Annotated in this window: 172 protein-coding genes, 1 tRNA gene and 3 pseudogenes (1 of these 176 only partly in view); 106 read left to right on the top strand and 70 right to left on the bottom strand. The window is 32.9% G+C overall.

Annotated features, from left to right (window positions below):
• The 11 genes from panB to AB3G34_RS04925 form a co-directional block, all read left to right on the top strand.
• Positions 1 to 337, top strand: partial view of a 3-methyl-2-oxobutanoate hydroxymethyltransferase gene (gene panB, locus AB3G34_RS04975; RefSeq protein ID WP_367752660.1) — the 3' end only. Its footprint begins 482 nt before the window's first position; only the last 337 of its 819 coding nucleotides appear in the window; the start codon falls outside the window, past its left edge; the stop codon is at positions 335 to 337.
• 60 nt (positions 338 to 397) lie between these two features.
• Positions 398 to 1,156, top strand: a complete 759-nt coding sequence (locus tag AB3G34_RS04970; RefSeq protein ID WP_369753627.1) for a glycosyltransferase — start codon at positions 398 to 400, stop codon at positions 1,154 to 1,156.
• Positions 1,157 to 1,172: 16 nt separating this feature from the next.
• Positions 1,173 to 2,591, top strand: a complete 1,419-nt coding sequence (locus tag AB3G34_RS04965) for an ArnT family glycosyltransferase (RefSeq protein WP_369753625.1) — start codon at positions 1,173 to 1,175, stop codon at positions 2,589 to 2,591.
• Between the two features lie 17 nt (positions 2,592 to 2,608).
• The gene (locus tag AB3G34_RS04960; RefSeq protein ID WP_369753624.1) at positions 2,609 to 3,298 is read left to right on the top strand and encodes an RluA family pseudouridine synthase; all 690 of its coding nucleotides are present in this window, start codon (positions 2,609 to 2,611) and stop codon (positions 3,296 to 3,298) included.
• Positions 3,299 to 3,370: 72 nt separating this feature from the next.
• The gene (locus tag AB3G34_RS04955; protein ID WP_369753623.1) at positions 3,371 to 4,699 is read left to right on the top strand and encodes an aldehyde dehydrogenase; all 1,329 of its coding nucleotides are present in this window, start codon (positions 3,371 to 3,373) and stop codon (positions 4,697 to 4,699) included.
• Positions 4,690 to 5,427 (top strand): nitroreductase family protein, encoded by a 738-nt coding sequence (locus AB3G34_RS04950; RefSeq protein WP_367769355.1) that lies wholly within the window; start codon positions 4,690 to 4,692, stop codon positions 5,425 to 5,427. Before AB3G34_RS04955 ends, AB3G34_RS04950 begins: the two co-directional genes overlap by 10 nt.
• 37 nt (positions 5,428 to 5,464) lie before the next feature.
• A complete protein-coding gene (locus tag AB3G34_RS04945; RefSeq protein ID WP_369753622.1) occupies positions 5,465 to 6,247 on the top strand; it encodes a hypothetical protein in 783 nt (260 codons plus the stop codon).
• Between the two features lie 113 nt (positions 6,248 to 6,360).
• Entirely contained in the window at positions 6,361 to 10,419 is a 4,059-nt protein-coding gene (locus AB3G34_RS04940) for a PAS domain S-box protein (RefSeq protein ID WP_369753621.1), read from the top strand.
• A 55-nt stretch (positions 10,420 to 10,474) separates the two neighbouring features.
• Entirely contained in the window at positions 10,475 to 11,335 is an 861-nt protein-coding gene (locus AB3G34_RS04935) for a neutral zinc metallopeptidase (RefSeq protein ID WP_367769347.1), read from the top strand.
• Between the two features lie 203 nt (positions 11,336 to 11,538).
• Positions 11,539 to 11,904 (top strand): hypothetical protein, encoded by a 366-nt coding sequence (locus AB3G34_RS04930; protein WP_367769344.1) that lies wholly within the window; start codon positions 11,539 to 11,541, stop codon positions 11,902 to 11,904.
• A gap of 214 nt (positions 11,905 to 12,118) precedes the next feature.
• Positions 12,119 to 13,408: a DEAD/DEAH box helicase gene (locus AB3G34_RS04925; protein ID WP_369753620.1), complete on the top strand. Its 1,290-nt coding sequence runs from the start codon at positions 12,119 to 12,121 to the stop codon at positions 13,406 to 13,408.
• A 484-nt stretch (positions 13,409 to 13,892) separates the two neighbouring features.
• Here the strand turns inward: AB3G34_RS04925 and AB3G34_RS04920 are convergent, their stop codons facing one another.
• Both AB3G34_RS04920 and AB3G34_RS04915 read right to left on the bottom strand, forming a co-directional pair.
• The gene (locus AB3G34_RS04920; protein ID WP_367769339.1) at positions 13,893 to 14,591 is read right to left on the bottom strand and encodes a pseudouridine synthase; all 699 of its coding nucleotides are present in this window, start codon (positions 14,589 to 14,591) and stop codon (positions 13,893 to 13,895) included.
• Positions 14,592 to 14,815: 224 nt separating this feature from the next.
• Positions 14,816 to 16,351 (bottom strand): YifB family Mg chelatase-like AAA ATPase, encoded by a 1,536-nt coding sequence (locus AB3G34_RS04915; RefSeq protein ID WP_367769336.1) that lies wholly within the window; start codon positions 16,349 to 16,351, stop codon positions 14,816 to 14,818.
• 438 nt (positions 16,352 to 16,789) lie between these two features.
• Here AB3G34_RS04915 and AB3G34_RS04910 point away from each other — a divergent pair, with 438 nt between their 5' ends.
• The 6 genes from AB3G34_RS04910 to AB3G34_RS04885 all read left to right on the top strand — a co-directional run bounded on the left by AB3G34_RS04910 (position 16,790) and on the right by AB3G34_RS04885 (position 23,660).
• The gene (locus tag AB3G34_RS04910) at positions 16,790 to 18,259 is read left to right on the top strand and encodes a sodium:solute symporter (RefSeq protein WP_369753618.1); all 1,470 of its coding nucleotides are present in this window, start codon (positions 16,790 to 16,792) and stop codon (positions 18,257 to 18,259) included.
• Positions 18,240 to 18,674 (top strand): GNAT family N-acetyltransferase, encoded by a 435-nt coding sequence (locus AB3G34_RS04905; RefSeq protein WP_367769331.1) that lies wholly within the window; start codon positions 18,240 to 18,242, stop codon positions 18,672 to 18,674. The genes AB3G34_RS04910 and AB3G34_RS04905 overlap by 20 nt, the downstream gene beginning before the upstream one ends.
• Before the next feature lie 6 nt (positions 18,675 to 18,680).
• Positions 18,681 to 19,832 carry an amidohydrolase gene (locus AB3G34_RS04900; RefSeq protein WP_369753617.1) on the top strand — a complete coding sequence of 384 codons (1,152 nt, stop codon included), beginning with the start codon at positions 18,681 to 18,683 and terminating at the stop codon, positions 19,830 to 19,832.
• Positions 19,822 to 20,973 carry an alanine racemase gene (gene alr, locus AB3G34_RS04895; protein WP_367769325.1) on the top strand — a complete coding sequence of 384 codons (1,152 nt, stop codon included), beginning with the start codon at positions 19,822 to 19,824 and terminating at the stop codon, positions 20,971 to 20,973. Before AB3G34_RS04900 ends, alr begins: the two co-directional genes overlap by 11 nt.
• Entirely contained in the window at positions 20,973 to 22,046 is a 1,074-nt protein-coding gene (locus AB3G34_RS04890) for an alanine/ornithine racemase family PLP-dependent enzyme (RefSeq protein WP_367769322.1), read from the top strand. Before alr ends, AB3G34_RS04890 begins: the two co-directional genes overlap by 1 nt.
• 309 nt (positions 22,047 to 22,355) lie before the next feature.
• Entirely contained in the window at positions 22,356 to 23,660 is a 1,305-nt protein-coding gene (locus AB3G34_RS04885; protein WP_367769319.1) for an ammonium transporter, read from the top strand.
• Positions 23,661 to 23,959: 299 nt separating this feature from the next.
• Here the strand turns inward: AB3G34_RS04885 and AB3G34_RS04880 are convergent, their stop codons facing one another.
• Positions 23,960 to 24,844 (bottom strand): hypothetical protein, encoded by an 885-nt coding sequence (locus AB3G34_RS04880; protein WP_367752623.1) that lies wholly within the window; start codon positions 24,842 to 24,844, stop codon positions 23,960 to 23,962.
• 93 nt (positions 24,845 to 24,937) lie between these two features.
• Between AB3G34_RS04880 and AB3G34_RS04875 the strand changes: the two genes are divergently transcribed.
• The 3 genes from AB3G34_RS04875 to AB3G34_RS04865 all read left to right on the top strand — a co-directional run bounded on the left by AB3G34_RS04875 (position 24,938) and on the right by AB3G34_RS04865 (position 28,000).
• Positions 24,938 to 25,966: a formimidoylglutamase gene (locus AB3G34_RS04875; RefSeq protein ID WP_369753616.1), complete on the top strand. Its 1,029-nt coding sequence runs from the start codon at positions 24,938 to 24,940 to the stop codon at positions 25,964 to 25,966.
• A 121-nt stretch (positions 25,967 to 26,087) separates the two neighbouring features.
• Positions 26,088 to 27,347, top strand: a complete 1,260-nt coding sequence (locus AB3G34_RS04870) for a DEAD/DEAH box helicase (protein ID WP_369753615.1) — start codon at positions 26,088 to 26,090, stop codon at positions 27,345 to 27,347.
• A gap of 176 nt (positions 27,348 to 27,523) precedes the next feature.
• The gene (locus AB3G34_RS04865) at positions 27,524 to 28,000 is read left to right on the top strand and encodes an Hsp20/alpha crystallin family protein (RefSeq protein WP_369753614.1); all 477 of its coding nucleotides are present in this window, start codon (positions 27,524 to 27,526) and stop codon (positions 27,998 to 28,000) included.
• A gap of 70 nt (positions 28,001 to 28,070) precedes the next feature.
• Here AB3G34_RS04865 and AB3G34_RS04860 read toward each other — a convergent pair whose 3' ends face one another.
• From AB3G34_RS04860 to aroC, 3 genes are all read right to left on the bottom strand, one after another.
• On the bottom strand, positions 28,071 to 30,284 hold the full coding sequence (locus AB3G34_RS04860) for a response regulator (protein WP_367769307.1): 2,214 nt from the start codon (positions 30,282 to 30,284) through the stop codon (positions 28,071 to 28,073).
• Positions 30,285 to 30,488: 204 nt separating this feature from the next.
• The gene (locus tag AB3G34_RS04855) at positions 30,489 to 31,775 is read right to left on the bottom strand and encodes a dicarboxylate/amino acid:cation symporter (protein ID WP_367752613.1); all 1,287 of its coding nucleotides are present in this window, start codon (positions 31,773 to 31,775) and stop codon (positions 30,489 to 30,491) included.
• A gap of 104 nt (positions 31,776 to 31,879) precedes the next feature.
• Positions 31,880 to 32,938, bottom strand: a complete 1,059-nt coding sequence (aroC, locus tag AB3G34_RS04850; protein ID WP_369753613.1) for a chorismate synthase — start codon at positions 32,936 to 32,938, stop codon at positions 31,880 to 31,882.
• Between the two features lie 183 nt (positions 32,939 to 33,121).
• Here aroC and AB3G34_RS04845 point away from each other — a divergent pair, with 183 nt between their 5' ends.
• Together AB3G34_RS04845 and AB3G34_RS04840 are read left to right on the top strand one after the other, a co-directional pair.
• Positions 33,122 to 33,946 (top strand): UDP-2,3-diacylglucosamine diphosphatase, encoded by an 825-nt coding sequence (locus AB3G34_RS04845; RefSeq protein WP_367769301.1) that lies wholly within the window; start codon positions 33,122 to 33,124, stop codon positions 33,944 to 33,946.
• Between the two features lie 187 nt (positions 33,947 to 34,133).
• Positions 34,134 to 34,637 carry a hypothetical protein gene (locus tag AB3G34_RS04840; RefSeq protein WP_367752607.1) on the top strand — a complete coding sequence of 168 codons (504 nt, stop codon included), beginning with the start codon at positions 34,134 to 34,136 and terminating at the stop codon, positions 34,635 to 34,637.
• 49 nt (positions 34,638 to 34,686) lie between these two features.
• On the opposite strand, the gene AB3G34_RS04835 is transcribed toward AB3G34_RS04840, so the two are convergent.
• From AB3G34_RS04835 to AB3G34_RS04800, 8 genes are all read right to left on the bottom strand, one after another.
• A complete protein-coding gene (locus tag AB3G34_RS04835; protein ID WP_367752605.1) occupies positions 34,687 to 35,115 on the bottom strand; it encodes a protease complex subunit PrcB family protein in 429 nt (142 codons plus the stop codon).
• Between the two features lie 23 nt (positions 35,116 to 35,138).
• A complete protein-coding gene (gene bshA / locus AB3G34_RS04830) occupies positions 35,139 to 36,308 on the bottom strand; it encodes an N-acetyl-alpha-D-glucosaminyl L-malate synthase BshA (protein WP_369753612.1) in 1,170 nt (389 codons plus the stop codon).
• A 111-nt stretch (positions 36,309 to 36,419) separates the two neighbouring features.
• A complete protein-coding gene (locus tag AB3G34_RS04825) occupies positions 36,420 to 39,413 on the bottom strand; it encodes a glycoside hydrolase family 3 N-terminal domain-containing protein (protein ID WP_367769294.1) in 2,994 nt (997 codons plus the stop codon).
• 15 nt (positions 39,414 to 39,428) lie between these two features.
• Positions 39,429 to 39,911 (bottom strand): ABC transporter ATPase, encoded by a 483-nt coding sequence (locus AB3G34_RS04820; RefSeq protein WP_367769291.1) that lies wholly within the window; start codon positions 39,909 to 39,911, stop codon positions 39,429 to 39,431.
• A gap of 173 nt (positions 39,912 to 40,084) precedes the next feature.
• The gene (locus tag AB3G34_RS04815) at positions 40,085 to 40,876 is read right to left on the bottom strand and encodes a (Fe-S)-binding protein (protein WP_367752597.1); all 792 of its coding nucleotides are present in this window, start codon (positions 40,874 to 40,876) and stop codon (positions 40,085 to 40,087) included.
• An 87-nt stretch (positions 40,877 to 40,963) separates the two neighbouring features.
• Positions 40,964 to 42,301, bottom strand: a complete 1,338-nt coding sequence (locus tag AB3G34_RS04810; protein ID WP_367769288.1) for a 4Fe-4S dicluster domain-containing protein — start codon at positions 42,299 to 42,301, stop codon at positions 40,964 to 40,966.
• A gap of 11 nt (positions 42,302 to 42,312) precedes the next feature.
• Positions 42,313 to 43,272, bottom strand: a complete 960-nt coding sequence (locus AB3G34_RS04805) for an MlaD family protein (protein WP_369753611.1) — start codon at positions 43,270 to 43,272, stop codon at positions 42,313 to 42,315.
• Positions 43,273 to 43,320: 48 nt separating this feature from the next.
• Positions 43,321 to 44,466, bottom strand: coding sequence for an N-acetylmuramoyl-L-alanine amidase (locus AB3G34_RS04800; protein ID WP_369753610.1), 1,146 nt, complete (start codon positions 44,464 to 44,466; stop codon positions 43,321 to 43,323).
• Between the two features lie 100 nt (positions 44,467 to 44,566).
• On the opposite strand from AB3G34_RS04800, the gene AB3G34_RS04795 reads away from it, so the two are divergent.
• Together AB3G34_RS04795 and AB3G34_RS04790 are read left to right on the top strand one after the other, a co-directional pair.
• Complete coding sequence (locus AB3G34_RS04795; RefSeq protein WP_369753609.1) at positions 44,567 to 47,317, top strand: putative LPS assembly protein LptD; 2,751 nt, start codon at positions 44,567 to 44,569, stop codon at positions 47,315 to 47,317.
• Positions 47,318 to 47,433: 116 nt separating this feature from the next.
• Entirely contained in the window at positions 47,434 to 47,814 is a 381-nt protein-coding gene (locus AB3G34_RS04790) for a RidA family protein (RefSeq protein WP_367769278.1), read from the top strand.
• A gap of 144 nt (positions 47,815 to 47,958) precedes the next feature.
• On the opposite strand, the gene AB3G34_RS04785 is transcribed toward AB3G34_RS04790, so the two are convergent.
• From AB3G34_RS04785 to AB3G34_RS04765, 5 genes are all read right to left on the bottom strand, one after another.
• Positions 47,959 to 48,333: a methylglyoxal synthase gene (locus AB3G34_RS04785; RefSeq protein ID WP_367769275.1), complete on the bottom strand. Its 375-nt coding sequence runs from the start codon at positions 48,331 to 48,333 to the stop codon at positions 47,959 to 47,961.
• Between the two features lie 12 nt (positions 48,334 to 48,345).
• Positions 48,346 to 49,197, bottom strand: a complete 852-nt coding sequence (locus AB3G34_RS04780; RefSeq protein ID WP_367769272.1) for an N-acetylglucosamine kinase — start codon at positions 49,195 to 49,197, stop codon at positions 48,346 to 48,348.
• Between the two features lie 134 nt (positions 49,198 to 49,331).
• Complete coding sequence (gene gap, locus AB3G34_RS04775) at positions 49,332 to 50,336, bottom strand: type I glyceraldehyde-3-phosphate dehydrogenase (RefSeq protein ID WP_367769269.1); 1,005 nt, start codon at positions 50,334 to 50,336, stop codon at positions 49,332 to 49,334.
• 74 nt (positions 50,337 to 50,410) lie between these two features.
• The gene (pfkA, locus tag AB3G34_RS04770) at positions 50,411 to 51,397 is read right to left on the bottom strand and encodes a 6-phosphofructokinase (protein ID WP_367752579.1); all 987 of its coding nucleotides are present in this window, start codon (positions 51,395 to 51,397) and stop codon (positions 50,411 to 50,413) included.
• A gap of 402 nt (positions 51,398 to 51,799) precedes the next feature.
• Positions 51,800 to 56,251, bottom strand: a complete 4,452-nt coding sequence (locus AB3G34_RS04765; protein WP_369753608.1) for a translocation/assembly module TamB domain-containing protein — start codon at positions 56,249 to 56,251, stop codon at positions 51,800 to 51,802.
• Positions 56,252 to 56,436: 185 nt separating this feature from the next.
• Between AB3G34_RS04765 and tsaD the strand changes: the two genes are divergently transcribed.
• The 5 genes from tsaD (at position 56,437) to AB3G34_RS04740 (ending at position 61,609) form a co-directional block, all read left to right on the top strand.
• Positions 56,437 to 57,459: a tRNA (adenosine(37)-N6)-threonylcarbamoyltransferase complex transferase subunit TsaD gene (tsaD, locus tag AB3G34_RS04760; protein ID WP_369753607.1), complete on the top strand. Its 1,023-nt coding sequence runs from the start codon at positions 56,437 to 56,439 to the stop codon at positions 57,457 to 57,459.
• A 3-nt stretch (positions 57,460 to 57,462) separates the two neighbouring features.
• Positions 57,463 to 58,170, top strand: coding sequence for a 16S rRNA (uracil(1498)-N(3))-methyltransferase (locus AB3G34_RS04755; RefSeq protein WP_369753606.1), 708 nt, complete (start codon positions 57,463 to 57,465; stop codon positions 58,168 to 58,170).
• A gap of 15 nt (positions 58,171 to 58,185) precedes the next feature.
• Positions 58,186 to 58,824, top strand: a complete 639-nt coding sequence (locus AB3G34_RS04750) for a DUF4159 domain-containing protein (protein ID WP_369753605.1) — start codon at positions 58,186 to 58,188, stop codon at positions 58,822 to 58,824.
• A gap of 533 nt (positions 58,825 to 59,357) precedes the next feature.
• A complete protein-coding gene (locus AB3G34_RS04745) occupies positions 59,358 to 60,308 on the top strand; it encodes a zinc metalloprotease (protein WP_369753604.1) in 951 nt (316 codons plus the stop codon).
• A 350-nt stretch (positions 60,309 to 60,658) separates the two neighbouring features.
• Positions 60,659 to 61,609 (top strand): zinc metalloprotease, encoded by a 951-nt coding sequence (locus AB3G34_RS04740; protein ID WP_367752567.1) that lies wholly within the window; start codon positions 60,659 to 60,661, stop codon positions 61,607 to 61,609.
• A 298-nt stretch (positions 61,610 to 61,907) separates the two neighbouring features.
• Here AB3G34_RS04740 and AB3G34_RS04735 read toward each other — a convergent pair whose 3' ends face one another.
• The 3 genes from AB3G34_RS04735 to AB3G34_RS04725 are packed head-to-tail and all read right to left on the bottom strand — an operon-like array spanning position 61,908 to position 66,591.
• Positions 61,908 to 63,947, bottom strand: coding sequence for a protein-disulfide reductase DsbD family protein (locus AB3G34_RS04735; protein WP_369753603.1), 2,040 nt, complete (start codon positions 63,945 to 63,947; stop codon positions 61,908 to 61,910).
• On the bottom strand, positions 63,947 to 65,257 hold the full coding sequence (gene tilS, locus AB3G34_RS04730) for a tRNA lysidine(34) synthetase TilS (protein ID WP_369753602.1): 1,311 nt from the start codon (positions 65,255 to 65,257) through the stop codon (positions 63,947 to 63,949). Before tilS ends, AB3G34_RS04735 begins: the two co-directional genes overlap by 1 nt.
• Before the next feature lie 47 nt (positions 65,258 to 65,304).
• A complete protein-coding gene (locus AB3G34_RS04725; protein ID WP_367752561.1) occupies positions 65,305 to 66,591 on the bottom strand; it encodes an anthranilate synthase component I family protein in 1,287 nt (428 codons plus the stop codon).
• Positions 66,592 to 66,723: 132 nt separating this feature from the next.
• Between AB3G34_RS04725 and AB3G34_RS04720 the strand changes: the two genes are divergently transcribed.
• Complete coding sequence (locus tag AB3G34_RS04720; RefSeq protein WP_369753601.1) at positions 66,724 to 67,128, top strand: VOC family protein; 405 nt, start codon at positions 66,724 to 66,726, stop codon at positions 67,126 to 67,128.
• Positions 67,129 to 67,165: 37 nt separating this feature from the next.
• The gene (locus tag AB3G34_RS04715) at positions 67,166 to 67,543 is read left to right on the top strand and encodes a DoxX family membrane protein (protein WP_367752557.1); all 378 of its coding nucleotides are present in this window, start codon (positions 67,166 to 67,168) and stop codon (positions 67,541 to 67,543) included.
• Between the two features lie 62 nt (positions 67,544 to 67,605).
• Here AB3G34_RS04715 and lpdA read toward each other — a convergent pair whose 3' ends face one another.
• Both lpdA and AB3G34_RS04705 read right to left on the bottom strand, forming a co-directional pair.
• Positions 67,606 to 69,009 carry a dihydrolipoyl dehydrogenase gene (lpdA, locus tag AB3G34_RS04710; RefSeq protein WP_369753600.1) on the bottom strand — a complete coding sequence of 468 codons (1,404 nt, stop codon included), beginning with the start codon at positions 69,007 to 69,009 and terminating at the stop codon, positions 67,606 to 67,608.
• Positions 69,010 to 69,161: 152 nt separating this feature from the next.
• The gene (locus tag AB3G34_RS04705) at positions 69,162 to 69,620 is read right to left on the bottom strand and encodes an Lrp/AsnC family transcriptional regulator (protein WP_367752553.1); all 459 of its coding nucleotides are present in this window, start codon (positions 69,618 to 69,620) and stop codon (positions 69,162 to 69,164) included.
• Between the two features lie 159 nt (positions 69,621 to 69,779).
• On the opposite strand from AB3G34_RS04705, the gene AB3G34_RS04700 reads away from it, so the two are divergent.
• On the top strand, positions 69,780 to 70,412 hold the full coding sequence (locus AB3G34_RS04700; protein ID WP_369753599.1) for a MarC family protein: 633 nt from the start codon (positions 69,780 to 69,782) through the stop codon (positions 70,410 to 70,412).
• A gap of 21 nt (positions 70,413 to 70,433) precedes the next feature.
• Positions 70,434 to 71,633, top strand: a complete 1,200-nt coding sequence (locus AB3G34_RS04695) for an aminotransferase class I/II-fold pyridoxal phosphate-dependent enzyme (RefSeq protein WP_369753597.1) — start codon at positions 70,434 to 70,436, stop codon at positions 71,631 to 71,633.
• A 76-nt stretch (positions 71,634 to 71,709) separates the two neighbouring features.
• On the opposite strand, the gene AB3G34_RS04690 is transcribed toward AB3G34_RS04695, so the two are convergent.
• From AB3G34_RS04690 to AB3G34_RS04675, 4 genes are all read right to left on the bottom strand, one after another.
• Entirely contained in the window at positions 71,710 to 72,237 is a 528-nt protein-coding gene (locus AB3G34_RS04690; RefSeq protein ID WP_369753596.1) for a PaaI family thioesterase, read from the bottom strand.
• Positions 72,238 to 72,275: 38 nt separating this feature from the next.
• Positions 72,276 to 72,773, bottom strand: a complete 498-nt coding sequence (locus AB3G34_RS04685; RefSeq protein WP_369753595.1) for an N-acetyltransferase family protein — start codon at positions 72,771 to 72,773, stop codon at positions 72,276 to 72,278.
• Positions 72,774 to 72,864: 91 nt separating this feature from the next.
• Positions 72,865 to 74,823, bottom strand: coding sequence for an amino acid permease (locus AB3G34_RS04680; protein ID WP_369753594.1), 1,959 nt, complete (start codon positions 74,821 to 74,823; stop codon positions 72,865 to 72,867).
• Positions 74,824 to 75,095: 272 nt separating this feature from the next.
• The gene (locus tag AB3G34_RS04675) at positions 75,096 to 78,011 is read right to left on the bottom strand and encodes an FAD-binding and (Fe-S)-binding domain-containing protein (protein ID WP_369753593.1); all 2,916 of its coding nucleotides are present in this window, start codon (positions 78,009 to 78,011) and stop codon (positions 75,096 to 75,098) included.
• A 376-nt stretch (positions 78,012 to 78,387) separates the two neighbouring features.
• On the opposite strand from AB3G34_RS04675, the gene AB3G34_RS04670 reads away from it, so the two are divergent.
• The 15 genes from AB3G34_RS04670 (at position 78,388) to AB3G34_RS04600 (ending at position 94,841) form a co-directional block, all read left to right on the top strand.
• Entirely contained in the window at positions 78,388 to 79,962 is a 1,575-nt protein-coding gene (locus tag AB3G34_RS04670; RefSeq protein WP_369753592.1) for a glycoside hydrolase family 10 protein, read from the top strand.
• Positions 79,949 to 81,214: an MFS transporter gene (locus AB3G34_RS04665; protein WP_367769223.1), complete on the top strand. Its 1,266-nt coding sequence runs from the start codon at positions 79,949 to 79,951 to the stop codon at positions 81,212 to 81,214. The genes AB3G34_RS04670 and AB3G34_RS04665 overlap by 14 nt, the downstream gene beginning before the upstream one ends.
• A 145-nt stretch (positions 81,215 to 81,359) precedes the next feature.
• Positions 81,360 to 82,958, top strand: a complete 1,599-nt coding sequence (locus AB3G34_RS04660; protein WP_369753591.1) for a glycoside hydrolase family 3 protein — start codon at positions 81,360 to 81,362, stop codon at positions 82,956 to 82,958.
• Positions 82,959 to 83,169: 211 nt separating this feature from the next.
• Positions 83,170 to 84,627, top strand: coding sequence for a Na+/H+ antiporter NhaC (nhaC, locus tag AB3G34_RS04655; protein ID WP_369753590.1), 1,458 nt, complete (start codon positions 83,170 to 83,172; stop codon positions 84,625 to 84,627).
• A gap of 192 nt (positions 84,628 to 84,819) precedes the next feature.
• Complete coding sequence (locus AB3G34_RS04650) at positions 84,820 to 85,458, top strand: peroxiredoxin (protein ID WP_367752531.1); 639 nt, start codon at positions 84,820 to 84,822, stop codon at positions 85,456 to 85,458.
• 158 nt (positions 85,459 to 85,616) lie between these two features.
• Positions 85,617 to 85,925 (top strand): thioredoxin family protein, encoded by a 309-nt coding sequence (locus tag AB3G34_RS04645; RefSeq protein WP_367769214.1) that lies wholly within the window; start codon positions 85,617 to 85,619, stop codon positions 85,923 to 85,925.
• 127 nt (positions 85,926 to 86,052) lie between these two features.
• Positions 86,053 to 86,310 (top strand): hypothetical protein, encoded by a 258-nt coding sequence (locus AB3G34_RS04640; RefSeq protein ID WP_367752527.1) that lies wholly within the window; start codon positions 86,053 to 86,055, stop codon positions 86,308 to 86,310.
• 186 nt (positions 86,311 to 86,496) lie between these two features.
• Positions 86,497 to 86,994, top strand: a complete 498-nt coding sequence (gene tpx, locus AB3G34_RS04635; RefSeq protein ID WP_369753589.1) for a thiol peroxidase — start codon at positions 86,497 to 86,499, stop codon at positions 86,992 to 86,994.
• Between the two features lie 10 nt (positions 86,995 to 87,004).
• Complete coding sequence (locus AB3G34_RS04630) at positions 87,005 to 87,379, top strand: diacylglycerol kinase family protein (RefSeq protein ID WP_367769209.1); 375 nt, start codon at positions 87,005 to 87,007, stop codon at positions 87,377 to 87,379.
• Positions 87,380 to 87,396: 17 nt separating this feature from the next.
• Positions 87,397 to 89,832 carry a DNA translocase FtsK gene (locus AB3G34_RS04625; RefSeq protein ID WP_369753588.1) on the top strand — a complete coding sequence of 812 codons (2,436 nt, stop codon included), beginning with the start codon at positions 87,397 to 87,399 and terminating at the stop codon, positions 89,830 to 89,832.
• A 4-nt stretch (positions 89,833 to 89,836) separates the two neighbouring features.
• Positions 89,837 to 90,478, top strand: coding sequence for an outer membrane lipoprotein carrier protein LolA (locus AB3G34_RS04620; RefSeq protein ID WP_367752519.1), 642 nt, complete (start codon positions 89,837 to 89,839; stop codon positions 90,476 to 90,478).
• An 8-nt stretch (positions 90,479 to 90,486) separates the two neighbouring features.
• Positions 90,487 to 91,926 (top strand): LptF/LptG family permease, encoded by a 1,440-nt coding sequence (locus tag AB3G34_RS04615; protein WP_367769203.1) that lies wholly within the window; start codon positions 90,487 to 90,489, stop codon positions 91,924 to 91,926.
• Between the two features lie 9 nt (positions 91,927 to 91,935).
• A complete protein-coding gene (gene ribB, locus AB3G34_RS04610; protein WP_367769201.1) occupies positions 91,936 to 93,069 on the top strand; it encodes a 3,4-dihydroxy-2-butanone-4-phosphate synthase in 1,134 nt (377 codons plus the stop codon).
• A gap of 166 nt (positions 93,070 to 93,235) precedes the next feature.
• Positions 93,236 to 93,323: transfer RNA gene (locus AB3G34_RS04605), tRNA-Ser, on the top strand.
• Positions 93,324 to 93,581: 258 nt separating this feature from the next.
• Complete coding sequence (locus tag AB3G34_RS04600) at positions 93,582 to 94,841, top strand: site-specific integrase (protein WP_369753587.1); 1,260 nt, start codon at positions 93,582 to 93,584, stop codon at positions 94,839 to 94,841.
• Between the two features lie 136 nt (positions 94,842 to 94,977).
• On the opposite strand, the gene AB3G34_RS04595 is transcribed toward AB3G34_RS04600, so the two are convergent.
• From AB3G34_RS04595 to AB3G34_RS04585, 3 genes are all read right to left on the bottom strand, one after another.
• Positions 94,978 to 97,035, bottom strand: coding sequence for a hypothetical protein (locus AB3G34_RS04595; RefSeq protein WP_369753586.1), 2,058 nt, complete (start codon positions 97,033 to 97,035; stop codon positions 94,978 to 94,980).
• 98 nt (positions 97,036 to 97,133) lie between these two features.
• The gene (locus AB3G34_RS04590; protein WP_369753585.1) at positions 97,134 to 98,876 is read right to left on the bottom strand and encodes a UvrD-helicase domain-containing protein; all 1,743 of its coding nucleotides are present in this window, start codon (positions 98,874 to 98,876) and stop codon (positions 97,134 to 97,136) included.
• Entirely contained in the window at positions 98,869 to 101,001 is a 2,133-nt protein-coding gene (locus AB3G34_RS04585) for an ATP-dependent endonuclease (RefSeq protein ID WP_369753584.1), read from the bottom strand. The genes AB3G34_RS04590 and AB3G34_RS04585 overlap by 8 nt, the downstream gene beginning before the upstream one ends.
• A 247-nt stretch (positions 101,002 to 101,248) precedes the next feature.
• Here AB3G34_RS04585 and AB3G34_RS04580 point away from each other — a divergent pair, with 247 nt between their 5' ends.
• On the top strand, positions 101,249 to 101,977 hold the full coding sequence (locus AB3G34_RS04580) for a S1/P1 nuclease (protein ID WP_369753583.1): 729 nt from the start codon (positions 101,249 to 101,251) through the stop codon (positions 101,975 to 101,977).
• A gap of 108 nt (positions 101,978 to 102,085) precedes the next feature.
• Here AB3G34_RS04580 and AB3G34_RS04575 read toward each other — a convergent pair whose 3' ends face one another.
• The 5 genes from AB3G34_RS04575 to AB3G34_RS04555 form a co-directional block, all read right to left on the bottom strand.
• A complete protein-coding gene (locus tag AB3G34_RS04575) occupies positions 102,086 to 103,408 on the bottom strand; it encodes a hypothetical protein (RefSeq protein ID WP_369753582.1) in 1,323 nt (440 codons plus the stop codon).
• A 371-nt stretch (positions 103,409 to 103,779) separates the two neighbouring features.
• Positions 103,780 to 105,273, bottom strand: coding sequence for a hypothetical protein (locus tag AB3G34_RS04570; protein WP_369753581.1), 1,494 nt, complete (start codon positions 105,271 to 105,273; stop codon positions 103,780 to 103,782).
• Complete coding sequence (locus tag AB3G34_RS04565) at positions 105,273 to 107,957, bottom strand: hypothetical protein (protein WP_369753580.1); 2,685 nt, start codon at positions 107,955 to 107,957, stop codon at positions 105,273 to 105,275. The genes AB3G34_RS04570 and AB3G34_RS04565 overlap by 1 nt, the downstream gene beginning before the upstream one ends.
• Positions 107,958 to 108,362: 405 nt before the next feature.
• On the bottom strand, positions 108,363 to 110,240 hold the full coding sequence (locus tag AB3G34_RS04560; RefSeq protein WP_369753579.1) for an ATP-binding protein: 1,878 nt from the start codon (positions 110,238 to 110,240) through the stop codon (positions 108,363 to 108,365).
• A gap of 492 nt (positions 110,241 to 110,732) precedes the next feature.
• Positions 110,733 to 110,948, bottom strand: coding sequence for a transcriptional regulator (locus tag AB3G34_RS04555; RefSeq protein WP_175514015.1), 216 nt, complete (start codon positions 110,946 to 110,948; stop codon positions 110,733 to 110,735).
• Positions 110,949 to 111,648: 700 nt separating this feature from the next.
• Between AB3G34_RS04555 and AB3G34_RS04550 the strand changes: the two genes are divergently transcribed.
• Genes AB3G34_RS04550 through AB3G34_RS04540 form a run of 3 tightly spaced genes read left to right on the top strand, consistent with a single transcriptional unit; the run spans position 111,649 to position 118,722 of the window.
• The gene (locus AB3G34_RS04550) at positions 111,649 to 114,684 is read left to right on the top strand and encodes a SusC/RagA family TonB-linked outer membrane protein (RefSeq protein WP_369753578.1); all 3,036 of its coding nucleotides are present in this window, start codon (positions 111,649 to 111,651) and stop codon (positions 114,682 to 114,684) included.
• Between the two features lie 20 nt (positions 114,685 to 114,704).
• Positions 114,705 to 116,096 (top strand): RagB/SusD family nutrient uptake outer membrane protein, encoded by a 1,392-nt coding sequence (locus AB3G34_RS04545; protein WP_367769157.1) that lies wholly within the window; start codon positions 114,705 to 114,707, stop codon positions 116,094 to 116,096.
• Position 116,097: 1 nt separating this feature from the next.
• Positions 116,098 to 118,722 (top strand): prolyl oligopeptidase family serine peptidase, encoded by a 2,625-nt coding sequence (locus tag AB3G34_RS04540; RefSeq protein ID WP_367769154.1) that lies wholly within the window; start codon positions 116,098 to 116,100, stop codon positions 118,720 to 118,722.
• 305 nt (positions 118,723 to 119,027) lie between these two features.
• Here the strand turns inward: AB3G34_RS04540 and AB3G34_RS04535 are convergent, their stop codons facing one another.
• From AB3G34_RS04535 to AB3G34_RS04520, 4 genes are all read right to left on the bottom strand, one after another.
• The gene (locus tag AB3G34_RS04535; RefSeq protein ID WP_074722541.1) at positions 119,028 to 119,294 is read right to left on the bottom strand and encodes a DUF6520 family protein; all 267 of its coding nucleotides are present in this window, start codon (positions 119,292 to 119,294) and stop codon (positions 119,028 to 119,030) included.
• A gap of 78 nt (positions 119,295 to 119,372) precedes the next feature.
• Positions 119,373 to 120,953, bottom strand: coding sequence for a MauE/DoxX family redox-associated membrane protein (locus AB3G34_RS04530; protein ID WP_369753577.1), 1,581 nt, complete (start codon positions 120,951 to 120,953; stop codon positions 119,373 to 119,375).
• A 128-nt stretch (positions 120,954 to 121,081) separates the two neighbouring features.
• On the bottom strand, positions 121,082 to 121,993 hold the full coding sequence (locus AB3G34_RS04525) for a helix-turn-helix domain-containing protein (protein ID WP_367769149.1): 912 nt from the start codon (positions 121,991 to 121,993) through the stop codon (positions 121,082 to 121,084).
• A 37-nt stretch (positions 121,994 to 122,030) separates the two neighbouring features.
• Positions 122,031 to 122,408 carry a hypothetical protein gene (locus AB3G34_RS04520; protein WP_367769146.1) on the bottom strand — a complete coding sequence of 126 codons (378 nt, stop codon included), beginning with the start codon at positions 122,406 to 122,408 and terminating at the stop codon, positions 122,031 to 122,033.
• A gap of 257 nt (positions 122,409 to 122,665) precedes the next feature.
• Here AB3G34_RS04520 and AB3G34_RS04515 point away from each other — a divergent pair, with 257 nt between their 5' ends.
• From AB3G34_RS04515 to AB3G34_RS04440, 16 genes and pseudogenes are all read left to right on the top strand, one after another.
• On the top strand, positions 122,666 to 125,113 hold the full coding sequence (locus AB3G34_RS04515) for an aminotransferase class I/II-fold pyridoxal phosphate-dependent enzyme (protein ID WP_367769144.1): 2,448 nt from the start codon (positions 122,666 to 122,668) through the stop codon (positions 125,111 to 125,113).
• Positions 125,114 to 125,234: 121 nt separating this feature from the next.
• Positions 125,235 to 126,068 (top strand): RteC domain-containing protein, encoded by an 834-nt coding sequence (locus AB3G34_RS04510; protein WP_367769142.1) that lies wholly within the window; start codon positions 125,235 to 125,237, stop codon positions 126,066 to 126,068.
• A gap of 391 nt (positions 126,069 to 126,459) precedes the next feature.
• On the top strand, positions 126,460 to 126,750 hold the full coding sequence (locus tag AB3G34_RS04505; protein ID WP_367769139.1) for a helix-turn-helix domain-containing protein: 291 nt from the start codon (positions 126,460 to 126,462) through the stop codon (positions 126,748 to 126,750).
• A gap of 69 nt (positions 126,751 to 126,819) precedes the next feature.
• Positions 126,820 to 127,740 carry a transcriptional regulator gene (locus AB3G34_RS04500; protein ID WP_367769136.1) on the top strand — a complete coding sequence of 307 codons (921 nt, stop codon included), beginning with the start codon at positions 126,820 to 126,822 and terminating at the stop codon, positions 127,738 to 127,740.
• A 160-nt stretch (positions 127,741 to 127,900) separates the two neighbouring features.
• Positions 127,901 to 128,386, top strand: a complete 486-nt coding sequence (locus AB3G34_RS04495; RefSeq protein ID WP_367769134.1) for an ATPase — start codon at positions 127,901 to 127,903, stop codon at positions 128,384 to 128,386.
• 101 nt (positions 128,387 to 128,487) lie between these two features.
• The gene (locus AB3G34_RS04490) at positions 128,488 to 129,129 is read left to right on the top strand and encodes a hypothetical protein (protein WP_367769131.1); all 642 of its coding nucleotides are present in this window, start codon (positions 128,488 to 128,490) and stop codon (positions 129,127 to 129,129) included.
• A 178-nt stretch (positions 129,130 to 129,307) separates the two neighbouring features.
• Complete coding sequence (locus tag AB3G34_RS04485; RefSeq protein WP_369753575.1) at positions 129,308 to 129,625, top strand: DUF6660 family protein; 318 nt, start codon at positions 129,308 to 129,310, stop codon at positions 129,623 to 129,625.
• Positions 129,626 to 129,772: 147 nt separating this feature from the next.
• Positions 129,773 to 134,095, top strand: coding sequence for a CusA/CzcA family heavy metal efflux RND transporter (locus tag AB3G34_RS04480; protein WP_367769126.1), 4,323 nt, complete (start codon positions 129,773 to 129,775; stop codon positions 134,093 to 134,095).
• 11 nt (positions 134,096 to 134,106) lie between these two features.
• Positions 134,107 to 135,354, top strand: coding sequence for an efflux RND transporter periplasmic adaptor subunit (locus tag AB3G34_RS04475; protein ID WP_369753574.1), 1,248 nt, complete (start codon positions 134,107 to 134,109; stop codon positions 135,352 to 135,354).
• Between the two features lie 26 nt (positions 135,355 to 135,380).
• Positions 135,381 to 135,710 (top strand): annotated as a pseudogene (locus AB3G34_RS04470) (MerC domain-containing protein); the annotation flags it as partial.
• 69 nt (positions 135,711 to 135,779) lie between these two features.
• Positions 135,780 to 135,980 (top strand): annotated as a pseudogene (locus AB3G34_RS04465) (GDCCVxC domain-containing (seleno)protein); the annotation flags it as partial.
• Between the two features lie 16 nt (positions 135,981 to 135,996).
• Positions 135,997 to 138,015: a heavy metal translocating P-type ATPase gene (locus AB3G34_RS04460; protein ID WP_369753573.1), complete on the top strand. Its 2,019-nt coding sequence runs from the start codon at positions 135,997 to 135,999 to the stop codon at positions 138,013 to 138,015.
• Positions 138,016 to 138,176: 161 nt separating this feature from the next.
• On the top strand, positions 138,177 to 141,338 hold the full coding sequence (locus tag AB3G34_RS04455) for a TaqI-like C-terminal specificity domain-containing protein (protein ID WP_367769118.1): 3,162 nt from the start codon (positions 138,177 to 138,179) through the stop codon (positions 141,336 to 141,338).
• A 12-nt stretch (positions 141,339 to 141,350) separates the two neighbouring features.
• On the top strand, positions 141,351 to 145,793 hold the full coding sequence (locus AB3G34_RS04450) for an NACHT domain-containing NTPase (RefSeq protein WP_367769115.1): 4,443 nt from the start codon (positions 141,351 to 141,353) through the stop codon (positions 145,791 to 145,793).
• Positions 145,794 to 145,801: 8 nt separating this feature from the next.
• Positions 145,802 to 147,181, top strand: coding sequence for an ATP-binding protein (locus AB3G34_RS04445; protein WP_367769113.1), 1,380 nt, complete (start codon positions 145,802 to 145,804; stop codon positions 147,179 to 147,181).
• Positions 147,182 to 148,237: 1,056 nt separating this feature from the next.
• Positions 148,238 to 148,657 carry a hypothetical protein gene (locus tag AB3G34_RS04440; RefSeq protein WP_367769110.1) on the top strand — a complete coding sequence of 140 codons (420 nt, stop codon included), beginning with the start codon at positions 148,238 to 148,240 and terminating at the stop codon, positions 148,655 to 148,657.
• A 71-nt stretch (positions 148,658 to 148,728) separates the two neighbouring features.
• Here the strand turns inward: AB3G34_RS04440 and AB3G34_RS04435 are convergent, their stop codons facing one another.
• The 4 genes from AB3G34_RS04435 to AB3G34_RS04420 are packed head-to-tail and all read right to left on the bottom strand — an operon-like array spanning position 148,729 to position 150,368.
• Positions 148,729 to 148,905 carry a hypothetical protein gene (locus AB3G34_RS04435; protein WP_170066898.1) on the bottom strand — a complete coding sequence of 59 codons (177 nt, stop codon included), beginning with the start codon at positions 148,903 to 148,905 and terminating at the stop codon, positions 148,729 to 148,731.
• A complete protein-coding gene (locus AB3G34_RS04430) occupies positions 148,892 to 149,170 on the bottom strand; it encodes a hypothetical protein (protein WP_367769107.1) in 279 nt (92 codons plus the stop codon). The genes AB3G34_RS04435 and AB3G34_RS04430 overlap by 14 nt, the downstream gene beginning before the upstream one ends.
• 15 nt (positions 149,171 to 149,185) lie before the next feature.
• Positions 149,186 to 149,611 carry a DUF5675 family protein gene (locus AB3G34_RS04425; RefSeq protein WP_367769104.1) on the bottom strand — a complete coding sequence of 142 codons (426 nt, stop codon included), beginning with the start codon at positions 149,609 to 149,611 and terminating at the stop codon, positions 149,186 to 149,188.
• A 1-nt stretch (position 149,612) separates the two neighbouring features.
• Positions 149,613 to 150,368, bottom strand: a complete 756-nt coding sequence (locus AB3G34_RS04420) for a hypothetical protein (RefSeq protein WP_367769101.1) — start codon at positions 150,366 to 150,368, stop codon at positions 149,613 to 149,615.
• Between the two features lie 1,028 nt (positions 150,369 to 151,396).
• On the opposite strand from AB3G34_RS04420, the gene AB3G34_RS04415 reads away from it, so the two are divergent.
• From AB3G34_RS04415 to nagB, 5 genes are all read left to right on the top strand, one after another.
• A complete protein-coding gene (locus AB3G34_RS04415; protein WP_367769022.1) occupies positions 151,397 to 152,638 on the top strand; it encodes a site-specific integrase in 1,242 nt (413 codons plus the stop codon).
• A 335-nt stretch (positions 152,639 to 152,973) separates the two neighbouring features.
• Positions 152,974 to 153,579, top strand: a complete 606-nt coding sequence (locus tag AB3G34_RS04410; RefSeq protein ID WP_367769019.1) for a TetR/AcrR family transcriptional regulator — start codon at positions 152,974 to 152,976, stop codon at positions 153,577 to 153,579.
• 244 nt (positions 153,580 to 153,823) lie between these two features.
• Positions 153,824 to 154,969: an alpha/beta fold hydrolase gene (locus tag AB3G34_RS04405; protein WP_367769016.1), complete on the top strand. Its 1,146-nt coding sequence runs from the start codon at positions 153,824 to 153,826 to the stop codon at positions 154,967 to 154,969.
• Between the two features lie 13 nt (positions 154,970 to 154,982).
• Complete coding sequence (locus AB3G34_RS04400; protein WP_369754077.1) at positions 154,983 to 155,570, top strand: amidohydrolase family protein; 588 nt, start codon at positions 154,983 to 154,985, stop codon at positions 155,568 to 155,570.
• Positions 155,571 to 155,633: 63 nt separating this feature from the next.
• Entirely contained in the window at positions 155,634 to 157,571 is a 1,938-nt protein-coding gene (nagB, locus tag AB3G34_RS04395) for a glucosamine-6-phosphate deaminase (protein ID WP_369753572.1), read from the top strand.
• Between the two features lie 206 nt (positions 157,572 to 157,777).
• Here nagB and AB3G34_RS04390 read toward each other — a convergent pair whose 3' ends face one another.
• Positions 157,778 to 158,260 carry a hypothetical protein gene (locus AB3G34_RS04390; RefSeq protein ID WP_369753571.1) on the bottom strand — a complete coding sequence of 161 codons (483 nt, stop codon included), beginning with the start codon at positions 158,258 to 158,260 and terminating at the stop codon, positions 157,778 to 157,780.
• Between the two features lie 129 nt (positions 158,261 to 158,389).
• A complete protein-coding gene (locus AB3G34_RS04385) occupies positions 158,390 to 159,286 on the bottom strand; it encodes a helix-turn-helix domain-containing protein (RefSeq protein ID WP_369753570.1) in 897 nt (298 codons plus the stop codon).
• A 194-nt stretch (positions 159,287 to 159,480) separates the two neighbouring features.
• Here AB3G34_RS04385 and AB3G34_RS04380 point away from each other — a divergent pair, with 194 nt between their 5' ends.
• The 5 genes and pseudogenes from AB3G34_RS04380 to AB3G34_RS04360 all read left to right on the top strand — a co-directional run bounded on the left by AB3G34_RS04380 (position 159,481) and on the right by AB3G34_RS04360 (position 164,019).
• Positions 159,481 to 160,320: an SDR family oxidoreductase gene (locus AB3G34_RS04380; protein ID WP_369753569.1), complete on the top strand. Its 840-nt coding sequence runs from the start codon at positions 159,481 to 159,483 to the stop codon at positions 160,318 to 160,320.
• Between the two features lie 65 nt (positions 160,321 to 160,385).
• Entirely contained in the window at positions 160,386 to 161,570 is a 1,185-nt protein-coding gene (locus tag AB3G34_RS04375) for a carboxymuconolactone decarboxylase family protein (protein WP_369753567.1), read from the top strand.
• A 9-nt stretch (positions 161,571 to 161,579) separates the two neighbouring features.
• Positions 161,580 to 162,638: pseudogene (locus AB3G34_RS04370) on the top strand (NAD(P)-dependent alcohol dehydrogenase).
• A 205-nt stretch (positions 162,639 to 162,843) separates the two neighbouring features.
• On the top strand, positions 162,844 to 163,404 hold the full coding sequence (locus AB3G34_RS04365; protein WP_367752390.1) for a DUF6642 family protein: 561 nt from the start codon (positions 162,844 to 162,846) through the stop codon (positions 163,402 to 163,404).
• Between the two features lie 54 nt (positions 163,405 to 163,458).
• Positions 163,459 to 164,019, top strand: coding sequence for a 2'-5' RNA ligase family protein (locus tag AB3G34_RS04360; protein ID WP_369753566.1), 561 nt, complete (start codon positions 163,459 to 163,461; stop codon positions 164,017 to 164,019).
• On the opposite strand, the gene AB3G34_RS04355 is transcribed toward AB3G34_RS04360, so the two are convergent.
• The 14 genes from AB3G34_RS04355 to gnd form a co-directional block, all read right to left on the bottom strand.
• A complete protein-coding gene (locus AB3G34_RS04355) occupies positions 164,011 to 165,183 on the bottom strand; it encodes an acyl-CoA dehydrogenase family protein (protein WP_369753565.1) in 1,173 nt (390 codons plus the stop codon). The two genes, AB3G34_RS04360 and AB3G34_RS04355, sit on opposite strands and share 9 nt — an antisense overlap.
• 198 nt (positions 165,184 to 165,381) lie before the next feature.
• On the bottom strand, positions 165,382 to 168,435 hold the full coding sequence (locus tag AB3G34_RS04350; RefSeq protein WP_369753564.1) for an efflux RND transporter permease subunit: 3,054 nt from the start codon (positions 168,433 to 168,435) through the stop codon (positions 165,382 to 165,384).
• 84 nt (positions 168,436 to 168,519) lie between these two features.
• On the bottom strand, positions 168,520 to 169,434 hold the full coding sequence (locus AB3G34_RS04345; RefSeq protein ID WP_369753563.1) for an efflux RND transporter periplasmic adaptor subunit: 915 nt from the start codon (positions 169,432 to 169,434) through the stop codon (positions 168,520 to 168,522).
• A gap of 4 nt (positions 169,435 to 169,438) precedes the next feature.
• Entirely contained in the window at positions 169,439 to 170,677 is a 1,239-nt protein-coding gene (locus tag AB3G34_RS04340; RefSeq protein ID WP_369753562.1) for a TolC family protein, read from the bottom strand.
• Between the two features lie 32 nt (positions 170,678 to 170,709).
• Positions 170,710 to 171,729, bottom strand: coding sequence for a YncE family protein (locus AB3G34_RS04335; protein ID WP_369753561.1), 1,020 nt, complete (start codon positions 171,727 to 171,729; stop codon positions 170,710 to 170,712).
• 38 nt (positions 171,730 to 171,767) lie between these two features.
• Positions 171,768 to 172,481, bottom strand: coding sequence for a phosphatase PAP2 family protein (locus AB3G34_RS04330; RefSeq protein WP_367774134.1), 714 nt, complete (start codon positions 172,479 to 172,481; stop codon positions 171,768 to 171,770).
• A 129-nt stretch (positions 172,482 to 172,610) separates the two neighbouring features.
• Entirely contained in the window at positions 172,611 to 173,030 is a 420-nt protein-coding gene (locus tag AB3G34_RS04325; protein ID WP_367768977.1) for a PepSY-like domain-containing protein, read from the bottom strand.
• A gap of 105 nt (positions 173,031 to 173,135) precedes the next feature.
• Positions 173,136 to 174,248 carry a serine hydrolase domain-containing protein gene (locus AB3G34_RS04320; protein ID WP_369753560.1) on the bottom strand — a complete coding sequence of 371 codons (1,113 nt, stop codon included), beginning with the start codon at positions 174,246 to 174,248 and terminating at the stop codon, positions 173,136 to 173,138.
• A gap of 48 nt (positions 174,249 to 174,296) precedes the next feature.
• Positions 174,297 to 175,571 carry a sensor histidine kinase gene (locus AB3G34_RS04315; protein ID WP_369753559.1) on the bottom strand — a complete coding sequence of 425 codons (1,275 nt, stop codon included), beginning with the start codon at positions 175,569 to 175,571 and terminating at the stop codon, positions 174,297 to 174,299.
• Positions 175,568 to 176,248, bottom strand: a complete 681-nt coding sequence (locus AB3G34_RS04310) for a response regulator transcription factor (protein ID WP_369753558.1) — start codon at positions 176,246 to 176,248, stop codon at positions 175,568 to 175,570. The genes AB3G34_RS04315 and AB3G34_RS04310 overlap by 4 nt, the downstream gene beginning before the upstream one ends.
• A 338-nt stretch (positions 176,249 to 176,586) precedes the next feature.
• Complete coding sequence (locus tag AB3G34_RS04305; RefSeq protein ID WP_369753557.1) at positions 176,587 to 177,525, bottom strand: nuclear transport factor 2 family protein; 939 nt, start codon at positions 177,523 to 177,525, stop codon at positions 176,587 to 176,589.
• 124 nt (positions 177,526 to 177,649) lie between these two features.
• Entirely contained in the window at positions 177,650 to 179,077 is a 1,428-nt protein-coding gene (locus tag AB3G34_RS04300) for a gluconokinase (protein WP_369753556.1), read from the bottom strand.
• Positions 179,078 to 179,090: 13 nt separating this feature from the next.
• Positions 179,091 to 180,410, bottom strand: a complete 1,320-nt coding sequence (locus tag AB3G34_RS04295; RefSeq protein WP_367768967.1) for a gluconate:H+ symporter — start codon at positions 180,408 to 180,410, stop codon at positions 179,091 to 179,093.
• Positions 180,411 to 180,463: 53 nt separating this feature from the next.
• Positions 180,464 to 181,363, bottom strand: coding sequence for a phosphogluconate dehydrogenase (NAD(+)-dependent, decarboxylating) (gene gnd, locus AB3G34_RS04290; protein ID WP_369753555.1), 900 nt, complete (start codon positions 181,361 to 181,363; stop codon positions 180,464 to 180,466).
• 849 nt (positions 181,364 to 182,212) lie between these two features.
• Between gnd and AB3G34_RS04285 the strand changes: the two genes are divergently transcribed.
• From AB3G34_RS04285 to AB3G34_RS04255, 7 genes are all read left to right on the top strand, one after another.
• Positions 182,213 to 182,551, top strand: a complete 339-nt coding sequence (locus AB3G34_RS04285; protein ID WP_367768961.1) for a P-II family nitrogen regulator — start codon at positions 182,213 to 182,215, stop codon at positions 182,549 to 182,551.
• A gap of 35 nt (positions 182,552 to 182,586) precedes the next feature.
• Positions 182,587 to 183,792: an ammonium transporter gene (locus tag AB3G34_RS04280; RefSeq protein ID WP_367752360.1), complete on the top strand. Its 1,206-nt coding sequence runs from the start codon at positions 182,587 to 182,589 to the stop codon at positions 183,790 to 183,792.
• A 368-nt stretch (positions 183,793 to 184,160) separates the two neighbouring features.
• The gene (locus tag AB3G34_RS04275) at positions 184,161 to 185,246 is read left to right on the top strand and encodes a DUF3667 domain-containing protein (protein WP_369753553.1); all 1,086 of its coding nucleotides are present in this window, start codon (positions 184,161 to 184,163) and stop codon (positions 185,244 to 185,246) included.
• 261 nt (positions 185,247 to 185,507) lie between these two features.
• Positions 185,508 to 188,924: a DUF2126 domain-containing protein gene (locus AB3G34_RS04270; RefSeq protein ID WP_369753552.1), complete on the top strand. Its 3,417-nt coding sequence runs from the start codon at positions 185,508 to 185,510 to the stop codon at positions 188,922 to 188,924.
• Positions 188,925 to 189,001: 77 nt separating this feature from the next.
• Positions 189,002 to 191,593, top strand: coding sequence for a circularly permuted type 2 ATP-grasp protein (locus tag AB3G34_RS04265; protein WP_369753551.1), 2,592 nt, complete (start codon positions 189,002 to 189,004; stop codon positions 191,591 to 191,593).
• Positions 191,583 to 192,452: a transglutaminase N-terminal domain-containing protein gene (locus tag AB3G34_RS04260; RefSeq protein WP_367768952.1), complete on the top strand. Its 870-nt coding sequence runs from the start codon at positions 191,583 to 191,585 to the stop codon at positions 192,450 to 192,452. Before AB3G34_RS04265 ends, AB3G34_RS04260 begins: the two co-directional genes overlap by 11 nt.
• A gap of 12 nt (positions 192,453 to 192,464) precedes the next feature.
• Positions 192,465 to 193,385, top strand: coding sequence for a protein-glutamine glutaminase family protein (locus AB3G34_RS04255; RefSeq protein ID WP_369754076.1), 921 nt, complete (start codon positions 192,465 to 192,467; stop codon positions 193,383 to 193,385).
• Between the two features lie 48 nt (positions 193,386 to 193,433).
• Here AB3G34_RS04255 and AB3G34_RS04250 read toward each other — a convergent pair whose 3' ends face one another.
• Positions 193,434 to 193,790, bottom strand: a complete 357-nt coding sequence (locus AB3G34_RS04250) for a hypothetical protein (RefSeq protein WP_367768946.1) — start codon at positions 193,788 to 193,790, stop codon at positions 193,434 to 193,436.
• A gap of 169 nt (positions 193,791 to 193,959) precedes the next feature.
• Here AB3G34_RS04250 and AB3G34_RS04245 point away from each other — a divergent pair, with 169 nt between their 5' ends.
• Positions 193,960 to 194,220, top strand: coding sequence for a heavy metal-associated domain-containing protein (locus tag AB3G34_RS04245; protein ID WP_367768943.1), 261 nt, complete (start codon positions 193,960 to 193,962; stop codon positions 194,218 to 194,220).
• Positions 194,221 to 194,237: 17 nt separating this feature from the next.
• On the opposite strand, the gene AB3G34_RS04240 is transcribed toward AB3G34_RS04245, so the two are convergent.
• The 4 genes from AB3G34_RS04240 to AB3G34_RS04225 all read right to left on the bottom strand — a co-directional run bounded on the left by AB3G34_RS04240 (position 194,238) and on the right by AB3G34_RS04225 (position 200,475).
• Positions 194,238 to 195,404 (bottom strand): sugar MFS transporter, encoded by a 1,167-nt coding sequence (locus tag AB3G34_RS04240; RefSeq protein WP_369753550.1) that lies wholly within the window; start codon positions 195,402 to 195,404, stop codon positions 194,238 to 194,240.
• Between the two features lie 66 nt (positions 195,405 to 195,470).
• Positions 195,471 to 198,098, bottom strand: a complete 2,628-nt coding sequence (locus AB3G34_RS04235; protein ID WP_369753549.1) for a glucosidase — start codon at positions 198,096 to 198,098, stop codon at positions 195,471 to 195,473.
• Positions 198,099 to 198,114: 16 nt separating this feature from the next.
• Positions 198,115 to 198,933 carry an SDR family oxidoreductase gene (locus AB3G34_RS04230; protein ID WP_367768937.1) on the bottom strand — a complete coding sequence of 273 codons (819 nt, stop codon included), beginning with the start codon at positions 198,931 to 198,933 and terminating at the stop codon, positions 198,115 to 198,117.
• A 6-nt stretch (positions 198,934 to 198,939) separates the two neighbouring features.
• Entirely contained in the window at positions 198,940 to 200,475 is a 1,536-nt protein-coding gene (locus AB3G34_RS04225) for an FAD-dependent oxidoreductase (RefSeq protein WP_367768934.1), read from the bottom strand.
• Between the two features lie 179 nt (positions 200,476 to 200,654).
• On the opposite strand from AB3G34_RS04225, the gene AB3G34_RS04220 reads away from it, so the two are divergent.
• The 19 genes from AB3G34_RS04220 (at position 200,655) to AB3G34_RS04130 (ending at position 224,538) form a co-directional block, all read left to right on the top strand.
• Positions 200,655 to 200,987 (top strand): ArsR/SmtB family transcription factor, encoded by a 333-nt coding sequence (locus AB3G34_RS04220; RefSeq protein WP_369753548.1) that lies wholly within the window; start codon positions 200,655 to 200,657, stop codon positions 200,985 to 200,987.
• Between the two features lie 100 nt (positions 200,988 to 201,087).
• The gene (locus AB3G34_RS04215) at positions 201,088 to 201,558 is read left to right on the top strand and encodes a DUF6428 family protein (RefSeq protein ID WP_367768929.1); all 471 of its coding nucleotides are present in this window, start codon (positions 201,088 to 201,090) and stop codon (positions 201,556 to 201,558) included.
• A 19-nt stretch (positions 201,559 to 201,577) separates the two neighbouring features.
• Complete coding sequence (locus AB3G34_RS04210; protein WP_367768925.1) at positions 201,578 to 202,210, top strand: low molecular weight phosphatase family protein; 633 nt, start codon at positions 201,578 to 201,580, stop codon at positions 202,208 to 202,210.
• 2 nt (positions 202,211 to 202,212) lie between these two features.
• Entirely contained in the window at positions 202,213 to 203,283 is a 1,071-nt protein-coding gene (gene arsB, locus AB3G34_RS04205) for an ACR3 family arsenite efflux transporter (protein ID WP_369753547.1), read from the top strand.
• A 325-nt stretch (positions 203,284 to 203,608) separates the two neighbouring features.
• Positions 203,609 to 206,116 carry a nitrite reductase large subunit NirB gene (gene nirB / locus AB3G34_RS04200; protein WP_369753546.1) on the top strand — a complete coding sequence of 836 codons (2,508 nt, stop codon included), beginning with the start codon at positions 203,609 to 203,611 and terminating at the stop codon, positions 206,114 to 206,116.
• A gap of 73 nt (positions 206,117 to 206,189) precedes the next feature.
• On the top strand, positions 206,190 to 206,567 hold the full coding sequence (nirD, locus tag AB3G34_RS04195) for a nitrite reductase small subunit NirD (protein ID WP_369753545.1): 378 nt from the start codon (positions 206,190 to 206,192) through the stop codon (positions 206,565 to 206,567).
• A 30-nt stretch (positions 206,568 to 206,597) separates the two neighbouring features.
• Positions 206,598 to 207,185, top strand: a complete 588-nt coding sequence (locus AB3G34_RS04190; RefSeq protein ID WP_367752329.1) for a DUF4202 domain-containing protein — start codon at positions 206,598 to 206,600, stop codon at positions 207,183 to 207,185.
• A 12-nt stretch (positions 207,186 to 207,197) separates the two neighbouring features.
• On the top strand, positions 207,198 to 209,006 hold the full coding sequence (locus AB3G34_RS04185; RefSeq protein ID WP_367768914.1) for an ATP-binding protein: 1,809 nt from the start codon (positions 207,198 to 207,200) through the stop codon (positions 209,004 to 209,006).
• Between the two features lie 95 nt (positions 209,007 to 209,101).
• Positions 209,102 to 209,761 carry a response regulator gene (locus AB3G34_RS04180; protein ID WP_367752325.1) on the top strand — a complete coding sequence of 220 codons (660 nt, stop codon included), beginning with the start codon at positions 209,102 to 209,104 and terminating at the stop codon, positions 209,759 to 209,761.
• Between the two features lie 284 nt (positions 209,762 to 210,045).
• Entirely contained in the window at positions 210,046 to 211,527 is a 1,482-nt protein-coding gene (locus AB3G34_RS04175) for a nitrate/nitrite transporter (RefSeq protein WP_367768911.1), read from the top strand.
• A 121-nt stretch (positions 211,528 to 211,648) separates the two neighbouring features.
• Positions 211,649 to 212,347: a Crp/Fnr family transcriptional regulator gene (locus tag AB3G34_RS04170; RefSeq protein ID WP_367752321.1), complete on the top strand. Its 699-nt coding sequence runs from the start codon at positions 211,649 to 211,651 to the stop codon at positions 212,345 to 212,347.
• Positions 212,348 to 212,666: 319 nt separating this feature from the next.
• Positions 212,667 to 213,926: an alginate export family protein gene (locus AB3G34_RS04165; RefSeq protein WP_367768908.1), complete on the top strand. Its 1,260-nt coding sequence runs from the start codon at positions 212,667 to 212,669 to the stop codon at positions 213,924 to 213,926.
• 27 nt (positions 213,927 to 213,953) lie between these two features.
• Positions 213,954 to 215,327 carry a CmpA/NrtA family ABC transporter substrate-binding protein gene (locus AB3G34_RS04160; RefSeq protein WP_367752318.1) on the top strand — a complete coding sequence of 458 codons (1,374 nt, stop codon included), beginning with the start codon at positions 213,954 to 213,956 and terminating at the stop codon, positions 215,325 to 215,327.
• A 171-nt stretch (positions 215,328 to 215,498) separates the two neighbouring features.
• Positions 215,499 to 216,587, top strand: coding sequence for an ABC transporter permease (locus tag AB3G34_RS04155; RefSeq protein ID WP_367768905.1), 1,089 nt, complete (start codon positions 215,499 to 215,501; stop codon positions 216,585 to 216,587).
• 129 nt (positions 216,588 to 216,716) lie between these two features.
• Entirely contained in the window at positions 216,717 to 217,556 is an 840-nt protein-coding gene (locus AB3G34_RS04150; protein ID WP_367752314.1) for an ABC transporter ATP-binding protein, read from the top strand.
• Between the two features lie 38 nt (positions 217,557 to 217,594).
• Positions 217,595 to 218,416: an ABC transporter ATP-binding protein gene (locus AB3G34_RS04145; RefSeq protein ID WP_369753543.1), complete on the top strand. Its 822-nt coding sequence runs from the start codon at positions 217,595 to 217,597 to the stop codon at positions 218,414 to 218,416.
• Positions 218,417 to 218,778: 362 nt separating this feature from the next.
• The gene (locus AB3G34_RS04140) at positions 218,779 to 222,291 is read left to right on the top strand and encodes a molybdopterin-dependent oxidoreductase (protein WP_369753542.1); all 3,513 of its coding nucleotides are present in this window, start codon (positions 218,779 to 218,781) and stop codon (positions 222,289 to 222,291) included.
• A gap of 59 nt (positions 222,292 to 222,350) precedes the next feature.
• The gene (locus AB3G34_RS04135; protein WP_369753541.1) at positions 222,351 to 223,793 is read left to right on the top strand and encodes a rubredoxin; all 1,443 of its coding nucleotides are present in this window, start codon (positions 222,351 to 222,353) and stop codon (positions 223,791 to 223,793) included.
• 196 nt (positions 223,794 to 223,989) lie between these two features.
• Positions 223,990 to 224,538, top strand: a complete 549-nt coding sequence (locus AB3G34_RS04130; RefSeq protein WP_367768890.1) for an acyl-CoA thioesterase — start codon at positions 223,990 to 223,992, stop codon at positions 224,536 to 224,538.
• Positions 224,539 to 224,780: 242 nt separating this feature from the next.
• Here AB3G34_RS04130 and AB3G34_RS04125 read toward each other — a convergent pair whose 3' ends face one another.
• Together AB3G34_RS04125 and AB3G34_RS04120 are read right to left on the bottom strand one after the other, a co-directional pair.
• On the bottom strand, positions 224,781 to 226,085 hold the full coding sequence (locus tag AB3G34_RS04125; protein WP_369753540.1) for a M28 family peptidase: 1,305 nt from the start codon (positions 226,083 to 226,085) through the stop codon (positions 224,781 to 224,783).
• Between the two features lie 451 nt (positions 226,086 to 226,536).
• Positions 226,537 to 227,013, bottom strand: a complete 477-nt coding sequence (locus AB3G34_RS04120) for a GNAT family N-acetyltransferase (RefSeq protein ID WP_369753539.1) — start codon at positions 227,011 to 227,013, stop codon at positions 226,537 to 226,539.
• Positions 227,014 to 227,096: 83 nt separating this feature from the next.
• Between AB3G34_RS04120 and AB3G34_RS04115 the strand changes: the two genes are divergently transcribed.
• Positions 227,097 to 227,525, top strand: a complete 429-nt coding sequence (locus tag AB3G34_RS04115) for a MarR family winged helix-turn-helix transcriptional regulator (protein ID WP_367768882.1) — start codon at positions 227,097 to 227,099, stop codon at positions 227,523 to 227,525.
• A 234-nt stretch (positions 227,526 to 227,759) separates the two neighbouring features.
• Here AB3G34_RS04115 and AB3G34_RS04110 read toward each other — a convergent pair whose 3' ends face one another.
• The 3 genes from AB3G34_RS04110 to AB3G34_RS04100 form a co-directional block, all read right to left on the bottom strand.
• Positions 227,760 to 228,818, bottom strand: a complete 1,059-nt coding sequence (locus tag AB3G34_RS04110; protein WP_369753538.1) for a two-component regulator propeller domain-containing protein — start codon at positions 228,816 to 228,818, stop codon at positions 227,760 to 227,762.
• A 368-nt stretch (positions 228,819 to 229,186) separates the two neighbouring features.
• Positions 229,187 to 229,948: a DUF4382 domain-containing protein gene (locus tag AB3G34_RS04105; RefSeq protein WP_369753537.1), complete on the bottom strand. Its 762-nt coding sequence runs from the start codon at positions 229,946 to 229,948 to the stop codon at positions 229,187 to 229,189.
• Positions 229,949 to 230,101: 153 nt separating this feature from the next.
• A complete protein-coding gene (locus tag AB3G34_RS04100) occupies positions 230,102 to 230,362 on the bottom strand; it encodes a hypothetical protein (protein ID WP_367768873.1) in 261 nt (86 codons plus the stop codon).
• Positions 230,363 to 230,686: the final 324 nt, after the last annotated feature.

The raw sequence follows: 230,686 nt of genomic DNA, 5'->3' as shown, positions 1-230,686 counted from the left end.
AAGAGCTAAAGAAGAGGACGAAGCTGATAAATTAGTGGAAGATGCTAAATTATTAGAAAGGCTTGGGTGTTTCGCTTTAGTTTTAGAAAAAATACCTGCTCATCTAGCTGAAAAAGTGGCCAAAAGTATTTCGATTCCTGTCATTGGAATTGGTGCTGGAGGTGGTGTTGACGGTCAAGTACTAGTCATTCATGACATGTTAGGAATGAATAATGAATTTAGTCCTCGCTTTTTACGTCGTTATATGGATTTATACGACGGAATGACTAAAGCCATTAGTCAATATGTTGCTGATGTAAAATCTAGCGACTTCCCAAATGAAAAAGAACAGTATTAATCTTTTATTAAAGGTGTTTTAACATTCATGGTTGTATATTTACCCTAAATAAATATTACTATGCTTGAACCACCTAATACATTTATTGTAATTCCTTGTTATAATGAGGAAAAAGGAATTACAATTAAAGAATATTCAAGGTTTCTAGATAATTATCATCACGCAAAGATTTGTTTTGTAAATGATGGATCAACTGATAGTACCCTTGCTTTACTAAATATTTTAAAGAAACAATATACGAATCAAGTGTATATTGTTTCTTTATTAAAAAATGCGGGTAAAGCAGCAGCAGTTAGAGAAGGAATCATCTATTGTAATCAAAATTTTGACCACCAGTTTATTGGGTATTTAGATGCTGATCTTGCTACAACACTAGAGGAATTCATGGAAATCCAAAAATACATAAAGGATGAAATTGTATTTTGTTTTGGTTCCCGAATTAGAAAAATAGGTTCCACAATTGAGCGTCAAAATAGTCGCTTTTTGATTGGTCGTGTTATTGCGACTTTTATTTCACATGTATTGGGCATTAAAGTTTACGATACACAATGTGGTTGCAAAGTTTTTACAAGAGAAATTTCGATTCGATTGTTTAAAAAAGAATTTATTTCAAAATGGCTGTTTGATGTTGAGCTCTTCTTTAGAATGATTATCCTTTTTGGAAAAGAAAGAGCCATTCAAAAAATGTATGAAGTTCCGCTTAAATCTTGGATTGAAAAAGGAAATTCTAAAGTTAAACCAAGCTACTTTTTTAAACTTTGGATCGATTTATTCCAAATTAGAAAAAAATACAAAAACAACTCTACCAAATTAATCTAACCTAAACTCTAAAAAAATGATTGCAGAGAAATTTAAAAGTAACTCTTATGTTCTATCTATCTCCGTAATTCTTATCGCTTTATTTAGATTATTGTTGACTGCAGCAATTCCTTTACTAGATAAAACGGAAGCCAGATATGCTGAAATTGCAAGAATTATGCAAGAAACCAATCAATGGGTTGTCCCTCAAATTGATTACGGTATTCCTTTTTGGGCAAAACCCCCATTATCAACTTGGTTGTCTGCTTTTAGTTATGTTATTTTTGGCGTAAATGAGTTTGCTTCAAGATTTCCATCTTTTTTACTTAGCATATTATTAGTGATTATAGCAGGTAAAATGGTTAAAAAAAGCGGAGCTTCGTTCTATTTACCCGGTTTTATTTTATTAACGATGCCTGAGTTTTTAATACATACAGGCGTAGTTTCAACTGATACTGCTTTAGAATTTTGTGTAGCTATCATGATGATTTCTTTTTGGAAAACCATGAAAAGTGATAAAAAAACCTATTGGAATTATCTGTTTTTTGTTGCTTTCGGATTGGGACTATTGGCCAAAGGACCACTTATTATGGTGCTTACTTTTCCCCCATTATTTATATGGTGTTGCTTGGATACAAGAAGATTTCGCGAATTGTTTTCTAAGTTTTCAGTTATAATTGGGATTCTAATTACAGCCCTAATTGGACTACCTTGGTATTATTTTGCTGAACAACAATCACCTGGTTTTCTAGATTACTTTATAATTGGAGAACACTTCAAGCGTTTTATTGAACCCGGCTGGCAAGGAGATTTATATGGTAGTGGTCACTCACAACCAAAAGGAATGATTTGGCTTTTTATGCTTGGTTTTGGACTTCCATGGGTGCAAATTGTTTTTTATAAATTATGGAAAAATAGAAAATCAATATGGAAAAACGACTGGATTTCCTTCTTGGTTTTATGGTTATTCTGGACCCCTATTTTCTTTACTTTATCTAAGAATATACTCCATACGTATATGCTTCCTGTAACACTTCCTATCATGTTTTTGATGGTGTATTGGTGGGATGACTTTGAAAGTAAAAAGAAACTCATCCGAGTTGCTTTAATTTTTCCAATAATTGCAGTTATAGCGTATACCGTTCTTGCAACTGGAATTTTTGATGACAAAATGAATACTGATAAGTACATCTTGGAACATCTTATGGAGAAAAACGAGAACAAAGATATACCACTATATTATTGGAAAGAGAAAAATTATTCTGGTCAATTTTATACCAATGGAAAAGCACAATTAATAAAAAATGCTACCCAATTTGATTCTGTTTTTAAATTACATAAAAAAATATTTTTAGTAACTCTTAAGAAAACTGAAAATGAAATTCCAGAAAAATATAGGAAACAAATGGTTTTAACCGAAAGCAATTATAAAACAGCTATTTTTGTAACAAAATAAGAGACTAAAATTTAGTAATGAAAGAGCTATCCAATAAAAATAACCTTCAAGTACTTCATGAAGACAACCATATCATAGTGGTAAACAAACGTGTAGGAGATCTCGTGCAAGGTGATAAAACGGGAGACAAGCCACTTAGTGAGGTGGTAAAAGAATACATTAAAAACAAATACAATAAACCTGGTGAAGTATTTCTGGGTGTTGTACATCGTCTTGACAGGCCCACAACCGGAATAGTTGTATTTGCAAGAACAAGCAAAGCACTGACACGATTGAATGAATTATTTAAAAATAGAGAAACTCAAAAAACATATTGGGCGATTGTAAAAAATAAACCTCTAAAAAAAGAAGATAAATTAATTCATTTTATCAAAAGAAATGAAAAAAACAATACTTCGAAAGCACATATAAAAGAGGTTCCTGATAGTAAAATAGCCAGTTTAGATTACACTGTTTTCAAAGAATTAACCAATTATTTTGCTTTAGAAATTAATTTACATACTGGAAGACATCATCAAATTCGAGCACAATTGGCATCCATTGGTTCACCAATAAAAGGAGATTTGAAATATGGATTTGATCGTTCTAATCCAGATGGTGGTATTCATTTACATGCTCGAAAATTAGTTTTTATTCACCCAGTCTCTAAAGAAGAAATCAAGATAATAGCACCAGTTCCAAATGAAGTTATTTGGAATGCGCTATAATTTTAATTTGATAAAAATTAGAATTAAAAATTTAAATTATCTTGCATAGCCATTAAAATATTTAATTTTAAGATGAATTATAAAACAAATATAAAATACCGAAAAGAAGTTTTAAAAAAACTGCTCAATATTATTATAATTCATGAAAATGAAATAATTCAAGCTTTATATGATGATTTTAAAAAACCTGCTTTTGAAGCGGTTCTGACAGAAACAAATTATGTAATTACAGAATTAAAAGACACCATAAAGAATATAAAAAAATGGGGAAAACCCAAAATGGTGCTTCCATCAATCGTGAATTTCCCCTCCTTAGACTATGTCTATAAAGAGCCTTATGGCAAAGTGTTGATAATAGCTCCTTGGAACTATCCCTTTCAATTGGCTCTCTGTCCTTTAGTCTCGGCAATCGCTGCTGGAAATCAAGTAGTACTTAAACCCTCTGAGTTAACGCCTCACACATCGGCAGTGATAACCAAAATTATAACTAAAACTTTTGCAGTGAATCATGTAGAAGTCATAGAAGGTGGTATTGAAGTTTCTCAACGTTTATTAGCAAAACGCTGGGATTATATATTTTTTACGGGTAGTGTTCCAGTTGGAAAAATAGTAGCCAAAGCAGCCGCCGCAAACCTAACTCCTGTAACACTTGAACTTGGTGGGAAAAATCCTTGTATCATTCATGAAACTGCCAATTTAAAACTGGCTGCAAAAAGAATCGTTTGGGGAAAATTTATAAATGCTGGACAAACTTGTATTGCACCCGATTATTTATTAGTCCATAATGATATAAAAACGGAGTTTGTCGAATTTTTAAAAAAAGAAATTACTTTAGCATATAGTGCAAAACCAGAAACCTCTCCCGATTTTGCTCGAATTATTAATTCAAAAAATTGGGCTCGATTAGTACAGATGATTGAACCAGAGAAAGTGATTTTCGGAGGGCAAACGAATGAACCTACACAGTACATCGCTCCTACCTTAATCGAGGAAACAGAGCTCGATACTCCTATTATGAAAGAGGAGATTTTTGGTCCGTTATTACCTATTCTTTCTTATAAAAGTGATGCCGACTTGCATACCATCATTTCTAGATATGAAAAGCCATTATCGCTATATGTATTTACCAAAAACAACGTATTTGCTGAAAAAATAATACAGGATTATTCCTTTGGTGGCGGATGTATAAACGATACGGTCATCCATTTTTCTAATAAAAGACTGCCTTTTGGAGGCGTAGGTCATAGCGGTATTGGAGCGTATCATGGGAAACTAAGTTTTGATACTTTTTCTCATAAAAAAGCAATTGTCAAAAAAGCCTATTGGTTAGATTTACCAATGCGTTACGCCCCTTATAAAGATAAATTAACTACAATCAAGAAATTGCTAAAATGGGTCTAATAACGGAAAAAACGGTTAGTGAAGCAATACAATATAGGCGCTCCGTTCGGGTTTTTAAAAATGAAAACATTGAAGACGACAAAGTAAAAGAATGCATTCGTTTAGCCTCTCTTGCTCCTACAAGTAGTAACATGCAACTTTGGGAATTCTATCATATTACCTCTCCTAAAATTCTAGAACAACTTACGGAAGCTTGTTTAGGTCAAAATGCAGCAAAAACGGCAAAACAAATGGTCGTAATTGTTTCTCGAAAAGATTTGTGGAAAAAGAGAGTACAATCTAATGTAGATTACTTAAAATCTCAATACGGAGAGAAACCAGAAGCTGATTATACTAAAAGAGAAAAATTCGCCCTAAACTATTATCAAAAAATAGTGCCCACACTTTATTTTGATTTTATTGGAATAGCAGGTGCATTCAAATTTTTGATCTTCCAACTCATAGGCTTATTCAAACCTACCTATAGACAAACGCGAAAAAGTGATATGCGAATTGTAGCTCAAAAAAGTGCTGCATTAGCGGCACAAAACTTCATGATTAGTATGGCTGCCATCAATTATGATACTTGTCCTATGGAAGGCTTTGATTCCTTGCGCGTAAAAAAAATAATAAACCTTTCACCATCATCTGAAATTAATATGATTATTGGTTGTGGAATTCGCGAAGAAACCGGTGTATATGGAGATCGATTCAGAATACCGTTTGAAGAGGTTTATTTTAAACTATAAATCCAAATTTTAAAAATTACCAAAAACAAAAATCAGCATGTTTTCAAAAAAAAATAGAATTGAAGAAATAAAAAAAAACGGGTATACATTAAGTTTTGAAAGCGTATTTAATTTGGCTTTCAAAAACTATAAGAAAATCGTCATATATGCAGGGCTTCTATTTTTTGTGTTTGCGGTTTTAATGGCAGTATTTGTTTCTGCAATACTAATTTATAAATTTGGTGCTAATCAACTTACTGAAATTTTAAAACCTGAAAATTTAAACCCAGATCATCTAACTGGAAATTCAAGAATAGCGTTCATAGTAGGTAGTATCATCTTTTCTACAATATTGAGCCCATTTATGGCAGGTTTTATTAAAATGGCTTATTGTGCAGAAAGAGATAAAGAATTCCATGTTTCAACTATTTTTGAATACTACAATAGTTCTTATTTTAAAGAACTCGTTATTGCAACTTTGTTAATTTCGATTGTCAATACTGGATTACCCGTGTTGTTAGATCAACCTGAACTTGAGATAGTCATGAATTTAGTTTCATATGCCATACTATTTTTGACATTTATTACAATTCCACTTATTATTTTTAGCAATTTAAAAGCCATAGATGCAATAAAAACAAGTGTCATTATTTTTTTCAAAAAACCTTTTCTCCTTTTAGGATTAATTTTAGTTGGCTATATAGTATCAGTAATTGGCTTTTTAGTATTTTACATTGGAATCTTTTTTACTCTTCCTTTCTTATATTCTATGTACTATGCCATATATAGTGAAATCATAGGTTTTGAAACAGAAGAAAAAACAGAATCCAATCCATTTTAAATTCAATATAATAATAAAAACAACTTTTAGATTTTTTAAAATGATATCCTTTATATTGCAAAATATTCATTAAATTGTTGAATATTTAACACGTAAAGAATTAAAAAAATAAAATGATCTTGTTCCTAAACTTTTTATTTTCAACTATCGTAAATATAATTAGCTCAATTGAGATTAATCTATTTGCAATGGAAATAATCCCCCCCTATCATTATATAAACAACACGCCAAATTTAAAATGGGTTTTACTACCTATTTTAATTATTTGTTATTGCATGTTGTTTTTTAATTTTTTTAAAATTAAATCTAGATTAACTAATACATTCATAAAAGTAAATAATGAAGAATATATAAGAAATAAGGAATATCAAACCTATTTGTTATTTTTTGGGATCATAAGCCCTATAACCGAAATCAACCTTTATTTCTTTTCAGAAAGACCAAAAAGCTTGTTATATCAAAACTTAATGATTGGTGTTTTCCTATTATTAATCTACTTTATCAGCACTAAAAAGGCAATAGTTTTTCAATATATAAAACACATTTTTATTACAATTTATATTGCCTATTTTATTTTAATTTGTAGAAGTATTATTCTATTCCCCTTAGAATTAGTTCCTATAATCACTTTTATTATTAGTTTTTTCTTTTCATTTACAATACTCAAGCCTATCAAGATTTTTTGGTATTTTATGTCTTTTGCCTTTTTTTATATTGCAGCTACAAGTGCTTTTAATCTTATCCCAGATAAAACTGCTATAATATTATTAAATTTTTCCATTTTAGTGTTTATAATAAATTATATAAGTTTTATAACATCATTAAATATCAAAGATAAGTTTCGGTTTTCAAATGAGATTGTAAACAACGGAAACTCGCTTATTATGGCTACTAATAAGAAAGGGGAAGTGCAATTTTGTAGTGAAACGATAAAGTCAATTTTAGGTTATACTTCAGAGGAAGTTATGGGCTTAGGATTTTGGAAAGTAACGGAAGACCCCGAGTTTATTGGGGAAGAATTTCATAATAACGAAATCATTGAAAGAACGTTTACAAGGAAATTAAAATGTAAAAATGGAAACTATAAATACATTCAATGGAATGACAAACGATTTTCGGATGATTTAATTATTGGAATAGGTCAAGATGTAACTAATGAAATTAAAACTCAAAAAAGATATGAAAATCTTGTAGAGTCTGCTTATGATATTATTTATGAATTAAACAGGAAAGGAGATTACCTTTTTATAAATAAAAGTACAGAAAAGATTACTGGTTTTAGTTTGAAAGAACTGTTTAACTCAAAATTTAATTCTTTAATCAGAGAAGATTATATCCAAAAAGTATTAGATTTCTATTCGGCTGCGACACCCGAAATGACTAATTTTCCCATATTAGAATTTCCTATTGTCAGGAAAAATGGAGAAGAAATCTGGGTTTCACAAAAAGTATCAATTATTAGAGACCAATACAATAATATTAAAGGATATTCTGTAATTGCAAGAGATGTAACATATTATAAAAACATTGAAAAAGAAAAAACAGAAAGACAATTAAAAATTCAAAAATACAGCAACGCTTTAAAAGCATTTACTGAAAAAAGTTACTCCAGCAATGAAAGTTTAGAATCAAAATTAAAAACGATTTTAAAAATAACAGCAGAAAAAATTGGGGTTAACAGAGCTAGTTACTGGAATTATTATCCAGATAAAATAGATTGCCTTGTATTATATGAATTAAATAAAAATGAATTTACATCAGGAAAAGAAATAACAAAAAAACAATATCCAAACTATTTTACAATAATTGAAAATGAATTACAAGTAGTTATTTCCGATGTTTCTAAAAACAATACTACATATGAATTGGAAAATGATTATACCAATACTAATAATATTTACTCCATACTCGATACTCCCGTTTTTATCGATGGTGATTTAAAAGGAATCATTAGTTTTGAAGCGAGTGAAGAAATAAAACATTGGGATAATGAAGATATTAACTTTGCAAGATCAGTTTCGGATATTATAGCTATAGCCTATGAATCAAAAATGAGATTCGAAATTGAAAAAAAACTAACATATAAAAGTGAACTTTTAGCAGCAATGACGTTGTGTACTGAGAAGTTTTTAAACAGTAAAAACATAAATGATATTTTTGCTGATGTCCTTATTATAATGGGGAAAGCGACAAAATCACATCGCGCCTATTATTATGAAAAAAATAATGACACTAATTTAATTAGCCAAAAATACAGATGGATAAAGGGCAACAATACATTAACACAAAACAATCCAAAACTTCAAAATATTCCCTATGACTATTTTGAAGAATTAATAGATCCATTATTAAATAACAAAATTTATGAAGCTGTTGTTTCACAAATTAAAAATGAATCTTTAAAAAATAAATTATTAAATGTTGATGTAATTTCATTAATACTATTCCCCATTTTTATAAAGAATAGATTTCATGGTTTTTTAGGTTTTGATGATACAAACGAAGAAAGAAGTTGGTCCGAAGATGAAGTAAATATCCTTCAAACTTTGGCTAGAAATATAGCATCATCAATTGACCGAATCGAAACCGAAACGGCAATTTATGAAAGCGAAGAAAAATTTAGACTTTTAGCTAACAATATACCTGGAACAGTGTACTTATCAGAGAATGATAATAAGTTTACCAAAATTTATCTTAATGATGAAATAGAAAAACTTACTGGCTTTAAAAAATCTGATTTCTTAGATAAGAAAATTTTTTATACTGATTTGATACATCCTGAAGATGTAAAAAAAGTGTTAGATGAATCTTCGTATAAATTATCTAAATCTGAACCGTTTCATTTTACCTATCGAATTATTAAAAAAAATAATGAAATTGTTTGGGTAGAAGAATTTGGTGATGCCGTTATAAAAAATGGAAAAATAACTTATATCGAAGGCATCATGCTTGATATTACAAAAAGAAAAGAGGCTGAGGAAGCGATAAAAGGTCGTGAATACGCAGAAGCAGCAAACAGAGCCAAATCGGAATTTTTAGCTAATATGAGTCATGAAATTAGAACCCCTTTAAATGGTATCATTGGTTTTACGGATCTATTAATGAAAACCGAGCTAGGCGAAGTGCAAAAAAAACATATGATCACGGTAAACCAATCTGCACATTCCTTATTGGGTATCGTAAATGATATTCTTGACTTTTCAAAAATTGAAGCTGGAAAATTAGACTTGCACATAGAAAAACATGATATTAAGGAAATTATGAGTCAAATTATTGATTTAATTCTATATGAATCAAATCAAAAAAAATTAAATCTAGAACTTAACATAGCACCAGATATTCCTAATTATTTCTGGATTGATATTGTTCGATTAAAACAAATTTTGATTAACCTTTTGGCTAATGCTGTAAAATTCACTGAAAAAGGAACTATAAAACTAGATATTTCGATAATTAAAAAAATTAGTGACTCAAAAACCAAAATACGCTTTTCAGTTGTCGATTCTGGAATTGGAATTTTGGAAAAAAATAAGAAAAAAATATTCAAAGCTTTTTCTCAAGAGGATGGTTCTACAACCAAAAAATTTGGAGGAACAGGTTTAGGTCTTACTATTTCAAATAAACTACTTGGACTAATGAAAAGTCGTTTAAATCTTGAAAGCGAGATCGGGCTTGGTAGTGTTTTTTATTTTGATCTGGATTTAAAAACTAGTAATGATTATATTGAAGACCTATTTTCAAAAACAGTTGAAGAGGATTTTACAAATATGGAGCATATTTTTAAAACAAATGATAAATTAAGAAACCTTAAAGTCATGCTTGTTGAAGATAATAAAATCAATATGCTACTACTTAAAACAATTATTAAAAATGTTCTTTTTGAACCAGAATTTTTTGAAATTGTTAATGGGGCCGAAGCTTTAATACAATTTGAAAATATAAATCCAGATATTATATTCATGGATATCCAAATGCCTATAATGAATGGCTATGAGGCTACAAAAGCAATTAGAAAGTCAGAATTAGGCAAAACAATTCCTATTATTGCAATTACAGCTGGCACAGAAATTGAAATAAAAGAAAAGTGTCTTTCAGCAGGAATGAATGATTATATATCGAAACCAATAATTAAACGAATTATAGAAGAAACAATTGTTAAGTGGATCTTGTAACAGTAATTAAATTTGTATTTGAAATAACTAATAATAATAATAATAATAATAATATATGAAATGGCAAGGTAGACGAAAAAGTGACAATGTCGAAGACAGAAGAGGCATGTCCTCCGGTGGTAAAACAATTGTAGGTGGCGGAATAATAGGAATTATTATTTTACTTTTAAATGTTTTTGGTGGTGAAAATGCTCAAATGCTTACGCCAATACTAGAACAAATGAATCAAGGTCAAAGTACTCCCACCGAACAAAGAGATCTAACAGCAAAAGAGCTTGAAGAACAAGATTTTGTAAAAACACTATTAGCAGATAATGAAGATGTTTGGACAAAAATATTCAATGAAAATAATCTCAATTATAAAAAGCCAAATATTGTTTTGTTTAGCGGAGCTGTAGAAACTGCGTGTGGAAATGCAACTTCTGATTCCGGCCCATTTTATTGCCCTGGAGATCAAAAAGTCTATATGGACTTAACGTTCTTTGAAGAACTAAAAACCCGTTTTGGTGCGCAAGGAGGTGATTTTGCCACTGCTTATGTTATTGCCCACGAAATTGGGCATCATGTTCAAACCTTATTAGGCACATCAGAAAAAATGCGCGAAATGCAACAAGGTAAAAGTAAAGCAGAAGCTAATAAATTATCCGTAGCCTTAGAGTTACAAGCTGATTTTTATGCTGGTGTATGGACACATTACAACCAAAAAATGAATAACATTCTTGAAGAAGGAGATCTTGATGAAGCATTAAGTGCTGCACATGCAGTTGGTGATGATGCTATACAATCAAAAATGCAAGGACATATTGTTCCTGAATCATTTACTCACGGTACATCCGAACAAAGGAAATACTGGTTCATGAAAGGATATAAAACGGGAGATATCAAGCAAGGAAATACTTTTGCTGAATTAAAATAAAAAAATAAAATCAGTATTTAAAATCGGGCTAATTGCCCGATTTTTTTTGTCCCTAACATTTATTAAGCCATTATTTTTTTATTCTAAATTCAATTCATCGACACTTTATTGCAACTCATCTTATATCAAATACCTCTTAACTAAAATAAATAATTACACTCCTTTATATCGATAATTTTACTCGAAATAAATGGGTAAACAAAATGAAAAAAACGAAGCAACTAGGTATATGGATGGATCATTCTCTTGCCTATTTAATGGAATTTACTACAAAACCTTTTGAAATTCAAACGATTATACATGAATTTCACTTGGAAGATAAAGCGACATCTAAACTTGAAAAGAATACATCTATTAAAAACGTATATAGGTATTACAATAGAATTGCCGAAGCAATAATTAATTATGATAAAATAATCCTTTTTGGTCCCTCAAATACAAAGGTTGACTTTTTTGACATCCTAAGCGAAGATGAACGCTTTGTAAAAATGAAAATAGAAATAAAAGAAACAGATACAATGAATGTTAATCAACAACATGCTTTTATCAATGAATATTTCGTTCCGTAGTAATAAATTTTATAGTCCTACCCATTAAATCCCCTTTTTGACTTCGCATAACCAAAAGTACTAAATCATTGTACTCTAATAAGTTGAAGTAGAACGAAATGATAAATTCAAACAAAATCAATCATTAAAAAGCAGATCGGACAATTTAGCAGTACCTTCGCGCCAAATTAAAGAAGTACTCAAAATAATAGTGTTTACTTCATAAACACAATTTATGTCATTCAACTCATTAGGCTTATCTGATGCTTTATTAAAAGCCATCAGCAAAAAAGGATATACAACTCCTTCTCCAATACAACAAAAATCAATTCCACCAATCTTAGAAGGCAAAGATGTATTGGCATCTGCACAAACAGGAACAGGAAAAACAGCTGGTTTTACACTACCTATATTACAAATCTTATCACAAGGAAAACATTTAAGTCACAGACCCATTCGTGCTTTGATCTTAACACCAACACGTGAATTAGCGGCACAAATATTAGCCAATATAAAAGAATACGGTGAATTTTTAGATTTACGCAGTACGGTGATCTTTGGAGGTGTTAATCAAAAACCACAAGTAGCACAATTGAATCAAGGTATAGATATTTTAGTTGCAACTCCAGGTAGATTGATTGACCTACAAAATCAAGGATTAATCACACTAAACAAAGTAGAAATTTTAGTTTTGGATGAAGCGGATCGCATGTTAGACATGGGGTTTTTAAGAGATATTGAGCGCATCATGAAAGTATTGCCTCCAAAAAGGCAAAACCTAATGTTTTCAGCTACATTCTCAAAAGACATTAAAAAATTAGCAATGGGTATCTTAAACCATCCCGTTCAAGTGGAGGCAACACCTGAAAATACGACTGTCGATGCTATTACTCAAAAAGTATATCCAGTTGCAAAAGAGAAAAAAACCGAATTAGTGATCAAACTGATTACCGAAGGAAATTGGAAACAGATTTTGGTATTTACCCGTACCAAACAAGGTGCCAATAAATTAACTGAAAGTATGATTAGTGCTGGAATTCAAGCAGCAGCCATTCACGGTAATAAAGGACAAGGAGCCAGAACCAAAGCTTTGGCAGGCTTTAAAAACGGAAGCTTAACGGCATTAGTAGCTACTGATATTGCGGCTAGAGGATTAGACATCCCATTATTACCTCATGTTGTCAATTTTGAATTACCTAATATTCCAGAAGATTATGTACACCGTATTGGTCGTACTGGGAGAGCTGGTGCCAATGGAGAAGCGATTTCTTTATTTAGCCCAGATGAAACCGTTTTTCTACGTGATATCGAGAAATTGATTGGCATGAAATTGCCAAAAGAAAATATTAAAGGGTTTGAACCAGATCCAAACGCTTCAACCGAACCTATCAAACAAGGGCAAGGGCGACAACAACGCAATTCAACTCCAAGGAAACCAAAAACAGATACTACAAACCGTAGTAGTAATAACAGTTTTGGTCCTAGACGTCCTAGTCAAAATAATGAAAGACGCCCAAATAGATAATACATTTTTAAATTTTTAGGAGCAGAACGATTTCGTTTTTATAAACGTTATCTCCCGCTATACACTACAATCCTTGTGAGGGCTAAACGCTAGCCCACACAGGGATTTTCGTTTCTATCGGGGCTATTTAGGGCATTTTTATTTTCAATAATACCATTTTGTAAATTCATCGGACAAATCACCGGCTGGCGCGAGCGTCCGCTCGTGAACACAATCTAAATCAATTTATATCTATCTATAAAACGGTCTGGTCATCATTACCATAATTTCTTGCCGACGACGATAGCGCGGATTTGCAATCCTTGCCCACTCCAATAATAAATTCCATAACGTTAGTAAATAATGGGATTCCTCATTCTTCGGAATGACAAAAAGTGTGTATTTATCCTTAATGTTTTGTCCTAAAATCTGTTCCTCTTTATACTGAAAACTATTATTTCCAAATACTACACTAATTTAAAGCGTAAATTTACAAATTAGCATGCTATTCATAGGTCTTCAAATCTAGATTAAGAATAGAACCTACTCTGCTAAACTCTTCATTAATCTTTGCATTCAAGATAAGTTGTTCATTTGTTATTGGATGATTAAAAATTAACTGATGTGCATGAAGCATCATTCCTTTCAGTTCAAAATTCTCCAACCATAATTTATTTTGTTTGTTACAACCATGAGGGCGACTTCCTAAAATGGGATGAAAAATATGTTTGAAATGTTTTCGTAATTGATGCATACGTCCAGTTTCAGGAATCGCTTCTACTAAACAATATCGTGACGTTGGTTTATTGTTAAATTCTAACTCAATTTCGGTACTTTGCAATCGATGAAAGTATGTTATTGCATTTTGTACAATGCCATCATCATTGGTTAAATCATAATCAATCGTTAGTTCTTGGGGTGACCAACCACGTAAAATTGCTAAATATTTTTTTTCTACTTCGCGTGTGGCAAAACGATCATTCATAATTTTTAAAGCATCTTTATCCAATGCAAATAACAAGACACCAGATGTTTTGCGATCTAACCGATGAATAGGATAAACGTGTCGCCCTCCTATTTGATTTCTCAATTCTTGAATAGCAAAAACTTTTGCATCGCGCGCGTAAAATGATTTGTGGACTAACAATCCACTTGGTTTATTAATTGCTATAATATATTCGTCTTGGTAAAGAATTTCTAACATTTGGCAAAAATAAAAGAGATTTTGATAGAACTCTCTTTTTTGACTTATTTATTTCTATACTTTTCTTTTTTCATTTTAGCTCGAAAAACAAAATAGAAGATTACAATTGCTAAAACTGTTATTTAAATTGTATCCCAATGCTCTTTTATAAAGTCACTTCCTCAAAGTTGAAGAGTTTGCCTAGCATAGTTTAAATATCTGCAATCAAAAATCTGAAATCTAATTTATCCCAACCAACCATCTCGATCCAAACTTCTATACTGAATGGCTTCGGCAATATGACTAGAAACAACAGTAGGCGCAGCATCAAGGTCTGCGATCGTGCGTGCTACCTTCAAAATGCGATCGTACGCCCGCGCCGAAAGATTCAATCGTTCCATGGCTGTTTTCAAAAGTAATTTGGATGTATCATCAAGAGCACAATATTCCCTAATGTGTTTGGTATTCATTTGCGCATTGTAATGGATGTTTTCCATTTGCTCAAAACGTGCTGATTGTAATTCTCGGGCTGCAGTAACTCTTTTTCGAATATCAACACTACTTTCTGCTTTTTGATCTTCCGATAATTTTTCAAACGGAACGGGAGTTACTTCGATATGGATGTCAATTCGATCCAATAAAGGCCCTGATATTTTACTTAAATACCGTTGCATTTCGTGTGGTGAAGACGTTTGTGGTGAATCGGGATCGTTAAAAAAACCACTTGGACTTGGATTCATGCTTGCTACCAGCATAAATGAAGAGGGATAAGTAACGGTAAACTTGGCTCTAGAGATGGTTACTTCACGATCTTCTAGTGGTTGACGCATCACTTCGAGAACATCACGCTTAAATTCGGGTAACTCATCCAGAAATAAAACCCCATTGTGTGCCATCGAAATCTCTCCTGGTTGGGGATAACTCCCCCCACCAACGAGTGCTACGTTAGATATAGTATGGTGTGGACTCCTGAAAGGCCGCTGATTCATCAAACCTACTTCTTTCAACTTTCCTGCTACGCTATGGATTTTAGTTGTTTCTAAGGCTTCTCGTAACGTCATTGGTGGTAAAATACTTGGTAAACGTTTGGCAAGCATTGTTTTTCCAGCACCTGGCGGACCAATCAAAATAATATTATGTCCTCCAGCAGCCGCTATTTCCATACATCTTTTTATAGACTCCTGCCCTTTCACATCGCTAAAATCAAATTCAGGAAAATCTAAATCTTTATAAAATTCGGCTCTCGTATCAATTGTTGTGGGTTCTAGATTGCCTTTCCCTTCTAGAAAATCAATGACTTCCTGTACATTTTCAACTCCATAAACATCCAATCCAGCTACTATTGCAGCTTCTTTTACATTTTGTTTTGGCAGAAAAAAACCTTTAAATCCTTCTTCTTTTGCTTTTATAGCAATTGGCAAAGCACCACGAATAGGTTGCAAACTTCCATCGAGAGAAAGTTCTCCCATAATTATATATTTCTCCAATTCTTTGGCTTCAATTTGCTGAGAAGCAACCAAGATTCCTATGGTTAAAGTTAAATCATAGGCTGAACCTTCTTTTCGCAAATCAGCAGGTGCCATATTGATTGTGATCTTTTTACCCGGCATGTGGTAGCCTGTGTTTTTGAGAGCAGCAGCAATTCTATAACTACTTTCTTTAATTGCGTTATCAGGCAACCCTACTAAATGATATCCAATTCCTTTATCAATATTTACTTCAACAGTAATTGTTGTGGCTTCAACACCAAAAACGGCACTTCCAAAAACTTTAACTAACATGGCGTATATTTTTTTTAAAAATAACGAATTTTAACATACCAAACTATAGATTTATCTTACTAAATAATAACACATTAGCAATACTATTTTACTACTCTAATTTTTAAAAAAGAGATGGATTATAGAATCATGAAATCTAAATTTGATTTATTATGTCACTTATTATTTGCTTACAAAAAAATGAAGTTTCAAAACTTAAGCATTAGACCTTACGCCCAATTTGTTCCATTTTTGGATATAATTTCCTATATTTGCCGAGATTTATTTGATTTTTAGGGTTGAAAAACGTTTTTTTATACATTTTTAACAACAACCATTCTATGATTTCTATTTCATGAAATCAATCTAAAAATCATTCTTTTTTGTAGTTCGCTACATCTTTTGCCTTTTGGAAAAATTCCATTTACAGGCTAATAAATAATCAAAAATTAATCAAAAATGCACTGGATAGATTATCTAATCTTTGTCGTTTATATGCTCGCTATGCTTGGTGTTGGCGTGTATTTTTTTAATAAAAACAAAACAGCTGAAGACTTTTACGTAAGTGGTCGAAACATGAGTAGTTGGCACATCGGTTTATCTGTAGTGGCTACTGATGTGGGTGGAGGATTCTCCATCGGTTTAGGAGGGCTTGGTTTTACGATGGGAATATCAGGTTCTTGGATGTTATTTACAGGTTTACTCGGTGCGTGGCTTAGTGCTGTTTATCTCATTCCAAAAGTGAGTCATTTGGGCCATAAACATAATTTTTTTACTTTCCCACAAATATTTGAGCATTTTTATAACAGTAAAGTAGCTTTATTAGCCGGTATTATTTCAGCTATTGGATACATTGGGTTTACAAGTTCTCAAGTTTTGGCTGGAGCCAAATTAGCTTCGGCAACCATAGAAGGATTAAACATTCAAACCGCACTTATTGTTATGGGTGCAATTGCTGTTATTTATACCGCAATTGGAGGTCTAAAGGCGGTAATTTATACCGATACGATTCAATGGCTAATCTTAATTGGTGGATTGGTTTTTATTGGAATTCCTATTGCCTATACTGCTGTTGGAGGATATGATGTTATTAAAGCAACATTAGCCCCTGAATATTTGTCATTAACTAATGTGAAGTGGTACCAAATTTTAAACTGGTCCATTACTATTATTCCTATTTGGTTTGTAGGAATGACATTGTACCAAAGAATTTATGCCAGTAAAGGAGAAAAAGAAGCAAAAAAAGCATGGCTAATTGCTGGAGTTTTTGAATGGCCTATCATGGCATTTATGGGAGTAATTCTGGGAATGCTTGCTAAAGTTGCTGCTACTAATGGGATGTTTAAAGGAATTACTGATGCTGCATCGATGGATAGTGAAATGGGATTACCTATTTTATTAGCAACCATTCTTCCTGTTGGATTAATGGGATTGATGCTTTCCTCCTATTTTTCGGCTATCCTTTCCACTGCAGATAGCTGCTTGATGGCGGCCTCTGGTAATATAGTAACCGATATTCTCGCTAAATTTTCTAAAAAAGAATTAACCCACAAACAAGAATTACAACTTTCACAAATAGTAACCTTAGCAATTGGTGTTTTTGCCATTCTATTGGCTTCCCAAATGCAAAATGTTTTAGAACTCATGCTCTACTCCTATGCCTTTATGGTTTCAGGACTATTTATACCAGTACTAGGCGCTTTATTTTGGAAGAAAAGCCATCCCATTGCCGCTTTTTGGAGCATGCTTTTTGGAGGAGGAGCAACAATTTTACTCATAATCACTAAAAATAAATTACCTTTAGGAATAAAACTACCCGAGCATCTTGATGCCAACATTTATGGTATCAGTATTTCGCTTATTTTATTTTATACAATATCAATTTATCATTATAAAAAAGAAAAACAAAATGGAATTCAAAATAATTAATTCAACTTCAGGAGAAGACATCACATATACTAATCAAATAATTGCTCAATTTCTTTTCACTCATTTAGAGGAATATGGCGATAAAGTAGACGATATTCTAAAATGCATCGCTTACGTAATGAATCCAGATAAAGGAGGAAATATAGTTGTAGGTTTAGATGAAAATAAAATTGTAGGTGTTGTTATTTTAAACAACACAGGTATGAAAGACTTTATCCCTGAAAATATTTTGGTTTATATTGCAGTAGACAATAGCCAACGTGGTAAGGGATATGGAAAACAATTGATGCAAAAAGCCATCTCAATTGCCGAAGGAAATATTGCACTTCATGTGGAACCTGATAATCCTGCCAAAAAATTATACGAAAAACTAGGATTTACAAATAAATACCTAGAAATGCGTCTCATCAAATAATCCAAAATGCAAAACTTAAACCAACGTATAGCAACACTTACGCTATTGCGAAAGGAATTACATAAAAATCCAGAGGTTTCAGGAAAAGAAGTACATACTGCAAAAATGATTCTTTCATTTCTTGAAAATTATCCTCCTGATGAAATTGTTACCGAGGTTGGGACAACTGGAATTCTAGCTATTTATAAAGGAAAAACCGTTGGAAAAACGGTTTTATTTCGTTGTGAACTAGATGCATTACCCATTGACGAAATTAATACTTTTGAACATCGTTCTTTAACCAACGGAGTTTCCCATAAATGCGGACACGATGGACACATGGCAATTATGTGTGGTTTAGCCATTGAATTGCACTATAAAAGACCTAAAACAGGAACTGTTATTTTACTCTTCCAGCCTGCGGAAGAAGATGGCACTGGTGCTGAAAAAGTTTTTAATGACCCTAAATTTATTTATAAACCTGACTTTGTATTCGCACTGCACAATATTCCAGGGTATAAAAAAAATCAAATTGTTGTTAAAAACGATACTTTTAGTTGTGCCGTAAACAGCTTAATTATCAAACTAAAAGGAATCACATCTCATGCAGGAGAACCTCATAAAGGAATCAATCCAGCATTGGCATTAGCTAAAATAACTACCCAATTTAACCAGCTCATACAAGCCGATATTGCTGCAGCAAAATATTGTTTGATTACACCTATTTATTCGAAAATGGGTAAGAAGGCGTATGGTGTTTCAGCGGGTGCGGCAGAAATTCATTTTACAGTAAGAAGCGATAGTAATTCGGAAATGCAAGCCATTGAAAGTAAATTGGAAAAACTAGCAAAATCAATAGCCGAAGAATTCCAATTGAAATGCAAGATATCTTGGACGCAGAGTTTTCAAGCCAATGAAAACAATGTAGAAGCAGTAAATCACATAAAAAATGCAGTGAAAATCAATGATTTTGATCTGTTAGAAAAAGAAATGCCATTTACATGGGGAGAAGATTTTGGTCTACTTACCCAGCAATTTCCAGGAGCAATGTTTGGATTAGGATCAGGAATGAATACTCCCGCCCTACACAATCCAGATTATGATTTCCCAGATGAAATCATAACAACTGGAGTAGCCACTTTTTTACAAATAAGCAAACAAATTACGGATGCATACTAATTCGATTATAGAACTAAACAAAAAAGCGTACCAAAAAAATATTAGCTTTCTAAAAAATACTTTTGGAAAAAAAGTACTACTTTCTTCAGTTGTAAAAGGAAATGCATACGGTCATGGTATAAAGGAATTTGTACTCATGGCGTATGAATGTGGTGTTACACATTTTTCAGTTTTTGATGTCGAAGAAGCCAAAATAGTAAAAGCCACACTTGCTGATAAAGCCTTCATTATGGTGATGGGATTGGTTCAAGATGAAGACATGGAGTGGGTTGTTGCTAATGATGTTGAGTTTTTTGTATTCGATAAAAGCCGACTTACAAAAGCCACCAGAGTTGCAAAAAAACTGCATAAAAAGGCAATATTACATATTGAGGTAGAAACAGGAATGAACCGAACTGGTTTTGAAAAAAAAGAACTCAATAACGTTATCGCTTTTCTAAAAAAAGAAAAGGAATACCTTATATTTAAAGGGCTATGCACTCATTATGCCGGAGCTGAAAGCATTGCAAACTATTATAGAGTGGAGAAACAAATCAAACGATTTGACGAAATTTATCAATACCTTTGGGATAATGACCTAAAACCTGAGATGAAACATTCTGCTTGTTCAGCGGCTTCTATAATGTTTCCGGAAACAAGAATGGATATGGTTCGAATTGGTATCATGCAATATGGCTTGTGGCCAAGCCCTGAAGTTTTTGTAAATTATTTAAATACTAAAAAAAGTAAAATTGATCCATTGCATCGTGTCATTACTTGGAAAAGCAGTATCATGAGTGTGAAAAAAGTGAATATTGGCGATTTTATAGGATATGGCACTAGTTTTCTCGCAGAAAGAAAGATGAAAATTGCAGTTGTTCCAATAGGTTATTCTCATGGATACAGTAGATCATTGAGTAATCAAGGAAGAGTTTTAATTAATGGACAACGTTGTATTGTTGTAGGCTCAGTCAACATGAATATGATGACAGTTGATGTGACTGACATCGAAACTGTAAAAAAAGAAGATGAGGTCGTTTTAATTGGCACACAAGAAGATCTTACCGTATCTGTAGCTTCTTTTAGTGATTTCAGTAATCAACTAAATTATGAATTACTAACCCGAATTTCAAAAACGATTCCACGTAAAATAATAGAATAATGGCTTTTATAAAATTATATAGAAAGAAATTAGAAGAAAACTACACATTTCTTGATACTATCTTCAAATCTAGAAACATACAATGGGGTGTTGTATCCAAACTTTTGTGTGGTAATAAAATATATCTTAAAGAATTAATTGCACTTGGAGTACGAGAAATTCATGATTCTCGCGTAAGTAATTTAAGAAAAATAAAATCATTAGACCCTACTATTCAAACGGTATATATAAAACCTCCTGCAAAACAAAGTATAGAAAATATCGTTCGCTATGCTGATGTAAGTTTTAACACAGAAATTTATACCATACAACTGCTTTCTAAAGAAGCACAAAAACAGAACAAAACTCATAAAATCATAATCATGATTGAAATGGGTGATTTACGTGAAGGTGTAATGGGTGAAGAACTGGTTGAATTTTATGGTACTATTTTAAAATTACCCAATATTGAAATTCGTGGTATAGGTACCAATCTTAATTGTTTAAGTGGAATCATGCCAACACAAGATAAATTAATTCAGTTAAGTCTGTACAAACAACTCATTGAAGCCAAATTTAACATCACTATTCCATGGGTTTCTGGTGGAACATCGGTAGCTATTCCATTAATGCTAAAAAATGCACGTCCTATGGCGGTAAACCATTTTAGAGTTGGAGAAGCATTGTTTTTTGGAAAAGATCTTTTTACAGGCGATACCATCGCGGGGATGCACAATGATGTGTTTAAGCTGTACTCAGAAATAATTGAAATTACGGAGAAACCTGATGCCCCCATTGGAGAACTAGGCGAAAGTGGTGTTGGAACTAGTTATGTACCAAGTGATACTGATGATTTAGGAGAAACTTCTTTAAGAGCCATTTTAGACATTGGTTTACTTGACATGCAACCACAATATATTGAAGCCGAGGATAGTGATATTAAAATTATCGACGCAAGTTCAGATATGCTTGTAATAGATATTTCAAATTCAAAAAAGAAATATAAAATTGGAGATTTAGTTTCCTTTAAAATACAATATATGGGAGCACTCTATCTTTTAAATTCAGATTATATTGAAAAGAGAATCGGATAAATTAGCCTTAAAAAACTAATTACTAATAAAATTCATTTAAAATAATAAATTCCACTTTCCTAAAAAAAATCAGATAAACTATTATCTGATTTTTTTTTGTAAATTACTATTACATTTCAGGCAATAATTATTATCCAATTTAAATACTCATATTAACAAATTGTAAATTACAGAGGTGTATTCTCAGATAACCCTTAAAATAATAGGGGTTAAATTAGAAATTTAATAAAAATAGCATAATATCACCCTATTTCAATAGGGATATTGATTCATTTTATATTTTTACCGTAAAAACTAAACCTAAAAACAATGAGAAAAATTATTTTAAGCGTAATTCTTATCGCTCTATTGGTCTTATCACTCTGTACCAATTTCATGTTGTCCGAAAATCCAATTCCATTAGATGCAGTAAAATTTGACACTGGAGATACAGCTTGGATGATTGTTGCAACAGCACTTGTATTAATAATGACTCCTGGACTAGGTTTCTTCTACGGAGGAATGGTAGGAAAAAAGAATGTCATTAGCACCATGTTACAAAGCTTCATGGCAATGATAATTGTTACTGTACTTTGGGTAATCGTTGGATTCAGTTTATCTTTTGGAACTTCAATAGGAGGCTTCATAGGTAACCCTACAGATTATTTCATGTTTAAAAATGTTGGGATTACAACAGCTTGGGGAACCATTCCATTTATGCTTTTTGCTTTATTTCAAGCTAAATTTGCAATTATCACTCCAGCCTTAATAACTGGTGCATTTGCTGAGAGAATTCGTTTTTGGGCTTATATGTTGTTCATGGTTTTATTTATCATTTTTGTATATGCTCCATTATGTCATATGACTTGGCATGCAGATGGTTTTTTCTATAAAATGGGAGTATTGGATTTCGCTGGAGGAACTGTAGTACACATGAGTGCTGGATGGGCTGCTTTAGCTGGAGCAATGTTTTTAGGAAAAAGAAAAGGTCAAAAATCAAATCCTGCTCGTATTACTTATGTATTATTAGGAACAGGATTGTTATGGTTTGGTTGGTTCGGATTTAATGCTGGTTCTGCTCTTGCTGCAAACGGATTAGCAGTGCAAGCTTTAGGAACTACAACAGTTGCTGCAGCTGCTGCTGGTATGGCTTGGGTTTTCTTTGATAAAATTCTTGGACATAAAGTATCTGCAATGGGTGCTTGTATTGGTGCAGTAGTAGGACTTGTAGCTATTACTCCTGCAGCAGGATTCGTTAGTATTCCCAATGCAATTTTCATAGGTGTATTTAGTAGTTTAGTAAGTAATATTGTAGTAAGTAAATTTCCTAAAGGTAAAATTGATGATGCATTAGATGTATTTGCTTGTCATGGTGTTGGTGGTATGACTGGAATGTTATTAACTGGTGTTTTTGCATCAAAAGCAATAAATCCAGCAGTTACAGACCAAGGACTAATTTTTGGTGAAACAACTTTATTTATACACCAATTAACGGCTTTAGTAATTGTATCTGTATTTGCTTTTTCTGTTTCTTATTTCCTTTTCTTTATTGTAAATAAAATCACTCCTTTAAGAGTAACTGAAGACAAAGAAGAGTTAGGTTTAGATATCTCTCAACACGGAGAGTTTTTGTAGTAAACGCTTTAATAAATAAAATAAAACTCCCTGAAATTAAGTTTTCAGGGAGTTTTTTTTATGGCTATAAAACACACTGAATTTCATTTTATTCGCAATCTATTTATAGAAAGATCAAAACTATTTCTGGTATTCTTTTTATACATCAAAGCATCTTTTGTCCATTGATAAGCTAAGTTTCACACAAACAATGCAAACTTGTATAGGAATAAAATCAACTTAAAATCACCAAACTATATACAAAAAAATAGCCGTCTCAAAATAATTTGAGACGGCTATTCTTTATGAAATATCTTATTTTATTTTAAAGTAAAACTCGTTTTTGAAACCAATTCATTTTTATCAAAAACATTTACGAAGTACGTCCCTTTTGCAAAGTCTTTACCAGGTAAATCTTCTGTTACTTGAACAGTTTTGTTTTCATATTTTACATTAGTTATAAAACTATATACTAACGAAGCATCTCCAAAATTTTCAGTCTTTTTATCACCTAAAACATTGTTTTTACTATCAATTACTTGTACATAATATGTTTTATCTCCAGATTTAGCAATTTGGTTTTCAGCAATTGTAAAACTAATTTTAAGAACATCAGCTCTACTTGCTTTATCCGTTTCAACTTGTTTTCCTGAACTTCTTAGTTTGTAAGCAGATGTTTTCATGTTCAAAACTGTTAATTTTGAACCTTTCTCAACAGCTTTAGACAATTCTTCATTTTGTCCAACTAAAACTTCATTATATTTTTTAGATTCACCTAATACTACTACTGTACTATCACGTTGTGTAGTTAATGTAGTATTTGCTTTTTTCAATCCTTCATTTTCTGTCATTAAAACTTTCATATTGTTTTGCAAAGCAATAAATTGAGTTCTATATTTTGCTAATGAAGCTACATCCCCTTTTGACTTATTTAAATCAGCCATTAAATTAACTACTTTATCTCTTTCTTGAATTAACTCATCCGACATAGAGGTATTTTCAGAAATAGCTGCGTCATAAGTAGCTTTTAATTCTTGCAAATCTTTCATAACCGATTCTTTTTCAGTCATAGTAGTTTTCAATTCTGTTTGAACTGTTTCAACATCAGAACTCATTTTAAAAATATACACTAAACTACCTACTAATAAAACTGCTAATACAGCAATAACTGCCTTAAGACTTGAACTGCTTTTTTGATTTTCCATGTTTAAATATTTTTTTCCAAATTTAATAATATATATTTAAGTTATAACGTAAGTTAACACAATTATAGTATTTTTGGAAAAAAATATTTTTTTATGGAAAAAATTCTACCTTTTACTACGAATGATCTTGCAAAAATTACTAACCATAGAAGTGGTGAAATAAAATTTGGAGAAAAGATGATTACTGTACCAAAAGGAACTGACCCACTTTCATTTTTAAAAACATCAGAAGCTAAATATGTTTTATTGGGAATCCCAGAAGATATTGGTATTAGAGCCAATTTTGGAAGACCAGGCGCTGCATCGGCATGGGAGATTGCTATAAAAAATATTGCTAACATTCAACACAATCGCTTTTGCAAAGGAAATCAAATAATTATCCTTGGTCAAATGAATGTTTGTGAAGAAATGAAGGAGGTCGAACATTTAGATTTTAATGATATTGATGATCGTTCCAAATTGAGTCAATTAGTTGAAAAAATAGACAAAGACGTTTCTCATATTATCTTTAATATTATAAAAGCTGGAAAAACACCTATAATTATTGGTGGAGGTCATAATAATTCATACGGCAATATTAAAGGAACTGCTTTAGCAAAAGGGAAACCTATAAATGCCATCAATTTTGATGCACATTCCGATTTTAGAATTCTTGAAGGTCGTCATAGTGGGAATGGTTTTTCATATGCATACGAAGAAGGTTTTTTGAAAAAATATTTTGTTTTTGGCTTACATGAAAATTACACCTCCAAAAGCGTTTTGGACATTATAAAAAAAACGGAGGATCGTGTACGGTATAATACTTATGACAGCCTAAAAATTAGACAAGAAAAAAATTTTAATGAAGAAATGAATATAGCATTAGAATTTATTAAGACTGATAGTTTTGGAATTGAAATAGATTTAGATGCCATACCAAATATAGCAAGTAGTGCAATGACTTTAAGTGGTTTCTCCGTTGAAGAATTAAGACAATTCATTTCTTTTTTTGGAAAACACAAGAATGTTGCCTATTTACATATTTGTGAAGGTGCTCCCGATTTAGGCGAAGAGAAAAACAATCATTTAATTGGTAAATTAATAGGTTATTTAATTACTGATTTTATCAAGTCAAGTCAATAAATAACTCTTTTATAAGAGTTTTCAATCTGTAAAATAGACAACAAATTAAGCGAATCGATAAATAACACTATCTTTGCAAATCTATCTATGTACATAATACAAGATATTTAATTTCAAAAATATGTTATTCGAAGATTTATCACTTTCAAAAAGTATACAAAAAGCCGTATTTGAACAAGGCTATATCAATCCCACTCCTATTCAAGAGCAATCTATTCCGCTAGTTTTGGCTGGAAAAGATATGATCGGCTGTGCACAAACAGGAACTGGAAAAACAGCAGCATTTGCAATCCCCATTATACATCAATTACATCGTATTGTTGGCTCTTCTAAAAAAGCTAAACAAATTCGTGCGCTAGTGGTCACACCTACAAGAGAGCTAGCAGTTCAAATAGGGCAAAGTTTTGATACTTATGCTAAATATACCAATTTAACTCAGCTTACCATTTTTGGAGGAGTTTCGCAAAACCCACAAGTCGATACATTAAAAAATGGTATTGACATTTTAATTGCTACACCTGGAAGGTTACTTGATTTACATAAACAAGGTTTTATTGACTTAGACCATTTACATACATTAGTTCTTGATGAAGCAGACCAAATGCTTGACATGGGATTTGTAAATGATGTGAAAAAAATCGTCAAACTAACACCTAAAAATAGACAAACCTTATTTTTCTCTGCCACTATGCCAATGGCTATTCGAGAATTGGCCGAAATGTTTTTAACAAATCCTGAAACAGTAACAGTTTCCCCAGTGTCATCAACAGCTGAAAATGTAGAACAACATGTTTACTTTGTTGAAAAAACGGAAAAAAGAAACTTGTTATATCACTTGATTAAAAATCAGGACTTGTCAGATGTTTTAGTTTTTTCAAGGACAAAACACGGTGCAGATAATGTTGTAAAAGCATTACGAAAAAATAATATTGCAGCTGAAGCCATACATGGTGATAAATCTCAAAATGCGAGACAACGCGTTTTAGAAGCATTCAAAAATAAAGAAGTTGGAGTGCTTGTAGCTACTGACATTGCTGCTCGCGGTATTGATATTGATCAATTGCCCTATGTTATTAATTTTGACTTGCCCAATATACCAGAAACTTATGTTCACCGTATTGGTAGAACAGGACGCGCAGGAAATGGTGGGATATCAATTTCTTTTTGCAGTAAAGACGAACATGGGTATTGGAAGGATATTCAAAAATTAATTAAAGTTGACGTAAAAACGGTTAGTGATCATCCTTATCCATGGCATTCAGGTAACCCAGAGACTGCTCCTGGAGCTTCAAATAAACCAAAAAACTCAAATAGAAGTGGTGGTGCTCATAAATCAAGAAAATCTGATGCTTCAAAACAGAATAAAAAACGGTGGTATTAATACTAAATTTAACATAATTACTTAACTGTAAGAAAAGCCTTTTACTCAATTTGTAAAAGGCTTTTTTTTTAATACGTAAACGCCTAGTAATTAGTTAATTAACTGTTATTTTTCCATTTGATATATATTTTTTATTTAATTTTAATACAATTAATAATCATAAAACTTAATAAATTATGGAAGCAATCGTAAAAAGAAACGGTTTTTTACCGTTAGTAAATTCTAGTTTTTTACCAACACTAAATCCCTTTTTTGATGACATTATATCGAGAGATATTATGGACTGGACTGATAAGAATTTTTCGACTATTGGTAGCAGTTTACCATCTGTTAATTTAAAAGAAACAGATAAAAAGATAGAAGTTGAACTGGCTGCTCCTGGTTTGAAAAAAGAAGACTTTAAGGTTGAAATCGAAAATAACATGCTTTCTATTTCTTCAGAGAAAGAGGAAGAGAAAGAAGAAACCAAAAAAAAAGGAAATTATTACAGAAAAGAGTTTAACTATCAATCTTTCTGTAGAACCTTTAGCCTTCCTGATTATGCCGATGAAAACAACATTAATGCTAATTATAAAGACGGCATACTTCATGTCGAAATTGCAAAAAAAGAAGGAAGTACGAAAAAAATGGCTAAAAACATAGCTATAAAATAAGATAAAAGGAAATTTCATCTCTTTCAAAAAACATCTAAAATTATACTTTAGGTGTTTTTTTTTAGTTAAATCATATTAAACAAGATTCTTTTTCTTTGTAAATAAGATTATTTATTGTTTTAAATAATATAACTGACTCGAAGGGTTTCACAATTATATCATTAAATCCAGCTGATAATGACTCTTCAATAATTTCATCTTTATCAAATGCTGTCAATGCAACAATAGGTGTTTTTATTCCCATATTACGAACGCGCCTTGTGGTTTCAAACCCATTCATTAAAGGCATATTAATATCCATTAAAATGACATCAAAAGTTTCTTTTTCGAGAATCTCTAAAGCCAAAAAACCAGAGCTTACAACGCTGCATTTATAGTTGTTTTTTTCAATTATTTTTTTTGTAATCAGTTGATTAATTGTGTTATCATCTACTACAAGAACTGAAAAAATTTCACTTGATGTCAAGTCAACATGAATTTTATTAATAATTTCAACAGTCTTCGCCGGATCACATTCAAATGCAATTTCAAAGATAAAAGTAGTTCCTTTTCCTATTTCACTTTGAAGTGATATAGCGCTATTAAACAGTTCTAACAATCGTTTTACGATAGATAGCCCTAAACCTGTACCTTGATAATCAATCTCTTTCCTTCCAACTTGTACAAATTTTTCAAATATTTTTTCCTGATCTTCGATCGCTATTCCAACACCATTATCTTGAATTTTAAATTCAATATAATTAAATTTATTTTCTACTTTAATCAAGTTAGCCGAAATGTCAACCTTTCCATTATCAGTAAATTTCAATGCATTACTGACTAAATTTATTATTATTTGAGAAAAACGAAGTTTATCTCCAATTAAATACTCCGGAATCGCAGGGTCAATAGTAACATTAATTTCATTATTATGATTCTTCGCAATAAAAGACAAAGAATTTTTAATCATATTTATCTCATCAGTAATATTAAAAGTTAAACTTTCAAGAACAATTCGATTTTCTTCAATTTTATTAATTTGCAATACATCATTAACGAGTGATAATAGATAACGAGCAGAAAATTTAAGAGAACTTAAATGAGGACTATCCGCTAGTTCTTTGTGTTCATCCAATAACATATTTGTAATTCCAACTACACCGTATAATGGAGTTCGTAATTCATGACTTATTGTTGAAACAAATTGTGATTTAAGTTGAGAAGCAACTTCCGCTTTTTCTTTTGCAATACTTAACTCTTCATTGGCTATAACAAGTTCGGCATTCTTTTTTTTCTTAAAATTATAATTTTTATAAACGGTATAAAGTAGTAGCAATACAACACTAAAAGCAATTATGAATAGAAAAACTATAATTCTAGATTTTTTCAAACTTTGATATTGTAAATCTTTTTCATTTTCAATTTTATCAACTTTTCTCTTATATTCATCTAGCTCTAAGTTCACTCCTATAACTTCTGCCCTCTTCAATTTATCTGATTGCTCAAGTTCTTTTCTTATTTTATTAAACAAGGCCAAGTTTTCGTATGCTTCTTTATATTTACCTGTTTTTAATAATAATTTGGCATATTCTTCATGCGAATAAGACAAATCCGATTTTTCAATTCCACTATTACCAAGCTTAATAGCATCAATAAAAAAGGAATTTGCTTTATCATAGTCTGATGTACTCGTATAATACATTCCATTTAACATGTTTAAAGCAACAATTGTAGTATTATCACCCAACCTATTTTTGTATTTAGTAATAAAATCTAAATACGGCTTTCCATTTTTAAAATTACCAATATAAAAATAGGCCCAAGCAATATTCATTTTAGTTATGTAAATTTGACTTGAGTCGGCTATTTTTAAACTATAGTCTAGTGATTTTTTATAATAATTTAACCCTTTTGCAAGTTGATTAACTTCAAAACAATAAATGTTCCCTAGATTATTATTTATACTATTCTTAACAGTATCATTACTTGTTTTATTGGCATAAAACAGCCCTTTTTTATAGAAAAATATAGCTTTATCATACTCTGATAATTCATCATAATTACCTGCAATTGTATTATAGGATTTTGCAATTAAGATATCATCCTTAGCATCTATAGAGTGTTTTAATGCTTTTCTTGCAGTAGCAAATGATTTTTCATAATTAAACTCTTGCAAGTATTGTGAGGCCTTATTAGTAAGATTAACAATTTCCTTTCTTGATGGTTTTATTTTATCGGTAACAGAATTGCTGCTAAAAAGATTTAATGAAAAGAAAATAAAAAAAATAATTCTTGATTGGAGCATAGAAATTTTAATTTTATCAAATATACATTTTTATTTAAACATTAAGTATCAATAATTTAAAAAGAGAATAGACTTGATAAGTAAAAATATTTTAAAAAAAATAAATTTTACTGAAAGAATATTCTTAAAAAATAAAACTATAAAAAAAGCAGTTACAAGAATACCTTGTAACTGCTTTTTTATTTTAAATAAAATGATAACTAATTAATTGACATCAACTGGAACCGCTTCTAAATCATCATCGTTTTCCCAGCTTCCTACTACTGATGTTGCCAATGCATTTCCTAATACATTAGTAGCGCTTCTAAACATATCACAAAAATGATCAATTGGTAATATTAATGCAATACCTTCAATTGGAATATCAAACATACCACAAGTAGCAGCAACAACTACTAAACTTGCTCTAGGCACACCTGCAATTCCTTTGCTTGTAAGCATTAAAACTAAAAGCATCGTCATTTGAGTTCCTAAATCTAAATGAACTCCATAAGCTTGAGCAATAAAAATACTAGCAAAAGTCATATACATCATACTTCCATCAAGATTAAATGAATATCCTAAAGGTAACATGAAGGAAACAATTTTGTCTTTTACTCCAAAACGTTCTAGCTCTTCAGTCAATTTAGGAAAAACGGCTTCACTACTTGTTGTTCCAAAAGCTATAATCAATGGGCTAACAATTCTTTTAAGCAAAACGGTCATTCTGCTTTTTAGAAAAATATAACCAACCGCTATTAATACAACCCAAAGGGATGAAATTCCTATTAAAAAAGATCCGAAAAATTTAAAATAAGTGATAGCTAGTTCTTGAAAATCTCTAACAGCAAAAACTCCTGCGATAGCTCCAAAAACTCCAATTGGTGCAAAGTTCATAACATAATTCACCATTTTTAGAATAATATGTGACATTTTGTCTAAACCATTAACAACCGGTTTTACATAATCTCCTATTGCGGCAGCTGCCAAACCAAAGAAAATAGAAAAAACCACAATTTGAAGGATCTCATTTGTTGCCATTGCTTCAAAAATACTCTTGGGAACTATATGGGCAATAAAATTATCAAAAGATATACTTTTAGAATTTTCCGCCACTTCTGATGCTGAACCTAAATCAATATTTGACAAGTTAAGCCCCTCTCCAGGTTTAAGTGTGTTTACAAAAAACATTCCCAATAGTAATGAAATAAATGAAGCCGTAAAAAACCAAGCCAAAGCTTTTCCTCCAATTCTTCCAACTGCACTCACATTACCTAATTTTGCAATACCAACTACCAGTGTTGTAAATACTAGTGGAGAAATAATCATTTGTACCAATCTAATAAAAACGGTAGCAAGAATTTTTATTTTATCACTAAACTCCAAAGCGCCTTCTTCTGAAATTGTATTATGAATTACGATACCTAAAGCAATTCCTAAAATCATTGCAATAAGTATTTGTGTAGTCAAATTTGATAAGATTGACGGCTTTTTTGTTTCTGTAGAATTCATCTAGTGGTTTTTTATTTAATGGTTAGTTTGGGATTTGAACCCAGGTTTAATCTATTATAAGAAATATTTTAAATTCTTTTTAAACGGAAAAAAAATAGTGCATATTAATACGTCTTATTGATCAAGTAAAAATCAGCTAATACAATGGCAGCCATTGCTTCAACAATAGGAACAGCACGTGGAACAACACAAGGATCATGGCGACCTTTACCAGTCATTTCGGTAATATTACCTTTATTATCTAATGATTCTTGTTTTTGCATAATAGTAGCAACTGGTTTAAATGCTACTCTGAAATAAATATCCATTCCATTACTAATTCCACCTTGAATTCCTCCAGAAAGATTTGTTTTGGTAGTTCCGTCCGTATTGTATAAATCATTGTGTTCACTTCCTTTCATCTTTGCACCAGAGAAACCACTTCCATATTCAAATCCTTTTACCGCATTTATGGAAAGCATTGCTTTACCTAGTTCAGCATGAAGTTTATCAAAAACAGGTTCCCCTAATCCTACGGGAACATTTTGTATCACACAAGTTACAGTACCACCTACAGTATTCCCTTCTTTACGAATTTCACGAATATAATCTTCCATTACAACTGCCATCTCTTCATCTGGGCAACGTACTGGATTACTTTCTATTTTTGAAAAATCTAAATCTTGATACGGTTTTTCTAAAAATATGGGGCCTACTGAAGAAACATAAGCATTGATTTTTATTTCGGGCAACATTTGTTTTGCAATTGCACCTGCAACAACTCTGCTTGCTGTTTCACGAGCAGAACTTCTACCTCCACCTCTATAGTCTCTAAAACCATATTTTTGATCATAAACATAATCAGCATGACTAGGTCTATAATTATCTTTTATATGGGAGTAATCATCCGATTTTTGGTTTGTATTTGGAATAATAAAACCTATTGGTGTTCCAGTTGTTTTACCTTCAAAGATTCCTGATAAAAATTGAACATCATCTGGTTCTTTTCGTTGCGTAACAATTGCCGATTGGCCTGGTTTTCTTCTAGACATTTCAAGTTGAATTGCCTCTAAATCTAATTGTATTCCTGATGGGCAACCATCTATAATTCCACCTAATGCTTCTCCATGTGATTCACCAAAAGTGGTTATTCTAAATAGTGTTCCGTAGCTATTTCCTGCCATTATTATATGTTTTGAACAAAAGTAGCATTTTAGTTTAAAGTTTAAAAATTAAAAGTTTAAACTTTTAAGAATCAAATAGCATTTATTGACTTTTAATTAATATTAAAGCTAAATTATTAACCTTATCGTTAAATACAATTGCGATTAATTGAATTCATTTGTTAAACTTCAAATTAAATACAATTGAAAAAAAGAAAAGTGGAATTGGTTGTTATATCTGATGTTCATCTTGGAACTTTTGGAAGCCATGCCATTGAACTCAACAAATATTTATCTTCCATAAAGCCTAAAATTCTAGTTTTAAATGGAGATATTATTGATATCTGGCAATTTAGAAAATCGTATTTTCCAAAAACACATCTAAAAGTCATTCAAAAAATAATAAGCTTTGCTTCAAAAGGTACAAAAGTGTATTATATCACTGGAAATCACGATGAAATGCTACGGAAATTCAGTGACATGAATATGGGTAATTTTGCCTTGGTTGATAAATTAGTATTGGAACTAGACGACAAAAAAGCGTGGATATTTCATGGCGATGTATTTGATGCTTCTGTACATCATGCTAAATGGATTGCAAAACTAGGTGGATTAGGTTATGACTATCTGATTCTAATAAACCGTTTTGTTAATTGGTGTTTAAAACGATTTGGAAAAGAACCCTATTCTTTTTCTAAAAAAATCAAAGCAAGCGTCAAGAAAGCAGTAAAGCACATATCGGATTTTGAAGAAACGGCTACTGATATTGCAATAGAAAAAAAATACGATTATGTAATTTGCGGACATATACATGAGCCAAAAATAATAAAAAAAGAAAATAAAAATGGTAAGACATTATACTTAAATTCTGGTGATTGGGTGGAGAACTTAACCGCTTTGGAATACAATAAAAAACGATGGAAGCTACATTATTATAAGGATACTAATTATACAGAAGAAGAAAATTTATTTGAAATGGAAGATCTTTTGAGTAATGAACTGGTCAATTCAATCCTTTTATCGAAATAACTTCCAGTTTAGTATTTCATTTATTAAAATGCACTAAGCTCATAATTGATAGCGATAATTATTAGTATAATGAACTTGGTCAGTGCTAATCTTTTCACAAACATGTAAATTATATAACAATTAAGAATTATAGTATAAAAGAATCGTTTGTATTGCTATGTACATTTGTAAAAACAAAAATTGACTTATGAAAAAAATTATTTTATCTGCTTTTATGCTAATCGGTTTAGCATTTAGCGCACAGGCACAAGATATCTCTAAAAATGCATTAGGACTTCGTTTTGGTGACAATGGTGGATTTGGAGGAGAACTTTCTTACCAAAGAGCTTTATCAAGCAACAATAGATTAGAATTAGATTTAGGTTGGAGAAACAGAAGTGATTTTAATCACAATGGTTATGATGACAATGCTATAAAATTAGCTGGTTTGTACCAATGGGTTTGGAACATTGATGGTGGTTTCAACTGGTATGCTGGTGTAGGTGGTGGATTAGGTAGTTATAGTTATGACAACGGTGGAAATCACTACAATGATACTTTTGCTTTTGCTGCAGGGGATGTAGGATTAGAATACAACTTTGACATTCCTTTGTTAGTATCTTTGGATTTCAGACCAGAATTTGGTGGAAACGGATATTACAAAAACAATTATGGTTCAGACATCGCATTAAGTGTTAGATACCAATTCTAAAACTTAGTTTTATTATATAAAAAATGCCACTAGAAATAGTGGCATTTTTTTATTTAATTATAATTTCTTTTTTAGAATTTATTTTTACTACACAAAAAGGATAAGTAAAACCTTGAGTGACTATTGTCCCAGCTTCAGGTTCAGTTTCTTTTACAGTAACAATTACATTTTTATCCGTTTCAACTACATTTTCAACTGTTATTTTAAATCCACCTGTAGTTTTCTCTCCCATATTTAAAATGACAAAATTTGATTTTTGAACATCAGTTGGGCTAATTTTATTTTTCAGCATTTTATCATTCTGCAACATCCTAATTTCATTTGGTTCCGTAAGAATTTCAAAGAAATGAATGTTTCCACCACCATCTGACTGCTGAGTTAAGACCTCATATAAAGCTTTTTTTCCTGTACTCTTTGTTACAGTAGTCCCACAGGAAAACAAAGTCAAAGTAAATAATGCTATTGCTGTTTTTTTCATTTTTTTATCTTAATTCTAAAGAATTATTCTTTTTTGGCTTCTCTTAGAAATTTATTTTTTTTCGAATATTTCTTTATTGCTTTTTGGTACAATTCAACATAGAGCGGTAAAATGTTTTTAATATCGAATTTTTTTGCAACTGATAACGCATTTTCTTTAAATTTTAAAAGTATTTCTTCATCACTTAAAATTTTCAATGCATTCTCAGCCATTTCATCAGTATTTCCTACATCACTTAGATACCCTGAAATTCCGTCAAAATTAACTTCAGATAAACCACCCGAATTACTTGAAATTACAGGAACACTCCAAGCCATTGCTTCAAGTGCTGCAAGTCCAAAACTCTCTGTTTCAGAGGGTAATAAGAACAAATCGGTATAGCTTAATATTTTATCGATCTCATTACTATTACCAAAAAAGATTACTTTATCCAAAATCCCTAATTCTTGGCATAAATATTCTGCCTTTTCCTTTTCAGGACCATCTCCCACCATCATTAATTTAGCAGGAATTTCTTTTTGAATTTTATAAAATATTTTAATTACATCTGGAATCCTTTTTACTTTTCTAAAATTACTGATGTGTGTAATAATACGCTCCGTTGGTTTTGCCATTACGGAACGGTGACAAGCAATACTAGGATCAGTATTATTTTTATCTAATTCAATAAAATTGGGTATAACATGTATGTCTCTTTTAATATTGAATAATTTATAAGTATCATCCTTTAAACTTTGGGAGACAGAAGTTACCACATCCGATTTATTGATGCTAAAACTAACTGCTGGTTTATAAAATGGGTGATTCCCTACTAAAGTAATATCAGTTCCATGAAGCGTAGTCACCATAGGGATCTCAATACCTTCGTCCTTAAGCATTTGTTTAGCCATATATCCTGCATAAGCATGTGGAATGGCATAATGCACGTGCAATATTTCAATTTTATGTAGTTTCACCATGTCAACTAGCTTACTAGATAAAGCCAATTCATAGGGTTGATAATGAAATAAAGGATATTCCGGTACATTCACTTCGTGATAATGAACATTGGGATTCAATAATGCCAAACGTACTGGTTGACTATAAGTAATAAAATGGATTTCATGTCCTAGTCTAGCTAATTCAAGGCCTAACTCTGTAGCTACAACGCCACTTCCTCCAAATGTAGGATAACAAACTATTGCAATTTTCATGGGTATATTTTAATAAAACGAATTTAAGGAAAATTGCGATGCCATTCTGTTTTTAATCAAAAAATGCTACTAATGATTCCTAATTAATAAAAAATAATTTAATTATAATAATCAATTTTCAATAGCCTGATATATTAATTCTTGAATGTCTTCGCGTATATTTTCTTTTGATAATTTATTGGCTGATTCAGCTGGAAATGTCCTATTCGATAAAAAGATATAAACAATATCAGTTTCGGGATCAGCCCAAGCCATTGTTCCCGTAAATCCTGTATGTCCAAAACTAGTCATCGAAGCACAACCACAAGTTGGACCGCTAGTTCCTAGTTGTGGTTTATCAAACCCTACTCCCCTCCTATTCCCTTCAGAACAAAAATAGCAGGTGTTAAAGTCATTAAATGTCTTTTCAGAAAAATATTGATGATTGCCATAATTCCCTTTTTGAAGGTACAACTGCATTATTTTGGCAACATCCATACTATTTGAAAAAATACCAGCATGGCCTCCAACGCCACCTTCCATAGCTGCTCCCATATCATGAACATAACCTTGGATTATTTGATGACGGAAATACGTATCAATTTCTGTTGGTATTATTCTATTTTTATTGATTTTTCCTAATGGATTGTACATCGTATTATTAGTACCCAGTGGTTTATAGAAATTCTCAGTACTTAGAACATCTAATTTTTTTCCTGTTGCTTTTTCCAAATATTCCTTCAAAATCATAAACGTAAAATCACTGTATTTGTATTTTTTTTGGGATAATAATTTACTGTCAACAATCAATTTCATAATCGTATCATTATAATCCGATCTTAAAAACAGGCTGTCAGCAATTTTTACAGCAAAATTAGGTTCCTGAACTTTCTTGTAATATTTATCCAATGGATTTCCATTTTTATCAATTGTAGCCTTATAAAAAGGAATCCAAGGTTGCAATCTAGCATAATGGGATAATAACTCTTTAAAATGAATATCAGCTTTATTTGAGTTTTTAAAAATAGGCAACATCGAATCCAATCTAGTTTCCATGTTTATCTTCTGCTGATCGTATTGTACCATCACATTGGGCAATGTAGATAGTATTTTGGTCAATGAAGCCACATCGTAAACATCTGAATTAGTAACTTTTACAGCAGAATCATAGGTTGGACTTCCAAATGATTTTTGATAAATTACTTTCCCTTTTCTAGCCACCAAAATCTGTAATCCAGGCGTCATTTTACCATTTATTGCTTTGCGTGCTAGGTTGTCAATTTTTGCTAAAACTAAAGGGTTCATTCCCACGTTTTCAGGAGCAGTGAAACCTAATACATTTAATTTTTCAGTAGTTAAACCAAAATTGGCATTAAAACTATTAGAAATTGAAACTGGCAATTTTCCTTTAGCGCTTATGGCACCAAAAATCAATTCAGCCGAAACTTCTTGTGCAATTGCACTGTTTTGATAGGAAACTATAATCCCTTTAAAATCATTAAAATCGGTCACAGGAATTAATGAATATGGAGATGCAAAAACATCCAGAATTACATTATTATTTTTGGCCAATGAAGCCAATTTTACTAATTCCGATGGTTTAAAATCATGGTTCTTAAAAGCAGCATCCGATTTATGATATCCTATAATTACGGTATTAAACTGTTTTAATTTAGATTGCAAACTATCTATGTTGGTATCCGTAATCTCAGTAACCTCTGTATATTTTTTTAATGTTGAAACAAAAGTACTGTTTGTAGCATCACCCATTTTTACATACGCAATCTTTTGATTTTCTAAATTCTTAATAGGCAAAATAGATGTTTCATTTTTTAAAACTGTAATTGCATTTTCATACAATTCATATTGCAATGCATCATTTTTTGACGAATTAAGATCTTGGTACAAATTTGAAATCTCAATAGGCTTATATGAATTCAAGCCTGCCAAATATTTAAATTTTAAAATTTTCTTAACCGAGAAATCCAATCTTTCTGCGGTAAACAAAGAATCCTGATACGCTTTTTTTAATGTTTCTAAAGCCACTGGAACATCTTCAGGAAATAATAAAATATCATTTCCAGCCAAAAAAGCATCTAAATCCACTTCACCTGGCTTTTTATAATTGCTCACTGCTTTCATATTCAGTGCATCAGTAAAAATTAGACCTTTAAATCCTAATTCTTTTTGAAGAACATTAGTTACAACATTATAGGAAATCGAAGATGGATAATTGGGTCTTGATTCTAAACTTGGAACATTTAGATGTGCCACCATAACAGAAGACAATCCTTCTTCAAAAGCTTTTTTATAAGGCCAAAACTCCATGATTTCGAGTCTTTCTTTTGAAAAATTCACAGTAGGTAACCCTTTATGAGAATCTGTTTCCGTATCACCATGACCTGGAAAATGTTTTCCTGTTGCAAATATTCCTTTACTTTGAAACCCTTTCATGAGTGCAATAGCTCTTTCGGTGACATTGTATTTATCTTCTCCAAAAGAACGAAATCCAATAATAGGATTATTGGGATTGGTATTGATGTCAAGTACTGGAGCAAAGTTGAACTGAAGTCCCAATCTTTTACTTTGATCCCCAATTTGTTCACCCATTTTTTCAATCAACTTAATATCCTGAACAGCACCCAAAGTCATATTATAAGGATAACTATAGGTAGAATCCAGTCGCATACTTAAACCCCACTCCGCATCATTTCCTATAAATAAAGGTGTTTTGGATTTAGACTGATACCGATTGGTCAATTTTGCTTGACGAACAGGACCGCCTTGAAAGAATATTAATCCTCCAATTTTGTTTTCTGTAATTAGTTTATCAATCGCATTTTCATGAGCAGCATCTTTATTTGAATAAGCCGCTACCATAAATAACTGCCCTAATTTTTCATCAAATGAGAGTCCGCTATATATACTGTCAACCCATTTATTCCCATCACGAGACAACTTAAAAAGGGAGGTCTCTTCTTTGGATTTATCAATTTTAAAATCACTAACCTCTGTTGGAATATGAGAAAAAACGACTTTCGGCTTATTATTTTTTGTACCAATACAACTGGCTACAAAAAAAAATAAGACATAAAGAAAAGAATTTCTGATGCCTATATTTTTCATTAAAGTATTTTTATTTTAGAAAAATCGACTGTGCCAACTGTCTAAAGCTGGAACTTCCCATGATTCATTATATTCCTCGATATTGTTCACTAAATTATTAAAAACAATAGTGTTTTCAGTAACAGCTTTATCTTTAACCATTTTTTTGAAATCTATTAATGGCTTATGAGCAATATGTTCTCCTAGTTTAAAAGTAACATTCATTTTATCCAATAAATCTACTGAATATTTTTGCTCCAAACTTTGAATAAATTCAACTGATGAATCGATTGAACATCCTGTTGCCGCCTGAACATCCTGATTCACAGCAATAATAATAAATCTATTGTATTTTAATTGGTACGAAGATTCTAAACTAGTTCCATGTGCTGCCCAACCTTCAAGAAAAGTATTTAAAGCAACTTCGATTTCGGAAAACTCGGCATCCGAAAATTTTCTATTCGATTGGTAAATCCAAATTCTGGATTCTTCGGGTAAATTTTCAAATGGTACGTACATATGATTTATGATTTTAGAAAAACGATTTTAGATTTCTGAATGAAAACTAATCTCGTTTTATAGTATAATTAATATTATTAAAAAGCATTTTTGCAAACAGCTAATCTAGTTTGGAATTCATAGTATTAAACTAGAATAAAATAAAACTACAAACTAATAATGATGACACTCTCTTATAGATCTTGCGCATTTGCAATTAATTCCGCTATGTCCATTACTTTAACATCAGCTTCTTTTTCTTTGTTTTTAATACCATCAGTCATCATTGTATTACAAAAAGGACATCCAGTAGCAATAATGTTTGGTTGCACTTCCAATGCATCTTCAGTTCTTAAAACATTTACTTCCTTATTACCAGGTTCAGCATCTTTAAACATTTGAGCACCACCAGCACCACAACAAAGTCCATTTACTTTTGAACGTTTCATTTCAACTAATTCAGCATCCAATTTTGAAATTAAATCTCTTGGAGCTTCATACACATTATTTGCTCTTCCTAAATAACACGGGTCATGAAAAGTAATTTTCTTTCCTTTAAACTGTCCTCCTTCAATAGTCAGTCTACCAGTATCTAATAATGATTTTAAAAACTCAGTATGGTGAATTACTTCGTATTTACCTCCTAATTCAGGGTATTCATTTTTCAAAGTATTAAAACAATGCGGACAGGCGGTCACTATTTTCTTTGCCTCATATCCATTCAAAACTTCAATGTTCATCATGGCCTGCATTTGAAACAAAAATTCATTTCCTGCTCTTTTTGCAGGATCTCCTGTGCAACTTTCTTCTGTACCAAGTACAGCAAAAGGTACATTAGCACGATTTAAAATTCGAACAAATGCTTTAGTAATTTTTTTTGCTCTATCATCAAAACTTCCTGCGCAACCTACCCAAAACAACACTTCTGGCTGTTTTCCTTGAGCAAGCATCTCTGCCATAGTTGGCACTATTAAATTTTCTGACATTTTGTGTTATTTTATTCAGTTTTCAAACTAACCGGTTATCTTATAATTTTAAAGTAGTAAAAGCTATTAACAAAGTACCTTAAAATATTAATCTTCATTTTTCCAATTCAATCTATCTTGTTGATTAAACTGCCATGGTGCCCCATTATTTTCAATATTTGTCATCATTGCATTTAGTGGCATTGGTGCTGCACTTTGCTCCATAACTAAATAACGACGCATATCCATAATAATCGAAAGAGGACTTATATTAACTGGACATTCTTCAACACATGCATTACAAGATGTACAAGCCCACAATTCCTCAGGTGTAATATAATCGTTTAATAATGTTTTATTATCCGGAATAAAAACACCTTTGTTTGCATCAATATTTTTACCTACTTCTTCCATTCTATCTCTAGTATCCATCATGATCTTACGAGGAGATAATTTCTTCCCTGTTTGATTTGCTGGACAAGATGATGTACAACGGCCACATTCTGTACAGGTATAGGCGTTTAACAATTGTACCCAGTTTAAATCCTGAATATCGCTTGCTCCAAATTTAGCTGGCAATTCTCCTTCTACTGGAGCTGGCGCTGCTGCAAATGGATCAGCATTAGGATCCATCATCATTTTTACTTCTGTAGTAACTGCTTCTAAATTATCAAATTGTCCCAATGGTTTTAAATTTGCAAAATAGGTGTTTGGGAAAGCTAATAGTATGTGTAAGTGTTTTGAAAAATACAAATAGTTCATAAATACTAAAATACCTACTATATGTAGCCACCAGAATATTTCAGTCAACAACATCACAAATTCATTTGACATACCATTAAACAAAGGCTCAATGAATTGACTTATTGGAAACGAACCCGCTTGAATAAAATGAGAGAAACCTCCTGGTACATTTTGCAAATGCAGATCAGAAGCATTCATCAAAAGGAATAAGGTCATCAATACCATTTCGAAATAGAGGATGTAATTTGCATCACTTTTTGGAAATCCTTTCATTTCAGGATTCATGAATCGTTTTAATCTCACAATGTTTCTTCTGATCCAAAAAACAGTAACTGCAACCAAAACCAAAAATGCCAATATTTCAAAAGAACCAATTAAAACATTATAAGCAGTTCCTAAAAAGGCAAATATTCTATGAGTACCAAATAAACCGTCAATAATTATTTCTACAAGCTCAATATTGATTATTATGAATCCCAAATAAACAACAATATGAAGCGCACCAGCAATGGGTCTTTTGACCATTTTAGATTGACCAAGAGCTATCATTGCCATATTTTTCCAACGAGAGCTAGGATTATCTTTTCTATCTACATCAATACCAAGATTAATGTTCCTAATTATTTTTTTAATATTATTAAAAAAATAACCAAAACCGATAATCAAAACAATAGCAAATAATATATTGTCTAAATAACTCATAAATAGTTGTTTTATTTTTTTGAAATTGTATCAGCAACTGGAGCCTTATAAGGCTTGTTCTTCTTCCCAAAAAGAGAAACATTTACATACCTAGTAGGATAAAGTCTAACATCTTGTAGCAATAGCTCTAACTCTTTAGATGTTTTTGCTAAATTAGAATACAAAGCATCATCGGTTACTAATTTACCCATTGTCCCTTTTCCAGATTTTATTCCGTCCATAATACCATCCACTTTTGCTAATGTCGCATTAAGGTTTTTAACCGTTTTTCCTAAATCAGCTTTATTCAATGAATCTGATATTTTAGAAAAATCTCCCGAAATTTTATTGAAATTGGTAACAACTCCTTTTATTTGAGTTTTATTATCATCTAAGATGGCATTCATGCTGATAGATGCTTTATGAAATTGCTCCATTGTTTTGCTTAATTCAGCTAAACTAATCTTTAAATCATCTTGGGCTTTTTTATCTAAAACGTTATTGACACCACTGATTAGCTTATCAGCATTATCCATTATTTTTTCTAATTTATCCTGGAGAGGGACAAGCTGGTCACTTACTTTATCAGTAAGTCCAAGTTTAATATTCCCTGTTAACTTTTCACCAGAAAGAGCAATGGTCTTATCCTTAAAATTAGGTTCAATTGCTATTTGTTTGCCCGCAATTAACCCTGGTTCATAGATAGAGGCAACACTGGATTTAGAAATAGGAAAATCCGATTTGATTTGTAATTCTACTAATAAGTTTCCTGTATTTTCATTTATCGTAATGCTGTTTACTTTACCAATTACTAAACCATTTAAGGTGACTGGAGCTGATTTAGCTAACCCTTCTACTGATTGGTATTCGACATATAATGTTTTATAACTCGTAAAAAGATCTCTCCCTTTTAAGAAACTATAACCCCAAATAAATAATAATATTGAAGCAATTACTAAAATTGCTGTCTTGATTTCTCTTGTTAATTTCAAAATGTAAGTATTTTGTACAAATTTAATATAAAAAATTCGAACTTATAGTTATTTAATAGCTTCTTGAATGCTGATTTTTTCACCATTTTTAAATGCTATTAAAAAAGCCGATTCATAACCCTTTGCTTTAGCTTCTTCTAATAAACTTTTAGATTCATTATAATCAGACGTTTCACCGTACATGTATTTATAAACTCTATTTTCATAGTCTAAAGATATATTTTTTAATCCTCTAAAATTTCTAGGTTCCAAATCTAATTTTCTACTACTTGCTGAAATTTGAACTTTAAAAAGAATTTCATTATTTCGGCTAGAGGCAGTTTTTTTAAACTCCACAGATTCTAAAACAACTTTAGTTTTAACGGGAGTAGCAGTGTCCTTAGCTGGCTTATCGATGCTCCTTTGTGATGGTCTTGCTTCATAGGTTTCAGTTGAACCATTGCCATAATACTCATTTTTATAACTCATAATTGCACTTGCAATAGCTTTGGCAATTTCATTTTGACCATCCTCTGAATCTAATAAATTTCCTTCAGTAAAATTAGAGATAAATCCCATCTCTATTAACACTCTTGGCATATACGCTTTATGAAGTACCATAAAAGGAGCTTGCTTTACACCACCACCTCTAATTCTTTTTCCTAAACCACCAAATGCTTCTTCAATTTTACTTGCAAGAGTAATACTATTATCTAAATACTCTTCTTGCATTAAGGTCATTCCAATCATTGTTTCGGGAGAATTTGGATCAAATCCTTCATATTTTCGTTTATAATCCTTCTCTAAAGTAATAACCGAGTTTTCCTTCTTAGCCGCCTCTAAATTAGATGCGATTTTATTCATACCCATTACATAGGTCTCTGTACCATCTGCTGCAGTATTTCTATTGGCATTACAATGAATAGAAACAAAAATATTAGCATCAGCTCTATTGGCGATATTGGCTCTTTCAACCAAATCTATAAAAACATCAGTCTTTCTAGTGTACGTTACATCCACCTTTGAATTAGCTTCTAATAACTTCCCAACTTTCAGTACTACCGCTAAAGCAATATTTTTTTCAACATGCCCATTATAAACGGCACCAAAATCATGATCTCCATGTCCGGCATCTAGGGTTACTTTAAAAATGTTTGATTGGCCATAGCCTGTAAAAGTGACTATAAATAGTAAAAAAGGAATAATGATTTTCATCTTATAAAATATATGCATAAATCTAAAGTTAATTTATATGAAAGACTACGGTTATAATTTTTTTTATTTGATTATTTTTGACAAAAAATAATCTGTAAGTTTGACACTTCAAAAAACAGGCCATAATTTTACAAAAATAGCATTAAAACCTTTGCAGACAAACTTATTTAATATCGTTTTATTATCATTTTTCCTTACAATCGGATGCAATCATCTGTATTCGCAAGATATTTCAAAAAAAACGAGCGCTATACCTGCTAAGAAGCAAGTAGATACGTCCTCTTCTGTTAGTACAAAATCGAATCAAACTCTTTTAGAACAAAAAAAAGAGACTGACACTTTAATTAGAATTGACACTTTAAAACCAAAAAAAACATTTCTTGACGGAAAAGTAAAATATAAGGCTGAAAAATATGCCAAAATTGACCAAAAGAAAAAACTAATAACTTTATATGATAAAGCCGAATTATACTATCAAGATGTCGAATTAACCTCGGGTATAATTATTATGGATTATGAAAAAAATGAAGTCTATGCCGGAAGAATTAAAGATTCAACGGGAAAGTACACGCAATACCCTCATTTTAAACAAGGGTCTAATGAGGTAGAGCCTGATTCTATTCGTTTTAATTTCAAAACTAAAAAAGCCTTAATATGGAACTCAAGATCTGATCAAGGAGAATTTAAAATCAAAGCTTCTATAACTAAAAAAGAAAATGATTCTGTTTACTTTTTAAAAGGGGCAAGATTCACAACCTCAAAAGATGTTGATAATCCTGAATATTACTTCCAAACTAATAAAGTTAAATTTATTCCTGGAAAAAAAGTAATTACGGGTTTAACTAATATGGTCATCGCTAATGTACCAACACCTATAGCTTTACCTTTCGCTTATTTCCCAATGAGTAAAGAAACAAATATTTCGGGACTAATATTACCCAGTTACAATGACTCCAATACTAGAGGTTTTTCATTACAAAATGGGGGATATTATTTTGCACTAAGTAATAATTACGACTTAACAGTATTGGGTGATTATTACACCAATGGAAGTTACGGTTTGCGATTTGAGTCCTCCTATGCAAAACGATATAGTTACCGAGGAAATCTAAATTTTAGGTATGAAAACTTAATCTCTAGCGAAAGAGGCTATCCAGATTATGCTAAACAAAAGATCTATAATATACAATGGTCACATTCAAGAGATTCAAAAGCAAATCCTAACTCCAGTTTTTCAGCTTCTGTCAATCTTGGAAGCAGCAAATATTTTCAACAATCTATTAATCAAGCTAATATTGGATCTAATCTTAACAACACTTTAAGCTCATCTGTTTCATATTCTAAAACATTTAATTCAGTCCCACAGGTAAGAATGTCGCTATCAGCAACTCATTCTCAAAATACACAGACTGAAGTTATAAACATGACACTACCTACACTTCAACTTAGTGTAGATCGTATTTATCCATTTGTAGGGAAAGATGGAGTAAAAAAAGGTTTTTTTAAGAACATCAATTTGCAATATAACTTGAATGGTCGAAATAGTATTACAACAACAGATTCACTGTTTTTTAAACCTCAAATGTTTAAAGATGCAAAAATGGGAGTACAACACAGCATTCCTTTAAGCACCAATTTTAAACTGTTTAAATATTTTAGCGCTTCCACTTCATTAAACTACGAAGAAGTATGGTATGCAAAAACAATTAGCCGCAGCTATGATTCAGACCAAAGTAAAGTGGTTGATAAAATTGTGAATGGCTTTGATGCGTATAGAACCTATTCTTTTTCATCCAGCGTAGGAACTACAATTTATGGAACTTTTAACTTTGGTAAAGATAAAAAGATACAATCGATTAGACATGTCATGAGACCCTCAGTTTCTTATGCATATACCCCTAGTTTTGAAAAATATTATGATACCTATGCCTCTGATGCTACTGGAACAATTACAAAACAGTACACTCGATTTGAAGGAGGTATTTTTGGGTCTCCAGGTTTAAGTAATTCAAATATACTAGGTTTTGATTTGAGCAATACTTTTGAAGCAAAAGTGACCGATAAAGACAGTACCAAGGTAGAAGCAAAGAAAGTGATGCTGCTTAACAATTTAAACATCTCAACAAGTTACAATCTTGATGCTGACGGAGTCAATACACTAGCATTAGCTCCTTTTAGATTAAGTGGTGGAACCCAGCTTTTAAATAATAAAATGAATGTTAATTTTGGTACCACTTTAGACCCCTATGCCATTAATAATTCAGGAACAAGAATAAACACTTTTAACATTAACAATGGAGGAAGTTTATTTAGAATGACTAGTGCCAATATGACATTAAATTATTCGATTTCAAGTAAAGAAAAAGACAAAACTAAGAAAGATAAAAATACCCAAAGCGAAAGAAATGGTGGCCGAGAAGATGATCTTTTTGGAAAAAACACCATTGTAAATGACAATACTAAAAGTCAATTTGACGGCAGTGAAGAAGAAGGCGATGATAAAATATCTGAATTTTTTAGATCCAAATTACCTTGGGACATGACTTTTGCCTACTCCTTAACCTATGGAAATAACAATAGAGAAAAGCAAATCATTGGAAACTCTATTATGATTTCAGCAAATGCCGACTTGACACCAAAATGGAAAGCGGGAATATCAACTGGATATGATTTTGTTCAAAATGGAGTTACCTTTACACAACTAAGATTTGAACGAGATTTACTAAGCTGGAGAATGGATTTCAACTGGACTCCTTTTGGGACTAATGCGAACTGGGGATTTTTTATAGGTATAAAATCTGGTGTTTTAAGTGATATTAAATGGAATAAACGAAGCACTATCAACCGTTAGATTAAGAAAGAAGGCAAATGAACGCTTGAGAATTAATATTCCTATTAAATACGAATAATAATTATCTTCCAACCGAAGCTTTAATTCAAAAAAATAATCATTAAGAACAATATATTATGAAAAAAATAATTTTTACAGATAAAGCTCCGGCTCCAATTGGACCATACAATCAAGCCGTATTAAAAGGAAACACACTATATACTTCTGGACAAATAGCTATTGATCCAAAAACGGGTGAGTTAAATACAGAGAACATCCAAACTGAAACGAAACAAGTTATGGAAAATATGAAAGCGGTTCTTGACGAAGCAGGAATGACATTTGAAAATGTAGTGAAAACAACTATATTTATTATGGACATGAATGATTTCGCCAAAATAAATTCAGTCTATGCCACTTATTTTAATGAAAAAACAGCCCCAGCTCGTGAAACGGTTCAAGTAGCTTGTTTACCTAAGAATGTAAATGTAGAGATTTCAATGATTGCAATACTATAGTTTATAAAATCTAAACCCTTTATAAAATTAAAAATGTCCCACTATAAGTTGGGACATTTTTATTTCTAATAGAAACAGGAGCAAAATCAATAAAAAAAACCGTCTCAAAAGAAAACGGTTTAATAAATATAGTATATATAAGTTTTATAATTGCATTATAATTGCATTTAACAACAATTGTGCTGAAGCTTCATTTGTTGCGATAGGCACATTGTGTACGTCACAAACTCGAAGTAACATATTAATGTCTACTTCATGAGCATGACTTGCTAAGGGATCTTTAAAAAATAAAACTAATTTAGTTTTACCTTCAGCAACTCTTGCTGCAATTTGAGCATCACCTCCCATAGGTCCTGAAAGCATCTTTTTTACTTTAAATCCTGCATTCTCCGCTTTGCCACCAGTTGTTCCAGTAGCAATAAGCTTAATTTTTTCATTTTTTAAAATGTCGATATTTTTATTCAAAAACTGAACCATATCTACTTTTTTTCCATCATGGGCAATAATTGCAATTTCCATCGATAGCCTTCTTTATTTATTTGCAATATGATAAGCAATCAATCCATCAATAGGTCTTCTAAGTACATTACCTAGTTGCAATTCATATTTATCAAAAGTTTGTTGTAATTCTTCTTTTAAATAAAAAGCAATTGACCCCACAAAATGAACAGGAACTTCTTTACAATTATCATATTGTCTTATGTAATTTTTCACAAAAGACTTCATCCCTTTCATGATTATCTTTTTACATAATTCACTCTCTTTATGCTGAATTAAAAACTTAGCAAAAGTGGCTAAATAGGCATTTGGATTTGCTTCTTTATATAATTTACTTTTGATAAAGTCAGGATCTACATTGTATTCTTTTTCAAATGCTTCTGCTAATTCCTTTGGCATTTTATTAAAGTAATATTTTCTGATTAATTCTTTACCAAAAACATTTCCACTACAATCATCCATGACAATATAACCCAATGACTGTACCTTTTGATGCAATTCTTTACCATCAAAATAACTACAGTTTGATCCAGTACCTAGAATAGCAACAATTGCTTTTTGATTTTTTGGAGTAGTGGCATATACAGCGGCATAAGTATCTTCTTCAACTGTAATAATAGCATTTGGAAAATAACTTTGAAAAGCTTGAGACAAAGTCAATTTCATTCTATCAGTTCCACAACCAGCTCCATAAAAGAATAAATGAGTTGCGTTTTTTTTGTTTTGCAAAATATCAAAACGATCGTTTAATCGCTCAATAATTTCATCATTTTCAAGTATTTCAGGATTTAATCCTAAAGTTTGTGTAGTAAATAATATTTTTCCATCATCATCTATCGCAATCCAATCGGCTTTCGTAGATCCACTATCAACAATTAATCTCATTTTTTTAGTTTTTGGGTTTTGGTTTTGCTTTTGGTTTAATATAAAATTGATTTACTATAAACCGATACAATATAAGAATAAAAAATAAAAATCCCGTTAAAATACAATAACGGGATTTATAAATATATAAAAGATTATTTCAATCCAGAAATATGTACAGATAAATCAATCAATTTACTTGAATAACCATATTCGTTATCATACCAAGAAATGATTTTGAAGAAAGTAGAGTTTAATCCAATTCCAGCATTAGCATCAATGATAGAAGTTCTAGAATCACCAACGAAATCTTGTGAAACAACTAAGTCTTCAGTAAATCCTAAAACACCTTTCATAGTAGTTTCAGAAGCATTTTTCAACACAGCCATGATTTCTTCGTAAGAAGTCTCTTTAGCCACTTTTACTGTTAAATCTACTGCAGAAACATCTGTAGTAGGAACACGGAAAGCCATACCAGTTAATTTTCCATTCAATTCAGGAATAACTTTACCTACTGCTTTAGCAGCTCCTGTAGAAGAAGGAATGATGTTACATGATGCAGCACGTCCACCTCTCCAGTCTTTTCTAGAAGGACCATCAGTTGTCATTTGAGTTGAAGTTGTAGCATGAACTGTAGTCATTAAAGCTTCAACAATTCCAAAATTATCATTAATAACTTTAGCTAATGGAGCTAAACAGTTAGTAGTACAAGATGCATTAGAAACAATCAAATCAGAAGCTTTAGCTTCAGTATGATTAACTCCCATTACAAACATAGGTGCATCAGCCGAAGGAGCTGAAATAATTACTTTTTTTGCTCCACCTTTAATGTGCTCATTTGCAGTTTCAACAGTAGTAAAGAAACCAGTACATTCAGCAACTACATCAACATCAACTTCATTCCATTTCAAGTCAGCAGGATTTCTTTCAGCAGTAATACGAATGTTTTTTCCGTTTACAAAAAGTTTTCCTTCTTTTACTTCAACTGTTCCATTAAAACGTCCGTGAACTGAATCGTATTTTAATAAGTAAGCTAAGTGATCTACATCTAATAAATCATTTATTGCTACTACTTCTACATTGTCTCTATTGAAAGATTCTCTAAAAACAATTCTTCCAATTCTACCAAAACCGTTTATTCCTAATTTTACTTTTGACATTTCTTTATTATTTATTGTTTATTATTCATTTAAAAAAAACAGATGCTGTAGTTACACAGTTCCATTTTATAACTCTAAGTTGACATGATATCAGAAACTCTTAATAACTCTCTATCAATTTCTGATTTTCCTTTTATAGCTTGCTCTAATGGAGTAAGATTTACTTTGTCATTTTGTAAACCTACCATATAATTCGATTTTCCTTCTAACAAGGATTCTACAGCTTTCACTCCTAATCTACTTGCTAAAACTCTGTCAAAACAAGATGGTGAACCACCACGTTGCATATGTCCTAAAACAGAAACTCTAACATCATACTCAGGTAAATTTGCTTCAACGTAGTCCTTTAATTCAAAAACGTTTTTACCAATTTTATCCCCTTCGGCAATCACAACGATACTCGATGATTTTCCAGAAGCTTTACTTTTTTGTAGAGAATCTAATAATCGATCCAAACCTAAATCTTCTTCAGGAATAAGAATTTCTTCGGCACCAGCACCAATTCCAGCATTCAATGCAATATGACCTGCATCTCTACCCATAACTTCTACGAAAAATAATCTGTTATGTGAGCTAGCTGTATCTCTAATTTTATCAATTACATCTACAACAGTGTTTAAGGCAGTATCGTAACCTAAGGTATGACTTGTTCCAAATATGTCATTATCAATGGTTCCTGGAATTCCCATTACTGGAAAATCAAATTCAGTGTTGAATAGTAAGCCACCTGTAAAAGTTCCATCTCCCCCAATTACTACTAAAGCATCAATCCCTGCTTTTACAAGATGATCGTGTGCTTTTTTTCTTCCTTCTGGTGTTCTAAATTCAAGAGAACGAGCTGATTTCAATACCGTCCCTCCTTTATTTACGATATTATTTACAGAACGAGGACCCATTTCTTTGAAGTCTCCTTCAATCATTCCTTGATATCCTCTATAAATCCCTATACATTCAATGTTATGATAAGCGCAAGTTCGAACTACTGATCGAATAGCAGCATTCATTCCAGGTGAATCACCACCCGAAGTTAAAACCCCTATTTTTTTTATTGTTTTTGGCATTATTTAAGTATTAAAGTGTAAAATTAGCAAACATAAAGCACTTAAAGCGTTATGTTTATATTAAATTAGTTAAGTGCTCTAAATTCAAACGTTTTCGTTAATAAGTTTTCAAAAAAACAAAAAAAAACCGTTTTTTTTCAACAAAAGTTAAATTTTTCAATTATTATTTGATAATTAACCATAAAAAAGCACTTCTCGCTATTTTAAAGAATATAAAAGCAAACATCTGAATTATTAAAATTAGTTAGAATTTTACCAAATTTTTATAAAATTCAATTGTGGCTATACAATCTTAAAAATATTTAAAAGGAAGTGTTATTAATTTTCAAAATTAATAAAAAGGAAAAAGACATCACAAAGAGACTTTTATAAAAATCAACTACTGTTTACAAACTAAAAAAATTAATCTTCCTCTGGAATGATTGCGTCTTGATTTTTATTTAGCTCTTCTTTTTTAGATTCCTTCGGCTTAGAAAAATTAATATATTCTGGCGCCAAGTTTGAGTCTTGATAAACATCATTTGAAGAATTTGTAGTTCCTAATTTATGATTCTTAAATATCTTGTTCACTAACTCTTTAAAAGTATCAAAATCTACTTCATAAGAAACCCCTAAACCTTGAGTATAGCCAATCCCCTGTCCTATGTAATTAATATCATTCTCTCTATTAAAGAGGCGTAAATTAAGCGTTCCATCTTCATTTACTCTATATTGAACTTCTAAATCCCCAACAATAGCAGATTCGTTAATTCCTCCAAATGGTACCCCTACTTTTCCGTTTATAGTAATTCTTTCATTAATTTTTGAGGAAATTGTCGCTACAAAACGACCGTCAGTCTCTCTACCAATTCTTTTGTCAGCAGAAATGTAATTAAGTCCAACTTTAAATTTTTCATTCTCAGATTTTATAATTCCACCTAACAAACTGGATGCTGTTTCAAATAAACTTCCTGAAAAATCAGATTGATTAACTCCTTCAGGACTTAAAAATCCACCAGAAGATAATAGGTATAATGCCTGCGTTTGCCTCACATCTTTATCATTCAATTTATATTGTATCTCGGATTTTAATACATTACTAACCGTAGGGAATTCGATATTAAAATCAGGTTCAGGACTAGCTAAATCTCCTCTAATACCAATGATAACTTCTACAGGTACTTTCCTGTTAAAAGAGGAATTTTCTAATAACACAGCAGGATTGGCAATTGTTTTATAGACAGCTTCTAAATTTAATTGTGCTTTCATTGGATTTCCTTCCCACGAAATAGAACCTCCTTTTTTAACATCAAATTTTTTATCGATAAGTCCCCCATATTTGAAATTATAACTTCCTTCATACGGCTGAAAATCCCCCCACATATTAAATTTACCTAACGTATTTATCTTAAATAATAATGACCCATACCCTTTCCCTTTCATACCATGACCAGAATTCCTATCTAATATCACTTCAACTTCTGCATCGGGTGTAATATCCAAATCAAACTCTAACTCTAACCCTTTGTATTTTCTACCATAATCGACAATACCTCTTTCAATATTATATTTCTCTTTGGCAGTCAAAAAATGAACAAAATTATTATCGCTGACGCTTTCTGCATCATTAATAGGTATTTTAACCGCAGTACCCTTTTCCGATCTTGCATTAACTTTTATAAACAATCCATTGGTAGGCCCTTTTATTGTAGCATCACCATCTATAAATGCAGTACCATAATACGCTGCATCTTCTCTATCTTGCGTATCTAGAACAAGTAACCTTTTCGTATTTACCGCTAAATCCAGTTTCCAATCGGCAAAATTATTGTGTTCAATACTACCATTCAAAGTACCTTTTGTATCAAATTTAGAATCTGTGATTGTATTATTTCTAAACAAGAATTTCTCATCTACTAAATCAATTATTGACCTATCATTTAATACATAATCTACATTCAAATAAGGAATTGTCATTCCTGTATTATCAGCATAAAGACGACCGTTTATTTTAGGTTTAGTCAAGTTTCCTCCAATAGAAGCATTTCCTGATATTAACCCTCTAATATTTGTCATTACTTCCCCGCCTATCGAACTTAAGACGCCTAAATTGAATTTGTCAAATTTTAATTTTAAATCTAGAACTGTTTCCTTGTTTATTATTTCAAAATTTCCATACGCATTAAAAGACTCTAAATTCTCATTTTCTAAAAAGGAATTAATAGAAAATTTTTCTAAATTCTGATCCCCTTCAATATCAAAATTCAAAACCCCTAAATCCGTTTTGTTTATGTTTAAATGATCAATTACTAATGAAGCCGTGGGTTTATAAATAGCATTATTCTGCTTAAAATCAACCTCTCCATTTATATTTCCGTTAAAAACAAATTTATCATTTTCGGGTGTTATTTTAAACAAATCAACATCCTTAAAACTAAGTTTCAAATCCTTATTTGTATCGTCCTTAATTTTTCCTTTTAGTGAAATAGCCTGATTTTCATGAGACAATATAATATCATCAATATTGAAATTCTTAAAGGACTTGTCAAAAACGATCTGATTGTTAGGAGCGTCTTTTTCATTTAAATACCATAGATAATCTTTAAATTTCATCTCTGATTTACTAATCCCAACAACATTATCATTATTCTTATTAATGGTATGGTATAAATTCAGATTGAAATAATCTTCCCCTTTAACACCTCCTTTGAATTCAGAACGAAAGAACAACGTGTCTTTCATAGTAACATTAATTAAACTAAAATCTCGAATTTTATAATATTTTGTTTTAATACTATCTAATTCTATATAGGCATTATATAGCGGGTTTTTATTATCTATTGCAACTCTGATGTTATCAAAAATATTATTAGATGCTACAATTTGCGGTGAGTTAAAGTTAAGCTTGAACTCTTGAATATCCGACTTAATATTCCCTTTTACAATTGTATTAGCGGCGATTGCAATTTCGGGATAAAAAATTTCTATAATTTTATTATATATGGTAAAATTAAACTTTAGAAATTGTCCTTTGTTTACCTTGTTGGGTTTGAAATTAGTATATAAACTTCCTAAAGAATTCTTTACTAAATTTCCTAATTGACTAAATTGAAATTTTCCAATAATCTCACCTTCAACAATATCTGGTGAATTTACAGTTATTGTGCGTATTCTTTCATTATCAAAACTAGAATAAATATTAAAATCATTAAAAACATAAGTGTCTTTGACATTCTGATATGATGTTTTTTTAATATATACATTCCCTTGAAGGTTTTCAATTGTATTTCCTGTTACTTGAACAATGACATCCCCTTTAAAAATAGAAACAGAATCCTTTACTAGTTTTAATTTATGTAAGTCTGCATTTTCAACATTTATATGAAAATCATACTTATTGTCTTTTTTACTTAAGTCCAATAAGCCATCAAAATTCATACTTAAATTTGGGTCATTTACAGAAATTTGGCCTTTGTAATTTGGCGCCTTAAATTTACCGTTTACGACAACATTAGTATAGGTATAATTATTAAAATCAATTTTTGTTATATCGCCTTTGAGGGAAGTGTTTAAATATTTTTCAGTAAAACCTACTCCATCAACATCAATATTCATACTTATTTTACCAAGGTCTTTGCGTTCAAGCAACTCGCCTACATCAAAATCTTCTAAAACCACATTACCTGAATAAGATGCTTTATCGATAAAATCAATTCTTTTCATACTTAAAACAGATTGCAGTTTCCCTAAATCTGAAGTCATTGAAATATCCGCATCAATTGCCGTACTAGTCAATTGAGTATTTCCAATAACATTGAAATAACCTAATTTCTTAATTTCTATTGGTAGTTTCTTTCCTAAAATATTAGGGAGAATAGACACTAAGTTATCATAACTACTTGAAAAAGAAGTAAGCTGTGCATCCATTAAAAACTTCTGATCTTCTGCACCAAAAATATTTTTAAAATTAATCGCTCCAATCATTTTTGTTTTTTTGGAATCAATAAGGTTCAATCGTGTAATCTTTAAATTATTTAAAGCTCCTTTAATATTGGCTTTAATATTAAAATATTGATTTTTACCGAGCTCATCATAAAAAATTCTAATGTCATTAGAAGCCAATTTGGCTGAATTGATTTTTACGTCAAATTGAACTTTATCTGTAAAACTAGAAAAATCTTCAATTTTATAATTCAGATAAACATCAGCATCAATTTTTGACTCTTTTGTTTCAATTTTTAGCTCTTCAAGTTTTATGTTCTTTTTTGTATAACTAAACTTAGAACTTAAGTTGGCAACATATAGACCACGATGATCTAAAAATGACATTTTATTAATTATAGTTTTAACAGCTGGACCATATAATAAAAAATCACTTAAAGTTGTATTTAGTTTAGTAAAATCAAGTTGTTTAGGTGTGCTTTTATTTTCATCTGTTAAGATAAAATGCCCATCAGTAATATAGGCATTATTTGCTTTTAGCAAAAAATGTTTACCAGAAGGTTTTCCTGTATTAAAGGCATTGATGAAATTATCAATATTACTTTCTTTTTCATTTTTATACGTTTTCAGCTTAAATAACAATCCCTCTAAATGAATATCTTTAAAAATTAAATCTCCATCTAATATTTTTTTTCCTTCAAGAATATTGGTATTAACTATTTTTGAATAAATCAAAGTATCTTTATGGTGATCCAGAATGATGACTTTTTTGAATTTCACCCCACCAAAAACAGAAACTCTAACTTCATTTATAGCAATATTAGTTCCATAATCTTTATTGATCGAATTGGTAAAATATTGTGCAATTTTAGTTTGGACAAAAGGCAAAGAAAGAGCAATACCAAGCACTAACAGCAATAGAATTAGCCCCAAAATTATGCGGAAAATTATTTTAATGAATTTTTTGATACCTTTTGTTATTATATTTTTTCTAAATAATTATTTTGCCCTAGGAAAGAGCGGCACCTTTAATAAAAATTCTTTAATTTTGGCTGCGCCGTAAAAATAAAAAAAATAAAATCGGTTTGTCAAATATAATCCAAAATTTGTGCCTTTTTATGCAAAATTCCGAGGTTTTTATTCTTGCTATCGAAAGCTCCTGTGACGACACAGCTGCTGCTGTATTACATAACGACAAAGTACTGTCAAATGTTGTAGCAAATCAATTGATTCATACCCAATATGGAGGTGTAGTTCCTGAATTAGCTTCACGTGCTCATCAACAAAATATAGTACCCGTAATTGATGCCGCACTACAAAAAGCAAATATTAAAAAAGAACAACTTTCAGCAATTGCGTTCACCCAAGGTCCCGGATTAATGGGGTCATTACTTGTTGGCAGTTCATTTGCTAAATCTATGGCATTGGCATTACAAATTCCTTTAGTTGCTGTAAACCATATGCATGCCCATATTTTAGCCCATTTTATAGCAGAAGAAAATTACGATAAACCAAGTTTCCCATTTTTAGCTTTAACAATTAGTGGTGGACATACACAAATCGTAAAAGTCAATGATTTCTTTGATATGCAAATTATTGGAGAAACAACGGACGATGCAGTTGGAGAAGCTTTTGACAAAAGTGCAAAAATACTGGGCCTTCCTTATCCAGGCGGTCCTTTAGTTGACAAACATGCACAATTAGGAAATCCTAAAGCATTTGCTTTTACAAAACCAAAAGTTCCTGGACTCGATTTTAGCTTTTCTGGATTGAAAACGGCCATTTTATATTTTATTCAAAAGAAAAAATTAGAAAACCCTGTTTTTATATCCGAAAATCTGAATGATATTTGTGCCTCCATACAATATACCATCATTGAAATTTTGATGGATAAACTAAAATTAGCCGTAAAAGAAACCGGAATAAAACAAATTGCAATTGGTGGTGGCGTTTCGGCCAATTCTGGAATTAGAAATACTTTGAAAGAAGCCGAACAAAAATACGGTTGGAAAACCTTTGTTCCTAAATTTGAATACACAACCGATAATGCTGCAATGATTGGAATTGTAGGTTATCAAAAGTTTTTATCACAAAAATTCGAAACTTCATCTGTAGTTTCAAAAGCACGAATACAATTTTAAACTATGCAATTATTTTACAATCCAAATATTGACGCAACTACTGAAAACTTCTCTTTTGACAAAGAAGAAAGCAAACATATCATAAAAGTTTTACGAAAAAAAGACACTGATATATTATATGTTACAAATGGTTTAGGGGATTTATTTGAAACAGAAATCACATTAGCTTCTGATAACAAATGTACTGTTAAAATAATATCTGCTACAAAAAAAGCACCTTCAAAAGTACATTTACATTTAGCTGTAGCTCCTACAAAAATGAATGATCGATATGAATGGTTTCTGGAAAAAGCAACTGAAATTGGTGTTCAAGAAATAACTCCAATCATTTGTGATCACTCGGAGCGAAAAGTAGTTAATCAAGAACGATTTGATAAAATTATTTTGGCCGCGATGAAACAATCAAATGAACTGTATCTCCCCAAATTAAATAATGCCATTACTTTTAAAGAATTTGTTAAACAAAAAAATGAAGGGTTACAATTGATAGCGCACTGTGAAGAAACAGATAAAAAATCATTGAAATCGGTATTAAAGCCTAATGAAAACCTTACTATACTAATAGGACCTGAAGGTGATTTTTCCGAAAAAGAAATTGCATTAGCAATAGCCAGTGAGTTTATTCCCGTTACCTTAGGTACTACTCGATTAAGAACCGAAACAGCGGCTATAGTAGCTTGCCATAGTGTAGCGTTCTTTAACGAAGATTAATTTTTTTAAAGAATTATGAAAAAATTATATTCGCTTTTACTGTTAATCTCTATTTCATCATTTTCACAAGAAATTGCCTTGGTAAAATACAATGGAGGTGGTGATTGGTATGCAAACCCTACATCACTTCCTAATTTAATTAAATACTGTAATGCGAATATCAACACAAAAATAAACCCAAAACCTGCAACTGTTGAACCTGGAAGTTCTGACATTTTTTCTTATCCATTCCTTCATATGACAGGTCATGGAAATGTCGTTTTTAATGATGCTGAAATAAATAATCTTAAAAAATACTTAAAATCTGGAGGTTTTCTGCACATCGACGATAATTATGGAATGGATCAATATATCAGAAAAGAAATAAAAAAAATATTTCCAAATAACGAATTAATAGAAATTCCCTCTACTCATCCCATTTTTCAAAAACCATTTTCGTTTCCCAATGGATTACCTAAAATTCATGAACATGATGGAAAACGTCCACAAGCATTTGGCATTTTTATAGAAAATAAACTTGTTTTACTTTATAGCTATGAATGTGATTTAGGAGATGGATGGGAGGATCCAGAAGTGCACAATGATCCAATTCCTGTACGTGAAAAAGCATTAAAAATGGGTGCCAATATTATCAATTATATTTTTAATAATTGATAACTATATACTGCATAAATCTCCTAAAAAGAGAATTACATTTAAAACTACAACCTATTTACAACATAAAACAAATTCTGTTTTCTAAAAATTATTTTTAAAATATAAAGAGATAATTCTTCTGCTACTTAAAAATAAGTACTCCTAGTTAAAATTTATTTTTTTTAGCATAAAAATTAAATGAACTCCTTAAAAAAATCCAGTACAAAATTAAAATAAATGGATGATTTTCATGAAAATATGTTGAATTGTTCCATAATATGTTTGAATAAATACTTTATAACAACAATTCATAACAGTCAAAGTGTTCGATAAAGCCGATTAAAGACGTTTGTATTTTATATTTAGTAAGATTAATCCTATTTTTTTATTTTATATTTTGAATGTTTTATTCAAAAAAGCCCGTCAAATAAGCACTCTTAAATTCTTGTTAATTTATTTATTTTAAAAAATTTTTTTATTTAATTATTTTGTTATAGAATTGCGGTATTATTAACCAAAATCAATTTTTTATAACAAAACCAATTATTATTATGAAAAAAGTAATTTTATCCGCAATGGCATTCTTAATGCTATTTTCTTGCCAAAATGACCAAACAGAATCGACTGTTGCAGCTACAAACGCAATGGCAAAAAGAGCATGTGCTTCACAAGATGTACTTGCTGAACAATTAAAAGCTGACCCTACATTAGCTTTAAGAATGAATCAAATTGAGGCTTTTACCCAAAAAGCGATGTTAACCAACCGTCTAGTAAATGGTAAAATTGTAATTCCTGTTGTTGTAAATGTATTATACAGAACAGCTGCTGAGAATATTTCTGATGCACAAATACAATCACAAATTGATGTCTTAAATGAAGATTATACAGCAACTAATGCTGACTTCAGTAATACTCCAGCTGAGTTTGCAGGAGTTGCGGCAAATGTTGGTATTACATTTGAATTAGTTCAAATCAAAAGAAAATCAACTACGAAAACCTCTTGGGGTACAAGAGATGCAATGAAAAGCACAAAAAAAGGAGGATTAGACCCTACATCACCAGCAAATACACTTAATATGTGGGCTTGTACTATTGGTGGAGGTATTCTAGGATATGCTCAATTCCCAGGTGGATCAAGTGCTACTGATGGAGTTGTTATTGATTCTAATTATTTTGGATTATCAAGCGCTGCTAGTTATCCTTATAACTTAGGAAGAACAGCTAGTCATGAAGTTGGTCACTGGATGAACTTAAGACATATTTGGGGTGATGCATCTTGTGGTAATGACTTAGTTGCTGATACACCTGTTCACAAAACTTCAAACTTTGGCGTACCAACATACCCTTACGTAAGTACTTGTTTACCTGCTCACAATGAAATGACAATGAATTACATGGATTACACTGATGATAGAGGTATGTACATGTTTACAAACGGTCAAAAATCAAGAATGACAGCTTTATTTGTTTCTGGAGGAGCAAGAGCTGGTTTTGGAATCTAGATTTTAACCATTCCCAAATTAAACTCGCTACTTGTTAGCGAGTTTTTTTTGGGAAAATTTAAAATAAAAGATTTAAGAATACTATTACTAAATTAAAAATGTATAAGAAAGTAACTTTAGAGAAAATCAGAAGTTCATTAAAGTTTAAAAAAAGCTGTATCTTTATAATACCTATATACATTTGCATTATAATAATGAAATAAAGATCTAAAAATTAAAAAAAACTTTTAATAATACAATCGGCATGAATAATAAAATACTTTTTTATTAGCTATAATTTTTATTTTAGATAAAAATGTTATAAAATTGTTATTCTATTAACCAAAATCATTAATTTATAACAAACCATTATGAAAAAAATTATTTTATCAGCCGTGGCATGCATGATGCTATTTTCTTGCCAAAATGAATCATCAGATGCAAGTTCTCTTTCTACAAACGCAATTACGCAGCGTAAATGTGCATCACAAGATGTACTTGAAGCACAATTAGCAGCTGACCCAACATTAGCTTTAAGGATGAATCAAATTGAACAGTCCATACAAAAAACTATGCTGACAGGTCGTTTAGTAAATGGAAAAATTGAAATACCAGTAGTAGTTAATGTATTGTATAAAACTGCAGAAGAAAATATTTCTGATGCACAAATTCAATCCCAAATAGATGTTTTGAATGCAGATTTTAATGCTGGAAATTCAGACTATAATGATGTTCCTGCTTTATTTTCTGGAGACAAAGCGAATGTAGGGATTTCATTTGTCTTAGAAACAATCAATAGAAAATCGACTAAAAAAACTTCTTGGGGTACTAGAGATGCTATGAAAAGTACGAAAAAAGGAGGATTAGACCCTACGTCACCTTCAAACAAGCTTAATATGTGGGTTTGTACAATTGGTGGTGGAATTTTAGGTTACGCACAATTCCCTGGTGGTAAAAGCGCTACTGATGGAGTAGTAATTGATCCAAACTACTTTGGTTTGTCAGGTACAGCAAATGCACCTTACAACTTAGGAAGAACTGCAACTCACGAAGTAGGTCACTGGATGAACCTACGTCATATTTGGGGTGATGCAACTTGTGGAGATGATTTAGTATCTGATACTCCTACGCATAACACTGCAAATTATGGTGTACCAGTTTACCCTCATTATAGTACTTGTCCCGGAACTCCAGTTGAAATGACGATGAATTACATGGATTATACTGATGATCCCGGAATGTATATGTTTACCAATGGACAAAAATCAAGAATGGATGCCATATTTGTTTCTGGTGGTGTTAGATCAGGTTTTCGTATCTAATAATTTTTAAACTTAATAAATAAAAAGAGGTCTCAAAATATATTTTGAGGCCTCTTTTTATTTACTGTGACTTTCCAAACTGCTTGTATTGGTTGCTGTTATTTCAATTTATTTTACATCTAAATTTTATTTAAAATAAACGGGACGAAAATTTTATGATTGCTATTCATGATAAAATACAATAGGCCTTAGCTTGATTTGTAATTAATTTTATAAGTTGATATAAAAAACGCCTCATTTAGAGACGTTTTTTTGTTTTTACTAATTAAAACAAACTATTCATTTATAAATCAATTACTTATTTTTTAAAATTTGAAATTCCTGATTTTAACCAAGTCTCATACTCTCCTATACTTACATAACTTATAGTTGGTTTTGTTTTATTTAAACTATTCCCTTCTAAATCAGTTAAAACATATAAAGGTTGTGTATTCGTTTCATACTTAGATATCATAAAATCAGTCCATTTATCTCCTACTGTTTCAATTGTTGAACCCGTTGTTTTCGATACAAATTGTTGGTCTTTTGGCAAATCCCTTTTGTCATCTACATATAAAGAAATTAACACAATATCATTATTTAGAATAGGTAAAATAGTCGAATCAGACCAAACATTATTTTCCATTTTACGGCAATTCACACAAGCATAACCTGTAAAATCAAGCATAATAGGTTTATTAACTGATTTAGCATAAGCCAATCCTTTTTCATAATCATCAAAAACTACGATTCCATGAGGTCCCCTTTTAGCACCATCAGGCAAAACAGTTGCTGCAGAAATAGTGCTAGAACCACCTACACCAAAAGGGCTTTCACTATATTCAATAGAAGGTGGGAAAGCATTAATAATTTTTAATGGAGCTCCCCAAAGTCCTGGAATTAAATAAATAGTAAAACTTAAAACAACCAATCCCATTAATAGTCTTCCTACCGAAAGGTGTGTTAATGGACTATCATGTGGTAAGGTAATTTTACCGAATAAATAGAATGCTAACGTTCCAAAAATAGCAATCCAAATCGCCAAGAATACTTCTCTTTCTAATAAATGTAATTGTAAAACTAAATCAGCATTCGACAAAAATTTAAAAGCCAAAGCCAGTTCCAAAAATCCTAAAACTACTTTTACGGTATTCAACCAGCCTCCTGATTTTGGTAAAGAATGCAACCAGCCTGGGAACATTGCAAAAAGCATAAAAGGCAATGCCAATGCCAATGAAAAACCAAACATCCCAACAATTGGTGCAATACCTCCTTTTGAAGCTGCTTCAACCAATAAAGTCCCTACAATAGGTCCCGTACAAGAAAAAGAAACAATAGCTAGCGCTAATGCCATAAATAATATACCAATCATTCCGCCTCTATCAGCTTGATTATCTACTTTATTGGCCCAAGAATTAGGTAACATAATTTCGAAAGCCCCTAAAAATGACGCTGCAAAAACAACCAATAAAACAAAAAATATAATATTAAACCACACATTTGTTGATAAAGCATTCAGCGCATCGGCGCCAAAAACCCAGGTTACTACAAATCCCAGCATCACGTAAATAACAATAATAGCAATTCCGTAAATAATAGCATTTCTGATTCCCTTAGCCTTTGTTTTACTTTGTTTAGTAAAGAAACTTACCGTCATAGGAATCATTGGGAATACACAAGGCGTCAACAAAGCGGCGAACCCTGAAAGAAAAGCAATAAAAAAGATCGACCAAAGTCCTCTTTTAGAATCTGGTTTTGGAGTTGCTTCCACCGTTTTTTCAGGAGTAGCTTCCATAATATTGCTGGCACCAAGACTTGGAGCCAAAGTGTCTTCTTTTATAGTATCTAATGATGTAGGACCTGCAACTGTTTCAGCTTTTGGAGTTTCTACTATTGCAACAGCAGCAGTACTTGCGGGAATAGTAAAAGTAAATTTTTTCTCTAAATTGATGCAAACCTCTTTACATACTTGATAATTCAATTCGGCTTCAACTTTAGTAACTTTTGAATTTGTGATCTTAATTTCTTGTTGAATTTGCGCTTTTCTTTCAAAGAAAGTTTCATTTACTTCAAAAATATCATTGTAAGCTGTTCTTGTTTTACTTTCTTTGGCTTTGCCTACAAGACTAAAATTTCCATTTGCATTTTTAAAAATCACTTCCAATGGCAGTGGTCCCCCATCAGGTGTAAATTGCGAATACATATGCCACTCTTTTTCTATAACACCATTAAAAGTTAGTAGATAGGTATTCTCTGATTTTTTTTCAATTTTAGTAGTCCATTTAACGGGATCCAAAATTTGTGCATTTACATTGGCAAAAGCCAAAAAAGTAAGTAGTAAAAAAATAATTTTCTTCATTATTCTAAATCTATTTTTAATATATTTTGTGTCGTACTATTTATTCTAAAACGTTCATCTTGTCTGTAACCAATAACCCAAACAATGGAATCACCAGACCATAAAATCCAGCAATTTTCTTTTTCTAATAAGGAAAACTTTTCATCTTTAAAAAACTTACTTAGTTTTTTAGTCTTGCCTTCCATGCCAAAAGGTTGAAAATTATCCCCTTCTTTCCACCTACGTAAACTTAAAGGATAATGTAATTTATCTTCATCAACAAATATAGCCGTATTTGAGCTAATGGAAATGTCATCTACTTTACAAAACGAAAGATTTAAGGGAATCTTAACGTCTTGGACTCCTTTTTCGATACAATATTCTTCGTTTTCAGTTTCAAAATTTATCGGACTTAGAATTAAAGAATCTCTATCTTTCAATAATCTAAATTCTGATGAAAAAATTTGTTTTCCAGATTGGCTATCGACCAAATCATAAACATCATCCCAAGCCGAAAAACCAAATTCATGCAACCATTGGTACAAATACGATTTATAATTAGGCAATCGCTTTAGCTGGTTCAAATTAAAATGCATTTCATCTTCCTCTTGTCGCACTACTTGTTGATATACCATGATAGAAGCGTCTTCTACCATCGCTGCTGATTCTTGCAAATACGATTGTGTTTTTTGAAATGATTCAATAAAATGTGGATTCAGTTCTTTTAATAAAGGAACTAAATCATGACGAATCTTATTTCGTAAATACTTATCTGAGGCATTGCTGCTGTCTTCACGCCATTCAATCTTATTTTCTTCAGCATAATGAGCAATTTCTTCTCTAGAAAATAACAAAAGCGGCCGAATAATATTTCCGTTTTCAGCTGGAATACCAGTTAAACCTTCTAGTCCTGTTCCTCTACTCAAATTAATCAGGAAGGTTTCAATATTATCATCCGCATGATGTGCTGTGAGGATATAATCATAGTTTTCGGTTTCTAAAAGTTCATAGAACCAATTGTATCGCAAATCTCTTGCTGCAACCTGAGTAGACAGTTTGTAATCTTTGGCGAAAGCCTGAGTATCAAATTGCGTTATAAAAACGGGAATATCATTTGCTTCAGCGAAATCTTGAACAAATTTTTGATCTCCAAAACTCTCTACTCCCCTCAACTGAAAATTACAGTGTGCCAAAGCTATTTTATAGTCCAATTGCTGAAATAAATGAGCCATCACCATACTATCCAAACCACCACTTGTAGCCAGAAAAAGTTTTTTATTTTCCAAAAAGGGAAAGTGATGCGCAATATGATTTTTAAGTTTATCTAACATGCTTCAAAAATAAAGATTAAAATCTGAAATCGATTTATGAATTTCACTTATTCCAAAACTTCGCGCATGGCTTTTGCTTTGAGTAAACATTCTTCGTACTCTGATTCTGGAATTGATAACGATGTAATAGCACTTCCCACAGAAAAAGAAACGTATTTTTTTTCTTGATTGTATAAAATACTACGAATAACTACATTAAAATCAAAGTCGCCATTTGGAGTGAAATACCCAACTGCTCCACTATACATCCCACGTTTTGTTTCCTCGAGTTCTTCAATAATTTTCATCGCAGCAATTTTGGGAGCACCGGTCATACTTCCCATTGGGAAAGTCGATTTAATGGCATCAATTGCAGAATATTGAAAATCCAATTTGGAAGTAACAGTAGAGATCATTTGGTGTACTTGCATAAAAGAATACATGCCACATAACTCTTTTACTACAACGGAACCTTTTTGAGCTGTATGCGATAAATCGTTTCTAACGAGGTCCGTGATCATAATGTTTTCGGCCCTTTCTTTTGGGTCTAAAGCGAGATTATTTTTAGAAAGTTCATCTTCAACAGGATCTAAAAAACGCTTAGCTGTTCCTTTTATAGGTTGGGAAATAAGATTCTCATTTTCTTTTTTCAAATACCGTTCAGGTGAAGCAGACAATAAAAATTGAGTGTTATTTTTAAAAAAAACGGCAAAAGGTGGTTGCGAAATTTTATTGAGTTTTAAAAATTTTTCTAACGGATTTATACTAGTATTTTCAGCATAAAACTCCATACAAAAATTGGCCTCATACAAATCTCCGTGATGAATATAATCTAGCATTTTGGAGACTTTTTCTAGATAAGCTTCTTTAGAAACGCGTTGTTGAATATATAGCGTATTTTCTTTTTGCTCTTCTACTATTACACTTTCAAATATTTCAGCGAAGTCTTCTTCCAATTCATCATCACACATATTGAGATACTGCATTTCAAGCTGATCTCCTTTTAACAAAAATATTTTTTTGGGTTGGTAGAAAAATAAATCAGGAAAATCTAATCCGTCATATTTATTAGAATACAATTCTTCTACATCATTTTTCAAATCATAGGACAAGTAACCAAAAATCCAATCTTTAGTGATTTGTTGGTATTGTTTTAAATCTTCAAAGGCATTATGAGTATCCGTTTTTATCGAAGTAAGCGCATCAACGGCCAAAATACAGTCGTAATTTGAATATTCCTGTGGGTAATCATTACTATCCATAAAAGTAATTTCACGGAATTGCTGTGACCAAATTAAAAGTTGTTTTTTGAACAATTTTGGTTTTGAAATGGACTTATAAACTGATGTTCTCAAAAATATTTTCTTTAAAACTCAAAATTACGATAAAAAAAAAGCTTTAATATATCATTATAAGAAAAATCAGTCCATTTTTTTTGTAAATTTACAGTAAGATACTGAATTTAATCACTTTAAAAGGATTGAATTATGGCTAGTAAAATATTCATAAATATAGCTGTTAAAAACCTAGAGGCATCAAAGGCATTTTTTCTAAAACTAGGTTTTACTTTTAATCCTCAGTTTACTGACGATAAATCAGCATGTATGATTGTTGGAGAAAATATATTTACAATGCTTGTACAAGAAGAACGTTTTAAAGACTTTACCAAAAAAGAACTTTGTAATGCACAAAAATATACCGAAGTCTTACTTTCCATAGATCTTGAAAGCAGAGAAAAAGTAGATGAACTGGTAAAAAAAGCAATTGAAGCTGGTGGAAAGCAATATATGGAACCGCAAGATTATGGATGGATGTACGGCCATAGTTTTGCAGATTTAGACGGGCACCAATGGGACCTGTTTTATATGAATGAAAGTGAGATTCCACAATAATACATTTTAGTTATTTAACCAATTAAACCTAAATATTATGAAAATTGCTACCATTATTATTCGGATTATGCTTGGACTTTTGTTTCTTTACACTTCAATTAGTTATTTTTTTCACCTAACTCCCGAAGTAGCTTCAACAGGAGAGTTCAAGGCATTCCAACTTGGCCTAGTCGCTTCAACTTATTTATTACCATTAGCAAAAATAGTAGAATTATTAAGTGGATTATCCTTTGTCACAGGGAAATACATGACCTTAGCCAACCTTGTAATACTACCTGTAACAATCAATATTCTATTAATTAATTACTTCCTAACACCAGAGAACTTACCTCTGGCCATCTTTGTATTTCTAGGTAATGTATTTTTAATCTTCTCTCATTGGGAAAACTATAAAGGTTTATTTAGAGCTGAATAATTTAATTTTGGCACAAAAAAAACCGCTTTAAGCGGTTTTTTTTATATATCCAAAACGTAAATTTATACGTGTAATGCTCTGTTATCAGTAGCTGCTAATGCCGCTTCTTTTATTGCTTCCGCAAAAGTAGGATGTGCATGTGACATTCTTGAAATATCTTCGGCTGATGCTTTGAATTCCATTGCAACCACTGCTTCAGCGATTAAATCAGCTGTTCTAGCTCCAATCATATGAACTCCTAGAACTTCATCTGTTTTTGCATCGGCAAGAATTTTTACAAATCCATCTAAATCTCCACTTGCTCTAGCACGACCTAATGCTTTGAAAGGAAAACTTCCTACTTTATATTCAACTCCAGAAGCTTTTAATTGCTCTTCTGTTTGACCTACTGCAGCCACTTCTGGCCAAGTATACACCACACCTGGAATCAAGTTGTAATCAATATGTGGTTTTTGCCCTGCTAAGATTTCAGCAACCATTGCTCCTTCTTCCTCTGCTTTGTGTGCTAACATTGCTCCACGAACTACATCACCAATAGCATAGATATTAGAAACATTAGTTTGTAAATGATCATTTACTTCTACTTGTCCTCTATCAGAAATTTTTACTCCTGCTTTATCTGTATTTAATCCGTCTGTGTAAGGACGACGCCCTACAGAAACTAATGCGTAATCACCTTCAAGAGTAATGGTTTCTCCTTTAGCATTTTCAGCTTGAACAGTTACAGCATCACCATTTCTTTCAACAGATTTTACTTTATGAGAAACGTAGAATTTCATTCCTTGTTTCTTTAATACTTTAGTCAATTCTTTAGATAATGAACTATCCATTCCTGGAATAATACGATCCATGTATTCCACTACTGAAACTTGCGCTCCTAAGCGTAAATATACTTGACCTAATTCAATACCAATAACTCCACCACCAATAATCACTAAATGTTTAGGAACTTCTGGTAATTTTAATGCTTCCGTAGAAGTGATGATTCTTTCTTTATCAATTTTGATAAAAGGTAAAGAAGATGGTTTAGAACCAGTAGCAATAATGATGTTTTTAGCTTCAATTGTTTCAGTTGTTCCATCCGCTTTTGCAACGGCAACATGAGTCGCATCTACAAAAGATCCCATTCCTTCCAATACTGTAATTTTGTTTTTATCCATTAGGTATTTTACACCTCCTGAAGTTTGGTCCACAACTGCTTGTTTACGAGCAATCATTTTCTCCAAATTTACTTTTACTTCCCCTGAAAGTTCGATTCCATGATCAGCAAAATGTGCTATTTCAGCATAATGATGTGAAGATGACAATAAAGCTTTAGAAGGAATACATCCTACATTAAGACAAGTTCCGCCTAATGTGGAATATTTCTCGATAATTGCTGTATTGAAACCTAGTTGTGCACAACGAATTGCTGACACATATCCTCCTGGACCAGAACCTATAATGACTACGTCAAATGAACTCATAGTATATTTTTTATATGTATATTAATTTTTCGAGCTACAAAATTAAGGAATTAAGTTTTGTTTAAAGTTTAAAGTTCGAGCTTTTTTGTTAAGATTTTGGGCTAACACTGATTATTTATCTTTAAAATTGGTGTTATTATGAAAAAAAAATATCAAATCGTTACTACTGTCGTATTTTTTACCTCACTTATCATAAAAGTACTTTGTGTACTACCTATGTGTTGCAGTGTAGTCAATTTGGTCACCAAAAATTCTCGGTAAGCTTCCATGTCTTTTACAACAATTTTTAATATATAATCATAATCACCACTTACATGGTGGCATTCTAACACTTCATGGAGCTTTACCACTTCACTTTCAAAATGCGTTAGAAATTCATGCGAATGTTGAATGAGTTTTAAATGGCAAAAAACAACAAAGCCCTTCTCTACTTTTGATTTATTAAGAACAACTACATACTTATCAATAATCCCTTCGCGCTCTAATTTTTTTATACGTTCATAAACTGCAGTAACGGAAAGATTGAGCTTTAATGACAATTCTTTATTGGTTCTTTTACTATCGGTTTGTAGTAAAAAGAGCAGTTTTTTATCGGTTGGGTCTAATGTCATTTTGTAGTTTTTTTGGCGAAAGCCATTAAATCACATCAAAAATAGAAAAAAAATCTATTAAAAATAGATATAGTAATTTAAAAAACTAAGTTAAACAGTAAATATTGATAATAAAAACTATATAAACGTACTTTACATTAATAAATAAACCCATAAATAATGGATGAATTAATCACTTTTGGACTTTTATGTTTGACCTCTTTCTTTACCTTGATTAATCCATTGGGTACCATGCCGATTTTTTTAACCATGACCAACGACTTATCGGATCAGGAAAGAAATCACACTGCCAAAAAAGCATCTTTAGTTTCTTTTATTATCATTATAGCTTTTGCATTATCAGGGCAACTCCTCTTTAAATTTTTCGGAATCTCTGTTAATAGTTTTAAAGTAGTGGGTGGCGTTATTTTCTTTATGATGGGAATGGATATGTTACAGGCGAGATTAAGTGCTGTAAAAATTAAAAAAAACGAAGTAAAAACATATGTCAATGATATTTCAATTACCCCATTGGCTATTCCTATGATTTGTGGACCAGGCGCCATTACCAATGCTATTGTTTTAATGGAGGATGCCAATACTTATGCCAAAATAATAATCCTTTTAACTACAATCGCAATAGTTGTTTTCACAACCTATCTCATTTTATTAAGTTCAACAAAAATCATTCAACTCATCGGGCAAACGGGAATCAATGTCATGATGCGATTAATGGGACTTATAGTAATGGTGATTGCTGTAGAATTCTTTTTTAGTGGCTTAAAGCCAATTATACTCGACATCATAAAATAATAATCAAAAAAATAAACCAACATGAAATTCAACCCTGCAGACAACATTCAAGACTTACAGTATTTTGGCGAATTTGGTGGTGTAAACCCATCGATTTCTGACTCTTCAACTTATACCTTTTTATCAGCAAAAACCATGTTTGATACTTTTGAAGGAAACATGGAAGGTTGCTACTTGTACTCGCGTCACTCCTCGCCTAGTAATTTATATTTGGACAAAGCGCTAGCAGCGATGGAGGGGACAGAAACCGCTAATGTATCTGCATCAGGAATGGGAGCCATCACGCCTACCTTGTTACAACTATGTGGAGCTGGTGATCATATCGTTTCAAGTAGAACAATTTATGGCGGAACGTATGCTTTCTTGAAAAATTTTGCTCCGCGACTAGGGATCAAAACTACTTTTGTAGACATTACAAAACTGGATGTAGTAGAAGCGGCTATCACGCCAGATACAAAAGTGCTGTACTGTGAAACAGTAAGTAATCCTTTACTAGAAGTAGCTGATATTGCTGGTTTGTCTAAAATTGCGAAAAAACACAATTTGACATTAGTGGTGGACAATACCTTTTCACCTTTATCTGTAACTCCAATAAAACTTGGTGCTGATATTGTAATTCATTCATTAACCAAATACATCAACGGAAGTAGCGATACAGTGGGTGGTGTGACTTGTGCTTCGCAAGAATTTATAAATAGTTTGAAGGATGTAAATAGTGGTGCAAGTATGCTTCTTGGGCCTACAATGGACAGCATGCGCTCCGCGAGTGTCATGAAAAATATGCGCACGTTGCATTTGAGAATAAAACAACACAGCCACAATGCGGCTTACTTAGCTGCACGTTTTGAAAAAGACGGTTTAAAGACGGTTTACCCTGGTTTAGCTAGCCATCCAAGTCATAAACTATATGCATCGATGATAAATCCAGAATATGGTTTTGGAGGAATGATGACACTAGACGTAGGCACTTTGGCGAAAGCCAATGAATTAATGGAGTTAATGCAAGCGCGCAATTTAGGATACTTAGCGGTAAGCTTAGGATTTTACAAAACGTTGTTTAGCGCTCCTGGAACTTCCACATCAAGTGAAATTCCTCTTGATGAGCAAGCCGAAATGGGATTGACAGATGGTTTAATTCGGTTCTCAATTGGTCTAGACAATGACATTGAAAGAACGTATCAAATGATGAAAACCTGCATGCAGGAACTTTCTATCTTATAATTTTTTTTTAGTTGTTTACTTTGGTTAAATCCGTTTGAGAGCAATCTTGAGCGGATTTCAAATTTTAATTCAAGTGTTATTCTCGGTTTCTCAATCTCTTTTTTTCTCTAAAGAAAGATTTTTCGGCAATGTAAATCGTTTTTTTAACTTCGCAATAAACAGTAGTACAATCAAGATTAGTAAGTTGAGTCACCTTAGTAACTTCAATTTCATTCTCGGTTGCCACTCTACTTAATATCTCCTCTACTTCTTTAACGGTGTAATTAAAATCAGCATACAAATTTTCTTTAGCTGGTTTCTTAAAATATATTTCGGCCGACTTGTCCCAAACCACAAAATCATCACCCAAAAGATGCATCAATTGAATCATAGGAATAGGATCTACTGCTGAAAACATGCTCCCGCCAAATATGGAGTTTACATAATTCTTGTTTTTATAACTAATAGGAAGTTTAATGGTTACATTCAACAAATCCTCTGATATATTTACAATCCTCGCCGTGCTCCTACGATACATAGGTGAATAATTGAAACCATATTTAAAGAGTTTGCTTTTCCCTATGAACCTGCCTCCTAAGTTGGCTAATTTTTTATATACTGACATTCTTTTATTGCTTATTATATAATTCTATATTATTTTTTTTACACTTCTTTATACATGATATAAGTATCTACAAGTCCCAACGTTTTATGTCTAAAACCCTTAGGAGTTGTACCTATGATTTCGAAACCAAACTTTTGCCACAATGCAACTGCTGCTAGATTAGTACTGACAACAATATTAAACTGAATTGCCAAATAACCTTTTTCTTTTGCAAATTTTATGGAATGCTCACACAATAGTTTTCCTATTCCCTTACCATGGTATTTAGGGTTGACCATATAGCTACAATTGGCAATGTGATTCCCTAAATCAATTTGGTTGGGTTTGATAATATAAGTTCCTAAAACTGCTTGATTTTCATCAATAGCCACAAAAGTATCCATATAAGGAGCAAACCAATTTTTATTTAAATCCTCTTTGGGAGTATTGGGATCAAAAACATAAGTATCGGCTGTTTTTATCACTTCTTTGAAAATTTCCCATACTGAATCAAAATCATTTTTTGTGGCTTTTCTTATTTGGGTTGAATTAATCATGTTTAATTTTGTATTAATTTGGCTACATTAATAAAAAACCGTTCTGAAATCAATCAAAACGGTTTCTATAAAAGATATTAGTTTTAGAAAACTACAAATGACTGAGTTTACTATTTTTTCGGCTGAAGCCAAAGTAAATCACCAAACCGATTAGCAACCAAATAGTAAAGTAGATCCAGTTCCAAACGCTTAATTCGGCCATCATATACAAACAACTTACTAATCCTAATAACGGAATCAATGATAAATTATCTTTGAAAGACCAAATTGTCAATCCAATTAAGGCGAATAGGAAAATCCACATTGGAATTTTATGTTTGAACAAGCTAAAACCACTTTCGTATTTTAAGTTAGTATCAATTGGTAAACCAGCAACAACGGTAGCGTATTTTGCATCATCGTCTTGGTATTTACTCAATAAATTTTCTAAATCTGGTTTACCTACACTATTCTTGTCTGTGTCTATACTTACGAGATAGGCATACACTTTTTGAGATTCTTCTTTATTCAATGAAGTAATAATATCTTCCGCTTTATTAATTTGGGTTTCATTAGTAATAAAATCCATTGTTCCTTTATGGTTAAATTGCAATGCATAGAATATTCCTGCAGCCAGCATAAATGGGATTACATACTTAGAATTCACATACGGCGTTTTAAATTTCCCTCTAGGAATATCTTTCTTATTTTGCAAAACTAAAACTCCAGCACAAACCAATACGAAGGCAAATAAAGTACCTATACTACATAAGTCAGTTACCATAGTTAAGTTCAAAAACAAAGCAGGAATAGCCACTACAAACCCAGTTACTACAGTAGCATACGAAGGAGTTTTGTATTTTGGGTGTACCCTTGAAAATCGTTTTGGCAACAGCCCATCACGACTCATACTCATCCAGATACGTGGTTGTCCCATTTGGAAAACTAACAATACACTCGCCATCGCAATTACGGCACTTACTCCAATAATAGCCGACATGATTTTTAAATCTAATTTTTTGAAAACAAACAGTAAAGGATCCCCCACATTCAAATCCGCATAGCTCACCATTCCTGTTAAGACCAAAGCAATTATAATGTACAAAACAGTACAAATAATAATAGCCCACATCATTCCTTTGGGTAAATCACGCTGTGGATTTTCACATTCTTCAGCTGTAGTAGATATGGCATCAAACCCAATATAAGCAAAGAACACGGCCGAAACTCCTTTCAATACACCACTTACTCCATTTGGAGCAAAAGGAGTCCAATTATCAATATCGATATAGAAAACACCTACTGCAATTACCAATAGAATAATACACAGTTTCACTAATACCATCATATTACTGGCATTACGAGATTCTTTCATCCCCCGGTACACTAAGGCTGTAATCAAAACAATAATAAATAGAGCAGGTAAATCAGCAACAAAATGGAAAGAACCTATTGTTGGCGAAGTGGTCCAAGCCATATAAGCAGATTGTAGTCCCGTATTTAAATTCTCAAAAGACTTTCCTCCCTGCATTAAAGCAGTCGCATCTTTGAAACCGTTAGAAGCCGTTAAATAATCCATTTGAGCCCAATCGGCTAGAACCTGTAAATTAAGATGGTAATGATGATTGATATTATTTATGATGTTCTCCATCAAACTCGTAAAGTAATCACTCCACGAAATGGCGACCGTTATATTTCCAATGGCATATTCCATGATTAATGCCCAACCAATAATCCAAGCTATTAATTCTCCAAATGCAACATACGAATACGTATAGGCACTACCAGAAACTGGAACCATAGATGCAAATTCAGCATAGGCAAAAGCAGCAAAACTACACGCTATTGCAGTAAATAAAAATAAAAATATTACTGCTGGACCACCATCAAAACTAGCTTTACCAATGGTACTAAAAATCCCCGCACCAATTATAGCAGCGATACCAAAAGCAGCCAAATCTCGTGCTTTAAGATGTTTTCCTAATGCATTGTGCCCGTCAGCATTATTTTTTTCTACCTGTGCCAAGATATCTTGCACTGTTTTTTTTCTAAATAAACTGGATAGTGCCATAGGTTGTAATTTCTTATTAAAAATTAATATCTTGTAAATTGTTTGCCATTATTCTAACAATAATGCAAGTTTTATTCAAAATCCAAATGTATAAAACAATTTTAATTATCGGTTATTTTAGAGTATATTTTTTATTATATAGTTAAAATAAGTCAAAAATTCATTTTTAACAGAATTAAAAAGTCAATAACTATTATTTAAAAGACAATAAAAATTTAATAAAAGAAACATCTTATTTTTTATCTTTTTAAAAGGCCGTGCTTCTATCCAAATTATTTCAAACAACTTCTCAATATAGTAACAGGATGCTGTGCTTTTCTGTTTGTTCCATCATAAATTTGATGACGACAACTTGTTCCTGCAGCGGCAATAGCAACTTTCGATTCAGTAGCTCTAATTTTAGGAAATAAAGTATCTTCCCCCATTTGCATACTAATATCATAATGCTCTTTTTCATAACCAAAAGAACCCGCCATACCACAGCAACCTGAGTTATAAATAGTCACTTTATTGTTTTTAGGCAAGTTCAACATTGCAAATGTAGCTTCAATAGTACTCAATGATTTTTGGTGGCAATGTCCGTGAATTTTAATTTGTTTGCCATCATTCGAAAACTGGTCTGCATGAATCTTAGCAGCATCGATTTCTCTTTTGAAAAATTCTTCAACAGTCAAACAGTTTTTAGACAATTTTTCGGAAGCAACTTTATCATCTGCAAGTCTGAGATATTCATCTCTAAAAGTTAATATTGCTGAAGGTTCAATTCCTATCAATGGGATTTCAGCTGTTACAATCGGTGCGAAAATTGAAACATTTTTATTGGCAATGGATTTTGCCTCTTCTAGAAAACCTTTAGAGATATACGCTCTAGCACTTTCTTCATGATCAACAACTAGTACTTCGTAACCCAATTCTGTTAATAACTCAAAAGCATCAATTCCTACTTGAACATCATAATAATTGGTAAACTCATCGCAAAACAAAAACACTTGCCCGTTTACAAACGAATCCGTTATTTTGTTTGACTTATTACTTTCTAACCATTTTCTAAATGATTTTGGTGCTAGTAAAGGCACTTCTCTTTTTGGAGCTACTCCCATCCCTTTTTTCACTAAAGGCTGATTGACCATAAAATTAGTCAACGCTGGAAATACACTTCCTAGCTTATTTAGTTTGGCATTATTGGCAAAAATTTTATTTCGAATAGTAAATCCATTTGCCTTTTGATATTGGTATAAAAACTCTGCTTTTAGCGAAGCTACATCTACATTAGACGGGCATTCACTAGCACAAGCTTTACAGCTTACACACAGTTCAAAAACTTCATATAATTCCTTATGATTGAATTTATTGTCTTTTTCTGATTGCGTTAAATATTCTCGCAAAGCATTGGCTCTAGCACGCGTGGTGTCTTTTTCATTTTTGGTAGCGCGATAACTCGGACATAATGTTCCTCCTGCAGATGCTGGTTTTCTACAATCTCCTGAACCGTTGCATTTTTCCGCCAGTCTTAAAATCCCCATACTATCGGAGAAATCCTGAATCGTTTGAATTTCTGGCTCTTCTCTTCCTGGTTCAAAACGAAGGTTTTCATCCATTTTCAAGGCATTGACAATTTTCCCAATATTCAAAACCGAATACGGGTCAAAAGCCAATTTAATGCGCTTTAGTAAATCATAGTTTTTCTCCCCAATCATAAATGGAAGAAATTCTCCTCGCACTATTCCATCACCATGTTCTCCACTCAAGGAACCTCTATATTTTTTGACTAAAACGGCTACTTCGGTAGCAATGTTTCTAAATTGATAAACGCCTTCCTTTGTTTTTAAATTCAAAACTGGACGCAAGTGAATTTCTCCTGCTCCAGCATGCGCATAGTAAATCGCTTCTTGACCGTGGCGTGCCATCATAGCCGAAAAATCAGCAATATAATTAGGCAAATCACTCAATTCTACTGCAGTATCTTCAATAGAATCAGCTGCTTTATTGTCGCCTACAATACTGCCTAAAAGTCCTAAACCAGCCTTACGCAATTCGTTTATTTTATCAATATCACTACCATAAATTTTAGGCAAAGCATACCCAAATTGATACAACTCCAAATCAGCTATTAAAGCATTAGCTTGTGCCTCGGCATCTTCCATGCTTACATAAGAACCTACCTCCATCATGATCACCGCCTTCGGGTCTCCCTGAATAAAAAATCGGTTCTTAGCTTGCTCTCTGTTGGTTTTTGTACAATTTAATATCGTATCATCCATCATTTCACAAGTATATAAATGATGTTTCATCGCGGTCACAACAGCTTCTAAACTTTCCTGAATGGTATGAAAATGAGCTACCACCATCACATTATTCGTTGGTGGCAAATCATCCACTTTCAACGTAACCTCAGTTGTAAAAGCTAGTGTTCCTTCGCTACCACAAAGTAATTTACCCACATTAATTGTAGGTTCATTTCCTCCAAATAAATCTGATTTCAATAATATATCTACCGCATAACCTGTATTTCTACGGTGAATTTCTGGTTTTGGAAATTCCTTTTTAATCTCTTCTTGGGTCGCTGCTACTGATAATTCTTCGTATAACTTTCGGTAAATAGCATTTTCCAAAGAATCCCCTTTGGTTTTTTCGATAAAAGCCTCCGAACTCAATTCGCCAAAAACCACTTGAGATCCATCACTCAAAACAGCTTTAATCTCGACAATTTTATCGCGTGTCACTCCGTATCGAATCGATGTGGTTCCTGATGAGTTATTTCCCACCATTCCACCAATCATACATCTACTGGAAGTGGACGTATTAGGGCCAAAAAATAATCCGTGCGGTTTTAAATATAAATTCAGCTCATCCCGAATAACACCAGGCTGCACCGTTATTGTTTTTTTGGCTGCATCAAAGGAAACAATGTCCGTAAAATGTTTTGAAACATCCACTACTATTCCGCTACCAACCGTTTGCCCAGCCAGTGAAGTACCAGCTGTTCTAGGTGTTAAAGAAATTTTATGTTCTCTAGCAAAATGCATCAATTTCACAATATCCTCAGTGGTTTTGGGCAAAGCCACAGCTTCAGGCATGATTCGGTAGGCCGATGCATCTGTTGCGTATAAAATTTTATGAAGTGTGTCGTATAAAAGTGTACCGTCCAGCGATTGGGATAATGATTCGAACTGTTGGAAAATTGACATGAAATGGCAGTGTTTTAGATAATGTACAAATATAAATAATAGTCCTTTACCTAATCACAAATTCTAACACTCCTTTCGTTTTTTATTTTCAGGAGCAATTCCCACCATCCGCTACACCCTTTTGGGTCTCAAATCCTTTTTCTAGGCGTGTTCAGGAGCTTCCTTTGGTCGCTCTGCCCACCCCAGAAAAAAGTGATTTTCGACCTGCAAAGGGGTTTCACTTCTGTTGGGGCTAGGCCATCTTACACAAATAAAATGATATCGTAATTCTTTGGCAAAGAAATTGCAGCACTATTTTACATATAATTTTATAGTAATTTAGCAGCTATAATTCGCCAAAAAAACTATTTTTGATACTTATAAAAAAGTCCTCCCAATGAACCTTAAAAAATCTTTCTTACTACTCCTATCTAGCTTTCTCCTAGCGTTTTCAGTTGGAAATGCACAGGAAACGACTGTAAACCCAAAAAATGAGTTTAGAGCAGTTTGGATTGCTACCGTAGCAAATATCGACTGGCCTAAAACGAGCACAGATCCAATTGAAAAGCAAAAAGCTGATTTTATTGAAATATTAGACACTTATAAAAAACTAAACTATAATGCAGTAATTGTCCAAATACGAAGTGTTGGTGACGCTTTCTATCCTACAAATTTAGCTCCATGGTCAAAATACTTAACTGGAAAAGAAGGAAAAGCACCTGCTAATAATTTTGATCCTTTGGAATGGATGATTACCGAAGCACACAATAGAGGTTTCGAATTTCATGCATGGCTAAACCCATACCGTGCAACAATGGACTTGAACACGGCTATTTTAAGTCCAACCCATGATTATTATAAACATCCAGAATGGATGATTAAATACGGCGGAAAATACTATTACAATCCGGCGCTACCCGAAGTACAAACCCATTTAGTAGCAATTGTCGATGAAGTAGTAAAAAACTATGATATTGATGCCATTCATTTTGATGATTATTTTTATCCCTACAAAATAGCAGGAGAAAATTTCAATGACACTGCCTCATATAAAAAATACGGAAACGGATTAAGCTTAGAAGATTGGCGACGATTGAATGTCAACAATTTTGTAAAATATACGTCTTACGCCATAAAAACGAGAAAACCATGGGTACAATTTGGTATCAGTCCATTTGGAGTTTGGCGTAATAAATCAGTAGATCCAAAAGGATCTGACACACAATCGGGGCAAACGAACTATGATGATTTATTTGCTGATCCAATGGCTTGGATGGAAAACAGCTGGGTTGATTATATCTTGCCTCAATTATATTGGAGTATGGATCATAAAACCGCTTCGTATACCAAACTATTAAAATGGTGGTCTGAGAACTCAAAAAATACCGCAGTCTACATCGGAAATGGTAGTTATAAAATCAATACCGATTCAGACCGAAGATGGTTTAATCCAACAGAAATTCCAAACCAGATTGATGTAACTAGATCGTATAAAAACATCAATGGAAACGCTTTTTTTAGTGCGAAATCATTTGTGAACAGAAATAAAGCTGTTACCGATTTATTATTGGAAAATCAATACAAATATCCAGCGCTTCCGTATGTAGTCCCTAATTCTAAAAAAATAGTAATTGACATCCCCACTGTATGTAATGCAACTAGTAATAGTAGTTGTTCTACCTATACACTCAATTATCCATTGAATAGCAAGATTCGTTACGTTATGGTTTATGAAGCTAAAAATGGTGCCAAATTAGATCTTAATGACCCTAGTCAAATTATTGATAAAATTGCTTTCAAAGAAAAAAAGGACACTATTTCTATAGTTATTCCAAAGACTACTGAGGATAAAAATACTACTTATGCAGTATCCTTTATTGACTTTTTTGGTAATGAAAGTAAGGCTACACAAGTAAGCACCAAAACGGATAAAAAATCAAACCAAAGCGCAATGAATAATGGAAGTAAATAATAGACCTTGGTATTGGATACCTATTTTAAACTTTGCCTCGGGACTACCATACGCTATTATTATTTCGGTTTCGGTAATCATGTACAAGAATCTGGGAATCAGTAATGAAGATATTGGAATTTACACCAGTCTTTTATATCTTCCTTGGGTTATAAAACCATTATGGAGCCCCTTTATCGATTTGTATTCTACCAAAAGAAAATGGTTTTTGGCAATGCAATTACTCATCTCTATTGCCTTTTTAATCGTAGGATTATCCATTCCCATGAATCATTTTTTCTTGATTAGTTTGGCTGTTTTTTGGGTCGCTGCTTTTGCATCAGCATCCAATGATGTGGCTAGTGATGGTTTTTATTTATTGGCTCTGGAGAAAGACCAACAATCTTTTTTTCTAGGAATACGCAGTACTTTTTATCGCCTTTCTATGCTTACTGGAAATGGCTTAATTGTAATTATTGGTGGCTATCTAGAACAAGAATATGGAGACAAACAAAAAGCGTGGTCCTATACGATGATTATAGTTGGATTACTAATGACTTTAATTACTATCTACAATTATTTTGCTACACCAAGAACTGAAAAAGCGATTGTAAAAAATTCAGTAGAAGCTAAAAAAGCAAGTTTTTCTAGCGTATTTTCTAGCTTTTTTCAAAAGAAACAAATCGGTATTGTATTAGCTTTTATCTTATTATTTAGATTAGGCGAATCTCAATTATTAAAAATGCTAACTCCTTTTTTAATTGATGATATCAATGCAGGCGGACTCGGTTTAACTACCCAAAATGTAGGGATTATTTACGGGACTTTTGGTGTGCTATCATTAACGATTGGCGGAATTATTGGCGGAATTGTAATTTCGAGAGACGGTCTTGGTAAATGGATGTTACCTATGTTTCTAGCCATGCACTTACCAATCATTGGTTTTATACTCCTTGCTCATTTTCATCCTGCATCAGTGTATTATATTTATGCCACCGTTATTGCAGAACAGTTTGGTTACGGTTTTGGATTTGCTGCTTTTATGATGTACTTAATCTATGTTGCTGATGGCGAATCAAAAACCTCCCACTACTCTATTGCAACTGGGTTCATGGCGTTAGGAATGATGTTACCTGGAATGATTAGTGGATACATCCAAGAATATTTAGGCTACGGAAACTTCTTTATTTGGGTTTTCTTAGCTACAATTCCAGGATTAATTTTATCTCGTTTCTTGATATTCCCAAAAGAATACGGAAAGAAATCAGCATAAGTTTATGGATGAAACGGATTTACTTCATAAGACCCGGTAAAATGCCGATTTTAAAAAATAGCCACTAATTCACTGATTTTAATATTAATTAGTTTTAAAAAATCAGTGAATCTGTGGCAAGAAATAACAGCAAATATTTTCATAAATGACTTTAGAACAAAAAATAGGGCAATTCTTTTTTCCTGCCGTTTTCATCAATGACACCGAAGAAAACATTCAGGCAATTGAACAACTCATTACAAAGTACAACATTGGTGGATTGACTTTTTTTCATAGTAGAGCCAGTGCAGCAACCAACTATGAAACGAAGAAAAAAATTGTTTTTAATGACGATAGTTACCAACGTTTAAAAGACTTAATTGTTCGTTACCAAAAATGTGCTCCTACGCCACTTTTGATGAGTATTGATGCCGAATGGGGATTGGCCATGCGTGTAGAAAAAACACCGCAATATCCTTATGCTATAACTTTAGGAGCTTTACCGGAAAGTGAATCACACTTGGTTTATGAAGTAGGAAAACAAATTGGATTGGATTTAAAATCAGTAGGAATTCATTATAATCTAGCACCTTTAGCGGACATCAATAACAACCCAAATAATCCCGTAATTGGCTACCGTTCTTTTGGTGAAAACAAAGAAAAAGTAGCTCATTTTGCTCTTGAATACCTGCGTGGAATGAATGATGTAGGTGTACTAGGTTGCCTTAAACATTTCCCCGGTCATGGAAATACTAATGTAGATTCGCACTTGGGATTACCCGTTTTAAAGGAAAGTTTAGATGAATTATTGGAAAATGAACTATATCCTTTCATTAAAGGAATTGAAAACCAAGTAGACTCAATCATGATTGGTCATTTGGCGGTGCCTGCTTTGAATGATGGAAAAGATACTTCGGCCACTTTATCGAAAAACATAATCGAGGAACTTTTACGAAAGCATTTAGGATATGATGGCTTAGTGATTTCGGATGCCTTGAACATGCACAGTGTATCAAAACTGTATGATATTAAAGGCCAACTGGAATGGGAAGCCTTTAATGCTGGAAATGATGTATTGTGTTTTGCCGAAAATGTTCCCGAAGGAATTCAAGAAATCCTAAAAAATGCTAGTCCAGAACGCATTGAAGCCAGTTATAACCGACTGATGCAATGCAAAGAAAAAGTGGGAATATTAAATTCAAATTCTGAAATTAATACCACTTTAGATTTTGAAACTGCTGCAGTTTTAAATCGAAAAATAGCACAATATAGCATTACAAAAATCAAAGACAGCAACAATACCGAAATTGTTTTGGATGCATCCAAAAAAGGAAAATTAGCTAAAATCAGTCTTTATAGACCTATCGACAATGTCTTTTTTAAGACTTTAAGTACTTCTATTCCTTCATCAGAATTTGCGATAGAAATAGGCACAGAAGAAGCGCTATTAGCATTAGAAAAAAAACTAAGTGATTACGATACTTTACTTATTGCATTATTTGTTCTAAAAGCAAAACCGATGAATAATTTTGATATTGATAAGGCCGTTTTGGAATTTTTAGAAAAAATATTCATGTCCAAAAAATGCATATTATATGTCTTTGGAAACCCGTATTCAATGCAAGTAATTCAAAATATATCTTCAGCGATTGGACTTGTACAAGTCTACCAAGATTTTAAGGAATTTCAAGAAAGCGCAGCATTACAATTAATAGAGAATCTAGACTGTAAAGGAACTCTGCCAGTGCATATTGAAGGAATTTAGTTTGATTTTTAGAATCGAATAAAATCTGCTTTTTTACAATGAATTATTCGAATAAAATTCAATTAAAACCATCGATATTAAAACAAAATCAATGTTATTTTTTGATTATTAAAAAACAACATTGATATCCTCAAAACCATGTTATCCACAAAAAGTGAAGTTAGGTTAATGCCTCTTTTTTTATCTATATTGCAAACTCAAACACTATAGAATGGATACAAAAATCATTAGAAACAAAGAATTATCAATAACAGAAGCCTTAATTCCAGTTCTTGCTCTTATCTTACTTTTGGGTTATAATGTATCGGTTTATGGTGACGAAGCCTTAAGCGGAAGCAATCAATTTGTTTTATTATTAGGTGCTGCCGTTGCTGCTATTGTTGGTTTTTTCAATAAAGTGACCTATCAAAAAATGATGGAGGAAGTTGCCGAGAATATTAAATCTACGGTAGGTGCTATCCTCATATTACTTATGGTTGGTGCATTGGCAGGAACATGGCTCGTGAGTGGTATTATCCCCTCTATGATTTATTATGGTTTACAAATATTAAGTCCTGCTATCTTTTTACCTGCTACTTTAATTATTTGTTCCATTATATCTATTGCCACAGGAAGTTCTTGGACCACCAGTGCCACTGTGGGTATTGCTTTAATAGGCGTGGGTGGTGCCTTAGGTTTTGATTTAGGAATGGTGGCTGGTGCAGTAATATCAGGAGCTTATTTTGGAGACAAACTTTCCCCCATGTCAGATACAACTAACCTTGCCCCTGCAATGGCTGGAACCGATTTGTTTACTCACATTCGATACATGACATTAACTACTATTCCAACTTACATTATCACCTTAATTCTATTCATTATTTTAGGATTAACTATTGATATTAAAGGAGATGTAAATATTGCTAGCCTATTAAATGATATTGAAGGTACTTTTACCGTATCGGCATGGTTATTTTTAGTTCCTGCTATTGTTATTGGACTAATCATTAAAAAAACGGAGCCGTTAATTGCGCTTTTGGCAGGAACATTATTGGCCGCAGTCTTTGCAATTATCTTTCAACCACATATTTTAAATCAAATTGCGGGTGTGGAAGCTATGACATTTAAATCAGCATACAAAGCTGTGATGGATGCCATTACTGGCAAAATAATTATCCCTACGGAGAATAAAACTTTGGCTGATCTGTTCACCTCAGGTGGCATGCAAAAAATGTTAGGAACGATTTGGTTGATTCTTTGTGCTATGGTTTTTGGCGGAATCATGGATGCAATTGGCGCTTTGGCCAGAATTAGTCAGACCTTATTGAAATTAGCACATACAACGTTTGGACTTTTTGCCTCCACTGTAGGAAGTTGTTTGGCACTGAACATCACTGCTTCCGATCAATATTTAGCTATTGTAGTTCCTGGAAAAATGTTTGCGAAAGCGTATAAAAATAAAGGTTTAGCACCCGAAAATTTAAGTAGAACACTAGAAGATTCTGGTACTGTTACATCCGTATTAATCCCGTGGAATACTTGCGGTGCCTATCAATCAGGAACATTAGGTGTTTCAACGTTTGATTATTTACCGTATGCTTTCTTTAATATTCTAAGCCCTTTTATGACCTTAATTTTTGCCGCTTTCAATATTAAAATTAGACAATTAGCAACTGATAAAAAAAATTAGTAAAAAAACACTTTAACTATTTTAATATAAAAAACACTAAAACCATGACTAACTATTAGTTATGGTTTTTTGGTTTATATTAATAATCAAAAACTATTACTATATAAAAATTTATAATTGAAATTGATTACTCATAACCTCTGTTATTCCCTACTTTTGCACCATCAAAAAATTAATAATAAAAATAGAATTATGTCATTAGTAGGAAAAAAATTCCCAAGTATTGCAGTTGATGCTATCTCAGAAATGGGAGACAACATGAAAATCAACATTTTCGAAGAAGCTACAAAAAACAACAAAAAAGTATTATTATTTTGGTACCCAAAAGACTTTACTTTTGTTTGCCCAACAGAACTACACGCTTTTCAAGCGGCTTTGCCTGAATTTGAAAAAAGAAATACAATTGTAATTGGTGCTTCATGTGATACAAACGAAGTACACTTTGCTTGGTTAAATACTCCAAAAAACAACGGTGGAATTGAAGGTGTTACTTACCCAATTCTTGCAGATACGAACAGAAACTTATCTAACATCTTAGGTATCCTTGATATTGATTCAACTGAATATAGTGAAGAAACTGATTCAGTTATGATCGAAGGATCTAATGTTACTTTTAGAGCGACGTACTTAATTGACGAAACTGGGAAAATTTTCCACGAAAGTGTTAACGATATGCCATTAGGTCGTAACGTAAACGAATACTTACGTATGGTTGATGCCTATACTCATATTCAAGAAAAAGGTGAAGTTTGCCCTGCAAACTGGGAAGCTGGTAAAGAAGCAATGAGTGCTGACAGAAAAAGTACTGCTGAATACTTAAGCTTAAACTAATTTCTTAGGAGTTACAAAGTCTCAAAGTTGCAAAGCTCTTGAGTAGCTGAGTTACAAAGTTTCTAAAACTTTGAGACTTTGTAACTATTCAACTTTCAGACTCAATAAAAACCTTTGCAACTTTGCATCTCTGCAACTTTGAACCTAAAAAAAAACATATGTTAATCGATTTAACCGAAGATACTTTAGCTGATTTAGTAAACCAAAACAATAAAGTTGTTGTGCAATTTTCGGCTTCATGGTGTGGTAATTGCCGAATCATGAAACCAAAATTTAAAAAATTAGCGACTGAAAATGAAGCAATCACTTTTGTACTAGTAGATGCCGAAAATTCACCAGAATCAAGAAAACTAGCTAACGTGAGTAACTTACCAACTTTTGCAACTTTTGTTGACGGTAAACTGGTAAATGAAACGCAAACAAATAAACAAGAAGTACTAATTGAATTAGTGAATGAAATTGTTTAAATTTTTTGTTTAAATTTTATCGCTTCCAGATTTTGTCAACCTGTTTACTATTAAGCGCAATAACAATTTCCAAACAAGCTAAAACTTTAAACTTTTAAAACTTTAAACCTTAAACTAAAAGAAAAAAATGAAATTACCTGTAATAAAGCATCTCACCCAATTTATAGAAGATAACGATCAAGATTATATCATAGAAACGATTGATGTTCTAGAAGCAATGACAGAGATTCCTTCATTGAAAGACGAAGAATTAGATGTTATAGGAGAACTAATTTCGAATATGTACGGCGCTATTGAAGTACACAAAATGATTAAAAATGGGACTGATAAAAAAGAAGCACTAAACACTTTTATGAAAAGAGTACTAGGTTCTATAGATAAATAAAATCAATTCTTTACAAAATAATCAAAAAAACGCACTTAGAAATAAGTGCGTTTTTTTTGTTTAAAAGATATTGTCCCTAAAAGACATTCGGGTACAACAGTTTGCAATTGTTCTAAAATCTTAGCGCTTAAAACCTAATTCTTAAATAATTTTCATACTTTTGAACCTTAACAAAAAACAAAAAAAATGGCTTCAATTACATTAGGAGGAAATCCAATACATACATCAGGTGAATTACCAAAAGTAGGAACTAAATTAGCTGATTTCAAATTAATACAAAACGACCTTTCAGTAGCTTCATTAGTTAGTTTTGCTGGAAAAAAATTAGTCTTTAATATTTTCCCTAGTATAGATACAGGAACTTGTGCAACATCTGTTAGAAAATTTAACGAAAGTGCAGCAAAATTAGACAACACAGCTGTTTTATGTATTTCAAGAGATTTACCATTTGCTCAAAAACGTTTTTGTGGAGCTGAAGGAATTGAAAATGTTGTTAACTTATCTGACTTTCAAGCAGGAGATTTTGGTAAAGCAAATGGTTTAGAAATTGTTGACGGTCCATTGGCTGGTTTACACTCTAGAGCACTTATAGTAACGGATGCTGATGGAACTATCCTTCATACAGAACAAGTTGGCGAAATTGCTGATGAACCAAATTACGAAGCTGCATTAGCAGTACTATAATAAGAAATTAATGGAGTTTCAAAAAGACAATACTTTCTTTACGGGAAGATTAAAAAGCGTTACTTATGCTTTCAAAGGAGCAGTAAAATTAATTAGTACGGAACACAGTATAATGGTTCAATTTTCCCTTGGAATCTTGTTGACTGTTGCTGGTTTTTACTTTGGTATTTCATCAACAGAATGGCTTTTTCAAACTATGGCCATCGGTTTAGTAATGAGCATTGAAGGATTAAATACTGCTGTAGAAAAAATAGCAGATTTTATTCATCCTAATTATCATGAAAGAATTGGTTTCATAAAAGACATTGCTGCTGGTGCTGTATTTTTTGCAGCTATTACAGCAATAATAATCGGTTTAATCATATACATGCCTCGATTTCTATAGGCATAAGACAACCCAGAATGGCAAAAACAACAAAAAAAGAACCTGTAGACAAGAAGAGTAATCCAAAAACTAAAGTTGGAAAATCATGGGAATTAACGAAACAACACAAAATTGTTTTGGGGAGTTTACTTATATTATTTTCTATAGCTTTACTAGTTGCTTTTATTTCCTTTTACCTCCATGGACAAGAAGATCAAAGTGCCGTTTCTCAACTGACAGATCGCTCTGAAGTTGTCCAAAATTGGTTAGGAAAATTTGGTGCTTATTTAGCTGATTTTATTGTTTATAGAGGTTTTGGTTTGGCTTCCTTCCTATTTGTCCGTTTGTTTTTCTTAACAGGTATTTATTTAATTGTAGGTATCTCAGCTAGAAAATTGAAAGGAATTTGGTTTTGGGATTTATTTGCCCTTATCATTGTTTCTATATTATTTGGTTTTTTTGCCACATCATTACCTGAACTGGGAGGAACAGTAGGGTACGAATTGAATTTATTTTTACAAGATTATATTGGAAAAACAGGAACCCTACTTACTTTACTTTTTGGGCTGATTATTTATGTGATTTTTAAAATTAAATTATCGCCTGAAAAAATCATGTCCTTTTTTGAAAATACCAAAAAAGAAATAAAAACGGATTTAAACACAGCTCCAACAACTAAAGGTGAAAGTGCTTACAACCTAGAAGAGTTTGCCGTTGCTGAAGAAAATGGATTAGAAAATATCGAATTAAAACCAAAAGCGTCCCAATTCGAAATTAATAAAGAAGCATTGAAACCAACCATTTCACATTCTTCCGAAATCAATTTGGACCCTGTTTTGAAACCAAATCCAGTTCAATCCAAACCTATTGAAGAAATACCTTTAGATACCTTTGTTGTTGAAACAGCACCAGAGGAAGATCTTATCGAAGAAAATCTAGCTTCAAGATTGGTTTCTGACTTTGGACTATTTGATCCTACTTTGGATTTATCCAATTACAAATACCCAACAATCGATTTATTAAAAGAATATTCAACTGGAGGAATCACAATCAATCAGGAAGAATTAGAAGAAAATAAAAATCGAATTGTTGATACATTACGCAATTACAAAATTGAGATTGCACAAATTAAAGCAACTGTTGGACCATCGGTAACTTTATATGAAATAGTTCCAGAGGCTGGAATTAGAATTTCGAAAATTAAAAACCTAGAAGACGATATTGCTTTATCACTATCGGCATTAGGGATTCGTATCATTGCTCCTATTCCTGGAAAAGGAACAATAGGTATCGAAGTTCCAAATAAGAATCCAACTATGGTTTCTATGAAAAGTGTTATTGGTTCCGCTAAATTTCAAGAAGCCGAAATGGAGTTGCCAATTGCTTTAGGAAAAACAATTTCTAACGAAACATTTGTTGTCGATCTAGCCAAAATGCCCCATTTATTGATGGCAGGTGCTACTGGACAAGGAAAATCTGTTGGTTTAAATGCAGTTCTTACTTCATTATTATACAAAAAACATCCAGCAGAAGTTAAATTTGTTTTGGTTGACCCTAAAAAAGTAGAGCTAACTTTATTTAATAAAATTGAAAGACATTACCTCGCTAAACTTCCTGATACTGATGATGCAATTATTACAGATAATGCTAAAGTAGTAAACACTTTGAATTCTCTTTGTGTGGAAATGGACAATCGCTATTCTTTATTAAAAGATGCTATGGTCCGTAACATCAAAGAATACAATGATAAATTCAAAGCTAGAAAATTAAATCCTGAAAATGGACACCGTTTTTTACCTTACATCGTTTTGGTGGTGGATGAATTTGCCGATTTGATTATGACAGCAGGAAAAGAGGTTGAAGTACCTATTGCTCGTTTGGCTCAATTGGCACGTGCTATTGGAATCCATTTAATTATTGCCACTCAAAGACCGTCAGTAAATGTAATTACAGGTTTGATAAAAGCCAACTTTCCTGCTAGAATCGCTTTTCGAGTAACATCGAAGATAGATTCAAGAACAATTTTGGACACCCAAGGAGCAGATCAACTGATTGGACGTGGAGACATGCTTTACACCAATGGGAATGATGTAGTCCGCGTACAGTGTGCTTTTATTGATACACCTGAAGTAGAAAAAATAACTGATTTTATAGGTTCACAAAAGGCATATGCTACCGCTTATTTACTTCCTGAGTTTGTGGGAGAGGAAAGTGGCATTAATCTTGATATGGATATATCCGATAGAGATACTTTGTTTAGAGAAGCGGCCGAAATCATTGTGAATGCACAACAAGGCTCAGCATCATTGTTACAAAGAAAACTAAAATTGGGTTACAACAGAGCCGGCCGATTAATTGATCAACTTGAGGCAGCTGGAATTGTAGGACCCTTTGAAGGAAGTAAAGCACGTAGTGTTAACATTCTAGACATGAGTTCTCTTGATCAATTTTTTAACAATGAACAAAATAATTAAAATTATGAAAACATTTATTCAAATTGCATTTATATTTCTTTTTAGCTTTTCGATACAAGCACAAGACAAAAAGGCAAAAGACCTTTTAGATCAAGTGACTGCAAAAGTAAAAAGTTATGATAATATTGTAATTGATTTTAAATATTCTTTAAATAACGCAAAAGAAAATATCAATCAAGACAGTAAAGGAAATGTAACGATGAAAAACAACCAATATGTGTTGAATTTCATGGGAATTACCAAGATTTTTGATGGAAGAAAAACGTATACTATTGTTCCTGAAGATGAAGAAATTACTATTTCAAATGTAAATGAAAAAGACGATAGTGCCATTACTCCTTCAAAAATGCTTACTTTTTTCAATAGTGGCTACAGGTATTCAATGGATGCATTGCAAGATGTAAGAGGACGAAAAATTCAATATATCAAATTGATTCCTACCAATTCAAGAGATCAAAGAAAAGAAATCCTATTGGGGATTGATGTGCAAACAAAACACATCTATAATTTGATTGAAATGGGTAAAAAAGGAACAAAAACTACTTTAACCGTTAATTCTTTTAAAACCAACCAACCTTTGTCAAAAAATCAATTTATCTTTGCCGAAAGTAAATATCCAAATTACTACATCAATAAATTAGATTAAATTATTAGGTGAAAATTCTTGACAAATACTTATTAAAAACATTCTTGATTACATTTGCTACGGTATTTGTAATCTTGTTTTTTATATTCATACTGCAAACAGTTTGGCTATTCATAGCGGAACTAGCTGGTAAGGATTTAGATTTCGCATTAGTAATAAAATTTCTTTTATTCTCGATGCCTCGAATCATACCGTTGGTATTACCCTTATCTATTTTGCTAGCGTCTATCATGAGTTTCGGAAACCTAGCCGAAAATTATGAATTTGCTGCAATGAAATCTTCAGGGATTTCACTACAAAGAGCCATGAGAGGCTTGACTATTTTTATTTTGTTACTCAGTGTGGTTGCCTTCTTTTTTGCTAATAATGTGATTCCGTATGCCGAATATAAATTTATAAACTTTAGAAAAAACATTGCACAAGTAAAACCTGCAATGGCAATTACTGAAGGCCAGTTTAGCGATGTTGGTTTTTACAACATTAAGGTAAATAAAAAATCAGGGAAAGACGGAAATACTTTAACGGGAATTACTATTCATAAAAAATCAAATATTGGTGATGGTAGCAAAACCGTAATCAAGGCAAGAGATGGTGAACTGATTAGTAGCGAAAAATCCAGTATTCTACAACTGGTACTCAACAACGGAAATTATTATGAAGATCTGATTCCTAAAAAATATGAAGATCGAAACAAATTACCATTTGCGAAAAGCTCTTTTAAAAAATACACCATCAATATTGATTTATCACAATTGAACAAGGTTAACGTTGACGAAAACAATATCGCCAACACAAATACGATGTTGACTTTAAGTGAGTTAAACTATACTTTGGATTCTTTGAAAAAAAATTATAAAACGGAGATTATTTCTTATTCTGAAAATATAAATCTAAGAACTGGAATATCAAGTAATAACATTTATAATGATAAAGCGGAGCCAAAAAGCAAAAAAATACCTGATAACATTTTGTCCTTGTATACCAATGAACAAAAATCAGAAATTTTAAAAATTGCAAGCAGCAATGTCGTTAGCACCAATTATTCAATTGATGCTACCAAAGTAAATTTGGAAAACAAACAAAAAAACATCAACAATCACGTGCTGGCATTCTATGATAAGTTTGTAATTGCATACGCCTGTTTGATGATGTTTTTTATAGGTGCTCCACTAGGTGCCATCATCAGAAAAGGGGGACTTGGACTTCCAATCATCTTTGCTGTATTAATATTCATATCCTTTCACTTTATAAATACTTTTGGAAAAAGAATAGCCCAAGAAAACGGAATGTCTCCTTTTATGGGAGCCTGGATGTCGTCCTTTATTCTTACCCCATTAGCCATATTATTAACCTATAGGGCCACAAATGATATTGGATTAATAAACATGGATGTGATATTATCCCCCATTCAAAAAATATTTAAAAAATTATTTCCCTCTAAAAAATAAAAACCAATCATGGTCAAAAATAAAATACACCTCAATACAATTGAAGAAGCAATTGAAGATATCCGTCAAGGAAAAATAATCATTGTTGTTGATGATGAAGACAGAGAAAATGAAGGTGATTTCTTGGCTGCTGCCGAAAAGGTAACTCCAGAAATGATCAACTTTATGGCTACACATGGACGTGGATTAATATGCGCTCCATTAACCGAAAGTCGTTGTAAAGAATTAGGATTGCATGTAATGGTTACCAATAATACGGATCCAATGGAAACGGCCTTTACTGTTTCAGTAGATTTAAGAGGAAACGGCGTAACTACAGGAATATCTGCTGCAGATAGAGCCAAAACCGTTTTATCACTTATCGATTCTAATACAAAACCACATGATTTAGCAAGACCCGGTCATATATTCCCTTTAATTGCAAAACAAGGTGGTGTACTAAGACGAACTGGTCATACTGAAGCTGCAATTGATTTTGCTAGACTAGCTGGATTTAAATCGGCAGGGGTTATCGTAGAGATCATGAATGAGGATGGTACAATGGCGAGATTACCACAATTAGTAAAAGTGGCGAAAAAATTTGATTTGAAATTAGTTTCTATCGAAGCACTTGTTGCATACAGAATGCAACATGACAGTTTGATTGTAAAAAAAGATGATTTTGATATTCAAACCCGTTTTGGAACTTTCCGTCTACGCGCTTACGAACAAACTACCAACAAACAAATTCATATTGCTTTGACAAAAGGGAATTGGAATTTAGGCGAGGCTGTTTTAACAAGAATCAATTCGTCTCAAGTAAATAATGACTTATTAGGCACTTTGACTAATAATGCAGACCAACAATTGGATGATATGTTTAAAGTCATTAACGAGCAAGGAAAAGGCGCTGTAATCTTTATTAATCAGGATATGCAATCGGTAAATTTATTAAATCGTTTGGCTGAGTTAAAAACATTACAAGCAACAGGAGAAATAAAAGCACCAAAAATTAAGATTGACAGCAAAGATTTTGGTATTGGAGCCCAAATTCTTCACGATATAGACATTTCTAAGATTCGTTTGGTCTCTAATACCGAGCAAGGAAAACGTGTTGGAATGATTGGTTACGGTCTTGAAATAACAGAATACGTCAGCTATTAGTGTTTATTTGTTTTATTTCTGAAAAATAATTTTTATCTAAATCAAAGGAAATGAAACAATTAAAAAATACTTTCAAAAACAACTAAAATTTTTATCAAAATTGTTTTTGTAAACCGAAAAGAGTGCTTATATTTGCACTCGCAATCAGCAAATGATAGCACAGACTGGAGAAATGGCAGAGCGGTCGAATGCGGCAGTCTTGAAAACTGTTGACTGTAACAGGTCCGGGGGTTCGAATCCCTCTTTCTCCGCCAGTAGAAATACTAAACGAAGCAAACCCTTCTAAATCTTATGATTTAGGAGGGTTTTTTCATTTACGGCAAATCAAATTATTCATTAAATCTCAAAACTTAGGTGTCTTTTGAGGTGTCACTGAAATTATATTTTTTAAGTGACACCTATCTCAAAAGTTACCAGTTCAACATTTGTTCAAATACCTTTTCACTATTTGAACATCTTGTTTGAAAGTATTACAAAGTTTAAATTTAATAATAACTAAAAGGTCACCAACCATGAACACAGCCGTATCCGTTCTCTTTTATATAAAGAGATCAAAAGTCAATAATGATGGCATCTGCCCTATTTATGTACGTGTCACAGTACAATCTAAACGATTTGAATTTAGTAGCAACAAATTTGTTAATCCTGAGAAATGGTCAAATGAAGGATCTAAAGTGAAGGGAAACAATGAAGAGACTCGTTCAATAAACAGTCACCTTGAATATTTAAAATCTAAAATTTTAGAAGCTGAGAAAAAATTATACAAAAAGGATATTATTATAACTTCTGAAAATCTAAAGAATGAAATTTTTGATCTCAACGACAACCAACGAATGCTTATCCCCATTTTCAAGGATCACAACAACAAAATCAAAGAATTGGTTGGTAAAGAATATGCACCAGGAACATTAGAGCGCTATACCACCTCTCTAAAGCATACTATCGACTTCCTGCAATGGAAATACAAGGCTTCAGATATAGACATTAACAAAATAGATCATGCTTTCATTACAGATTATGAATTCTATCTAAGAAGCGTTCGTAATTGCGCCAATAACACTGCCGTAAAATACATCAAGAACTTCAATAAAATAATCAAGATTTGCATAGCTAACCATTGGATAGAAAGAAATCCGTTTGCCAACTACAAATCGAAAGTCAAAGAAGTAGAAAGAGTCTATTTATCCGAAGACGAAATCCAAAATATAATCAACAAAGATTTCAAAACAGAACGATTATCACTAGTGCGGGATATCTTCCTTTTTAGCTGCTTTACAGGTTTAGCATACATTGATGTCAAAAACTTAACAAAATCGCATATAAGCCTTGGAATCGATGGGGAGAAATGGATATTCACCCACCGTCAGAAAACAGAAGCAGCTTCAAAAATTCCAATCCTTCCAATTACACAAATGATCATTGATAAATATGAGGACCATCCAGAAAGTTGCAATCAAAACAAACTGCTTCCTATTTTGAGCAATCAAAAAATGAATGCCTATTTAAAAGAAATTGCAGGTGTTTGTGAAATCGAAAAAGAACTAACATTTCACATTGCCCGACATACTTTTGCGACGACTGTAACACTTACGAATGGTGTACCCATAGAAAGTGTGAGTAAAATGCTAGGACATAAAAACATAAGAACTACGCAGCACTATGCTAAAATATTAGATAAAAAAGTGAGTGAGGATATGGAGTTATTAAAATCTAAATTGGGTAATTTTAAACAGAATGTCTCGAATGGAACTAATTCACGAAGTGGCCTTTGAGAATCATTAGTCTACATGTTTGTTATTTCAAACAAGTAAGTCAATTTTGTCTGAAATAACAATCAAATAAAGCAATCTATCTGTTCTAAGTTTCAAAAGCTACTTGAACACATAAGAAAAAACATAAAAAGTAAAATTACAATGTTAAGTTTAATTTATCGAAAAGAATGCGATTCCTTTGTTTTGCATCATTTATAACTTTAGTAAATGGTAATACTTCTATGTAAGCTTTATAATGGGCCGTATCGTAAAACTTAAAATAACCCATTCCATCTGCGGTTGGAGTATAGCTTTCTTCTGATAAAATATATAGTAAAGTTTCAGTTATATCAGCAACGATATAGCAGTAAAAAGGGGTATTATTTTTGGCTTCTATTGGTCTACCTTTAATCTTAGTATTCCCATCGATAGTTTCTCTTATGTATCTCCTTACTTGAAATGTTGGATCTTTTGCGGGATCACCATAAACATAATCATTTCTTCCAGGCTTTTTAAATTCAACAATCGTAAATGACTCAAATGGCGTTTTACTCTCTGAAAACAATGTGGCTTTATCGAAAACTTCTTCTTTTTTAATAATTAGATCTACTCTCTCTCTAGAATCAGAATTTAATGAACTTACTTGTTTAAATAATTTATCTGATGCAAGAAGCGAATTAAAAGTCAATCTTTCATCAAGAAGCCACAAGTTTTGTTTTTCCGAAACAACTGTTTGTCCGGTTTCTCTAATTGGAAAAAACAAACTATGAATTGTATCTTCATCAATGAACTTTTTATCATCGTCCCAACCTAACAAATTATCCAGTAAATCGATTACAGACCTTCTATGAATAACATATCTAGCTAAGTCAGATTGACCAATTTCATTAAACTCAAGTAAAAATTTTTCATACAAGGCCTTATATTGTTCAAGCGAGGTAACATCTTTCTTTTTTTCTATAATGTCTAAGCCATCTTCTTTAACTTTTTTTCTCCATTCTGATTCTATTTCATATAATTTGATATCTAATTCATTCTTGTTCAATCCAGCAGGAAGTTTTTCTACTTTTTCTCTATTATGATTGACAACGGTGTTGTAGTTAGGAAATTCCTTTGCTATAATTGGTAAGTAAACATCTAACTTCTCTTTTCTTACTTTACTAAGTAAAACACTTAATAATTCTTCAATCACTTGCAATGCTCCTTTTCTGATTTTTGCCAATGAAACTTCTTGAGTATCAAATTCTTCACTATCATCTTCAATTAAAAAGTTAAAGCTAGTCCGTTCCTCATTTACATTTTTATTAAGAAATTCACCAACGACGAATACTTGAAAATAGAAGCCTTCCTCTAAAGCATTTTTAATTACATTTTTAAAATCAGAAATATATTTTGACAAACCTTCTTCTCTTACTGTCCTTTCGTGCGCACAAAAATGTAACTTATGACTTTTGGCCGTAAATGATTTCGAAATATATACTGAAAACTTATTTCCTTCTATATAAAAATCCTTCTGCAAAATTTCCTTTTCAAATTCTTGATTAAATAACTTTGTCAAGTTAATTTCAGCATTGTCTTGATTTTTTATTATTATTTCAGGCTGCTTTCCTTGAATATAATAAAGTTGAAAATGCGTGATAATCTGCCTAGCAATCTCGCGCGAAGAATTAGGAGTTTGTTTTTGGAATTCATTTTCATATTCACACAAAGTAATTTTTGTGCCTGATACACTTTTATCACTTTTTACATCTGCATAATTATCAAAACCGTCCTTTGATTTTTTATACTCAAATTTCCTATATCGAAATTCATCCTTTTCTATATAAATACTATCAATAATTAATTTTTTAAATGCTTTTAAACACACTAATCTTCCTATACCTTTTCCACCAATGTCTAACTTTTTTTCACTATCAAATTCTTGAAATGAAACAAAATTGTCATCATTTAGTCCTATTCCATTGTCAACAATGATAAAAGAATTTATTGGATATTGTTCTATATCCGAAACCTGCATTAATGCTGCTTCTTCGCCATTTCTAATAGCCTTAATAGATATCAAGCCCGTCAATGTATAATCTATGAGCTTTTTTTCATCAATTGCATGTATAGAATTACTTACAATCTCAAATAATGGAAGCAATGGTTTTGTCTTAGGTAAGTGTAATTTATTTACCCTATTTCTCAAATTTGTAGAAGACTGCGTTTGTAGCATAAAAAAACATTTGTTTCAAATTTAGAATTTAACTTTTACTTTTTGAGTATATCTAATCATTAATTTGTTTATTTCGTTCTAATAAATTTAAGTTTTCTTTAATCATAATCATATGTAACCGCATTTAATTGAGCTGTCGGATTGTAAGGTCTTCTTGAACCTGTCACTCTTCCTGTTTCTGAAATTAAGTGCAATTCGCGTTTTGCTCTTGAACAAATTACATATAACAATTTTTCAGCAGCTTTCGGAGTTGTTTCATTCCAATTTGGCAATTTTCCATGTAATAAGCCGAAAGAAATAACTGTATCAAATTCTTCTCCTTTTATCCCATGACAAGTATTCACAACAACACCTTCTTCATGTTTAAACATTTTCTTGAAACTTTCTATATCTTTTGCTAAATCAAAATCAGGATTTTCTAATCTTTTTTCAGCTCCTTGAAAGAACGTTTCCCAATGTATTTTTAGATGGTCATTATAATCTATATCTACTTCTAATTGTTTAAATAAATTAATAAAACATTCTTTTAAGTAAGCCAAACCATCATTTTCATTTGAACTGATGGTATTAGTAAGTTTTAATAATGCTTTAGATTTATGTGGAGTATCTTCAAACAATAAAACACCGAAATCATTTAGCTCATTTATAAGTTCAGTGGCCCACCTTTTTCTAGTTAAATAAGATTTTGGCGAAGGCGACACAAGAAATAATCTAGCAATTTTAAACCAAACATTTTCTTTATTTTTTAACAGAGGAGAAAGACCAACCGCATCAAAATTAACACTTGGCATTAGCGACTTTAACTTTCTTCCCATTGGAATCACCAAATACCAAGTGGGGGCAAGAACACAAATTTCATGTTCTGGAATACCTTCTGAAATTTTATCTCCAATTATTTTTACAATATACTTCACTAATTCATCTTTGTGAATAGCCTTATTGTATGTAATAATAGCTGAATCATTTGCATTTACACCTAGTGCCTTAATATCTATATCCGAAGTTTGAAAATTTCGATAATAATCGATTAATTGTTGATTACTCCTGTAATTTCCGGATAACTCCCTTTTAATAAATGCTGTACTAAATTCTAGTTGTATTTCTTTATGTGTTTTAGCCACTCCTCCTAAAGAACCATATATTGCCTGATCTGCATCACCAACTATAAACATTTTACATTTACCTGTTTTACCATGCATTATCTTAGCTAATATAGCGTATTGTAATTCTTGAGTATCTTGATATTCATCCACACAAATCAATTGAAACATATTTTTAAGCGTCTCTGATATTTTAGGAAATGAAGAAAGAAGTTTATACGAATAATGTAATATCTGATCAAAATCAATTAATTTATCAATCATAAGTAATTCATGATAATCATCAATAAGTGCTCTATTTATTATTTCTTCTTTCTCACCAGAAGCTAAATATCTCGTTGAAACGGAATCCCAAAAGCTTATATTATATTTTATCTTTAATTCACTAATTAGACTTTCTGAATTGTATTCATCAGAGATTGAAAATCCGTTTTTAAGTTCCCTCAGATAACACATATATGGTCTTAATATCCATTCTAGGCAGAATGAATGAATAGTACCCGCCCATAAATTAGTATCATCAGCATTCAGATCTCTAATTCTCTTTTTAATTTCATCTGCGGCTCTATTTGTAAATGTAACTGCTACTATAATTTTTTTAGGACTAGTCAGTCGTTCTAATTCATATGCAATCTTATAAGTAAGTGCACGAGTCTTGCCACTTCCTGGGCATGCTGTCAACAAAACACTTCCTTGCTCTGTTACTGCATCTCTTTGTTGCTCATTTAAACCTTTAAGCATTAATCCTATCTATTAATTTAGTCAAAACATCATCTGGTAACTTAGATTTAAAATATTGTATTGCTTCTGACTGGGTTCCACAAGAATTAAGCTCTTTTAATAAATTTTCGTAATCGGTATTATCATCTGAAAAATGTCTATCAATCAGTGATTTAGCCCTATACCTAGCTATTGATAGCAATGTCCCATTGTTAAAATTATGGCAAGAAAATACAATCGCATCCAAAATATAATCTGGAATTATTGTAATATTATCAATATTCTCAGAAACCATAATTGCGAACCAACCTTTCCCAAACTTTTCTGCTAGGCGCAAAACTTCCTTTCCTGATATAGCAATATCCTTATCTTTTAAAAGTTTTTCTATTCGTTTTTTATCAACATCTTTTTTATATTCCTTTTCAACTGTACTAATTATTTCCACAGTATTATCTGCCATTAAAAAGTCAACTTCAAAAGTATGTTTTGCATAAAATGGTTTTACAAAAATATTTTCTTTGCAATACTCGTCCAGTTTTTCTTTTCTTAACTTTCCTGATATTTCAGATTGCCTACAGGATTTTTCGTATTCTGAATCACCTATTAAGGGGTCAGGTAACTCGACAATTGAAATGTCATTATCTGTCAAAATACTACAATTTCTTTTTACTCTATCTTCATGGAATAATTGAGCAAGATTTTCAAAACCTGTACTTCCTATATTTATCAAAGAAATCCCAAGTTCATCTAAAGTAACTCCTAATACTTTTTTGATTAATGTAGGTATTAAAATATGTTCAGCATCTCCCTCAACCAATATAACACCTTTTGCAAATAATAAATTAGTTCTATTTGCATCTAAATATCTTTCCAATTTAATGACATTTTTATCGTCAAGATTGTTTGCGGGATCATAAACTTCAGTTCTTTTTCTTCCTTTCCCCAAAATATTCATTGAACCGATAGCACTTACTGATGAAATATGAGTAGAGTGTGTAGATATAAAAATTTGTGTTTTTTGATTGTCTAATTTTTGAAATAGGGTTTTCTGAATATGTGTATGTATGTGTGCCTCTGGTTCTTCAATTAATATAAAATTTGCTATCTTATTTTCCTTTTTTATTTTTTCAAATTCCAACAATTTAAGTGAAAGATATATAAGATTTGCGCCACCTAAGCTTAACTCCCATAGCCTTCCTTCATGATCTTCTTCATCAGAATCTCCAACCCATAATTTCAAAGACTGAAGCAATTTCTCCATTTCAGCAGGTAATTCAGATTTAATATTAACATTTGGTGCATATGTTTCACCAACAGTTTCTTTAATACTCTGCGAAATCCCTGTGGAGACTGCCTTTACTTCATCAAGGTTAGAAATATTATTATTTAATACTGTAACTTGCTCCTCTATCTCAACCTTTTTATCGATTGATATATTTTTTTCTTTATCTCTTAAGAGATTTAATAAAGGATTGTCTCTATATGAACGCAAATCGGATTCAACATCTCTAAGAGCTTTTGCAAATGTGCAAGCGAATTCATTTGGAATTGAAATACCATACATCTTTACTCCGTAAACATCAGTTTGTTCATTATCGGGATCTGGAAAAATAATTGAATCAAAATCACCTACATATTTAGAATAACTAGTATCATCTGAAAAATCAACATTTCCTCTGCCAGCAAAAACTGTTTCATAGTCATTTAATGAAATTCCTGCTAATACTTTTTCAAGATCTTCTTTTGATGCATTCAAATCCTCAGAAAGCTCAAAAAGAATACGTCGAATATCAATCCTCGGCCTAAAGAACATCGAATATGTACCTTTAGAATTATCGAAGTCATCTACAGTGCCAACTTTATGCATTGCAATTGACTGTGCCTCTTCACTGGAATCTAGTTCTTTAAATTCAATTTGGATAATAATCCAATTTCCTGCCCATTCACCTATAGATCGATTAAAATCGCTTTCATATAGTTTTGTTATTCTAGGCATACTTTCATCAACAAGTATCCTAATTGCGTGAAATAAGTTCGTCTTTCCACAACCATTCTCCCCAATAATGGTATTAACACCTTTATTGAAGTTTAATGATACATTCCGAAAGTTTCTAAAATTCCTTATTGATAGCTTTGATATATACATTTTAAATTATTTTTTGTCTTCACAGTTGTTCTTAATGCGTTAGGTTTTCATTTTTATCAATACTTCTTCTATCTTTCAGTATGACCTCTAACTTGCTTATACTCTCACTTTTTAATCAAAAAACTTGAGAATCATTCTCCAAACATACAAAACCATTTCTATTTTTCTTGATGCTTTTCCATATTATCAAAAATAAAAAAATTCATACATTTGTTCAATAGAAAACCCCTCAATAAATCCATTACTAATGAAAAAGCACATCCTAGTTACCATTCTATTCACTCTTTCCTTGTTACCAACCAAAGCTTTAGCATGGGGTAAAAATGGTCACGCTCTAGTTGCTGAAGTGGCTTTTAATTATTTGGATAAAAACACTAAAAAAATAGTTTTAGGATACTTAGATGGAATGACTATTGAAGACGCTGCCAATTGGATGGATAATATCAAAGATGACCATATTTACGATTATATGAAGCCATATCATTATGTAAACTTTGACAAAGGCGCTGAGGTGTTTGAAAGATCCGGAAGTAATATTATTTTCATTTTAAACCAAGCCATTAAAGAACTGCAAAACAATAAAAACCTCACTAAAGAAGAAATCAAAACCAAAATACTTATTATTTTCCATCTAGTAGGCGACCTACATCAGCCATTGCATGTGGGATATGGTTCAGATAAAGGAGGCAATACAATGCAGATTAATTATAAGGGTCAAGGTACAAACCTTCATTCCTTCTGGGATTCCGGTATTATTTATTACAGAAACATAGCTCTAAAAGACTGTTTAGGAGCCCAGTTTTCTAAGAAAGAAATGAACAAATTGCAAACAATTGATGTTATAGCTTGGTCAAAAGAATCCCGAAGCCTACTCGATACTATTTATAACACTGGAGGAGCAAAAATAAAAGATTATTATGTAACTCTAGTGCAATCACAATTCAATCACAAATCCAAAAAGCTGGCATTCGGTTAGCAGTAATATTAAATTCCGCTTTCAAGTTATAAGAAACAAACTTAAAACTAAGCGCAAAACCTGCAATAGCGCAAAACCTGTATTGTACGCTGCATTTTAGATTTAATACTAATAGTTAATATTTATACTTTGTTTAAACGTCGTTTTCCCAGTATCTCTAAAAGGTATATATGAGGACTGTCCTTTTACGCCTTCTGAGGAATATGGAAACCCAGTTTCAATTACTAAAACGCCATTCATTGAATTCTCAGTGAATATTATATTTGTAATGTAAATTTTATAATTACGTTCTCCTGACCATTTAGTTTCTTCATTAAAAGCAGGTACTTTTCGTTTAGATTGACCTAATGAGGAAGAATAATTATAATCATTATTTATAATGGACTTTTTTATTTTTTTTCCGTAAAATTTTTTGGAAAATTCAAGTCCATTAATGTTATCAACAGAAAATTCTCTTCTTCGCCAATTGTTTTGTTCGTCAAAACTGTCGGTAACTCTTTTAAGATTTAGTTGTCTAGATTCAGGTATTTTATCTCTCTCTAATTCTGTTTTAGTATCTAAAACATTAAATTTTATTGTTCCAACTAATTCAGAACTAAGAATTATTTTTCTTATTGCATCAATCTCAAATGATATACTTATAGGTTCAATTGTAAATTGCCCGATAACTCTAACCCCATTTACTTCAAATGTTTCTTTCGGTAATTTATTTATCTCTGTGTTAACAGAAATTATTTGATTAGCTTTAGGAAGTTTTAAACTAAAGGAACCTCTGTTATCATTAGTATTTAAAATTATTTGAACCTCTTTTTGTTTGTCTCTATAAAACGGGATGCTAATAAATTCAGAACTAATCTCATTGTTAAACAAAGTATTATCTACGCATTCTGCTCCTATTATAATAGGTTTTTTTAGTTTAACAGTATTTATACCAGCTGTAGGTTTCCATTTAAGTTTAAGAATAAAAAAATCATCACCTACATTGGTAATTTCACCAATTATATTGTTCTGTTCTTTAATTGTTGGAATTTGATTTGCTGTTTTCAATTTTATACATTCTAACCATACATCATATGCCTTTTCTTTGAGTGTTTTTTTATACAGATTTTGTTTGAATTCATTACTATAAAAATAAGAATCTCCTTTATCAATCGCATCGTAGAGCTTTTGATAATCTGTATCAGTAGTACTTGCATCAAATCCTACAGGAATACCATCAATTGGGAACTCTACACCTCCTCCAGCAGCAAATGAGGAAGCATATTCTCTAAAAGAAGAAGATTTAAGCCAAGTATGTATTTCCTTTACTGTTTTACCGGAATTATTAATATTTATTTCGTCTTGAAATTCAAGCGCTTTGTCGCAATCATTTTGACCATAAGCAGTAAACGTAATGATAAAGATTAGATATACAAGTTTTAAATTTTTCATGGCTTTGTAATTTATTAAAAATTTCTGTTAATAAATAAGTGGCGGGGCGGTTTCAATGTTGCGTACAACTTATTTATATACACAGTTATTTGAATGAGAACTAAGTATATCTGTTTATTTTTTTGTTGTATATACTCAACTCTGGCTGAGTTTTATATACCAAGCCTACAAAAGCATTTCTATTATTCTTCATGATCTTTTTCATTACCTTAAAGATAATAATTTTATGCAAAAAAAGACACCTCTCAGCATCTTTTCACTCCTTCCCCCTACTCCTCCAACTATCATTAAGACACCATCTCCTCTTATTGTCATAATACTTACCTCTGAAGTAAAGCCCTACAACCCCCTCTGTGTAAAATTGTAATAAATTATCTACTATACTCACTAGGATTTTTAGTATTGCCATCAATGAATACAAATACCTGAACATGGGCATTAGATTGAACATCTTCAAAGCCATGAATTGAAGGCGACTTTAGAATAATATTATTTGCGGGAGAACCCGGTGGCAGTATTTTTTCTGTCAAATCTAAAACGCAAACTATAGATGCTGACTTTCCGTTGCCAGAGGCATATGCCACCGCCTGAGAGGAAAATTTTTTCATTAGTTTTGCACGGTCTGATGTTGCTGTTTCAACTTTTAATTCAGCAATATGACCTTTGTATGCAATCTCTACTCTTCCTCCGGCAACTTGAGATTCTTTTACAACTTTTCCACCAATTTGAGGATTGGCAGTAAGGTGTTGGATAAGTTTGTCCCTAAATTGGTCTTCTTTTAGAGAAGAAACGTTTTTATATAAGCCACTCTGAAGACAATATCCCTGAAAATTGGCAATACTGTTGAGGAGTGTTATAAATTCATTTCTATCCTGTAAGTCAATTTTTGCCAAAAGTGGATTGGTATATATCTCAAATACTTTCTTGTTAATGGTTTCGAATCCTGTCTGAAACAAGATATTATTCTGATCCAGAATCTTAGCATTTAATTCATCATAACCTATTATCACCGGCTGTAATTCCTCCTTCGCATTTCCGATTAAATAAGGAACAAGTTTGATTGATAAATTATCTTCGAAATTGCTTTGCGCATATTTAAATAATAATGTTCCTTCAATGTTATACTCTAATTCATTAGTGATCTCCACATCAGCTAACTTTAATTCAAAAATTTCGGAAGAAGTTGTTGCTGACAAGATTTTCAGTACTTTAAAGTTTTCAGGGAATTTATTAAATTTTAACGTCCCTGTAATTGTGTAAATTTCCTTTGCTTTTAACACCTGTGGATTTGCCCACGGAGTTTCTTGAAGATAAAATTCAAGTGAAATCACAATTAATTCAGGTTTAGACTCTATTATTTCCTCGTTGCTCTGAAAATTAATTTTATATGAATTATCAGAGTTTAAGTATGCGATCGTTGGATGTTGTAATTGAAGAAATAATTTCACTACAATTTTCACATTGTCCAAATGACTGGCATCAATCTCATTAATAAGGAGCTTAATCTTCACGATTTTATCGTAAAACACTTCTAAATATGAAAAAGTGTTTAAGTCGAATAAATTACTGTTTGCTAAGGCAGCATTTAGTTTTGCCTCTGCATCTTTGCTTCCCATTAATGTTTTTTCACACCATTCAAAAAGTATGAAAATACTATCCAATAAAAGCTTTTCGTTTCTAAAAATTAAATTCTCCCTATTACCCTCAGTGGCAGTTAGCAGCGCCATCTGTAATTGTTCAATTTTTTCTCTTCCCTTCAGCATGGCTGAAACGCGATCAAGACTAAAAGCAGAAAATAATTTCGCAACGTCAAGACGTAATTGTCTTTGAAGTTCAACGAGGTCCGGTTCGTAAAGTGTAGCCATTATTTTGTATTTTGTAAAAACTGGGGTAAAGTATCACTCTCACTAGATGCAGCTAATTCCGATAGAAATTTGTGGCCATTTACAACACGGAAAAAATATGTAAGTGATGGAACTTCAATAACTTTAGAAATAATATTGTCGCATAATTGTCTGATCTCAGTATGCAAACTAAAATAACCCAGAACATTCAGCATGTTTATAGTATCATAGTCATAAAGATCTGCGTCAACGACATACTTACCTATGTAGTCATTTATGGTCACAAATTCTTTGAGAATTTCTGATCGTTTAAGTTTATACATTTCTTTGTAGTAATCTTTTCTAAATGAATTAGAAATAGATCCCTCGTGTCTATGAGGCTGATACTTATATATAAAATTTAATGCTGCGCGAAGCCAAAGGTCATTTAACGCATCATTTTTTCTCCGCAAATCAGTTAGCGTCTTAATGGCCTTCTCCCCTTTATAGAAATCATGTGTATAACAATCAGGTATTAAATAGTTTTCAACTATATTTCGTTCAAAAGTTGCAAACTTTTCACCGTTAATCTTTCGGTTAAGAAATAGAGCCTGACGAAACAAATTTTCGTACAGATCTTGTTTTTTATCTTTTTCCTGTGAGTGTGCGTGTAGCAGTAAAATAATTTTACTGTAAAGTTTTCCATGCTTTTCGGTCGGCAAAATTTCAAAGAGTTTATATGTCAGGCCCGACATAGCTTGATGGATGCCAATATATCGACTGTCATATTGGTCAATTAAAAAGTTGATTGTATCTTCTCTAATTATAGCAGGTTTTTTAACGAGGATTTCTCCATATGCATCAATTGCCAATTTTTTTATCACAACTTCAGTGTCATTTATCAATATCTGTAATAAGTCAATCAGTGTTTGCGGTAGAATTTCAAAATGCTTCTCGACTAAAACTGCTAAAAGTTTAAGCGCTTCCATTCTTACTGCCAATGCATTCATATCGAGGATCCAATTGTAAAGATCTGGAAGAATCTGAACCAGGTTTATATTGGAACATTTTGCAGAACGAACAGCATCTATCAGATAAATTTTTAATTCAGATTCTTCATCCTTTTTTGAATCTAGGTTCCGGATAATTTTTATAACGTTTTCAAAGTTTGTGTATTGATTTTCTTCTAGTACATACGAAATCATCTCTCTAACATTGGAAAGCTTTGAAGAAATTTTAGTTTCCTTCTCCATGATTTCATAAACATTTAAATTCGTAAGCGGATTAAACGTTGCCGTATTTGTATCCAGATTTTCTTTGTACCAATTGAATGTATTTTTCTCCTTCAGGGTAGTTATCAAGAAGCCGACAAATGTTTCAAACTTAGTATTAAACTTTGCTGGATATGACCTTGTCAAATTTCTAAGTACTGAATAAGGTGTTTCCAAATCATCTTCTAATTCATTTTTACCAGCGAATCCTATGATCTTATCAATAAGAATATCGCTTACTTCGGGAAAAGATTCCCTTAGATCATCAGATTTCAAAAAATTATCATAGAATTTTAAAATCTGAACTTTACCAGCCTTGGATAATTTTGAGAAACAATTATCTATGCTATTTTGAACCAAATTACAGTCGGTGTAGCAAAACTTTATTAAAGTACGACAAATAGCCCAATCAGCTCCGCCATCCTCATCCTCATCTACATTGAATGCCAGTATCATTTTGTCGAAAAAAGAGGTAACCATATTTCTATCGACCAGATACGATTGGTACAATATAAAGCAGACATTTTTGCGAATTAAAGAAACAGGATGTTTTAAGGCACTTTCTATAACTGATATAAAATTTTCCGGTGCACAATCATAAAATTCTTTAAAGTGTTTTATTATAAAAGGTTGGGGATTTTCAAAAGGATCGCTATGCCCCCTTATGTCCTCAATTGTATACTTTTTTAATAACATATCAATTAAAAGCAATTCCTCATTTTCCTGCAGTTGTAAACAAGCAGCTAATTGTACAAGATCATTGTGATTTTCCCCTCTTGCAATTGAATCTTTGACGCGCTCCCGTGAAAAATCGGATAACTTGTCTGGGGCAAGAAGTACTACATTTACCAACGCTTGTGAAATTTCTGGAGAAATATTTTCGTCATCAAGAAATAGAACCAAGTAGTCTAGTGCCAATGAATTGAAAAAAGCAGGCTTCAGTTTACTCGACTCCAAAACACTTTGTGCCACAGCCAATCTATCAACGGCATCATTAAGTTTATCAACTAACTTTAAGATTGAAACTTCGGTTGTCTTTGAAGACTTAAAACGATCAAGGATTTTTCCTTTTATTTTTGACCTTACTTCGTTAATTATTTTTTCTTCTTCTACCTGCTCACAATCCTGTTTTTCTTTGTAGTCCCGATGCCTTTCAATTGCTATCCGTCCAAAGTTCTTGTGAAAAACTTCAGCGTGGGACTGACAATTCTGACAGTTTTGAATTATAAAATCATTGGCAACCCATTCCAAATTCATTCCGCCTCCACCATTGGCTTGTGGACAAGAAACATAATTCATTGTTGGCAGACCCATTTTACCGATTAAGCCACCATATTCAGACTGTATTTTTAAATGCGAACACCAATGTTGTATTTCTGGAATTAAGCGTTTGCTCGTGCGCGCCAATTCGATTGAGTTATTAAATCTTAAGTCGTTATCTAGGGAACTTGCCATAAAAATGTATATGAAGAAATAAAATTATACGTGAATTACCCTTAGTAATAAAAACTAAAAATCTTTGTTAGGATATTTCAAAACGTAGCTAAGATAAATCTATAATAAAATACAATTACATTAAATAAAAATAAATTTTCAAACATTAGTTAGCACAAAATAATATTTCTGTATTTAACAGCAATTCCAAAATTGAGCACTATAAATTTGGCTTTTTTAAATGGTCTTTGATTAAATGTCCTTGTGTTTATTCTTTTTCTAAATCAATTATACATTCAAGCAGTTTTTTGGTATGGATTGCAAATCATTTAGCTAATTATTTCTTTTTATCTTTCAAAACTAACTTTCCATTAAGCCAATTACCCAAATCACTTGCGTCAGCTGTTGGCAGATCGTTTTTTCTTTTTAGTTTAAGCTATTGAACCAACTTTTAAATTCTTCAAGTGCATTTCTTTCAATCAATCTCTCAATTGTCATCTTTTCAACTGCTTGAGTATTTAATAGTTTTTTTACTTTTGATTCCCTTTTCTTTTGTTGTATTTCCTCTAGATTTTCCCAAACTTTTTCTGGTGTAGTTTCATATAATGTTCTTGCAACAACATTTGGAACATCCATTAAATCTGTAATTTGTGGTAAATTAATTATTGTTCCATTACTTGCATAAGCTTCTTCAATAGCTTCTTTGGTTAAATAGCTTTCAAGCTCTAATTTGGTAGTATTAAATGCTGTCTTATTTGGCTCTAAGTTTATTTTTTCAACATAATTTTTATAGTCCGGAATATCATTATCATAAATATGAACTTCGGCTTTGTTCAAGCCATCTAAATATTTATTATCAACATAAAACTTTAAACACGAACCGCCAGAAATTATTATACCGACATCGTTTCTTTCTTCTAAATTTTTAATTTGGTTATCGTGAATATTTAATATTTTGCTATATCTAATCAAAGCATTAATATCGTGATTCCCTTCTACAAACAAAAGCTTATTTATTTTATCACTTGGATTAGGTAAAACTCCTAAAGCCTCAATAATTTTGTCGATTGTGTTTTCATTCACTTGTTCAGTTTCGAAGTCTATTCCGTATTCGATTATGTTATCATTATTTTCGTCTTTTGAAATGTAAATTAATGATTCCATTGGAATTTCTTTAACTAAATTTGAGCTATGTGTAGTAAAAAGAACTTGCACATTATTTCGTTCACTTAATTCACAAAGTGATTTGATTAATATTTTTTGATGATTTGGATGTTGTGCTGTTTCAGGCTCCTCAATTCCATAAATTATAGATGGTGAGTTTTTATCAATTTTCTTTTTTTCGGCTTGCGCTTGAAAAAAGCTTAATAAAACTAATCTTTTAACACCACTTCCACGTTTATTTAATGGTATATTTTGTTCGTTTAATAGAGTTAAATCAAAAATTTTATCCCAACTTGGTAGTTTATTAAAATCTGACTTCATAGTTTCCGCTAAACTTAAATCGATTTCTTTTAATTTTTCAATTGTTCTATCTGCAACTTCTGTTGATTTTTCTTTAATCTGAATTTCAATTTGTTCTAATAAAGCTTTTATTTCAGGAATTGCTAAAGTTTCCTTTATTGCTTGCTTCATTGGATCTTGAACATCTTTATCTTTATCGTCAATAGATTTATCTACTTTGAATAATGAAAATATTGGCAAATAGCCATTTAATTTTGGCCATAAGGTTTTTAAATTATTTTCGGTATCTAAACTACCATCAACTTTTATTTCCATCAAAGTTTTATCACTATCAATAACTTCTCTTATAGCTTTTCTTAATAATGTATTTTTAGTTTTATTTATGCCTTCTAAATTTGCATTAACTTCAATTGCTAATGCTTTAAGAGGGGAATTTTTTAAGCACAAAATGTTTTTCAACCTATCATCAATATGATGATTTGCAATTATATAAGTTGATTTTGATGTAGTATTTCCAATTTTAAAGCACTTTTTTATTTCTAATTTGTTATTTGTATTTAACAAAGACTCTTCTTCAAGAGAAGTTTCTACTGTTGCATCTAAAATCAATATTTCTGGTAAGTCATCAAAAACACAGGTTATCTCAATCGTGTCAGTATTTGAATCTACGGATAAATCATTTTTATCAATTTCGTCATTAAAAAAACAACTCAAAGATTCTAAAATTGTTGATTTTCCAATATCATTCTTCCCAATTATACACGCTAAATCATTCATTTTGAATGATGTTTCTGTTCTGTAATTTCTGAAATTCTTTAACTTTATTTCTGATAATTTCATTTTTTCGCTTTTTTTTGGTAAAATGTATTATATAGTATCTACAAAGTGGCTACAATCCGCCTAAATTAGGTTTGCTTTATTCGATAAAATGGCTATTTACTGCACTGTACCAAACATACAAAACCATTTCTGTAATTCTTTACGGTTTCCCACATTATCAGTAAAAAAAAAAAGACTCCTCATCAGCATCTTCTATCCATTCCCCCTACTCTTCCAACTATCATTTTTATGATAATCCTTCCTGAATTTATCCATCTTCATTCGCAGATAATGTCCTATAGGTAATACCACAACAAGCCCTATTATTTCATACCATTCCATACCTCAAATATAAAAGGTATAAGATTTCCTTTTTTATGTTGAAGTCAATTACTCCTTTTTTGACAACTAATAATCCCGAATTGACAAGTGCTCCATTTAGTTATAAAACAGAAAAAGATGCTTCTCAGCATCTACATTTCAATATTCTTCACCAATCTTGTTTGCCGTTAATTACTTAAAGACGGTTTCAAAGTTATCATTTAACTCGCCATATGTTTCTTCTATTAATTTAAAAAACTCTGACAATTTCATCCCTTTATAGAAACATATAGTAGTAAGTGTAGATACCGGTATCTTATAGCCGTCTACTTCTTTTATTTTTCTAACAATTCCTTCATGTATACCATGAGATTTTCCAAAAGACCTATTAGATACATCATCACTCATCCACTTCTCGCATATAAAATTACAAACATACCTGTCTATAAGAAAAACCTTTACAGGCTTCTTATCTTTAGATTTGTTACTTTGTGAGTTATCATTAGTCATTAGAGCAAAAGAATATAATATCTATGATTATTTTGCACACGATAGTGTGCAATTCGGATATTTGTTTTATATTTGTTTTTGAATTTATATATTTGCGTTTCTTCATTTAAAATATTTGAAGCATTCGCTTAGAATCTCGTATCAGAAAACTGGTAATTTATAGGAACGAGAAGATAAGTAAGATGCTCACGTCCCATGGCGTGGGCTCACTTATTGTTCCCCGGTATACCAGTACCTCTGATACGATAAGCTGAGTTCCATGCCATTTTTTATGCCAATTATTTAGGCAAAACTCAACTTCTATTCTTAGCACTGCCTCTTCTTATTAGTCTCGCAATACCAATAATTATTGAATTAGTTGGGAAAGGCACTACCTGCGTTTGGCTGCAACAAACAACGGTAGTACGCTTTTCTTAAATAACCTTTAAAACCAATTGCCTATGCTATAAAAAACACAATCTCATGTCGGAAATAGTCACTTTTCGACACCCAGATTTAAACTTTAAATCAAAAAAAAAAGGCCCTCTAACTCTTCTTGGCGGACGAATAGAGGACCATCGCTAACAAAACTAACGTTTCAATTAACTAACCCAATATTATGAAAAAAAATTCATTTTACAAGGGTGGATCGGCATTTTGGTACCTGATTATTATCGGGTTCTCATTATCCTATACCCCTGCTCTAGCAAACAAGCTACTGAGGCAAAATCACTCCTTACCGCAACAAATACAAATAAACGGTACCATTACGGATGGCATCAACCCCTTAACTGGTGTTACTATTTCCATAAAAGGAAAAGCAAAATCAACCGTTATTTCTGACTTTGATGGAAAATACACCATAGAAGCGACCCCAATTGATACGCTAGTGGTCACTTTCATAGGATTCAAAACGGCAACAATTTTCATAAACGGTCGTAAAACGATCAACATACAATTACTGGAGGACATCACCTCCTTACAAGAAGTCCGTGTCAACGCAGGCTACTACTCCGTTAAAGAAAGTGAACGCACAGGAAGTATTGCGAAAATCACTGCAAAGGATATAGAAAAACAACCCATAAATAATCCGTTAGCAGCAATGCAAGGAAGAATGTCTGGTGTGAATATTACACAAGCCACTGGAACACCAGGTGGTGGTTTTGATATACAGATCAGAGGGATAAACAGCATTCGCACTGATGGTAATGCGCCACTATATATTGTGGATGGAGTACCTTACAGTTCGCAATCATTAGGCTCGGTAATGACATCGGGCAATATTTTGGCAGGATCAGCAAGTCCTCTCAACAATATAAACCCATCAGATATTGAGAGTATGGAAGTACTAAAAGATGCTGATGCTACTGCAATATACGGTTCAAGAGGATCCAACGGCGTTGTGCTCATAACGACCAAAAAAGGAAAACAAGGAAAAACCAAATTCGATATGAATACGTATTCCAGTTTTGGAAAACTAACTCGTACCATGGATTTACTAAATACAGCACAATATTTATCCATGCGTAAGGAAGCTTTTGCTAATGACGGAATTACAGACTATCCCGGGTACGCCTATGATGTAAATGGTACTTGGGATCAAAACCGCTACACCAATTGGCAAAAAGAATTACTGGGAGGTACTGCAAATACGAACAATATTCAAACTACGGTCTCTGGTGGAAATGCCGAAACTCAATTTTTGTTAAGTGGCACCTACCGTAACGAAACAACCGTTTTCCCTGGGGATGCAAAATATGAAAAATTGGCGTTTCACAACAGTCTAACGCATCGCTCTATTGACAATCGTTTTAAAATGAGCTTTACAGCAGACTATGCTACTGATAAGAATACACTACCCGCAAACGACTTGATGTACCAAGCTACAATTTTGGCGCCAAATGCCCCAGCTCTATACGATGCCCAAGGAAACTTAAATTGGAAAAATGGCACTTGGAACAATCCGTTAAGCTATTTGGAAGGCAAATATGCAGCCAACACAACCAACCTAATTGCTAATACTGTTCTTTCGTACAACATACTGGAAAACTTGGAAATAAAAACAAATCTAGGGTACACAGACTATCACATCTCCGAAAATCGGACATTTCCTTCTACCATGTACAATCCAGCGTATGGACTGGGCAGTGAAGTTTCCACACTTATTATAAACAATGCCAAACGTAGCTCTTGGATTATTGAACCTCAGATCAATTGGAAGAAAACAGTAGGCAATTCAGAATTAATGCTATTGGCAGGCACAACTTTCCAGAAGCAAACCGGGCAACAATTGGCGCAAATCGGATCAGGTTTTGCAAGTAACAGTTTACTGCACAATATAGCTGCAGCTTCCTATTTGACCATTACTGACGATCAGTTGACCATTTACAAATACCAAGCGTTCTTTGGTAGAATTAATTACAATTGGAAAAGTAAATACATCATTAACTTAACAGGAAGAAGAGATGGTTCCAGTCGTTTTGGCCCTGGCAATCGCTTTGCTAATTTCGGAGCTATAGGTGCAGCCTGGATATTCTCAAAGGAGGCGTTCATAAATAATAATAGTTTCTTAAGTTTCGGAAAATTACGCATCAGTTATGGTACCAGTGGAAATGACCAGATTGGTGATTACCAATTCTTAGACACTTATGAGATTACTGGCAACAATTACAATGGTACTATTGGGATAAAACCTACTCGTCTTTTCAATCCTTCCTTTGGTTGGGAAACCAATAAAAAAAAGGAAGCCGCAATCGACCTTGGTTTTCTCAACGATCGTATTTTCTTAACTACAGCCTATTTTTGCAACCGTTCTTCTAATCAACTTGTGGGTGTGCCACAACCAGGAACTACAGGTTTTTCTTCTTTACAAGCTAATTTAAATGCAACAGTTCAAAATACAGGTTTAGAACTGGAATTGCGAACGGTTAATTTTAGAAAGACAGCGTTCAATTGGACGACTACATTAAACCTGACCCTACCTAAAAACAAACTCTTGGAATTCCCTGATTTAGAGGGGTCTACTTACGCCAATTCGCTGGTAATAGGTAAATCATTGAGTATCCAAAAAACATACCACTACACAGGAATTGATCCAGTTACAGGTGTTTATCAATTTGAGGACTACAATGGTGACGGAAAAATTACGGGACCAGAAGACCGCCAATGGATTGAAGATACAGCACCTCAATTATTTGGAGGATTTGGCAACCAACTCAGCTATAAAAATTGGGTACTGGATTTTCTATTTCAGGGCGTAAAACAAAAAGGGCGTAATTACTTATACACGGCTTCTTGGATAGGAGATTTCTCCAATCAGCCACAAGCGGTTTTGAATCACTGGCCACAAAATGGTACCGATGCCGAAATTCAGCAATATACAACAGGAGCTAATGCAGCAGCATTGGATGCCTATTTTTTATACAGCAACAGTAACGCAACCATAAGTGATGCTTCCTACATCCGATTGAAAAGCATCAGTATTTCATATACGATTCCAAAAGAAGTTACAAAAGGGGGGACAGCAAAAATCTATTTACAAGGACAAAACCTCCTCACATGGACCAAGTACAAAGGTGCCGATCCTGAAAATCAATCCGCTTTCTACTCCCCTCCTTTACGTCAATTTACTTTTGGACTAAACCTTAGCTTTTAAAAATCAATAAATATTGCGATATGAAATACTATAAATTAATACAGTCAATGCTAATAATAGCATTAATAGTACTCCTTTGCTTGTGGCTGAATGGCTGCGAAAGTTTTACGGAGGTAGATTTGCCACAATCACAGCTTACTGGTACTGCAGTGTTCGAAGATGTTACAACAGCAAATGCAGCACTTTCAAATTGCTATTCACAACTAAGAGAAAACGGCATACTTTCTGGAAACCAAGATGGCCTTTCGAATGGACTGGGAAACTATTCGGATGAATTAACCTATTATGGAAGTCCCAGTGCGCCTTTAGAAGACTTTTACAATCATACCGTACTCTCCTCAAATCCTATGGTTAGTTCTTTATGGAATAGCAGTTACAGTCAAATTTATGCAATAAACGCACTTTTAGAAGGTCTTGAAAAATCAACCACAATTCCCACAGAGGAGCGTAATATCTTAAAAGGAGAAGGCTTGTTTCTTAGAGCATTTATTCACTTTTATTTATTAAATCTATTTGGAGATATTCCTTACATCGATACAACGGATTATAAAAAGAACAGCACCGTTTCGAGAATGTCCGAAGACGAAGTATATGATAAAATTACAACCGACTTAATGCTATCTAAAAGCATATTAAACGACAGTTATGGTACTGCAGAACGTATTCGGCCAAATAAAGGCACAGCTACAGCAGTACTAGCACGAGTGTACCTTTACAGAGGAGCGTGGCAACTAGCCGAAGAGGAAGCGTCCCAAGTAATTAATACGAATACATACCAGTTGGAAGCGGATCTAGATAAGGTATTTCTAAAGGAAAATCCCTCAACAATTTGGCAATTGCACCCAGGTATTTCGGGGCTGAACACGCATGATGCGCATACTTTTATTTTTAGCAGCGGCCCTCCTCCAATTACTGTTATAAGTACCCATTTACTAAACGCATTCGAAACTGGAGATCAAAGAAAGCAACATTGGTTGGGGAATGTGACGGACGGTACACAAACATGGTACTACTCATACAAATACAAACAAATCGCCAATACAGGAAGCTCTCAGGAATTTGCAATTATATTGCGATTAGAAGAACAATACCTCATCCGTGCAGAAGCTAGGGCTCATCAAAATAATTGGATTGGTGCTTTAGCTGATTTAAACCTAATTCGAAACCGAGCAGGATTAGCAGATACGGCGGCCAACACTCCCCAAAACGTGTTGCTGGCTATTCAACAAGAACGCAGGGTCGAATTATTTACTGAATTAGGGCAACGCTGGTTTGACTTAAAAAGAACAGAACAAGCAGATGGGATTTTAAGTCCTTTAAAGCCCGGATGGAAAAGTACCGATAAATGGTTACCCATTCCTCAAACAGAATTACTACTGAACAAAAACCTACATCAAAATCCAGGATATTAAAATGAATAAGAGGATGAATTTAAAAGGGAATACGAACTGGATTTTTCTCCTTTTGATACTTGGGATTGGCTCTTCTTGGAGCCAATCCTTTTCAAAAAGGCAACTTAAACCCGCAGACTATCCATTATGGAGTACCCTCTCAGATGAAAAAATTTCAGAAGATGGAAATTGGATAAGCTACAAACTGAATTATCATTCAGCACAGGACACATTATTTGTACAAAACACACAAACTGCGAAGAAAAAGTATTTTCCAACAGCAGAAAATGGACTTTTTAGTCCAGACAGTAAATGGTGGATTGCGCAAGATTCAAAGAAAGGAATGGCATTACTAAACTTAAAATCGGGTGTACTGCAATGGATTCAAAACATTTCCAAATATGAGTTTGTAGCTGGAGGAAAATATGTAGTTCTAACGAAACAGGAATCACAGAAGGAAGAGTCTCTCCACATACTCCATTTACAAACGGGTAAAGAACAGACGATCAATGGAGTTTCAGAATATCGTTTTAATGGGGATGGTACTCTTTTAGCCTACGTAACACCAAAAGAAAATACAGTGAAGCTGATTCGAATGAATTCCAATTTTAATAGTGCGACATTAGTTCAAGAAAAAGAAGGGGATTTTAAATACCTTACGTGGAATAGTAAAGGCGATGTACTCTCCTTTTTACAGGAATCTAATATCGTGACCGCTAAACTAAAAAACCACAAGCTATACTACATAACCCAATTAGAACAAAAACCTAAAATAGTAGTTTTAGACCCATTATTGTCGACAGATTTCTTTAAAGACAAACATATTGTAATTCCCTTTGCTCGCGTGCCGCTTGAAATTTCAGAAGATGGCAAACGAATCTTCTTTTACCTAGCTGCTGCAGTTCCTCAAAAGGAAGAAAACGAAATAGTGCAAATATGGAGTAGTGTTGTAACAGGCGTACATCATGGTCAACAGCTAGACCCTTCCCATATTCCTAAATTGGCAGTATGGTGGCCAGAGGAAAATAAAATAGTCCAAATAGGAACAGATGATTTGCCAAACGTATTGTTAACTGGGAATCAAAACTATGCATTGACATTTAATAATCAAGCATATGAACCTCAATATGAATTTGAGGCAATACCCGACTTCTACCTGACCGATTTAAATACAGGAAAAAGCAGTTTAGTAGTAAAGAAACAGCTCCATTCCATTGGAAATATAGGAGCACCACCACAGGGCAGGTATATCAATTACTTTAAAGATAAAAAATGGTGGATATACGATCCTATATTGAAAAAACAGACCAATGTTACAACACTAATTCCCTCAGCCGTTTATAACTTGGAATTCGATCAGCCAGGAGCAACGCCACCTTATGGTAGTCCGGGTTGGACACAGGACGGTAAGCTTATTGTGTACGACCAGTATGATATTTGGACAGTAACTCCAGATGGGGAAAACGCCAAAAGACTAACCCAAGGTCGGGAGCAAAAAATTCGTTTCAGAATCTACCAAAATGAAAATGACATCATAAATACCTCATCTAATTTACCAACCCGTACTTTTAACTTTACTAAAGGAACGATACTTGAAGCCTTGGGCGATAATAAAGCCTCAGGATATTATTACTTGGAAAGCAATGGTCAGTGCAATGTGATGGTATATAAAAAGGCAAGAATCAGCATGCTGAAAAAGGCAAAGCAAAGTGAAAAATATCTGTATAAAGAAGAGTCGTTTGAGAGTTCACCAAAATTACAGCTTTGGAGCAAAATCATGAAAAAAGAGCAGCTGGTATTGAAAACAAATCCGCAGCAGGATAAATTCTCCTGGGGACATGCTGAACTGATTTCTTATACAAACCAAAAAGGACAACCCTTGAAAGGAGTACTATTTTATCCTGCAGGTTTTCAATCTAGTAAAAAATATCCTATGATTGTTCACCTATACGAAAGACAATCGGGAATGATGCATCACTATATTAATCCTACACAATACAATTCGGATGGGTTTAATCCAACTAATTATACATTCGATGACTATTTAGTATTCTATCCAGACATTGCCTATGAAGTAGGAACACCAGGACAATCTGCCGTTTCATGCGTACAAGAAGCTATTGATACTGTTCTAGCGAAGGGCATCGTAGAATCCAATCACATTGGTTTGATAGGCGGTTCCTTTGGAGGATATGAGACTGCTTATATTATTTCACAAACTAATAGGTTTGCAACAGCAGTCGTGGGTGCCGCCTGTACAGATCTAGTCAGTAATTATTTAAGTATGGAATCCAGTGGCGAGCGCTCCCATATGTGGCGCTATGAATCCGCACAATTGCGAATGGGTGCCTCTTTGTTTGACAATTACAAAGGATATATTGAAAACTCACCTATAGCACACGCTTCCTCCATAAATACACCAGTGTTGATTTGGACGGGCCAGCAAGACCCTAACGTGAATTGGACGCAAAGCATCGAACTACATTTAGCGTTACAAAGACTGCAAAAACCACATACGTTTCTGGTATATCCCGGCCAAGGCCATGCCATTGGTAAACCCGAATCACAAATAGACCTCGATACAAGAGTAAAAGAATGGTTCGATTTGTATCTTAAAGGAATCCCTTTTTCCACAAAAAGAATCTAAACAACGGATTGCTACTTACTAAATTCCTCTTTTATTATGAAAAACTCCAAATTTTCGATTCCCTTTAGGGACGGGGCAAAACGAAAATAATCAATGCACTTTGTCAAAACTAAAAAGGGAGTTTAAAAAGATAAAGCGCAATATTTTCAACTCCCTTTAGGGACAGGGTAAAACGAAAATGATACGTACACTTGTTCACTCCCTACTATTGAATGGTCTGTGAGAGGGTAAAAAACAATGCCGAACCTGAAATTTTCAAGTTCGGCATTGCCATTTCCCCTAATTAATATAGGGTTGTTGAAGTCCTACTGAATCTTTTTGTAAAGAGCCTGAGGACAAGCTGTACCTGCTGCATTTAGTTTGTACAACTGTTGAGCACCATTAGTACACATTTGTGGATTAAAATTATCCGAACAAACAACACTTGTTTCGGCACAAGTGGAAGGAATTCGTCCGTTAACATCAGCGTAAGTGCTGACATTGGTTCTGGAAATGTTGGCTGCAAAAGCCCCTGCTACTGCTAAAACAATAGCTGCAAAAGGCAACGCCTTTTGTACAATACGTGTTTTCATAATATTTAAATTAAAAGTTTTTGATCTACTCTTTTTTACAGGTTTTCGATCGATTTCCTGACACCGCGCAGTATGTTTTTATAGGCCTATTGTATTTCCCATTTTTGATTTAAAATTTGCCGGATGAAACCCTTTATTATACAAACGATACGTAACAATTTTATGACCGATTAATGCAACTACTAAATTATCCACAACCTGAAAATGTTCCATCTTATGTTGCTCTTCATTATTAATATAAAAGCTGAAATCATAACGTTTATGCCTAAAATCATAAACATCAATAATAGAAGCAGTTCGCCACATTTCTTCCGGCTCATACAATCCCATTAAACCAGCATTCACAAAAAGGTAATTCCCATAAGTTGAAGTGCCTTTGTTAACTAATAACGGAGGGGCTGAAAGTTTGCTTTGATTTCTAGAATGAATGTAAGCTACTTTAATACGAGCACGACTAGTCGTATCAATTGTATGTCCTATATAATTCAGCTTTAAATTAGTATCTATGACAAGATATTGATTGCGATAATAGTAGGTATAAATAACTTTCTGAAGTTGTTCGTTATACAAAAGCATCCCGTCTGTATCGAAAAGTCCATCAATTTGTTTTTGCAATAAATGAGGAGCTAATCTTACTTGAATGGTATCACTAATCCTTAAAAGTCCTAAAATAGAATTATGCATTGTACTGCTTACAGCTCGAAAAACAAAAGTTTTCGAATTAATGGGCTCAGATAAAGAAAAATAAGCTTTGCCTTTCATTAATTGTGATGCTTTCCAATCTTTGATACTTCCACTCAAAATAGTTGGGACTGTTCCATCAAAAACATAGAAATAAGGAGGTTTAACCTTTAGAGCAATTCTTCGAAAAGCAATATTTTCATTTTTAAGCTGTATCACGAATCGCTCTTGATGTTGCAAGCTTGTATCTAAAACAAGTATATTTAACGGGGCAGTAATATTACCTAAATATATTTTCCCATCAGCTATTCCCGCTATATAATAAGAATTAAAATGAATATCCTTTTCATGTGTTTTTAATATTGGGTGGTGAGGAAAACGACGAATAAAATTGTTGCGATGATGAATAATATCTTCTGATACTATAAAAAGTAAAATCACAACGGAAATGCTGCAAACAAATACGATTGGAAGAGCTATAAAAATAGGTTTCCATTTTTTGACTTGTGCCGTTATTTCATTTTGCCCTAGTATTAGAATCCCAACTAAAGCTAACAAAACAAAAACAATATTAAAAATAAGATGTTGAGTCCAATTCATCTTTTCAAGAATACCCCCACAGGAACAGGGAACAAAAGAACTGAAATTTAAAATAATGATGATATAAGTAGTAAATAGAATCATCAAACTAAAAGCGGAAAAGAATCCAATAAGTCGATATTTTGGAAAAATCAGAAGTAAGGAAATAAGCAATTCAATAATTGGGACAGCCCATGAAACCCAACTCGCAAAAGCACTTAGTAAGGGTGATTGCCCTAGCTGAACCTGAAAATTCTCAAAATCAAGTAGTTTACTAACTGCTGCGTAAACAAACAATACAGCATACAGCAAGCTAACACCTTTGACAATAATACTTTCTGTGGAGGAAGATAATTTCATATCGCTAAACTTTAAATTTAATCCGATATAAAATTCCAAAAAACAAATAAATAAAGTGAAGCAAATCGGGAGTATAACTTGTCAAAAAAGGAGTTTTTCTACATTATACTTTTTTCCTCTTTATTCTTTTCTCTATTTTCTTTATTCTTTCCTCTTTCCTCCTGCTGTCAAAATTTTCTTTTAATATCCATCGGAGTATACCCAAAATGCTTTTTAAAACCTTTCGAAAAATTAGGATAAGTGTTAAAGCCTGTCATAGTAGCAATACTTTTTAAAGGAATTTTGGTCTGCTGAATTAAAAGATGCGCTTTTTTCAACCGCTCAATGATATAAAATTGGTAGATGCTCGTCCGAAAGAGTTGCTTAAATCCGTATTTTAATTTATTTTCATTCGTACCAAAAATATAAGAGAGTTCCTTAACAGAAGGTAACGGACTATCCAAATGTTCTAAAATATAATCATAAACATTTTGAATTATTAATATATCCGAAGGTCTACTTAAGAAAATCGGTAGATCTTTACTTTCTGGAGTAATCATAGCAGATTTCGAAATAGTTTCTTCTACTACGGTAGTTACGAAACTAATTAAAATTTTTGAGCAGTTCATTAGCCTTGAAATAGTACAATACACAGGAACTAATAATTTATTTTGCGCAATATAAATTAATTGCACTGTAGCATGATAGTCAGGGTCTAACAATATTTCTTCTTCTAAACGATTCCAAAAACACAATGAATCTTCGGATAACAAATTCTTAAATAACGTATCATATAACAAATCAGGAGTTAAGTTTAATAAAACAGAGGCTTCGGAATTATAACTTTTAATGACAAAACACTCATCTAAGATAAAAGTACTTTGAACTAGATTCCTGTAGGAATGATGAGGATTTATAAAACCCGCGTGAAAAACAGACTCCTTCATTTCCTCGGCAACCATATTCATAAGCACAACTAATCCTTCTAGTTCATCATCCTCTTCTGTTCTTTGAATTCGATTACTAAAATTACCTCCTGCCATTTCAAGAAGCATTTGAGACATACTGCGCATACGCTGCAGATTAATTTCTTGATTCATAATGTGTAAATATTAGTCATAAATAAATATCCGCCCACTAGACATACTTTTCCAAAAAAACTAAAGCAGCTGCTTCATCAGTAAAAATCTTAGTCGGAACACTTGGCTTACATATTTTGAGATAAAATGAGATCATACTTAAGGAAACACTTTGGTGCCCTACCAGACTTACTGCCTTGGTAAGAATAGAACCCGATTGCGCCAAATAGTCCCTTGCAGCTTTGTCAGAATCTACAATCCCTCTAATATCACAAAAAATAGGATAAGCCATTTCATTTTGTAACTGAATTCGATCACCAACGATGCGTTGGGCTGCTGTTAAATTAATGACAACATTAGGCTTGTATTTAAAGAAAAGAATCTCGTTATGAATCCAAAATTGAGCAAATTCATTATCCTGAAAAGTATGCATCATTTTTTAAAAAAATTAAATAAAACGCCACAATTTAGCAAAAAAAATATTAAAAATAATACAATTTAAATTAAACACACACAATTTGATACAAATAATCACAAATGTTATCAAATCGGGAGTATCTGTTGTCATAAAAGGATTTTTTTATAATTCATTGAATCTCATTAGCTTTTTATTCAGAGTTTTACGCCACAAATATCAAACTTGTAAGAGATATTCAGGTGGTTATATTTTTAAACAACTAAAACCAAAATAATATGGCAAAAATCAAACACAACAGCTTCATTGACACCGTCGATGAGGTGATCGCTGGAGCAAAAAAAGAAGGCGTACTTCACCTTTATGCTGAAGATCAAATTTTGAATGGACGTACCCTACAGATAAAAGGGCAAAAAATGTTTCATTTTGGCACGACAGGGTATTTGGGGCTAGAACAAGACATCCGGCTCAAAGACGCAGCAATAGCAGCTATTCAAAATTATGGTACACAATTCCCCCTATCCAAAACTTACATTTCCAATCCATTATACAATGAGCTGGAATCAAAAATTGAAACGATGTATGGAATCCCACCTATAATAACTAAAAACAGTACACTAGGTCATTTGGCAGTAATTCCAACAGTGGTAAGAGATGAAGACGGAGTAATTTTAGACCACCAGGTACATTGGAGTGTTCAAAATGCCTGTCAACTATTAAAAATAAGAGGCATCCCGGTAGAAATGATTAGACATAATAATTTGAATATGCTTGAAGATAAAATTAAATACCTCGCTACACGATGCAATAAAATATGGTATATGGCTGATGGGGTATATTCCATGTTTGGCGATTTCGCTCCAATACCTAATTTGATGGAACTGTGTAAAAAATACCCGCAGCTACACCTGTACTTTGATGATGTACATGGCATGAGCTGGAGAGGAAAAAATGGCACTGGGTACGTATTGGATGTTTTAAAAAATTTACCAGACAATGTTTTACTGTTCGGTACTTTGAGCAAAACATTTGGTGCCAGTGGAGCGACTTTACTTTGCACAGATAATCGACTGCGTGAAAAAATTAAAAACTTTGGTGGACCACTTACTTTTTCTGCACAACTGGAACCCGCTTCTGTAGCAGCCGCAATTGCTTCGGCTGACATTCATCTTTCGACCGAAATCACGAGCTTACAGTGCGATTTATCAGAAAAGATAGAATATTTCAAATCATTATTGGAAAAAACCACCCTTCCAATGATTGATCTGAATAACTCACCAGTATTTTTCTTAGGTACCGCTATGCCGTTGACCGCTTATAAAATGGTACAAAGACTCTTTAATGAAGGTTTTTATGTAAATCCCGCAATATACCCCGCAGTACCAATCAAAAACACGGGTATTCGTATTACCCTTTCCCGCCACAATCAAAAAGAAGAAATAAAAGCACTAGTAGAAGCAATGGAATTCCATTTTCCTAAAGCCTTGGAAGAATCAGGTAATAGCCTTCACAAAGTAAAAAAGGCATTTGGCATCCCTGAAACAATGCCTCAAATAGAAAATGAAGAGCCAAAATCTAACTTAATAGTACAGTACGAAACATCCATAAAAAAAATAGACAAGCAAAACTGGAATAACCTTTTAGGAAAACAAAGCACATTCGACTGGGAAGGATTATCTTTTTTGGAAAATGCTTTTTCAAATACAAAGTCCCCTGAAAATAATTGGGAATTTCATTATTATGTAATAAAAGACAAAAATGAAATTCCCATACTAGCAACTTTTTTTACTTATGGACTTTGGAAGGACGATATGCTGGCACCTGAATCGATTTCACTTCAACTAGAAGAAAAAAGAAAACAAAATCCATTATACCTGACTTCAAAAGTCTTGGGAATGGGTTCCTTATTCACAGAAGGCAATCACTGTTACATCAATAAAACACACCCCTTAGCAGAAGAAGCAATAGTACTTTTGCTGGAACAAGTGGAATTAGTATACCATAAATTAGATGCTGACATGCTCGTCTTAAGAGATTTCGAAGAAGACCAACAATTGAATCGTATTTTTCACAATCAAGGCTTCTTAAAAATAAGCATGCCGGAAACCTGCATTATACAAAATAGTAAATGGAATAGTACCGAAGAATTTTCGGCGACCCTTTCCTCCCGCTCCAGAAAGCATTTCTTTAAAGAGATAGTACCTTTTGAACAAGCTTTCGATATTGTAATAAAAGATCAATTATCAGATGAAGAATTAGAACAAGCATATTATCTGTATCAGAATGTAAAAAATAACAATCATGCTATAAATACATTTACCTATCCAATAGACGTATTTAAAAAAATGGAGAGTAATCGGCAATGGGAATTTATATTGTTATATCTCAAAAATAAAGAAAAAGAAGAAATCACAAACCCATTAATCGGAATTCTATTTTGTTATAAAAACACAGAACATACCTATGTTCCTGCTTTAATAGGAATGGACTATTCCTATGCAAAAGAATTCCAACTCTACCGACAACTACTTTTTCAGGCAATCAAACGAGCTCGGTACTTAAACTTAAGTAAAATCGATTTTGGGGTATCCGCCACTTTCGAGAAAAGAAAACTGGGAGCCACGATAATTCCAAAAGTAGCCTATATTCAAGCCCGAGATAATTTTTCCATGGAATTAATGGGTACAATTCAAAACGAAGATAAAACACATTCAAAAACTAAATAAAATTTGAGTTTTTCAACTTATTGCAAAACAACTAAAAAACAAAAATCAATCCAATTTTCCCCTCCTCTTTTTCTCACTCCCCTCCTTCGGAGGGGCTGGGGAAAGGATAAACCAAAAACCTATGCTAAAAATTACTGTAGAAGAGTTTGATGAAAAACTTAAATTGATAATTAATTCTGACGAAAATCATCTTAAAAAAGCAACTGATGGTATTCATTTATGTAACAAAACACTAGCTGACATGAAAGAGAAAGTCGAGCAAAACGATTTTGAAACGACACCTGACGAGATTGATTTTTTTAAAAATATCAAACCCCTTCCAATGAGTTACCTTATCTATTTTACAGAACTGCGTTCTTGCGAACTCCGCAAACCTAAAGCAGGCACGTCCTATCAAATAGAATTTTTCGAAAAGGAAATGCGAAAAATCAATAAGTTCTTTTCTCGCAATCTGGACTTTGTTAATTATATGGAGCAAGGATACACCTATATTGATCATCAATTTTTCACAAGAAACCCAGGTAATAGTTTTCCTTTCACTCCAATGACGGATTATTACCAATACCCCGAATTTTCCTCTTCACATGACATGCTCTGGGCGAAAATAAAGGCAATGTACCGTTTCATTCATTACATCCGCGAAGCAATGCAAAAACTCAATGCTGGAAACTCAATGCTATTTGACGAAAAAAAACACAAAGTACTGCTTTGGACAGCACCCAAAACAGCACTAACAGAATTAATCTATGCTTTATACTCTAATGGGGCGTTGAACCATGGGGGAGCCGATATAAATACTATTGCGGCTTCTTTTGAAGATTTTTTCAATATTAAAATAGATAATATATATAAAACCTATTCAGAGATTAAGGACCGTAAAAGTAGCAAAACAAAATTCCTGGAAGAACTGATGATGAACCTGCAACAAAAAATCCACAAAGAAGACGAATTTTAAAAATCGGTATCCAATCGGTAGTACGAAAAATACACTAGAGAAATACAGCCCTAGAATTGATTGTTACACCTTACGTAATGGGACTTCGAGTATTTCTAAACTTTATAAATAGTATTCGTTTCCATGTCATATCGAGAGCAATCGAGATATTAATGCCCCAGTACATTGGGGCATTTTTCATTATAAAAAGTGCAACTGGAAATAATAAACTTTAACAGCTAAAAAAAAGAACAGCTAGAAGATACCAATACCCCCCAAAACAGGCTTTAAATAATATTGAAATGTTAAATTTCTTCGGTACTACGAAGCGTATGGGGATAGAAAGCAAATAAAAGCAGTCAATTTTGTATCACTAAAAAACATAATAGATACAAAATCAAATTACTTTCAAATGGCAGCAACAATTATCACAGTCGAAGATCTTAGAGACTTCAAAATTGATTTATTAGAGGAAATCAAAAAAATATTTCAATCGCAAACTACTACGCAAACCAAAAAGTGGCTAAAATCCACAGAAGTACGTAAACTACTAAACATTTCTCCCGGAACCCTCCAAAACCTCCGCATCAACGGAACACTTGCCTATACCAAAATCGGTGGCACTATCTATTACGCCAATCAAGACATTGACAAAGTACTGGAAAGCAACAAAGTAAACTCAATTCCCAATTTATTTAAATAATTCATCAATCAATAATCCAGACCCAGAGATCTTAATTCCTAATACTTCAATCTTAGTACTTCTCAAAAAATGAACTACATCAAACACCTCACTGGTTTTTTCAATAAAATCAGTTATGAAACCAACCTAAATCCAACCCACATTTCGCTCTATTTAGCACTTTTCCAATGTTGGAACGTGAATAGGTTTAAGAACCCAACAGGCATATCGCGGGAAGAGATTATGAAAGCCAGCAAGATCAATTCAAAAGCGACCTATCACAAGTGCATGAAAGAGTTGGAGCTCTTAGGATTTATGGTATACAACCCAACATTTAACCCCCATTCCTGTTCCAACATCATTATGACAAATTTCTCTGAAGAAGTAAAAACAAACTCAAAATTAGCTATACCAACCCATTCAAAAAATGAACCCGTTCACAATTTGACCAAAACAAAAAATGAACAAGTCATTGAACAGGTAAATGAACAGGTATATATATATAATAAAAAACAAACATCTAAAAACATTTTAAACAATATAAAAATAGATATAAAAAAAAATTCAATAAATCAACTTGTTCAAAATTTGAATCCATTAATAAATCCTAAAGAAAAAAAGGAGAAAGAAAAAAGTTGCGTGAAAAAAGAAAAACCGATTGAACTCGATTTAATTTTTGACACTATCACTGAAAATCAAACCGAAAACAGTTTGCACAAAATTGTCACTTCGAGCGAAGTCGAGAAGCCTTCACTCGAAATGATACTGGAATACTTCTCTTTCAAGGAAAGTTCCTTAACGGAAGCCAACAAGTTTTTCAACTACTACTCTAGCATCGGTTGGCTCGTAGGCGGAAAAACAAAAATGAAAGATTGGAAAGCAGCAGCACGAAACTGGATGCTCAACACTGCTAAGTTTGCTGTAAATGCTCCACAATCCGATTACAATTCCCAACCAAAACCGATGCACCTGCACACGGCAACACAAAAAAACTATGACGAACCATTGTAAATCATCCGTCCGTGAAACCTTCGTCATACATAAAGGTTTCAAAGTATATAATTTTCAAAAATGTCTACTATACCTCGAAAACGAAGGAAAAACGACCTACGGAAATTCATTTCAAATTAGCGAAGCGGATTATCCTACCATCTACAAATTGTTGATTTATATGATTCAAGACGAGAAAACAGCCTTAAAACTAAAGATCGATCTGTCAAAAGGTATTCTGGTCTCTGGAGCAATTGGTTGCGGAAAAACGTCGCTAATGCATCTAATACGACCTTTTGCATATCAAAGCTCCGACTATAAAATCAAAACATGCAGGGAAGTCTCCTTTGAATTTGCCAAAAATGGCTTTGAGGCCATCAATTGCTACACGTTAAAGCAAGTCAATCAATCGCGACTAACGGGTTATTGCTTTGACGATTTGGGTGCTGAACAGCAAATCAAGCACTTCGGTAACGACTGCAACGTCATGGCTGAGGTACTGATCAGCCGCTACGAACAGTTTGTCGAAAACAAATCTGTCACGCACATTACCACTAATCTTTCCGCCTCCGAAATCGAAAACAACTACGGCAACCGCCTCCGCTCCAGAATGAGAGCCATGTTTAACCTAATCACATTCGATAAAAACACCACAGACAAAAGATAAATTCATTGCGAGGATCGAAGCAATGGCATCACTTTGAGTAAAAATTGGTATCGAAAACCAACTTTAAACTTTTCAAATCTTAAACTTTAAACTTTTTCATCATGAGAAAAATCAACACCTTCTGGAACTGGTTCCAAGACAACAATCAAACCATCAAAAACCTTATCAACGAAACCCCTTTAAACCAAAAACACATCAGTTTTTGGATAAGCAAAAACCTCAGCTACTATTGCAAGGAAATTGACTTTCTGATTGTTTTTCCAAAAAAGGGTAATACAAAATCCGAACTCATTATAACCGCCAATGGTAACCCTGATTATTTCAGCCCAGTAATTAATTTAGTCGATAATGCTCCACAATTAAGAAACTGGAAATTCACCGCCTTCATCCAGCCAACCGAAAGAATTGAGGAAATTATGAATGATCTTGATAAACCTTATATTTTCCAGGATATTATTTTAAAAACAAGTGACCTCAAATTTTTAGCTCTGGATTATGATGATGAAAAATCAAAACTGGATCTCATTGTATATCTAAACAATTACACTTTACATTGCAGCAATAAAACTTTGGAACAAGCAATTTTTATTATTACAGATGTATTAGAACATTATTCAATGAAGAAAAACGTTAATTTTGTTCAATTGGCACAAACGGATGACAATGAAGACGGAATAGTATATTTGTATGATTCTCAATTGTATAGTTATGATTTAAATTTGTTGAAAAAAGCAAAAAAATAACTAATTTTCATTTCTAATTTTTCACTTTTGCAATTGATGAATACCGTAAGATTAATAATTTTTGTACCGCTTTCCACGAACAAATTGACACAAGGATTTGGCCTTACTATATTAAATCTTAAGCAAATCAAAATAGATAAATCTAAAATTTATAAATTTTATTATTACTTTTACAATCTTGAAACTTACAAACGCCATATTATCAATTATTATTCTGATTCTTTCCTGTATGCCTTGCGCAGATATGGAAACAGTAACTTCATATAATAAAGCAACAATTAGTATGCAGTCAAGCCAACATCAAGATAAAGATGCTTGCTCACCTTTATGTATTTGTAGCTGCTGTGGTTGCCAAGGCTTCGATTACAATTCAATTTATGTATATAATCTCTTTTCTGTCAAAACAATAATTGACAAAAAAGTACCAGAATACAAATCAATTTTCACTTCCAATTTCTTCGGAAGTATTTGGCAACCGCCACAAATTAATGTTTAATTTTTTTTTTATTAATGATTAAATGAATAGCGATTAATGACTTGTACATTAATCGAACTAGTCTTTTTCATTAATTACTTTACCGTATTTGATAAATTCAAATGCTGTGATTTATAAATCAATATTAAACATTAATCCTTTACAATAGTGTTAGACAAAATCATCCATTTTAGTATAAATAATAAATTCATCATTGGTTTGATGACTTTATTCCTCATTATTTGGGGAGTTTGGAGTGCATCCAAATTGCCCATCGATGCAGTACCAGATATTACAAACAATCAGGTACAAATCATTACGCTTTGCCCTACTTTGGCAGGACAAGAAGTAGAACAGTTAGTAACGTTTCCAATAGAACAAAGTATTGCAAATCTTCCTGATTTAGAAGAAACCAGAAGTATTTCCCGTTTTGGTTTATCGGTAATCACAGTAGTTTTTGATGATGATGTCAATATTTATTTTGCACGACAACTCATTAGTGAACGACTAAAAGGAGCTGTTAGCCAAATACCTCAAGGCATCGGAACACCTGAATTAGGTCCGGTAAGCACAGGGCTTGGCGAAATATATCAATACATTCTACACCCAAAAAAAGGTAGCGAAAAGAAATACTCCGCTATGGATTTGCGTACCATGCAAGACTGGATAGTAGCGAGACAACTCCTAGGAACTCCGGGAATTGCCGAAATAAATAGTTTTGGTGGCAAACTAAAACAATATGAAGTTGCCGTTAACCCTAATCGTTTAAGGGCAATGGGGGTAACGATTCCCGAAATTTTTACGGCTTTAGAAAAAAATAATCAAAATACAGGTGGGGCTTATATTGACAAAAAACCAACAGCCTATTTTATTCGTGGCGTAGGTCTAGTTACTTCCTTGGAAGACGTAGAAAATATTGTTGTTAAAAGTAATCCAAACAGCGTCCCTATTTTCATAAAAGATGTTGCAGAAGTGAAATTTGGTAGTGCTGTTCGCTATGGAGCAATGACCTATAACGGAAAAGTGGATGCCGTAGGTGGTATTGTGATGATGCTTAAAGGAGCTAATAGTAATGAAGTAGTACAAAGGGTAAAAGACAAAATGGCAATCATTCAAAAATCATTACCTGATGATGTCATCGTTGAACCGTTTATAGATAGAAGTACTTTTGTAAACCGCGCCATTTCTACAGTAGAAAAGAACCTAGTTGAAGGTGCCTTAATTGTGATTTTTGTATTGGTTTTGTTTCTCGGAAACCTTCGAGCTGGACTGATTGTAGCTTCTGCTATACCGCTTTCAATGTTATTTGCATTGGGATTGATGAAAGTTTTTGGAGTAAGTGCAAACTTAATGAGTTTGGGCGCAATTGATTTCGGCTTAATTGTAGATGGAGCCGTAATTATTGTGGAAGCCTCTCTGTATTTCCTGGAACACAATAAAAGCAAAACGAAACTCACTCAAATCCAAATGGATGTTGCGGTTGAAAACAGTGCTAAAAAAATGATGAGTAGCGCTGCCTTTGGTCAAATCATCATTATGATAGTGTACTTTCCTATCCTGTCTTTAGTAGGTATTGAAGGAAAGATGTTTGGTCCGATGGCAAAAACGGTTTCCTTTGCAATTATTGGTGCAATGATACTTTCATTAACCTACATCCCTATGATGAGTGCCTTGTTTTTGCCGAAACAGATCAGCCATAAAAAGACATTTTCAGATAAAATGATGGATTTCTTGTACAGTAAATACCAACCTCTTTTAGAGAAATTTATTGCTATAAAATACAAAGTCGTTAGTATTACTGTCGCTTTGTTATTGGTCACACTTTTTATTTTCAGCAAAATGGGAGGTGAATTTATTCCCACATTAGCCGAAGGAGATTATGCATTTGAATTTAAAATGCCGATTGAAACCTCTTTATCCCAAAGTATCGAAACCTCGATGCAAGGCGCAAGAATTGTAAAACAATTCGATGAAGTAAAAATTGTAGTTGGTAAAACTGGCGCTGGAGAAGTACCTACAGATCCAATGCCACCCGGAGCGACTGATATGATGATAATTCTGAAACCGCAAGACGAATGGAAATCAGGCAGATCCTATGATGAATTGGGTGACGCTATTGAAGAAAAATTAAGCGTGATTCCAGGGGTTTTTATCGAAAAAAGTCAACCTATTCAAATGCGTTTCAATGAATTAATGACAGGAATTAAACAAGATGTTGCGATAAAGATATTTGGAGAAAACTTGGATAGTCTCTCCGTATATGCACAAAAAGTAAAAAGTGTAATCACAAACGTACAAGGCGTTTCTGCTCCTCAAGTAGAACAAGTAGATGGATTACCTCAAATCAATATTGAATACGACCGCTTACGTATTGCAAATTATGGTTTAAATATTGAGGATATCAACAGTATCGTGAGTACCGCCTTTGCGGGAAAAGCAGCAGGGGTAGTTTATGAAGACGAACGAAAATTTGATCTAGTGGTACGATTAGATAGCGCCTCAAGAAGAAGTATCGATGATGTAAGTAATCTATTGATACCAATAGCTAATGGAAGCCAGATTCCTTTATCACAAGTGGCGAAAGTGGATTTTAAATTGGGTCCGGCACAAATAAGCCGAGAAGAAGGGAAACGTAGAATTGTTGTTGGTTTTAATGTACAGGATAGAGATGTAAAAAGTATCGTACATGAAATTCAAGGCAAATTAGCTACAGAAGTAAAATTGCCTTCGGGCTATTATTTTACCTATGGAGGAACATTTGAAAATTTACAAAAAGCATCCAATCGTTTGATGATCGCTGTACCAGTATCGCTACTGCTAATTTTTATGCTTTTGTATTTTACTTTCAATTCAATGAAACAAGCCAGTTTAATCTTTACTGCAATTCCAATGAGTGCTATAGGAGGCGTATTTGCATTACTTCTTCGTGGAATGCCTTTTAGTATTTCGGCCGGAATTGGTTTTATTGCTTTGTTTGGAGTAGCCGTATTAAACGGAATTGTACTGGTCGGCACATTCAACCAACTCGAAAAAGAAGGGTGGGATGATGTTATAAAACGAGTTATCGAAGGAACAAAAATACGATTGCGACCTGTCTTGATGACGGCTACCGTAGCTTCGTTGGGGTTTTTACCAATGGCATTATCACATAGTGCAGGTGCCGAAGTACAAAAACCATTAGCAACTGTCGTAATTGGAGGATTACTTTCAGCTACGTTTTTAACCTTATTTGTATTGCCTTTGCTTTACATTATATTCAACACAAAAATGAATTTAAAAAGAAAACCAAAAGTGAAATCAATTGTAACTATTTTAGTTATTGGATTGTTTCTTTCATTTACTAATGGTCAAGCACAATCACGAAAATCCATTGATGAAGTTTTGAATCTAGGTCTAAAAGATAATTTACAATACAGTATCAACCAGTCGCAAATCTCAAAAAATCAGCTATTGATAAAAGGAAACAAGGAATTTCCTAAAACAGGCATTTTTGTAGAAAATGAAGATTTGCGTCCTTCGGATAAAATAGGCGTTTGGAAAATTGGTTTGCAACAAAGTTTCTTTTTGCCACAAGTAAATCAAGCCAAGAAAAACTTTTATCGAGAACAAACCAAATATTATGAATTCAACAAAGAAGTAATCGATGCAGAATTGAAAAAAAACATTCGTTCTGTATATTATCAAATGTGGTATTTACAAGATAAAGCCGCTTTATACCAGCGATTAGACACTATTTATATTGGACTGTTAAAAACGACTATTGTAAAAGTAAAGACAGGAGAGAGTGCCGGTATCGAAAAAATTTCGGCCAATGTAAAATTAAATGAAATTGAAACCAACATCACGCAACTTCAAAAAGAAATAGTAGTGCAGCAGCAGCTTTTAATGCAATTACTCAATAGTACAGAAGCCATTTTGCCACTTTCTAATTCGTTGGAAAAACTAGACTATGGATTACCAAACACATCCGAAACCCATCCGAATCTTCTTTTATTACAGCAAAATGTAGTGATTGCCAATAGTGAAATTGCAATCCAAAAAAGCAATCGCTTGCCAGAGTTTTCTGGTCGGGTTTTTTCACAAAAACTCTATGGCGTAGATGACCCTTTAAGTGGTTTTTCTTTTGGAACTTCATTTCCGATTTTTGGTACTGGAGCCAATAAAAATAAAATAAGAGCGGCTAAAACCGAAAAAGAAGTACAAGAACAAAAGTTGCAATATCAAACGCAAATTCTAAAATCTTCTTTAATGCAACACCAGACTGAAGTAGAAAAAAGCATTTCGGGTTTACAATTTTACGAAACTTCGGGTTTACAACAAGCTGATGAAATTATAAAAGCCGCTGATCAGTCCTATCGTGCAGGAGAAATAAGTTACGCTGATTTTTCATTATATTTAAGCCAAGCAATAGAAATACGAAAAAATTATTTAGACAATCTAAATGCGTACAACCAAGCCATTATTGATTACAATTATTTCACAAATAAATAAAATAAAAAAAAATGAAATCTTTAAAAACATATAAGAATTATCTTTTGTTAATTGCCTCTTGTCTCGTTCTAATTTCTTGCGGCAAAACTGAAACTAAACCTCAAGAAGAACAAAAAGCAACAACGGAAGAAGCCGCCCCTTCAATTGCCTCGCTCACTGCCGAGCAAATTAAAACGGTGGGTATACAATACGGAACAATTGAACAAAAACAATTAACAGCTACACTCCAAGCCAATGGGGCATTGCGAGTGCCTAACAATAACAAAGCCAATGCAACTTCGTTGTATGGTGGCGTTATAAAAACCATAAATGTACAATTAGGTGATTATGTAAAAAAAGGACAACTAATCGCTACAATCGCTAATCCACAATTTATACAATTACAAGAAGAATATTTAAGCACTTCCAGTAAAATAATCTTTGCCGAACAAGAAGTAGTACGACAAAAAGAGCTTAACGAAGGAAATGCAGGAGCATTAAAAAATTACCAGAGTGCTAATGCCGAACTAAAATCAATGCGAACTCGCAGAGCCTCTTTACAACAACAAATCCAATTAATGGGAATCAATCCTAATAATTTAAATAATAGTAATTTACGTTCTTCATTATCCGTAACAAGTCCAATAAGTGGCACAATTAGCAATGTGTTTTCTAAAATTGGAAGTTATGTTGATGTCTCTTCACCAGTTGCCGAAATTGTAGATAACTCACAATTGCATTTGGATTTAAATGTGTTTGAAAAAGATTTACCAATGCTAAAAGTAGGCCAAATTATTCATTTTAGAATTACCAATAATTCGGGACAAGACTACAACGCTAAGGTATATTCAATAGGTGCAGCATTTGAGAATGACAGCAAAAGTATTCCTGTACACGCCACCGTTCAAGGCAATAAATCAGGACTAATTGATGGAATGAATATCACCGCAATTGTCAGTTTAAATGATGTGACTACTAACGCTGTTCCAAATGATGCTATAGTGAGCGCAGATGGCAAAGACTATATTTTTGTGGTCACCAATAAAAAAGCAGAAGAAGAAAAACCAGAAGAAGGAGAAGTAGCCAAAGAAACCGAAACAAAAGATAAAGAACAAGAGCCAAAAAACACTAATTTCGAAAAAATAGAAGTAGTAAAAGGAGTTTCTAATATGGGTTATACCGCAATCACATTAGTAAAGGATATTCCATCAAATGCAAAAATCGTAACAAAAGGCGCATTCTTTGTAAATGCAAAATTGACAAACAAAGGTGAAGAATAATATCAATACCCTTCATACTATCTATTATGAAAATAAAATCTAACATAGACAAATTTGGAACAATTGGGCTTTTTATCACCGCCCTATTTTCCCCTTGTTGTTTTCCATTATTTGCTTTCGGAGCATCTGCACTTGGATTAGGAAGTATTGAATTGTTTGGCGGATGGACAATGCGGATATTTCTAATAATGGTAATGATTTCTATTATTGGTTTAGTTATTTCATATTACAAACATCGCAGTTTGCTTCCTTTGTTAATTGCTATACCAAGCGCAATTGTAATAAATTATGCTTTTTTTACCAATAGCAATACTTCACTTATTTATCTGGGAATGTTTGGAATTTTAATAGCTACAGGGGTAAATTATTACCGAAACAAATTACAAGGAAATTGCGAGAGTTGTACAACCTATGAAGGGAAAACAGTTGAATTAAAATCAACTTTAACTTGCCCCAACTGTGGATACAGAAAAGAAGAAATAATGCCAACCGATGCTTGTCAATTCTTTTACGAATGTGAAAAGTGCAAAACAATACTCAAACCATTAGAGGGAGATTGTTGTGTTTATTGCAGCTACGGTTCGGTAAAATGTCCACCAATACAAGCAGGAGATAATTGTTGTTAATTAATATCAAAACAAAATGAAACACCAACACAAATACGATGCATACGGCAAACAGCTTTGTTGCACACTTGAAGAAAAAATAAATAGAATAACCGATAATCAAGCGGGATGTTGTACCGTGGACTATAAATCTGAACATGCTGATGATGATGGACACGACCATTCAGGAGACGACCGCACTACATTTCAAATGTTCTTGCCTGCAATCATAAGTTTTATATTTTTAATTGTTGCAATAGGTTTAGACAACTATTTTACACCAACCTGGTTTGTTGGTTACGTAAGCTTATCCTGGTACTTAATAGCCTACTTATTAGTAGGTTACCCAGTACTGAAAGAAGCGTATGAAAGTATCCGGAAAGGAGAAATATTTTCAGAGTTTTTTCTAATGGGAATTGCTACCATTGGAGCTTTTGCCATTGGCGAATATGCAGAAGGTGTTGCAGTAATGTTATTTTATGCTATTGGCGAAATTTTTCAAACATTGGCAGTTCAAAGAGCTAAAAAGAACATCAAATCGCTGTTAGATCAAAGACCCGACACAGCAACGGTAATGGAAGGGGAAAATACAATTTCTAAAAAAGCATCAGAAATTACTATTGGAGAAATTATCCAATTAAGACCTGGTGAAAAACTAGCTCTAGACGGAAAATTACTTTCAGACAATGCTTCTATAAATACAGCAGCTTTAACAGGAGAAAGTAAACCGGATACCAAACAAAAAGGAGAAATTGTACTTGCAGGTATGATTAATCTGAACAAAGTTGTTCTCGTCGAAGTTACGACAGCATATACAGACAGCAAATTGTCCCAAATATTACAAATGGTTCAGGATGCTACGGCTAAAAAAGCACCAACCGAATTATTCATTAGAAAATTTGCCAAAATATATACGCCAATAGTTGTAGTATTGGCAATCGGAATTTGTTTACTCCCAATGCTATTTGTCGAAAACTATAATTTCAACGATTGGTTGTACAGGGCATTAATTTTCTTAGTTATCTCCTGTCCTTGTGCATTGGTTATTTCCATTCCATTAGGTTATTTTGGTGGTATTGGAGCAGCAAGCAAAAACGGAATTTTGTTCAAAGGATCTAATTTTCTTGATATAATGGCATCTATCCAAGTGGTCGTTATGGACAAAACAGGAACATTGACCAAAGGCGTATTTCAAGTCCAAAAAGTAGTAGCAGTAGGTATTTCTGAAGATGATTTAGTAAAATATACAGCAGCACTCGAAACCAAATCTACCCATCCGGTCGGAACTGCCATTATCGAATATGCCAAAGGGTCAGAAAAAAATACAACCGTTACTGATGTAGAAGAAATTGCAGGACACGGACTTAAAGGAAAAGTGGATGGAAACGAAATCTTGGCAGGAAATATAAAACTGATGAAGAAATTCAACATTAGTTATGATACCGAAATCGAAAATACGCCATTTACAATAATCGTTATAGCAATCAATCAAAAATATGCGGGATACTTTTTAATTGCCGATGAAATTAAAGAAGATGCTAAAGAAGCTATCGAAAGTTTACACAAGTTAAATATCAAAACTGTAATGCTTTCAGGCGATAAACAAGCCGTTGTTGATGCTGTTGCCAAAGAATTAAATATTGATCAAGCCTATGGCGATTTGTTGCCCGAAAACAAAGTTGAAAAAGTTGAAGGACTAATATCCCAAAACCTAAAAATAGCCTTTGTAGGCGATGGTGTTAATGATGCCCCTGTCGTTGCCCTTGCCGATGCCGGAATTGCAATGGGTGGCTTAGGAAGTGATGCCACTATCGAAACTGCTGACATCGTTATTCAAAACGACCAGCCTACAAAGATTTTTACAGCCATAAATATCGGTAAAAAAACCAAACAAATCGTGTATCAAAACATTGGTTTAGCGTTTGCCGTAAAAGCAATTGTTTTGGTACTTGGTGCTAGTGGTTTAGCTACTATGTGGGAAGCCGTTTTTGCTGATGTTGGAGTGGCTTTATTGGCTATTTTAAACGCTGTAAGAATACAGCGAATGAAGTTTTAAATTAAGTTAGTTATTTAATTCAAAAAAGGATGTTTGTTGTAAATACAAGCATCCTTTTTTTGAATAAACGCATAGCATAACTCTGTTAAGAACTCATTCCAGACGTCCTACTTTATCCTAAAATAAATTCTTACATTAGTAAGCTAACAAAAGCGTTACCAATGTCATTATTTCAGCCCTCCGTACTCAAAAAATATTTGAGTCAACAAGATACTGCTCTAGTCCAGAAAGCCTATAAAAAATACACTAGGTATTTTCACAACGCTGTTATTCAAGAAAACATTCGAAACAGTAAGGAAGAGCAATTCCAGGAAGGATTTTTACGCGAATTGTTTGTGGATATTTTGGGTTATACACTCAATCCAGCACCAAGCTTCAACCTGACAACGGAACTTAAAAACATAAAGGGAGCCAAAAAAGTGGACGGCGCCATCCTCAAAGACGGAAATGCCCTAGCAGTAATTGAACTTAAGGGAACCAACACCAAAGACCTCGAAAGCATCCGCCAACAAGCCTTTGATTACAAAGCCAACCAAACAGGCTGTATCTATGTCATTACCTCCAATTTCGAGAAGTTGAGGTTCTACATCAACAATGCCGTAGACTATGAAGAATTCAACTTATTTACCCTAACCCACGCCGCATTTGAAATCTTCTACCTCTGTCTGGCCAAAGAAAATATCTTGGCTAACAGACCACTCAGCATAAAAGAAGCTTCAGTAGTAGAAGAAGAAAATATTACTAAAAAATTCTATGGGGATTATTCCGTATTCAAACGCGAATTGTACCGGGATTTAGTCAAACAAAATCGATCTAACATCTTACTTAATGATTTACCCGAAAAGACTACTAAACTGATTCTTTTCCAAAAATCACAAAAATTGATTGACCGTTTTCTGTTTATCCTCTTTGCAGAAGACCGAGGATTATTGGCTCCAAACTCCATCAATACCGTGCTAAAAGAATGGAAAGCTTTGGCTGATTTGGATGTCGAAATGCCACTTTACGATCGCTACAAACAATACTTTGGCTATCTCGATACAGGTCGAAAAGGCACCGACAAGAAAGAAGAAATCTTTGCTTATAACGGTGGACTCTTCCAACCCGATGCGATTCTCGATGCCGTGATCATAGACAATGAACTACTCTACCGCCATACCTTAAAACTTTCTACTTATGATTTCGAAAGTCAGGTAGATGTCAACATTCTGGGGCACATTTTCGAACATTCACTTAATGAAATCGAAAGTGTAAATGCCGAAATTGAAGGAACCGATTTTGACAAACAAAAAACCAAACGCAAGAAAGACGGTGTTTTCTACACCCCGAAATACATTACCAAATACATAGTCGACAACACCATTGGTAAACTTTGTACTGAGAAAAAACAAGAACTAGGAATAATTGACGAAGAATACGCCAAAGGCCGCAAGAACCGTCAAACCACCACCATCATAAAACTGGACAACCAACTCAAGGATTACCGAGAATGGCTATTGGAACTCACTATCTGTGACCCAGCTTGTGGCTCGGGAGCTTTCCTGAACCAAGCCTTAGATTTCTTGATCAAGGAACACGCCTACCTAGACGAACTCAACAAACAACTCTTTGGAGGTTTCTTTGTCTTTCCCGATATCGAAAACCAAATCCTGGAACACAACATCTATGGGGTCGACCTCAACGAAGAAAGCATAGAAATTGCAAAACTCTCTTTGTGGTTGCGTACTGCCCAACCCAAACGAAAACTCACGAGCTTAAACAACAACATTAAATGCGGTAACTCGCTTATTGACAGCAAAGCCATTGCGGGTGAAAAAGCTTTCAACTGGAAGGAACAATTCCCAGAAGTATTTGCCAAAGGAGGTTTTGATGTGATTATTGGGAATCCGCCTTATGGTGATTACTTTAATTCAACCGAAAAAACATATTTACTTAAAAAATTCGAAGCCTCATTTTCGGGGACATTTGATATGTACATTATGTTTTTTGAAGTAGCTTTAAACTTAATTAAGTCAGAAGGAAAACTATGTTATATAACACCTAATACGTTTATAGATTACGCTCAATTTTCAAGCTTAAGAAAGCTGCTCTTAAAAGGAAATAATATAGAACAGTTAATTAGTCTTACAAATGTTTTTGAAGATGCAATTGTAGATACTGCAATCATTATTTTAACAAAATTTAAAGCCCAAGATGAAAACTTTAGAGGAATAAATATAAAAGAGAAAATAACATCTTTAGAGAGTTCAATTATACCTTTATTAAGTTCCGAAAACTTAAGTTCAAATGGATTCATTTTAAAATCAACTGGGAATTTTGATATTAAAAAGCTTATAAAAAATTGTCCTCATAAATTAAGTGATATTTTAAAAATAACTCAAGGAATAACAACTGGAGGAAATGATTTTTTTATTGGAAAGAAAAACTATTTTATTGAAAATGGAATACCAGAAACTATTTTTAAAAAAGTATTAAAAGGGAAATCAATACACAGAAATAAAATTCTTTTTGATGACGACTATATCTTATACTCTACAAAAAAGACTGACCTAGACACTCAAAATAAGATATCGGTATTATTAGAACAATTTAAAAATAAGTTGTCTGAAAAAAGAGAAACTGCACAAGGCAATTTGCCTTGGTATTGTCTACATTGGGCAAGAGATGAAAGAGACTTTAATGAGCCAAAAATATTAATTAGACAAACTGCAAGTCATATAATAGGAGTTTTTGATAATGATAATTATTACTCACTTGACACTTTACACACTTTAAATTTAAAAATTGAAGCAAATGATAAAGTTGCTACTTTGAAATTTTTACTTGGGATTTTAAATTCAAAATTATTTAAATATTTATACTCTTGGAAGTTAGACGAAGGAGGTAAAGTTTATCCTCAAGTTAAAAAAATAAATATTGAATGGCTTCCAATTCCAATATTAATTAATGAAAATTTGATTTCAACAAATATTGATAAATTATTAGAAATAAACTTAAAAGAAGAACAATCTAGAGTTAAGTTTTTAAGTTTTCTTAATTCAAAATTCAATATTTTAAATTTAAATTCAAAAAAACTTGAAAACTGGAGCGAATTATCATTTGCTGATTTCATCACAGAACTCAACAAAGCGATTAAAACAGCTGGACAAACTCCCCTCACGAAAAAAGACGAGTTTGAATGGCTGGATCTATTTGAAGAAAACAAAACCAAAGCCCAAAACCTCAAATCACAAATAGAAACAACCGAAAAAGCTATTGATAAAATGGTGTATGAGTTGTATGGTTTGAGTGAGGAAGAGATAGAGATTGTGGAAAGTAATTAAGTATAGTAAACCATGGATTGGCAAGACTACAAAGTTAGAAATACAAATATTGAAGGAGCTAGAGCTGCATTTGAGAAAGATTGTGCTACACTTTTTAATACTATTTATCCAAACAAAAATGTAAAAACTGTAAAAGTTTCACAAGGAGATGGTGGTATTGATGTTTTTATTGGTGAGATTGGCATCGAACCTATTATAGTAATTCAATGTAAATTCTTTCTGGAGGAGTTTGGCAATTCACAACAACAGCAAATTAGAGAATCATTCAAAACAGCAATTATATCGAGTGATTATGAAATGAAAGAATGGATTCTTTGTATTCCAAGAATTCTTGATTTAAAACAAAGCATATGGTGGAGTAATTGGGTAGATAAAACAAAATTAACTTATTCTTTAGATCATGAATTTATTAATTTAAAGGACGGTAATGATTTAATCGATTTATTTAAAGAACATAAACTTTTCAATCAAGTATTTAAATTAGAAGACTCTTTAAAATTAGATACAATTGATAAAAAAATTGATGATATCAGCAATAAAGCTTTTAATATAATTTCCTTTGAAGATGCTAAAATTGAATTGGAAAAAGCAAATTTTTATCTTGAAAGCGCACCGCATTTTTTTGGAGAAAATATTGAAACGCACATTGAAAGAGAAGAAACCCCAAAAATTTATAATTGGATAAAAAATGTTTTAAAAGTTAATGAAAAAAATGTTTTTATACTAGAGGGCGAAAAAGGATATGGAAAAACAGTTGTTCTAAAAGACTTATTATTAAAACTTAAAAAAGATGAAATAGATGTTTTGGGAATAAAAGCAGACAAATACTTTGCTGCTGATAGAATTGAGTTAGAAAAAAAGATATTTCAAAAAGAAAATATTTCAATAGAAGCTATAGCAAAACTATATAATGATAAAAATAAAAATTTAGTCATTATTGTTGACCAACTAGATGCCCTTTCTCAATCTCTTTCTTCAAACAGGGAATATATTCAAACTTATAATAGATTAATTGCTGATCTATCATATCATAAAAACATAAGAATAATTATATCTACTAGAAGTTATGATTTAAATTATGATGCAGAGTTAAGCATATATAAATCAGACAAATATTCAAAAGTTAAAATAACATCAATTTCGAAAGAAAAAGTCAAAGAGGTTTTATCAAAGTATGGAATTAATAATACTTCTGAAGAGCTTTTAGAGTTATTGACTGTCCCTAATCATCTGGATATATTTTGCAAATTACCTAATAAGCAAAAATTAAATCTTGATTCATTAACTTCCTTGAAGGATTTATATGATTCGCTATGGAAACAATTAATATCTAGTAAACAGGGATTAGATTTAAAATCAATTTTATATAAGATTGCTGATAAAATGTATGAAGATCAGCAAATCACAATTAAGAATATATTTGACAATGAAAATTTCCAGGAAATTAATTATTTAAAGAGCAATCATTTACTTGTCGAAAATAATGATGAATTGCAATTCTTCCATCAAACATTTTATGATTATACGTTTTCCAGACAATTTGTAGAAAACAGAAAATCTTTAGAAAAATACATTCAAGAAAATAATCAAAGCTTGTATGTAAGATCAACTGTAAAAATGGTTGTCGAATATTACAGAGAATTTAATCCCAAAGAATATTCTAATACAATAAGCAAATTAATAAAATCTTCAAGATATAGATTCCATATAAAGACATTAGTAATTACAAGTTTAGGAGAGGTAAACAATCCTTCTGAAGAGGAGAAAATGATTGTTTCAAAACTAATTTTAACCAATTTTAAATATACCGAAATTTTTATTAGTTCAATTTTCTCAAAAGGATGGCTAGCGTTTATACTCAATAAAAATATACCATTAACATATTTCACTTATGAGAAAAAATGGAAAAACAATCTCCATGAAAACTTAATAACCAAAAAAATTATTAACCCTGAAAATGCTCCAAAATACAATTATGCAAAACAAAAGGACATCAGATTAAATTTAATTTTGCGACTTTATATAAATAATACACATAAAGGCTTAGATATCATTATGGATTATTTTGATAAAGTTCCTGATTTTTCTGAAAAACAATATTTTATAAATAGATTTCTAACGAATGTTGAAGAATGGGAAAACAGCAAATTACTTAAGCTATTTGACACTTATTTTCCTTTTAGTCAATCTGATAAAAAGAAAGATGATTTCTGGCATTATCAGATTTTAGAAAAGATTTTCAAAAAACATCCAGAGTATGTTTTTGAAAAGCTTAAGCCAATTATTTTAAAATGCTTCGACGAAAATTCTTTTACAATTAACTTCAGTCATGACCAAGTAAGCTTGTTTGAAAAGATGAATGAATTGAATCCTGATGAAACTTTCATCTTCTTCTTTATGATATTTGATGAAATTATTGAGGATACTAAGTATACCGGTAGCCACGATGAAATTAATAGCCCCTTATATGAAAGTTCTAAATTTTCAGAATTATTTGAAAGTGATATTAAGGAAAATGCCGATGATTTTATAGAGAATTTATTAACTGAATATATCAAATCTAAAGCAAGGGATAAGAAATATTTAAAAGCTTTTTTTAAAGAAAATTCAAAATCAAATTCTGTATCGCATCTTAAAATTTTGATTTTGGGATTATCCGAAATCCCATTATTATATAAAAATGAAATCCTTGAACTTATTAATATTATATATGTAAAAAATGGATTTAATGGAATTGATGATAAATTTCAGTTATATCTAAGAAATCTTATTAGCAAAAGTTTTTATATCTATTCTGCAGAAGATAAAATTAAAATTTCTCAAATTCTATTATCGATAAAACACCCCGCTGATTTTTATTTCTATACCGATGCAAACAATAAAAGAAAACCTGCACTTAGTTTTTATGGTAAAAAAAAATATTTATTTATTGATGCTTTGCCAAAAGAAGAAGTTTATGATATTCCAATATTAAAAAAAGCACATCAAGAATTAGAAAGGAAGTTTGGCGAAGTTAATGAAAAACAGTTAGATGGAAGTAATGTTAGTTGGAGTTGTATTGGGCCTCCTCTTTCTAGTAAAGCTTACAAGAAAATGAACAATGCAGATTGGAAAAATAGTATTTTAGTATTTGGGGATGATTATCAAAAAGATAGATTTAGTGGCAACTCAAAAGGGGGGAAATTAGAGCATTCTAGGTCTTTTGAAGAAGAGGTAAGTAATGATGCCGATAGGTTTTATCCATTAATTATCGAATTATTTGAAACTGAAAATATATCAATAGATTATTTATTTTCAGGTATATCTGGTTTAATAAAGGCAAAATATGATGTTTTAAAAGTAAAGAAATTTTATTTAAAACTCATAAATGGAAATCTTAACCAAACTAACACTCTTTATTCTGTTTGGAATGTGGATTATTTCATTGGGAATAAGGCTGTCGATTTAGAAATATTAAATTATTTAGCTAATTTGGCTTTAAATCATCCAAATCCAGAAAAGCCTCTTAATCCGAATGATCCTTTACACGATAGTTTAAATTCTGTTAGAGGTGCTGCCATCCATAAACTAATAAAGTGTTCCTACAATCCGGGGTTTAAGGAAATCATTTTCAGTACAGCTGAACAAGTAATAAATGACCCGCAGCTTTCAGTAAGGGTGGCAGTTTTATTTGAATTGGCTTATTTGAATCACTTAGATTTAGATAGAACTTTTAAAATTTTCATCAAATTAACAGATACTGATGACCTAACGCTTTTAAAAAATTCTTTTCTGGCGGCCAGTTATTTAAAGAATGAATTTTATCAGGAAATGAAACCGTTATTCAATAAAATTATTGATAATGAAGAATTACATAATAATGGTAGTGTTTTAATTGTTCATAGCTGGCTCCTAGGCTATGATAAGAAGAAAGAATATTATAATAGATTAATTTCGAAAAGCAAAACTGCCAGATTAAAGTCAATACATATTGCTGAAAAAAATTTATTTAAAGATGGTATATTAGACAATAAATGTATCGAAATATTATTTCAATTTCTTGATGAAAAAGAAGATGATTTTGCTAGTTCATATTCAGGTTTAATACTTCGAAAGTTTAATTCTTCAAACTTTAACGTTTTATTTTCTTTTATGAAAGTTTATGCAAAATCTGATCTGTTCCGGAAAGATCCCAGATATTTTTTACAATATCTATTGAAGAATACAAAAGACTACCCTATTGAATGTTTAGAATTAGTAAAAAGCATGAAATTTAACAGGGTTCCAAACATTCAAAATAGAGGACATTATGATACCGAACCGGTTCAATTGGTACTTTCTATTTATAGTAGTTTAAATAATAATTTTAAAGACAATAAGAAACAGATTGAGCAAGTATTAGTTATTTTTGACGAAATGCTTAAACTCGAACATTTAAGATTGTCGTCGAACAAAGCAATTGATTCTTTAAAATAATAAAAAATATGCTGTCAGTCAAAGAGATACAATCAATCATAAGCTCAGGAGAAGGATATAATGCAGAATTCAAAGTAAGTCTCCCTAGCAAGGTAAAAGATATTACAGAAGAGGTATGTGCTTTTGCAAATGCCTCCGGTGGTGTAGTTCTTATTGGTGTAGATGATAATAATTTAATACAAGGAGTAACTATTGACAATGCAAAACGTTCTGCAATTCAAAACTCAATAAACGAAATATCTCCATCGCTACAATGTGAAACCTATAGTATTGAAATAGAAGGTAAACAAATTACGGCCATTGAAGTGCCATCGGGTGCAAACAAACCTTATGTTTTGTCGGGTGCAATTTATGTACGACAAGGTCCAAATTCACAAAAGCTAACTACTGTCGAAGAAATGAGAGACTTTTTTCAACAAGCGGACAGAATTTATTTTGACGAAGCGCCATGCACAGAAGTAAACATAGTAACTGACCTTGACAAAGACAATATAGCCGTATTTAGAACAGAGGCAGGATTAAACAACACTATTTCTGATGAACAAATATTCCGCAATTTGAGATTAACTACAAAAGAAGGATATTTAAAAAATGGCGGGGTGTTATTCTTTGCCAAAGAACCGGAACACTTTTTTGAAAAAGCAGTTATACGATGTATCGCATTTGACGGAACAGACAAAAGGTACATTATTGATGATAAAATAATGACCGGTGCACTGTATCAACAATTTCTAAAAAGCATGTATTGGCTTCACTCTAAACTTGATATCCGCTATGAAATTGAGGGAGAAGGTTCCAAACCAAGAAAAGAGTTATGGGAAATTCCGGAAACTGTTTTCAAGGAAGCAATCATAAACTCATTAGCACATCGTGATTACTATGATAAAGGCGGTAGAATTACAATAGAATTGTTTGATGATCGTGTAGAAATTAGTAATCCTGGCGGATTAGTTAGTGCTATTCCCCGAAATGAATTTGGTAAAAGAAGCTTAAGCCGTAATCCTCTAATTTTTGGGTTATTCGAAAGAATGCGAATGGTGGAACAAATAGGTTCTGGTATTAGCAGAATGAGAGACTTGATGCTTGAAGAAGGATTAACTCCACCAGAATTTAATATTGATGGAATGTTTACAGTAACATTCCGAAGACCATTTGATTTCGATAAGTGGGTAGATAAGTGGGTAGAAAAACTATCCGAAAACAGAATAGAAATATTAAAGGCTATTCATTACAACAGTAAAATCTCAAAAAAGAAACTCGAATCAAATATCGGCTTAAGTGGCACTGCTATTGACAACAACATAGAAGCGCTAAAAGAATTAGGCTTACTGGAAAGAGAAGGTGGCGCAAAAGGTGGTGAATGGATGATCAAGTTCAAATTACCGTAGGTGGGTAGAAAAGGTGGGTAGAAAACCTAGAACAAATTAGGATCATTAATCCACCATTGGAATTTATAAGAATGATTGAATCCTATTTCATAAGACAATTTAGGAAATCAACATCACGAGCAATCAAGAGGTCTCTCTTCGGTCGTTCCCTTTGTTCCGTTCGGCTGTTCCAGTCGGTCAACCCGCCATTTTCATAAGAGCCCTTTTGGTAAATAGTCTATTTATTATTTCAATTTAATATTCAGGTTTCCCTCCGTTCCACAGGCACGGCGCAGTCACAATAAAAACAGCAGCTTGAAAATAAGCAGCTGTTTTTTTTTTGCACTGCTTGTTCCTCATCTTCACACGTTCACTTCCTACGTTCGGTCGGGCTTATGCATCCACAATACCGCTTCATTTCGTTACACTCCCCCGCCGCCGCGGGTACGTTTCACTGCATTCCAGCCATATTATGTCTGCAGCCCTCCGTTTTTTCAGCGGTTGCTCCTTCGCACAGCCATCGGGCTTGGCTCCGCTTACCTCACTTGCGTTATCTTAGAAGCCTCCATTTTCAATTATCAATTATCCACTATCAATTATCAGTTGGCTCGGTAGCTTTGCCCTTAATCAAGGTACACCGCCACAAAGGCGGTTGTCTTCTATTTTTTACCCGCCGTTTCACGCTCATAGCCGCTACGTTTCGCTCCGTACCTCCGCTCAACTCTCGCGTCTATGGTGGCTGTTCGATTGCCGCAACCCCGCCACGGCGCTCCTCATCCGCAAAAAAAAATTCCTTGCCCTCAAAAGGGGCACCACTTTTTTTGCTCCTTGCGGTGCTTGGGGGTGTTAATTGCCGTTTCTTCAAGAACTCCCCTGAGAAACATCAACCAGTACGATAGTGCATTTTTCTGAAAAGAAAAAGAAAAAAATCCAGCAAGAATAGCATTCATTCCTCACTTTCAGTCGGTCATTCTTCCCTCCATTTTCGTTCGTCATTTCTGCTGTTATAACGGCTTTCTTTTTTTCTCTTTTTTCTTTTCCGAAAAATTAAGGTCGAATCTTTAACACCAAAGCGCTATGCCGAATTTCATCATCAAAACACACCAAAAAAATGCTGTTTACAGAGCAAACCAAATCTTTATTCTGAACAAAGGAATGAACAGTGGCAAGCCTCAAAAAGAACCATTTACCAATAGCTTTGTAATCCTATTTCAAAACGATGAAGATGCCGAAACAGTGTATTGGTTAGCTTATAGTTTATGGAAAGCAAAATTCTGGCACCAATCATTATTGGGGTCCGTAATTCCATTTTTAAGAATTGCTGATTTTAAAAAGGATTTTATGTCAAAAGTTAACGAAATGCTACAAGAACACGAACTGCATAAAAAACAAATCCAGGCGTTGAGGTTATTGGAACAAAAAGAGGACCAATTAAAGAAGAATATTGTCCTTATCAGTGAAATGAAAAGAGTGATATTATTGAGGTATTGTAAATAACAAAAAAAAGCCTGATCTCTCGATCAGGCTCTCATGTAAATTCGGGAAAAGGTTACCAATCCAAACCCGAATTATTTCTTTTTAAATTTTGTCAATCCTTTTAAAAGGAGCGAAATAATGAAACTAATAATAGCTCCAATTACCGCTAAGATAATCGTTTTTAGAATATCTTCAGAAACAATATTTGGCATCACACTTAATAAAGTTCCGGATGCGGTTCCGATTTGCAAGCTGTTATTTGATTCCATCTCGGGGTAAATTTTGATTGTCTTTTTTCAACCGGTTCACTATGGACCGCTCTCGGTTTGCCTCATCATCAACCGTAATTTGACTGATTACCGAAATAACACCTCCCGCAAGGGCTGCATATCCGGCAATACTGACAACGGCTACAGGTAAAACTACCGGAGCCGCAATTATAATCCCGCTGATAGCCAATAGGGCCATTCCAATACTTCTCAAAACCTTAAAAAACTTTGGGGTTGGTGCTTTCGCACGTTCAACTATATTCATAATTACTTTACTTTTTTACCTTGCCATCCTGAGCGGAGTCGAAGGATTAGATTGGATCTTTATTTTCACTTCTTCGTTGTTTGCCAAAGCTTTATAAACAAGAGCTTTCAACTTCTCCAACGCTATTCGAGAGCCGCTGCCCTTCCCTATTCCGGTTTGTATCGTTACGGGAGCGATACAGCCCAACAGTTCTTTTTTAGCATCATTAGCAGGATGGATTAATATAAAATCTCGACCTGGAACATTTTTTAAATGCAAATGCCATTTGAATTTTGGGCTAAAACGCTTCTGTAAAACGTATTCTCCTTCGGGAATACAAGAAACTCGTTGTTGGTTTTGCAACCAAGGCAACTCGATGGTATAACAAACTAAAGTGCCGTTCCATTCCAAAAATCCTTGTGTTCCCTCGGGAAAATAGCTTCTATTCAACACTAAAACCATCTTACAGACCGCTTACCTGTACCAATGACAACGGATTGTAAGCCCCATTTTTCAATGGATACATTTTTCCATTTACCTCCTGATAAAACTCCAGACCTAAAGCTAAAAACAACGGACTTACACTGTTTGGAGTCACTGCATTCAATTGATTAATGGCTACTACTGGAGTTGAATCCCACGGTTGGATGACTGTTTCAGAACTAGAAACAACGAAAGTTTCCGCCTCAAAATTAATTTCGGCTCCCGCTGAAATAATTTTATAGTGAGTTGTTCCACCTGGAGCAGCAATCATATTGGCAGGTACAAAAGGATCCACCGCAACCGAAATCTCACCAGCCACTCTATCAATTGTACCTACAAAAGGAACAAATAAAGTAGTCCCTAATTTTCCAGTGATATTAAAATCAAAACCCACAAGCAATTCCGCTTCTCCATCAATTACATTACGCAACCCTCTGTCGTTCACTAAATCCGCTTGAATCACTTTGACCATAGACTGGGTTAAACGGCTCACCATTCTACTATCAGCAGAATTAATAAGCAAAGTTCTCAAAGCTGTTCTGAGCGTTTTACCGGCTTTACCTGCCCTTCCAAATTCGGCCCCGTTTTCACGGGTTCTTTGAAATGCAGGATCACTTTTAATTCTGCTCGCATCAACACCACCTTTTTCACGGGCCAAATGCCCATCTTTGGTTTTGTAAAAGGTAATATCTCCGATAGTACCCTTCAATTTAATTATGCCTTTCTGTCTTGCCATAATTCCTAAAATTTAGATTAATTATTCAATTAAAACTCTTTCAATCATCATCCTGTTGCAACACTTTTCGATTGATTATGAAACAAATTTTAGCCAATTAAATCACATAAAAAAGACTCCCCTATCCCATATGTCACTTTGTGACACAAATGGCATAAAATGACCTAAATACCCTTTTACAACCAACATTGACGGGAGTAGATTTCCGCTTCTAAACCAAAGGAATTATTTACTATTTTTATGGAATGCCAGAACTTGAACCATATAGGTTTCAAGCTAGGCAAAGCCCAATCAAAGTCATAGATAGAGTATGAGAGCCAAAAACAATAGATTATGTATATACCCTAAGGATATACAACGCATAACCGGAAAGAGTTATCGCCAAAGTATTAGACTACTTCAAAAAATAAGAAAGGAGCTCAACAAGCTCCAAAATGAGTTTGTATCTGTCGAGGAGTTTTGCCAATATACCAGCTTAAAAATTGAACAAGTTGAACCTTTGATAATTGGGTAGAAATTATATTTTAGGTAACTAAATTTTGAACCAATGCCTGTTTAAAAAAAATGGTTAACCAGTTCAAATTATGACAATTAATCATTAATTCCAGCAAAAAAACACTTATATTTGGTAATTGGAATTTAGAACAATTTGCTAACATATTGAGAGGTGTCAGTTGAGGTGTCACTTAAAATAAAAGCTTTGCGAAGCCTTATTTTACGGCGCTTTAGAAAAACAAACAACTCCCTCTTTCTCCGCCAGTTGAAAAACAAATGCAATCAAAACCTCGTAAATCTTATGATTTACGGGGTTTTTTCTTTTATGCACTATTCAAAATATTCATTTAATCTTATTACTAAAGAGATAAAATCGAGACCCTAGAATTTTCAAAAATTAGGGTCTCGCTAAATCCCTTAAGAATTTCAAACAACCAGTTCAATCACTTGTTCATCAACAAGTTTACTATTTGAACATCTTGTTTAATATGGATTTTGAAACTAAATTGAATATTAATTAAAAGGTTACCACTATGAAAACAAAAATCACTTTGCATTTTTATGCCAAAAGCACAAAAGCCAATGCAGCAGGACAACTCCCAATTTATGTACGCTTGACAGTTGACGGAAAACGATTAGAGTTCAGCACCAAGAAGTTTGTCGAAACCTCCAAATGGTCATCCGAACTGTCGAAAATGAAAGGCACAACCGAAGAAGCACGTTCAATAAATAGTTACCTTGATTTGATGAAAACGAAAGTTTTTAATGCACAAATGGAATTAATGCACCGTAACGAAAACTTAACGATTGAAAATTTCAAAGAAAAACTATTAGGAACCGAACAACGCCAACGAATGCTTATCCCAATCTTCCAAGACCATAATAATAAAATTAAAGAACTGGTTGGCAAAGAATATGCACCAGGAACATTAGAACGTTACAAAACTTCGTTGAGCCATACCATCGAGTTCTTGCAATGGAAATACAAAGTTTCCGATATCGAGATAAACAAAATAGATCACGCTTTTGTAACCGATTATGAATTTTGGTTACGAAGTGTTAGAAATTGTGCCAACAATACAGCTGTTAAATACATCAAGAATTTCAGTAAGATAATCAAACTTTGTCTGGCCAATGACTGGTTAGACAAAAATCCATTTGCGAACTATAAATCCAAAGTCAAAGAAGTCGAGCGAGTTTATTTATCTGAAGAAGAAATTCAAAACATTATCAATAAAGATTTCAAAACAGAAAGATTATCTCTTGTTCGCGATATCTTCCTTTTTAGCTGCTTTACTGGTTTGGCATACATAGATGTCAAAAACTTGACAAAATCGCATATAAGCATTGAAATTGATGGCGAGAAATGGATATTTACTCACAGACAGAAAACAGAAACCGCTTCTAAAATACCAATCCTTCTGGTTACCCAAATGATTATTGATAAATATGCAGACCATCCAAAAAGCAATAATGAAGATAGACTACTGCCGATTTTGACAAACCAAAAAATGAATGCCTATCTAAAAGAAATAGCTGGCGTTTGTGAGATTGAAAAAGAATTAACCTTTCACATAGCCCGACACACTTTTGCAACGACTGTAACGCTTACAAATGGGGTTCCTATTGAATCAGTAAGCAAAATGCTTGGACACAAAAATTTGAGAACCACTCAACATTATGCAAAGGTTCTCGATAAAAAAGTAAGTGAGGATATGCAGGTTTTGAGAGATAAGTTTGCATCTGTAGAAATGCCAATATACCAAGTTAAATAAAAGATAACTACGAACAATCTTTACAAATTCCAACGAGTATAAAGTTCATTTGTTGAGACACATATTTTTCAGGAATTATAAACTCTACCCGTATTGGCAGGTATTCAATCGTTTCACATTTGGTACAGCGAAGATGAAAATTATTTCCGTTTGTATACATATCATTACATTTTACACAGATTGTAAAATACTGTTTTCCATATCAAAGAAACATTAATTATTTAGGAAAATAAGAGCCCTAATCTTAAAATGTTATAATTTTGTTAAATTTTTAAATTCATCATTTATAAATAAGACTTTTTAGTCTAATTTTGAATCGTTAAGATGAATATAAAATGAATGTTAAAGGAAAAGCGGAAAGAACTAAGCAGTTTATCATTGAACAATCTGCACCAATATTCAATTCGAAAGGAATAGCCGGAACGACAATAGATGATATACTGGCGGCCACAAAGATGGCGAAAGGAGGAATATATGGAAATTTTGAAAACAAAGAGGCGATTTCTATCGCTACTGTAGATTTTATTTTCAGTAAAGTCTCGACTAAAACATATTCCGTAATTTCAAAAGAAAAAACAGCGATTAAAAAGCTGTTTGCATTCATAGATCTTCGTAAAAATCCTTTGGTTCCGTTTATTGAAGGCGGATGTCCTATTTTAAATTTCGGTGTAGACTCGGATAACACAAATCCAACAGTCAAAAAAAAGGTAAAGGCAATGATCGAAGGCTCTATGACACTTTTTATTGATATTTTAAAAAAAGGTATAGAAACTGGAGAATTATCAGATAAGCTGAACCCGGAAGAGTATTGTTTAAAAGTACTAGTAATGCTGGAAGGAGCAACTTTGGTTTCGAGAGTAACCGATAACGTTAAGCCGATGCAGACAGTCATAAAAGTGCTTAAATCTGAGTTAAAATCTTTTGAGATCAAGCAAGCATAAATGAGAGATATGGTTTAAATGATAGAATCAGGAAAACCATTTTTTTACAATCAAAATAAGACTAAAAAGTCTTTTAATTATATCAACTAAATAACTATCAGATATGAAACGTAGAAACTTTGTAGAAAACATTGTGCTAACAGCTTTGGGCGCAGTTTTGATCAACCCATTGGAGGTATTAGCGGAAAAAAAATTAGATCCTGTGAAAACAGATCCTTTGTAAACACAAGATTCAATAAAGGACATGAACCTGCCGGAAGGAATACGCGAACGATATGTTACCGGAGTTAATGGACTGACAGTGCATGTACTGGAAGCTGGTTTTGAAACACCAAAACGCCCTGCTTTACTTCTGCTGCACGGATTTCCAGAACTTGCCTTCAGTTGGAGGAAAGTAATGCTTCCACTGGCTGCTGCGGGTTACCATGTAATCGCTCCCGATTTGCGGGGGTATGGACGCACAACAGGTTGGGATGACAATTATGATGGCAATTTCGCCTCTTTCAGGACGCATGAACTCTCCCGAGATGCTCTCGGTTTGATGATGGCTATGGGGCATGATTCGGTTTACGCTGTAGTCGGACACGATGTGGGTGCGACAGTAGCGGCTTATTGCGCTCTTGTTAGACCAGATTTTTTTCGGTCAGTTGTGATTCTAAGTTGCCCATTCGGTGGAGTGCCACCTTTACCCTTTGGCGTTGGCGTTCAAGCTTCAACGAATCTACAAACAGCGCCACCAGCTCAAGATCCACTTAAATTATTAGCAAGACCCCGTAAGGACAGTACCACTTATTTCTCAACAAGAAGTGCCAATAATGACATGCTGAATTCCAAACAGGGTCTGCACAATTTTCAGCGGGCTTACTTTCATGTAAAGAGTGCCGACTGGAGTCCGAATAAACCATTTGCACTTACCTCGGGCACGGCGGAAGAATTCGCCAAACTTCCGACTTATTATGTTCTGGATCTTGATAAAACAATGCCTGAGTCAGTTGCTCCCTACATGCCCTCACAGGATGAAATAACCGCCGCCAAATGGCTTTCGGATAACGACCTTGATTTCTATACCCAGGAGTTTAAACGTACCGGTTTCCAGGGAGGATTAAACTGGTACCGTTGTACTACCAACGGATTAAACAGGTCTGACCTCGAACTTTTTTCGGGTCACACAATAGATGTGCCTTCTTGCTTTATTTCAGGGATTGCCGATTGGGCAAGATTTCGTCCTGTAGGCGCATTGGAGCAGATGCAGCGCAAGGCTTGTACAAAAATGCAAAGCTTTCACATCATTGAACGTGCAGGTCACTGGGTGCAACAGGAACAACCTGAACAACTTGTCGAATTGATTGTTGATTTTTTGCAACACAATTGCCCCGGAATGTTTTACTGATGAGCAATTGGATATGCTATTAGAAAGTGGTATTGTTATCTCGGCTGGTCACTCGACTATGACTTATAAAGAGGCACAATATTATTTTTCAAAAGGGATTAAGCTGGTAACTCATTTATACAATGCCATGACCCAGTTTGGTCATCGGGAACCGGGCTTGGTTGGTGCAACTTTTGAAAACGAAGCTGTCTATGCTCCGATTATTTTAGATGGTGCCCATTGTGATTATGCCGCAGCAAGTGTGGCTTACAAATTAAAGAAGGATAAATTCTTTCTAATTAGCGATGCTGCCTTTTTAGGGCGAAAAGTTGCCAATTTTAAATGGGATAGTTTTGATGCCCATCTCGACAATGGTTTTTATGGAAATGAAGAAGGTAATTTGGCCGGCGCAAGCATTTCGATGGAAGAAGCCGTGCAAAATGCATTTAATCATCTTCATGTATCTGCTGACGAGGCTATCAAAATGGCTACGTGCCGTGTAGCAAGCGCTATTAATATGGAGGATCAAGTGGGTAAAATCAAATCTGGATTTCCAGCAAGTTTTGTCACATTTAATGATAATCTGTCAATAATAGAAACATTAAATTATAATCTGATTTAACACTTTAATATCAAAGATGTTAATAAAAAAAGTAACTACATAACTAACTCAAAATAAAAAAAAATGAAAAGTATTTTAGAAATTAAACCTGACATCAGCTATAAAAGTGTTGGAAAATTTGAAGAAACTAGATTCGAGAAAATCCACAATGAGATTTTTAAAAATTCAGTTGAAGCATCAAAAATTGTTGCACAAGAAATAGCAACATTAATTAGATCCAAACAAGCCGAAAATAAATCCTGTGTACTTGGCCTAGCTACTGGTTCTTCTCCTATAAAAGTCTATGAAGAATTGGTTCGAATGTATAAAGAAGAAGGACTTAGCTTTAATAATGTAGTGACTTTCAATTTGGATGAATATTATCCAATGAAAAAAGAAAACAACAACAGTTACCACTATTTCATGCATCAACATCTTTTTAATCATGTTGATATTAGACCAGAGAATATAAATGTTCCGGACGGAACGGTAGCCATTGATGAGTTGAATCAATATTGTGTTGATTATGAAATGAAAATTAAAAAAGCCGGAGGGCTTGATTTTCAATTATTGGGAATTGGTCGTACAGGACACGTTGGTTTCAATGAACCAGGATCCCATATCAATTCAGGAACTCGTATCATTACTTTAGATCATATCACACGAATAGATGCTTCATCTGATTTTAATGGGATTGATAACGTTCCTAAAAGAGCGATTACAATGGGAGTTTCTACAATTTTAAGATCCAAAAGAATTGTATTAATGGCTTGGGGTCAAAACAAAGCCTCCATCATTAAGAGAACTATTCAAGGAGATATTAGTTCCGAAATTCCTGCTACATTTTTGCAAAATCATGCTAATGCGACTTTCGTTTTAGACCAACCAGCTGCCTCTGAATTAACTCGTTTTAAAACGCCTTGGTTAGTTGGAGAATGCATTTGGACAACAGAATTAAGAAATAAAGCAATTGTTTCGCTTTGCCAAGAAACAAAACAATCTATATTAAAACTGACTGACAGAGATTACAACAACAATGGAATGTCGGATCTTTTGGCACAAGAAGGTTCTGCTTATGATTTGAATATAAATATGTTCAATGTATTGCAACATACAATAACTGGGTGGCCAGGGGGAAAACCAAATACTGATGATTCTCACAGACCCGAAAGAGCTAATCCTGCCAAAAAAAGAATCATCCTTTTTAGTCCACATCCAGATGATGATGTAATTTCAATGGGTGGAACTTTTTCTAAACTGATAAAACAAGGTCATGATGTTCATGTTGTATATCAAACATCTGGAAATATAGCGGTTACTGATGACGAAGCATTGAAATTTGCAGAAGTTTGCAATGATTTCATTGGAGGAAGCGATTGTAATATTGACTTTCCAGCGGTAATTAATTTCATTAATAACAAAACTGAAAATGAAATTGATTCTATTGAAGTTAGAAAGTTAAAAGGGCTTATCAGACGTCGTGAATCCTATGCAGCAACTAGATACATTGGTTTAAAAGATGAAAACACACACTTTTTAGACCTTCCTTTTTATGAAACTGGCCGAGTAAAGAAAAATCCATTGGGTGCTGAAGATATTACTATTGTTATGGGCATCATCGAAAAAATTAAACCACATCAAGTTTTTGCTGCTGGAGATTTAGCGGATCCGCATGGTACTCATGAAGTTTGTTTGAATGCAATATTTGCCGCTATGGCAGTTCTAAAAACAAAACCATTTATGAATGACTGTTGGTTATGGTTGTACCGAGGTGCTTGGCATGAATGGGATATCCACGAAATAGATATGGCTGTTCCACTAAGTCCTGATGAAGTTTTATTAAAAAGACATGCGATTTTATACCATCAATCCCAAAAAGACAGAGTAATGTTTCAAGGAAACGACTCAAGAGAATTTTGGGTACGAGCCGAAGATCGCAACAAAAATACTGCGAAACTTTATGATGATTTAGGTTTAGCTGAATACGAAGCCATTGAAGCATTTAAACGTTTTGATTATTAATTTAAGTAAATTGTAATTATTTCTCAAAGTGAGACATTAATAAAAATGCCTGTTCCAAACGGATCAGGCATTATTTTAATTTGGAAAAAGATCATCAAATAAAACCTGAATGATTTTCTTTGATTTTCTCAATCCTATATTGAATATTTAAATAGTTTGTAACAGAGTCAAAATTAAAAATAGGGAACTCCCCCTCTATTTAATGGTTAAATTTTGACATCTTCCAACTTAGCAAATTTGTATTTTACCTGTTCAAAATCTATAGGCTCCCCTTTAATAAAATAAGATGCTCCCATCGTAGTTTCAATTTTTCCATTACCTAAAATAAGTTCCTCTCCATTTTTAAGAAAAGCCATAGGATTCTTGTAAGTTTTTTTTTCATATCCACCTTGATAAAAAGTATAGCTAGCAAATAAGGTATCACCACGGAATTCTCCTGCTATTTTTCCTGTTTTTTTCGGCATATTAAAAATTTTCATTACCATATCCCCTTTTATTTTTCCACTTTTCAAAGTATTCACTTTCAAGTCAATTGTATCTTGCTCATATAATGCTCTATAAGTGGTTACACTTATTGGTTTTTCAGCCTTTACTTGACTGCCTTCTGAACCATTTTCGCTTTGATTGTTTTTACAACTTCCAAGTATAGCACATGCAATCGCCAAACAAAAAAGACCCGAATTTTTCATAATAGTAAGATTTAATTAATAATGTGGCAATTGCCAGTGCTAACTTACAAATAAATAATTTTAAGTAAAATAGTTATTGGCAAACAATAAAATGAAACTAACAAAAATTAGTACGTAAGGAGCACACCATTAATTCATCATTCTATATTCATTTGGCGTAAAGCCAGTACTTTTTTTAAACATACGATTAAAATGCTGAGGGTATTTAAAACCAAGTTCAAAAGCGATTTGACTAATTGATTTTTCAGTATCAAAAATCTTTTCCTTGGCCACATCAATCAATTTTAGTTGCATGTGTTCCTGCGCCGATTTTCCCGTTTCTTTTTTAATTAAATCCCCAAAATAGTTGGGAGAAAGATGCAAACGATCTGCAAAATACCCAACAGAAGGCAACCCTAAATCTTGAGTGGTATCTGACTGGAAATAGTTGTTCAATAAATTTTCAAATTTTGATAAAATATCAGTGTTTATACTCTCACGAGTTATAAACTGTCTATCGTAAAATCGAATACAATAATTCAATAGCAATTCGATATTATTCGTAATAATACTTTTACTATGTTTATCAATGGATTGATCTAGCTCATAATCCAATTTACTAAATAAATCTTTTATAATTAGTTGTTCTTTTAGAGACAAATGCAAAGCTTCATTCGAATCATACGAAAAAAACGAATATTGACTCATTTTTTTACCAAGAGCGGTTCCTTTTATTAAATCTGGGTGAAAAAGTAGTGCTAAACCTGTAGGCTGGTAATTCTCTTCATTATTGATTTCAAGAACTTGCCCTGGACTGATAAAAACCAGTGTTCCATCATCATAATCATAAGTATTTCTGCCATATTTTAATTCACCACAATTTCCCGCCTTTAAAAAAACAGCATATAAACCAAAATACATTTTACAATGATTGGGTAAATTTTTAGTATTTTTATTATCAAAAACACTAATCAATGGATGTTTTGTTTCTATATCCTTTAATGCATTATATTGACTAACGTTTTCAAGTTTTATAATGGTGTCCATAGCTATTGATTCTTTATACAAATATAACACAGACGGTATAAAAATGCACTTCAAAAAAAGCAATAACAGTAATAATGGTTATAACAGTAATAATGGTTATAACAGCAGTAATTTATATGCTTAATTGATCCTCATATTAAATGATATTTGTAAAGCCAATTTCAATTAAAGAGAGTGGAGTTAAATCTTTAAAAATGAAAAAAGTTAACGTAATTGTAGTTATTGGTGCAGGCTCTATTGGTCAAGCCATTGCGAGACGTGTAGGTGCTGGAAATCATATTTTACTAGCTGACTTATATCAAGAAAATAATGAAACAGCCGCTAAAGTTCTAAGCGAAGCAGGCTTTGTTGTGAGCACGACAATTGTTGATGTATCCTCCAGAAAATCGGTTCAAGACCTTGTTGAAACTGCAACAGCAATTGGTGGCGTTACAGGACTGATACATGCTGCAGGAGTTTCTCCATCGCAAGCCTCACCTGTCACTATATTCAAAGTAGATTTATATGGAACAGCATTAATCTTGGAAGAATTTGGTCATGTAATTGAAGATGGAGGTTCAGGAGTAGTAATTGCTTCCCAATCAGGACATCGATTGCCATCATTAACCCCTGAACAAGATAAAGCATTGGCAACCACCCCAACAGAGGAATTGCTATCGCTTCCATTTTTACAATCAGATGCTGTAGATAGTTCCTTATTTGCTTACCAATTATCCAAAAGAGGAAATTTATTACGAGTAAAGGCCGAAGCCGTACGTTGGGGAAAACGAGGAGCCCGGATCAATACAATCAGTCCGGGAATAATTATTACACCACTTGCAAACGACGAATTGAATGGACCTCGCGGAGAGGGCTATCGAAAAATGCTAGCAATTTCGCCTGCCGGAAGAGCCGGTACACCAGATGAAGTGGGCGTAGTAGGCGCTTTATTGATGGGGAGAGACGGTGCTTTTATCACAGGAAGTTATTTCTTAATGGATGGTGGTGTAACTTCTGCCTATTGGTATGGTGAATTGGCTCCTAAACCAGAATAATTTTCTTTTTACATTAGATTAAACTATTGTTGTAATCATCCCTAAACAGAAAACAAATAAATAAAATGACAACATTTATAGATAAAGGAGTAGCTGCTCCAAAGGACTATTTCACTGGAACCGTTTGGGTCAATATGAATGTAATACCCGATGAAGGATATAACATTAATATGGGAACAATATCTTTTGAAAAGAAAGCAAGAACCAATTGGCACAGCCATACCAGCGGCCAAATATTGTTTGTTATTGAAGGTATTGGATACTATCAAGAGCTCGACAAACCCATTCAACTAATCCAAAAAGGAGATGTTGTCAAAATTCCAAAAAATATAACACATTGGCACGGAGCTTCTCATAACAGTGCGATGCGTCATATTGCACTAGTTCCAGAATTTGATAAAGATACAACAGACTGGTTACAAGCCGTAAGTAATGAAGAGTATAATACTTTTAAAGCCCCTGTTTATGAAGTAGAAAACAAATTAACACCAGCCGCTATCATGAATCATGAAGAATTATGGCCTAATCATATTTCGAAGGTAAAAGAAACGGATCCTGATTTGATTGAGATATTTGACAATTTTGCTTTTGACGAAGTCATTAACCACGATACGATCGATGTCAAAACAAGAGTACTGATGATTATGGCTTCTACAATAGGTAGTCATGCCTTGAATGAGTACCGTTTGCATGTAAATGCAGCCTTGAATGTTGGTATATCTCCAATTGAAATAAAAGAAGTTCTATACCAATCTGTTCCCTATGTAGGTATTTCTAAGGTGATTGATTTTATAAATGCTACCAATGAAATTTTTATCGAACGGAATATTTCTTTACCTTTAGAAAGTCAATCTACCACTACTCCAGAAAATAGACTGGAAAAAGGATTGGCCAAACAAAAGGAAATTTTCGGCGACCAAATAGATAAGATGTATAAAAACTCGCCCAAAGATTTATTACACATTCAACACTATTTATCTGAAAATTGTTTTGGCGATTATATCACTAGAGATGGTTTGGATATTAAAACTCGAGAAATGATAACACTTTCTTTTCTTATTGCATTAGGAGGCAGTGAAAACCAAATAAAGGGGCATATTACTGGGAATGTTAATGTTGGGAATGACAGGAATATCCTTATTAATCTAATGACACAATTATTGCCCTATGTGGGCTATCCACGTACATTAAATGCCATTAATTGTTTGAATGAAATTTTACCTATAAATAATAATAATAACATAAATTAAAACACGGATATGAACACAACTCAAGTTAAAGCTTATGGTGCTGCAGATAAAGATGCGGACTTAAAAGAATTAAACATTAACCGAAGAGCAGTTTCTGAAAAAGATATATAAATAGAAATATTATATTGTGGGGTTTGCCACTCCGATTTGCATACCGCTCGAAACGACTGGGGAGGAACACTATATCCCGCAGTACCTGGTCACGAAATAGTAGGAAGAATTACCAAAGTAGGTAGTGAAGTGACTAAATTAAAAGTAGGCGATTTAGCAGGTGTTGGTTGCCTTGTAGGTTCTTGCAGCACTTGTGATAGTTGTAAAAATGATTTAGAGCAATATTGTTCTAATGGCTGGGTTGGAACTTACAACGGTCCTGACAAACATTTGGGAGGTCATACTTTTGGTGGTTATTCTGAAAAAGTGGTTGTAGATGAACACTTTGTATTAAAAGTACCAGCTAACCTAGACTTGGCTGCCGTTGCGCCATTACTTTGTGCCGGAATTACCACTTGGTCACCATTAAAACATTGGAAAGTAGGTAAAGGAAGTAAAGTTGCCGTTGTAGGTTTAGGTGGACTTGGACACATGGCTGTAAAATTAGCTAAAGGTTTAGGAGCAGAAGTAACCTTGTTTTCAAGAACTCTAGATAAAATACAAGATGCAAAAGATTTAGGAGCCCATAATGTTGTCATCTCAACCGATGAAGACCAAATGAATGCTGTAACCGGCGAATTTGATTTAATTATTGATACTGTCCCTAACATTCATGATATTAATCCTTATGTTGCTACTTTGAATTATAGTGGAACTATAGTTTTAGTTGGTTATTTAGGACCATTAGATCCTTTTTTAAATACGGTTCCAATGATCATGGGAAGAAAATCAATCGCGGGTTCTTTAATTGGTGGAATTGCCGAAACACAAGAAATGTTAGATTTTTGTGGAGAACACAACATTGTATCTGAAATTGAAATTATCAAAATGCAAGATATCAACAAAGCGTATGAAAGAATGTTAAAAAGTGATGTAAAATATCGTTTTGTGATTGATATGGCTTCTTTGAAAGCATAATATCGATCCTATTTTTATTAATAATCCCAAACACTATTTTTTTATTGTGTTTGGGATTATTATTTTTAAAATTGTATCAAAAAAGATATTTTTATTTAATAAAACAAGTAAAAATTAAGGCTCCTAAAGCCACACTTCTAGTCTCTTTTTTCTCCATAAAAACATATCTTTGCTTTTAGATAAACTACCTCCTTAAAAAACAACAATGGATCAGGATAAATTTATTTTCTGCCTCGAAGGAGTTCGAGATGTAGAAATTACAACTGCTACTGAAGTAGTTAAAAACTTAGAACAATTGGCCCTTGAAGAAGGGATTTCTAGCATATATAAAACCTGCGATACAATTGAAGGATTAGAAGAAAGTTTAAGTGCTTTACTTTATCACGATCATAATTTTAAGGATTATGAGATTATCTATTTAGTGATGCCTGGAGAACGAAATAATATCTGTCTCAATGATTACTATTATAGTTTTGAAGAAATAGCCGAACTATTTGAAGGGAAAATGAAAGGCAAAATCATTCATTTTTCTAATGCAAAAGTTTTAGACTTAAGCGCCGAAGAAGCGCAATATTTTCTAGATATTACTGGAGCAAGTGCGGTGTCTGGCTATGGAGAAGTGTCGTATAAACTACCTAGTATTGCTATCGATAAAGCCTTCTTTAGCTTGTGTCAAGAAATCGATGACGTAGTTGAAATAGTAGAAGAATTGCATCAAAAACATTATGCACTTTGTAAGTTACTCGATTTTAGATTGTACTATTAAAAAACTGAATTTTATCCATTTAAATTCTGTACTAATTTTTATCAAAATTAAAAAATGCCCAATACCTACTCCATTGTTTTACACCCATCAGAAGATATTATTTCTAAAATTAAAATGATGAAGGAAACTCTGTCAGAAAAAATAGGCTGGTTTAACAGTAAAAACTCATTGGCGCATATTACCATTGGTGAATTTACCGCAACTGACATACAATTAGAAAATATCAAAAAACAACTCGCCAAAATAGGCGATTCCATCCAACCCCTAAAAGTAGTTTTAGATCATTTTGGTAGTTATCCAAATGGCGCTTTTTTTATTGCACCAAATCCAAATTCGAAAGAAGAACTAATTCCTATTATGAAACGTTTTCATCAGGAAATCCGTTTCCCAATTGTACATAAAAGCACGGATCCTCACTTATCTATAGCCCGAAAACTATCTGCTGAAAATTTAGAAATGGCTTTCCGTATGTTTCCAAATATTGAATTAGAATACCGTTGTGAAGATGTCGTTTTAAGACGCTTTGATGCTGCAGTAAAACAATTTAAAATCATAGCCCATTTTCCGTTTAACGGGAATACAAAACAAGAATTTATACAGACTTCTTTATTTTAATAAATCTTTAAATAAGGCACGGGCAATTAATATTTTCATGATTTCATTCGTGCCAGCATAAATTCGGGTAACTCTATTGTCAGCATACATTCGTGCAATTGGGTAGTCCCACATGTATCCGTATCCTCCAAACAATTGCAAACATTCGTCCACTACTTTACCACACATATCCGTGGCCGAATATTTGATCATGGAAGCACTCTCACTCGATAATTTATGTGTACTCATTAACTCAATACAACGATCTAAAAAGGCCTGATGTATTTGCATTTGAGTAGCGCATTCGGCAATTTTAAACTGTGTGTTTTGAAACCCAGCAATTGGAGATCCAAAAGCAGTGCGTTCAGTAGTATATTTAATCGTGTCTTCAATAGCACCCTCAGCGGTGGCAACCGCCATAATTCCCACAGTTAGTCGCTCGCGTGCTAATTCTTTCATCATAATTTTAAATCCCATTTTTTCATCTCCAAGTCGGTTTTCTTTTGGAACTTTCACATTGTCAAAAAATAACTCGGCTGTATCCTGCGATTTCATCCCTATTTTTCTGAGTGGATTTCCTTTATTAAAACCCTCCATTTCCGACTCTAAAATGAGTAAAGTAACACCTTCATCATCAGTTTTCGCATTCGTTTTTACTGCTATTATAGCCATATCACACATAAAACCATTGGTTATAAACGTTTTTTGACCATTTACTAAATAATGATCGCCTTTGTCTTCTGCAGTAGTTCCCAATGCTTTTAAATCACTCCCACAATTGGGTTCGGTCATACCTATAGCGGTAATAAGCTCCCCTTTTGCCATTAGAGGTAAATACTTTTGTTTTTGTAATTCGGTTCCATAATGCAGCAAATAAGGCGCTACAATATCTGAATGAAGTGAAAATCCTGGACCTGTAATTCCTTTTTTAGCAAACTCCTCAATAAGTAGCGCATTAAAAGTAAAATCCAATCCTCCACCTCCATATATTTCTGGAATATCTAAACATAGTAGCCCTAACTCTCCTGCTCTTTTCCAAATTTCACGAGAAACCATTCCTTGTTTTTCCCAATGATCTAACTGTCCCATAATTTCATTTGCAATGAATTCTTGGATCATAGATTGCATCATTTTATGTTCTTCTGTGGCATAAATTTTTCTTTCGATAAGTATGTTTTGTAGCATGGGTACCATTTTTATTTGAGGAGGTATTTATTATATCACTTTGGATTAAAATTTATTCTTTTCTAAAGTTAAGATTTTTTTATTTTATTCTGTTTCAAAAGACATTCTAAATTGCTAATTATCCAAATATAAAAAGCCGAAACGGGTTGTTTCGGCTTGTAATTTCATTTCATTTACACCATAATCATTTTACAAAAACTATTGAAAATGTTTAAATTCTTTTTCGTTTTTATAAACTCGCGCTAGCAAACTTGGTAACACAATCAGTAATAAAGGCATCGCAATCAGGAATCCTCCAATAACTGCAATAGCTAAGGGTTGATGCAACTCAGACCCAGTTCCTATCCCAATTGCTAATGGTAGCAGTGCAATAATGGCTCCCAGTGCTGTCATTAACTTAGGTCGCAATCGAGTGGATATTGAATATACAATGGATTCATTGACGTTTCTTGTTAACTTAAAAGTTTCTCTAAATTGTAGAAAAGTAAAAATGGCATTTTCGGCAATAATACCCACAATCATTATAATTCCAGTGTAACTCCCTACGTTCAGTGGAGTGGCTGTAATAAATAGCAAAATATAGCTTCCTGCAATTCCTAAAACTGAAATTAATAATATTACAAATGCCACTCTAAAATCTCTAAAAAGGAATAGAATAACACCAAAAACCAATAAAGAAGAAGCAATTAAAATCATTAATAACTCTTTGAACGATTGTTGCTGATCTTTATAAGCTCCCGCATATTCAATATAATATCCATTAGGCAATTGTATTTGAGCGGTGACTTTAGTTTGAATTTCCTTCATCACACTTCCTAAATCTCGATTATCTAATCGTCCAGTTACTACACTCATCATTTGTAGATTTTCACGCTCGATTTCAGCTACTCCTTTTTCGATTGAAATAGTCACTAAACTGGTAATCGGAATAGCTTGTCCATTAGGTAAAAATATTTTTAGTTGTTTAATGTCTTCCAAACTTCTTTTTTTCCCATTGGCATAAATTAATCTTATGGGAGTTTGTTTTTCATTTTCTAACAAGCTTCCTACGACATTTCCTTCTAAAGCGGTTTGCATTTGAAACTGTAAGTCCGATGGAGTGATTCCGTATTGTGCCAATTGAATGTAATTAGGATGAATATTAATTACTGGTCCAGCCAAAACAATGCCATCAAAAACATCGGCGGTTCCTTTTACTTTTTCAACAATAGCAGCAACCTGTTTTGCCGTTTTTTGTAATTGTGCCTGATCATTTCCATAGACTTTGACTTCAATTGGTGAAACGGAACTCATTAAATCCCCCAACATATCTCCAATTACTTGCCCAAAATCGATACGCAAAGCAGGCTGCGTAGCCTCTACTTTGGCACGAATTTCATCAATTACATCATTACTGGTTTTATTTCTGTCTTTTTTCAATTGGATTAAATAATCCCCTCGATTGGGTTCCGTAATAAAAAATCCCATTTGGGTACCTGTCCTGCGACTGTAGGCTTCAACTTCTGGAACTTTTATAATAATTTTCTCTACTTCGTTCAGCATTCTATCCGTTTCTTCAAGTGAAGTTCCTGGCGGACTTTCATAATCTAAAATAATACTTCCTTCATCCATTTCGGGTAAAAAACCAGTTTCTAAATTAGGTAGAATAATAACTATTGAAAGTATTAAAACAAGGCAAAAAGTAATACTTATAATAGGTTTTCCAATAAAATAAGACACCCAATTTTGAGTTTTTACTTCATGAATTTCAGAGACTTTTTCTGTTTCAGCTATCCCTCTGTCTTTTTTGGAAAGCAATAAATAGACAACCGGAAGCAACAACCAAGTAACAAAAAAGGAACAAACCAAAGTGATAATCATCGTATCCGTAAGTACTTTGAAATAGGAACCTGCAACTCCGCTCATTAAAACAAAAGGAATAAAAATTACAATTGTACTGATGGATGATCCCAACATGGCTGGAAATAAATAATGAATTGCTTTTTGCAAAAGCGAAACCGTAGGCTCGTCAGGATGTTCTTCATGTGTACGGTGAATTTGTTCTACCACAACGATGGCATCATCAATAATTAGCCCTAAAGCAGCCGCTATTGCCCCCAAAGTCATAATATTGAACGTTTGCCCTGTGAGGTATAAAACAACCAATGTTAATCCCAGTGTTACAGGAATAATAATTAATATAGTAGCACTGGCTTTGGCTGATTTCAAAAACAAAACTGCGACAATTATGGCCAATAATAATCCAATTAATAAACTGTCTGTAACACTTTTTACCGCATCATTTACAAAACGGGCTTGCTCATAAAATGGTTTAATCGTGATGCCTTTGGGAAGGATTGTTTTTAAATCCTGCAGCTTTTGACTCATGGCATCCGAAAGAGAAATTAAATTAGAATTGGGCTGCTTAATGACAGCAACCAAAATACTTTCTTTCCCATTAGCATTTACTTTTATGTATTCTTTAGCTTCTTTAATTTCAACAGCAGCAATGTCTTTTAGTGTAACAATTCCTTTCCCATTATTACTGATAACCAAATTTTCCAACTCTTCTTTTTTGTCGACTTGGGCATCCGTAATGGTTAAATACAAATAGCGATAATCAGACAAATAACCATTTGATTTTATAAAATTGGTCTGACTTAAAACCTGGGAAATGGCATCTGGTGTAATACCTAGTGCAGTCATTTTATTAAAATCTAAGGACAACCAATATTCTTTTTCTTTACCGCCAATAATTCTAATTTCCGATACACCATCTATTTGAGAAAGAAATGGTTTTATAGTAAAATTGGCTATTTTTTTTAACTCAATTGCCGACATTCCTTTGCCTTCGATAGCATACCCAATTACAGGAAGAATGGACGGATTCATTTTTTCTACCGTGATTTGAGTATCAGGAGGTAGATTATTTTTGATTTGGTTGATTTGTTCTTCAATACGCGTTTTACTCAAATCAATATCTGCTTTCCAATCCATAAAAGCGGATATTTCACAACTTCCGCGACTGGTTGTACTTCTAATGGTTTTTAAATCTTGAACTTTTTTAATGGCATTTTCTAACGGTTTGGTAACCGTAATCATCATTTTATCAACAGGTTGTTGTCCTGCATCGGCAATGATTTTTATTTTGGGAAAAGTTATTTCAGGAAACAAGCCTGTTTGCATCTCTGAATAGGCAAAAAAACCTCCTAAAATAATTAGGAAGATTATGGCGCTTAAACCATTTTTATGTTTTACGAAGAAGTTGTTCATTATTTATTTTTTTAGCCACTGATTAGACCGATTTTTACAGATTTATAAAAATTTTTTAATCTTTTAAATCTGTGGTAAACCTTTTTATTTTCCGATTACTTTAACCTTAATCGTATCGCTCACTCCATAATTACCCGTAACTAAAATTTTATCTTTAGCCGTTAATTGTGGTGCTAAAATTTGGATTCTATCATCTGTCTGAATTCCCTTTTCTATTGGAATTTTAATAGCTGTGTTAGAATTTATCATTTTCATAATCCAAAAATCAGTTTCGGTTTCATCACTTAATACGGCCCCTTTGGGTAACGAAATAGTTTTAGAATTTGAGCTTTTATTAATTCTAACTTTTACAATTAAATTTTCAGGAATATCTTGTTTCCCATTTATTTTCAAAATTACATTTTGGGTTTGCGAAGTGGCATCCACTGTAGGTGAAAACTTTTGAACTGTTGCAATTCTATCACTCCCATCAGGCAAACTAACATTCAAATGTTGTCCAGCTGTAACGAATTTTTTTAATTCATAAGGCAAACTTAACACCAATGCAAAACTATTAGCGTCATTTATTGTTACCAATGGATCACCATCTTGCACATAATCTCCTTGTTGCACATTTACCATTGTTACTATTCCACTCGTGTTAGAATGCACTTGAATAGCTCCGCCAAAATTCAAACTAGGGTCAATTTTATTTATCGTATTACCCAGCACTTTAGATTCTCTTGTTTTAATCGAAAACAAGGTGGAACCGTTGTTTACAAAATCATTTATTGCTACATTAACGGAACTCAAGTACCCAGTAGCATTCGCTTTAATATTATTTTTAACTAAATAAGTTGCTGTAGCATTCAATTCCATATAATTTTCAATACCAGTTGTATCAATAGAAGTAATCGTTACAGGAATACTAGCATCAATAGGTTTCTCGGTTACTGAATTGTCCTTACATGCGGTAAAACAGACCGGAATTAGCACCAAAAAAAAGATAAATTTATTCATAGTATTAGTCATTAGAACTCCAATAATTGATTTCATTAATCAGTTGAAGCGTATTTATTTTGTTTTGCGAAATCGTATTATTGATATTGATAACATTTCCTATAGCAATCATAAAATCAGTAATTTGAGCATCTCCAGAAAGTAACAGTTTTTTATTGGCATCGATAAGCGCATCACTTATTTGAAGTTGAGATTGCAACTGATTTTGAATTTCAAAGGTTTGTTTTAATTGCTGATTTAACATCAATAATTGTTGCTGATATTGTTTATTAAAATTGTTTTTATACGCTAAATTAGTAGCCAACGCAGTTTTGTTTTTTTGATGTAATAATGTTTTCTGATTTCCATCATAGATAGGAATTGATAATCCTAAACCAATACTGAATCCGAAATTTTTATATCCTTGACTGATAAAACTAGACATATAACCCGCATCACCAAGTAACGAAAGAGAAGGTTTATAGCTGTTATCTATTAATTTATTTTGATTGATAATTTTCAAGCTATCGGTTTCGAATTGCTTTTCAAAAACAGTAGCCTTTTCATTTTGTATACTTTTTAAAGCAATTGTTGGTTTTTTTAAATTGACAAAAGTAGTATCCGTTTCTCCTGATAAATAATTGAGTAACCCCAAATCATTTTGATATTGTTGTTTTAATTGTAACACCTGTAATTCTTGCTGCTTTAAGGTTGAAATAAAAATCAAATAATCCGTTTGCCTATAAATGGAGTGTTGAGTGAGTTTTTTCAAAATCACAGCTTCATTTTTGAGTAGTTGTATCATATTTTGATTGTAAACCAGCTGCTCAGCACTACCAAACGCCGTTATATATTGCGCAATTATGGCTTTATTCAAATCTTTAACCGCAATTTTTTTATTTAAAACTAAGCCTTCTTTAATAATTTTGAATGTTTCGGCTTGTGAATTAACTATACTTTTACTAATTATTTTTTGATTTATCCCTATCAAACCAGAAATGGACTGACCATTACTTAAAGCAGTATCATAACCAAAACCGTTATAATTAGGAGCAATATACCCATTTATATTTGCGGCAACCAGCGGCTTGTAAGTAGCTCTAATAAGCAAACTATCAATTGTATTGGATTGAATTTGATTCGATATGTCTTTTAGTAAAGGGGAATTGGTTTGGGCTTTTTCTATATAAAAAACCAAGTCCTTTTCCTGTGAAAAGGACGAAGCCGTAATTAAAAAAATAAGAATGATAAGGAATGATCTCATTGGATAAATTTATTCAAAAATAAGTAGTTTATTTATTTTTTATCATCAACTACTAAAATAGTAAAAGAGTTAGGAATAATACTTGGTCTTGGATTAGGAATTTCGGCGGTAGGTTTTGGTTTTTCTCCAAAATTTGCAGTAGATAAATACAATTGATTTGTAGTTTTATTCAAAGTAATTGTTCGTGCTCCTTTTTGGGTTTTTACTGTTTGTAGTACTGCAAAAACTGCAGGGCTTTTTTCCTTAACAACTGTAATTGTTCCTTCTCCATTAGAACTAAAAATAAGTTTATTTTTAGGATTAAAAGTAACACCATCGCAACCATCACCAATAGGTAAAGTTTTAACAACCTTACCATTTATAGCATTTACAACCACCATTAACTTATTACCACACACTGCAAATAATCGATTCGATTCTAAATCAATTGCTAATCCTGAAGGTTCGTCTCCTGGTGCAATGCTCCAAGTAGCTTTTACAGCCAGTTTAGTGGCATCGATGGTTTTAATTTCGTTTTTATCTTCGATATTTACAAAAATCAACCCTTTGGTATTCGTTACTGAAAATTCTGGTTTTCCACCCAAAGCTATCGATTTTATCTCTTTATTTGTGATCGCGTCTAAAACTGTAGCATTATTAGATTTCCCATTGTAAGTAAATACTTTTTTGGAAAATGCATCATATAAAATGGCATCTGGATTTTTACCTGAAATAGCTACTTTTTCGATCAATTCAAAAGTGGTTAAATTGACAATTGATACTGAATTGTCTTTCCCATTAGAAATGAATGCTTTGTTTAAATCATTTGCAATAGCAATACCATGAACCCCTTTTGTATCAGGAATTGTAGTAATTAAGGCATTTGATTTTAAATCTATTACATTTACCTCACTTCCGTGTGAAATAAATAAATGTTGATTCACATCATCAACGGCAAGATAATCCCAGCCATCATTCCCAGGTAATTTTATTTTCTCAGAAACTTTGAAAGTTTGGCTATTACAATTTGCAATTGAAAAACCAAGAATTACTAATGCAACTATTTTTTTCATTGTGTTATATATTTAATTTATTAAAATCTAAGTTGTGCTTAATGTAGATTTAAGACCATTCCGAGTCCCATTTGTCTTCCGTTATAAAAGGGAGCAACCATTACTGAAGAATTATTCTTATTCGATTTAAAAATCTTATTATTGATATAAGGAAACATCCAATAGGCCACTTTTGTACTTAAAATTCCTATTCCTGCCCCCATAGTTACATCAGTAAACCAATGTCGATTATTATAGATTCTAAAAAAACCTGTTCCTGTAGCTACTATATAACCTGAAATCCCGTACCAAATAGAAACATCCTTGTACTCTTGCCATAAAAATTCGGCACCAGCAAATGCAGTAGCAGTATGTCCCGATGGAAAAGAATTATTACTACTTCCGTCTGGTCTTAAAACATGGGTTGTTTTTTTCAAAGCATAAACCGTACTTCCCATAATAAGATAAGAAGTTGCAAAAATTATACTTCGATCTCGTAAATTATTTTTTCCTTTAATACCTCCTAAATTCAGACCGTAAACCGCTAATGCTGGAACGTATTGGGAGAAATCGTCTACACTAATTTTTCTATCAATATTTTCGGTGACTTCCTCTTTGATTTCTAAGTTCAAGTCTTTTAAATTTTTATTTTCCATACCAATTATACCGTATCCAACAAGTACCGTTGGTATAATCAATTGCTTGTAATTGAAACTTAAATTACCATTTTTGGCACCCTTAATACTGTCTTGGCTACTAAGCCCTTGTGCCATTATTCCAGTATTTAAAAATAGTAGGATCAAAAAACAAGAACCATTTTTAATAATTTTAGTCGCAGGATATGTAAACTGGAATTTAAAATTTTCTAACATCATATATTAATTGAATATTTAGTTCGAAAATTATTCTTTTACTAAAGTTCCATTTGCTTTGAAAGCTAAACTTTTTCGCTTTAACCCTTTTTTTAGCTCTACTTCGTATATGGTTCCATTCTTAGCAGTTTCGGTTAGATCAGCCTCTGCTATTTTCCAATCCAAATAATTTGATTTTACAGTGGCTAAAACGGCTTTTGGTAAGTTCATCGCTTTAATCTCTTTTTCAGTCTCAAGCCAAGTTCCATCTTGCAAAAAATTAGCCGAAATGGAATTTCCTTCAAAAATAAAGTCTGCTTCCCACTCCTTTGGCGCTTCTTTTCCCCAACTCACTTTGGTAGCAGTAGGGAATTTTTTAGCGAAAGCTTTTTTTACTGCTTCAGGTGGTGTACCTGCAAATGCAAAACTGGATACCAATACAATTGACAATAACATTACTAATTTTTTCATTTTTTTTAGATTTAAAAATTAATTCTAACACAAACTTAGATTACAAATCTATTTTAAATCTATGCTGCTATTTCTATTATTGCGTTTTATAAACAAAGAAATTATTTATTTCATTTGGTCAATTATTTGCAAAAAAACTTCCTGCCAATAATTAGGATGATACGACGTTTCGGCATCTCCAAAACGCACTATAATCATTTTTTTTTCAGGATAGATATAGAGATATTGCCCAAACAACCCTACAGCAAAATAACTCCCGTATTTCAGAGGCCCTATTCCCCAATTATTATTATAAAAATGTTTGTTATTTCCTGATGGATCCGAATGTGTAGACAACTCTACCCATCTTTTTGACACAATTTGCTTTCCATTCCAATTCCCTCCATTAAGATAAAGTCTGCCAAACTTTGCAAAATCAATTGCTCTAGCTTGTAAACAACAAAATGTTTTTTCGATTGCTTTATCATCATCTCGATCCAAACTCCATGTTGCCGGTGCCTCCATTCCTAATGGTTTCCATATTTTATCTTCTAAATAGTTAGAAATGGTTCCGCCACTTACTTTTTCAATAATATATCCTAAAAGCATTGTGTTTTCACTACTGTATTTAAATTTTGTGTTGGGTGGGTATTCTAGTTTTAAATTGAGCATCTTTTCTCTTAAATTATCTCCCCAATAAAATTCAGCATTATCAGATACTGGATTTAGTTTGTTATCAGTAAATCGAATACCTGAGGTGTGTTGTAATAAATTTTTTATGGTAATTTTATCCCAACCAATTTTATTTTTAAATTCAGGTAAATAATCAATAATGAGGTCATTTTCACTTTTTATTTTTCCTTCATCAATTGCAATTCCAATTAAAGTAGAAACAAATGGTTTCACCATAGAGAAGGAAGAAACAAATGAATTTGAAGTATATCCTTTGTTGTATCTTTCGTAAACAATTGTATCGTTACGAATAATTAAAAAAGAGATCGTTTTATGTAATGTAGTAAAGCTATCTAAACTAACATTTGTACCGTTAAAATCCCGATTGACAAGTCCTATTTTAGTTCCTAAATGAGAGTCTTTGATAGGTTTATGAAAATAATAAACAGGCGCTTCATTAGCAATAACGCGTTGTGCGAAATGCTTGTAATCTGATTGGCTGGGAATCCCGCCGTACCTCAAGGAACGAAATACATTACAAGAAGTACAACAGATAAAAAATATCATAAAAATTATTATTTTTTGAATTTTTAAAACAAGCATAGTAATTGTTTTTTAATCCCTTTCTTTCAAAATAAAGCGATGTTTGTTGTTTATAAATTTATATTTTAAAACTAATCCACTGACTTCAGCAATTTCATTTGCTATTGCTAAACCAAGTCCAATTGATAAATGAGACGTTGAATTTTTTTGAAAACGTTTAAATAGATGGTCCAAATTTAGCGGTTCTATTGCTCCAGTATTTTCAATGATAATTTTATTAAACTTGATCCTAATATGTATACTCCCCTCATCAACATTATGTCTGATCGCATTTTGAATTAAATTATTAATGAATACTAACCCTAAATCAGGGTTCATATTAATCCAAAATTCAGTTTCAATATTTTTTACAATAGTTATTTCCTTCTCTTTTATATAATCTTCAAAAAGCAATAAAGACGAATCCAATACTTTTTCGACAGACACTTTTTCAATGGTTTTAAACTGTCTATTTTCAATTTTTGTAAGCAATAATAATGACTTATTTAAGCGATTCAGTTTAGAACATGCATCATCAATTGCAACAATTAATTCAACATCATTTGGATCTAAATTTTCAGATTGAATAAGTAAATCAACCTTTGATTTTATGACTGCCAACGGAGTTTGAATTTCATGAGATGCATTCTCTGTAAATTTCTTTTGGGCATTATAATCCGCAATCATTTTACTCATCATGCTAGCAAGCGATTTATTTAAAGCTGTAAATTCTTTAATGGTTGAATCCTCAAATGGTGGTATTTCGTTATCACTAGCTCTAAATTTCTCCAAGTTGGAGACCGAAGTATAAAACGGTTTCCACATTTTTTTTGAAATCCAAAAATTAAGAATCATTGAAATTAAAAATAATGCTGCTAAAATCCAGACAAGTAAAAACAAAATACCTTTGATTAACTCTTCATTTTCTATGCTACTGCGCCAAATTTTTATTAGATAATTAGTATTTTTAACCCTTACAATCGACGAAACCATCCTATTTGGGTCCATTTCATTTTCAGCCTCATCTAGAATTAATGTGTCCGAAAAAATTGTTTTATTCCCGTTACTAAAATTATTTTTTAATGTTTTGTTGATTTCCGCTTCCTTAGTTTTGACTAAAAACTGCAACGAAACGGTATCATTTTCTACTAAATATTGCTCAATCAATTTGATGCGATTCACTAAAACCTCATCATTAGCATGCCGTACTTTATGTGTTAATATATGAAAACAAATAAAACCCGACAGAATCAAGATCGGGATACTTAACAATAAGTAATATAAACTGGTCTTTGTAATTAGTTTCATTCTTGTAATTTAAAATTATAACCTAGACCGTAGACAGTTTGTAAATAATCTTCGCATTTTTTTTCTAATAATTTTTTGCGCAAGTTTTTTACATGGTTGTATATAAAATCATAGTTATCCAATCGATCTGCATCGTCTCCCCATAAATGTTCGGCCAAGGCATTTTTACTCACTACGCGGTTTTTATTGGCGATGAAATACAGTAATAAATCATATTCTTTTGAGGTTAAAGTAACAATTGCATTATTTACATAAACGCTTCGATCTGCTGGAAGGATTCTAATTTCATTGACAACAATTTCTAGACTTCCATCAAAATTTTTTCGTCTAATCAACGCTTTTATTCTCGAATTAAGTTCCGATAAATGAAACGGTTTTGGTAAATAATCATCGGCACCAAGATCCAAACCAAAAATTTTATCATCCAGTGAGTTTTTTGCAGAAATAATAATGATTCCCGCTTTTGATTTTTTTAATTTAATTTCGGTAATCAAATCCAAACCAGAACCATTTGGCAACGTAATATCAACCAAAATACAATCATAATCATAGATCGCAATTTTCTGTTGTGCCTTACTAAAATCCGAAGCTATTTCAACCACATTCCCTTCTACTTCAAAATATTGTTTGATACTTTTTTGCAATTCAGGTTCATCTTCGATTAATAAAATTTTCATGCTTATTTATTTTGATTCGTGTTGATTTTGGCTAATCAATAAAATATAAATTTACTTAAATTTAATCATTGTTATCTTGATACTACAGTAACAATATAAAAAACTTCAGGTGCTATTATTTTTCGAATGTAGCTTTACACCAAATTTCTCTGCTTTTACTAAATAGATACAGTACAATTTTAGAAATTAATTCTATTTGAATTCTATGTTTATGATAAAACAACCCTTTTATCATCCAAAAGAATAAAGGTTATCAATTGATATAAAGAACCTCAATTTCTCCACAAAAAAAGCCGAAACATCTATTTCGGCCTTTAATTAGTATCTATTTTGTTATTTTATTGCTCTAACATTTTTTCACTGTAATAAGCATGTTCAAAAACTATTTTTCCATCATCATTAAAATCATCTATAAAAAATACGGGTAAAATAATTTTCTTTTTATCTGATTTTCTAGTCAAATTATAATTCCACCAGGATTGAACCACTTTAGTATTTCCCATTTCATAATGCAAATAATCTGGATATCCGGATACGTCTATACTGTTAACTTCAAATTTATCTAGAAATTTTTTGTCATTGGCCTTTAATTCAGCTAATGAAATACTTTTTCTTTCTGAATTATTTTCATCTAAAAATCGCGCTTTATCATCATAAAAAATATACGCTTTATCAAGATCATTATTTTCAAATGCATAAATCATTTTTCGAATAGTGTTGATATATTCATGATGATTGTAAATCATACCATTTTGTCTATCAGTAGAACTATCACCAATTTCATCAGGAATGCTACTATTCATGTAATTGATGATGGTTTTTATCTTATTATTTTTGTCAACAATAAATAATCGATGAATGGGCATATCAATCTTTACTCCAGATTTATTATGTACTCCTTTTAGGTCTTCCCAAGTTTGAACCCAAACCACATCTTTGTTGTTAGCATCTTTGTATTCTAATGCATCTGGATAAGCACCTGCAGATCGTTTAATACTAAAATAATCAATATTGTCTTTCCAGAATTTCATTTCTTTTAAAAAAGAAGCTTTGTCTTCTCCTTTATCTGTTTTGTCAATGCTCGTACCGTTATACGATTTAAAATCTTCTGCTAAATAACTGGCAACTTTGTCAGTATCTCCTTTAACAAATGCCTGAACCATATCCTCTACTGTATTGATTGCAGGATGTTCTACATAAATAGTTCCATTTGATTTTTTTTGTGCGTATGTGATGCAAGTAATCATCAACAATACAATTAGAATACTTTTTTTCATAATTAAATAAGATTTTTAGTTAAAAACACCATTAAATTTAATCATAAATACTGATAATCAACATATTATGTTAAAAATATTTATTGTTTTGTAACTACTTTATTACAGATTTTGAAAAAAATATTTATTCTAATTCTTTTAGTAAAGGATAAACACGTTTGAATTTGGCAAAACTTTGCTGATAAATTATTTTATGCTTTTTATTGGGTACAAATACTTTCCCATTTGAAGTCTCGGGCAACACCTCTATTTCATTTGATTTAAAGCCAATCAATACTGCTCCCCAAGCCGAAGCTTCGACTGTTTCAGCAATTCTAACTTTCATTTGAAAAACATCGGCAGTCATTTGCAACCAAAATTCACTTTTTGCAAATCCTCCACTTGCCATAATAGTATGTTGTTCTCTAGTCTCTTCATTAGGCAATAGAATTTCTAAAACATTCAAAAGTCCAAATAAAATCCCCTCCATTGTGGCCCGAATAAAATGGGCTTGGGTATGAATAATTTTGATTCCTAGAAGAGTACCTTTTGCGGAAGCATCCCAAATAGGAGCTCTTTCTCCTAATAAATAGGGTACAAAAAGTAATCCATCTGATCCTGAGGAAACGTTAGCTGCTTGCTTAAAAAGAGTTTCAAATGAATCTTCAGTTTTCAAAATAGATTCTTTTAACCACTGTAAAACAATGGCACCATTACTAACCGCTCCTAGTGTTAAATATTGATTATCTATCAAATGATAACATTGCGTTCGCATTTGGGAATCTATAAAAGGTTTCTCGATTGGTAAGCGTACTGCTCCACTTGTTCCTATTGTTAACGCCACTTTTCCAGGTTCCATTGCTCCAGTACCTAAATTGGCTAAAGCTCCATCTCCCCCTCCTATAACATATAACAAGTGATCATTTAATCCTTTACAAAAATGGGTGGGTTTTACAATTTTTGATAATTGATTCGAATGAATATCTAGAAATTTTAAAATCTCAAGATCCCATTCTAACTTATGAATATTCATTATTCCGGTACCCGATGCCATGGAAGAATCAATTGCATATTCTCCAGTAAGCTGATGCCATACATATTCTTTTAAACTAATAAATTTAAATGCTTTAGAAAAGACTCCTTTTTTATGTTCTTTCAACCAAGCGATTTTGGTCATGGGAGAAAATGTATGAATAGGGATTCCCGTTTTTTGATAGAACCTCTTTCCTACATCTGTTACTTTAAGCGATTCTGCAAATTCATGTGCACGATTGTCTGCCCAAATAATAGCATCTGTTAATGGATTTCCTAATTCATCAATGATTAAAACACTTTGCATTGCCGAACTAAAACTGATAAACTCAGGCTGATATTCCTTTGTAATTTGATTAATGCAAGCTAAAACTGCAACAAGAACTTCATTTGGTTTTTGAATACTTTGATCGAATTCTGGGTGATACAATGGATATTCTTTTGAATACTCATAAATTACTTTACCTGATCTATTGAAACATACCGCTTTTGTTGCTGTCGTTCCTATATCGATACCAACATATATTTTTTTATCATCCATGATTTCGTTCTTATTAACCTACAAATAAATTAAGAACTAACACCCCTACTAACCCTGTAACACCAACTATAGTTTCCATTGCTGTCCATGAACGAAAAGTATCCTTAATACTGATTCCAAAATACTCTTTAAACATCCAGAAACCAGTATCATTTACGTGAGAGCACATTAAACTTCCTGCTCCTATTGATAAAACCATCAATTCAGGACTGACCCCAGAACTTATCACTAAGGGTTGAACAATACCTGCAGCAGTTAATCCTGCAACCGTGGCCGATCCTAATGCAATGCGTATAATAGTAGCAATAAGCCAACCCAAAAATAAGGGTGAAAGTGTCGATCCATCAAAAAAAGTAGCTAAATCAGATCCAATTCCACTATCAATCAATAGTTGTTTAAAAGCACCACCAGCACCAATTATTAAAATTATCATAGTGACAGAACTCATAGAAGTACTAAATTTATCCATAATGTCCATCATCTTTTGCCCTCGTTTTATCCCTAAAAAAACAATACCAAATAATACTGTAATCAACATCGAAGTAGTTGGATTTCCTATAAACTCTAATGTGGTCCGCAAATCCGATCCTTCTGGTAAAATAAAAGCACTCAAAGTCCCTATCCCCATTAAAATAACGGGAGTGAGTGCAATCATGAAACTTGTCAAGAAAGAAGGCATTTCTCCTTCAGTAAAAGTTTTACTTTCGAATAATCCTTTAGGCGGATTCGTAACAATTTTTTTTATAAATTCAGGAAAAATAATTCCTGCAGCTAGCAAAGCAGGAATAGAAACTAAAATTCCATATAATAATGTTTTACCAATATCTGCCTTGAAAATTACTGCTATTGCAGTTGGTCCAGGATGTGGAGGTAAAAAACCATGTGTAATTGATAAGGCCGATGCCATGGTAATACCTAGATAAATAAAGGGTTGTTTCGTATTGGCCGCAATGGCAAAAACCATTGGAATCAAAATAACAAAACCAGCATTATAAAACATGGCAATTCCTACAGCAAAACCAGTAACTAAAACGGCCCATTTTACTTGATTCACACCAAAGGAATTGATTAAAACAGTACTGATTCGTTGTGCTGCACCACTCTCGGATAGTAAACTTCCAAGCATGACTCCAAAAGCCAAAATTAAGACCAAAGATCCTAAAGTACTACCTATTCCGTTTTGGATGGAATTAACAATTGTTCCAAAAGGCATTAGCTTTACTATACCAACAAAAAAAGAAGCCAATAGTAAAGAGATAAATGCATTAAATTTTAGAACGGTTATTAAAAATAGCAACAAAAGGATACTTGCAATTAAAATCAGTATGGACATAAGTTAGAATTTAAATTTTACACTCTTTTAGTTTTCTAGCGAATTGTGGAAAATTATTCGTTTTTTTCTACAGCATGACCACCAAATTCATTTCGGAGGGCCGCAACTACTTTACCAGAGAATGTATCTTGCATTTGAGAACGATAACGCATCATTATCGATAACGCTATAACAGGTGTTGGCACGCCTAAATCCAATGCTTCTTCAAGTGTCCATTTTCCTTCTCCTGAGGAATGCATAACTCCCTTTATACCCTCGAGTTTAGGATCTTTTGAGAAAGCATTTTCGGTCAATTCCATTAACCAACTGCGTACTACAGAACCATGATTGAACAGTTTTGCTGTTTTTTCGAAATCAATATCAAATTCAGAATGTTCAAACACTTCGAATCCTTCTGCAATTGATTGCATCATTCCATATTCAATTCCATTATGAACCATTTTAGTATAATGGCCACTCCCAGAAGCACCTGTATATAAAGATCCATTAGGAACTGAAATATTCTCAAAAACTTCTGCTACATAATCAAATACTTCTTTATCTCCTCCCACCATCGTACAAGCGCCATTTAATGCACCAGAAGTTCCTCCAGATGTACCACAGTCCAAATAGCAAAACCCATTTTCTTTTAAAATTTTATACCTGCGTTTTGAATCTTTGAAATTAGAATTTCCTCCATCGATGACAATATCGTTTTTATTTAAAAAAGGGATTAAAGAAAAAATCACTTTGTCTACAATTTCTCCTGCGGGAACCATAATCCAAATCACTCTTCGCTCGGTTAATTTTTCGGTTAATACAGCAACTGAATTAGCCGTATCTATTCCTTCTTTCTCTATTTTAGCTACAAAGTCGGTATTAACATCATTGGCTACCACATCATACCCATTTCTTTGCAAGTTTAAGGCTAGGTTAAAGCCCATTTTTCCTAATCCTATCAGTCCTATTTGCATTGTATCTCGTATTTAAGTATCGTTTGAAATTATTTTTTTTATCAACTGTAAAAATATCAGTTTTAATTTTCTAATATACAGTTTATCAGAAAAATAGTCCTCTTTTTTTTTATATAATGAAATATACCCATTTATTTTTTAATTATGTCACCAAGAATGAGGTTAATAAATCAAAAAAGATTGATGTCCATTTTATAATTATCGCTCATCTAGATAAAGGCCTTTTATATCGTGTCTAAAACAATTTTTAAACATTTGTTATTACTATAGATTTCTTACTACTATTAAAACTGTTCAATAATCATAAATAACTTTTGTTATAAAATAAAATTAAGACTACACCCCCCCCTTATTTTACTTAAAATTAAAAATTCACCTATAAAAAGATGAAACATTAAGAATATTTATCCTATAATATTTAAAAATAACTCAAAAAAATGGGGGTATAGTTAAAAAATTTAATTGTGAATAGTGCAATTATTTAAATCTATAATGAATATTCTTTATTATTTTGAAAGGATATTTTGTAATTAATAATTCTACCTCTTTTTATCCAAAAACTCAGTTCTTATTTATAATTCTTAAATAAAAGTTAATAAATTCGTCACTGAAAAAAAATAGATTTTAACAGATAATAAACAATAAATCATTGTTATTATTGAATAATACACTAATTAAATACAAATTCACTGTATATAAATCAAATATTAAATTAATCACAAAAAAACAAACACTATCAAAATTTCTAATTCCCAAAAATTATTTGCTTATTTTCTGATTAGAAAATCACAAAAAAAATCAAGGAAAAATACTTAAACAAAATAAATCAATTATAAAATCCACTTAATTATGAAAAAAATCGAAGCCATTATTCGAAAATCAAAATTTGATGAAGTTAAAGAAGCTTTACACAAAATAGAAGTTAATTTTTTTACGTATTGGGACGTTACTGGAGTTGGTAACGAGAAAGAAGGACACGTGTATAGAGGTATTACTTACAGTACAACAGATATACAAAGAAGATACATTTCCATTGTAGTTTCGGATCCTTTTCTAGAAAAAACAGTTGACGCTATTTTGAATGCAGCCGCTACCGGAATGGTGGGCGATGGTAAAGTATTTGTTTCTGATGTACAAGAAACGTATAGAATAAGAACCAAAGAAAAAGGAACAGACGCTGTTAACTAAATCACTTTTAAAACTAACTAATAAAAATATATATTATGGATACGAATGCTGCAATGGACTTAATGTGGGTGTTAATCGCCGGAAGTTTAGTGTTTTTTATGCAAGCCGGTTTTACACTTGTAGAAACTGGTTTTACTAGATCAAAAAATACTGGAAATATTATAATGAAAAATTTAATGGATTTCTGTATTGGAAGTCTTGCTTTCTGGGCAGTAGGATATTCGTTAATGTACGGAGATTCTATTGGAGGATTGGTTGGAGATATGAAGCAATATGCTTTTTTTGATAGTCTTCCAGACATGCATAGTTTATTTTTTCAAACTGTATTTGCAGCAACTGCAGCAACTATCGTTTCTGGAGCGATTGCTGAAAGAACAAAATTTACTACTTATTTAATCTTCTCTTTATTAATGACATTAATAATCTACCCTATTTCTGGTAGCTGGGTATGGAATGCAGGTGGATGGCTAGCTAAAATGGGATTTACTGATTTCGCTGGATCAACTGTAGTACATGCTGTTGGTGGAGCTGCTTCTTTAGTAGCTGCTGCTATGGTAGGCCCTAGAATTGGAAAATACACAGATGGAAAATCAAATGCTATACAAGGTCATAGTTTAATGCTAGGAGCTTTAGGGGTATTTATACTTTGGTTAGGATGGTTTGGGTTCAACCCAGGATCTCAACTTGCAATATCTGGTGATAACGCTTTTAAAGTAGCAGCTATATTTATTACAACAAATTTAGCAGGTGCTGCAGGTGCGTTAGCAGCTATGTTTTTAACTTGGATATTTTACAAAAAACCAGATATTTCAATGACTTTAAATGGAGTTTTGGCTGGATTAGTTGGTGTGACAGCAGGTTGTGCAGCTGTAAGCCCATTAGGAGCTCTAATTATTGGATTAATTTGTGGGGTTGTAGTTGTATTTTCAATTGAATTTATCGACAAAAAATTAAAAATTGACGATCCAGTTGGAGCGGTTTCAGTTCATGGAGTTTGTGGTGCATTAGGAACTATATTAGTTGGATTTTTTGCTACAGATGGGGGTTTATTCTATGGTGGGGGTTTTGATAAATTAATTGTACAAATCACAGGTGTTGCAGCAATTGTAGCATGGGCAATGGGAGCTTCTTTTATCGTATTATTTATATTAAAGAAAACTATGGGACTAAGAGTTACCAAAGAAGAAGAGATTGATGGTTTAGATATTCATGAGCATGGAACTAATGTTTATAATGACTAAACAATTAAAATTATAATAAAAGTTTATTTACAGTGATGCTTCCTTTTTATAAACACACCCTCATGTGTTTTCTAAAAGAATTGCGGTTGGCAATCAAAAATTATTTTTTAAGCATCATTTTAAATACCTAAAACATAAAGCCTACAACAAAATGATTTTGTTGTAGGCTTTTTTTATTGAATATACATTTACATTAAAAAAAAATTTAACTTAACCTTTTTAAATTAGATTAAATGCAACCACTATAAAAGTAAGTCGCAAATAAAAACATACTAGTTAATTAAACATTAAAACTATAGGACAGCAATTATAAATCAAATAAAAAAATAATAGATTTACCAAAATAGATTTCATTTACAACACTGCTTATGTCAAAAGAAAAGTTACGAATAGATAAAACATGCCTTAATTGTAATTATGTTGTTGACCAACGTTACTGTCCCAATTGCGGTCAAGAAAACACGATAAGCACTAAGTCTTTTCATCATATCTTTATTCATTTTTTTGAAGATTTAACCCATTACGACAATGCATTTTGGAGAACCATTTTTTATTTATTTTTCAAACCTGCAGCATTAACTAAAGCTTATCTTTCTGGAAAAAGATTAACATTTCTAGCGCCTGTACGTCTTTATATTTTTATTAGTTTCGTTACCTTTTTATTACTATCCTTATTCCCAACTAGCGACACAAAAGAAGTAACAATTCCAATTACTATAGAAAAAACTCAAGTAAATATCCCCTCAATTGATTCATTACATATTGAAGAAAAAAGCGTCGATGGATTAACAAAAGTTGGAATATTATCTCAAAAAAATAATGATACTATTAAAAAGATTTTACTACAAACTACTAAAATTGACACTACTAAAATAAACAAAAAAGAAGTGGCTGATTTTGGTTATAAATCTATTAATGAACTAGACTCAATACAAAAAAATGGGGCAGAAAAAGCAAAAGTAAGCAAAACCGAATATTGGTTCCTAAAAAAATGGCTTGCTGTAAAAGAAGAAAATACAAATGAGGAAATCATTGAGAAATTCAGTGAATCATTTACGCATAACCTCCCAAAGGTACTGTTTATGTATATGCCTGTTTTTGCTTTTATACTATGGGTTTTTCATGACAAAAAAAAATGGTACTACTTTGATAATGGTATTTTTACTTTGCATTATTTTTCGTTTCTACTCTTATTGATTTTAACCCTGTTCTTTATAGACAAACTCTTTCTGTTGTTTGGTGAAAATCCTATTTTGACTTGGGTTCATTTTGGTCTCAAATCGATTGGCATTTTTTGGATGCTGTATTACTTTTTTCCTGCACACCGAAGATTTTATGGAGAAAAAATCATGATTTCTTTATTAAAAAGTAGTGTAATTTTACTGATAAATGTTATCATTATAATTATTCTAATGGTGCTTTTCGCACTATACACCTACATCAATATTCACTAAGAACTATTTAACAAATTACAAAAGGTTCCCCTTTCTTTTTTTAAAAATAGGTTTAAAAAAAATCTACCCATAATTGATATAAACGATAGGATTTAGAATTTGAATAATTTAATTCTTGTTACATAATTCGCAATTATAAAATGTAAAAAAAGCAATCATAGCAAAAAATTAGGTCGATTATTATCATAAAAAAAGCATAAACTATGATTTTTTTGCAATATTTGTTATACTACTACTATTCAAAGATAACACGCCTAAATTATGTCAATAAAAATCGCTATTTCACACAAAACAACTTACAAATTTGACCGAAGCGTTAAATTATTCCCTCATGTTTTTAGACTTCGTCCAGCTGTACATTCTAGAACGGCTATAGAAGGATACTCTTTTAAAATAAGTCCTGAGGATCATTTTATCAATTGGCAACAAGACCCTTTTGGGAATTATCAAGCTAGAGTTATTTTTCCTGAAAAAATTAAAGAATTAAAAGTCGAAGTCGAAGTTATTGCAAAACTTCAAGTCATCAACCCTTTTGATTATTTTGTAGAAGAATATGCTCAAAAGTATCCCTTTAAATATGATACTATACTGGAACAAGAATTAATTCCTTATTTAAAATTGAGTGAAGAAAGTCCCATATTCTTAAAATTTATTGAAAAAATAAAACTAAATGATTCCATAGAAATAAATGATTTTTTAGTTTATCTGAACCAAGAAGTTTACAAAACGCTTTCTTATAATCTACGAATGGAGGCAGGAGTACAAACACCAGAAGAAACATTACGAATAAAAAGTGGCTCTTGCAGAGATTTTGCATGGCTATTAATTCATGTTTTACGTCACTTTGGTTTAGCTGCACGATTTGTTTCTGGCTATATTGTGCAATTAGCACCCGACATAAAATCACTTGATGGCCCTTCTGGACCAGAAAACGATTTTACTGATTTACACGCTTGGGCCGAAGTTTATCTTCCTGGAGCAGGATGGATTGGACTGGATCCTACGTCTGGACTTTTTGCAAGTGAAGGTCATATACCATTATGTTGTACTCCCCATTATGAAAGTGCAGCGCCAGTTACAGGTGCAACAGAAAAATGTGAAGTAAGTTTTGAATTTGAAAATAAAGTAACTCGCATTCATGAAGACCCAAGGGTAACTAAACCCTATTCTGACAAGCAATGGCAAGATATCATGGCGGTAGGAAATGTAGTGGAGAAGGATTTAATTGAAGGTGATGTGCGTTTAACAATGGGTGGAGAACCCACCTTTATTTCTATTGATGATTTTGAGGGAGCCGAATGGAATACAGCAGCCGATGGACCATTGAAACGTAAACTAGCTTATGATTTAGCCCTTCGTTTAAAAAAACGATTTGCTCATGGAGGCTTGCTGCATTTTGGACAAGGAAAATGGTACCCTGGAGAGTTATTCCCACGTTGGCAATATGGACTATACTGGAGAAAAGACGGATTCCCTTTGTGGAAAAATGATGCGCTAGTAGCAAAAGAAGGTGAAACTCAATTTACTTTTCACGATGCTGAAAAATTTGCTGTCGAATTGACCAAATTTTTAGGTATTGACACTAAAAACATATTACCAACTTACGAAGATCCAATCTATTGGGCTCTAGAAGAAGGTAAACTTCCAATGAATTTAGATCCATTGAAAGTGAATTTAAAAGATTCTATGGAACGTCATAATTTGGCAAAGGTTTTAGAAAAAGGCTTGAATAATCCATCAGGATTTGTTTTGCCAATACAAAAAAATCACAATAATGATAATTGGGAAAGTTGTGCTTGGGAATTTAGAAGAGGCAATTGCTTTTTAATTCCTGGAAATTCTCCAATTGGATTGCGTTTACCATTGGATTCCTTACCAAAAATTTCTAAAAACAAGAGAGAAACAGTTGTAGATAGAAGTTTATTTGAAGACTTACCCGCTTTAGGTGATTATTCAGAAAAAATAAACAAACGTTATGGGACCATTTCAAAACTCATTCAGTCTGTCAAAAAAGTATTATCTAAAAAAGAAGAAAAAAAAGAAGAAGAATCTTTATTATTTGAAGTAGACACTTTTATTACCGCCATGTGTATACAAGAGCGCGATGGAATGTTGTACATTTTTCTTCCTCCAACTGATTATTTAGAAGACTATGTAGATTTAATTACTTCGATAGAAATTACTGCAGAAAAATTACAAATGCCAGTAAGAATTGAAGGATATCAACCAAAGTCGGACTACAGAGTCGAAAAAATGATGGTAACCCCAGATCCAGGTGTAATTGAAGTAAATGTACATCCAGCCAAATCTTGGCAAGAAATTGTAGACAACACAACGGCGCTATATGAAGAGGCATTTCTATCTCGTTTAGGCACCGATAAGTTTATGGTAGACGGTCGTCATACTGGAACTGGAGGAGGGAACCATGTAACATTAGGAGCTGAAAAGCCTGAGGATAGTCCCCTATTGAGAAGACCTGATTTATTGCGAAGCTTAATCACCTATTGGCAACACCATCCCGTTTTAAGTTACCTTTTTGCTGGACCCTTTATTGGACCAACAAGTCAAGCACCGCGTATTGATGAAGGTCGTGATGAGCGTCTCTACGAAATGGAAATTGCTTTTGATCAAATCCCAAAAGACAAAGAAGTTCCTTTTTGGATGGTGGACAGAATTTTCAGAAACCTATTAACTGATATCACTGGAAATACGCACCGTTCAGAATTTTGTATCGATAAATTATATTCTCCTGATTCATCAACAGGACGTTTGGGAATATTAGAGTTAAGAGCTTTTGATATGCCACCTCACAAACACATGAATTTAGTTCAAAATTTATTAGTTCGTGCCTTAGTTGCAAAATTTTGGAAAAACCCATATGAGAAAAAATTAGTCCGTTGGGGAACTGAACTACATGATAAGTTTTTGTTGCCTCATTTTGCCTATTTGGACATGATTGATGTAGTTAATGATTTAAAAGATGCTGGATATAATTTTGACATTTCATGGTTTGATCCTTTTTTCGAATTTAGATATCCTCACCATGGTAATGTGACTATTGATAATATCCAATTAGAAATTCGATTAGGTATTGAACCATGGCACGTACTTGGTGAAGAACTCTCAGGCTCTGGAACCTCTCGTTTTGTAGATTCCTCATTAGAACGTTTACAAGTAAAAGTTTCTGGAATTGTACCAGAACGCCATATTTTACTATGTAAAGGCTGCCGAATTCCTTTAAGAAGTACTGGTACAAAAGGAGAATATGTAGCAGGAATACGATATAAAGCATGGAATCCACCATCCGCTTTACACCCAAATATAGGTGTAGATGTTCCATTGGTTTTTGATATTGTAGATACTTGGAATAATAAAGTAATCGGTGGCTGTACCTATTTTGTAACACATCCAGGCGGAAGAAGTTTTGAAACTATGCCTGTGAATAGTTTTGAAGCAGAATCAAGAAAGATAAGTCGCTTTTGGGATTTTGGTCATACACCATCTTCAGTACATAATGACATGGAAAACGAGAAAGAAATTATAATAAATAATAGTGCAACTTCTCGCTTTTTAGTAGAGTCTAAATCCGAACTTAAACTTGATACTCCCATTGAACTTATTAACCCTGAATACCCTTACACATTAGATTTAAGACATTATTGGAAAGCAAAAGAATAGAATAATTGCATTGTTGTTCGCTTTAAAAACCTTTATTTTGCCAATTATAAAAAACGCAATTCATTTACAATTAACAAATGATTCAAGATATTTCATTGGGATTACTCCAATCTTATAAAGAGAAAATAAATACGTACGATGAAGTACTTGACAAAAACGGTCAAGTAAAACCGTATTGGCAAAAGCTTTTTGATACTTTAGAATCTATAGGTCTTGAAGAATTAGAATTACGTAATCAAGAAATTATAAAAAAACTAAGAGAAAACGGAGTTACTTATAATGTTTATGACAATAATAATGAACCTAATCGTGCGTGGAAACTAGATCCAATTCCGTTTTTAATCCATAAATCAGAATGGGAAACCATTGAAAAAGGGTTAAGACAAAGAGCACATCTTTACGATTTAATTCTAAAAGATATTTATGGACCACAATTATTAATAAAAAATTCAATTATTCCAGCTGAATTAATTTTTGATAATTCTGGTTTTCTATTGCCTTGTTTTGATATTAGACAAAAACTAGACATACAATTACTTAATTATGCCTGTGATTTAGCTAGAGGGCCGGACGGAAAAATGTGGTTATTGGATAATAGAACTCAGTCACCATCAGGTTCAGGATATGCGCTTGAAAACCGAATTGTAATGAGTAAAGTTTTTCCTGAACTGAACAAAAAAATGTTTAGAAGCAGACTTTCCCCTTATTTTAATGACCTGCAACAAACTGTTGATGCACTTGGAAACAACACTAACGAAAATCCAAATGTAGTTTTTTTAACACCTGGACCTGGAAATGAAACCTATTTTGAACACGTATATTTATCCTCACATTTAGGTTATACACTTGTGCAAGGAAGCGATTTAGTAGTTAGAGATGGCTATGTATGGTTGAAGTCTATTGACCAACTAGAACGTGTAGATGTCATTATTAAAAGAGTCGATGATGAATGGTGTGATCCATTAGAATTAAAAAGAAATTCATTAATAGGAATTCCTGGTTTACTGCAAGTAATCCGTTTAGGTAATGTCGCTGTTATAAATCCGCCTGGAACCAGTGTTTTAGAAAATCATGGTTTGATGGCTTTTATGCAAAATGCCTGTAAATATTTATTAAAAGAACCTTTAATATTAAGTTCTATAGCTACATGGTGGTGCGGTCAAAAAAAAGAACTGAATTATGTTCTTGACAATTTACCCAAACTAATTATTAAAAAAACAAATCGGAAACAAGGTTTTAGATCCATATATGGACGTCTTCTTGATAAACAGCAATTGGAAGACTTGAGAATCGTGATTCGTAAAAATCCAAAGGATTTTGTAGCACAACAAGAGGTTAGTTTATCTACTACCCCATCATTTATTGATGGAGAAATTGTACCCAGATTTGCTGCAATGAGAGCTTTTTTAATTTCTGATGGAAACGACTATAGAGTTATGCAAGGTGGATTAACCCGCAGCTCTGCAATAAAAGGAAAGTTTGAGGTGTCCAACCGTTTAGGAGGTTTGTCTAAAGATACTTGGATTATAACTGATACCCCAAATGAATATAATGAAAGTTATGTAGAACGTAGAAACCTAACAAATCATCTAAACAATTCCTTAACAAGTAGAAATGCCGAAAATTTATTTTGGGTAGGGCGCCTGTGTGAAAGAACAATGGCTTTGAGAAGTTTTTTAAAAATAATCTTGAGTCGCCTTAATGAAAATGTTACTAATAAAGAAAATGAGCAACCTGCTTTTTTAATAGTACTTCTCAAATCTCTTACTCATCTTACTCATACCTATCCAGGATTTGTAGGAAAAGAAAAGGAAAGTGATCCAGAAGTAAACATTGACGACACCATTGCTAATCCAATTCCTGAATTACTTCTTTTAATTAGTGATTCAAAAAAACCTGGATCTGTTACTTATAATATTCAGGCGTTGTTAAATACCTTAAATCAAGTAAGTGAAAAATGGAATCACGATACCCGCCGAATTATTAATTTAGTAGAAGACAGTCTTGTTGCGCTAAAAAGTTCAAACACGAGTAATATCAACCAAGTAAATCACGGTCTTGATAAACTACATATTCGTCTTTTCTCTTTTTATGGAAATGTTTATGAAACATTACCTAGAGATAATGGCTTCTATCTATTGGAAATAGGGAAAAATGTAGAGCGCATTTTATCATTGATTTCTGTTTTCAAATATACTTTCAATTATAAAAAAGTTGAAGAAGAAGAAAGTGTTTTAATGGAAGCTATTTTAGAAAACCATCATTTATTAGCCCAATACAGAAACATTTACAAGTCTCATTTAAGCTTGAAAGCTGTTATTAACATGGTTTTTCTAGAGCAAAACCTACCGTATACCCTTACTTTTTTACTCGATACGCTTTCTTCTTATCTTTCTAAATTGCCAAAAACAATAGAACCAAATCGATTAAGTCTTGCTGAAAAATCAGTTTTGGAAGCAAGTACAATTATAAAATTAATTGATGCGGATCGTTTAATACAAGCGGATAGCGATACTCTTTTTCGACCTGAACTAGACCAAACACTTTCAGATGTTTTTGATCTAATTTCGAATGTGTCAACTAACTTGGCTAGTTTATACTTTAATCATTCTGTTATCCAACACTCCATTTTAGACACCTTAGACAATATGAATTCTGATGAAATATAAACTAAAACACAAAACCCTTTACACTTATGTGAATGCTGTTCACAATTACCAAAGCGTATTGTGTTTACAACCGCAAAGTTCAGCCAGACAAATTTGTACCAATTTTAAAATAGAAATAGAGCCAAAACCTTCTAAAATTTATAGTAGAAAAGATTATTTTGGAAATATTCAACATTATTTTTCTTTACACGAGTCACACACCAAATTGAATGTTATTGTGTCTAGTGAAATAGAAGTTTTAAAAAATGTAGTTCAACCCTGGAGCACCATTTCCTGTGAAGAAACTACATTAAAAATCAATGCCAATCCTGTCCTTAAAGCGGACCTTTTAATTTATCAATTACCTAGTCAATTTATCAATTGGGATGACAATATAATTGCCTTTGCTCAAAGTTGCCTTATTCCAGAAGCCCCGCTTTTTGAATGTGTTATGAATTTAACAAAAAAAATATTTACCGATTTTGACTTTAGATCAGGATCAACAAATGTAAATACACCAATCAGTACAGTACTGAAAGAAAAAAAAGGGGTTTGCCAAGATTTTTCTCATTTGGCTATCGCTTGCCTAAGAAGTGCAGGTATTCCAGCACGCTATGTAAGCGGTTATATTGAAACTTTACCACCAAAAGGTAAAATAAAGCTAGAAGGTTCTGATGCATCACATGCTTGGATATCTGTTTATATTCCTGAAATGGGGTGGTGCGAATTTGATCCTACTAACAATATGATTCCACAACAAAGGCATATTGTTACTGCATACGGTAGAGATTTCGCTGATGTTTCTCCACTTAGAGGAATAATATTTAGTTCAGGAGAACATAAAGTCAAAGTGGAAGTAGATGTAATTCCAGTAGTTTAATACTAAAAAAAAATAATCATTAAATCAAAACATCAAATATTAACCCCTGCAAAAGCTTCAATTGTAGATCAAGATACTGCTAAAAAAGTATTCAAGGATATATTGAAGGCATCATTGCCTGTAGGGTATCAGCAAGCAAATTGTCATAATTTGTCACATTATATAAGCTTGCTATTAGAATCAAAAGGGATTATAACATCTAAAATTTGGGCATTTTCTCCTGGTATTTATTCCAATTCAAATTCACAATTAATCACATTTATTGATAAAAAAGAGCTCTCCCCTAATGGAACAATTGATTGGGGATATCATGTTGCCACAGTATTACATGTAAACGATGGTATAGAAACACACCAAATGGTAATTGATTTAGAGCTTTTTCCAAAAGGTCTAGTTCATTATAAAACATGGTTAGATAAACTTAAAACAAAAAAGCTAATTTCATTAATGCTGGATTTTGAATGGTATTTGTTTAATTCCACTATGATTCCTAATTCTCAATTGAAATATGACGCAAATGGAATACTAAATTCAAAATTAAAAAACATTATTCTTCCCGAAACATTTTCAGATAAGTTGATAGATGATTTTTATAAATACACCGATGATTCTTTACAAAATCAATGGCTAGAAAAAGGATTAGCGATCAATGCAACGGCCGTTGAATTCTATACTGAAGAAATAGCACCATTATTAAAATTAAATAATCAGGCACAATTAATCAATGATTATAAAAATTTAGTGGGAAACGTATTCAATTTTGAAACCGTATTTAGAGACAACAGGTGGAATTATGACATGACTACCGATTTTCAAAACCAATATTACACCATAATTAATAAATACCGTGAGATCTACAACAATAATCTTATAAAATGGGGACTTAGTGTTGCTAACTTAAAGAATATAATAGATTCAAAACAATTTGAATAAAAGACATTAATAGAATCGATTTTCAATAGCATATTTATAAAAATGAGTCTATTGATTGCCGTTATTTTCCTCTAAATCATTGTGGTTGTCACCACCTATACTGTAATGATTGTTTTCTTCATCTTCACTTCCAACATTTTCCTGAGCATCATCCAACTCGGAACCAGGAATATCTAAATCACCACCAGACATATCTTCTTCAAAGTCTTTTTCATTCAACTTAGTACGATTATTTATTTCTACTGGGATTTTCTTTTTGGTAATATCATCTGGGTTAATATCACTCTCTTTATGAAATTGATTGTAAATATCTTCACTTGGAGGATAATTAAGAGAATCTGGGAGTTTGTTTTTATCTTCTTTACTTTTTTTTAAAGAATCTGAATTTTTATCTGAATTTTTCATTTTTTTCCGTTTTAACTAGTTGACTACTAAATACTAAGTTAATCATTTAATATTTAATAGCTTTCCTATTATTAAACATAATAATCAATTAAATAAAAAATAATAGAACATAAATGCTTAAATTTATAGTAACTTCTTAGAAAAGTATTAACCATTTTATATAAAAAATATGAGCCTCCTAACAAACAATGTCATCCCAGATAATCATGGTAAAGTTTTTGGAACAAATGCCATGGAAGAGACTGATTTACTAGAAATCAAAAAAAATTTATTGGAACTTGAAGGTATAAAAAATGTTATCGTCAATTTAGAAATATTCCCGAGAGAATTTACTGTTCACACTAATAAGATAGTGAATATTACTGATATTGAAAACAAAGTAAAACAAATAGGGTTTCATGCCATACCAAAAGACACCTTTATACTTTAAAAATTAATAAGTAGATATCAACTTTTGCTTTTAGATTTTTTTTGCATGTACCACATTAATCCAACCATTCCAAAAGCGATGAGCCCCATCCATTTAAACAATAATGCTAATGGATAAATTGCACTTAAAAATCCAAGAAAATTAGTACTGATGCCAGTTCCAAACTGAAGTGATGCTACCATCAAACCAGATACCATTATAGCTTGGCTTGTATTTTCTTGTGTAGCCCAATTTACTGAAGAAGGAAATAAGGAAGACATCAAAATTCCTACTAATGCCATTCCTAAAAGACTCCAATTTTCAACTGTGCTCATTGGAATCAAGTAAAACATAAAAACGATTAACAAAGCCGATAGTAATGTAATGCCTTTCATTTTAAAACGAGCTGATAAGAGTCCAAAAACAATTCTCCCAAAAGCCAATCCACCCCAAAACAAAGCGAGCCCTACTGCAGCTGTTTTAATTGAAAAACCTTGGTTCTTGAGAAAAACGGCACCGTAACTACCTAAAGTACCCTCACAAATTCCATAAAGAATAACAATAAGGACAAATCCCCATAAACGCAATGGAATTTTTAAAGTACTGGCCTGCAAAGTATTCTCCTGCTTATTTAAATTTAAAAATAACACAAACACCAATAAGATTAGTACTAATGCAAAAACTATTAGGGGTAAATACCACCACAAATTGGGGTTATGTAACATACTAACGAGCATTGGTGCGCCTGCAGTACCCAATCCTAATGAAAAATGGAGTCCGGAAATAGATGCCAATTCGTTATTTGGAAAAAGCTGAAAAGCTAGCGGATTGAGCACCGTTATTACCAATCCGAAACCAAGACCCAAAAAACAAGTGCCAGAATAAATTAAAAATAAAGCTTTTGTTTTTTCATGTATAAATAAATGGCTCATGAATAATAAAAACAGGGTAAAAGCCAGTGATATGCACCCTAGGAGCAAAACATTTTTCACGCCCCATTTTGAAACAAAAAAAGGAGTCAACAAAGCCGAAAAAATAGCCAAAATAGTTTGTGGTATAAAAATACTACTGAACTGATTGCTACTGAATCCAAAATGAGCAGAGTCAGTAAAAATAGGCCCTAGAGCAGGATAAATAATCAAGGATAATCCGGTTAACAATCCTCCGAGATAAACTACAACCGTTTTAAGTACTTTGCTTTCCATTATAATATAATCTTTAAATAATTAGAATCCATCTTTCTTACAAAAGTGATTTGTGCCTTAAACTAATTATTGGGTTTCATGAATTAAATTGGCTATTAAAGCAGTCCACCCCGTTTGATGAGCAGCACCCACACCCCTACCAGTATCTCCATGAAAATATTCGTAAAAAAGAATTAAATTCTCAAAGTCTGCCTCTTTGTACTTTATAGCATGTAAGGCATGAACAGGGCGATTTCCTTCTGCATCTTTTTCGAAAATTGAAATCAGTCGTTTACTAAGCTCATTTGTTATTTGCTGCAAATCCATTTCATTATTAGAACCAGTTGGAAATTCAAGCTTTACAGTATCTCCACAATAGGAATAATATTCTTTTAAAGATTGAATAAACAAATAATTTAAAGGCATCCAAACTGGGCCACGCCAATTTGAATTACCTCCAAAAAGGGTCGTAGTTGATTCAGCTGGTTCATAATTAATGCTGTAATTCACTCCTTCGATATTGATACAATATGGGGCTTCATGCACTTTAGATAAAGACCGTATTCCGTGTGGACTTAAAAATTCATTTTCATCCAATAGCGCTTTCATTAATATTTGTAAACGATCTTTGGGTACCAATGACAATAACAAATCACCTCCATCTGTATGTTCTGTTATCACGGGATATTTTAAACTATCATTTCGAAATTTTTCAAACCACAAAACACTTTTTCTAAAAATGGGTAAACGCTCCAGTGTTTCTTTCTTGATGCAAAAAACGGCTGTCATAGATAATAATCCTGCTATGGAACGCACTTTAATTGGCATAAACTCGCCATTAGGGAAGACCAATTTATCATAAAAAAAGCCTTGTTCCTCATCCCAAGTCCCTATAAATTCAATACTCATTTTGTTTAAAGCCTCAGCAATAAAGACAAAATGTCCAAAGTACTTGGTAGCCATATCTTCATATGAATCGTCTTCCATGGCTATTTCTAAACTCATTTCGAGCATATTCAAGCAGTATAAAGCCATCCAAGAAGTTCCATCTACTTGTTCTAAATGTCCGTTACCCGGAATTCCATGACTTCTATCAAAAACCCCAATATTATCTAATCCTAAAAAACCGCCTTCAAAAACGTTATTTTCATTAGTGTCCAATCGGTTTACCCACCAAGTGAAATTAAGTGCCAATTTGTTAAATATGCGTTTCAAAAATTTAATATCCCCTACTCCATTTTTCTTTTTGTCAGTTTTAAAAACTTGTAAAGCGGCCCAAGCTTGCACAGGAGGATTTACATCACTAAAAGACCATTCATAAGCTGGAATTTGACCATTGGGTGCCATATACCATTCTCTGGTAAAGAGCAGCAACTGTTGCTTTGCAAACTCGGGATCTATTAATGCAAAAGTGGCACAATGAAAAGCCAAATCCCATGAGGCATACCAAGGATATTCCCAGGCATCTGGCATCGAAATAACATCGTGATTCCGAAGCGTGGTCCAATCACTATTTCGACCATTCCATCTTGCTGCAGGAGGTGTAGGTTCTTTGGCATCTCCCTCTAACCAAGTCTCTACTTCATAATTATAATACTGCTTTGACCATAATAATCCTGCAAATGCCTGACGCTGAATTGCAGGTTCAACCTTGGTGTCGTTTCCTGCTATTCCATCATAAAATTCCGAACATTCCGTTTGTCTTTCAGTAACAATTTGCTCGAAATTCTCATCAAAAGGATTTTCTATTTCTTGTTTTGAAATACGCAATCGCACGGAATACGATGCTCCTGCTTCTAAATGAAGCTGATACAAAGGACTGAATTTTGTTCCTTCACTATTTTTTTCTGCCAATGAAAAATCATCCTTTATCACTGCATCATGAAATAAATCTTTTTTAAATTGATGATCATTTGGACTATCAAAAATTACTTCTTCATTAGTTTCATTTTCAGTAAACAGAAGCTTGGAAGCATCATCAAAATAAAAATTATAATTCCCTACAAAAGGATGAACAATGGATACAAATGTTTTATTTCCTGCTACTTCTTTTTTGATGACTGGTTTTACAATATCCTTTTTGAAACTCCAAAAATTACGAATCCATAAAGTGGGTAATAGAGTAAGCGAAGCAGCACTGGCACTTCTATTGTTGATGGTGATTTTAATTAAAATATCTTCGGCGTCGGCTTTGGCATATTCCGTAATTATGTCAAAATAGTCATTATTATCAAATATTCCTGTATCCAACAATTTGTACTCTAACTCATTTTGATTTCGCTTCTTATTTTCAGCAACCAATTGATCATAAGGAAATTCGTTTTGAGGATATTTATACAAATGTTTCATGTAGGAATGAGATGGCGTATTTTCAAGATAATAATACAGTTCCTTAACATCTTCTCCATGATTTCCTTCTGGACCAGTTAGACCAAAAAGGCGCTCTTTTAAAATAGCATCTTTCCCATTCCAAAGGCCTATACCAAAACAGATATTACAATATTTATCCGAAAAACCTGCAATTCCATCTTCTCCCCATCGATAGGTTCTGCTTCGAGCATGGTCGTGTGTAAAATAGTTCCAAGCATCACCTGACGCGCTATAATCTTCTCTTACAGTTCCCCATTGACGCTCACTAAGATATGGTCCCCAATGAAGCCAATCTTTTTCTTTAGCATAATTTTCGTTAATCCTCAGCTGTTCTTTCGATACCATTTATTTCACTGTTTTTTTAACCATTTGTAGTAAAACCTGGATAGCAAGTCATCCCTCCATCCACAAAAATGGTTGTTCCATTTATGTACTCCGACTCATCAGAAGCCAACCAAACTGCTGTACTTCCTATATCCTCAGGAATACCAATTCGTTTATACGGAATTAGTTTATTCAATTCGTTTAAAGCCTCTGGTGTATCCCAAGCTTCCTTATTTATAGGTGTTTTTATGGCGCCAGGAGCAATACTGTTGCATCGTATTTTATGGGGAGCGTATTCTTGACAAATTGTTTCCATTAACATCACAATTCCTCCTTTGGAAGCAGCATAATTAGCATGGCCAGCCCAAGGAATAATTTGATGTACTGAACTCATTTGAATAATTTTACCTAATGACTTAGAAACATCTGGACGCATTCCTCTTCGTAAAAATTCCCGAATCGATTCACGAGCACAAAGAAACTGCCCTGTAAGATTCACATCAATAACCAGTTGCCATTGGGCTAGTGTCATTTGGTGCATTGGGGCATCACGCTGTAAACCTGCATTAGGTACACAAATATCAACCGTTCCAAAATGGTTTACTGTTTGTTTAAACATAGCGATTACTTCCTCTTCCTTACTGACATCACATTTTATAGCTATTGCATCTCCACAAAGGTTATCCATCGAAATTTTATGTGCAATCTCTTCGGCAATTTCTGGATTCGAAACGTAATTGACCACTACATTAGCACCGTCTCTACCCATTGCGATAGCCACCGCTTCTCCAATTCCTGAATTCGCTCCAGTTACTATGCAAGTTTGACCTGCTAGTCGTTCATTTGGTTTTTGCATATTCTTTTAATTTAGTAGTTCATTTTTAATATAATCTCCCACTCGTAATGCCATAGCCATTATGGTTAAAGCTGGATTTACTGCAGAGCTGGAAACAAAAAAACTTCCGTCTACAACAAACAAATTTTTTACATCATGAGATCTACAAAAAGTATCTAAAGCAGATAATTTGGGATCAGTACCAAAACGAATGGTTCCATTTTGATGTGCCACTGCTGCTATATCCATGTCTTTTCCAAAATAAATATTCTTAGGAATAAAATGAGAAAAGCTCCCCGAATGTTCTAAACTGTATTTCAGTTTATCCATTAAAAGATGATGTCCTTTCAAATTATTGGGTGTGTAATTTATTTTTATTTTTTGGCTTTCCAAAGTTATCCTGTTATTTGGATCAGGCAAATCTTCAGAAGCCAACCAAAAGTCAACGGAATGTTTGGCCATCATTTCAAATGTAAATCCTGGCGCTGGAATTGGGCTATCGGCACTAATTTGTGTCTTATCTGATTTGCCTAGCATTTGAATGTGTCCAAGGGGAAATTCAAATTCATCACTCTTATGATAATAGTCATTAATTCCAAAGGTTTTCCCAAACTTGGAATCGTTTGCCGTAGTTGATAAAGCAATCATAGCTGAATTATTATGAAACATATAATTCCTACCAACAATTCCTGAAGAATTCGCCAAGCCGGCGGGATAGATAGTATTAGCACTTTTTAAAAGTAATACGGCCGAATTAATTGCACCGCAGGATAAAATTACCAAATCAGCGGTGAGGGTTACAACTTCACCATTGTAAAGAACATCCATTTTAGAAATGGCTGTGCCTGAATTATTAGTATAAAGTTTGGTGACTTGAGCATTAGTCATTAAACTTACATTGTCTTGCTGTAGCGCTTTTCTAAGTGCATTGATATGAGCATCTGCCTTATGTTCTGTAGGGTCTGGAAATCCATCAAAACGATCTAAAATAAAAGGAGCGCTTGCTTTATTCTTATCATCAGGATTCAAGCCTATAGGTAATGGAAACGGATGTAAGCCAGCATTTTTCAATTCATCAAAAACCTGTTGGATTCGCGGTTCGTGTTTTAAAGGTGGGTATAAATAAGGGTTTTCTTCTTCGGGTTCTGTGGGGTCTGCCCCTCTTTCGCCATGAACAGCATACAATCTTTCAGCTTCTAAATAATATTTTTTAAGATCATAATAGGATATGGGCCATTTTGGAGAAATTCCGCCATAATGCTTCACTTCATTAAAGTCATTTTCTCGCATTCTAAATAGTGCCGCTCCATATAATTTAGTATTCCCGCCTACATTGTAATGTTGTCCCGGTTGAAATTCTTTGTCCTCTTTATCAAGCCATCGCTCGGTAGTTGTGTATTTGTTTTTTACAAAAACTGCTTCACTATCCCAGTTTTCTTTTTCTATTGGTATAAAATCGCCTCGTTCAATTATTAAAATATTTTTTCCAGAATCTGCCAATTTGTAAGCTAAAGTCGATCCGCCAGCACCTGAGCCTACAATAATAATATCATAGTGTTTCATCTTATATTTTTTTTAAGATAATTACTATAAAAATACGCATATTACTAAAGAGAAAATTTTATTTAATATTTAATTAGTATTTCATTTCAAAAGGCACTTTCAATACTTTTTATAAAAAAATAAAAAATATTTTATTCTTATTTTTTATTATCGTAATATTGCAATATAAATATATAACGATGGGAATTACTAAATCAGAACATTTTACAGAAGAGCAAAACGAATTGTCCATTTTAGCTAAAGCAATTGGTCATCCGGCGCGTATTGCTATAATACAGCATCTCATAAAAGTGAATAGCTGTGTTTGTGGCGAAATTGTAAATGAACTTCCGCTTGCACAGCCCACTGTTTCGCAACACTTAAAAGAGTTAAAAAATGCTGGTCTAATAAAGGGAAATTTCGAAGGAAATGCAATCTGTTATTGTCTTAACGAAGAAGGTTTTGAAAAAATAAAAGGCTTTTTCGAAAACATCAATACCTATTTAGAAAATAAAAAAAATCAATGTTGTTAATTTTTAAAAATACCAATCATGAAATTGCCATGACTCAAAAACAATCTAATTTTAGTAATGGCGATACCATATTCTTTTAAAAAACAAATATTATATTCATATGAAACTATCTGAAATTAAAAAACAGCTAAGTACGTTAGAAAACGTAACTTTTGTATTGCCAAACGGAACTTATGTTCCTGAACATTTCCATGTAACAGAAGTGGGTTTAATCACTAAAAACTTTATTGATTGTGGTGGAAAAGTAAGAAAAGAAACCGTAGTGAACTTTCAATTATGGGATGCCAATGATTTTGAACACCGCTTGAAACCAAAAAAATTATTAGATATTATTGAACTATCTGAAAAAGTATTAGGCATCGAAGATTATGAAATTGAAGTTGAATACCAATCGGAAACTATTGGTAAATACGATTTAGGTTTCAATGGAAATGATTTCACTTTGTTAAATAAGCTTACTGCTTGTTTAGCAGAAGATCAATGTGGAATTCCTCAAGAAAAACAAAAAATTAAAATCTCTGAAATTCCAGTTCAAAACAACAGCTGTACTCCTGGTGGAGGTTGTTGCTAATCCAAATATACTACTGAAAATGATGCCATCAAAAACACAAATTTTTCCCGCAATCGAAAAGGAAATTCTATCTTTTCATCCAGAAAATATTTCGCAAGAACGTAGAACAATTTTACAACCTTTAATTGATTTTATTCAAATTAAAGTGAGCAATCAAGAGGAAATAAGGCTCAACTTTATATGTACACACAATTCCAGAAGAAGCCATTTATCCCAAGTTTGGGCACAAACTGCAGCGTCTTATTTTAATTTTAGCAATGTGTTCAGTTATTCTGGAGGAACTGAGGCTACTGCTCTATTCCCTATGGCAGCAGCAACTTTATCTAAATCTGGATTCAAAGTAAAAACACTTTCTGAGGGAAACAACCCTGTTTACAGCATAAAATACACGGACAATGAGCATCCAATTATTGGTTTTTCAAAAACCTATGATGACGACTTCAATCCTCAAGCGGAGTTTGCTGCCATTTTAACTTGCTCTAGTGCTGACAATGGTTGCCCATTTATTGCTGGTGCCGAAAAAAGAATTCCCATCACTTTTGAAGATCCAAAAGCATTTGATAACACACCACAACAAGCAGAAAAATACCATGAAAGAAGTATGCAAATTGCTACTGAACTTTTTTATGTATTCTCACAAATTAAAAAATAAATATGTCGGCAAATAATTGTGCTCCAGTAGCAAACCGAAAAAAATTAGGATTTCTTGATAGTTATTTAACCCTTTGGATATTCTTAGCTATGGCTATAGGTGTAGCTGTTGGCTATTTTATTCCTTCGAGCAGTAATTTTATCAACTCTTTTTCAAGTGGAACTACAAATATTCCGTTGGCTATTGGTTTAATTTTAATGATGTATCCACCATTGGCCAAAGTAAAATACGAGCAAATGGGTCAAGTGTTTAAAAACACAAAAGTACTAGGTGCTTCCCTTTTCCTAAATTGGATTGTAGGTCCTATCTTAATGTTTTTACTAGCTTTAATATTCCTAAACGGTTATCCTGAATACATGATTGGCGTTATCCTTATTGGTCTGGCACGATGTATCGCCATGGTGGTCGTTTGGAATGATCTTGCTGATGGAGATAGAGAATATGCGGCAGGATTGATTGCTTTAAACAGTATTTTTCAAGTATTGTTATATAGTGTTTATGCCTATATTTTTATAACGATTCTTCCTCCCTATTTTGGTTATACTGGTTTTGAAGTCAACATTAGCATTGGTCAAATTGCCGAGAGTGTTGGTATTTACCTAGGTCTTCCTTTTGCATTGGGCATTATAAGTCGTTACGCATTAATAGCTATAAAAGGAGAAGACTGGTTCCAAAATAAATATGTGCCTTTTATTTCACCAATTACTTTAATCTCTTTATTATTTACTATTGTAATTATGTTTAGTCTAAAAGGGGAATTGATAGTTCAAATTCCGATGGATGTGGTTCGCATTGCAATTCCACTAGTGATTTACTTTACAATCATGTTTGTTGTGAGTTTTTTTATTGGGAAATATTTTGGTGCTGATTATTCAAAAAGTACTGCTATTGCATTTACAGCAACAGGTAATAACTTCGAATTAGCTATTGCAGTGGCCATTGGTGTTTTTGGTATCAATAGCGGACAAGCATTTGCTGGAGTTATCGGTCCATTAGTAGAGGTCCCAGCTTTAATAGCTTTGGTTAATGTTGCCTTTTGGTTTAGAAAAAAATACTACACGTCAGCGACATAGGTTGTATTAAATAACTTTAAAGTCGTTTAAAAAATTAAGACCTCAAATTCCCAAATTATAAAGTAGCAATGCGATATTTAATTTGAGAATTTGCGGTATTTTTATTTAATTCCACAATCGTATTAAAATCAAACACTACTTTTCTACCTCCAAAATAGAATAATACGATTTCGTTTTTCCTATATTTTTCATCATTTTTTACTAATAATATATTTTACCCCTTCCATTTTCAAGATATTCCAATTAATTTCCAAAAACAGAAATTAAGTATATAAATTAAGTACTTATACGTATATTTGTTACGTAATACTTAATTCAAGCTAGTATGATTAATATAATAGTAGTCGGAAACGGCATGGTAGGTTTCAAATTTTGTGAAAAATTCATATCGAAACCAGGACAAGAGAAATATCAAATTACTGTATTTGGTGAAGAACCAAGGCGCGCTTACGACCGTGTTCATTTAAGTGAATATTTTGCGGGTAAAAGCGCTGATGATTTATCGATGTCTACTTTAGATTGGTATGCTGAAAACAATATTATCCTTAATACATCCGAGTTAATTACCGATATTAATAGGGATCATAAAACGATACATACACATCTAGAAAAAACCTATTCCTATGATTATATTGTATTAGCTACTGGTTCATCTGCTTTTGTGCCTCCTATAGAGGGAGTAGACAAAGAAGGGGTTTTTGTGTACCGTACCATCGAAGATCTTGATGCAATTATGGCTTACGCCAAAAAAATAAAACAAAATGGTGCTACTGAAGCCGCTGTACTTGGAGGCGGATTATTAGGTCTGGAAGCAGCCAAAGCAGTTCGCGATTTAGGTTTAAACCCACACGTAGTTGAGTTTGCACCTCGCTTAATGCCAAGACAATTGGATAAGGGTGCGAGTGATATGTTGCAATCAAAAATAGAAGAATTAAACATTGGTATACATCTGAATAAATCCACTGAATATATTGCAGGTGAACATTGCATCACTGGGATGATGTTTACAGAACAAGAATTGTTAAAAGTTGATATGTTGGTTATATCTGCAGGTATCAAACCACGTGACGAGCTAGGAAGAGTTTCAGGACTTGAAGTTGGTGTACGTGGTGGTATTACCGTAAATAATAAAATGCAAACATCTGATCCTTTCATTTATGCGATCGGTGAAGTGGCACTTTATAACCATATGATTTATGGATTAGTCGCTCCAGGATACGAAATGGCCGATGTGGCTGCCGAGCAAATTATGCAAGGTGAAAAAACAATGAGAGAAACCATTGACATGTCAACCCAATTAAAATTAATTGGCGTTGAAGTGGCGAGTTTTGGAGATCCCTTTATAGAAAACGAAAATGTTACTGCTATCGTTTATGAAAATAAATTTAGCGGAATTTACAAGAGGATTAACGTAACCAAAGATGGAAAAACTTTATTAGGTGGGATTTTAGTTGGTGATTCTAGTGATTATAATGGTTTATTCCAAATTTATAGCAATGCTATGGCTTTGCCAAAAAACCCAGAAGATTTAATTCTAGGTTCAAGAGGTGGAGAAGCATCGACTTTAGGAAGCGCTATGGATCTTCCTGATACTGCTGTAATTTGCTCCTGTGAGAATGTGACTAAAGGAGCTATTTGCTGTTCTATTGTTGATGAAACTTGTGCTACGTTATCTGATGTTGTTAAATTAACAAAAGCAACAACAGGTTGTGGTGGTTGTAAACCAATGGTCGTTGATTTAGTAAAAGCGACTCAAAAATCATTAGGAAAAGAAGTTAAAGATGTTATTTGCGAGCACTTTGCATACAACAGACAAGAATTATATGATATTATAAAAATCAACAAATTTACTTCACATAATGAAGTATTAGGTGTTGTAGGAAAAGGAGATGGATGCGAAGTTTGTAAACCAGTGTTATCTTCCATTTTCTCTAGTATCTACAATGATACTGCTAATAAACATATCCCTGCACAAGACTCTAATGACCGTTTCTTAGCTAACATTCAACGAAATGGTACCTACTCTGTAGTGCCTCGAATTGCTGGTGGAGAAATCACCGCTGACAAACTTATCGTTATTGGTGAAGTAGCCAAAGAATATGATTTATATACTAAAATAACAGGCGGACAACGTATTGATTTATTTGGTGCGCATCTGAATGACTTACCCGCTATTTGGAAAAAATTAATTGATAATGGTTTTGAAAGTGGACATGCCTATGGAAAATCACTGCGAACAGTAAAAAGTTGTGTTGGTAATGCTTGGTGCCGTTATGGAATGGATGAAAGTGCTGGTTTTGCCATTGAATTAGAAAACAGATACAAAGGACTTCGATCTCCTCATAAAATAAAAGGTGGCGTATCCGCTTGTATCAGAGAGTGTGCCGAAGCAAGAGGAAAAGATTTTGGATTGATTGCCGTAGAAGGGGGTTGGAACTTATACGTTTCTGGAAATGGTGGAGCTAATCCTAAACATGCAGTGCTATTAGCAGAACAAATTGACAGGGCCACTTGTATCAAATACTTAGATCGATTCTTGATGTTTTACATCCGTACAGCAGGACCTTTAGTTCGTACTTCTACTTGGTTAGAGAAATTAGACGGAGGTTTAGATTACTTAAAAGAAGTTGTAATTGAAGATAGTCTAGGAATAGCTGAAGCATTAGAAACCGAAATGCAAGGACTTGTAGACACCTTTGAATGCGAATGGAAACAAGCTATTGAAGATCCTGAAATGATGAAACGTTTTAGTCATTTTACTAATTCTGATGAAACGGATGAAAACATTGTTTTTACGCCACTTAGAGATCAAAAAATGCCTAAAGCTTGGTAAGTTTTTAAGAGTAACAAAGACACAAAGTTTCAAAGTTTTATAGATTCAAAATTAGCTAAAAAAAATACAAATCATGGAAGATATATTAAATCAATACGCAACAGTAACTCCTGAGGAGGTAAAAGTGTGGTTCAAAGCAGGTTCAACTAAAGACTTCCCCGCTGATGGTGGTGGATGCATCAAATACAAAAACAAACAAATTGCCATTATCAATTTTGAACGAAGAAACGAATGGTATGCCTGTCAAAACTTATGTCCTCATAAAATGGAAATGGTCCTCTCAAGAGGTATGATTGGGTCAGCAGATGAGATTCCAAAAATTGCTTGTCCCATTCACAAAAAGACATTTTCATTAAAAGACGGTAGCAACCTTAGTGGTGATGATTTAAAAATAGCCACTTATCCAATAAAAATAGTTGATGAAGAGGTATTTGTTGGCTTTTTAGAATAAATATGTATCTTTGATGATATCCCTTTTCAAATGACAAAAACACCATTTTATAACGCAAGTGAGTTAATTGATGCTGAAAACGCACAAGATCCAAACAGCGAAATATATCAATCTAAAAGTTATCCAAAAGAATTATTATATTCGAATAGAATGTATAAAAAACTAATGGAATTTCATCCTAATGCTTCAGAAGCAATTCAAATCGCATCTAAAGCGCAACACATTTGCAGATGGAAAATAGCACGAGAAACCTATCCAATGGATCGTGTAGGCTATTTAAAATGGAGAGAAGACTTGAAAAAATTCCATGCTAAAACGACAGCAGAAATTTTAGAAAAGGTGGGATATGACTCTCATTTTATTGCTCGAGTTTCTTTTTTAATTGAAAAGAAATTACTTAAAAAAGACGATGAAACACAACTCCTTGAAGATGTAATTTGTTTGGTGTTTTTAGAATTTTATTTGGACCCTTTTGTTCACAAGCATGACAGGGAAAAAATGAAAAATATCATTCTGAAAACGTGGAATAAAATGTCTGAAAAAGGACATCAGGAAGCCTTAAAAATCAACTATAGCGATACAAATCTTCAATTAATTAAAGAAGCTATTGGATTGTAATTTGATTTTGATATGAAAAATAAGACCAAACAATCTACCGAAAATCTTAATTTCATAAAATTAAAGCAAATGTATCTTTTTGCTTTGATCACTATTGCTATAACGGTACTGCTTAGTCAATTACTCATTCAATACAACTTGAATCGCCAATTGAATGATTCACGATTAATAAACATTTCAGGAAAACAACGGATGTTGAGCCAGAAGTTGGTAAAAGAAGTGTTGATCTTAAACTTAGTCTCTGATACTCTAAAAAGGCAAGAGGAAATTTCTAAAATTAATGAAACCGTATCCCTTTGGAAATTCACTCATTATGCATTAGAAAACGGAAATGACAGTCTTCACTTTCCAAAAGCAAAAAGTAAGATATTGACCCAATTATTTGCAGAAATAAAACCTAATTTTGACAGTATAGACCATGTAACTACCCTACTTTTAAAAAATCATATTGGATTTATAAACTCAAATAAAAATCAAAAAATAGTACAAACTATTCTAGATAACGAAGGGATATTCCTTTCTAAAATGAATAAAATAGTGAGTCAATATGAAGTGGAAGCACTAAAAAAAGTAACCCTTCAACGAAATACTGAATATGCTATTTTAGGATTTACACTACTAGTTTTATTTTTAGAATTTCTTTTTATTTTTAAGCCCACTAACAAAAGAATTGAGCTATTAATTTCAAAACTTCTAGTCTCTGAAAGAAAAGCGATAAAGCTAGCGCATGATACCGAAGTGATTAGCGAAATAAAAGAAAACTCGGTCAAAGAATTAAAATCGCTCAATTATGCTATGGAAAATACTTTATTGTATTGCCGTATAGCACCTGACGGAAGTATTATACATATTGGAGAAAAATTTTCAAAACTATTACAATACAATCCGTTTATAAATGACAAAACGTTCTCAGAGGCACTGACACCAATTGAAAAAGAACAACTAGTAATTGATAGAATCATTACGGAAAAACAAAGAAGTGGATGGCAGGGAGAAATAAATATTACCAATAGAAATAAAGAATCCATTTGGCTAGACCTATCAATGGTGCCTGTAACTATAAAAAAAGAGGAATCTGAATTGTTGATTATTTGCTTTGACATTACCGAACGAAAAAAAGCAGAACAAGAAGTAGATCGGTTGAATACTGAAAATATTAATGATAAAGTAAACCAGCAGAAAATAATTTCAAGCAAAATTGTTGAAAATCAAGAAAACGAACAAAATAGAATTGCAAGAGAAATTCATGACGGAATTGGACAAATGCTTACTGGATTGAAATTTAGTTTAGAAAGCATCAACTTAGATGACAAAGTAAAATCAGCCCAAAAAATAGAATACCTAAAAAAATTATCCCTTGACATTATTAAAGGAGTGCGTACCGCTACTTTTAATTTAATGCCTCCTGAATTGAGCGATCATGGAATTGTTTCCTCCCTTTCAAAACTAACGCAGGAACTTTCAAAACTCACTGGGAAAAATGTTCATTTTTATAACAAAACAGCTTTTGATAAAAGATTGGATTCTTTAATTGAAATAAATATATACCGCCTCACTCAAGAAGCCATTAATAATGCCATAAAATATGCCGAATCTTCTGATATTGTGGTACAATTATCCCATAGTGATTCCATTTTAAGCATTATAATTGATGATAACGGAAAGGGATTTGATGCTACTGAAGTGGAGAAAAAAAGAAATAGTGAATCAGGAATGGGATTGCTTTTCATGAAAGAAAGAATACAATACATTAACGGACGTGTTTTTATTAACTCCATACCTGGTGAAGGAACTAGAATCACCTTCAATATCCCCATTTAAAAGTAAGATTCTAAATTATTTAGATAGATTACGTATATTAGCCCTCCAATTAGTTGAATATACTTAAAAAAAAATGATTCAAAATTAAGTAAGATATGAATAATACAATCCGAGTTGTACTGGCTGATGACCATGTTTTTGTAAGAGATGGAATAAAATCATTATTAGAAACCGAAGACAATATTATTGTTGTAGGGGAAGCTACAGATGGTCAAGAAGCATTGGACACAGTAGAGTCAAGCAAACCGGACTTATTGATTGTGGATATACGTATGCCTCATTTTACAGGTATCGAAGTTGTTGAAAAATTGCGAAATCAAAATAATCCCGTCAAAATAATTGTGCTATCGATGCACGAATCGGAAGAATATGTACTTAAGTCTATTAAGGCTGGTGCCGATGGGTATTTATTGAAAGGATCTAGTAAAGAAGAATTTTTAAAAGCATTACATACCGTTTCTAATGGCGGAAAATATTTCAGTGGTGACATCTCCTCTATTCTTATTGATCAACTCAAAAATAATGTAAATACATTAGATTCTAAGCAACCATTAGCTGATGATTTGGTTATCACCAAAAGGGAAAAAGAAATCTTAAAACTTTTATTATCAGGAAAAGGCAATAAAGAAATTGCAGAGGCATTAGAAATTAGTAAACGCACCGCTGAAGTGCACCGCTTTAACCTGATGAAAAAACTTAAAGTAAAAAATCTTATGGAGCTGTCCAATAAAGCAAATGAGTATGCTTTAATATAATCTTCTTCACTAAAAAGAAAAAACCAAAATATTAATTGAATTTAAATTCCATCTGAAGCCTAATTATGTACTTCAAATGAAATGAATTATGCTTTTATATCATGGTACTTAAAGTTTAAAATCATTCAAAAAATGAAAAAAGGTTTCTCTTTTTTAGCAAATTAGTAATAAAAAGAGTTTTAAAAATAAATGTCCAAAATCTTTAGATAAATACGTATTTATACTTAATTTTAATATTTATAATACGTTATTGTACTTATATTTGTATAAAAAACATAAGTACAATGGAAAAATCAACTTCATTAGCCCAATCTCACAGCATGTTATTTTTAAACACGCTGGCCTTTACTGTTTGTTTTGCTTGCTGGACACTAAATGGTGTATTAGTTACCTATTTAGTCGACAAAGGCATTTTTAACTGGAGCGTAGTACAAATTGGATGGTTATTAGGAATCCCTATACTAACCGGTTCTATCATGCGATTACCTATAGGTATCCTTACCGACAAATATGGCGGAAAATCAGTGTTTTCTATCTTGCTTTTACTATGTTCCATCCCTTTATTTTTACTTCCATTAGCCAATAGTTTTTTCATGTTTGCCGTACTTAGTTTTCTATTCGGTATGGTAGGTACTAGTTTTGCCGTTGGTATTGGGTACACTTCTATTTTCTATCCAAAAGAATGGCAAGGACGAGCTTTAGGAATATTTGGAATGGGAAATGCAGGGGCTGCTATCACTACTTTTATGGCACCTTCGTTGTTGAATCATTTTTCAGTAGAAGATCCTCAAAATGGATGGAAAATATTACCCATAATATATGGTGCAGCATTGCTAATTATTGGAATACTATTTTTAGTTTTTGCCAAAAACAAAAAAATGGAAAAGTCTACCAAAACAATTCCGCAAATGTTATCTACCTTAAAAAGCCCAAGAGTTTGGCGTTTTGGGGCGTACTATTTCTTAGTTTTTGGGTGTTTCGTAGCGTATTCACAATGGTTGTTACCTAATTTTATGAATGTATACCAAACGAGTTTAGTAATGGGTGGTATGTTTGCCACTATGTTTAGTTTGCCGTCTGGCGTAATACGAGCCTTTGGTGGTTATTTATCAGATAAATTTGGCGCTAGAAAAGTAATGTACTGGGTATTGAGTTCTTCTGTAATATTAAGTGCATTATTAATGATTCCTAAAATGGAAATAAAAACAGCAGGTCCCGGAGTAATGGCAGGAAAAACTGGAATTGTTACCCAAGTAAGCCCAACAAATGTAAGAATAGATAATAAAGATTTTCCTATTGACTCTAAACCAGAAAGCACGACAACTGGAAATATTTTTCCAACAAAATCTTCTTGGCAAAAAGTAATTGTTACTCAAAATCAAAGTGTAAGTAAAAAGGAATTATTAGCAAAAGGAGTAACAAGAATAACATTTGATGCTAACATGTGGGTCTACCTCATTTTAGTTATTATGATTGGTATTTCCTGGGGAATTGGTAAAGCAGCAGTTTACAAACACATTCCAGAATATTTCCCAACCGAAATAGGAGTTGTGGGTGGAATGGTAGGATTACTAGGAGGTTTAGGTGGATTCTTTGGACCAATTATCTTTAGTTATTTATTAAACTTTACAGGTTTCTGGTCCAGTTCATGGATTTTTGTACTATTGTTTTCTGCAATTTGTCTCATCTGGATGCATGTTACAATAACGAGTATGATGAATGAAAAACATCCTATTATGTCCAAAGAGATGGATCGAAAAAGTTAAAAGAAGGCTAAATTAATTTTAAAAAATTATACATCAAAAACTTTTCCTATTCCATACAACTTAAATGCTCTTTTTGATTAATCAAAATAGAATCTGAAACTAACCTTTAAAAAGATACAAAATGAAAAAAATAAATGCCGATTGCTCTATTTGTATCAATACTAATTGTTTTATAAAGAAACATTTGGATCTAGAAAAAATGCAAGATTTTGTAATGCAAAAAACAAATTTTGCTTGCAAAAAAGGACAGCAATTCATGTTTGAAGGTGCACCAATGCAAGGTTTGTATTTTATTAATAAGGGAAAAGTAAAAGTGTTAAAAACAGGAATCTACGGCAAGGAACATATTGTTCGATTAACACAAGAGGGAGATACAGTTGGCTTTCGAGGATTTGGAACCAGTAATAGGTATTTGATAGGTGCATCTGCAATTGAAGATACTGTCTTATGTAATTTCAGCAACAAAGTAATGCAAGACATCCTTAAAACTATACCTGAATTCACTTATGATATGATGCTGTTTTACGCCGAAGAACTCAATAAAAGTGAAAATAATGTAAAGAAAATTGCCCAAATGAATGTAAGAGAACGTGTTATTGACACTCTTTTATATTTACTTAAAAAGTTTGGTCAAACTAATCATTTAATAGATATCAATTTATCTCGGAAAGAAATTGCCGATTTTGCTGGAACAACGGACGAACAAGTTACCCGTATCTTCTCCAGTCTAAAAAAAGAAGGACTGATAAAAATTGTAGGCAAGAAAATAAGCTTGTTGCAAGTCGAAAAAATGAAGCAGGAAATCGCAGAACACCGATAGATTTTTATTCTAAGTAAAACAATATAAAGGCCCAATAGTTTTGGGCTTTTTTTATGCAGAAAAATCAGATTTACGTATTCTAATACGTGTTTTAAATCCAATATAACACACTACTTACTTTTGTAACATATTATATAATAGTACATTATGTTGAAAATATGTGTTTTCACCTGTTTTAATAAGCAGAATAGCCGTTAAATTATGGTTAAAAAAGCTAAAATTCATTGTAAAAACTTCAATAAATAAGTAAAACTACGTACGTATATTTGCTAAGTAAATAAGTAAAACGAAAACCAAACATTAACTAAAACTATTAACTATGAAATTACTTAAAACAATATGCTTGTCATTTATAGGGGTTATCAGTACCGCTTCGTATGCACAAGACTTCGATGCCAACATACAACTTAGACCACGTTATGAATATAGAAATGGATTTAAAAGCTTATTGAAAGCAGGAGATAGTCCAACATCATTTATATCACAACGTTCTCGTTTAAACCTAAACTTTAAACAAGATAAATTAAAATTAAAACTGTCTTTACAAAATATCCGCACTTGGGGAGATGCAGCTACTACAACTACTGCAGATAAAAATGGAGTAGCCGTTTTTGAAGCGTATGCTGAATATAACTTTGATGATAAATGGAGCGCACGCCTAGGTCGTCAAGTATTAAATTATGACAATCAACGTATCATGGGTGGAATCGATTGGATTCAACAAGGTCAAAGTCATGATGCAGCATTACTAACTTATAAAAGTGCCAAAAATCAATTGGATTTGGGTTTTGCTCATAATGCCTCCGCCGAAAACCTAATCGCACCTACAACAGCCTATGGCACGAACTACAAGGAAATGCAATATGCTTGGTACCACACTGCTATTAAAAAAATAAATGCGAGCTTCTTATTATTAAATGCGGGGTACCAATACCTGAAAACACCTACCGATTTAAAAACGGATTACATTCAAACATACGGTACTTACTTGACGTATAAAGGTAAGAAATGGGACGCTGACTTAAGCCTTTACGGACAATCTGGTAAAAGTAGTGGTACTGATTTAAGTGCTTTTGATGCAGGAGCAAATTTAGGGTATACTGTAAGCGAAAAATTCAAAGCTACAGTAGGATATGAATTCCTTTCTGGAAAAGATCAAAACGATACTGATACCAAAATAAAATCATTTACTCCCCTATTTGGTACCAACCATGCTTTCAACGGATTTATGGATTATTTCTACGTAGGAAATCACAAAAACAGTGTTGGATTACAAGATGCTTATTTAAAACTGGATTTTGGAATCAAAAAAGTAAAGTTCTCCTTGACACCGCACGTTTTTTATGCTCCAAATAAAGTAATCGCTGCAGGAGTTGAAAAAGACTCTTACCTAGGTACTGAAGTAGACCTAACTGCAGGATATAAAATTCACAAAGACATCATGGCTGTTGCAGGATATTCACAAATGTTCGGTTCTTCAACATTAGAGACTTTAAAAACTGGAGACGCGAGCAAAACAAACAATTGGGCTTGGGTAATGATCAACATCAACCCACAAATATTTTCAACAAAAAAATAATAATCAACTATTTTAAAAAAGTATAACATGAAAAAATTAGTTTTTAGATTATCAGTACTAGCCATTGCCTCTTTGAGCGTTTTGAGCTGTAAAAAAGAAGAAAAGAAAGAGGCTACGACTGAAGTTGCCTCTACTTCAAAAACCGAAAAATTAACGCTGGAGAAACCACAGGTAACTTTAGGATTTATAAAACTAACTGATATGGCTCCTTTGGCTATAGCCAAAGAAAAAGGCTTCTTTGAAGACGAAGGTTTATTTGTAACCTTAGAAGCACAATCCAACTGGAAAAATGTTTTAGACCGTGTAATTGACGAACAAATTGACGGATCTCATATGCTAGCAGGACAACCTATAGCTGCTGCAGTAGGTTTTGGAAGACAAGCGAAATTAGTGACTACTTTCTCTATGGATTTAAATGGTAATGCTATCACTGTTTCTAACGATGTTTGGTCAAAAATGAAACCAGGATTGCCTATGAAAGATGGAAAACCCATTCACCCTATTAGTGCTAGTGCCTTATTACCAGTTATTAAAGAATACAAAAATGCTAATAAACCATTTAAAATGGGTATGGTATTCCCGGTATCAACACATAACTACCAACTGCGTTACTGGTTAGCTGCAGGAGGAATTAACCCTGGACAATACACAAAAGACAATGCACAAGGAATGATCAATGCTGATGTATTATTATCAGTTACTCCTCCTCCGCAAATGCCAGCTACACTAGAAGCAGGAACAATCAATGGATATTGTGTTGGGGAACCTTGGAATCAACAAGCGGTAAGCAAAGGAATTGGAGTACCAGTTATCACAAGCCGTGACATTTGGAAAAACCACCCAGAAAAAGTATTTGTTATGACTCAAGCTTTTATCGACAAAAACCCAAATACTGCTATTGCGATCACTAAAGCTTTGATTAGAGCAGGAAAATGGTTAGACGATCCAAAAAATAGATTGGAAGCAGTTAAAATTTTATCTAGCCCTGCTTATGTAGGTGCCGATGAGAATGTATTAAAAAACTCAATGACTGGAACATTTGAATACGAAAAAGGAGACAAACGCGATGCAGCTGATTTCAATGTATTCTTTAAAGACAATGCAACGTATCCTTACTATTCTGATGGAATTTGGTTCATGACTCAAATGAGACGTTGGGGACAAATTACAGAATCAAAACCAGCTGAATGGTATGCATCAAAAATCAAAGAGGTTTACAAGCCTGAAATTTGGACCAAAGCAGCACAACTTTTATTGAAAGAAGGAAATTTAGTTGCCGAAGATATTCCAACAACTGATGGTTACAAACCAGCAACAACTGACTTTATTGACGGTGTAAAATACGATGGTAAAATGCCATTGGAATACATTAAAAGCTTAAAAATTGGTAATAAAAACTAATTCATAAAATGATGTAGTTGGGGGTGTTGTAGTTTCATCCTCAACTACTTATTTAAAAACTAAAAAATACAACATTACCTTAGAATGGTTTCTTACTTAGAAGATAATTAGTTCAAAATCAAAACTAATGATAATCCTTACAACCAATTTTAAATATATAAAAAAAGAAACATGAAGACTAAAATAATAAAAACTGTACAATTTATTGGACTGGGTTACTTAGAACCTCTCATTAGATTACTAACTGGAGAAGATTTGAAAAAAAATGGAAAAGATGCATTCAAAAGAATCCTCTTCCCTATTTTATCAGTAGTATTATTTATCCTTTTATGGCAATCCTTTTCTAATTATTTAAATAATGTTGAGTCCGAAATAAAAATTGAAAAAGCACTTAAAGACCAAGGACCAGAAGCCGCCAAAAAACTAGAAGCTTGTATCGCATCTGGAGACATAAGCTGCAGACCTAATTCCTTGCCTTCTCCTGCTATGGTTTATACTGCCTTAGGAAAATTATGGGATGATCATAAAATAATGACCGCCAAAAAACAAGAATTTATAGACAAATACGAAGCTATAAATGCCGATCGTAAAGCCAAAGGCCAAATTGAAATTGTGTACACTGGCCGTCCTTCATTTGTAGATCAAATAATGACGAGTTTAAAAACCGTTTTTGCCGGTTTCTTACTCTCTATAATTATTGCCGTTCCTACAGGTATTGTATTAGGACTAAGTACAACACTAAGAACTTCTTTCAACTGGATTGTTCAAATATTCAAACCAGTATCTCCTGTTGTTTGGCTATTATTAGTATCCATGATTATAAAAACACTTTTGACCAATGTTGATATCGAAAAATCATTTGTGATTTCCTTTATAAGTGTAGGACTGTGTTCTATGTGGGCCACTCTTGTTAATACCAGCGTTGGAGTTTCATCTGTAGATAAAGATTATATTAACGTAGCTAAAGTGTTGCAATTAGGAACCTTTAGCAAGGTTTTTAAAATAATCCTTCCCTCCTCTTTCCCAATGATTTTTACTGGATTGAGAATTACTCTTTCTGTGGCTTGGATGGTATTAATTGCAATCGAATTGTTAGCCCAAAGTCCAGGTTTAGGATCTTTTGTTTGGGAAGAATTCCAAAATGGTTCTAGTGATTCTAATTCTAAAATTATTGTAGCCATGTTTGTAATAGGAATAATAGGATTCATGCTGGATCGTGTAATGATGATTTTTCAAAAATTACTAACGTTTACGGATTGAGGAAGTTTTAAGGTCATAAAGTCGAAAGTCATAAAGTCCTACTTTTGAGAATAATGACATTTAAAATAAACCAAATTGACTTTCTATAATCGACTTTTAAAACTTTAAACTCTTTTAAACAAAAAAATCATGGCATATTTAGAACTAAAAAATGTTTGTAAATCGTATGGTGAAGGAAAAAACAAAACCGAAGTATTATCAAACATCAACTTAAAAATAGAAGAAGGAGAATTTGTGGCTATTGTAGGATTTACAGGAAGTGGAAAAACCACTTTAGTCAATCTAATCGCAGGATTAATAGAACCGGATTCAGGTGAAATATTATTCAAAGGCAAACCAATCCAAGGAACCAGTCACGAACGTGGAATTATCTTTCAAAATTATTCTTTACTGCCTTGGCTTACTGTGTATGATAATATTGAAATGGCGGTAAAATCCGTTTTTAAAGACTGGACTAAAAAAGAAATAGAGGATCATGTCAATAATTTTATTGAAAAAGTACATCTTTCTCATGCTTCACACAAAAAACCAAAAGAACTTTCAGGCGGTATGCGTCAACGTGTAGCGGTAGCCCGAACATTAGCTATGAAACCAGAATTAATTTTAATGGATGAACCTTTGGGAGCATTGGATGCGTTGACAAGAGGGAACCTGCAAGAAGAAATACTTTCTATCTGGAGTGAGGACAAACGTACCGCTTTGCTAATAACCAATGATGTGGATGAAGGCGTTTTCATGGCTGATCGCGTGATACCTTTACGTCCAGGTCCAAAAGCCACTCTAGGACCCCAATTTGAAATTGAAATTGAGCGACCTCGCAATAAAATTGCCTTGAACCATTTAGACAGTTTTAAAAAATTAAGAAATGGTATTATTGAATATCTGATGGAAATTGGACAGGAAAGAACGGCAGGACTAGAAATTACGCACTACGAATTGCCTGATTTAGTACCAATGAAATTCAACTAGAATTCATTATATAATTAAAATTTAAAGAGATAGATACCATGAAAGAGTCCATATTAGAAAAAGATATAATAAATCGTGATCCATTGGGATTTGAAAAATACATGTTGGAGTTATCTAATTTAACCAAAATTTATCCTACTCCAAATGGTGATTTTGTAGTATTGGAGAATCTAAATTTAAAAATTAAAGAAGGTGAATTTGTTTCTATAATTGGGCACTCTGGTTGCGGAAAAACAACATTGCTTTCTATGATTGCAGGTTTAAATCCAATATCAGGAGGCCAAATTATATTAAATGGCTCCCCAATTACAGGTCCTGGACCAGATAGAGGAGTAATCTTTCAATCTCCTAGTTTATTGCCCTGGATGAGTGCCCTAGAAAATGTTTTACTAGGTGTAGAAAAAGTTTTTGCAAATGCAACCAAAAAACAACGCTTAGACATTTGTAAATATTACCTAAGTAAAGTAGGTCTCGATGGCTCCTTTGACAAAAAAGCAAAAGACCTATCGCAAGGAATGAAGCAAAGAGTTGGAATTGCAAGAGCATTGGCTTTAAAACCGCAAATTTTACTTTTAGATGAACCTTTCGGAATGCTTGATTCTTTAACTAGAGGGGAACTTCAAGATGTATTGTTAGAGGTATTAAACAAAGAAAAAACAACTGGAATAATGATTACCCATGATGTCGATGAGTCCATTTTCTTGGCAGACAGAGTGATTATGATGACCTCAGGACCTAAAGCACAAATAGGAGATATTCTAGACATTACCTATGAAAGACCTCGAAATAGAAAAGCCATATTAGAACATCCCACCTATTATGACAACCGTGAACATCTAATTAATTTCTTAGAACATTAAAACAACTAGTTCCAATAAGTAACCCAGACAAAATTTTCACAAATAGAAAATCTGTGAAATGATTTTAATCTGCGGCTAAAAAAAATAGAATTCATAAAATTAAACCTTAAAAGATTGAAGTCTAAAATGCTTCAATCTTTTTTTGTTTCAAAACAAAATTTATTAATGTTATAATTAAACCCCGCTTTTTACAATAAATTCAAGTTTCAGAAGCATCTGATTCTCTAAATTGATAAAACTTAGAAAAAACAAATTTAAAATTACGTATTATTACGTATTAATACTTACTTTTGTTATAAAGATCTCAGAATCGAATATTCTATTTCTTCGACAGTTTTACTATTTAATACAGAAGATTACAAATGCAAAATCCAGAAATTAAAACAACTTGTTCGTATTGTGGTGTAGGCTGTGGGATTATTGTAACCAATGATTCTAAAAATGGCGTAACCGTTCGTGGAGATGAAAATCATCCTGTAAATAGAGGAATGCTTTGTTCTAAGGGGATGAACTTGCATTATGTAGCCAATGATACTTCGGATAGAATCCTGTACCCAGAAATGCGATGGAGTAAATCCCATCCCATGGAAAGAGTGAGTTGGGATGCGGCGATGGATCGTGCGGCAGCGGTTTTTTCTTCCATAATAAAAAAACACGGTCCAGATAGTGTTGGTTTTTACATCTCTGGGCAATGCCTTACTGAAGAATATTACTTAGTAAATAAATTGGTAAAAGGATTTCTAAAAACCAATAATATAGATACTAACTCCCGCTTGTGCATGAGCTCAGCAGTTGTGGGATACAAAAAAACATTTGGAGAAGACTCCGTTCCTATCGCCTATGACGATATTGAACTGGCGGATACTTTTTTAATCACAGGTGCTAATCCAGCTTGGTGTCACCCTATCCTTTTTAGAAGACTTGAACAACATAAAGAGAAAAATCCTAAGGTAAAAATAATTGTTATAGACCCAAGAAGAACAGATACTGCAGCAACTGCCGATCTACATCTTCAAATTATTCCAGGATCTGATATTATTTTATACCATGCCTTAGCTAAATGCATTATAGAAAGAGGCTATACGGATGCTGATTTTATAAAAAACAATACCGAAAATTACCTAGCATACAGAGCGCTTGTTTTATCTACCTCATTAGAAAAAGCATCTAAACTTTGTGGAATTTCTGTTAGTGATATTAAACTAGCAGCTGATTTAATAGGTAAAGCAGAAGGATTTCTTTCGCTTTGGGCCATGGGATTGAATCAAAGCGCGATTGGAGTCGATAAAAACACTGCCTTATTGAATATTTCACTGTTAACCGGTCATGTAGGAAAACCTGGGTCTGGTCCCTTTTCATTAACGGGCCAGCCCAATGCTATGGGAGGTCGTGAAGTAGGTGGAATGGCTAATTTATTAGCAGTTCATAAAGATTTAGCAAATCCTGTGCACCGACAAGAAGTAGCTGATTTTTGGGGAGTAGACTCCATATCCGAAAAACCAGGATTTACGGCAACCGAAATGTTTGAAGCGCTTGAATCTGGAAAAATGAAAGCCATCTGGGTAATTTGCACCAATCCTTTGGTGAGTTTACCTGATTCTCGAAGAGTAGAGAAAGCTTTGGCGAAAGCCAAATTTGTAGTCGTTCAAGAAATATCACACAATGCAGATACGGCTAAACATGCCGACTTACTTTTACCAGCAGCAGCTTGGCTAGAAAAAGAAGGGACTATGACCAACTCGGAGCGACGAATTTCTTACTTACCAAAAGGAATTAATGCACCTGGTGAAGCTTTATCAGATATTGACATCCTACTTCGTTTTGCTAAAAAAATGAATTTCAATGGCTTCAATTTCAATAATACCGAAGAAGTATACAAGGAATATTGTCAAATGACAAAAAACACTAATATTGATATTTCTTATTTAAATTACAACCGATTAAAAAACGAAGGTACTTTTCAATGGCCCGTTCCTGATTATGGACATCCTGGAACCCCTCGCCTATTTACTGATAAAAAATTCTTTACGCCTTCGCAAAAAGCAATTTTCAATCTCCCAACAGCTATTGAAAATACGTCAGAGCAACCCAATGACCAGTTCCCCTTTATACTTACAACAGGACGTGTAAGAGATCAATGGCATACAATGACCAAGACAGGAAAAGTGTCGCGCTTAATGACGCATATTCCGAGTCCTTTTCTAGAAATAAATCCTATTGATGCTTTTAAAGCGTCCATTAAAAATGGAGATATCGTTATGGTTACCAGTAAAAATGGTGCTGTACGCGTAAAAGCAAAAGTGACGGACAGCATTAAAGAAACCGTGGTGTTTTTACCGATGCATTGGGGAAAACAATTAGAAAACGATTTGAATCGTACCAATAATTTAACGAATACTCTTGTTGATCCCATTTCTAAAGAGCCTGATTTTAAATATACCACGGTATCCGTAGCTAAATACATTAAACCGTTCCAAAAAATTGCTATTATTGGCGCTGGAGCAGCTGCCTTTCGATTCATACAGAATTATAGAGAAATCAACACTACTGATGAAATAATAATATTCTCTAATGAAATTAACCCGTTTTACAACCGTGTTTTATTACCTGAATATGTCACTGCTGAGTTGTCTTGGGATAAATTATTAAAAATAAAAGATGACGCTTTAGGCAAATTGAATATCACGATGAAGTCTGGCGTTGGGATAAATGCTATTAATACTTCTGATAAAACAGTGGTGGATAGCCAAGGCATCACACATACTTTTGACAATTTAATACTAGCCACAGGAAGTCGCCCTTTTATTCCAGAAAACGCACAATTGCATTTACCTGGCCGCTTTACCATAAGAAAAAAAGAAGATGCAGACCGACTGAAAAACTATCTAGACAATACTAAATTAGCTCCCGAAGAGCAACACGTAGTGATTGTAGGAGGTGGTTTATTAGGTTTAGAATTAGCCGCTGCACTGAAACATAAAAAAGTCAAGATTACTATTATCCAAAGAGCATCCCGTTTAATGGAACGCCAACTGGATCGTATTTCCAGTAAATTATTAGCCGAAGAAGTGCAAATTAGAGACATACAAATCTATTTTGATAATGAAGTGAGTACCGTATTTGAAACTGATAATGAAAATGAAATTGAAATCGCTTTAAAAAGTGGACGAATTCTTACCGCAAATGCTATCGTATATACTATTGGAACTATCCCAAATATTGAAATAGCCAAAGAATCTGGGATTAATTGCGGACGCGGTGTAAAAGTAAATCAGTACTTGCAATCGTCTAATCCTGATATCTATGCCATTGGTGAAATAGCCGAATTCAACAATCGTTTGTTCGGAATTACCTCAGCGGCAGAAGAACAAGCTGATATTTTAGCCAATTATTTAGCTGGAGATATTAGCAGTTTTTATAAAGGTTCTGTTTTAATGAATATCTTAAAACTAGAAGACATCAATCTTTGTAGTATTGGTGAAATCGAAATCCCCGAAAATGATGATTCCTATGAAGAAATTGTTTTTGCCGACTTGAAACAACGCTACTATAAAAAATGCATCGTTAAAAATGATTTATTAGTAGGCGCTATTTTGATGGGCGATAAAAATGAATTTGCCGAGTTCAAAAGCATGATTGAAAGCAAAATCGAATTATCCGACAAGAGAAACTCCTTATTGCGAGGAAGCTCCAATGCAAAGCCTGTTTTAGGAAAACTCGTTTGTTCTTGCAGTCAAGTAGGAAGTGGCAATATTGAAGAAGCCATAAAAAGTGGAACTACTAATTTTACAGAATTATGTAGAAGTACCGGAGCTGGTTTAGGCTGCGGAAGTTGTAAAACAGAAGTAAAGGAAATATTATCAAAAATAAAATAGTTTTTTGTTTCAATTATATAGACATAAACTTGAAACGGTAAACTTGAAACTATAAAATTATGGAACTAACGAGATTAATAGTAAAAGGAGGCGTTATTTCACCTGGTGAATTACGAAACATTGTAAATATGGGCTTGGAACAAGGGCTCAAAGATTTTTCTTTTGGATCCAGACAAGATATTATTTTTCCAAAAGGATTTAATAATTTATATACGGATACAAAAGAAGGACATCAAGTTATTTTTCCAGATCAAAAAAGCGGGAATAACATTGTTTCTTCTTATGTCTCTACCGATATTTTTAGAAATACAAATTGGCTTACAGGAAACAAATTCCTTTATATATTAGAACAATTCAAAGAACATCCTGTATTAAAAGTGAACATTACCGACCCTAAACAGCAGTTGGTTCCTTTGTTTACAGGACATATTAACTTTATAGCTTCAGAGCATGAAGATTACTGGTTTCTATACATTCGCTTGCCCAATTGGGAGCGCATGGAAGTGTATCCAGTATTAATTTACAGCTGGGATATTTCAAAATTTTATTATGAAATAGAACGCATTGTAAGCGAAGAATCTTGCGGAATTGACATGATTTTTAGTTTGGTGAGTGAAGCTTTGGATACCAATAATAGAACCATTGACAAACCTTTAAACATACCCTTTTATCCGTTTCCTTACTATGAAGGAATGAATCGATTGGGTATAGATCAATATTGGTTGGGTTTGTATTGGAGAAACAACTTATACGATTTAGAGTTCTTAAAAGAAATGTGCGATTTGTGTTTTGACTGTAAAATAGGAAAAATATGTATTACACCTTGGAAATCATTTGTGGTAAAAGGAATCCCAAAAGACCGCAAATTAGACTGGGAAAAATTCTTAGGAAAGAAAGGAATCAATGTCCGTCATTCGTTATTAGAACTCAACTGGCATTTACCAGTAGCGATGGATTGGGCGTTGAATCTAAAAACGTTCTTAGTTCGTACTTTAGATCAATTTGATATTAGTACGTATGGACTTACTTTTGGAATCTCCGATTACAACCGAGAGGGTCATTACTTCACTTCTATTGTCGTAGAAAAAAATGAGATGCCTAAAGATCTAGCTTCCATAAAAATCAGAGATACGTATAATGTGCTTTACGCCAAAAATTTTGATCCTAATAGTCGCACGTATATTGTTCATGCACAAGATGTAGACAAACTGGAATTGCCTACGATTTTGATAGAATTAAGTAGGAAATATTTTGAAGAGTTAGGCAACTCTGTGTCTGAAATTGATACGGCAACAGCAGTCAAAAAAGAAAAAAAAGAACTCGATGTACATCAATGTAAAGAATGCTTAACGGTTTATAATGCCGAATACGGAGATATAGAACAAGGCATTGAAAAAGGAACTTTATTTAAGGATTTACCTGTGAATTATTGTTGTTCTTTATGTGAAGAACCAAAATCCAATTTTATCACGTTAAATCTTGAAAAACTGGATGCGATTTAATTCAATTTAAATAACATTCTTGATTAAATTTTGCAATAAAAACCATTAAGAAAGTAAGACTCATTAAGACTCAATACTAAAGATTCTTAATCTCTTAATGGTTAAAAAACTTGAAATTTAATTGCCTGCTTTTACTTCAAAAAAATTATCTATTTTTGGCCGTTCAAAATCTCTTTTTATTATAAATCATTACAATATGAATACTACTTTCAAAACGGTAAGCTCGTCGCACATCACTATATCCGAGTTAATGCTGCCTTCCCACACCAACTTTAGCGGAAAAATTCATGGTGGTTATATTTTGTCACTTATGGACCAGATTGCCTTTGCATGTGGGTCTAAATTTTGCGGAAATTATTGTGTAACGGCCTCTGTGGATACGGTGAATTTCTTGAAACCTATTGAAGTAGGCGAATTAGTTACTATGAAAGCCAGTGTGAACTATGTGGGAAACAGTTCTATGATTGTGGGCATCCGAGTAGAGTCGGAAAATATTCAAACAGGAACTGTCAATCATTGTAATTCCTCTTATTTCACGATGGTTTCTAAAGACATTGCTGGTAAAAATGCCGCTGTTCCAGGACTTATACTGACTACTTTAAAAGAAGTAAGTCGGTTTCAAAATGCGTTAAAGCAAATTTCTATGAGAAAAGAAAGAGAAGAACATCAAAGTATTGCCTCATTTGGATCTATAGAATCTATTGTAAGTTCTAATAAATATAAAGTACAAGTCGAATTCAATTAGTCCATTTTTGTGAAATATTATACACCCTTTAGAAATTACCGTTTATTAAGTTGCTATCCTTAATCTCCTAAATACCTTAATGGTTAAATTTATTTACAACCAACCTCTAAATAATAAAACTAAAAAAACCATTTAGAGATTAAGGCTCATTAAGTGTCTATCCTTAATTTTCTTAATCTCTAAATGGTTCAAAAAAAAGTATTTTAAAGTAGTAAAACTTTTTCTATAACTTAAAAAATCACTTATTTCAACTTCGTAGTATCCACTCTCGTTGGCGTGTCTTTTCCGCTGATAATAGATGACGAACTAATTGCGATTGCTTTAATAATTTCGGTCATGTTGTCCATGTCTAATGTTCCTATCTCATCACTCGCTTTATGATAATTAGGTTCGTTATCCATTTTTGATGTCGAAATTGTATGCGCCGGAACTCCTTGTCTTGCCAGCGTAGCATTGTCAGATCTATAGAATAATTGTTGTTCTGGGTAGGGATCTGGATGGAATTTAAATTGTGATCCTTCTAAGTTTTTCTGCAAAATTTCACCCATATTCGTTTTATCAAATCCAGTGATGTAAGCCGAGTTTTCCCCCCATTTAGAATCGGTACCAATCATTTCAATATTGAACATGGCCATTACTTGCTCTGGATTCATTTGTTCCGAAAAATATTTAGCTCCATAACCTCCCAATTCTTCTGCTACAAAAGTCGAAAAAATGATAGAACGATCATTATTATTTATTTTCTTGAAATATTCAGCAAGCACAATCACCGCAGTTGTTCCTGCCGCATCATCATTGGCTCCATTGTAGATAGAATCTGTGGCATCATGTGGCACTCCTTCTTCTGGCGAGCCCACACCTAGATGATCGTAATGACCTGAAAATATTACATATTCATTTGGTTTCGTTTTTCCTTTCAACATCCCCACTACATTGTTCAGTTTTTTAGTAGTAATAGTATTGGTTGCTTCAATTTTGAAACGTGTAGCAGTTGTAGGTCCAAAAACAAATACTACCGTATTCTTCCCTGGTTTAGCAGCCATTTGACCAATATGTTGCATATTTTGAAGTTTGGCTTTAAACGACGCATCAACTAAAACCAATAAATTTTTATCGCTTCGGTAATACTCATAAAACTTAGGTCCAAAATTATCTCCAGAACCAATGCTTACCACAGTAACAGGACTCGCCTCTGTCAAGGAAACCTGAGGTTGGTACGAAAATGAAATCATCGACCCCGCATCAATCGCTTTATCATCAATCGTTACTTCCAGACTTTTCCTTTTAGACTCCGTCATTGTAAATTCCTGTCTGTAATCCTTGGCTCCATTAAAGGTTTGTAGCCCTATTTTCTTGAATTGAGACTCAATATAGGCCGATGCCTTATCAATCCCAGGTGTAAAAGCTCTACGCCCTTGCATATCATCTGCCGAAAGTACTTTTTCAATCTCAGTCACTTTATCCGTGCAAATGATTTTATCGATAGACTGCGCCTGCACCATCAAACCAGAACAAAGTACTAGTCCGCTTAAAACAATTCTTTTCATATCTCTAATTTTAAATAATAAACGATTCTACAATAAGAGTGCGATTATTATAATCTGTTACAGTAAAAATAGAAAAAATATAAGTAGTAGCTAGTAAGTAACGGCATAGCCCTCTAATTTTTCTTTTGGGAGCAAGATGGCTAGCCGTTTTCAAGAAGCTCCCCTCCTGCTGTTCGCTGTATTCCCGAATAATAAAAACTACGGCTAAAAAGCCTTGTTTTCTATATCGGGAGATGCCGCTACCATCAGGGCTAGGAAACACGCGTAATTTTCATAATAAAACTACCCAAAAAAGTCATTGCGAGGAACGAAGCAATCACACTAGAATACTTCCTCCAATTAATCAAAATCAAATATAAAAAAACCACACAAAAAAATCCGTGTGGTAATAAGGGAAAGGAGCCAAAATAGACTTACTATAATTTTAACGAACATTTGTTTTGAGCGCTCACTAGAATTTTAATTCCATTTTTATCTTTGCTCTTTTGTAAGGCACATCATCTAAAGTCACAAATTTAAAACCATTTTTTATATACAAATTCAAAGCATTGATTAATACATGATTGGTATATAAAACTACACTTTCCAATTCCATTTCTTTGCATTTGTCAATTGCCGCATCCATTAGTGATTGTCCTACTTTCATCCCTTGAAAACCCGGTTGTACCCCCATTCTAGTAAGTGCGTATTGCTTCTGGGTAATCCTCTCCAAAGCAACCGACCCAATTATGGTGTTCTCATACAATGCCAGGTAGATAAAACCTTCTTTATCTAGTATTGCTTCCGTGGGGTTATTAAAAGCCAGCTTGTCCAGTGCCGTAACTTCAAAGTATTTCTCGATCCATTCGTAATTGATGGCTTTAAAAGCATCTTTAAACTCTTCTCGAAATTTTATAATTTCTAATTTATTAGTAATTGCTGTTGTCATAATTATCCTTATTTAATAGTTGCCTTAGGCAAATATAAATAAAAATAGTTGCCAGAAGCAAATATTTTTTATAAATTTGAATTATGGATGAAAAAATAGTACACCAAATTAGAAGCTTCAATAGAAACTACGTGAGGACGATAGGATTATTAGAAAACACGATTTTGAATACTGGCTATTCCCTAACCGAAGCGCATATTTTAAATGAAGTCACCTCTCAACCTAATTCGACCGCAACAAGCATAAATAAGGAATTAAAGCTAGATGAAGGATATTTGAGTAGAGTTATAAAACGGTTGATTTCGAAATCGTTGATTACCAAAAAACAATCGCTAACTGATAAAAGAGTTTACGTCATTAATCCCACTGATAAAGGAAAAACTGAATATCAAAAATTGGATATTCTTTCCTCCCAAATGGTAATTGCAAATATCGATCATTTAAAGCAAGAAGAGCAATTAGAGCTTGTCGCACTATTAGATAGAGTGCAATTATTACTGAAAAAACAGTAGTGAATTTCTATTTTAGATTTGGAATACAAGTGACAAATGGTTGTTTATTATAGAACAATCAAATCAAGGAATCAATATTAATTCTCCGCTACCGCACAAATCCTTTCGTGTGCTTCATTGTCGTTAAATACCAAACATTCTAAAAACAACTAAATAGTTTTCGCTACTGCGTTCTATGACAAAAATTGCATCACCGTAAGTACTATTCCGTTTTAAAATTGTCAGCTATACACCTTATTTCTTACTCTTCTTTTCTTTAAAGTCCGAAATCGTCTTTCCATCATAACGATACACTCCACTAAAAGATCCAAACCAAATACTTCCATCATTAGCTTCCAATATGCCACAAAGCATTCCCGTTCCACTTGTTAACATTATTTCGGTTACAGTGGGCTTTTTACTGTACAATGACTTTTTATCATAACGGGAAAGTGTCCATCCTCCAGTCCCATTTGGATTTACTGCACCAGTAGTCCAGATGTTTCCTTTTCTATCTTCGATTATCGCAGAAGCACCTCTGTTTGTTACCTTAGTAAAAGTACTGCCGTTATAGCGCCAAAGACCAACTGAAACGACCACAGTATCACCTTTTTTATCTTCGATTATGGATCCACCAAACCAAATAGTGCCTTGCTTATCTTCCATTATCGACCAAACGTTGTTAAAGGCTTTTCCGTCTTTGTTTTTGAAAATCGTAAATGTTTTTCCATCATAAAAACAGGCCTCGCCTCTGGTTCCAAACCATAACTTCCCTGTCTTATCTCCCATAATAGTTGTAATGTCGTTACTAGAAAGCCCTTCTTTAGTTGTGAAATTTTGAAAAGAATTCCCATCATAACGGCTTACTCCACCACCTGTCCCAAACCAAATAACGCCAGCTTTATCTTCATAAATAGACATCACCCGATTATTAACAAGTCCATCCTTGGTAGTAAAATGTTGAAATGATTTCCCATTGTAATAGTAAACACCAGAATCAGTAGTAGCAAACCAAAGGTTTCCGTGTCGATCTTCTAGAACATCCCAGAATCTGAGGAAACCTAACTTAGTTGTGAGATTAGTAAACGATTTTCCATCGTATCGAAATACACCAGCTAATGATGCAGCAATCAAAATGTTTCCTTTTCTATCTTGCTTTACATTACGAACCATTGTGGTAGGCCCGTACATAGTAACAAAATCTTTGCCATCTGCCGTGATACTATCTTTAGCTACGTTTGTTTGATTTTGTTTACAAGAAGTTATAAACACTGACACTAAGAATAGAACAAATAATTGTAAGCGTTTTTTCATTTTGTAGTATTGAATAAGTTATCCTCTGTTTTTCATTGAATAAATGTAGTCCATTTTACTCAATACAAAGTAAAGGGACGAATTGTTTCGTGTAGTTTGTTTTCATTAAATACCAAACACATAGTTTCCGCTACCGCACCAATCCCTTTGTGTGGTTCGTTAAAATTAAATACCAAATATTCTAAAAACAACTACATCGTCAATTAATCCTGCGCTACCGAAAAATTACTATGGCAACTTTCTAACTTTATATTTGGGTGCGGCTACTGTAACTTATGGTTAAGTTAATAGTTCGCTTCAGGGCATAAAAAAACCACGAGAACTAACTCGTGGTTTTTAAATAAAAATTTAAGGTAAAAAGCAATAAATTATAGCGCTATCACACCCACATTAGTGTTTACACCTGCTGTTACCACCACATTTGTTTGGGTTACAGGCAGTAATGGCAATAAAGGCGTTATAGTAAAAGTGTAGATTCCAGGTAAAAGCCCTGATATTTGAAACTCACCTAACGCATTCACACTACTCGAGTATTCCACAGCATCAACAGAGGTAGCTGTTGCCACTGCCAAAGTACCAATAGGCGTAATAATTCCTTTGATATTTCCAGTAATAGCGGTAACTATAGTTCTAACCACTGGTTTTAGTTTGTACGTTCCATTTCCCGTTTTTACAATAGAAGCATTGGCATCAAAATCAAGTAGGATCTCATTTTGAATATCCGCAAGCAAGGTTTGGTGTACTTGTAATTTCAAACCTGATTGTTCCGCACTTGGCGTGTCTAAAGGATAAGTAACACCTCCCACAACCACTGTGTTGTTAGACCCAAGTATCAACCTAATTTGTGATACATTAGCATCACTCAATTCACTCGTAGCAATTAGTGTACTCAAACCATTCGAAAACTCTAAAAGGTTATAAATACCAGCTGTAGTGTTTAATAGTACCGTTTGCCCATTGTTTCCTGTAACTTCCACCGCTTTTAAATCAATGTTTACCTTTTCATAAGGTCCAGGAGCATCTGTCATACGAACATTGTAGGCATAAGTGCCAGAAGTAGAATCGCTGCTACAAGAGTTCACTGTAATTCCAAATACAATAAACGTAGCAATTAAAAGTATCTTTTTCATAATCAAATTGTTAAGCTGTAATTTAATTTTTACAACATTACAAAGTTGATTACTAATGATTTAAAAACTGTTATAAAATAATAACTAAAGGTTGTATAATTTCCATCTAATTAATTCATAGTGATTCTTTTTACGACTTGTTATCGTTAAATATTAGACATCGCTATTTTCCAAATCTTCAATAATTATAAAAACCTCTTTAATGTAAGCTGTATTTCTTTCTCTAGAAACATCAAAAAACCAACCTTTTTTGGGTCTTTTTCCAACCTTGTCAATAAGAAATCTAATTTTAATGTCATTTTGATAATCCAGTAGGTTGTTCAAAAACTGATGCATTGATATTTGTCCACTAAAATATTTTCTAGCGAGGTCCGCGGCATATAGCCTGTTCTTTCTTTCTAAGCTATTTATCATAAAAAGTCGTTTAAGTATTATTTACCAATCATCCTACAGTATTTTAATCTAACGAAAATATTCCCGTTATAATCAACTAAAATTCTGAATAAATCATTCGATAATCAACTCATTTTCAAAGATAAATACTTGATAAATAAAAACTTTACGGGAAACCACATTCGCTTGAAATAAACCACAAAACCTGCGCTACCGCACGAAATGAAATTCGACGAAGTCAATCCTTTCGTGTGGTTCGTTGTCATTAAATACCAAACATTCTAAAAACAACTACATACTCAATTAATCACCGCTACCGCACAAATCCTTTCGTGTGGTTCATTA

Origin of the sequence: Flavobacterium sp. WC2409 (assembly GCF_041200085.1) — a bacterium.
Taxonomy (GTDB): domain Bacteria; phylum Bacteroidota; class Bacteroidia; order Flavobacteriales; family Flavobacteriaceae; genus Flavobacterium.
This window is presented reverse-complemented; position numbering and strand designations above follow the sequence as displayed.

What these genes read in the sequence shown, in the direction of transcription:
- AB3G34_RS04230 (WP_367768937.1), bottom strand. Translation starts at nt 198,933, where the DNA reads ATGCAAAAACCAAATGAACGACTAGCAGGTCAAACTTGCATAGTAACT.
- AB3G34_RS04135 (WP_369753541.1), top strand. Translation starts at nt 222,351, where the DNA reads ATGGAACTAACGAGATTAATAGTAAAAGGAGGCGTTATTTCACCTGGT.
- AB3G34_RS04505 (WP_367769139.1), top strand. Translation starts at nt 126,460, where the DNA reads ATGGCAGCAACAATTATCACAGTCGAAGATCTTAGAGACTTCAAAATT.
- AB3G34_RS04900 (WP_369753617.1), top strand. Translation starts at nt 18,681, where the DNA reads ATGCAAAACTTAAACCAACGTATAGCAACACTTACGCTATTGCGAAAG.
- AB3G34_RS04130 (WP_367768890.1), top strand. Translation starts at nt 223,990, where the DNA reads ATGAATACTACTTTCAAAACGGTAAGCTCGTCGCACATCACTATATCC.
- AB3G34_RS04335 (WP_369753561.1), bottom strand. Translation starts at nt 171,729, where the DNA reads ATGAAAAAAATAGTTGCATTAGTAATTCTTGGTTTTTCAATTGCAAAT.
- AB3G34_RS04340 (WP_369753562.1), bottom strand. Translation starts at nt 170,677, where the DNA reads ATGAGATCATTCCTTATCATTCTTATTTTTTTAATTACGGCTTCGTCC.
- AB3G34_RS04525 (WP_367769149.1), bottom strand. Translation starts at nt 121,993, where the DNA reads ATGAATCAAGAAATTAATCTGCAGCGTATGCGCAGTATGTCTCAAATG.
- AB3G34_RS04590 (WP_369753585.1), bottom strand. Translation starts at nt 98,876, where the DNA reads ATGCTTAAAGGTTTAAATGAGCAACAAAGAGATGCAGTAACAGAGCAA.
- AB3G34_RS04125 (WP_369753540.1), bottom strand. Translation starts at nt 226,085, where the DNA reads ATGAAAAGAATTGTTTTAAGCGGACTAGTACTTTGTTCTGGTTTGATG.
- AB3G34_RS04670 (WP_369753592.1), top strand. Translation starts at nt 78,388, where the DNA reads ATGAACCTTAAAAAATCTTTCTTACTACTCCTATCTAGCTTTCTCCTA.
- AB3G34_RS04380 (WP_369753569.1), top strand. Translation starts at nt 159,481, where the DNA reads ATGAAAAAAGTTAACGTAATTGTAGTTATTGGTGCAGGCTCTATTGGT.
- tpx (WP_369753589.1), top strand. Translation starts at nt 86,497, where the DNA reads ATGGCTTCAATTACATTAGGAGGAAATCCAATACATACATCAGGTGAA.
- AB3G34_RS04835 (WP_367752605.1), bottom strand. Translation starts at nt 35,115, where the DNA reads ATGAAAAAAACAGCAATAGCATTATTTACTTTGACTTTGTTTTCCTGT.
- AB3G34_RS04595 (WP_369753586.1), bottom strand. Translation starts at nt 97,035, where the DNA reads ATGCTACAAACGCAGTCTTCTACAAATTTGAGAAATAGGGTAAATAAA.
- AB3G34_RS04425 (WP_367769104.1), bottom strand. Translation starts at nt 149,611, where the DNA reads ATGGTTTTAGTGTTGAATAGAAGCTATTTTCCCGAGGGAACACAAGGA.
- AB3G34_RS04840 (WP_367752607.1), top strand. Translation starts at nt 34,134, where the DNA reads ATGAAAAAAATTATTTTATCTGCTTTTATGCTAATCGGTTTAGCATTT.
- AB3G34_RS04180 (WP_367752325.1), top strand. Translation starts at nt 209,102, where the DNA reads ATGAATAATACAATCCGAGTTGTACTGGCTGATGACCATGTTTTTGTA.
- AB3G34_RS04915 (WP_367769336.1), bottom strand. Translation starts at nt 16,351, where the DNA reads ATGTTAGTTAAAGTTTTTGGAAGTGCCGTTTTTGGTGTTGAAGCCACA.
- AB3G34_RS04555 (WP_175514015.1), bottom strand. Translation starts at nt 110,948, where the DNA reads ATGAGTGATGATGTATCTAATAGGTCTTTTGGAAAATCTCATGGTATA.
- AB3G34_RS04165 (WP_367768908.1), top strand. Translation starts at nt 212,667, where the DNA reads ATGAAATTACTTAAAACAATATGCTTGTCATTTATAGGGGTTATCAGT.
- AB3G34_RS04695 (WP_369753597.1), top strand. Translation starts at nt 70,434, where the DNA reads ATGAAATTCAACCCTGCAGACAACATTCAAGACTTACAGTATTTTGGC.
- AB3G34_RS04790 (WP_367769278.1), top strand. Translation starts at nt 47,434, where the DNA reads ATGAAAAAAATAATTTTTACAGATAAAGCTCCGGCTCCAATTGGACCA.
- AB3G34_RS04445 (WP_367769113.1), top strand. Translation starts at nt 145,802, where the DNA reads ATGCTGTCAGTCAAAGAGATACAATCAATCATAAGCTCAGGAGAAGGA.
- AB3G34_RS04410 (WP_367769019.1), top strand. Translation starts at nt 152,974, where the DNA reads ATGAATGTTAAAGGAAAAGCGGAAAGAACTAAGCAGTTTATCATTGAA.
- AB3G34_RS04315 (WP_369753559.1), bottom strand. Translation starts at nt 175,571, where the DNA reads ATGAAACTAATTACAAAGACCAGTTTATATTACTTATTGTTAAGTATC.
- AB3G34_RS04270 (WP_369753552.1), top strand. Translation starts at nt 185,508, where the DNA reads ATGTCAATAAAAATCGCTATTTCACACAAAACAACTTACAAATTTGAC.
- AB3G34_RS04210 (WP_367768925.1), top strand. Translation starts at nt 201,578, where the DNA reads ATGATGCCATCAAAAACACAAATTTTTCCCGCAATCGAAAAGGAAATT.
- AB3G34_RS04120 (WP_369753539.1), bottom strand. Translation starts at nt 227,013, where the DNA reads ATGACAACAGCAATTACTAATAAATTAGAAATTATAAAATTTCGAGAA.
- AB3G34_RS04540 (WP_367769154.1), top strand. Translation starts at nt 116,098, where the DNA reads ATGAATAAGAGGATGAATTTAAAAGGGAATACGAACTGGATTTTTCTC.
- AB3G34_RS04430 (WP_367769107.1), bottom strand. Translation starts at nt 149,170, where the DNA reads ATGAATATAGTTGAACGTGCGAAAGCACCAACCCCAAAGTTTTTTAAG.
- AB3G34_RS04100 (WP_367768873.1), bottom strand. Translation starts at nt 230,362, where the DNA reads ATGATAAATAGCTTAGAAAGAAAGAACAGGCTATATGCCGCGGACCTC.
- AB3G34_RS04750 (WP_369753605.1), top strand. Translation starts at nt 58,186, where the DNA reads ATGAAAAAATTATATTCGCTTTTACTGTTAATCTCTATTTCATCATTT.
- AB3G34_RS04690 (WP_369753596.1), bottom strand. Translation starts at nt 72,237, where the DNA reads ATGTCAGTATATAAAAAATTAGCCAACTTAGGAGGCAGGTTCATAGGG.
- AB3G34_RS04415 (WP_367769022.1), top strand. Translation starts at nt 151,397, where the DNA reads ATGAAAACAAAAATCACTTTGCATTTTTATGCCAAAAGCACAAAAGCC.
- AB3G34_RS04940 (WP_369753621.1), top strand. Translation starts at nt 6,361, where the DNA reads ATGATCTTGTTCCTAAACTTTTTATTTTCAACTATCGTAAATATAATT.
- AB3G34_RS04460 (WP_369753573.1), top strand. Translation starts at nt 135,997, where the DNA reads ATGAAACACCAACACAAATACGATGCATACGGCAAACAGCTTTGTTGC.
- AB3G34_RS04355 (WP_369753565.1), bottom strand. Translation starts at nt 165,183, where the DNA reads ATGCTACAAAACATACTTATCGAAAGAAAAATTTATGCCACAGAAGAA.
- AB3G34_RS04175 (WP_367768911.1), top strand. Translation starts at nt 210,046, where the DNA reads ATGGAAAAATCAACTTCATTAGCCCAATCTCACAGCATGTTATTTTTA.
- AB3G34_RS04245 (WP_367768943.1), top strand. Translation starts at nt 193,960, where the DNA reads ATGAGCCTCCTAACAAACAATGTCATCCCAGATAATCATGGTAAAGTT.
- AB3G34_RS04350 (WP_369753564.1), bottom strand. Translation starts at nt 168,435, where the DNA reads ATGAACAACTTCTTCGTAAAACATAAAAATGGTTTAAGCGCCATAATC.
- AB3G34_RS04155 (WP_367768905.1), top strand. Translation starts at nt 215,499, where the DNA reads ATGAAGACTAAAATAATAAAAACTGTACAATTTATTGGACTGGGTTAC.
- AB3G34_RS04640 (WP_367752527.1), top strand. Translation starts at nt 86,053, where the DNA reads ATGAAATTACCTGTAATAAAGCATCTCACCCAATTTATAGAAGATAAC.
- aroC (WP_369753613.1), bottom strand. Translation starts at nt 32,938, where the DNA reads ATGGCAGGAAATAGCTACGGAACACTATTTAGAATAACCACTTTTGGT.
- nhaC (WP_369753590.1), top strand. Translation starts at nt 83,170, where the DNA reads ATGGATACAAAAATCATTAGAAACAAAGAATTATCAATAACAGAAGCC.
- AB3G34_RS04500 (WP_367769136.1), top strand. Translation starts at nt 126,820, where the DNA reads ATGAACTACATCAAACACCTCACTGGTTTTTTCAATAAAATCAGTTAT.
- AB3G34_RS04275 (WP_369753553.1), top strand. Translation starts at nt 184,161, where the DNA reads ATGTCAAAAGAAAAGTTACGAATAGATAAAACATGCCTTAATTGTAAT.
- AB3G34_RS04660 (WP_369753591.1), top strand. Translation starts at nt 81,360, where the DNA reads ATGACTTTAGAACAAAAAATAGGGCAATTCTTTTTTCCTGCCGTTTTC.
- tsaD (WP_369753607.1), top strand. Translation starts at nt 56,437, where the DNA reads ATGCAAAATTCCGAGGTTTTTATTCTTGCTATCGAAAGCTCCTGTGAC.
- AB3G34_RS04720 (WP_369753601.1), top strand. Translation starts at nt 66,724, where the DNA reads ATGGCTAGTAAAATATTCATAAATATAGCTGTTAAAAACCTAGAGGCA.
- AB3G34_RS04150 (WP_367752314.1), top strand. Translation starts at nt 216,717, where the DNA reads ATGGCATATTTAGAACTAAAAAATGTTTGTAAATCGTATGGTGAAGGA.
- AB3G34_RS04965 (WP_369753625.1), top strand. Translation starts at nt 1,173, where the DNA reads ATGATTGCAGAGAAATTTAAAAGTAACTCTTATGTTCTATCTATCTCC.
- AB3G34_RS04705 (WP_367752553.1), bottom strand. Translation starts at nt 69,620, where the DNA reads ATGACATTAGACCCAACCGATAAAAAACTGCTCTTTTTACTACAAACC.
- AB3G34_RS04390 (WP_369753571.1), bottom strand. Translation starts at nt 158,260, where the DNA reads ATGAAAAATTCGGGTCTTTTTTGTTTGGCGATTGCATGTGCTATACTT.
- AB3G34_RS04930 (WP_367769344.1), top strand. Translation starts at nt 11,539, where the DNA reads ATGAAAAAAACGAAGCAACTAGGTATATGGATGGATCATTCTCTTGCC.
- AB3G34_RS04600 (WP_369753587.1), top strand. Translation starts at nt 93,582, where the DNA reads ATGAACACAGCCGTATCCGTTCTCTTTTATATAAAGAGATCAAAAGTC.
- AB3G34_RS04160 (WP_367752318.1), top strand. Translation starts at nt 213,954, where the DNA reads ATGAAAAAATTAGTTTTTAGATTATCAGTACTAGCCATTGCCTCTTTG.
- AB3G34_RS04715 (WP_367752557.1), top strand. Translation starts at nt 67,166, where the DNA reads ATGAAAATTGCTACCATTATTATTCGGATTATGCTTGGACTTTTGTTT.
- AB3G34_RS04435 (WP_170066898.1), bottom strand. Translation starts at nt 148,905, where the DNA reads ATGGAATCAAATAACAGCTTGCAAATCGGAACCGCATCCGGAACTTTA.
- gnd (WP_369753555.1), bottom strand. Translation starts at nt 181,363, where the DNA reads ATGCAAATAGGACTGATAGGATTAGGAAAAATGGGCTTTAACCTAGCC.
- AB3G34_RS04250 (WP_367768946.1), bottom strand. Translation starts at nt 193,790, where the DNA reads ATGAAAAATTCAGATAAAAATTCAGATTCTTTAAAAAAAAGTAAAGAA.
- pfkA (WP_367752579.1), bottom strand. Translation starts at nt 51,397, where the DNA reads ATGCCAAAAACAATAAAAAAAATAGGGGTTTTAACTTCGGGTGGTGAT.
- AB3G34_RS04620 (WP_367752519.1), top strand. Translation starts at nt 89,837, where the DNA reads ATGAAAACATTTATTCAAATTGCATTTATATTTCTTTTTAGCTTTTCG.
- AB3G34_RS04580 (WP_369753583.1), top strand. Translation starts at nt 101,249, where the DNA reads ATGAAAAAGCACATCCTAGTTACCATTCTATTCACTCTTTCCTTGTTA.
- AB3G34_RS04185 (WP_367768914.1), top strand. Translation starts at nt 207,198, where the DNA reads ATGAAAAATAAGACCAAACAATCTACCGAAAATCTTAATTTCATAAAA.
- bshA (WP_369753612.1), bottom strand. Translation starts at nt 36,308, where the DNA reads ATGAAAATTGCAATAGTTTGTTATCCTACATTTGGAGGAAGTGGCGTT.
- AB3G34_RS04265 (WP_369753551.1), top strand. Translation starts at nt 189,002, where the DNA reads ATGATTCAAGATATTTCATTGGGATTACTCCAATCTTATAAAGAGAAA.
- AB3G34_RS04945 (WP_369753622.1), top strand. Translation starts at nt 5,465, where the DNA reads ATGTTTTCAAAAAAAAATAGAATTGAAGAAATAAAAAAAAACGGGTAT.
- gap (WP_367769269.1), bottom strand. Translation starts at nt 50,336, where the DNA reads ATGTCAAAAGTAAAATTAGGAATAAACGGTTTTGGTAGAATTGGAAGA.
- AB3G34_RS04675 (WP_369753593.1), bottom strand. Translation starts at nt 78,011, where the DNA reads ATGTCAATTTTCCAACAGTTCGAATCATTATCCCAATCGCTGGACGGT.
- AB3G34_RS04330 (WP_367774134.1), bottom strand. Translation starts at nt 172,481, where the DNA reads ATGGCACAAGGGCTTAGTAGCCAAGACAGTATTAAGGGTGCCAAAAAT.
- AB3G34_RS04305 (WP_369753557.1), bottom strand. Translation starts at nt 177,525, where the DNA reads ATGAAAAAAAGTATTCTAATTGTATTGTTGATGATTACTTGCATCACA.
- AB3G34_RS04815 (WP_367752597.1), bottom strand. Translation starts at nt 40,876, where the DNA reads ATGTCAGAAAATTTAATAGTGCCAACTATGGCAGAGATGCTTGCTCAA.
- AB3G34_RS04855 (WP_367752613.1), bottom strand. Translation starts at nt 31,775, where the DNA reads ATGAATTCTACAGAAACAAAAAAGCCGTCAATCTTATCAAATTTGACT.
- AB3G34_RS04295 (WP_367768967.1), bottom strand. Translation starts at nt 180,410, where the DNA reads ATGTCCATACTGATTTTAATTGCAAGTATCCTTTTGTTGCTATTTTTA.
- AB3G34_RS04870 (WP_369753615.1), top strand. Translation starts at nt 26,088, where the DNA reads ATGTTATTCGAAGATTTATCACTTTCAAAAAGTATACAAAAAGCCGTA.
- AB3G34_RS04495 (WP_367769134.1), top strand. Translation starts at nt 127,901, where the DNA reads ATGATTCAAGACGAGAAAACAGCCTTAAAACTAAAGATCGATCTGTCA.
- AB3G34_RS04345 (WP_369753563.1), bottom strand. Translation starts at nt 169,434, where the DNA reads ATGAATAAATTTATCTTTTTTTTGGTGCTAATTCCGGTCTGTTTTACC.
- AB3G34_RS04440 (WP_367769110.1), top strand. Translation starts at nt 148,238, where the DNA reads ATGCCGAATTTCATCATCAAAACACACCAAAAAAATGCTGTTTACAGA.
- AB3G34_RS04545 (WP_367769157.1), top strand. Translation starts at nt 114,705, where the DNA reads ATGAAATACTATAAATTAATACAGTCAATGCTAATAATAGCATTAATA.
- AB3G34_RS04260 (WP_367768952.1), top strand. Translation starts at nt 191,583, where the DNA reads ATGAAATATAAACTAAAACACAAAACCCTTTACACTTATGTGAATGCT.
- AB3G34_RS04300 (WP_369753556.1), bottom strand. Translation starts at nt 179,077, where the DNA reads ATGGATGATAAAAAAATATATGTTGGTATCGATATAGGAACGACAGCA.
- AB3G34_RS04645 (WP_367769214.1), top strand. Translation starts at nt 85,617, where the DNA reads ATGTTAATCGATTTAACCGAAGATACTTTAGCTGATTTAGTAAACCAA.
- AB3G34_RS04745 (WP_369753604.1), top strand. Translation starts at nt 59,358, where the DNA reads ATGAAAAAAGTAATTTTATCCGCAATGGCATTCTTAATGCTATTTTCT.
- AB3G34_RS04880 (WP_367752623.1), bottom strand. Translation starts at nt 24,844, where the DNA reads ATGGAAAATCAAAAAAGCAGTTCAAGTCTTAAGGCAGTTATTGCTGTA.
- AB3G34_RS04910 (WP_369753618.1), top strand. Translation starts at nt 16,790, where the DNA reads ATGCACTGGATAGATTATCTAATCTTTGTCGTTTATATGCTCGCTATG.
- AB3G34_RS04400 (WP_369754077.1), top strand. Translation starts at nt 154,983, where the DNA reads ATGCTATTAGAAAGTGGTATTGTTATCTCGGCTGGTCACTCGACTATG.
- AB3G34_RS04190 (WP_367752329.1), top strand. Translation starts at nt 206,598, where the DNA reads ATGACAAAAACACCATTTTATAACGCAAGTGAGTTAATTGATGCTGAA.
- AB3G34_RS04890 (WP_367769322.1), top strand. Translation starts at nt 20,973, where the DNA reads ATGGCTTTTATAAAATTATATAGAAAGAAATTAGAAGAAAACTACACA.
- AB3G34_RS04110 (WP_369753538.1), bottom strand. Translation starts at nt 228,818, where the DNA reads ATGAAAAAACGCTTACAATTATTTGTTCTATTCTTAGTGTCAGTGTTT.
- AB3G34_RS04785 (WP_367769275.1), bottom strand. Translation starts at nt 48,333, where the DNA reads ATGGAAATTGCAATTATTGCCCATGATGGAAAAAAAGTAGATATGGTT.
- AB3G34_RS04450 (WP_367769115.1), top strand. Translation starts at nt 141,351, where the DNA reads ATGGATTGGCAAGACTACAAAGTTAGAAATACAAATATTGAAGGAGCT.
- AB3G34_RS04405 (WP_367769016.1), top strand. Translation starts at nt 153,824, where the DNA reads ATGAACCTGCCGGAAGGAATACGCGAACGATATGTTACCGGAGTTAAT.
- AB3G34_RS04665 (WP_367769223.1), top strand. Translation starts at nt 79,949, where the DNA reads ATGGAAGTAAATAATAGACCTTGGTATTGGATACCTATTTTAAACTTT.
- AB3G34_RS04740 (WP_367752567.1), top strand. Translation starts at nt 60,659, where the DNA reads ATGAAAAAAATTATTTTATCAGCCGTGGCATGCATGATGCTATTTTCT.
- AB3G34_RS04280 (WP_367752360.1), top strand. Translation starts at nt 182,587, where the DNA reads ATGGATACGAATGCTGCAATGGACTTAATGTGGGTGTTAATCGCCGGA.
- nirB (WP_369753546.1), top strand. Translation starts at nt 203,609, where the DNA reads ATGATTAATATAATAGTAGTCGGAAACGGCATGGTAGGTTTCAAATTT.
- AB3G34_RS04820 (WP_367769291.1), bottom strand. Translation starts at nt 39,911, where the DNA reads ATGTACGTACCATTTGAAAATTTACCCGAAGAATCCAGAATTTGGATT.
- AB3G34_RS04490 (WP_367769131.1), top strand. Translation starts at nt 128,488, where the DNA reads ATGAGAAAAATCAACACCTTCTGGAACTGGTTCCAAGACAACAATCAA.
- AB3G34_RS04875 (WP_369753616.1), top strand. Translation starts at nt 24,938, where the DNA reads ATGGAAAAAATTCTACCTTTTACTACGAATGATCTTGCAAAAATTACT.
- AB3G34_RS04800 (WP_369753610.1), bottom strand. Translation starts at nt 44,466, where the DNA reads ATGAAAATCATTATTCCTTTTTTACTATTTATAGTCACTTTTACAGGC.
- AB3G34_RS04935 (WP_367769347.1), top strand. Translation starts at nt 10,475, where the DNA reads ATGAAATGGCAAGGTAGACGAAAAAGTGACAATGTCGAAGACAGAAGA.
- AB3G34_RS04565 (WP_369753580.1), bottom strand. Translation starts at nt 107,957, where the DNA reads ATGGCAAGTTCCCTAGATAACGACTTAAGATTTAATAACTCAATCGAA.
- AB3G34_RS04950 (WP_367769355.1), top strand. Translation starts at nt 4,690, where the DNA reads ATGGGTCTAATAACGGAAAAAACGGTTAGTGAAGCAATACAATATAGG.
- AB3G34_RS04955 (WP_369753623.1), top strand. Translation starts at nt 3,371, where the DNA reads ATGAATTATAAAACAAATATAAAATACCGAAAAGAAGTTTTAAAAAAA.
- AB3G34_RS04680 (WP_369753594.1), bottom strand. Translation starts at nt 74,823, where the DNA reads ATGGCACTATCCAGTTTATTTAGAAAAAAAACAGTGCAAGATATCTTG.
- AB3G34_RS04365 (WP_367752390.1), top strand. Translation starts at nt 162,844, where the DNA reads ATGGATCAGGATAAATTTATTTTCTGCCTCGAAGGAGTTCGAGATGTA.
- AB3G34_RS04650 (WP_367752531.1), top strand. Translation starts at nt 84,820, where the DNA reads ATGTCATTAGTAGGAAAAAAATTCCCAAGTATTGCAGTTGATGCTATC.
- AB3G34_RS04865 (WP_369753614.1), top strand. Translation starts at nt 27,524, where the DNA reads ATGGAAGCAATCGTAAAAAGAAACGGTTTTTTACCGTTAGTAAATTCT.
- AB3G34_RS04570 (WP_369753581.1), bottom strand. Translation starts at nt 105,273, where the DNA reads ATGGCTACACTTTACGAACCGGACCTCGTTGAACTTCAAAGACAATTA.
- AB3G34_RS04240 (WP_369753550.1), bottom strand. Translation starts at nt 195,404, where the DNA reads ATGGAAAGCAAAGTACTTAAAACGGTTGTAGTTTATCTCGGAGGATTG.
- AB3G34_RS04560 (WP_369753579.1), bottom strand. Translation starts at nt 110,240, where the DNA reads ATGAAATTATCAGAAATAAAGTTAAAGAATTTCAGAAATTACAGAACA.
- AB3G34_RS04755 (WP_369753606.1), top strand. Translation starts at nt 57,463, where the DNA reads ATGCAATTATTTTACAATCCAAATATTGACGCAACTACTGAAAACTTC.
- AB3G34_RS04920 (WP_367769339.1), bottom strand. Translation starts at nt 14,591, where the DNA reads ATGTTAGAAATTCTTTACCAAGACGAATATATTATAGCAATTAATAAA.
- AB3G34_RS04735 (WP_369753603.1), bottom strand. Translation starts at nt 63,947, where the DNA reads ATGAAGAAAATTATTTTTTTACTACTTACTTTTTTGGCTTTTGCCAAT.
- AB3G34_RS04625 (WP_369753588.1), top strand. Translation starts at nt 87,397, where the DNA reads ATGGCAAAAACAACAAAAAAAGAACCTGTAGACAAGAAGAGTAATCCA.
- AB3G34_RS04860 (WP_367769307.1), bottom strand. Translation starts at nt 30,284, where the DNA reads ATGCTCCAATCAAGAATTATTTTTTTTATTTTCTTTTCATTAAATCTT.
- AB3G34_RS04550 (WP_369753578.1), top strand. Translation starts at nt 111,649, where the DNA reads ATGAAAAAAAATTCATTTTACAAGGGTGGATCGGCATTTTGGTACCTG.
- AB3G34_RS04385 (WP_369753570.1), bottom strand. Translation starts at nt 159,286, where the DNA reads ATGGACACCATTATAAAACTTGAAAACGTTAGTCAATATAATGCATTA.
- AB3G34_RS04325 (WP_367768977.1), bottom strand. Translation starts at nt 173,030, where the DNA reads ATGAAAAAATTAGTAATGTTATTGTCAATTGTATTGGTATCCAGTTTT.
- AB3G34_RS04700 (WP_369753599.1), top strand. Translation starts at nt 69,780, where the DNA reads ATGGATGAATTAATCACTTTTGGACTTTTATGTTTGACCTCTTTCTTT.
- AB3G34_RS04685 (WP_369753595.1), bottom strand. Translation starts at nt 72,773, where the DNA reads ATGATTAATTCAACCCAAATAAGAAAAGCCACAAAAAATGATTTTGAT.
- ribB (WP_367769201.1), top strand. Translation starts at nt 91,936, where the DNA reads ATGGTCAAAAATAAAATACACCTCAATACAATTGAAGAAGCAATTGAA.
- AB3G34_RS04105 (WP_369753537.1), bottom strand. Translation starts at nt 229,948, where the DNA reads ATGAAAAAGATACTTTTAATTGCTACGTTTATTGTATTTGGAATTACA.
- AB3G34_RS04515 (WP_367769144.1), top strand. Translation starts at nt 122,666, where the DNA reads ATGGCAAAAATCAAACACAACAGCTTCATTGACACCGTCGATGAGGTG.
- AB3G34_RS04825 (WP_367769294.1), bottom strand. Translation starts at nt 39,413, where the DNA reads ATGAAAAATATAGGCATCAGAAATTCTTTTCTTTATGTCTTATTTTTT.
- AB3G34_RS04925 (WP_369753620.1), top strand. Translation starts at nt 12,119, where the DNA reads ATGTCATTCAACTCATTAGGCTTATCTGATGCTTTATTAAAAGCCATC.
- AB3G34_RS04475 (WP_369753574.1), top strand. Translation starts at nt 134,107, where the DNA reads ATGAAATCTTTAAAAACATATAAGAATTATCTTTTGTTAATTGCCTCT.
- AB3G34_RS04520 (WP_367769146.1), bottom strand. Translation starts at nt 122,408, where the DNA reads ATGATGCATACTTTTCAGGATAATGAATTTGCTCAATTTTGGATTCAT.
- AB3G34_RS04140 (WP_369753542.1), top strand. Translation starts at nt 218,779, where the DNA reads ATGCAAAATCCAGAAATTAAAACAACTTGTTCGTATTGTGGTGTAGGC.
- AB3G34_RS04575 (WP_369753582.1), bottom strand. Translation starts at nt 103,408, where the DNA reads ATGAAAAATTTAAAACTTGTATATCTAATCTTTATCATTACGTTTACT.
- AB3G34_RS04225 (WP_367768934.1), bottom strand. Translation starts at nt 200,475, where the DNA reads ATGAAACACTATGATATTATTATTGTAGGCTCAGGTGCTGGCGGATCG.
- AB3G34_RS04960 (WP_369753624.1), top strand. Translation starts at nt 2,609, where the DNA reads ATGAAAGAGCTATCCAATAAAAATAACCTTCAAGTACTTCATGAAGAC.
- AB3G34_RS04630 (WP_367769209.1), top strand. Translation starts at nt 87,005, where the DNA reads ATGGAGTTTCAAAAAGACAATACTTTCTTTACGGGAAGATTAAAAAGC.
- AB3G34_RS04320 (WP_369753560.1), bottom strand. Translation starts at nt 174,248, where the DNA reads ATGATATTTTTTATCTGTTGTACTTCTTGTAATGTATTTCGTTCCTTG.
- AB3G34_RS04375 (WP_369753567.1), top strand. Translation starts at nt 160,386, where the DNA reads ATGACAACATTTATAGATAAAGGAGTAGCTGCTCCAAAGGACTATTTC.
- lpdA (WP_369753600.1), bottom strand. Translation starts at nt 69,009, where the DNA reads ATGAGTTCATTTGACGTAGTCATTATAGGTTCTGGTCCAGGAGGATAT.
- AB3G34_RS04585 (WP_369753584.1), bottom strand. Translation starts at nt 101,001, where the DNA reads ATGTATATATCAAAGCTATCAATAAGGAATTTTAGAAACTTTCGGAAT.
- AB3G34_RS04285 (WP_367768961.1), top strand. Translation starts at nt 182,213, where the DNA reads ATGAAAAAAATCGAAGCCATTATTCGAAAATCAAAATTTGATGAAGTT.
- alr (WP_367769325.1), top strand. Translation starts at nt 19,822, where the DNA reads ATGCATACTAATTCGATTATAGAACTAAACAAAAAAGCGTACCAAAAA.
- AB3G34_RS04220 (WP_369753548.1), top strand. Translation starts at nt 200,655, where the DNA reads ATGGGAATTACTAAATCAGAACATTTTACAGAAGAGCAAAACGAATTG.
- AB3G34_RS04215 (WP_367768929.1), top strand. Translation starts at nt 201,088, where the DNA reads ATGAAACTATCTGAAATTAAAAAACAGCTAAGTACGTTAGAAAACGTA.
- AB3G34_RS04780 (WP_367769272.1), bottom strand. Translation starts at nt 49,197, where the DNA reads ATGAGATTAATTGTTGATAGTGGATCTACGAAAGCCGATTGGATTGCG.
- arsB (WP_369753547.1), top strand. Translation starts at nt 202,213, where the DNA reads ATGTCGGCAAATAATTGTGCTCCAGTAGCAAACCGAAAAAAATTAGGA.
- AB3G34_RS04360 (WP_369753566.1), top strand. Translation starts at nt 163,459, where the DNA reads ATGCCCAATACCTACTCCATTGTTTTACACCCATCAGAAGATATTATT.
- tilS (WP_369753602.1), bottom strand. Translation starts at nt 65,257, where the DNA reads ATGTTAGATAAACTTAAAAATCATATTGCGCATCACTTTCCCTTTTTG.
- AB3G34_RS04885 (WP_367769319.1), top strand. Translation starts at nt 22,356, where the DNA reads ATGAGAAAAATTATTTTAAGCGTAATTCTTATCGCTCTATTGGTCTTA.
- AB3G34_RS04970 (WP_369753627.1), top strand. Translation starts at nt 398, where the DNA reads ATGCTTGAACCACCTAATACATTTATTGTAATTCCTTGTTATAATGAG.
- nagB (WP_369753572.1), top strand. Translation starts at nt 155,634, where the DNA reads ATGAAAAGTATTTTAGAAATTAAACCTGACATCAGCTATAAAAGTGTT.
- AB3G34_RS04905 (WP_367769331.1), top strand. Translation starts at nt 18,240, where the DNA reads ATGGAATTCAAAATAATTAATTCAACTTCAGGAGAAGACATCACATAT.
- AB3G34_RS04455 (WP_367769118.1), top strand. Translation starts at nt 138,177, where the DNA reads ATGTCATTATTTCAGCCCTCCGTACTCAAAAAATATTTGAGTCAACAA.
- AB3G34_RS04145 (WP_369753543.1), top strand. Translation starts at nt 217,595, where the DNA reads ATGAAAGAGTCCATATTAGAAAAAGATATAATAAATCGTGATCCATTG.
- AB3G34_RS04115 (WP_367768882.1), top strand. Translation starts at nt 227,097, where the DNA reads ATGGATGAAAAAATAGTACACCAAATTAGAAGCTTCAATAGAAACTAC.
- AB3G34_RS04310 (WP_369753558.1), bottom strand. Translation starts at nt 176,248, where the DNA reads ATGAAAATTTTATTAATCGAAGATGAACCTGAATTGCAAAAAAGTATC.
- AB3G34_RS04170 (WP_367752321.1), top strand. Translation starts at nt 211,649, where the DNA reads ATGAAAAAAATAAATGCCGATTGCTCTATTTGTATCAATACTAATTGT.
- AB3G34_RS04235 (WP_369753549.1), bottom strand. Translation starts at nt 198,098, where the DNA reads ATGGTATCGAAAGAACAGCTGAGGATTAACGAAAATTATGCTAAAGAA.
- AB3G34_RS04535 (WP_074722541.1), bottom strand. Translation starts at nt 119,294, where the DNA reads ATGAAAACACGTATTGTACAAAAGGCGTTGCCTTTTGCAGCTATTGTT.
- AB3G34_RS04510 (WP_367769142.1), top strand. Translation starts at nt 125,235, where the DNA reads ATGCTAAAAATTACTGTAGAAGAGTTTGATGAAAAACTTAAATTGATA.
- AB3G34_RS04810 (WP_367769288.1), bottom strand. Translation starts at nt 42,301, where the DNA reads ATGAGTTATTTAGACAATATATTATTTGCTATTGTTTTGATTATCGGT.
- nirD (WP_369753545.1), top strand. Translation starts at nt 206,190, where the DNA reads ATGGAAGATATATTAAATCAATACGCAACAGTAACTCCTGAGGAGGTA.
- AB3G34_RS04420 (WP_367769101.1), bottom strand. Translation starts at nt 150,368, where the DNA reads ATGGCAAGACAGAAAGGCATAATTAAATTGAAGGGTACTATCGGAGAT.